Below are 228856 nucleotides of genomic sequence, written 5' to 3'. Positions count from 1 at the left end.
TCCAGCGCTCATAGATCGCGGCGCCAAGACGATCCAGGGCATCATGGTCCGTGAGGTCGACAGGAACAAGTGTTGCCTGGCCGCCTGCAGACTGGATTTCGTCATCGAGGTCCTCGAGACCACCAACGGTGCGGGCGATCGCAATCACATGCGCGCCGCGCGCTGCCAGTTGTTTGGCGAGTTGATATCCAATACCGCGCGACGCACCGGTCACCAGGGCGACCCGGCCTTCAAAATCCTGTGTCATGTTACTCGCTAATTCCTTAGCCGACTTCCACAAGACGCGGCGCACTGATGAAGTCCTGATCTTCGGACAAATCCGTCAGCGGCGTCGGGTAGTCGCCGGTAAAACAATGGTCTGTAAATTGCGGGTTTTCGTTGTCCCGGCCGTCATAACCTGCGGCCCGGTAAATTCCATCCACGGAGAGGAAGGCAAGGCTGTCAGCGCCGATGTAGTTGCACATCTCCTCAAGCCCGTATTTCGCTGCCAGCAGCTTCTCACGGACCGGCGTGTCGATGCCGTAGTAATCCGAATGCTTGATCGGCGGGCTGGCGAGACGGAAATGTACTTCCTTGGCACCGGCATCCCGGATCATCTGAACGATCTTCACTGACGTGGTGCCGCGCACCAGGCTGTCGTCAACAAGCACGACGCGCTTGCCTTCGATCTGTGAGCGGTTGGCGGAGTGCTTCATCTTCACGCCAAGCGCACGGATCTGCTGGGTCGGTTCAATGAAGGTCCGACCCACATAGTGGTTGCGGATGATCCCGAGTTCAAACGGTACGCCGCTTTCCTGGCTGTAGCCAATTGCGGCTGGAACACCACTGTCCGGCACCGGTACGATGACATCAGCGTCCACGTGGGATTCACGCGCGAGTTCCCGGCCCATGTCCCGGCGCACATCATAGACGCTGCGGCCACCAACGATAGAGTCTGGACGCGAGAAGTAGACGTACTCGAAGATGTCCGGTCGCGCAGGGCGCTTGCCAAATGGGAAGAAGGACTGGATGCCGGTGGATGTGCAGACGATGACTTCGCCGTTTTCCACGTCCCGGATGAATTTCGCACCGATGATGTCGAGCGCGCAGGTTTCAGACGCGAGGATTGGAGCACCATTCAGGTCGCCCAGAACCAGCGGACGGATGCCAAGCGGATCCCGCGCGCCAATGAGCTTCTTCGACGTCAGCGCAACAAGGGCATAAGCCCCTTCCATCTGGGTGATCGCTTCAACAAACCGATCGACGATTTTCTGTTCGCGGGACCGGGCGACCAACTGTAGGACAACCTCTGAGTCCGACGTGGACTGGCAGATCGCGCCGTCGCGGATCAGTTGTTGGCGCAAGGTCAGCGCATTTGTGAAATTGCCGTTGTGGCAGATTGCGATGCCGCCGCCTTCCAGCTCGGCAAACAGCGGCTGCACGTTGCGCAGGATGGTTTCGCCAGTCGTAGAGTAGCGCACATGGCCGATAGCGGCACGGCCTGTGAGGCGGCCGATCGTCTCTGCGTCGGAGAAGTGGTCCCCGACAAGACCCAAATGGCGTTCCGCCCGGAACTGCTCATTGTCGAAGGTCACGATACCGGCCGCTTCCTGGCCGCGATGCTGCAGGGCATGCAGGCCGAGCGCGGTCAGCGCACTGGCATCTTCATGGCCCAGAATGCCGAACACACCGCACTCTTCGCGCAATGTGTCGTCATTGATGTCGAACGGCTCATGGAAATCGGTTCCGCCAGTCATGGCGACCACTCCTTACATTCTGGCCGGTCTGCTGGCCGGTCCGGATATTGTGTCGTTTGTCTAAACGGGCGCCGGTTTTCGGCGTCAGTTGCTGTCCGTGGTCAGCTGTTCCAGGCCCTGACGCTCAGAGTCGCTGTAAGTGGGCTCTTCGGCAGGCGCGCTAGAGCGTTGTCCGCCTGTTAGCTCATTTTCCCGGATCTTGTCCAGAATCGCTTTTTCCGGATCTTCTGGCAAGACCGCGACCAATCGTTCGCCCACCGACAATAGGATCGGTAGCGACTTAGCGTTTTGCACCCAGCGCGGCTGTTGTTCCGGCTGGACGAACCAGTTGAAGAACATCATTGCGACAACGACCAGCAAAAGGCCGCGGACGGCGCCGAAAACAAAGCCGAGCGTGCGATCAAGCGCACCGATGCGGCTGTCCAGAATGAAATCGGAAATCCGCATGGTGATGTAGCTGACAACGATCAGCGTCACCAGGAAGACGGCAGCCGCGGAAACACCCATCGCGACCAGATCTTGCGAGATGTACTGCTGGGTGTATGGCATGACGCGCTCATAGAGCATGAACGCGGCAACGGCCGCAGCGACCCAGGAAACGATCGACAGGACTTCGCGGACAAACCCGCGGATCATCGCCAGAACCGCCGAGATGAGCATGATGACCAGAAGCAGTCCGTCCAGCAGCGTAATCGGCATGTTTCCGATAAGTCCTCTGTCTGGCGCCGAAGCGCGAAAATTACACTCTCTAGCGGATCTGATGATGCGTCAGGTTGCCCCTTGTGCACCAGTCTCCGCTGTCAGTTTAGCGATGAAGTCCCCAAGTTCCGGCAATCCCGTTGCCTTGAAGGGAGACGCGGCGCCGTCCTTGAGGTTACCCTCTGGACAATAAGCCTGATCAAAGCCAAGTTTTTCGGCCTCTTTCAGTCTTGATTGAGCTTGCGCCACGGGCCGGATGGCCCCCGACAAACTGACCTCGCCGAAATAGACGCAATTGGCCGGAAGGGCAAGCCCGCTGAGCGAAGAGACAAGGGCTGCAGCAACGGCAAGATCGGCACCGGGCTCGTTGATTTTAAGCCCGCCGGCGACATTCAGATAGACATCATGCTGCGAAAACCGGACGCCGCAGCGCGCCTCTAGAACCGCAAGGATCATGGACAGGCGCGCGGTGTCCCAGCCGATCACAGCGCGCCGGGGCGTTCCAAGGGAGGATTGTGCCACCAGGGCCTGGATTTCGATGAGGAGCGGCCGCGAGCCCTCAAGGCCTGCAAAGACCGCTGCGCCGGGCGCCGTGGTATTGCGGTCTCCCAGGAACAGCGCTGACGGGTTGGGCACTTCTTGAAGACCCTTGCCGGTCATTTCAAAAACACCGATCTCGTCGGTTGCACCAAACCGGTTTTTGACCGAGCGCAGGATCCGGTATTGATGGGCACCATCGCCCTCAAAATAGAGAACCGCGTCCACCATGTGCTCGACGACACGGGGACCGGCGATCTGGCCATCCTTGGTGACGTGGCCGACGAGCACCAAAGTGGTGCCATTCTTCTTGGCATAGCGGACCATGGCCTGAGCAGACGCCCGCACCTGCGTAACTGTGCCAGGCGGCGAGTCCGCCTGATCTGTCCAAAGCGTCTGAACGGAATCCAGGATCAACATCGCTGGGGCCGTGTCGGCCTCTAGGGTCGCCAGGATGTCTTCAACGCTTGTCTCCGCCGCCAGGGCGACTGGCGCTTCCGCCAGTCCCAGGCGCTCGGCGCGCAACCGCACTTGGCCAATCGCTTCCTCACCGGAGATATAGACGGTCTTGTGCCCGAGGCTTGCAAGCTGGGCTGCCGCCTGGATCAGAAGCGTAGACTTTCCGATCCCGGGATCGCCTCCGACCAGCAGTGCGGACCCGCGGACAAAGCCGCCGCCGGTGACCCGGTCGAGCTCGGCAACCTTGGTCTGAATGCGCGGCGCTTCCTTGGTGTCCCCGGTCAGGCCGACAAGTGGGACAACACGACCCTTGGACTTCGAGGCCCGGCTCGGACCGCCGCCAATGCCGCCACCCGTCTGCTCTTCGACAATGGTGTTCCATTCACCGCAGGATTCGCAGCGGCCGACCCATTTCGCGGTGACCGCGCCGCAGGATTGGCAAACGAAAGATGTGGACCGGCGGGCCATCCAATAAAACTCCAATCAACCCAACGAGCCGTAGATGCGTTCAAAACGCCGTCCGAGGCTTGTCAGATATTCGTAGTCGATGGTCTCCGCATAGGCCGCCATGTCAGCCGCCGCAACATTTGGCCCAAGCATTTCCACAAGCCCGCCGCGCTGAACAAGGTGTTCTGGAATGTCGGTGACGTCGAGCGTGATCATGTCCATGGAGATCCGTCCAAGAATTGGGGCCTTGTGGCCGCCAATCATTCCAAAACCACCAGGACGGTCATCTGAAGAGCTGGCACGCCGCAACAGCCCGTCCGCGTAACCGGCCGCGACGACCGCGTTGCGCAACGGCCGTTTCGCAGTTTGGGTTGCGCCATAGCCGATCGCATCGCCTTTCGGAACGTTTCGCACAATCATGATACGGGCCTCCACTTTGGCGACCGGCTGCACCGGGTTGTCGCCGTGGTCGAAGGCCCGTCCGCCATAGAGAGAAATGCCGGGACGGACCAGATCGAAGTGATACTCCGGTCCCATCAGGACGCCAGCGGAATTGGCAAGGGACCGTGGAACACCCTTGAACGGCGAGGTGAGCGCGATGAACCGGTCAAGCTGTTCCTTGTTCATCGGATGGTCCGGATCCGAGCCGCAAGCCAGATGCGACATGAGGAGGCTTGGTTTAAAGGGGCCCATAAGTTCTGGATCGGCGAGCGCTGTTCCAAATTCGTCGCCAGACAAGCCAAGCCGATGAATTCCGGTGTCGACATGGACCGCTGCTGGAAAACTCTTGCCAGCAGTCCTGCACAGTGCGGCCCACTCTTTCAATTCGTCCAGGGACCCGAGGACCGGCCGAACATCGTGTTGAAGAAGCAGATCAGCCGTGTCCGGAAACAAGCCGTCGAGCGCATAGATGGTGGCACTTGGAAGTGTCTGGCGCAGCGCAATGGCTTCTGTTGGAACCGCCACAAAGAACGTCCGACAGCCTTCCTCAAAGAGCCGTTTTGCCGTTTCCGCTTGCCCCGTTCCGTATGCATTTGCCTTGATTGTCGCCGCGCACTCGCTGCCCGGCGCTAATCTGGATCTCAGAAGAGACCAGTTCGCGGCAATCGCGTTCAGGTCAACGGTCAGACGGCCGCCATAAAGGGCGGAGGAGTAGGCATTCATGGGCGTTTCGGACACGAGGCTGACAGGTCTCCGGACAGAATCGGATTTCGCAGTGCATCAACCCGCCGACATTAGAAGGTTCGCCGCTGCCTGCAAAGCGTTTGGTTTGGGCAGAGTGTGCCCGTCCGATAGCCAAAACGGTCAAGCCGGCCTTGCTTGGTCAAGGATCCAACCCGGCCTGGAAGTGCAATCCTACTCGTAGCGCTCGGGCAGGTGGTCGTTCTCAGCCAAGTCGGAGAAGCGGGTGTACTGACCTTCGAAGTGAAGGTTCGCGGTTCCGGTTGGTCCGTGACGTTGCTTGGCGACAATGACTTCCGCCTTGCCCTTCAGCCGCTCCATATTGTCCCGCCAGATCTCATATTCTGGCGAGCCTTCATCCGGTTCCGTTTTGGACAGGTAATATTCCTCACGGAACACGAACATGATCACGTCAGCGTCCTGCTCGATGGACCCGGATTCACGCAAGTCGGACATCATTGGACGCTTGTCATCGCGCGATTCCACCTGACGCGACAGCTGGGAAAGCGCGATGATCGGTACATTGAGCTCCTTTGCGAGCGCTTTCAGCCCGGTCGTGATCTCCGTGATTTCCTGAACGCGGTTGCCTTGGTTCTTGGCCGAGCCGGAAAGGAGCTGGATATAGTCAACGATGAGCAGATCAAGACCGCGCTGACGCTTCAAGCGGCGGGCCTTAGCCACCAGCGAGGCAATGGAAATACCACCGGTCTGATCGACATGAAGCGGAACGGACTGCATGGTTTGCGCGCAAGCGGCCAGCTTTTCAAACTCAGCCTCTGAAATGTCGCCGCGGCGGATTTTCGAAGACGAGATCTCAGCCTGTTCAGAGATAATACGTGTTGCGAGCTGTTCGGCCGACATTTCGAGCGAGAAGAAACCAACCACGCCGCCGTTGACGGTCTTGATGGTTCCGTCCTGCTGTTCTTCGGCCTGATAGCTTTGCGCGATGTTGTAGGCAATGTTGGTCGCAAGCGAGGTTTTGCCCATTGCGGGACGCCCGGCGAGAACGATCAAGTCGGAATGCTGCAAACCGCCCATCAGCCTGTCGAGTTCGCGCAAGCCGGTGGAAATCCCGGACAGGGCCCCTTCACGATTGTAGGCCGCGTGGGCCATTTCGATGGTTTCGGTCAGCGCATCGCCAAAGGAGACAAACCCGCCTTCGCTGCGCCCCGTTTCGGCCAGTTCGAACAAGCGCCGCTCGGCATCGTCAATCTGTTGCTCCGGCGGGACATCGATCGGCGCGTCAAAGGCGATATTGACCATGTCTTCGCCGATCCGGATGAGGTTCCGGCGGATGGCGAGATCATAGATGGTGCGCCCGTAGTCTTCCGCGTTGATGATGGACGCGGCATCGCCGGCAAGACGCAGCAGAAATTGGGTCGCAGACAGGTCAGCGATCTTTGCATCGGCCGGATAAAACGTCTTCAGGGTGATCGGGGAGGCGGTCTTGCCCGCGCGGATCAGGTGGCCGATTTTTTCATAGACATCCTGATGTGGCGGCACGAAGAAGTGGTGCGGCTCCAGAAAGTCGGACACGCGGTAGAACGTCTCGTTGTTGACGAGGATCGCGCCAAGAAGCTGCCGCTCGGCTTCCGCGTTATGCGGTGCCAGACGCTGGACGTCTTCCTCTGTCTCGACCTTCTGCAAAGTACCCTTCATGCCTGCCCCCGATGACCGTGTTGTCATCGGAAATAGCCTCAGACCGGTATGGGCTCAAGCTGCAAAAAAGCTTGACGCAGATTCCCACCGGCGTCCACAGATCAACGGGGAAAGGTTGAAAACATACTTGACTCAAACAGCCTTTGAGGACTCAGGAGTTGACTGTTAGTCGTTGATATTCAATATGTTTTCAATTGGTTAATGATTAGTTAATGGAAAATCCAGCACTTTCAATACGTTGGCTGGATATGTGAAGCCGGCACGCGAGGCGGCTTTCAAAAAAGCAAGCTGGCAAAAGAAAACGGCGCCCGAATGAGCGCCGTTTCCGAGAAGTTCTTCAAAGGCTGGAGCGAAGCAATCAAGCTTCTTCTTCAGCAACTGCTTCTTCAGTTGCGTCAGCTTCTTCGCCTTCGCCCTCTTCTTCGTCTTCTTCAAATTCGAAGACGTCCTGTTCCGGAGCTGTCAGATCTTCACCAGCTGCCTGACGAGCAGCTTCGTCTTCAGAACGCGCAACATTGACGGAAATGCCAACTTCGACTTCCGGGTGCAGCTGAACGAGAACAGAGTGCAGGCCGATGGTTTTGATCGGGCTGCGAAGTTCGACCTGGCCACGGGTGACCGAGAAGCCTGCAGTCGTCAGACCTTCAGCAATGTCACGTGTGGATACTGAACCATAAAGCTGACCGGTTTCGCCAGCGGAGCGGATCATGACGAGTGCTTCGCCGTCCATTTTGCCGGCAACCGCTTCAGCTTCGGACTTGCGCTCAAGGTTCCGGGCTTCCAGCTGGGCGCGCTCGTTTTCGAAACGCTCCAGGTTGGCCTTGTTGGCACGCAGAGCCTTGCCTTGCGGCAGAAGGAAGTTGCGTGCGTAGCCGTCGCGCACCTTAACGGTGTCGCCCATCTGGCCGAGCTTGGCGATACGCTCAAGAAGGATAACTTGCATGGATTTTCTCCTACTGTCCCGTCATCGTCTTTCATGTGTGATGACGGTTAGAGACCGTTTGCCCGCGGTCCCAATTCGGGTTCTGCCGGGCGGACCCGGCAGAAGGCATCTCCTGACGTTGAGGAGGTGCTTAGCTGATAACGAACGGCAGCAGGCCGAGCAGGCGGGCGCGCTTGATCGCACGGGCCAGTTCACGCTGCTTCTTCGCGGAGACCGCGGTGATGCGGCTTGGAACGATCTTGCCGCGCTCGGAAATGTAGCGCTGCAGCAGACGGATGTCCTTGTAGTCGATCTTCGGCGCGTTGGCACCGGAGAACGGGCAGGTCTTCCGGCGGCGGAAGAACGGACGGCGGCTTGGGGTCTGTGAAATGTCTACCATAATCTCTTACTCCCCTTCGGCCCGGCGCGGAGCGCGGTCGCCACCACGATCGCCACCACGGCCACCGCGATCACCACCACGGTCGCCAAAACGGCCGCCACGGCCGCCGCGATCGTCGCGGTCACGCTTCTGCATCATTGCAGACGGCTCTTCGTCCAGCTCGTCGACCTTGAAGGTCATGAAGCGCAGAACGTCTTCGCTGAGGCCCATCTGACGCTCCATCTCGGCAACCGCTGCATGCGGTGCTGTGATGTTCATCAGGGTGTAGTGTGCCTTGCGGTTTTTCTTGATGCGGTATGCGATAGTGCGCAGACCCCAGTTTTCCACCTTGCCGACAGTGCCACCAGCGCCTTCGATGAGGCCTTTGTACTGTTCGACGAGGGCTTCGACCTGTTGGGCCGAAACGTCCTGGCGGGCCAGGAACACGTGCTCGTAATGAGGCATGGAAACTTGCCTTTCCTTCGGTTGACAACTCAGGTTTGGCGCAAAGCCTCCTCGTAAGCCCGGAAAGGCTACGAGAAATCTTACGGGAGTGGGAACACGGGAAGTCGGATATTCTTCACGATATCCTGGCAAACGCCCTTCCGTTCAGCCCCCGGCCAAACCCGGATGAAGCGCGGTGTATACTCCGATTTGGGAGAAATGCAAGGGGAAGGGTGGGGAATTCCGCCGCTTCCTACCCATGCGTGTTCAAAATCCAAGTCGTGTATGCCCGGCCCCTCCGCCTCCACCAACCTCTGCTGACAACTTGACCTCCTGCCCAACCTCAATCTGTCCCGGCTTCAAAACCGAAGCATAAAGGCCGAAGTTGATGTCGAAACCTTTAGAAATCGCTTTCAGGATCAGCGGTTCTGAAGACAGCCCGTCCTGTTTGGTGGTGACCATCACACAGCGTTCGGTCGGGTGGGTGATCTTGAGCCGGACGTCGCCGATGGTGAGGACGCGCCCCAGCAAATCCTCGGCGCACATATGGTCTGGCGTGTTCAGCAAAAGATTTGCGCGGAACCGGCGCGGGTCGAAATCCAGATGCGGAGACCGCGCCTGCAGGGCCTTCAGCTCAGAGGACAGGATAATATGGACGGCGCCGTCGTCGAAATGCGCCGCGTCTTGGTCTTCAACGAGTGTCACCGGCTGTCCGAGAAAGTCCGAGAGGCGGTGTGGCAAATCCCTGGAGCTGATCGGTTCCAAGGGTTCTCCAGGCAGGGCTATGTGAACTTCATTGTTCTGTGTTGTGGCGCGCAAAAGCAGCAGGTTGTCGATGCGTTGGAAGTGGCTGGTGGATTTGCCGCTGCCGAGTTTGCCCTTCGTATCCGTCAGAGCATAAACCCGGTCGCCGATAAGACCGCGATTTTCGACAAGAGCCTCAGTCAACGGCTCGCCCAAAAGGGATTTGACGGGATAACGCCAGATCGACTGAATGTTCATGTCGGCCGCCGCCGCGTGCGCTTTTGTCTTTCAGAAACGTCCAATCCGGTCAAAACTTCCCTTATCGCTCTTGACACTTTACCCCCGTCCGTTTCATAGCCTGCCGCCAAGGCACGTGGGCTCTTTCTATAAATGCCCGCTCAAAAACGCTCTTCCTTGTAGCAACAGCTCGCGGCAAAAACAAAAAACACCGCTGGCTGAGGCCAATTCGGAGACTTATCCAGATGACCACCGCATTCACATTCCCGGGCCAGGGCAGCCAGGCTGTTGGCATGGGCAAGCTTCTCGCCGACACGTTTTCAGAAGCCAAGGCTGTCTTCGACGAGGTGGACAATGCGTTGGACCAAAAACTTTCCGACATCATGTGGAACGGTCCGGAAAGCGATCTGACGCTGACCGCCAACGCTCAGCCGGCTCTGATGGCTGTCAGTCTCGCCACCATGCGGGTGCTGGAAGCCAAAGGCTTGGATTTGAAAGCGTCCGTTTCTTTCGTCGCGGGTCATTCACTGGGTGAATACTCCGCTCTTGCGGCAGCTGGCAGCCTGGATGTGGCAACAGCTGCGAAACTCCTGCGCGTACGCGGCAACGCCATGCAAAATGCAGTTCCGGTCGGGCAGGGCGCGATGGCAGCGCTTCTGGGTCTGGATTTCGAGGCTGCTGCCGAAGTTGCCAAGGATGCAGCGCAGGGTGAAGTTTGTCAGGCTGCCAACGACAATGCGCCCGGCCAGGTGGTTGTGTCCGGTCATGTGGCCGCCGTTGAGCGCGCCGTTGAGATCGCCAAGGCACGCGGCGCGCGCCGAGCTGTGCTTCTGCCGGTAAGTGCACCGTTCCATTGTTCGCTGATGGGCCCGGCTGCAGAGGCCATGGCCGAAGCGCTGAACAACGCCGATATCAAGGCGCCAGTCGTGCCGCTCGTTGCCAATGTTTTCGCCAAACCGATTACCGATCCGGACGAAATCCGCGACCGTTTGGTCGAGCAGGTGACTGGCACCGTACGCTGGCGGGAAAGCATTTCCTGGCTGGCAGGCGAGGGCGTCGATACCTTTGTTGAGGTCGGTACCGGAAAGGTCCTGACCGGCATGGTCAAGCGGATCGCCAAAGAAGCCAGCGGCATGGCCGTCAATTCGCCGGACGACATTGACGCGGTCATCGAAAAGCTGTCCAGCTAAGATCCATAAAACAAAATTTAAGAACCCGGCCCGGCCAGGGCCTGTGCCACACGGCGCGAAACGCAAGGAAGGACGTTATATGTTCAGCTTGGAAGGCAAGAATGCGCTGATCACCGGTGCGACAGGTGGGATCGGGGAATCGATTGCCCGTGCGCTTCATGCACAAGGAGCAACCGTCTCCCTGTCCGGAACCCGCGCCGAAAAGCTGGAAGCTTTGGCGGCCGATCTCGGTGAGCGTGCCTTCGTGACGCCGGCAAATCTGTCGGACCGGGAAGCCGTCATTGGTTTGCTGCCGGCGGCTGAAGAAAAGATGGGCTCGGTGGACATCCTGGTAAACAATGCCGGGATCACCCGCGACAACATCTTCATGCGCATGAAAGACGAAGAGTGGGACCAGGTGCTGGAAGTCAACCTGACGTCCGGCTTCCTTCTGTGCCGCGCCGCGATCAAGGGCATGATGAAGCGTCGTACTGGCCGGATCATCGGCATCACGTCTGTTGTTGGCGTGACCGGAAATCCGGGCCAGGTCAACTACGCAGCGGCCAAATCCGGCATGATCGGAATGTACAAGTCTTTGGCGCGTGAAGTGGCTAGCCGCAACATCACCGTCAACTGTATTGCACCGGGTTTCATTGAAACAGCGATGACCGATGCGCTGAATGAAAAGCAGAAAGATTCGATTTTGACCAGCGTGCCGGCAGGCCGTTTGGGCACAGCTTCCGAGATTGCATCGGCCGCAACCTATCTTGCCAGCGACGAGGCCGCGTATGTCACAGGGCAAACGCTGCACGTCAATGGCGGTATGGCAATGATTTAAAAGGATGATTTGCCGAGCAGGCAAAAATAATCCTGGCCGCAAAGAAGCGGCTCTGACCGGCTGGTAATGGTCAACAAAGTGTGTTACCTACCCGCCGATTGTTACAAATTGCACATCTTGGCCCGGTCTCAGGCCGGGGTGTGCAAAGACACACTTGAGTTCAGTGAGTTCGGTCCGCCGCGTTTCTAGTCAACCGGTCCGGCGCCGTGCCGCGAGTGATGAACAGACGAAAACCAAGGAAGTAAAAGATGAGCGATATCGCGGATCGAGTTAAGAAAATCGTTGTCGAGCACCTCGGCGTAGACGCAGAGAAGGTTGTTGAAGGCGCAAGCTTCATCGACGATCTGGGCGCAGACAGCCTCGACACCGTTGAGCTGGTCATGGCTTTTGAAGAAGAATTCGGCGTTGAAATCCCGGACACTGCAGCTGAAACCATCCTGACCGTTGGCGACGCTGTGAAATTCCTGGAAGCCAACAAGTAAGGGGTTTCCCCTTAGCTTGAACCTTATTTGAAGATCGGGCCGGCGGGGTAATGTATCCCGCCAGGCCCTTCTAACGTAAGTGCGGGTGTATGAGGCGAGTAGTCGTAACAGGGTTGGGCATGGTAACGCCGCTGGGCGGCACGGCCGATGTCACTTGGAAGAATATCCTGGCAGGAAAAAGCGGGGCCAATCAGGTCACGAACTTCAAAGTGGACGATCTGGCTTGTCAGATTGCTTGCCAAATCCCGCGCGATCCGGCTGTAGAAGGTGCGTTTAATCCGGACGACTGGATGGACGTGAAGGAACAGCGCAAGGTCGATGACTTCATCGTCTACGCGATGGCAGCTGCCGATCAGGCGATTGCCGATTCCGGTTTCAAAGCCGAAACTTACGAGCAACAGGTCCGCTCCGGTGTTTTGATCGGGTCCGGTATCGGCGGCTTGCAGGGCATCGAAAAGGGCGCCCACATGCTTGTCGAGAAGGGGCCGCGCAGGATCAGCCCGTTCTTTATTCCGGGCCGCCTGATCAACCTAGCCGGTGGATACGTGTCCATTCGCCATGGGCTCAAAGGCCCGAACCATGCTGTTGTTACAGCCTGCTCTACCGGCGCGCATGCAATCGGCGATGCGTCGCGTCTCATCGCATTTGGTGATGCCGACGTTATGGTCGCTGGCGGCACGGAATCTCCGGTCGGACGTTTGGCGCTGGCTGGCTTTGCCGCTTGCCGTGCACTTTCCACCGGGTTCAACGATGCACCTGAAAAAGGGTCCCGGCCCTATGACAAGGACCGCGACGGGTTCGTCATGGGCGAAGGCGCTGGCATCGTTATCCTGGAAGAATACGAGCATGCGGTGAAACGCGGTGCGAAAATTTACGCCGAAGTCATCGGCTACGGCATGTCCGGTGATGCCTATCACATCACGGCGCCATCCGAAGATGGCGATGGCGCCTACCGCTGCATGGAAGCCGCGCTTAATCGCGCAGGCATCACGGCAGCCGATGTGGATTACGTAAACGCGCACGGCACTTCCACGCCGCTTGGGGACGAGATCGAACTGGGGGCTGTAACCCGCCTTGCCGGTGAACACGCGTCCAACCTGACGATGTCCTCCACCAAGTCTTCCATCGGTCACCTGTTGGGGGCTGCTGGTGCGGTTGAGGCGATTTTCTCAGTCTTGGCAATTCGCGACGGAATGGCTCCGCCGACGATCAACCTTGACAATCCATCGGTTGAAACCGAAATCGACCTTGTGGCGCACAAAGCGAAACAAATGAACATTGATGTTGCCTTGTCGAACTCTTTCGGCTTCGGTGGAACCAATGCGTCGCTTGTTTTCCGTAAAGTTGCCGCATAACGCATTCACAGTTCATCGGGCCGGTCGCCGATTCGTTCGTTCGGCCCGTTTGTTTTACACGTGACTGCAGTTTGACAGGCCCGTGAGATCTTGTCAGGAGGTGCGATAGGCCATGGGCATTAAGCCGAAAAGTCCGCGCGAAGCATTGCAACCCGAGCCAGCACCTGCGCCTCCGCAACGCTCCCGTCATGTGCGCAATCCAATCGTTATCCTGATCAATATGGTCATTTCTCTGGCGGTCTTCGGGCTGGCAGCTGTTGGCGGCGCGCTTTATTTCGGTAAACAGAAGTTTGAACAAGCAGGTCCGCTTGCCCAAGAGACAACAATTATCATACCATCAGGCTCGAGCCTGACCGGGATCACTAGCCGTCTTGCTGCGAAAGGTGTCATTGACGACACCATGCTTGACGAATGGGTCTTTCAGGCGGGCACAAGGTTCTACAAAAGTGCCGGTAAGCTTAAGGCCGGTGAATACGCATTCGCGCCTGGCGTCTCCATGAAAGACGTCATGACGGATCTGGTCGAAGGCAAAGCCGTGACGCACTCTGTCACGATCCCGGAAGGCTGGACCACCGCTCAAATCATCGAGCGGGTTCGCGAACATCCGATTCTCGTTGGAGAGATCACGGACGTGCCTGCCGAAGGCGCACTTTTGCCTGAAACATATACCTTTGCGCGGGGAGCAACCCGACAGTCAGTTCTGAACCAGATGCAGGCAGCACAGGACAAACTCCTGGCAGAAATCTGGGAGCGACGAGTAGAAGATTTGCCGGTGGATACACCGGAAGAACTGGTGATCCTGGCGTCCATCGTTGAAAAGGAAACTGCGCTCGCCGACGAGCGGCCGCGGGTCGCCGGGGTCTTTGTCAATCGCTTGAACCAAAACATGCGCCTGCAGTCGGATCCGACGATATTGTATGGCCTTTATGGCGGGGAAGCGTGGCTCAAGGACCGGTCTGCGATCAAGCAGTCAGAAATCGACGCTGAAAACAATTACAACACGTACCAGATTGACGGCTTGCCGCCGGGGCCAATCGGAAATCCGGGCCGGGCGGCCATGGAAGCCGTTGCCAATCCGTCCCGGACGAAGGACTTGTTCTTTGTCGCTGACGGGACGGGCGGCCACATTTTTGCAGAAACATATGATCAGCATCGCGCCAACGTCCGCAAATGGCGGGAGATTGAGCGGCAACGGCGTCAGACGGAACAAAACTGACCGCACATTGAAGCATTTGGGGCACCGCAAATTCAGCGGTCAAAACCGCTAGAGATCCGGAGGGGCATATGGCACTTGCCAGCATGACAGGGTTCGCGCGCGCGCCCGGCGAATCCGGGGTTGTCCGTTGGACCTGGGAACTGAGGTCCGTAAACGGAAAATCGCTCGATTTGCGCATCCGTATCCCGACAGGTTTGGAAGCCCTGGAGCCGAAAATCCGGGAGCGTTGCAGCAAGGTTCTGCGCCGCGGAAACATCTCAATTGGCCTGTCGATGCAGCGGGATCAGGCGGAAAATCAGCTTCAGGTGAACGAAGCCGCTCTGGAAGCCGTCTTGTCCGCGATCAAGTTGCTTGAAACCAGAATCCCAAATGTGGCTCCTCCCAGCCTGGACGGCATCTTGGCGCAAAAGGGTGTGTTTGAGCTCAAGGAGCAGGAAGACGATGAGGCCGCACAGCAGGCCTTGCACAGCGAGTTGTTGACGTCACTCGATGCGGCACTGATTGATCTTGTCGACATGCGCCATTCTGAGGGAGCGGCGATCGGCAAGGTTGTTCATCAGCAGATCGATACGATTGCGAGTCTGACACAGGCTGCAGAGGACCTGCCGGCACGCCAGCCGGAGGCGATTAAGGCTCGGCTGAAAAAAATGGTCGAGGAGCTCCTTGATGCATCGGAGACAAAGCTCGATCCGCAGCGCTTGCATCAAGAAGCGGTTTTCCTGGCGACGAAAGCCGATATTCGGGAAGAGCTCGACCGCCTGCATGCCCACGTGAACGCGGTGAGGGAGCTGCTCGACACCGGCGGCGCTATTGGCCGCCGTCTTGATTTTCTTGCACAAGAATTTAACCGGGAAGCCAATACACTCTGTTCAAAGTCCAATGATGTGGACCTTACGGCAATCGGGCTGGACTTGAAGGCCGTCATAGATCAAATGCGCGAGCAGATACAAAACCTGGAGTGAAACGGTCATGACGGACACGGCAGTTGGAACGCGTGTGAGTGCGGATGAAGCCGAGCAGCAGCGCCGCGGGCTGATGCTTGTATTGTCCTCGCCCTCTGGCGCCGGGAAGTCGACCATTGCCCGGCTGTTACTGGAAAAGGAAAACAATCTCGAACTTTCCATTTCTGTGACGACCCGGCCACGTAGGTCGAGCGAAGTGGACGGGGTGCATTACCACTTCCTCGATCCAAACCGTTTCGAACAAATGCGGGCCCATGACGAGTTGCTGGAATGGGCGGAAGTCCACGGCAATTATTATGCGACGCCGCGCGGGCCCGTTGAAAACGCCATTGAAAACGGCCGGGACATTCTGTTCGATATCGATATCCAGGGCACGTTTCAGCTTTATGAAAAGATGCGTGACGACGTCGTCTCGATCTTCATTCTGCCGCCCTCCATCGCCGAAATGAAATCCCGTCTCTATCGCCGCGCGGAAGACGCTGATGATGTCATTGCCAAGCGCATGAAAACCGCCGTTGGCGAAATGCGGCATTGGTCGAAGTACGACTATGTCGTCGTGAACGATGATCTGGAGCGGGCCTACGAAAATGTCCGGGCCATCTTGAAAGCAGAACGCCTCAAGCAGGCACGGTCGCCAAAAATCGGTTCCTTGATTCAAGGCATGGTTGACGACCTTGAAGTCGAATTGGACTCCAAAGGCTAACCCGACCGTAGTTCCAGCGCGCTCAGAAGCGCAAGGTACCTTAGAGTACGCCTGCCGCATGAAACGTATTCGCCAGTTTGACAAAACCGGCAATGTCAATTTCTTCGGCGCGGGCAGTTGGTTTAATCCCAGCTTCTTCAATCAAACGTTCTGCATCCGGGGACAGAGACTTCAGACTGGCGCGCAACATCTTGCGGCGTTGCCCAAATGCAGCCGCGGTCAATTTCTCCAGGCTGGAAAGATCGCAGGGCAGGGGCGCCGGATTGGGGGTGAGATGCACGACTGCCGATGTGACCTTCGGCGGCGGGGTAAACGCTTTCGGGCTGATGTCGAACAGGATCCCGCCCTTGCACCGCCAACCGGCGAGAACACCTAACCGGCCATAGGCTTTGGAGCCAGGCGCTGCGGCGATACGTTCCCCGACCTCCTTTTGAAACATCAAGGTGAGCGATGACCAGAATGGCGGCCATTCCGCAGTGGTGATCCAGTTGATCAGCAGCTGTGTACCGACATTATAGGGTAGGTTGGCCGCGATCCGCACCTTGTCTCCACCGGTTACAGCAACCGGATCAATCTCAAGAGCATCGCCTTCGATGACTTCAAGGCGTCCCGGATAATGATCCGCGATCTCGGCCAACGCTGGCAGGCAACGGCTGTCTTTTTCAATGGCAACAACTCTTTTGGCGCCCGCTGCCAGCAGCGCCCGGGTCAAACCGCCAGGTCCGGGACCGATTTCCAGAACAGTGCAGTCCTCCAAACTCCCGGCTGATCGCGCGATCCGTGACGTCAGATTGAGATCCAGAAGAAAGTTCTGGCCAAGTGACTTCTTTGCATTCAGCCCATGGGCTGCAATGACATCGCGAAGCGGCGGAAGATCGTCGATTTGGGCCATACCGCGATTGGTGTCCTAGAGCGTTTCAGGATGGGCCAGCGCATGCGCCATTCGGATGGCTGCACAAAAGCTCTCGATCCGCGCCATCCCGGTGCCGGCCAGCGGATAGGCCGTGCCATGGTCGGGAGACGTACGGATGAAAGGAAGGCCCAAAGTGACATTGACACTGTCATCGAAGCCGATGGTTTTGGCAGGAACGAGAACCTGGTCGTGATACATGCCAAGTGCACAGTCATATTTCCGGCGGGCTTCCGGGTGAAACATCGTGTCTGCCGGGTGCGGGCCTGAGGCTGCAATTCCCATTGCCTTCAGTCGTTCAACAGCAGGTGTGATGATTTCCTGATCTTCCGTGCCCAAGGCACCATTTTCGCCCGCATGCGGATTGAGGCCGCACAAAGCGAGGCGCGGGTTCTTGAAGCCGAACCGGCTCGTCATATCGTTTGAAACGATTTCTGCTGTCTCGACGATTAAGTCTTTTGTCAAACGCTGAGGGACAGCTGAAAGGGGAATGTGAATGGTGGTTGGCACAACCATCAGATCCGGCCCTGCAATCATCATAACGGGTTTGGACGGCTGGCCGGGCCAAAACTCTTCGGCCAATGCACCCAAAAACTCAGTATGGCCGGGATGTTTGAAACCTGCCTTATAAAGCGCAGCCTTATTGATCGGATTGGTAACGACACCAATCGCAACACCGTCAAAAACGTCTTGCACACACGCTTCAATCGAGTTGATGACGGAAGCGGCAGCCGCCGGATCCTCTTCGCCTGGCATATCGGTTAGGTTGGGTCCCGTTTGTACCACGGGCAGGGCATGAGAAAAACGATCCGAAGCCTGGTCTGGTGAACAGCTCTCGAAGTGAACCGGAAGTTCGAGTTTTTCCGCCCGCTGACTTAAGAGTTCGACGTCGCCACGTATGTAGAAGGCAGGAAGCCCAAGCTTTTTCCGATTGAACCAGGCCTGCAATGTTAAGTCCGGACCAATCCCAGCCGGTTCGCCGAGTGTAACGGCGGCGGGTTTTCCGAAGCTTCGCATCTTGGAGCGCGGCATGTTGATCAACGATAAATGATCGTTGAGCGGCGCTTGGCATCCATCAGCAATCGACGGGCCTGGCTTTCGCCTTCCTTGGCCCGCAATTCGTTTTCCAGCTTGGTGCGCATCGCAATGTCGGACTGGATCTCGCGTTTCCCGCAAATGGCGATCATTTCAAAGCCGACTGGGGTCGGGTTTGGGTTGGTCAGCTTGCCGGGCCCCAGCTTTTTCACCTGATCAATGATGTTCGGCGGAATTTCGGTTTCAAGCCGCCTTCCGATAGGCTGGACAACAACTTCCTTGTATTGGCCAAGGATGGAGCCCATGTCCTCGCAGCTGGAGACAGCTTTGCGGATCTGAGCAATTTCCCGGCGGCGCCGGGATTTAAAACCGTTGGAGGAGTTTTTCGGGACGACAACAATAACCCGCTGGAGATCGTACTCGACCGATGTGGCGCGTTCTTCCTCATCGGTTTTTTGAAGTGCTGCAATGATGTCTGATTCATCGACGTCGACACCGCCGCTAAAGCGGGCGCGGACGAGCTTGCCCCAGATGAGTTGCGCTCGCAGGCGTTTTTTCAGGGTCTCGGCTCGAACTCCACCCTGTCCGAGCGCCTGTGTCAGTCTGGCAGGGGTAAGTTTCACGTTCCGGGCAATGTTTGCATAGGCGTTGTCGACTTCACTGTCGCTGACGCTCATGCCCATGCGGGTCGCCTCACCGACCTTGACTTGGTCGTCGATCAGTTCCTGCACGGCCTCACGCCGGGCAACAGAGGCACTTTTGCGCTGAGTCAGCGTAATGAGCCGGGCGCGTTGAGTAATGTCATAGTCGGTTATCGGCACATCGTTGACGATCACCTTGATTGCCGCATTGGCAGACGGTGCGATGGGCGCTGCCAAGAGTAGAGCCACGAGTGCGGACAAGATGACGAAGCGATTGCGCATGGAACTTCCGTGAGTTTTGGCCATGTTTGACGACACTGGATAACAAAGTGCACGTCAAATTTAAAGAGAAACCCGATGCTCCTCACCATCTGCCATATTTGGGGCATTCTGGTGGCGTGCCATCCAAATGACGGCCATTGTGCCACTGAAATCACTAGTTATTGATGGCGTTGCTCTGAAATTGAGTATTACCAAGTGTCCGCAAGCCGACCCGGAAGAACAGGATTTTGTTGGTCGTATCTCCATCGTTTCGGCTGCGGTCTTCCGAATAGGACAACGAAAGCGAGAAGCCCTCATCGTCATAGCCGACGCCAATTCCGTCTTGAACGATGTTGCTGTTTTGCAGATCGTAGCGCATGGAGCCGAACACACGCCAATTCTCCTGCAGCCGCAGGCTGGCTGAGCCGAGCAACTCTTCGCGCGTGTCATCAATGCCGACATTCGGTTGGGCATCAAGGAACGCGTAGGCGATGGATGAGACCACCGGTCCGTAAATGGCGCTGGCTTGCGCCTGTAGGCGGTTTATTGAGAAATCGTCTTTGTCAAAACGTGCCTGTGTACCGAGCTTTACGCCATATTTGGTGTCAAGATAGAGGCTGCCGACATAGTCGGACAGATCGGACTCAAGTCCGGAATCTTGTGTCGCGCCAAGAATATCCGGGACCTTGTAGGAGTTCTCGCCGGCAAGATGATAGGATCGGCCGAAAAGGCCGGTTAGATAATGGCCGCTGTTCAGTTGAAGCTTGTAGTTCAAGCCCACATTGAGGCGGGTGCCGCCTTCAGCGCGATCGAAACCGGAAAACTTGTCCGTGTCAAACAAGGTGGTCGTGTCGAAGACGATGCTCTGTGCGTCTTCGTTGGGCAGTTCGCCAATGCGCTGCTCGTTCGGCCGGGCAATTATCTGGGCCATGGGCTCGAAGATCTGATTGCCGCCGTTGAAGCTTGCAATGATTGGATAGCTGTACTCAAGACCGATTGCCGGCATGGCCCGGCCTACAAAACTCTCGCCTGCAAGCGCGGTGACATCCGCGTCTGGCGAGGCCAGGAAAAACAGATCGCCCTTCATGTAGGCGAACGGGGTAAATGTCTGCCCCAGCGGATCGACGAAGGTCCGGCGCCACGTGCCATCGACCGAAAGGCGCGAGAACGTCCCGTCCACACCGCGGAAGCGGGCAGAGGTGCCGCCATCAATGGAGAATGCATCAGTCTCTTCGCGCGTCAACGATGTGAAGTTCGCAGCGAGCGAAAGCTCACCATCCAGCACAGGGTCAGCAAAAACAAAATCGTAGTCGACGACAGGCAGCACCAGGGGCTGTTTGCTTTGCAAGTTGCTGCCAACCGGTGAGAAACCATCCGCATTGAAGTTGCTGGACGTATAATCAGCCTGGGCAATCTGAAAGGCATAAGTGTTGAAGCTCAGCCCATTGCGCTCGTTCAAGCCCTCAAAATATATCCGGGACCGTTCATTTCCGCCCCAGGTGGTGAAGGAGTAGTCTTCAAAAAAGGCCCGGTCGCTTTTATAGGTAACATCCCAGCCAAGATTCCACGCGCCTGTGACGTTAAATGTCCCGGTTGTTCTCACAGCGCCGCGCATGTCGCTATCGGCGCGTTGCGTGTTGAACTGATCCGGATCGAGCTGATAGATGCCGCCCGCTGACAGGGTTATCTCGCCTTTTTGAAACTTCTGGCGGAAGTCGAGGTCAACAAATAGGCCCTGTTTTGTCAGGGGTGTGAACGTCGTCGTCAAATCCCGGTGCGGGCTCAAGGCCCAATAATAAGGGATGTTCGCTCCAAAACCGAGCTTGTCCGCAATCACCCAGTTGGGGATCAGGAAACCAGAGTGCCGTTTAACGGTCGGATCCGGCATGGACAGAAAAGGCGCATACAGGATCGGCTGTCCGAAAAATTCGAGCGAGGCATGCTCGTATCGGATGACCTTCTCTTGCTTGTCATGAATAATGGTCTTGGAGCGGATTCGCCAGAGCGGCGTCTTGCCCGCTGGCCGCGAGGGATTCGTATAGACCGTATAGACGCCATTTTCGACGATCGTCACATTCCCGTCTTTGCGGGTGGCTTGCTCCGCTATAAGCCGTGTCCGGTTCGGCATGTCGATTTGCAGCGAGCGGGCAAAGGCTTGCGCAAAGTCTTCAGACATCTGCAATTCTTCGGTCCGAAGAATGTTGCCTTCCGTGTCGAGAAAAATCACGTTGCCAATGGCGGTTAGCTGCTGAGTGCCCCGATTGAAAACAATCCGGGCTGCCTGAAGCGTATTGCCGTCATAATAGACCTGCACATCGCCACCGGCAGTAATAATGTCGCGGTCAAAATCGTATGTGACGTCATTGGCTTCTAGAAGCAGTTCCGCATCGGCTGCTGCATCTTGATTGGTGAAGAAATCGACGTCCTGAGCAGATACACTTAAGGGAGCTGTCAGAAGTCCAGCTGACACGGCAAGGGCGCTGAAGGCTGCCAACAGGCATCCGCGTCCGGCCCAAGTCTCTGTGTTCAGAAAAAACGGAAACGTCATGCGCCTTACCCGTCTTCCTGATGCAAGAGAATTGTCAAACCCATAAGTACCCCAAATATTCCTGGCGCCCACGCAGCAACCAACGGAGGTACGATTCCCGCTCCTCCGAAGTCCTTGGCCAGTTCCGTAAGAACGTAAAGCACGAACCCGGACAGGATTCCACCCAGAATCATCCGTCCCAATCCACCAAATCGCGAAACTTTAAGGGAAACCGCCGCTGCAATCAGGATCATGGCGATCAACAACAACGGCCGCGCGAGCAGCGATTGATATTGTAGATTGTAACGATAGGCTGGCAAACCCGCGTTTCTCGCCAGTTCGATAAACCGGGGCAGGTTCCAAAATGAAATCGATTCGGGCGACCCGATGCTCTCTCGAACCTCTGTCGCTGTCAGGAACGTGCTGATTTGATAGACGCTGTAAGACTGTGGATCGTTTTCGGTGGTGTAGACGATGGCATTGTCGAGATACCACGTCTCGTTTCCAAGCCGCGCCTGTTCTGCTTCGATCCGCTCACGGAATGTGCCGTCTTCATCGAAGGTGAAGACCGTCACCCTCAAAAGACGTGTCCCGTTGTCCAGAAGTTGAGAAGCGCGCAATACGGACTCTCCATCAAGGCCGTCCTGACGGACCCACACCTCTCCGGAACTCTGCAACAAGAAGGTCTGATCGGCCCCGAACAATCCGGCAGCAGCTTCCTCCGATTTTTGCTGAAGGTAGACCGCAGCGGGGTTGTAGACCGTGATTGAAAAGACCCCGAGGAAAAGGCCGACTAAAACGGCTGGCGTTGAAAACTGCCAAACCGAAATGCCGGCAGCCCGTGTCACAACCAGTTCCAAGGCGCGGCTGAGTGTGACGAAGGCTGCGATTGCACCAAACAGAACCGTAAATGGGATGACCTGCTCCAGAAGGAGAGGGACCCGCAGGAGCGATATGTAGGCGACCCGCATCACGGTGAAGCCCTCTCTGTCACTGCCGCGCCGGACAAGTTCCAGCACATCGAACAGGAAGAGCAGCACCGCAGCGAACAGGAAAAGGCCAAGGATCGCTTTGATAAAGCGGCCGGAGAAATAGACAGAAAGGGTCCGTCCGAGGATCATGAAACGCTCCCGGCACGGTTCTTGATCAATTTTGCGGTGATTGCTTCAACCCAGTCTCCGATCATGAGTTGGAACCGTTGGAGGGCTTGAGACTGTTTGCCCTGGTGCCCGCGGAGGATCGAAACAAGGGCGATGCCGCCGCCCAAAACGGGAACCACATACCGCATCGCATAAAGCACAGTGGTATCATTGGAGATTGCCGTAATGCCAAAGCCGGTAGTGCGCAAAAGAACGCAGCAAGTGATCGCGCCCACAATCGCCATACCGCGCCCCTGCCGGGTCGTCCGTGCAACGCCAAGGAATGCAAAAACTATCAGAGCGAAGGACAGACAATAAAGCGGCAAACTGAACCGCTCATGAATTTCTGCCCGAAGCCTCTCTGGGTGTGTAACCGCGAAGTAGTCATTTCCGGGCGGGCCGAGGAGGTTTGCAGTGCTCCTTTCGCTCGGCTTGAAGACCGGTTCACTTGCTTCCGGAATCAAGTTGGATAAATCGAAGGCATAGGACTGAAATCGGACGATCGACATATCGCCGACTTGTTTCGGCCGCCGCTGGATCGTGCCGTTCTGCATGACCAGCAATGTCCGGCCGGCTGCCTCGATGATATTTCCGGTATCAGCCTGATAGGTAAAGGCTGTGTCTGGGTCCCGCGTGTCATGCATCAAAAGACCATCGAGCGTGCCTTTGCCAGACCGGTTTCGGATATGGAACGTCAGGCCTTCTTCCACGTTGATGAAGCGGCCCGGCTTTACGATGTTGGCAACGAGGTCTGCGCGCACACGCGTGATTTCCGTTCGAAGCTGGGCAAGTCCCGCGGGCGCGACATAAAGTGAGAAAGCCGAGACCAGCAGCATGATGATTGTGGCAAACACAAGCACGGGCTTGAGCACCAGAAATCTGGATCCACCACTTGCATCAATCACGATGAGTTCGCTGTCACCAGAAAGCGAGTTCAGCACCAGGATGAGTGCGATCATGAGGGCAAAGGGCGCGACCGTAACCACCAGAAACGGCAGCGCCAGCATGGTGATGCCAATAAACTGGACGATTGTCTGTCCTTTGGAGGTCACGAGGTCCAGCTGCCGGAGCGCCTGCGTTGCCCAAACGACCCCCGTCATGGCGGCGAGCGTGAGCGTGAACGCATAGGCGGTGCGCCGAATGATATAGCGTTCCAGCGTGTTCATGGCAGTTGCCGGATACTCCGTACAAATCTCATAAAATTTGACTTTATGTTCAATAACACGGGATGTGGTGAATGGCCCATGAAAGAAGATGGTTAATATACATTAATTTGCAACTGATCTTGCCGAAAACGCTTTAAAACGCCATCATTTAGCAATCCAGGGATATCTCCCGGCAAGGACACAACGCAGTCCTGTTTTACATCCTGATGACTTTGACCGACCTGCAAGGACAAATGATGACCAAGCTGAACAAAATCTCCTTTTCGAAAATCGACGCTCCGTCAAAGGGGATTGTGGTTGCGTTGGCAGGCGAGGCATTGGCAACTGGCGCTGCCACCTCAGGACTCGTTGGTGATTTGACGGGTGGCCTGGCGAATGTCGCGGAGATCGGAGGGTTCTCCGGAAAGAAAAAGACCAGCCTCGACCTTGTCGCACCCGGTGGTCTTTCTCTCGATCGGCTGATTGTCTTTGGAACCGGTGCGATGGACGGGCTCATCCGCGATGACTGGCGCGCGTTCGGCGGTGCAGTGTTTGCCGCCCTTAAGTCTTCCAAGGCAGAGACGGCGACAGTCGTTCTTGAAGCCCCGGAAGGCGAGGAGCTGGATGCGGAGCTTGCAGCTGAATTTGCAATGGGTGCTAAACTGCGCGCTTACGAATTCGACAAGTACAAGTCCAAAAAGGATGACGACAAGGCCAAGAAAACGCTCAAATTGACCCTTCAAGTTGCAGATCCCAAAGCCGCGCGAAAAGCCTGGACAACGGCGGAAGGCATTGCCGATGGGGTGATCCTGGCACGTGATCTGGTCAACGAGCCGGCAAACGTTCTCGGGCCAGTCGAATTCGCCGCCAAGGCCTCGGAATTGGAAGCGCTTGGTGTTGAGGTCGAAATCCTCGGCGAAAAGGAGATGAAGAAGCTCAAGATGGCAGCGCTCTTAGGGGTTGCTCAAGGCTCGGTCCGTCCGCCGCGCCTTGCCATCATGCGGTGGAACGGCGGCAAAAAGGGCGCAGCGCCCGTCGCCTTGGTGGGCAAGGGCGTGGTTTTCGATACCGGCGGGATCTCCATCAAACCTGCTGGCGGTATGGAAGACATGAAGGGCGACATGGGTGGGGCGGCGGCTGTCACTGGTGCCATGCATGCAATTGCAGCCCGCAAGGCCAAGGCAAATGTGGTGGGTGTCATCGGTCTTGTCGAAAACATGCCGGACGGCAACGCACAACGGCCCGGCGACATCGTGACTGCGATGTCCGGAACGACCATCGAAATCCTGAATACGGACGCCGAGGGGCGCCTCGTTCTGGCCGATGCCATGTGGTACACGCAGGAAAAATACAAGCCGGCAATCATGATCGACCTTGCAACACTGACCGGTGCGGTGCTGGTTGCACTCGGTAATTTGAATGCGGGTCTATTCTCAAACAATGATGAGCTGGCCGACAAGCTGTTGGATGCGGCCAAGGCCAGCGGAGAGCCGCTGTGGCGCCTACCGTTGTCGAAGGATTATGACAAGCTCATCGACACGCCGAATGCCGATGTGAAGAACACCGGAGGCCGGTGGGCCGGATCCATCACCGCCGCGCAGTTCCTGCAGCGCTTTTCCAACGATGTGCCATGGGCGCATCTGGACATTGCCGGCACAGCATTTGGAGCGCCAAAGGACGACACGTGCCAGAGCTGGGCGTCCGGCTACGGCGTGCGCCTGCTCAACCAGCTGGTGGCCGACCACTACGAGAGCTGATTGAAAAGAGCTGAAAACAAAGAAAAACCCGCCGAATTGGCGGGTTTTTCATGGACTGAGAAGTCCGGAAAATCAGCAGGTCTTATAGGCCTGACATGCGGTCGCAGGTTCGACCAGGAAACCCATGCCGACAGTGGCTCCAGCTACACAGGCCACCAATCCGCAAAACACAACTACTCGTGCAAGCATACACAATCCCCATCTCGGCCGGGTCGGGAAACCGTACCCCAGCCATAACGCCAGATCTTGAAAGATCGTCCCCGGCGGTAAGCCTAACGAACGGTTATTTTCGGAAGGTTAATGCAACGACTCGGCTAAGGTGTCCACGGTCGGATTCGTGTGGATGCAATTTGCCGTCCCTCCTGTGGCCGAGCTGCATCACTTATGACCGCCAGCGCATGATAGTGCTGTGCATGGTGACTGATTGTGGGTCTTCAAAAAGGTGTTGTTGAAACCTTATGAGCGTTGAAGTTGTCTTTTATCATCTCTTGCACAAGCCGGTGGAGTTGGCCCTGCCGGAGCTTCTTCAAAAGTGTCTGGACCGCGACTGGAAAGTGGTCGTGCAAACCGGATCCCAGGAGCTTTGCAATGCGCTCGATGCACATTTGTGGACATATCAGGACGACAGCTTCCTGCCGCACGGGACCAAGGCCGATGGTTATGCAGAACATCAGCCGATCTACCTGACCTGCGAGCAGGACAATCCGAACGAGGCGGATGTGCGGTTTCTCGTGGACCGGGCCGCACCACCGGCGCTCGATGCTTACAAACGCGCAATCTACATGTTTGACGGCAATGATCAGGGGGCGGTCGAAGAGGCGCGGATGCGCTGGAAGGAAGCAAAATCTTCCGGTTTCCAGATCGCTTATTGGCAGCAAACGGAAGCAGGTGGCTGGGAGCGCAAGGCATGAGCGACAAGACGGTTCACTCCGACAGTGCATTTATGGCGCGCCGGGATGCGGCGCGGGACCGGATTGACGAACTGACCGGCGCCAAGGGCGGCGCTGCCGATGACCGGTTGGCCTGGTTCCATACGGTTTACCGCGAAGCTGGCGGCGATCCGGCCGCTGTTCCCTGGGCGGATTTGGCACCAAAGCAGGCGATCGTCGAATGGCTTGCGGATAATCCAGGGAATGGCAAACGCGCCATAGATATCGGCTGCGGCCTTGGCGACAATGCGGAGGCGCTTGCAGCGGCAGGCTACAAAACGGAAGCGTTCGATCTGTCAAAAGACGCTATTTTGTGGGCGCAAAAGCGGTTTCCGGACAGTTCTGTTTCCTACCGCGCCGCAGACCTCTTTCAGTTGCCGGACGAGTGGCACGGCGCGTTTGATCTGGTTCAGGAGTGCTACACCATTCAGGCGCTTGATGGCGATTTGCGCACCAAGGCGATTGAGGTCATGGCCGGTCTGGTGGCCCCTGGGGGACGACTGCTTCTGATCAACCGTAGCCAGGATGAAGACGGAGAGGCTCAGGGGCCGCCATGGCCGATGAAGCCATCCGAATGGCGGCGTTTTGAAACCTTAGGTCTGAAAATGGTCCGGGAAGAGTTTTATGAAATTGAACGTCCGGGCCGGATCATTCCGCATGTCCGGGCAGTGTTCGAACGAAAAATCTAGGCCGTGTGGACGAATTGGAGACGTATTTCGTGAGACAAGTGCCAAGATATGGCGGCGACGGTCCAGCAGAGCGTAACGATATACGGTCAAGGGATCGGCGGTGCCAGATCGCTGGCACTTGCCTCACCCTTTGGGCCGTGTTTGCATTGCTCAATTCCAGCGCAAATCCGTCTTGATGATGCGCAAGCATCACCTTCACCGGATTTCCTTGATCTTGAACGATGCAAATCCCGGCGAAATGCATCTCCAATTCGTCAACACGGCCTAGGGAGGCGGTATGCCGAAAAACTTGAAAATCTCATCTGCCGAGCTTGTCACCCAGGCGCGGGCGCAAATCGAGGAAATCGATGCGAAGGAAGCCATTGCGCTTGTTGAGGACCCACGCGTGCAATTCGTCGATCTCCGGGACATCCGTGAGCGCAAGCACTCCGGCTATATCCCGGGCAGCTTTCACTGTCCGCGCGGCATGACCGAATTCTGGGTCGATCCGGAAAGTCCCTATTTCAAGGAGATTTTCGGTGAGGACAAGAAGTTCGTCTTCCACTGCGCCGCCGGCTGGCGCTCGGCGCTGACAGTTGCGACCCTGAAATCCATGGGGTTTGAGGCCGCTCACATTACCGATGGCTTTGCCGACTGGGTCAAACAGGGCGGTCCGGTCGAAAAGGACGATTGAGCTAAAGCGAACTTGCCGTCTTCGATTCCAGCATCGTGCTTTTGCAGCGTTTGATTAGGCACAGTGCGGTAACACAGGACACCGGTCATCCCCGATTCATTCGGGGATCCAATCCACTGCTCCGCGCATTCCGATTTGTTGTTCGGATAAAGAATTGCCACTCAGTTTGTACGCGTTCCCGCGGACACGGGTGCCAATGGATCCCCGCACAAGGCGGGGATGACCGCAGAGAACAGGGGAAGGCTCTTTCAAAAGCCTTTGCCCGTCAGGCGGCGATTTTAGTCAGCAGTTCCGGCACCTTGCCGATATGGTCGATCTGGTAAAAACGCTCGGAGGCCTCCGGAACATCGGCTTCTTCGAGCGCCCGCGTCTGGCCGAAAGGCACATGCGTTCCAAAAGAGCCCGCGGCGAGCGCCGGCAGCACATCAGACTTCAGCGAGTTGCCAATCATCATGGCCTCTTGCGCCCCCGTGCCGTGGCGCTGGAACAGCGTCTCGTAAGTCTCCGGTGTCTTTTCGGAAACGATCTCCAGAGCGTCAAAATAGCGGTCGAGCCCCGACCCGGTGGCCTTACGCTCCTGATCGAACAAATCGCCCTTGGTGATCATGATCAACCTGTAGCGGCCTTTGACTGCCTTCAGCGTTTCCAGCACGTAGGGCAGGGGCGTTGCCGGTTCGCTCAAGATCTCCCGTCCGGCGTCCAGGACCTGCGCCACCACACTGGCCGGCACCCTGCGGTCGGTGACCTCTATCGCGGTCTCGATCATTGACAGGGTAAAGCTCTTGATGCCGTAGCCATAGTGCAGGATGTTGCGCTTTTCCGCCGCCAGCAGCCGGTCCTTCAGGCCTTGCGGATCGGTGTAATCAGCCAGCAACTCGGCAAACCGGTCTTCCGTCAGCCGGAAGAGATGCTCGTTGTGCCAAAGCGTGTCATCGGCATCAAACCCCAGCGTGGTGATTTTTTCGCGCACTGTTGTCTCGCCTCATCCCAAGGCCGCTTGGCAGCGGCCGATCCCATTGCGCGAGAACCATAAGGCAGCGCGGTCAAAATCACGTGTGCCGGATGAGGAGGATTTGAGGCTTTGCGGCAAGGTTTTGTTAAGGATGAGGCCTAAGTACGAGAGGCCAAGGCCTCTCAACACACCCACCGTCATCCCCGGACCCCGATCCGGGGTGACGAAGGGCGGGAGTCGCCTATTTCTGTCTGATCAGTCGTTCCAGCAGGGCGCAGGCGTCTCCTTCACATCCGTCGGGCGTGAAGTTCAGAACAACTCGATTGGTGATTTCGTCGGTAAAGGCGCGGGAAAATTCACGCCAATAAGTCAGCAACACTTGTTTGTCCGCTTTTGCAGAGATGTTCCAACCGCCAAAATCGGCCGCCAGAACGCATTCCGAATGTCCCGGCTGACAGAAGATTTCCAACAATTGGCCTGTGTCCATCCGGCCGAAGTAGAGGTCACTTTTGGACGAGCATGGCTGCTGATCAACCTTCGCACGTCTTTGAAGGCGATTATCAAGGGTTTCGTATCCACAAAGACGGCCGGTAACTTCGTAACTCCGTTTCAGCCAATCTGGATAAAAAGTTGAGAGGACCATAATCCTGACCGGACTTGGTTGGTCCGCGATATGAAACTCTGTCCAGTATTGCAGTCGAGATGCTTCCAAATCTTCGTTTTTGCCGGAAATAATCAGCCGCAGCAGTGTTGTTTCATCGGCATCTGGAAGCTGGCAGTTCAGGTCTTTTTTGGCTTTCGGCTGGATTGCAGCCATGTCTGCGCGCAGAACGAGGACCGCATTGGCCTGCATCTCTTCGACATAGTCACCGGTACAAAAATAGAACGGCTTGTCGTCTGCGCGCGCGGCGGAGATGGAAATCAGAGCCGCTGCGGCCAGCGAAAAAAATGAAAGCATATAACACGCACGAAGCACGGCGTCTCCTAAATCCAAGAAATCTCGATGATCATACAACGTCTCATTTCGCCAAGGCCCTTCCATGGCTCGACCATGGGATTCTTGCCGTTTGGTGTCCACTCGAAAAGTCGTGCGGAATGGCAAACGCCACGGCATGGATGCCCGGATCAAGTCCGGGCACGACGAGGAATGCGGTACCGGAACATCATTCACCGCTCGAACGAAAGCAGCGGAGAACTCACCCCGCGTCTTCAAACTCCGCTGACAGTTCCAGCCAGTCTTCTTCCGTTTTGACCAGCTTCTTTTCGCAAAAGGCGCGTTCCTTGGCGAATTTGGCGGCGCGCTCGGGATCTGTCTGGAAGAATTCCGGATCGGCAAGCATGTCGTCGATCTTGGCGATCTTTTCTTGCAGGCGCGCCATTTCTTTTTCCGCAGCATCGATCTTTTGTTTCAGCGGTTTCAACTGGCTGCGTTTTTGGGCAGATTCCCGGCGTTTTTCCTGGGCGCTGGCCGCGTCGGCCTCGGCCGCCGCAGCTTTGTCGCGGGCTTTTTGTGCCGCTTCAGGGCCTTGCAGGATCAGACGTTTGTAATCCTCCATGTCGCCGTCATAGGGCTCGACCTTGCCGCCCGCCACCAACCACAACCGATCGGCGCACGCTTCGACCAGATGCCGGTCGTGGCTGATGAGAACGACCGCGCCCTGATACTCGTTCAAGGCCATGACCAGCGCTTCGCGGCTGTCGATGTCGAGGTGGTTGGTCGGCTCATCGAGAATGAGGAGATGCGGGCCGTCGAAGGTTGCAAGTCCAAGCAACAGCCGGGCCTTTTCACCCCCTGAAAGGTCCTTTGCCGGTGTTTCCTGGCGGTCGGTCGGCAGACCAAAGCGGGCAACGCGGGCGCGGACCTTGGCTTCCGGGGCGTCCGGCATCAGGGCGCGCACATGAGCGACCGCGCTTTCTTCCGGGCGCAGTTCATCGAGCTGATGCTGGGCGAAAAAGGCAATCTTCAGCTTGGTTGCCTTGGTGATTTCCCCGTCCATGGCGCCGAGCCGGTTGGAAATCAGCTTGGCAAAGGTCGACTTGCCGTTGCCGTTGGCACCAAGCAGAGCGATCCGGTCGTCGGTGTCGATGTTCAGTGTCAGGCGGGACAGGATCTTGGTGTCGCCATACCCGGTTGAGACACCTTCCAGCTTGATGATCGGCGGGGCGAGACGGCCATCGGGATCGGGGAAATGGATCGGCTTGGAGCTTTCTTCCGTCAGCGCCGCTATCGGCTCCATCCTTTCCAGCATTTTCAGCCGGGCCTGTGCCTGGCGGGCTTTGGAGGCCTTGTAGCGGAAGCGGTCAACAAACGCCTGCATGTGCTTGCGCTGGGCGTCCTGTTTCTCCTTGGCTTTTTCTTGAAGGATCATCGCTTCACGCCGCTGCCGGTCAAAGCTGTCATAGCCGCCGGAGTAATAGGTCATCTTGCCCCGGTCGAGATGCACGATGCTGTCCACGGCCTTGTTCAGAAGATCCCGGTCGTGGGAGATCAGCAGCACCTGGTGCGGATAGCGCGCGACATAGTTTTCCAGCCAAAGCGTTCCCTCCAGATCCAGATAGTTGGTCGGCTCGTCAAGCAGCAACAGATCCGGCTCGGAGAACAGAACCGCAGCGAGCGCCACCCGCATGCGCCAGCCGCCGGAAAAGGCCGAGCAGGGCCGTTGCTGGGCGGCGGCGTCAAAGCCGAGACCGGACAAAATGGCTCCCGCCCGCGCTTCGGCCGTATGCGCACCAATGTCGGCAAGCCGGGTATGGATTTCTGCGATCCGGTCCGGATCGGTCTCAGTTTCTGCTTCGGCTAACAGTTTTGTCCGTTCCGTATCGGCGGCGAGCACCACTTCCATCAAGGTGTGTTCCGTGCCTGGCGCCTCCTGGGCCACCTGGCCGATGCGGGCGCGTTTCGGGATCTGGACAGAACCGGTTTCCGACGAAAGGTCTCCGGTGATGATCTTGAAAAGCGTCGATTTGCCAGCCCCGTTCCGGCCGACAAGGCCGGTCTTGGCCTTGGCGGGCAGGGTTACGCTGGCTTTGTCGATCAGGAGACGGTCTCCGATCCGGTAGGTAAGATCCGATATTTGCAACATGGGCCGGATCAATGGCCGAGCAGCGCAGCGGATGCAAGCGGAAAGCGGATGAGGCGGGTCTGCAGGCTGCAACCTGTGGCAAAGCTGCAAGAGCACACAATGGGCGAGGACGGATTACTTCCTAATTGTCGTACTTCAGATCGGTGAGATAGAGCTCGGCCAGCCCGCCCAAAAATTCGTGGCACAAGATCACTTCTCGTGTGCCTGGGTCCCAAAAGGCATTTTCGACCCCGCAGCTCGCCGCACGGAAGGTGACACGTTCCGGCAAATCATAAAATGTGTCGAGTTCATCGGCGACCTGTTCCAATATTTCCGCTTCCCGAAGGAACAAGGCCACGCTTTGCAGGCCCTTGGGGGCCGGTTCGTGCACAATTGTGATCCGGCCGGCCGGTGTATCGCCATCGCGGAGATAGGGATCGGTAACGGCCTCCCAGGACGCTGCCGTTTGCTCATAGTCGAAGGCGCAGGTCTCGATGCGCTCCTCCGGGAGATCAAGATCACGGGCAAGATCCAGGAATGCGTCTTCATCCGCGCCGACCATCAGGCACAAGATCCGGTAGCCGCGTTGTTCATCGAGATCATGTTCGCCGTAAAAGACAAGATCGTCGCTGCCGAGTGAGGCAACCAGGAACCAGCCGATCATCGCATTGATCAGCAGAAGATCCGTCTCGTCATCGTCAGCAGCCAGCATAGACAAGGTCGCGAGATTGTCGACGGCGTCTTCTTCCTGGCCAAGGACCGGGATGTTGAGTTCGGAAACCAGCATATGCCCGGCTTCGTGATAGGCCGCAAAGAGCGCATTGCCGCCGACAAACACCAAGAGGTCTTGCAGATCTTCTGAAGGCAGTTCTGCCAGCCGGGCGTCCTGGGTGGCGAAGCTGTTGGCGTGGACCCCAGTGGTTGGCGCGACAGCTACAATCCCGCTAATCAAAACCAATCCCACTGTTGCGCGGCGCGCCCAAAGCCAAGGACGAAAACGGGGCAGAAATTGGCGCATTCAGCGAACCTTGTTTTGGGCAGACACGATTGAGAATTCACCAGATTAGGCGGCAATCCAACTGATGGCCAGCGGGCAAAAGGTGCAGGCAAACGGTCATCGACATGAAAATGTCATGCCATGTCCCCCTTGCGGGCAGGGCAAGGCCCCGTTATTAAGGCCGCGAAATTTCAAAAAGATGCAGGATACGGCGGTGTTGCCGGTCCTTTCCTCAAAATCGAGAAAGACAAGACTATGGCGATTGAACGCACGTTTTCCATGATCAAGCCGGACGCAACCAAGCGCAACCTGACCGGTGCCATCATCAAGAAGTTCGAAGACGCAGGCCTGCGCGTTGTTGCCTCCAAGCGCGTTTGGATGTCCATCCGTGAAGCAGAAGCGTTTTACGCCGTGCACAAAGAGCGTCCGTTCTTCGGCGAACTGACTGAATTCATGTCTTCCGGCCCGACTGTTGTTCAGGTTCTGGAAGGTGAAAACGCCATCGCGAAGAACCGTGAAGTCATGGGCGCAACCAACCCGGCAGATGCTGACGAAGGCACCATCCGCAAGGAATTCGCTCTGTCCATCGGCGAAAACTCCGTTCACGGCTCCGATGCGCCGGAAACAGCAGCAGAAGAAATCGCTTTCTGGTTCTCCGGCACCGAGCTGGTCGGCTAATTTCTCTTTAGTCGATTGAATTTGAAAGGGCTGGCCGCGAATAGTGGCCGGCCCTTTTTGTGTTTGGAAAACCTCTTGCCACTCCCTCGCGCCGCCCCGGACGTGATCCGGGGCCAGACTTGAATGTTGGAGACAGGTCCCGGCGCACGGCCGGGACGGCGGAGGCGTGGGATGGCGTCAAAAGCGGCGTGTCCATTCTCTGAAGTCATCCCCGCCCCGCGAAGCGGAAATGTGCGGGGATCCAATTCCCTGTGCGATGTGCCTAAGGCACCGATTGGGTGAAGCCAAGCTGCAAAGGATGAGGTCCAACCCATAGGCTCTGGCAGCGAGTAGATCCCCGCACTGGGGCGGGGATGACGCTGTGCGAATGATCTGAGCTCATTGAGACATCCGAGGCGTGTTGCAGACGGCAGATGCCGGGAACATCCGGTGTTTTGACAATCCTATTGAGTAACCCTTAAAGGTTGTGCAGTAGGGTTTTTACATTGTTGTTGTTCAAAGGTGGCGTTGCGTGCGCGTGTTGTCCCGCAGTGTTTTTCTCACCCTCTTGGCTGGCCTGCTGGCCGCCTGCGTTCAAGACGACCCGCGCTATCCGGTCTATTACAGCTACCGTGTCGACGTGAAGGTCGATGGTGTGCCGGTCACCATCGAGCGGGTGATCAAGTGCACGGGCACGTTGGTGACTGGATCGACCGTGGCTCCAAGTGTCACGTCCGGCGGGACTTATACAAACCCGTCGCTGATGGGCGCCTATGTTGGGGGCACGCGGGAGGCCGTCTATACGCCGGTGGTGCATGCCTGCCGCTGGGCGTCCTCCACGGCGGAAGAGCGTGAAGAAGACGCGAAGAAACTGCGCCGGTCCCTCGATCGGCCATTCACCGATCAACACGACTCTCTGCCACCAGACTCCATCCTGCCCGTGCTCTGGATCAATGACGACCAAACGCTCGATCAGATGGAGTACTACGTCAGCAAGCGGACCTTGTCCGGTGTCGATAGTCACGTCGAATTCGTCAAAGCCTATCCGCCAGTCAAGGTGGACGTAAAAGCGTTTAGGGAGTCGGAGAAGCGCGCCGAAACCGAAAGCCCGGACCTGACCCCCTTCATCTTCCCAAGAGATCAAAACGCTGCCCAAAAACTCCAGCTATATAAGGACCGATTCGGCAACCCCAACCACGGTCATGAAGTTCACGCTGTTTGCTTTGCTGCATGGCGCATTGCGCGGGCGGAATGGTCGATGGTGGACGGATTGGAAGACTGGGTTGCCGATCTTCCGACGGATGGTCGCGCCTACACAAACTCCAGCGAATTGTCGCTTCGATTTTGGGAACTCATACCATTCAGGGGGGGGCTAGGACGCCGAGACTGGGCCCCGTCGGATATGTGCCTGAGCGGCAACGCGAACCAATCGGCGGGTATGCGGTTTATGACACGATACACCCGGTGATTTCAACAGATAAGGGACGTTATGTCGACCTTGATCGATCCGGTTCGTTTGGCTGCAACTACAGTGTCCTGTTTCCCGACCGCAAACAGATTGAACGTCAGATGTCGGTGGACCGTTCGAGCAGCCCATCCGCCTCTTATCCAATCCGGTTTGAACAGAACCGCCTCTTCGCGCAGTTCACCCCAACTTTGTCTCCGGTGTATGTGCGTGAACTCGATGAATTTATTGTTTTTATGAGTCTTTCGGTGGCGGGATCCATCGATGAGCCCGTTGTCAAAGGGTGGAAAGAATGACTGCCTGGCGGTTGGGCTAGCCATCGCCAGCTTACCCTCGTGCGGCCTTTCCCATTCGGCGCTCGCCCGCGGGTCACCCCTGGTGCAGCGAAACGGAAACCCGGGGCCGAGGAGTTGCCGATGCGTTTCCGGTCCCGGCGTAAGGCCGGGACGGCGAAGGCGTGAAAAGCGCCACCGTTACATTCCGTTACACTTCCATACCGGTTTAGGACAGCATCTGCTTGACGATGCAGTCATATTGAGCGTGTCTTGGGCTTTGGGTCTGTAGACATTTGGGTTTCGGTCTTGGCGCGTGTTGAATTCCGGCCCTCGAGTAGAAGGAAAGTCTGCGGTGGTGCCCGCACACCACAAGGACTTTTCGACGCCCGCGAGGCCGAAATTCACCGCGTCCGGAGCGGATTTGGCTCAAAGGGCTCATTTCGGCGTCGCAAAGGCTTGAAAGGGGTATCCTTCCCGCGCCTTTTCTTCTTGAACTGGCGCCCCTTGAGCCAAACCAAGGCCAAATCCCAAATGTCTACAGACCCCACGACACGGGAGACTTGGAAATGCGCACAACGGCATTTCTCGTGTGTGCACTGGCTGCCTCACCAGCCGCAGCGCACGACAGTTCGGCGCCTTTGACAGGTGAAGAAGCGCTGGAGCATCGACATCTGGGCGATGAACTTCTGGAGCTTCTGGTTCCTGGTGCCGAGGCCTCGGCGGATATCACCGTTGACGGCAACACACGGCGGATTCGCGCCAATGGCTATCCGATCAAAAAGCCAGGCACCTTTCCAAACCGGAACAATCCGCATTCGATTTCCAAAAAAAACTACAATCTCAAGGTTCCGCTTACTCCCCGCAAGACCGGCCGTGCGTCAAACGCCCAAGGGGCTGTGTTCGGCATTGCGATCAACGGCGTGGTTATGGATCCAGGTACGGCAGAATACTGGCAGAATGATCGCCGTTCGGGGTGGAATTATGAGGCACTGGGCGGGGCCTGCAAGCTGGGGCTCGATAAATACAATGCCCATGTGCAGCCGGATGGGACCTACCACTATCATGGCATTCCGACCGGCGTTCTGGCCTCTGAAGGCGGCAACTCCACTCCCGCGCTGATCGGCTGGGCAGCGGATGGCTTTCCGATCTATGGGCCCTATGGCTATTCAAACCCTGAGCAGACGTCGGCGGTGAAGAAGCTGAAAAGCAGTTACCGGATCAAGAGCGGAACCCGGTCGAGCGGGCCTGGCGGGCGATACAATGGCAAATTCACCCAGGACTGGGCCTATGTGGCAGGGGCGGGGGATCTGGACCAGTGCAACGGCCGGTTCGCCGTTACCCCGGAATATCCGAACGGTACCTATCACTACGTCCTGACAGACAGTTTTCCTTACATTCCGCGCTGTTGGATGGGATCTGCGGACAGCAGTTTCAAGCGCTTGAAACGCCGCGCGGATGGGGGAGTTGATGATGCCGAAAGCCAGTTTGCAGAGCTTGCAGCTGATCCCGAAAGCAATGTGCCGACAATCGATTTCACGGCAATGGCGGACAACAGCGGAGTGGCCCTGACGCTAATCCAGGCACAAGGCGGGCATCGGCCCCGGTTCCTTCAGGGCGGTCATCGCCCGCCACCTCCAGGGGCAGGGCCACGCCATGGTCAACGCGGACAAGGTGGCCGGGGCCCTTGCGGTGGCAGCTGAATAAGGAGACAAGGGTGCGTGGGCATGCGCACCTTTGTCATCTTTGGACAGTGTGCTCTGCCCACGGATTGAGTCTGGGGGCTATTATGAAATCAATTTTTTTGCCGGCACTCTTTGCGGGCGTGTTGGGCGCAACGCATGTTCAGGCGGCTGATGAGGCCGGGGCCAGTTTTCTGGAACGATGGGATGTAAACAACGACGGCGCTGTCTCCCTCGAAGAAGCCGAAAAGCGCAGGCAAGCTCTGTTTGCAAAGCTTGACACCAACAAGGATGGCTTTCTGGATAGCGACGAGTTTACAGTCAACGCGAAAACCGGGGCAGGTTCCGGGTCCGAAGATACGTCCATGTTGATGGGGCTCGACCTGAACGATGTGGACGGCGACGGCAAAGTGTCAGCCGGTGAATTCATGTCGAATTCGGGCACCTGGGTCGACCTGATGGACGAAAACAAGGATGGTGTGGTCAGTGCCGAGGAATTTCAGACCAAATGGCACGATCGTGATGCGCGTATCAAATTGCGCTAACCCATCCGGGACTGTTCTCTCGCAAATGTCACCCGAACAAAGCTGTGCTTGACGGTTGTGCGCGCGAAAAGGGATAAGGATCGCTCGTGTTCAAAGACCGGAATGATCCATGACGCAGCAGCCGCCAAAATCTGCCTTTTCCGCCTGTCCACATGATTGCCCCTCCACCTGCGCGCTGGATGTTCATTTCTATCCCAATGGCGATGTGAAGCGGCTGAATGGCGCCAAGGACAATGCCTATACCGCAGGTGTTATCTGCGCAAAGGTCGCCCGTTACGCCGAGCGGCTGTATCACCCCGAGCGCTTGCTGAAGCCCTTGCGGCGGGTCGGCAAGAAAGGGGAAGGGCGGTTTGAGGAAATCTCTTGGGACACCGCACTCGACCTGATTGCCCAAAAGTTCCTGGAAGCAGAAGCCGAATTCGGCGCCGAGAGCGTTTGGCCGTATCACTATGCCGGGACCATGGGGCTCGTGCAGCGCGACAGCATTCACCGCCTGCGCCATGCCAAGGGCTACTCCCGCCAGTTCGACAGCTTCTGCACCAACATGGCTTGGACCGGATATGTCGCAGGCACCGGCAAACTTGCCGGGCCTGACCCGCGCGAAATGGCCGTCTCAGACCAAATCGTGATCTGGGGTACCAATGCGGTTGCAACGCAGGTCAACGTCATGACCCACGCGATTGCGGCTCGAAAGGCGCGCGGGGCCAAGATCATTGTCATCGACGTCTACAAGACCGAGACCATGAAACAGGCGGATGTTGGACTGATCTTGAAACCGGGGACCGATGCCGCACTTGCCTGTGCGATCATGCATGTGCTCTTCCGGGATGGTTTTGCCGATTGGGATTATCTGAGCAAATACACGGACTTCCCGAAGGAACTGGAATCACATCTTCAAACGCGGACACCAGAGTGGGCAGCCGCGATCACCGGTCTTGAGGTGGCTCAAATCGAAGAGATTGCCCGGATGATCGGTGAGGTCAAGAAGACATTCTTCCGTCTCGGCTACGGGTTCACCCGCGCACGCAACGGCGCGGTGGCCATGCATGCGGCCGCCTCCATCGCAGCGGTCACCGGCGCCTGGCAAGTTGAGGGCGGCGGTGCCTTTCACAACAACGGGGCGATCTACCAACTGAACAAGGAGATGATCGAGGCGAACAGCCTGATCAATCTATCTGTCCGGACGCTGGATCAAAGCCTCATTGGGCGTATTCTGACCAGTGATCAGGACGCGTTGTTGGGCGGGCCTCCGGTCAAGGCCATGCTGATCCAGAACACCAACCCGATGTCGGTCGCCCCGGAACAAGAGCTTGTGCGCAAGGGGTTCGAGCGTGAGGATCTCTTCACCGTCGTCCACGAGCAGTTTATGACGGAAACCGCCGAAATGGCGGATATCGTCCTGCCGGCAACGCAATTCCTCGAGCACGACGATATCTATAAAGGCGGCGGCCATCAGTATCTTCTGCTTGGTCCAAAGGTGGTCGAGCCACCTGAAGGGCCGAAGGAAAACCTGTTTGTTTTGAACGAGATCGCAGCACGCGTTGATTCAAAACCTCATGAAGGATTTGAGAAGAGCGCGCGCGACCATATCGCCTGGATGCTGGAAAACTCAGGCTATGGCACATTGCAGGATTTGGAAGCAAACAAGTGGATCGATCTGCAGCCCGATTTTGCCGAGGCGCATTACCTGAACGGCTTTGGTCACTCGGACCAGAAATTTCATTTTAAACCGAACTGGGGCCGCTCTGCTGCCCCCAATAAGCCAGCTGGCGATCCCTTCGGTCCGTGGCAGCAGATGCCCGAATTTCCGGATCAGTGGGATGCAATTGAAGCCGCAAACGAACAATGCCCGCTGCGGCTGGTGACAGCGCCGGCGCGCTCGTTCCTGAATTCCAGCTTCAACGAGACCGACGGCTCGCGCAAAAAGGAAGGCCGACCGGAAGTCTGGCTCAGGCCGGAGGATGCCGAGAAATACGGGATTGGTGACGGTGCCAAAGTGAAGATGGGCAATGCGCGCGGCGCAGTCACGCTGCACGCGCGGTATGTCGAAGCGGTTGCGCCAGGCACGGTGATTTCGGAAGGCATTTGGCCGAACGAGGCTTTTGAAGATGGCCGCGGCATCAACACGCTTACCGGTGCCGACCCGGTCGCCCCTTATGGCGGCGCAGCCTATCACGACACAGCCGTGTGGGTGCGGGCGGTCTAGGGAAAATCTCCAAAGGCTTTCGTCAAACAATCAGTGTTACGGCGGCCCACCTCGATCACCTGATAACACCTTTTTTGAGGTCAATGGAGACTGGATGGGTTTCTGCGCGCACATGTGGGCCGATGGGCGGGTCGTTGAACTTCAAAAGTGATCAGGGATGACCTTGATTTTCAAACTGTTAGAGTTTTTGTCTAGAAAGGCCCAGGGGGCGCGGCTCACCGATTTCATACTGAACGTTTTTTATCTGATTGGAGTGGCACTATATGAAACCAAGCCAACTGATTTGCAGGGCATTTTTACTGCTTTTTATTGCACTGCCTTCAATTCCGGCCAGGGCATCATCGTCTGATGTCGCGGGGCAGACAGTTCCATGGTGGTCAAGCCCCGGTGAGACGGACACCACGGCGTTTTCTGCACTCGTGCTCCTGTTTCTCTTGTTGTTTGCTGTCTTCCATATGTACGCGCGGTTCGATCGGTTCGCGGAGAAGCACAATGAAGGAACACCCCTTCAGACCACAATTCCGACCCTCTTGATGATTGCGTTTGCGTACGAGATTTTCCCGCCTTTGAGCCATTTCAGTATTCTCCTGCCGCTTTCCTTGATTGCGACGGCTCTCGCACGGGATCTGATGCTCTGGTTTGAGCCGATGAAAGAACACACGCTGAAGGGGGAGCTTGAGGGAATCATGCTCGAAGAGCTGCAGCATGAGCATCTTGGTGAGCACGACCGGGATGGAAAACGGGTCCGAACCGCACCCAAACAAGCCTCCGGCCAAACGGTGACAGGAGAGTCTGATAATCTAGAACTTGAACGGCCAGATACGCCGCCCCCATCACCAGTAAAACCTTCTGACACATCCAAAGGAGGAACTGGCAATGATTGAGTTGACCGTTACCTCAATCCCGTTCGTCCTGCGGATCCTTTATTTGCGCTGGCGCGGCATTCCGATCACACTCTACAATGTTCACATTGCGCTCTTTGCCTGGTTGGCATTGGCGTTCGCAGTGTTCTTCACCGTCTTTTATTATTATCCAAAGTCCTACACGGGGTTTGTACCGTTCCGAACAGTACCCGTTGTCAGCGAGAATGGCGGTACCGTGACCAAGATTTCCGTCGACAACGGAACCAGGGTGGAGCCGGGACAGGTTCTCTTTACCGTGAGCGACGAAACGGAACAGGCTGCGGTTCGGACTGCCGAACTGAAGCTTGCTGAAATTGACAAGGCTTTTGCTCTTGCGCAAGCGCAGGTTCGGTCCGCGCAGGCCTCTCTGGATCGGGAAGAGGCGGTGTTGCAGCAGGCCATCGAGGTCTTTGAAGATCAGGAGGAGCTGAGGGTCCGCCAGTCTGCTGCTTATACGGCGACCCGTTATGAAGCGGCCGTTGCCGACAGGGATGCGGCTCAGGCCAAGGTCTCCCAGGCTCAGGCGATGCTTGATGAGGCAAACCTTCAGCTTGAAGAGGTTGTCCCAGCTCAGCGGGCCAGTGCCGAGGCGGCGTTAAAGCAGGCGCAAGTGGAACTCGAGAAAACCGTTGTCCGCTCTCAGGTGGACGGAATGATCGATCAATTGACCCTGCATGTGGGAGCCCGCGCGTCACAGATCGCGACCAACCCGGCCATGATCATCATACCGGACCGGGATCCGGAACACCCAAGGCGTGTCCTTGCCGGCTTCTCTCAGGTGGCTCGATCGGTCCTTTATGTTGGCATGCCTGCAGAGGTTGCATGTGACACAAACTTCAATGTTGCAATGGTCGATTCCGTTCTTCCTGCGCGAATTGCTGGGATCCAGCCGGAGATCGCGGCGGGTCAGATAACAGCAACCGGCCGTTTGCTGGAACCTTCCCAGTTTTCGGTCCGAGGCGAAGTCACGGTGCTCCTTGAGATGGTTCACCCGGAACACGAGCAGCTTCTGGTCAACGGCAGTGGATGTATTGTGCAGACCTATGATCGCAATTTTGGTCATGGCCTGGCCGGCCATGTGTTGAGCGGGCTCGGGATCATCAAGGCTTGGGGGCTGCGGATTAAAGTTTGGATTGCTTTGGTCACCGGTGTCGGACTGGCCGGTGGTGGGCATTAGGGTCCACAAAGTCTGAAATCCCGTCCGGCCCCCTCCCTCGGGATTGAGGGGTGGGGCGGGGCCGGATGGGCGGTTCAGCCGGTTCGATGCCAGTGAGTAGGTATCGAGGCGGCATTCCCGATCGTGTTGAAATCGTAGGAGACGCGGTTACACCGCGCTGCATGACCGTCTTTGGAATCGCTGTGCCATGCGGGCTCGTAGGGTCTTTTTAGCCCGTCGCGTTGCTCGCCGAGTTGGCGTCCGGTTCGGCGTCATCGGCCGTTACCAGGCGTCCTTCCTGGGCCTTGTAGAAATACTGACTTGCTATCAGCCAGCCCTTGAGCGGTCTCAGCATGGGAATGCAGGTCAAGAGGATCAGCGGAAGGGTCGTAACGAGGTGGACCCAGTAAGGCGCGGTAAACGCGATTTCCAGCCAGATGCCGAAGGCCACTGCGGGGACGCAGCCAAAGCAAATGACGAAAAAGGCAGGGCCGTCGGCCGGGTCGGCAAAGCTGTAGTCCAGACCGCACACCTTGCAGCCCTTGGCCATGGTGAGGAAGCCATCAAAAATCTTGCCTTCACCGCACCGGGGGCAGCGGCCACGGACGCCGGTTTGAAGCGGAGGCAGCTTGGGCCATTGATGCTGTGTGCTCATGTTTGAAGCCTTTCCGGCCGGGGCTTTACCGGACCGCTATATGCAGTCAATTTAAAAATTGACGTCATTTTGTCTGCAGTCAATATCGCAAAGTTGAAATCATTTCGCAAGCAGCGTTGGTGCGGCATTTTGGTTCCGCTGTGAACAGTGCCGGTCAGAAATAGGCGGACGCCTGTTCCGGGGAGCTGTCCAGAAGGCTGGCGATCGTCTCCAGTGCCGTGTTCAAAGTGGTGCGCTGGATCGGACCACCCAGACACAGGCGTACGGCCTCCGGCGACGACCCGGTAACTGTGAAAGCATCACTTTCCGTCACGCCGATCTCAAGGCTGCGCAGCTGGCTTGCAAAGCTAGAACGGGTCCAGCCGTTTTTGAGCGTGAGCCAGATATGAAAGCCGTTCGGGTCGGCGCTATGCGGTAGGGCCTGAAAATGGTGCGCGGCAAGTTTTTGCCGCTCCGCGCTTTCGCTTGCGACAGCCGCGCAGATTTCGGCCGCTGTTCCGTCGATGATCCAGCGCGTCGCAAGTGCAACGGTGAGCGGGGTGGGCATCACCTGGCCGGTGCGCAGTGCGCGGGAGACTTGCCAGCCGGCTTTTTTGACCGGTGCTTGTACGTAGGCAAGGCGCAGTCCCGCGCCGAGTGTCTTCGACAAGGAGCCGATGTACCATGTGTTTTGGGGGCTGAGTGCCGCCAGCGGCGATGGCGCAGAAGGGAGCAGGGGGCTGTACGGATCATCTTCCAGGATCGGCACACCATACAGGGCCGCGATATTGGCGATAGCACGGCGTCGTTCCTCCGGTATCGTGTACGTGGTCGGGTTTTGGATTGTTGGATTGAGGTAAAGCGCTTTCAGATCACCTGTTTTGCAAGCCTTTTCAAACGCATCCGGCAGGATTCCATCGTTGTCCATGTCCAGCCCGGTCAGTCTTAGGCCCATTTGAGCGGCGAGGGACCGGACGCCCGGATAGGTGATACTCTCGCACGCGATATGATCGCTTGGGCTGGTCAGTATCGTGAGGATAGCGGCCAGTGCTGCCTGGGCACCCGGAGCGATCAGAAGGCGATCCGGATCTGGCGATACACCTGCCTGGTGCAGCCAGAGGCTGGCCGCCTTCACGTCTTGCTCTGAGCTCTCAACCGTCTGATAGCGCATCAGGGCTGGAAGATCGGCAGAGAGAGCGGCCAGGCTCTCCTGCATCTTTGCCTGAAGGCCGGCGGCACCCGGCTCAGGCGGTAGGTTCATGGAAAAATCGGGAGGTGCCAAGCGCGTTGGATTTTGCGGCAGCATGCCGATCGGGAGCGTGTTCGTGCCACCTGAGACAAATGTGCCGCTGCCGACGAGCGAGGAGATCACGCCTCTGCGGCGCGCTTCATTATAACCTCGAGCAACCGTGGTGAAGTCGAGCCCGAGCTGAACGGCCAGCCGCCGCTGTGCAGGCAGCCGGTCTCCGGTTTTCAAGACACCCGATGCAATGTCCTCCTCGATGCTGTCGGCAAGCGCAAGATAGCGGGGCGCTGCGCTGTGGCTGAGGTCAGGGCACCAGTCGGTCATTGTCGATCACTTTCCAAATTGACTGTATATTGACTGTATAGCGCAGGCAATCAATTTTGTCATCCCGCGGCAGTTCAGTGAAACGGGGAGAAATGTTTTTCGAACGCGGTGCGTCTTTCGGCATCTTGTCGGGGCTCTATACTGCAGGGCCAGATTGATAACGCCGGGAGAACACGTTTTGGGTTTCAAATCGACTGCCACTGCCATCCTGGCGCTCGGCGCATTTTCAACGGCACATGCAGCCGGGCCGGACGGGCCGCCAATCGGTGCAGCGATCAAGGATGTTCCACTGTTTGATGCGCATGTCCATTACAAGGAACCGGCATGGCAAAGGTTCCCGGTCGAAACCATCATCGAACTGATGGACGAAAACGGGGTCGCCATGGCTTTGGTGTCGTCCACGCCGGATGAAGGCACGATCATGCTCTGGGAATATGCCCCCAATCGCATCGTCCCCGAGCTTCGGCCCTATCACGGCGCTGCCGGGTCTTCCAATTGGACCAAGACGGAGGGGATGGACGCCTACCTGGAGGCGCGTCTTGAGACTTATCCGCACGAGGGCATAGGTGAATTTCACATCCACCGTCTAGACACATCTGATGAGCCGCTCTTCCGCAAGATCATCAAGATGGCGAAGGACCGGGACATCTACTTGCACGTTCACTCCGGCGCGGAACCGATCCGCTGGCTCTATGGGCTGGACCCGGATGTGAAGATCATCTGGGCGCATGCCGGCCTTTCCGCGCCGGCGGCAGAGGTCTACGCGCTGATGGAGGAATTTCCGGATCTTCTCGCCGACACCTCTTTAAGGGAATGGGAAATTGCCGGACCGGGCGACAAACTCAGCCCTGAATGGGTGGAGATCATTCTCGATTTCCAGGATCGTTTGATGATCGGTAGTGACACCTGGGTGAACAGCCAGTGGGAGAACTATTCGGCGATCATGGACATGAACCGCCTGTGGCTCTCCCAGTTCCCGCGCGAGATCGCCGAAAAACTCGCCTACAAGAACGCCGAACGGGTCTTTGGACGCGAGATTTCCATGGAGCAAATCGGAGTGCGGTGAGGGGTTAAGGCCAGATCAGTGGTGCAGCGGTGTCCTCGGTATCGCCGGTGGCGACTTTGGTGCCGCCCTTGATCTTGGCTTTTCCGGACGCCACCAGCTGCAGGGCTTTGGGGTAGATCTTGTGTTCCACGTCCAAAACACGGGCCGCGAGGCTGTCGGGCGTGTCCTGATCGAGAACCGGAACGGCGCCTTGTGTGATGATCGGTCCGTCGTCCATTTCGGCGGAAACAAAATGGACCGTCGCGCCGTGCAGTTTGACGCCTTCTTCAAGCGCCCGTTCGTGGGTGGCAAGGCCCTTGAAAGACGGCAGCAAGGCCGGGTGAATGTTGATCATCCGGCCCGCCCAAGCGTTGACAAGGTACGGCGATAGGATCCGCATGAAGCCGGCAAGGGCGACGAGATCGATCCTGGCTGCTTTGAGGACCTCATCGACAGCGTGCTCAAAGGCTTGCCTGTCGCCGCCGAATTCCGTGTGGTCGACAACCGCTGTTTTAATCCCGAACTCCTCAGCCCGCTCAAGGCCTTTGGCGTCTGGTCGGTTGGAAATGACCAGCGAAATCTCTGCCGGAAAAGCCGGATCCATGGCCGCGGAAATCAAGGCGCCCATGTTTGAGCCGCGGCCGGATATCAAAATGGCGGTCTTTTTGCGGCTCATGATGGCAGGCCCCCGGTTTCGGATTATGGCTTTCGGATCAGTGTTGGCGGGTTAAAGCTTGAGTGCGCCGTCAAACAGGACGGGGCTGCTGCCAGCTGTTTCAATCCGGCCGATTTCGACAACGGTTTCACCGGCTCTTTCCAGCGCAGCAGAGACCGCTGCGGCTTCATCGCCTGCGACCACAACAACCATGCCGATGCCGCAGTTGAAGGTGCGCAGCATTTCAGCTTCCGCAACACCGCCTTTTTCGGCAAGCCAGGAGAAAACCGGCGGCACGGAGATCCTGGAAAGATCGATGCGCGCAGAAGATCCTTTTGGCAGGACGCGCGGCAGGTTCTCCGGCAGTCCCCCGCCGGTGATGTGCGCGAGCGCCTTGATGCCGCTGGTTTCTTTCAGGGCCGCAAGCAGCGGCTTGACGTAGATTTTGGTCGGAACCATCAACGCCTCGCCAAGGGTCTGGCCTTCTGCGAACGGCGCCGATGCAGACCACTCTAGCCCGGAAAGCTCGACGATCTTGCGCACCATCGAATAACCGTTGGAATGAACCCCGGAGGATGTGAGACCAAGCAGCACATCGCCGTCAGCCACATCCTTGCGCGGCAGGATTTCGCCGCGCTCCACAGCGCCGACGGAAAAACCTGCAAGGTCATAGTCGCCTGCGGCATACATGCCCGGCATTTCAGCCGTTTCACCGCCAATCAGGGCAGCACCCGCCATCCTGCAGCCATCGGCAATACCGGCGACCACATCGGTGGCCGTGTCGACATCCAGCGCGCCGGTTGCAAAATAGTCGAGGAAAAACAGAGGCTCAGCGCCCTGAACGATCAGATCATTGACGCACATGGCAACCAGATCGATCCCGACGGTGCGGTGCTGGCCCGTTTCAATCGCGATCTTCAGCTTGGTGCCAACGCCGTCATTGGCGGCCACCAGAACCGGATCGGCAAACCCGGCGCCCTTAAGATCGAAGAGACCGCCAAAACCGCCAATATCACTGTCTGCACCAGGGCGGGAAGTTGCCTTGACCAGCGGCTTGATCCGATCGACCAGAGCATTGCCAGCGTCGATGTCGACCCCGGCATCGGCATAGGTCAAACCGTTGGAACCGGAAGAAGACGATTGGCTCATGAGGCGCTCCAAAGCTGGCTGCGGTTGGCTTTGCCTGCTGCGCTTACAGCCTGGGGCTTCAGAAAACAAGAGCCGGGCGGGTGAAGTCACCGGCAAATGGCGGGCTCTTGACCTCTCTACCCCTGGCATCCTAACTGCACACAACGAGAGAGTGCCGGGCACAGGATTGCTTACCGTGCAATCGGCGGGCCGTATTCGGAACAAGGAAACCGACACATGACATTGCGCCGTCAGATCCAGTTCTGGCTGATTTCCCTGTTCGCTTTCTGCGCGTTTCTCTATGTGTTTTCAGGCGTCTTGCTGCCGTTTGTGGCTGGCGCTGCCGTTGCTTACCTGCTCGATCCGGTGTGCGACCGGCTGGAAAAGCTCGGCATGGGGCGTCTTTGGGCGACATTTACGATTCTGCTGGCGTTCGTCTTCCTGCTCATTCTGTTTTTTATCTTGCTGCTGCCGGTCCTCGGAAACCAGCTGGCATCGTTTCTTGAGCGCTTTCCGGAGCTGGTGCGCCAGCTTCAGGGGCTGGTGAACGAGCAAATGGGTCAGCGTCTTGCCGAAGCTGCCGGGATCAATCTTGCAGATCTTCAAGCAAGCATGGCCGAAATGGTGGGGCAGGGCGCGGCATTTGTCGGCAAACTGGCGCAGTCTGTCTGGAGCGGCGGGCAAGCGCTTCTTTCGATCTTGTCTCTGTTCGTTATCACGCCCGTCGTAGCGTTCTACCTGCTGCTCGACTGGGATCATATGATCGCAAAGATCGACGGCTGGCTGCCGCGCGATCATCTTGAGGAAATCCGCGGTCTTGCCCGCGAGATGGATGGCGCTGTTGCCGGTTTTGTTCGCGGGCAATTGTCTGTCTGTCTTTTGCTTGGCGCGTTTTATGCCATCGCGCTCGCCGTTGCCGGGCTGAATTTTGGTCTTTTGATCGGAATGGGCGCAGGCCTCGTCAGCTTTATCCCGTTTGTCGGTGCGGGACTCGGGTTCATTGTCTCCATGGGGGTCGGGGTCGTGCAATTCTGGCCGGAATGGCCGATGATCCTTGTTATCGGTGCAATTTTTGCCGTCGGTCAGTTTCTTGAAGGAAATATCCTCCAGCCGAAACTGGTTGGAAACAGCACAGGCCTTCATCCAGTGACGCTCATGTTCGCGCTGTTTGCCTTTGGATATCTCTTTGGATTCGTGGGGATGTTGATTGCAGTTCCGGCAGCGGCCATGATTGGCGTGCTTGCACGTTTTGCGCTGAAGCAGTACCTAGCGAGCCCGGTTTACACCGGGAGCCGCCGATTGAGTAAAATCGGGCCTGAGGACACCGCCTCCCAAGAGGGAGCAAACGAGTAGACGAGTAAAGATGGCGGAAACACCGCGCCAATTGCCCCTGGATTTGCCGCATGATGCTGCCCTTGGCCGTGAAGACTACCTTGTGGGCAAATCCAACCAGGCCGCGTTTGAGCTCCTGGAGCGCTGGCCGGATTGGCCGTCGCCGGTCATCATCCTCGCAGGTCCTGTCGGTTCGGGGAAAACGCACCTGGTCGAGGCCTTCCGTGATGAGACCGGTGCGGAAGTGATTCAGGCCCGGGATTTGACCGAGGCTGGCGTCTCCGCGCTTGTTTCAGCACCCGCCTGCGTCGTTGAAGATGCGCATCGCGGCGTCAACAACACAGCCCTGTTTCATTTGCTGAACGCGGCGCGTCAGGCGGGCAAGACGGTTTTGATCACCAGCCGCACATGGCCGGCGTCCTGGAAGATATCCTTGCCGGATCTGTTGTCACGGTTGCGCGCGGCAACACCGGTCGAAGTGCTTGAGCCGGATGACGATCTGCTGCGACGGGTTCTGGTCAAGCTCTTTGCAGACCGGCAGATCGCCGTTGATATCGGTGTTGTGGATTATCTGGTCGTGCGCATGGAACGGTCGCTGGAGGTTGCTTTGAGGGCCGTGGATGCCATCGACCGGGAAGCACTTGCCGGCCGGGTGAAGATCACCAAGCCGCTCGCGGGCCGCGTTCTTGAAACTGTCACAGGCTCCGATTAAAGGCCACTCGGCCTAGGCCATTGAGCTTTCAGATGTTATGACCAGAAGCGAGCCGGCAACCTGCTGAGTTGAGTTAATGCTTCGGACCGGAGGAACCCTTATGACCGAGACTGTTGACGCACCTGACACTGTTTCCTCAGTGCAAAAGGTGCCCAACCACCCGGACATCAAGGCGGCGCGGGATACGGCTGAGCATCTACCGACATCGACAGCCCGGTTCATGAACCGGGAGCTCTCCTGGCTGCAGTTCAATCTCAGGGTTTTGGAAGAAGCCATGAACCGCAACCATCCGCTTCTGGAGCGGGTCCGGTTCCTTTCGATTTCTGCCAACAATCTGGATGAGTTTTTCATGGTGCGGGTCGCGGGTCTGCGTGGCCAGCAACGCGCGGAAGTCACCAACCTCTCTGACGACGGGCTGACGCCGACGGAACAGCTGGAGAAGATCGGCGAGGCGGTTCATCAGTTGCAGGCGACCCAGCAGCAGATCTGGGGCGAATTACGCGGTGAGATTGCCGAAAAGGGCATTGAGATCCTGCACGGCGACCTCTTGGATGCCGAGGAAAAAGATTGGCTGGAAGACCATTTCCTGTCCTACATCTTCCCGGTTTTGACGCCGCTTGCGATTGATCCAGCCCACCCGTTCCCGTTCATTCCGAACCTCGGGTTTTCAATCGTTTTTGAACTCGCACCGGCAATCGGTGGTCAGAGCATGATTGCCCTGCTGCGTATTCCAAGTCAGGTCGCGCGCTTTGTGCAGTTGCCCAAAACCTGTGACGGGGCCGAGCGGTTCATTGCGATCGAGAAGGTCGTTTCGCTGTTCATCGACCGTTTGTTCCCGGGTTACGAAATCCGCGGCAAAGGCGCCTTCCGGGTCATCCGCGACAGTGATCTGGAAATCGAGGAAGAAGCGGAAGATCTGGTGCGCTTGTTTGAAAGCGCCCTGAAACGCCGTCGGCGCGGATCAGTGATCCGTCTGGAAATTCAGGAAACAACGCCGCCCGCCTTACTGGAATTTGTGGCAGATGCCCTGGATGTTGACGGGGAAGAGATCTTCCTCGCCAAAGGGCTGTTGGCGCTGAACAACTTGTCCCAGATCGTGGATTTGGAGCGGCCGGATCTGAAGTTTGAGCCCTACACGGCCCGTTTTCCGGAACGCATCCGGGAGCACGGCGGTGATTGCCTCGCAGCAATTCATCAGAAGGACATCATTGTCCATCATCCGTATGAGTCGTTTGACGTCGTCGTCCAGTATTTGCGCCAGGCCGCCAGAGATCCGGATGTGGTGGCGATCAAGCAGACGCTCTACCGGACATCCAACAATTCGCCGATCGTCAAGGCGCTGGCGGAGGCGGCCGAAGCCGGAAAGTCGGTCACCGCTCTGGTCGAGCTGAAGGCCCGGTTCGATGAAGAGGCCAACATCAAGTGGGCACGCGATCTGGAACGTGCCGGTGTTCAGGTTGTCTTTGGCTTTATTGAGTTGAAGACCCATTCGAAGCTCTCCATGGTGATCCGGCGGGAGCACGGGCAGCTGAAGACGTACTGCCACATCGGGACCGGCAACTATCATCCGATCACGGCTCGGATATACGAGGATCTTTCTTTCTTTACCGATGATCCGGGCGTTGCCGAGGATGCCGCGCGGGTCTTCAACTACATCACCGGTTATGCAGAGCCGGCAGAGCTCAATCACCTGGCTGTTTCGCCGGTCAATCTGCGCAGCCGCATGATCGAGTTGACCGAAGCGGAAATCGAACATGCCCGTGCGGGCCGTCCGGCACAGATCTGGATGAAGATGAATAGCTTGGTCGATCCGGAAATCATCGACACGCTCTACAAGGCGAGCCAGGCGGGTGTTCAGGTCGATCTCGTCATCCGTGGTATTTGCTGCCTCCGGCCGGGGATTGCCGGGTTGTCCGACAACATACGGGTGAAATCCATCGTTGGCCGCTTCTTGGAGCACTCAAGGATCTTCTGTTTCGGCAACGGTCATGGCCTGCCGTCCCCTGAAGCGCATGTCTATATCGGCTCCGCCGACCTCATGCCGCGCAACATCGACCGCCGTGTGGAAGTGTTGGTGCCGCTCACGACACCGACAGTGCATGAGCAGGTTCTTGATCAGATCATGGTGGCCAATTTGAAGGACAATCAGCAAAGCTGGCGGATCCTTTCAAACGGCAGTCACGAGCGTATTGAACCCGGCGCCACTGACGAGCCGTTCAATGCCCATCGCTATTTCATGACGAACCCGTCTTTGTCCGGCCGCGGCAAATCCTTGAAAAGCGACCGCCCGAAGCCTTTCGTTAAGCGAAAAAAGAGAAGATGAACTGGCCGTTTAGCTGAGCGATCAGATGCGCGGCGGAAACTGTAATTCTGGAATTGACCCTGTGATCCGATGACGTTAAGTGCTGGCACATTCAAGATCGGTGGTCAGGAAACCTGCCCGCCGACAGGCCGCAAGGGCAAGGATTGACCTTTGATGTCTTCCCAACATCATCCGGCGCGTGGCCGGCTCAACGGCACCGGCCCTATCGCAGTGGTCGACATCGGATCCAACTCTGTTCGTCTGGTGATCTATGAGCGCAAGGCGCGTACGCCGACGATGCTTTTCAATGAAAAGATGCTGGCAGGTCTTGGGCGCGGCGTTGCGGCGACCGGGCAGCTGGCGGACGGATCTGTAAAGGCCGCACTTGGCGAGTTGGTGCGCTTTCGCGCCTTAATCCAGCATACTGGCTGTCAGGACATCTATATTGTTGCGACGGCTGCAACGCGCGATGCAGAGAACGGGCCGGATTTCGTCCGCGAGGTCGAGGCGATCCTCGGTGCACCTGTGCGGATATTGGACGGCAACGAAGAGGCCTATTTTTCGGCCCTTGGCGTTACTGCAGGGTTCTGGCAGCCGCGCGGACTTGTCGGCGATATGGGCGGGGGCAGTCTGGAGCTCGTCGAAGTCGATGACAAAGGACCGGGCCTTGGCATGACATTCCCTCTCGGTGGTCTGCGCCTTGCGGAAATGGCCGAGGGCAGCATCGAAAAGGCTTCCGAGATTGCAGAGGAAACACTGAAGGACTTCCATTGGCCGGATTTGCCGCCGGGAGAGCGGACGTTCTATGCAGTCGGTGGAACGTGGCGGTCGCTGGGCCGTCTTCATCTGATGCAGAAAAACTATCCGCTGCACGTGATGCACAACTATCAAATCAACGCCGATGAGGCGATTGAGTTCTGTCGAAAGATTGCGGTTCCGGATCTGGAAGGCGTGGAACTTGCCGAGGTTGTTTCCAAGCAACGCCGTCCGCTCGTTCCGATCGGGGCCGTTGTTCTGGAGCGTGTGCTCACCGCCATGAAGGCGGAGCGGCTTGTGTTTTCGGCAACCGGTGTTCGCGAAGGACTTCTTCATTCCAAACTGTCACCGGAAATGCAGGCGCAGGATCCGGTGATTGAGGCAGCGCGCGAGCTTTGTGTGTTGCGGGCGCGATCACCACAATTCGCCGAGGAATTGATTGCCTGGTCCGACGCCTTGTTCCAAATGCTTTCGATCGAAGAGACCGCCAACGAAACCCGGCTGCGGCATGCGGCCTGTCTCCTATCTGATATTGGTTGGCGGGCGCATCCGGATTATCGCGGGGAGCAGAGCCTCAACATCATTTCCAACGCATCGTTCGTAGGTCTTGATCACGCAAGCCGGGCCTATTTGTCTGCCGCCGTCTTCTACCGTCATGAGGGGCTCAGGGAAGGCGCACTTTCGACCGTTATCCGGGAGCTGTTCACCGACCGGCTTCGTATCCGCGCCAAGGTTCTGGGCGCGACGTTGCGTGTTGCCTCGCTCTTGAGTGCCTCCATGGGCGGCATGCTGCCGAAAGTCGGCATCAGCAAGGAAGGCGAGGAGCTTGTGCTAGATCTTGGCACAGAGCTGGCTGATCTCGATGGAGAACGCCTGCGCAAGCGTGTCGGTCAGCTGTCCAAGGTCATTGATGCACCGGTGAGTGTGCGCCTCAGCGCATAGTTGTTCACTTAGGCTTTCGATTGGTCTCCGGGTCTAAAGGTAAAAAAGGTGCCTGAAACGGCACCTCCTTGTCAGATCTCTATTTTGAGTTTGTAATCACTCTGCTGCTTGTGTGGCTTGCTGAGGTGTTTGCTCCAGAACAGTGATCTGCCGGTTCTGGAACGCCAAGGCCACTTCGCCGCGCTTGAGCTTGAGCGCGGTTTCTCCGAACAGCTCCCGCCGCCAGCCTTTCATCGCCGCGACATCCGCGTTGTCATCAGCCGCGATCTTCTCCAGATCGTCGACCGTGGCAATGACCTTGGCTGCAACGCCATGGGCTTCGCTGACGAGCTTCAAAAGAACCTTCAGCAGATCGACCGCCGCGGCAGATCCATCAGGAGCTTGCCGGCCTTTCGGCAATTTCGGGAGCTCGGATTTCGGGATCTCCAGTGCCCGGCGGACCGCTTTCAGGATTTCGTCTGCGTTGCGGGATCGCTCAAAGCCACGCGGGATTGTCCGTAAGCGGCCAAGCGCTTCCGCCGTCACCGGCTGTTGTGCGGCCAGTTCATAGATGGCGTCGTCCTTGATCACGCGGCTGCGGGGGACATCCCGGTTTTGGGCCTCGGTTTCGCGCCATGCGGCGACTTCCATCATCACCGCGAGCTCAACCGGCTTGCGCACGCGGAGTTTCAAGCGCTTCCAGGCTTGGTCTGGATCCGTGCGGTAGGTCGCAACCGACGTCAGGACTGTCATTTCGTCCTGGACCCAATGGGTCCGGTTCTGTTCGGCTAGATTTGCTTTCAGGAACTGATAGGCATCCCGCAGATGGGTGACGTCGGCGAGGGCGTAATCCAGTTGCTTGGCGGTCAGCGGCCGGCGGGCCCAATCGGTAAACCGGGACGACTTGTCGATCCGTGCACCCGTGACCTTGTAGACAAGTTGGTCGTAGGAGATTGAGTCCCCAAATCCACAGACCATGGCCGCAACTTGCGTGTCGAACAGAGGGGCGGGGATCAGGCCGCCCAAATGATAGATGATTTCGATATCCTGCCGGGCAGCGTGAAACACCTTTGTCACACTGTCGTCGCGCATCAGGTCGAAAAAGGGATCTAGATCAAGGCCTTCAGCCAGAGCGTCAACGATAAAGGCCATGTCGGTTCCGGCCATCTGGATAACGCAGAGCTTCGGCCAAAATGTCGTTTCGCGGAGAAATTCCGTGTCGACGGTGACATAGTCGTTGGTGGCAAGACGCTGACAGGCAGCGGCGAGGTCTTCAGTTTTTGTAATCACTTCCATGGTGATCGAAAGCTATACCCGAGTTCTGCCTGCTTGTCGCCACGAAATGGTGCCGATTGGCGATGTAGATCTTGAAAAGGCGCAATATGTGCGCCTAGTGTGGGCGCAAGTAGATAAGACGTTTGAATGGGGAGCGGGAATGCGCAAGATCTTGGTGGTCAATTCCAAAGGCGGATGCGGCAAGACAACAATCGCGACCAATCTGGCGGTCGCCTTGGCGGCGCGCGGTGAGGATGTGGCGTTGGCCGATGCAGACCGGCAAAAGTCGAGCCTTTCCTGGGTCAAGCGCCGGCCGAGCAAGTTTGCCGCAATCGACGGGCTGAATTGGACCAAGGAAAGCAGCATCGGTGAAAAGACCAAGGGGCTGGACGCGATCGTCATTGACGGCCCGGGTGGTCTGCGCTCCGAACTCGCAAAGACATTGATCGCCGAAGCTTCCGACATTCTGGTTCCCGTTCTGGCCTCCGCGTTTGACTGGAATGCGACCTTGAAATTTCTCGACGGTATTTCGGAAATCAAACGCGTGCGGAAGGGCAAAGCGGATATTCACGTGGTGGCCAACCGGATCAATCGCAGATCTGCCCAAGTGGCTGAACTGGAACAGACTTTGGCCCAGAAAGGATATCCGGTTCTCTGCCGCATTTCCGACCGGGTTGCCTATGCAAAGCATGCGGCAGCCGGGACCGGGGTTTTTGATTTTTTGGATGCGCAGTCCCACGAGGTTCGTGGCCAATGGCATCCCTTGTTGCAGGCAGTCGATACCTGAGGGCAGACAGAAGAACTACGCAAACGATAGCCGATGAACGCAGCTTAACTCATCGGTCCGGCCAATTCGGATGGAGGCCGTCGATAACGAAATCATGCCCGTGCCGGGTGCCATGGGCATTGACCAGATGCGGGTGATCGTGCGGCAGGTCCGGGTGATCGTGGATGAGGTATCTCGGATCGTCTTTCGGCCAGAGCCAGGATGCTGCAAGGGCAGCGGGTGCTGCAACCAGCGCAAGGACGGTCAAGGTTTGCGGTATGGAGGCGGTACTGCCGAGCCAACCCGCCAGCGGATAGGTGATCAGCCAGCCCGCATGGGACAGCGCGAATTGTGCGGCGAAGACAAGCGGCCGGTCTTCAGCGTGCGCGGAATTTCGCAACAGGCGGCCAGAAGGGACCAGCACGGCCGACATGCTGGCACCCATGACCGCCCAGGAGAAAAGCAGCGCGGGCCAGATCGCCTGTTCAGGCAGGTTTGAATAAAGCGCTGCAAATACAAGAAGCAGTATTGGCAGCATCGCGCCACCAGAGAGCATCACGGACCGCTCCGGAAACCGTTTCAAGAGCTTGGGGACTAGAAATGCGGCAGCCATGGAACCGCTGCCATAGGCCGCCATGGAAAGAGCGAGATCGGTATCACTGAGGCCGAGTTCGGATTTGACTAGAACAACGCCGTTGACAACCACCATGGCGCCGGAGGCCGCGACCGTGAGATTGAGCGCCATCAGCGCGCGCAGGCGCGGGGTCTTGAGATAGATTTCCACCCCATTTTTGATCCGTTCTAACGGGGAAACGCTTTGTACCGCCTTCATTGCTGGCAGCACGGTGCTGAACACAAGAGCAGCCGATACCAAAAAGCCTGCAGAGGTCCAGGTGAAGAGCCAATGAAAACCGATCGCACTGACGAGAAGCGCGGCGGCCATCGGGCTTAGAAGGTTTTCAAGATCATAGGCGAGGCGGGAGAGTGACAGGGCGTTTGTGTAGTCGTCTTCGTCGGTCAGGATGTCTGGAATGGTCGCCTGAAACGTCGGTGTGAAGGCGGCGGATGCTGACTGGAGAAGGGCGATCAAAACATAGATCTGCCAGACCGCGTCAACAAAAGGCAGGGCCAGAGCGACCGATGCTCTGACCAGATCCAGAAAGATCAGAAATCCGCGCCTTGGAAACCGGGCTGCAAATCCGGCAGCCACCGGGCTCAAGGTCACATAGACGATCATCTTAATGGCGAGTGCAGTGCCGAGCACAATGCCAGCATCCGCGCCCGCAAGGTCGTAGGCAAGCAGAGCCAGCGCGACGGTCATGAGGCCGGTGCCGAACAAGGCAACCACCTGAGCAAAGAACAGGTGCCGGTAAGTTCGGTTTGAAAGAACGGAAAACAATTGCGGAAGCTCCGGGGCCAAAATCTAGACCCGTTCTAGCAACCGCGTTTCATCTGAAAAAGAGGGGCAGCATTCTGCAGAGCTGCTTTTCCGCGCTGCCAAGGGATACGCGCGCTAATTCAGCATCGTCGTGTGTAGAAAGAAAAAGGGCGGTCACATGGACCGCCCATTGATGCTGTCTTCTCATGCGTCAGCCTGCGTTTTCGACGATGATCGCAATGCCCTGGCCGCCGCCGATACACATGGTGGCAGCACCGAGAGAGCCGCCGGTCCGCTTCAGCTCGTAAATGAGCTTTGTCATGATGATTGCACCCGTTGCTCCAATTGGATGGCCGAGTGCAATTGCGCCGCCATTCGGGTTGACCTTTTCGCCCGGCAATCCGAGCAGATCGTTGACAGCGCAGGCCTGTGCGGCGAAAGCCTCGTTGGATTCCACCACATCCAGATCGGCCGCTGTGATGCCAGCGCGTTTCATCGCGATCTGCATGGCCGGAACCGGGCCAATGCCCATGACGGCCGGATCGACACCTGCAACACCATAAGCGCGGATTTTCACCAGTGGTGTGGCACCCAGTTCAGCGGCTTTTTCAGATGTCATGAGGGTAATCGCGGCTGCCCCGTCATTGAGCCCGGAGGCATTGCCGGCGGTCACCAGGCCGTCCTTTTTGAAGACCGGGCGCAGCTTGGCGATGTCTTCGATCTTGGCATCGTGGCGGACATGTTCGTCCGTATCAAAAACGGTCTCCTTGCCGCGGCGGCCAACAGTCAGCGGGATGACCTGATCTTTGAAGTGACCATTCCTGATCGCTTCGCTGGCACGCCGGTGGCTTTCCAGCGCGAACGCGTCCTGACGCTCGCGGGAAATGTTATTCTGCTCTGCAACGTTTTCTGCCGTAACGCCCATATGTCCAATGCCGAACGGATCGTGCAGAGCACCGGTCATCATGTCATGCGCTGTCGTGTCGCCCATCTTCTGGCCCCAGCGGGCCGCAGGCATCAGATATCCGGATCGGCTCATGCTTTCCGCACCGCCCGCGAGAGTGACATCGCCGTCGCCCATGGAGATGGCCTGGACCGAAGAGACAATTGCCTGAAGACCGGACCCGCATAGACGGTTCATGGTGAGCGCGGGCGCATGGTCCGGCACACCCGCCTGACGGGAGGCCACACGCGAGATGTACATATCCCGCGGCTCTGTGTGAATCACATTGCCGAAGAAGGCCTGCTCGACCTGGTCGGCCTGAATGCCGGCGCGCTCAATTGCAGCCGTTGCAGCCGCCGTGCCGAGGTCAATCGGTGCCATGTCTTTCAGGGACCCGCCGAAGCTGCCGACAGCTGTCCGGGCAGCGCTGGTGATGACAATGTCTTTCATTTGAGTATCTCCAAATCTGACGTTGTATCTTTATTGGCAGCCAACTCTTGCTACCGCAAGCGTCAACGTCATCGGGTACGCCTTTCAGGGTAAGCTGGAGCGTCATTTACGCTCTCCGGTTGGGTCTTGCCTTGCGCGTTCTTGTCTGGGTGAGGATGGTGGGGTGATTGAAGATCAGGAGAATCGAACATGCTGAGCGGTGTTTGCATCGGGACAAACGACATGGCGAAAGCAGCCGGGTTTTATGACGCGGTGTTTGCAACGATCGGAATTACGCCCGCATTTAAAGGAGAACATGAAAGAGGCTATGCGGAAGCAGACGGGCGGGTGACCGTGTTCATCGTAACGCCTTACAACAACAAGCCCGCGACGTTTGGAAACGGCACCCAGTTCATCTTTCATGCTGCTGACAGAGACGGAGTGCACGCGTTTCATTCCGCGGCACTTAACAACGGTGGGACGGATGAAGGGGCGCCCGGCCCACGTGATTATCATCCGGACTATTATGGCGCTTATGTCCGGGATCCGGACGGCAACAAGCTCCACATCTCAATCAGCCTGACCGACATCTAGGCAGTCGTAGTCCCAGGATGCCGTGATGGATCAGCCTCTTGGCAAGGGTGGTTTGCGCGGTGGCACGATTTCGACGGTAGATCCGCTTGCCGGTGGTGTAACGATGAGCTCAACCGCTTGCACGGGTTTTGCGCTGGGCACAGGAACAAACTCAGGCTGGGGCACGAACCATGTCTGGAAGCTGTGGGTCGGGGCGGATACTGGATCCTTGAGATAGCTCGGCGCCCCGACGAGGCCCATCGGATAGCGCCGGTTTTGTCCGGCCTCATAGGCAGCGGTTTCATTGCTGCAGAGCCGCATGCGCATGTCTTCCGGCTTTGTCTCCAATACGTTGGGCAACTCGACAAGGCTTGTGCCTTCGGCAGCGAGATTTCCCGCAAAGCCTTCATCGAACAGTTTGGCGGTCCGTTCTGCGCGCTCCCGCCCGGTTGTTGCGCCAAGAACAACGGCCAGCAGACGTTTGCCATCCCGTTCTGCGATCGCCACGATGTTGCGGCCTGCAGAACAGACAAAACCGGTCTTGAGCCCCAGCGTTCCGGGGTAGCGCGTGATCAGTTCGTTGTACGAGATCAGTTCCTTGTCATCGATGGTTACAGCGGCGGTTTGGAACATCTTATGGTATTGCGGATGTTCTTGGAAAAGGTGGCGGCCGAGAACCGCAAGATCGCGCGCGGATACGGTTTGTTTGCGATCAAAGAGGCCGTTCGGATTGGTGAAATGGGTTGCCGTCATCCCCAGTCGGACCGCTTCCGCGTTCATCAGGTCGACAAATGCAGCCTCGGTCCCTGCGACGGTTTCCGCGAGCGCGACGGCCACTTCATTTGCTGAACCTACCAATACCGCATAGAGCGCATCCTCCAGCGTCATTGCATTGCCGACCTTCAATCCGGCATATGCAGCGGACTGGTCCATTGCGTTATGGGATAAGATAACCGGCGTTGAGAGATCAACGTCCCCGCGCTCAAGGGCTTGGAATGCAACGAGCGCGGTCATCAGCTTCGCTGTCGATGCCGGATACCAGGGATCTCCAGCCGCTTCGGCATGCAAGACAACGCCAGTGTCGAGATCCACGACAAGGGACGGCGTTGTGAGTGTCTGATGTTCCTGCGCAACACCTGCACCGATGCCGCCAATTGGTCCTGACAGGAGGCCAACTAAGAGGGTCGTGATGGCGGCAAAGCGAAGCATTGAGGGCCTTCTCATCATTGCATATCGCGGTTCTGGTAACCGTTGTAATGGGTATTGTGCGCGCAATCGTCCGTTACAAAAACAATACGACCTGTTTAAGTCGTTTAAAGGTGTTCGCTAAAATTTGCCTCACCCCAATCGTCTGGGAAAACGAGATCTTTCAAACCGGAATAATCCGGATTGGTCGCAAGTTTTGTCTGAACTCAAAAAGATACTGGGTTGCGACCGGAAGATGTCGATCAGAAGCCAAATAGCATTGTGACTGTAGCCGTTGTCTCTCAGCGATTTTCTCCCCGGGAAGGCTAGGGTTACAGAAGTCGGTAATTGGCAGGACTGGGCCAGGGTTGGAATACTTCGACGTGTCCGGTGAACCTCATTTGCCACGACACTACCTCGGGGGCCGAGTTTCCAGTCGAAGAGAACCAGCAGACTGGGGATGCTTGTAAGACTGCGCAATCCGTTTGATCTTGGGCAAACATGCTGGACCGGCGGGAGAACAAGGTCTGTTCGAAGCAAGAAGATGAGCCTTTGCGGTTGACCACTGCTGTATATCCACACCGCAGAGTCATTTGACGTGATTGTGCTTGGAACAACTTGAGCGGATAGAATATCTAATTGATTTAAAGAGTTAGCCCTTCACAGCAAGCCGCGGTCAGCGGCGGTTATCCCATAATGTGAGAAGATGGCTAGATTTATGGGTGACCTGACGCCCGGAATGCAATAGGAGGCTTCCGCAACGGGAGGTCAGAAATAGCTCTGCAGATACTGCAGGCCACTGGGTAGAGAGCGCTAATGCATTCGCTATACGGAAATTCCAAGCGTCTAATTGCTATTGTCTTTTTGGCGATGGGCTTGAATCTGGCGGCCCCTGTGGCGGCAGCTTATGCCGAAACGGATCTTCATTTGATCTACCTGCCGCACCGGCTGACGGAAACCAGCAACAAGCAGTATGACCGCCTGTTGGACGAGATTTTCGCCGGGACCGAACTAAATGTTGCCCGTGAAGCGTCCCCTATGAAACGCGCATTGACACTGTTCTTGTCCGACCGTGACAGCTGCCTCTTTCCGATCAGCGTCAAGGCACTTCACGCAGTCGCCGAGCCGGATGCAATTGTGTCTTCAGAACTGATCGACATTGTTTCCCTGCGGCTTTACACGCCGACCGGAGATACGGAGAAAGCCTTCACATCTGTCGATGACTTTGACCCAAGACGGGTCGGCTACATCGCGGGGTCCGGCACTGTGCAAGGTCTTGGCCCCAAGCATAAACTCTTCGTTCCCATTCCGTCTGAAGAACAGCTTATCCGGATGCTGGAACTCGGACGTCTTGATGCGTTCCTGGGTCATCACCCGGACACAGCCTTGGCTTTGGAAGACCTGAACAGGCCCGGTCTTCTTCGCGTCAGTCCCATCACTGTGAGCAATGTCCGTTTTCCAATTTCCTTCGTGTGTCACGACACGCCGGATGGGAGACATTTTATCGACGAGGTCAACGGACGGATCCGGCAGTTGCACCAAGACGGTGACATTCGCCGGGTGCTAGGGCCGCACGCCAATCTCCCGACTGATGCTGAAGATGCCATTGGCGCCCAAGTCTCTCAATGAGGAAGACGTTTTAACGGTCCGATGTGACGGAGAACGGTCATCAGGGGGTGTTTGATGAGGGTTAGGCTTGATCCCAGTGCATTGCAAAGACAGAATACATCATGACCTGCAAGAAACTTAGACTTGGCCATGTCGGATTTTTGTTCCTTGCGTCGGTTATTCTGTCGCCGGCCTCTGCAGGCGCGCAACAGCCAGATACCGTTAAGCTCTATCTGAACTATCTTCCGCACAGGCTGACCGAAACCAGCGGCAAGCAATATGACCTTTTGCTGGACGTGGCGCTGTCTGGCCAACTTGCACAGGTGCCGAGGGGAGCTGCCCCGCTCAACCGTGCAAGGGCTCTGTTCCTCGGTGATACCGGCAGTTGTCTCTTTCCGACGAACATCATGGGGCTTGATGCCGGTGATCAAACGGCAACTTTGATCGCCTCTCAGCCTGTCGATATTGTGTCGCTCCGTGTCTACACCACGACCAACGGGGCATCTTTCACATCTCTATCTGATTTCGACCCGTATCGGGTGGGTTACATCGAAGGGTCTGGCAGCATTCACGGCCTTGCAGACGCGGAAAAGTTCTATCCGATCCCGTCGGAAGAGCAGCTTATTGAAATGCTCAGCCTCGGGCGCCTGGATGCATTCCTGGGGCACCATCCGGATACGGCACTCGCTTTAGAGGAATTGGGCAAGCCGGATGCCCTGCGTGTCAGTCCGATCACGCTCCACAACATTCGCCTGCCCATATCTTTTGTCTGCCACGACAATGAGCCGGGGCGGGCGTTTGTCGCTGCCATCAACTCCAGGATCATTGACCTTCAAAAGAGGGGCCAAATCCGTAGCATCCTCGGGCCTCACGCTGAGCTGGCGGCGGAGGCGGTGGACCATGAGGAGAAACCGGAAGACATGATCCGGTAGATCGGTTGGGGTTCCATCGGGTTTTCCAGCTCTTCGTTTTGATGATTGCTTGCCGTTCCCTTGACATTCCGCGCTGGGCATGGCTTGTGCAGCGCGCACGGCCTGCGTTCTGCGGGCCGTAATGGTTTTCTGTGTCTCGACATTGCGACTGGCTGTTTGAGGCGCTCTGCACATCTGAACAAGAATTGAGGAACGAGAATGCATCCCTACCGTAGCCATACTTGCGGTGATCTGCGTCTGTCCGACGAAGGCCAGACCATCCGTCTTTCCGGCTGGGTCCACCGGGTCCGAGATCATGGCGGGGTGCTGTTTATCGATCTGCGCGATCACTACGGCATGACACAATGCGTGGTCGATCCTGATTCTGCGGCCTTCGGTTTGGCTGAAACCGTGCGCTCCGAATGGTGTATCCGCATAGACGCGACCGTGAAGAAACGGACCGAAGAGACCATCAATCCTGACCTTCCAACCGGCGATATCGAAGTCTTTATCCGGGACATGGAAGTTCTGGGCTCCGCCAAGGAATTGCCGCTGCCGGTCTTCGGCGAGCAGGAGTATCCGGAAGAGGTGCGCCTGAAATACCGTTTCCTGGATTTGCGCCGCGAGAAGCTGCACAACAACATGATCCTGCGCTCCAATGTCGTGCGCGATATCCGCGACCGCATGTGGGCGATTGGCTTTAACGAGTTCCAGACACCGATCATCACGGCGTCTTCTCCGGAAGGCGCGCGCGACTTCCTGGTGCCGTCCCGTCTGCATCCGGGCAAGTTCTACGCGCTGCCGCAGGCACCGCAGCAGTTCAAGCAGCTGCTTATGGTCTCCGGGTTCGACAAGTACTTCCAGATCGCGCCGTGTTTCCGCGATGAAGATCCGCGCGCCGACCGCTCGCCGACCGACTTCTACCAGCTGGACATGGAAATGTCCTTCGTGACCCAGCAGGAAGTTTTCGACACGATCGAGCCGGTGATTGCAGGCGTCTTCGAGAAGTTCGGCAATAACCGTCCGGTGAACCGCGACTGGCCGCAGATCTCCTACAAGGATAGTGCACTGTGGTACGGCACCGACAAGCCGGACCTGCGCAACCCGATCAAGATGCAGATCGTGTCCGAGCATTTCGCCGGATCCGGCTTTGCGATCTTTGCAAACCTTCTGGAACAGCCGGGCACGGAAATCCGCGCCATTCCGGCCCCAAAAGGTGGTAGCCGCAAGTTCTGCGACCGCATGAACAAGTTCGCGCAAGGCGAAGGCCTGCCGGGCATGGGTTACATCTTCTGGCGCAAGGCGGAAGACGGGTCCATGGAAGCGGCCGGTCCGCTCGCCAAGAACATTGGTCCGGAGCGCACCGAAGCGATCCGCCAGCAGCTCGGTCTTGAGGTCGGCGATGCGGCCTTCTTCCTCGGTGGCAAGCCGAAGCAGTTCCAGGCCGTTGCCGCAAAAGCCCGTGTCACCATCGGTGAAGAGCTCGGCCACACCGACAAGGACCGGTTCGAATTTGCCTGGATCGTCGACTTCCCGATCTACGAGAAGGACGAGGAAACCGGCGAGATCGATTTTGAACACAACCCGTTCTCCATGCCGCAGGGTGGGATGGAAGCGCTGGAAGGTGATCCGCTCGAGGTCCTCGGTTACCAGTACGATTTGTCCTGTAACGGTCACGAGCTGGTGTCCGGTGCGATCCGGAACCACAAGCCGGAAATCATGTACAAGGCTTTCGAGATCGCCGGATATCCGAATGAGGAAGTCAACAAGCGTTTCGGCGGCATGGTCAACGCGTTCCAGTACGGAGCACCTCCGCACGGTGGCTGCGCAGCCGGTATCGACCGGATCGTGATGCTGCTGGCGGATGAAGCGAACATCCGTGAAGTCATGTTGTTCCCGATGAACCAGAAAGCTGAAGACCTGATGATGGGCGCGCCAAACCAGCCGGATACCGCCCAGCTGCGCGAACTGCATCTGCGGCTTAACCTCCCGGAAGAGTGATCTTTCCGGGAAAGGGTGCAAAAGCCTGATAGAAGGCCCCAGTTCACTTCAGCACAAAGGCCGGCTCTGCTGGCCTTTGTCGTATCAGACGGTTAGAAAGCTCCGGTCGGTGAATTGCCGCTGATCGACTCGCAACAACGCAGTTCGCGAAATGGCTGTGTCGTCCATCGCTGCATGAAATCACAGATTTCAATGCAACAGGCGATGCTTCTGGTTTTAAGAATGCCGCGAAACGCGATAGATAGTGCGGGCAGGGTGGCGCAGGGAAGGACACTGGGTCCGGTTGCGCCGAAGAAAGGCATGAGTGGGTGCTCAATTTTCGGAAAGTGAACGCTGAGACGGATCCGAATGAAACCATTCCCTTGATCCGGCGTCTCTTCGGGGAAAACCTGAGGACCTATCTGCCTCAGTACGCGCTCGCATTCGTGTTCATGGGGTTTGTGGCGGCGACCACAGCGGCCAGTGCCTGGATCATGCGCGACGTGGTCAACGAGGTGTTCGTCAACCGCGACCAGCAGATGGTTTATGTCATTGCCGGCGTGGTGATGCTGATATTCGCGGTCAAGGGCGTTTCTACCTATGGCCAGCTGGTGGTGCTTGCTCGGGTCGGCAACGCGATTATTGCCAGCCTTCAGAAGCGCCTGTTTGACCATATTTTGCAGCTCGACCAGGCTTATTACGACCGTAAATCGCTCGCCGAGATCAATGTGATCGTCACACAAGGGGTGAACTCCGCCCGCATGACGATGGACATGGTGGTCGTCTCGCTCGGCCGTGATCTCCTGACCTTGATCGGTCTTGTCATCGTGATGGTCGTTCAGAACCCGCTGCTGAGTTTCTTTGCCTTCGTCATCATGCCGCCGGCGGTCATTGGCGTTGCGATACTGATCCGGCGGGTCAAGAAACATATGAACCGCCAGGTGGTTTCAACCGCCAAGATTACGGCAGCCCTGCAAGAAACCGTACTTGGCGTGCGTGTGGTCAAGGCCTTCGGAATGGAAGACGCCATGCGGGACCGTATGGGCGACTCGGTAGAAGACGTTCAAAGACAGGCCAACAAAATCGCAACCTTGAGCGCCCGGACATCGCCGATGATGGACACGCTCGGCGGGTTCGCCATTGCGATGGTCATCTTCTACGGCGGGTATTCCGTAGTGGAGCTGGGTCAGGACCCGGGCGCTTTGTTCTCCTTCATCACGGCGCTTTTGCTCGCTTACGATCCGGCACGCCGCCTGGCGCGGCTCAATGTCAATCTTGGCCGTGAAATGGTCGGCCTGCGCTTGATGTACGAGTTGATCGATGAGAAAGCCGATCTCAAGGACCGCGACGGAGCCAAATCCCTTGCTGTTTCAAGCGGTGAAATTGTGTTCGACGATGTCCGGTTTTCCTATGGCGAGGGAGCGGCACTCAGCGGTGCGTCTTTCGAGGCCGAACCGGGGAAAATGACCGCGTTGGTCGGTGCCTCGGGTGCCGGCAAGTCGACCGTGTTCTCGCTGATCGAGCGGTTCTATGATCCCCAATCCGGCGAAATCCGGATTGACGGTCAGCCAGTGACAGAGGTTCAGGTCGCGACCTTGCGCCGGTCCATCGCCTACGTCGGGCAGGAGGCTTATCTCTTCAACATGAGCCTTCGCGACAACATCGGCGTTGGTGTGCCTGGTGCAACCGAAGCGGACATCATCGAGGCGGCGAAAGCAGCGAATGCGCATGAGTTCATCACCGCTCTTCCGGACGGATACAACACCAGTGCCGGGGAGGGCGGCAACAATCTCTCCGGTGGTCAGCGCCAACGGATCGCCATTGCCCGTGCGATGCTCCGGGACGCACCGATCCTATTGCTGGACGAGGCAACATCGGCATTGGATGCAGAATCTGAAGCCAAGATCCAGTCCGCGCTGGAAACCTTGATGACCGGCCGGACGACACTCGTTATTGCACACCGGCTTTCAACCGTGCGTCATGCCCATCAGATCCACGTTATGGATAAGGGCAGGATTGTTGAAAGCGGAACGCACGACAAGCTCTACGATCACGACGGCATTTACCGGCGGCTCTGTGATCTGCAGTTTCAGGACAAGACGGAAGCCGCGGAATAACGCTGCCTTATAGCAAGTCGCGTTTAGACGGATTCAGGTTTCGCTGCCTCTCGGTAGCGCCTCGAACGCGAAACCTGAAACGTCCTGAACTCAAACACGCGACACGCTCTAAACCATTGCAAAAGGCCCATGACGCCTGTTGTTACGGGCCTTTTTCATTTCTAGTCACTGGTGGTCCGTTAGTTGCCGAGATATTTCGCAAAGATCGCGTCGATCGTACCGTCAGCCTTCAGCTCTCTGACGGCAGCGTCATATTTTGCAGGCAGGCCCTCAATTCCCGGATACTTAGACGCTTTTGTAAAAACATTGTAATACGCTTTAGATTTCAGTGGCTTGGGAAGATACGCAATCTTGTCGAGGTTCCCCTCTTTGTTCTGTTCGTAGAGGGTGCTGATGGTGTTCATTGGAACAGCGTCAAATCTTTTCGCCAGAAGTTTGCCGATCTGAAGCTCGCTCCTTGGTGACTCCTCGAAGCTCAAGCCCGATGCAAGAAATTCAGGTGTATAGGAGATGTCCTTTGTGATCCCGATTTTGAGGTCTTTAAGATCATCAAAGCTCTCGTAAACGATCTTGTCCTGATCCTCTGACCGGATGAAGAAATTCCAGCCGATGTCGACATAGGATTCTTCCGGATAGGTGAGGTACTCCTGGCGCTTGGCATTCTTTGAAAACACAAGCAGCATGTCCGCACGACCGTTTCGTGCATCCTCCTGGATTCTGGCGTCGGACCGGATGAACTCCACTTTGTAAGAGATGCCGAGCTTGTCGAATACAGCGTCTATAACCTCAATATCGATGCCTTGTGGCTGGCCGCTTTCTTCAAACTTGAACGGCGCCTCCGGTTTTGCCAGAACGACCAAGTCAGCAGCGCTCGCAGGTTTTTGTATGAGTACTAACATTGGTATTAGTAACGCTGTAAGTATAGATAATGTAGTTAATCTAGTTTTTGTTGAGGTGAGTTCTGTCATTTTGATATCCAATCCTGAGTAAAATTCAGTGGAGTTGGTATGGAAAGCAATAAGTGTTTTATTTTCGTCAAGTAAATTGGTTAGTTTTTTATTGCGGAAATGCGCGATGTGAAGATCTGACTATGCTATCTGCGTTCCAGTGTTTAGTGTTTTTGACAATCATGGATTTTCAAATCTGGTAGGTCGTTTTGCCTTAAGAAGCAGCATGGGACACGCAATAAAACAGCTGATAAAAACTAAAGCAGATAAAAGTCTGCCAAGCAGATGATTATTCCAAATCGGTAATTGGTAAAAATTCTGCCGAGTTCATTTGCGCGAATTCTTAAATATTTGCAATCTTTGCGTTCGCAAAAGGGGCGCATTCGACTCAGATGTTCGCTTATTGATCAGCGAGTGGTCTTGGTCTCATCGAACATCTTGACCGATATTGCAAAGGACTTTTCAAATGTCAGCACATCCCTTCATTTCGACCATTGCGGCCGCCGCAATGTCAGTGTTTGCCTTTTCTGGTGCCGCTTCGGCGATGTCCGAGCCAACCTTTGAGGAAGCCTTCGCGGCCGCCGAAAAGGTGTCCTACAGAGCTCAGGTTGTCACGACCAACCCGGCCCGCAACGAGATCATCGTCAAGGCGAAGGACCGCAATGAATTCGCAGTGCCGGTTCAGGCCGGATTTGACATCGCATCGGTGCGGGAAAACCAATTCCTGAACGTGACGTATCTTGCCGGTGTCGTAATCGACATCGAGAAAAGCAAAAACACCAAGCCTGAGATCGATGCTTCAAAGACCGTCGTTCTTGCCGATGAGGACCGCTTGCCCGCGGGCCTGACAGCCCGTCAGATGACCGTCACGGTCAAGATCCTCACCGCGGACACGGAAACCGGAAAGGTCCGTTTCACCGGCCCGGATGGTGAGGAACGCACCTACACAGTTCAAAACCCGGAAATCTTGAGTGATCTTAAGATCAAGAGTGGTGAGCTGTTTGATGTCACCTTCTTCGACGCCATCGGCTTCGAAATCACCAATACCTGATCAAGCCTGATGAAAACAGAAAACGCGGCGGTGTGTTCCGCCGCGTTTTCTGTTTTCGGAGTATGGATTACTGATTGGCCGTGATGGACACGCCCAACAACTGCGGAACCATTTGCGGGGCCATCATCGCCGCACCCATGATCTGGGCAAACGGGACCGGGTTTTCCGGAGACGCGGTGATTTCCAGGGACCCCGGGTTCGTCAGGTATTGTGTCACAGCTTCGGCAACCTGGCCTTCGAGGTCCTTGTTTTGAAGCATGCCCAGCATCAGCGGCAAGCTGCCGGTCAGGCCAGCGACATACTGCTGGGTATCGACACCGGCCTTTTGAGCTTCCTGATCCAGCACTCGGCCGGTGAGGGAAGCATCATCCAAACGGATGCGGACATTGGACACGGAGATGTTCTGAAGAAGGGCCATGGACTCTTCCGGATTGTCGGAAGCTTTGTTCAGCTCATCCACAACTTCCCGGGTTACTCCTCCGAGTGAGAGCGACAGGGTCAGCGCGGCAGCGTCCTGACCATCGATCTTCAGGTCCGGGATATTGATCGTAGCCGCATCCGGATCCCACTTGCCGGAGCCGGAAATGTTCATGTTGAGGGTTTCGTAGCCAAGGTCCTGCAGGGATTTGGCTTCTTCGGCCTGGATCTCTTTCACATCCACGACGATGTTTGAGATTGCGAAACTGCCGCTTGTTGGCTGATCGCCGTCCATTTCATCGATGGACGAGGTGATTGTGTCGATTGTGGCGATCTTGCCATCTTCGTCATTGATCTGGATGGTCGAAGCTTCGAAGGTCTTGTAGCTCGGATCAACGGTCGGGGCGCCGTTTTGAACTTCTTCAGCCGCTGGCAAGACAAGATCCGTTGCGGTCATGTTCGCCATGGTGAGGCCGCCATCGTCGGCCGCAAGTTCTAGGTCTTGAAGCTGAAGGCCGCTCAGTTTCAAACGGCCATTGTCCAGAACAGAACCGCCGGAAAGGGTCGTGGTGCCGATGGTGACAGTGCCGTCGTCATCTTCGCTTTTGAGAACGAGATCGGCGATGGTGACGTCACCGCCCGTTTCGTTGACGCTGCCATAGCTTTCCACGTCGCCGCTGTCGGCATCCAGGAGTTTCAAGAACGCGTCGGCAACTGGTACGCCGCTCGGGTCGAATGCGAGGGCCGGTGCAGCCTGAGCCAAAAACAGACCAACTGCGGTCGAAAGGCCGAGGCCGATCCGGGACTTCTTGGAAATCATGATGTGTACTCCAAACGTGAAGTGTCAGGGCTGACGCGAGCCTGCGTCATAGCTTAATACCAACGGCGACAGATAGGGACCCATTTATTGCAGCTGGTGCGAATTGAAAAAGAGACCGGTTTCTTGACCTGCCTCGAAGGTTTTGTCACCCGATTGGTGCAGCGACAATGTGACGGCGATCACGCTCTTGGCGGATTTCCGCACTTGTGCCGGCAAATGTGCGCCGAAAGGTTGTGGAAAATGAAAACAGCGGTAGGCGCAGCCTCAGCATATGCAGTCGCAGTTTGGGTTCATCATAAGCTGCCAAATAGCCAGCTGGCTTAGTGGAATCGTCCTGTCAGAGTTAAGAAATGCTTCTGCATTCAGGGCTTGTTTACCCATTTCGCGGCATGGTTTGCGGGAGATGGTACTCAACGGGCTTGCGCATTGTCATTTCGTTATTTCGGTTTTGCTAAGACGGTTCTGATCGCACTGGTGCTTGCGACAACACCGCTGTTTGCAATCAATATTATCCTCAATCAATACGCCGAGAGCCGCGCCGTCACCGAGATGGAAGCGATGGGACAAGTGTCTATCAGCCGTGCGGAAGAGGTCATCACGAGTACGGTTTCTTTCCTGCAAAGACTGGACCGCGACGATGTTGAAACATGTGATGCCGCGGACCGGATCATTTACGAGCAGCAGATCATCGACCATGGCATGATTGATGCCATTGGTCTGGTGGACGCTTCTGGGCAGCGCATGTGCATTATCCCCGACCGGGAACTGTCCGCCGAAGTGGTTTTGCCACCGTTGCGTCCGGATGGGCCGCTTGTGGGCATTGGCATGCTGGAGCGCAGTTACCTCGGTGCCAGAGCGGCTGTGGTCAGCTGGGATCTGAAAAACGAGACACGGTTGTTTGCAGAAATCACCCCGGCGGTGATCGCAATGGATCCGGGACCGGAATATCTGCGTTCCTACAGGCGCACGGAATTACGCCTTGGCGACAATCTGCTCTGGTATCAGGTCGGCGGTTACAATTCGGAAGGCAATGATCCGAGCGAAATGTTGTCGGTCGAAGTGGCCTCCGAGCTTTATCCATTGATTGCCATCGTCAACGCACCCGCCTCTGCGGCCCTGCAGGCCGTTCAGCAGTTGAAGGTCATTGCAGCTGCCGCCTGCGCAGCGATTGCGTTGCTCTTTGTTGCAATCGGCATTTGGTATTCATGGCGCCCCGAGAGCGAAGCCAACGACGAGTTCGTTGCAGCGATCCGCAACGGCGAGTTCATTCCGTATTATCAGCCGGTCATGGATATCGAAACAAAGCGCGTTCGCGGCTGCGAGGTTCTCATGCGCTGGCGCCGCCCGAACGGAGTGATTGTCTCTCCGGGCCAATTCATGGCGTATGCGGAAGCAAATGGTCATATCTTTGACATGACACGCCACATGATGCGGGTGGCCAGTGAAGAAGTTGGCGCACTTTATGGTGAGTTTCCGGATTTCAAGCTGTCGATCAACCTCTTTGCCGGGCATTTTCTTGACCGAGAGATCGTGTCCGACATCAAAAACACCTTCGAGAATTCCGAGATCTCCTACCAGCAAATCGTTGTGGAGGTCACCGAACGCTATCCGCTTGAGGATATGGAGCTGGCGCGCAAAATCATGGCCGAATTGCAGGCCCTCGGCGTTCGCATCGCGCTTGATGACGTGGGCACTGGCCATGGCGGTATGGCCTATCTGCAGAAGCTGGGCGTGGATATCATCAAGATCGACAAGATGTTCATCGACAGCATCAGTTCCGACGACAACTCCACGACCATTGTGGATTCTATGGTCGAGCTTGCGGACAATCTCGGGATGGGCATCATTGCCGAGGGCGTTGAAGAAGAAGAGCAGATCGATCGTTTGATGGAACTCGGCGTAACAGCGGCGCAAGGGTATTATTTCGCCGCTCCCATGCCCGCAAAAGAGTTCATCGATTACGCCGAGCGCATTGAAGACGAAGCCCGGGAACGCGCACGCATTGCCGCGGAAGCCGCCGCTGCAGAACAGGCGGCCGCAGAAGCCTCCATGGAAGACGAAGCAGCCTGATCCGGAGTCTGGGCTAGTCGCAACTTCTTTCGGGCTTTTATCGAAGCCGTACCGTCCAATCAGACCCATCCCTGTCCATCTAACTGTTTTCCATTCTTCGATGTTTTGCGTCTCGTGCGTTGGTTTTCGGCGATCTCCTCATTAAGTGGTCCCGAAAAATATCGGCTGGCGAGAGCATTGACCTCCTTGTCTATACCGGCTGGACGGTTTATATGGCTTGAAACTGTACTGACCAGACGGTTCAGAATCGAAGATGTCGAAGACCACCAAAAACACCAAATGCCAGATCTTGACCGCAGCGCTTGAGGTCGTCCGCCGCGCAGGCACGCCAGCGTTGACGCTTGATGCTGTCGCAGAAGAAGCGGGGCTCTCCAAGGGCGGACTGCTTTACAACTTCCCCAGCAAGGATGCGCTCATTCGGGGTATGGTGGAGTTTCTGGCCGGGAAATTTGAAGCCGAAATTGCCTCCGCGCGTGAAAATGCGACCGATGCAGCTTCTCCGACGTTGGCCGCCATGGTGGATGTCACAGAAGGCTGGTTAAGTGAGCAGCGCGATGTTGCGCGGGCGATTTTGCCGGCGACCGCCGACAAACCGGACCTTCGACAGCCATTTATCGACGTCAAGCTCCGGTTGCGGGCCGCGATACTGGAAGAAACCTCGCAACTTGGAGCAGCGTGGGTCATTTGGACCAGCCTCGAAGGATTGCATTTTTCCGAAGCGCACTGCGTTTCGACACTGACGGACGACGACCGGGCAGCAGTTTTCGAAGAACTGCGTGGCCGGCTCAAGGACCTCAACCAATAGGACGGAACTCTATGTTGGCATTGTTGAAGACGCCGGCCGCAAGGGTGGCAGCGATCGTTTTGTCGGCGGGTTTATTGGCCGCATGCCAGGACGATGCAATAGATCCGATCGCCGAGGCGGAGGCAAAACTTCACGCCGCCCCAAGGCCGGCCAAGATCTTTACCGTTTCCGATCAGCTCGGTCTTTTGGAGCGTCGGTTTGCCGGTCGGGTGGCTGCGGTGCAAACCGTCGATCTTTCCTTCCAGGTTGCCGGCCGGATCGTTGAGTTGCCAGTTCTGGAAAGTCAGCAGGTGAAGAAAGGCGATCTGATCGCACGGCTCGATACCGCCGACTATGATCGCGCACTGCGCGAGGCGACAATCAACGTTGAACAAGCCAAACGCGAGTTGGATCGTCTGGCAACCCTGCGCGACCGGAATGTGATTGCGGTCTCCGCCTTCGACGCACAGCAGGACAAGCATGACCTGGCCGTTGAAGCGCTGAAAGAAGCCAAGCTGGATCTTCAGTACTCCGAGCTTCGAGCGCCGTTTGACGGCATCGTTTCCCTGCGCCTCATCGACAACTTCACCACGGTCAGCGTTGGGACACCTGTGGTGCGGATGCACGATGTATCGGAAATCCAGGTCGATATCAATGTGGCCGAGGCCCTCTTCGGGCGGGTGAGGGACACGGAAGTCGTCTCGATCGAAGCCAAGTTTCCAGCCTACGGCGACAAGTATTTCCCATTGATCTATCGCGAGCACTCTTCCCAGGTTGACGACGTCACCCAGACTTACCGGGTCACGCTTGCAATGCCTCGTAAGGGAGCAGACCAGCTGTACCCGGGAATGACTGCGTCGGTCCGGGTCAAGTTTCTTCCAGAAGGGTTGTCCCTTGGGGAGATGTTCCTCATTCCGACCGGATCGATCGCGGTTGACGGCGATGGTCAGTCATATGTCTGGATCTATGATGATGGAAGCGATGCCGTCTCCAAACGCAAGGTCGAAGTCGGCACTGTTATGGGCGACTATATCCCGGTGAGTTCGGGCCTTGGGGCTGGTGAAGACATTATTGCTGCCGGAGCCGCATTCCTGAGTGATGGCCAGGTCGTGCGACCGCTGCGCTGATCTGACAGATAATACCGAACAAGGATCTGATCCCTTGGATATTGCACGTTATTCGATCCAGAAACCGGTCAACACCTGGATGATCGTCATCCTGTCTTTGCTCGGCGGTTTGTGGGCACTCAGCACCGTTGGCCGCCTCGAAGATCCGGCTTTCACCATCAAGGAAGCGCAGGTTATCACCAGCTACCCGGGTGCAACAGCTGCGGAAGTGGAGAACGAGGTCACCGAGATCCTCGAGACGGCGATCCAGCAACTGCCGCAGCTGAAGGAAATCACATCTGTTTCCGAACCGGGCCTGTCGCGTATTCGTGTCGAAATCAAAGACACCTATGACGGCACCGAATTGCCGCAGGTGTGGGACGAGCTTCGCCGAAAAGTCGGTGATGAACAGCGCGCTCTGCCCGCCGGCGCAGGAACACCGTTGGTCTATGACGATTTCGGCGATGTGTTCGGTCTTTTCTATGCCTTCACTGCAGATGGGTATACCAACCGCGATATCCGCACGACGGTTAAGCGGATCCGGCGGGAGTTGCTCACGGTTCCGGGCGTTGGCAAGGTCGATGTCTCCGGCGAGCCGGAGGATGTCATTTACCTGAATGTCGACCACGACAAGATGGTCGGCCTTGGTATTTCCATGACCGATATCACCAGCGTGCTCGATGCGGAAAACCGGATCCAGACCAACGGTTCGGGTATTTCAGGAGACAAGCGCATCCGGTTGATGACGGCGTCCGCCTTTGACGACTTTACGGGCATTCAGGATCTGGTGATCGGCCGGCCGGGCACCACGGCGATGATCCGCCTGTCGGACATTGCGACGCTGGAGCTTGGTGAACCCGAAAGGCCCTCCCGGCTGATCAGGCACAACGGACAAGAAGCGGTCACCATAGGTGTCTCGCAAATCGACGGTACGAACATCGTTGAGGTTGGTGGACGTGTTATAGAAAAACTCGCGGAGGTCGAAGCTCAACTGCCGGTGGGGATGCAGATTCACCCGATCTATGAGCAGAACATTGTTGTCGATGAATCTGTGAACGGCTTCATCATCAACCTCGCGGCCTCGGTGGTCATTGTGATCACGGTCCTGGCGCTGTTCATGGGTTGGCGCGCGGCCCTCGTGGTTGGAACCGTGCTCTTGCTCACGGTGATGGCAACGGTTCTGTTCATGCGGCTGTTTGCCATCGAGATGGAGCGGATTTCGCTTGGCGCTCTGATCATCGCGATGGGCATGCTGGTGGACAACGCCATCGTTGTCGCAGAAGGCATGATGATCAACATGCAACGCGGCATGCGGGCCATTGACGCCGCCAGCAAGGTTGTCAAACAAACCATGTGGCCACTGCTCGGTGCGACCGTGATTGGCATCATGGCGTTCTCGGGCATCGGTCTGTCCCCAGATGCAACGGGTGAGTTCCTGTTCTCGCTCTTTGCTGTTATCGGGATATCGCTGCTGCTTTCCTGGATATTTGCGATCACAGTGACGCCTTTGTTCGGAAAATACTTTTTCCGAACAGCTGAAGGCGTTGGCGATGATCATGATCCCTACAGGGGTATCCTTTATACGATCTACCGGAAGTTCCTGATTGGAACGCTGCATGCCCGTCTGCTGACAATCGCGGTGCTGATTGGTGTGACAGTTGCTTGTGTGATGGCTTTCGGCAACGTGAAACAGGCGTTCTTTCCGGATAGCAACACGCCGCTTTTTTATGTCCATTACTGGAAACCTCAAGGCACCGACATCCGGTCGACCGAGGCAGATCTGAAGGACATGGAGGCCGTTGTCCTTGCAGATGAACGGGTCAAAACGGTCACCAGTTTTGCCGGCGGCGGGGCTACCCGTTTCATGCTTACCTACGCACCGGAAGATGCCAATCCGGCCTACGGTCACATGATCATCCGGACCCACAGCCGAGATGACATTGATGCTTTGGCGTTGGATCTGCGGGAACAATTCGGTGAACGGTTCCCGTCAGCCCAGATCATCACAAAACGCCTGGTCTTTGGGCCTGGCGGTGGAGCGAAGATCGAGGCACGGTTCTCCGGACCGGATGAGGACATCCTGAAGCGTCTCGGCGAGGAAGCCCGGGCCGTCTTCCAGCTGCCGGACAATCGCCTGGCTGACGTTAATACCGATTGGCGCCAGCGCGAACTGGTGGTCCGGCCGATCTTTGACGAAGACCGCGCCCGCATCTCCGGCATTACACGCGAAGAACTGTCACTCGCTTTGCAGTTTGCCACTGAGGGTGTTCAGGTGGGAGCGTACCGCGACATTGACGAGAGCATTCCTATCGTCGCGCGAAAGGCCGGAACCGACGGAATTTCTGTGAACGAAAGCGTGTCGGACTCCGTTGTCTGGAGCACAAGTCAGCGCCGTTACGTGCCAGTTGACCAGGTCGTGCAAGAGTTCGTCATGGAGCCGCAGGACACGTTGATCCAGCGCCGCGACCGTGTGCGGACCATCACAGTGGCTGCGGAAACCACGGGCGGCGAAACGGCAGCTGCAGCGCTTGCGCGTGTCCGGCCTCAGATTGAAGCCATTGCACTGCCGCAAGGCTACGCGCTGGAGTGGGGCGGCGAATACGAGAGCACCAACGATGCGCAAGCTTCTCTCGGTGCGCAGCTTCCACTCGGTTTCCTGGTCATGCTGATCATCTCGATCCTGCTGTTTGGCTCGATCCGGCAACCGCTGATCATCTGGTTGATGGTGCCAATGTCGATCAATGGGGTCGCGATTGCCCTTCTTGCGACAGACACGGCGTTTGGGTTCATGTCGCTCCTCGGCTTCTTGTCGCTCTCAGGCATGCTGATCAAGAATGCGATCGTTCTGCTCGAAGAAATCGATCTGATGATCCGGGAGGGCAAAGAAAAGTACCAAGCCATCGTTGAGGCGAGTGTATCGCGTATGCGGCCCGTGATGCTGGCGGCGATCACAACCATCCTTGGCATGGCACCGTTGTTGTCGGATGCTTTCTTCCGCGGCATGGCGGTCACCATCATGGGCGGTCTGGCCTTCGCAACAATCCTGACATTGATTGCAGCGCCGGTCCTCTATGCGCTGTTCTTCCGTGTCCGGCCAACGAAAACAATGAATATACCGACCCCCAAAGAAGAAAACGTCCCAACCGCTGCGGCACCCGTGCCGGGTGAATAAAAAACGCCGCCTGCCGGGCGGCGGCAGGCGGCGTGACCAGAGCTGATCGCGCTCCGGCGGGCAACATCCCGGCCCTGGGGAGGGAGAGGGCCAAGATGCGCCGGGGTCTAGCTTAGATGGGCCAGTTCGCCGCGCAGGCGGGTCTTGCACTCCTTCACGTTGCCGAGCACGCGGGTGCAGACTTCCTGTTTGTTTTCTTTCTCAACCAGGAAAGACTCCATGCGCGCTTCAAGATCCCGCAGGCGGGCGCGGCGGGCGCGGTGGGAGTTTGAACCGGACGGCAAAGCGCCAATACCGTAGTAAGGCCAGAAAAGGGTCATATCGGGGGCTCCTCTGTTTCGGCGGGTCAGTTGGCGGATCAGGCGGTTTGGGCCGGATTGAGCTTGCGCTCGACGCGCTGAATTTCGTCACGCAAACGCAGCTTGAATTTCTTGAGAGATCGGATGTGTTCAACGTCTGGGTAAGGGTGCAGTTCTTCCCGCTGGATCAAGTTGTCCAGAGTGCCGTGCTGGCTGCGAAGTGATTTCAGACGTGCGTACATCTCCTAGGCTCCTCTCAATTTTAAAACATCGTTGCACTTCCGATATGGGGAGTGGATTGAAATAGCGGAAATACATTGTTTCGATAAAATCGATAGAATATATCTATGGAAGAAGCTAAGAGGAAAAGCGGCCATGGGGTATCGACCTTCGGCGCGGCAACTGGAGTATTTTATTGCTCTGGCGGAGGAAGGGCATTTCGGCAAAGCCGCCAAGAAGTGCCATGTATCCCAGCCGACATTATCCAATCAGTTCAAGCTGTTGGAAGACAGTGTTCATACAACACTTGTGGAGCGCGGGACGACCGGCGTCCGCTTGACCGCAGCGGGAGAACGGCTGTTGCCGCTGGCGCGCCATGCGTTGGAAGTGTTGGACGATTTTGTGACGGCAGCTGAAGCCGGGCGCGAAAATCTCGGCGGCTTGATCCGGTTGGGGGTGCCGTCCACATTCGGGCCATATTTCATGCCGTATCTCCTGCCGATTCTGAAGTCGAAATACCCGGAACTTGAGCTTTACATCCGGGAAGACCGGCCGATGGTTTTGGAGCAGCAAATCCTTGATGGCACTCTTGATTGCATCATATCCCCAGACTTGGCGGGTTCAGAACGGCTTCAGGTTTTGAAACTGTGCCTGGAAGACTTGTCGCTTGCCGTGCCGCGGTTCCATCCGCTCTCAGGCCTTGATGTCATACCGGTTGAACTGCTTAAGGGCGAAAGGCTTCTCACGCTGAGCCAAGGGTTTCGGCTTCACGACGATGTTCAGTCCCTGGCGCGGGCGAGCGGCGCTGATTTCCGTCAGGACTATGAAGGGACGAGCCTTGATGCCCTGCGCCAAATGGTGTCGATCGGTATGGGTCTGTGTCTGTTTCCTGCGGCCTATATTGCGTCCGAGTTCGGAAAAGAACCGGATATCGTCTTGAAACAGGTCGCGGAAATGAAAACTAGACGGACGATTTGCATAGCCTGGCGGCGCGACAGTGCCCGGCACAATCATTTTCAAACACTTTATGATCTTTCTCTCGAAGCTGTTGAGAACATGAATGTTCCCGGAGTGGAACCAACTTCGGGATGAATGCTGCTACACTGTCCGGTGCCGTTGCCCAAACGGGTGCTTCTTGCCAGCTTTCAAAAACGTGTTGGAGCAAGCCATGCCAAAGATATCTGAAGCAAGCGACTACCAAACCGTCATAACAACCTTTGAGATGACACCGGGAACGTGCCTGGATCTTTTGGAGGAGCTGAAAGACGCGTATCGCGAATTCATTCAGCACCAGCCCGGATTTATCGGTGCCGGTCTGCACGTCAACGATGCGCAGACGCGGATCGCCAATTACTCCCAGTGGCGGCGGCGGGAAGATTTCCTGGCCATGTTGCGGTCCGATGAGATGCGCGAACGCAACCGCCGGATCCATGCCCTGTGCAAGAGCTTCGAGCCGGTGATGTATGATGTGGCGGAGAGTTTCGCCTGACACACATGCTGCTGGGGGCTAAAGAGCAAACCGCCGTGACTTTGATAACAACTGGTCCGGACAGTTCCAGTGTCGCGACAAGATCCGACAGGCCTTCAGGATTGCATCCTCTGGTGGTTTTGCCGTAAGGTCATGCACTATGAAGATGTTTTTCTTTCAGCTGTTCATTTTTCTATTTGCGGCTACCGCTGTTGCGGATGAAAAGCCCACAAAGATACGACTTACCAATGGCGAATGGGCTCCTTATCAGTCCAAAGACCTGCCGGGATACGGTGTTTCGTCTCAACTCGTGACGAAGGCGTTCGAAGCGGTCGGCATAGAAGTCGAGTATGGTTTCTTTCCCTGGAATAGGGCGATGCTGCTCGTGGAGCAGGGCGCTTGGGACGGAACCTTCATGTGGGTGCTGACGCCGGAGCGGGAGCGCCTCTATCTTGCGAGTGACCCGCTGTTTGTCTTGCGGGAAGTGATCTTCTACTCCAAGGACAATCCTGTTGAAGCCAAGGAATTGGAGGACTTGAACGGTAAGGTCATGGGGGCGCTGGATTCCAGCGCGTTTGGCCAACAGTTCGCTCCCTTGATCGATGATGGATCGATCATCGTCGCGAGAGTTCCGAACAATCAGCAGCTGTTTCAGATGCTCGCCATGGGGCGGGTCGATTTTGTACCTGAACTTGAAACCAGCGGGTACGAGGCTGCCCTGGAGCATCTGACGGAAGACCAGCAAAAACAGATCAGTCACTTGGAGAGGCTGACCTACCCATGGTCCTACCACTTGTTGATTTCGCGGCAAACGGAGCATGGCCCGTATTTCGTAGATGCCTTCAACCGCGGTATGGAGATCATCCGAGCCAACGGCGAATTTGACCGCATTATTGGCCCGTACATCCGACCCCGATCGCTGAATTAAATAAGACTTCAGTCGTCGGTGCAGATTACAGCAAAAAAACAACGGCCCCTGCATCACCGCGCAAGGGCCGCTTTTCTTATTCGGTTCAGTTGGCGCGTTTGCTTACTGATATTTCGCCAGGATCTTGGCTTGGGTGCCGTCATCGATCATTGACTTAAGCGCGTCCTGCATTTTTTTCACATTGTCGGCATTCGTGCCCGGATTACACGCCATAGACAGGACGGTTTCGGACAAGACAACCGCTTCTTCAACCGCGACGCCGTCTTTCTTCAGGCTGTTGAAGAATGCTTCTGATACGGCGACCATGTCGATCCGACCCGCTGCCAGCTTTTTGAGGGTCGTTTCCATGTTTTTGGCGGCGTCGATTTTCGGAAAGCCTTTGTCCTTCAAAAGACCCTCTGTGTAATCCTGGGACTGTGTACCAACCGTGTAAGCCATTGCTTCGTCGATTGTTGTGGCGTTGACATCAGATCCGGCTTTCTTGATTAGCAGCGTCCGGTCAACATTCAGCGGCTCGACCCAAACGAACAACGGATCACGCGCCTCTGTGTGCGACGCTGTAAATACGCAGTAGTCCGCTTCTTTTTCAGCCAAGCCGATAGCGCGGGACCATTGCGCCATTTCGACCTCATAGGTCAGCCCTGCGCGGTTCATGATTTCAAAAACCTGTTCTGCACCAAAGCCGACGATTTTGTCGCCTTCCATATAGTTGAACGGTTTGTATTCCTCGGTGGTGAGGTTGATGTCTGCTGCGTGAGCAGGGGTGAGCACCGCAGCAGCGGCAAGGGCGATGAGGCCAGCAGCAAATTTCATGTCGGTTCCTTTCTGGAGCGATAGGACTGCTTATCGTTGTTTTACAGCCGTCATTAGAAAGGGGAGGAACTTACTCTTGGTTATGAGTGCGGTGATTTTTGAGCGAAAGTAATAATAAGGTTATCAAAGTATGTGAGAGAAGCTGTTCTATCAAAAATATCCATGTAAAATATTTCAGTTAGCTGCAAATCAGAGTGCGAAGTTTATAGTTTTTCGGTTTATAGTTGTTGTCCTTGAATTGGAGGCGGCAAGTATAGTTGGTCACCGGATGAGTTTACCGACTGCGTAAACCGCTCAGTGTTGAGCAGAACTGGTTCCAGTCCAGCTTCAAAATTAACGAAGCTGCCGATGAGGGTCAGGTCCCACAGAATGTTTGGTAAGGTCCAAAATCCTGTGGTGCTGGCTTTGCGTAAGCCTCCAATCCTTCACGTTCCTTATAAGGATCTTTCAAGACATCCAGCAGGTCTTCAACCAGACCATAATCTCCGGTCTCTGCGGCGGCTAATCCCTCTTCGACCTTGTGATTGCGTGGAATGTAGACCGGGTTCACACGGTTCATCTCGCGGCTGATTTCTTCTGCTGGACACCCTTCTGCGGAGCGCCGTGGCTCCCAGCGATTTACCCAGGCAGATATATCGGCCTTGTCTTCGAAGAGATCAAAAAGGGGAGCGGTGTTTCCGGATACAGCATCGGACAGACGCCGGAAAACCAGAGTGTAGTCAGCTTTGGATGCCTCCATTGCGCTGAGAAGGTCCTCAAACAGAGTGACGTCATCATCTTGCAGATCAGTCAGGCCAAGCTTTTTGGACATGCCGTTGAGCCATGCGGTTCGATAGAGATCCGGAAATTTGTTCAGTTCCTGAGTTGCAAGCTCCACGGCCCTGTCGAGGTCAGCTGGATCGAACAAGGGGAGCAGGGCTTCTGCCAAGCGTGCCAGGTTCCACTGCATGATGGTGGGCTGACGACCGAAGGCATAACGCCCACCGTGGTCAATCGAGCTGAAAACAGCGGCCGGATCATAACCGTCCAAAAACGCGCAGGGACCATAGTCGATCGTTTCACCTGAGATCGTGGTGTTGTCTGTGTTCATCACACCATGGACAAAGCCGATCAGCATCCATTCGGAAACCAGCCGGGCCTGGCGGTCCACAACGCGGGCGAGGAACTGGAGATATCGATCGTCCGCGTCTGGGAGGTCCGGGTCATGCCGCGCGATGGCGTAGTCCGCCAGTTGCCGTACCTTGTCTGTATCGCTTCGGGCCGCAAAGAATTGGAAGGTGCCGACCCGCAAATGGCTCGACGCCACGCGGGTGAGCACAGCGCCGGGTTTCAGGCCTTCCCGCTGGATCAATTCACCTGTTGTCACGGCCGCAAGCGCACGTGTTGTTGGCACGCCAAGCGCGTGCATCGCTTCGCCGAGGAGGTATTCCCTCAGGACCGGACCAATCACTGCTTTGCCGTCGCCACCGCGGGAGAACGGTGTCCGGCCCGAGCCCTTGAGTTGGATGTCGCGGCGATGGCCCGCCTGATCTATGACTTCGCCGATCAAGAGCGCCCGGCCATCGCCGAGTTGAGGCGAAAACCCGCCAAACTGATGGCCGGCATAGACCTGGGCGAGGGGAGAAGCCCCTTCAGGACTTGCCGAGCCAGCAAAGACAGCCGGCATTTCGGGAGCAGCAAGCGCCGCGCTATCAAGACCGAGTTCACCGGCGAGCGAGGAGTTTAAAAGGACCAGCTTCGGGTCCGGCACGGCCGCGCCCTGCCACTCGACGTAGAACCCGGGAAGCTCGCGGGCGTACGTATTGTCGAACTGAAAGGCGGGGGGCTGCGTGGTCATTGAGGTGAAATCCGGTCGGTGAATGTCTACCGTCGCTATATAGTTGCCACATCGTTTGCTTTCGACCCCTCAGCAATGTTTGGCGCGGTTCAGTTTTCTGGATCAGATTCGGTGGCTGGTCCGCCAAGTCTTGCGGACAGGGTTGTTTTATCGCCAAAAGCGAACCTATCGGTGAAGAAACAGCAAATTGAAAACCATTTACTGAGCAAAAAGACGCATAAGTTGCCATCTGCGTTGACCCGGGACGTTCAGTCTGTCACGACGCACGTAAGGGAATACTCCCGAAAAGAAAAAACGGGATATCCCAGTGCAGCCGAGCCAGATTCAGGACCTTGTCAATCACTGCGAGCAGTATCGCGCGCCAAACAACGCAACAGCGCTTTTTCAGGTGTTCACGACGGTGCCGTTGTTCATCGCCCTGGTTGCGGCCATGTATGCCGCGGTGGACATCAGCTATTGGATCACACTGGCCCTATCTGTGCCGACCGCCGGTTTGATTGTCCGGTTGTTCATCATTCAGCATGACTGTGGACACGGCTCTTTTTTCTCATCCAAGACCGCCAACGATACGACCGGCCGGTTGATGAGCATCCTGACCCTGACACCCTATGCCTATTGGCAACGGGCCCATGCTCTTCACCACGCAACGTCGTCCAATCTCGACCGGCGGGGCTTCGGCGATATTGATACGCTGACGGTTGAGGAGTTCCGGTCTCTGCCACTTCACAAACGCGTCTGGTACCGGATTTATAGAAATCCGTTTTTCATGACGTTCGTCGGCGGTGTTCTTCACTTCTTGATCATCCAGCGGCTGCCGTTCACCGTTCAGCGCCCGTCCTGGAAGATGACGGCCAGCGTGCTCTTGTTGGATCTTGCCATTGTTGCCGTCTACGGCACACTCGCGTTCTTGATGGGATGGATGCATTTCGCACTCGTGTTTGCACCGATCGTGGTGCTGTCAGCGGCTGCCGGGGTCTGGCTTTTTTATATCCAGCACCAGTTCGAAGAGACGCATTGGTCGCGTGACGGCGAATGGGACCGGAAAACGGCCGCAATCCTTGGCTCGTCCTACTATGAATTGCCCGCAGTCCTGAATTGGTTCACCGGGAACATCGGCCTGCATCACATCCACCACCTGTGCAGTCACATTCCGAATTATCGTTTGCAGGAGTGTATGGCTGCGAAGCCGGAGCTGGCCTCCATCAACAAGCTGACCATTTGGGAAAGCCTGAAGAGCGCGCATTTGGCGCTTTGGGATGAAGATACCAAACGGCTGGTGCCGTTCTCGGCGGCTTGAACTCTGCCCAGCAGTACCTTGGTGCAAATGCGCCGTTGAGCGCCGGCTGGAATGAAGAAATCCGGACGTGCAGCCAGTAGTCGGTGTATGACATGCGGGAGTATATGTGAAGGAAATCTCCCGTGACTGACACTTTCTGCCGCTTGTCTCAAGAAGCCGCCACCCCGGGAACCGATGCTCCTACACCAGCCTGGTTGTACGCGATGGCTCGTCCAGACTCTTCAGAAGAGGCTAGAAGCGGAAAGCAGTACCCGCTGTTGAGCCGTTTGTGACCGTGTCGTAGGAAAATGCTTCTGTACAGGACTTTCCGTTGTTGTAGTCTACGCCAGTGGCCTTTTGATTTTCCGATACCGGCGTAACTGCGCTGATCATCAAATGTACACACAACCTTGATTCGCCAAAAGGTAGTATAATTAAGAAAATGCAATTGGATTCGACATTGCGTTAGGTAAATTATATTATGCGGTGCAGTCATAAGAGAGATTCAAATCTCCGCGCTGTATCAAGTCTTCAGTAAAGAGGGGGGGAACATGGCGCGTTCTTTCAAGAATTACGAGTTCACGAACGACAGTGGAAAAAAGGCGAATGATCTGCATATCATCTGGGGGATAACCTCAGTTGAAGTTATTGGTGTTGACGGCGTCAAGCCAGATGATCCGAAGGCGGACTACTCCCTCAGTGAAACTGGTGGAAAGTCAGATATCAGCGAACATGAGGTGGAGAAAAACGGGACCGTCAAGGTACGCATAAAAACACCCCACCTCGTTCCGCCGAAACGTGTCAAATATCAATGGACACTAGACGGAAAAGCTATCAGCAAACTTAAGACGATTGCGTTCGAGGAACTCGATGATGGAGATACTCCGGAAGAAGTTGCCGTACGCCGTTTCGAAGAACGAATGGATTTCTTGTCCGATAGGCTTGAGATGCTGATCGAGATGAACCGGTTCAGATAATCTGTTTATTCAAGGCTGGTGATCTTCGGCTTTCTTTTGAGATTTAAACTGCCGAGCTATCGCGGTGTCGCATCCTTGACGATGCGAAATCCGATGTGGTTAGTGCCAAGGCTGCGTTCTGCATTCTGGCGGGCGGCGGGTCGGTATCTCAGGCAATAGGACGGAGCGCAGAGCCAGGATCCGCCTTTGACGACGTTCATTGCGCCGACGCTTGGATGAGAGAAACTGGCTGCCAGGATCTCTGGTGGCCCGTCCGGATCGGTTGCGGCAATTTCCGGGTGTCCAGGCACCCACCAGTCGGAGACATGCTCCCAAACGTTTCCGGCCATGTCGTAAAGGCCGTAGGCATTTGGCAGAAAGGAGCCGACGGGAGCTGTTCCGTGATGGCCGTCTTCCTTGGTGTCGACACTTGGAAAGAGGCCTTGCCATGTGTTGGCCTTCCAGCCTTGCCCCGGATCATAGCCGTCGCCCCAGGTGTATTCCGCGCCCTCGATGCCGCCCCGAGCTGCAAATTCCCATTCCGCCTCCGTCGGCAATCGGCCGCCGGCCCACTTGGCATAGGCGCGGGCGTCTTCCGGTGAGATCTGAACCACCGGGTGGTCGTCCATATTCTCAATTGAGCTGTCGGGGCCTTCCGGGTGTTGCCAGTCTGCGCCCGGGACATAGCGCCACCAAACGCGGAAGTCTGTCAGGTCCACCTTGCCGGGCGGCTGGGCGAAAACCATCGATCCAGCGCGCAGCAGATCTTTTGGAAGGCTCGGGTTTTCTGCGGGGTCCAAGTCCCGCTCGGCGGTGGTGACATAGCCGGTCGCCGTGACAAAGGCTCGGAACTCGGCATTGGTGACTTCGGTTTTCTTGATTTGAAAGGGGCTGACCGTAACTTGCCGCTCAATTGCCTCCTCACGGTAATGCTCGTTGGAGCCCATCGTGAACGTCCCGCCGTCCAGCAGAATGAAATCACCGTTCGCTCTAGAGGCGGAGTTGGTTGCCAAAACAAGAACAGACAGTCCCAGAAACGCTGAAACGAGCAATTTGGAAGCGCTGTCTTTTTTCGGTTGTCCAGCTCCCATGGAAACGCTGTCCGACGTTCCACATCCATGTTCTTGGCCGATAATCGATTGCCGTATGCAGGTCTTGAGGTCTTGGATGCGTTGAGGTGATGCTGTCATCGAGCGGTCCGCGCTTGAACTAAAAACTTACCGAGAGTGGACGACCTCATCCAAGATCTTGCCACGAGCGCCGCTGGGAGCCTTGATCCTCAAGTAGGCGGCAACCGTCGGCGCGAGGTCGACTGTTTCAACCCGCGCCGGGATGCGGCTTGCTTTCATCCCCGGCCGGGAAAAGATGATCGGGACATGCGTATCATAGGTCCAGGGGGATCCATGGTGCGAGGCAACGTGAAGCCCGTCAAAATCACCCACAAACCAGTGCGGTTCAAATACGACGTAAACGTCGCCGGACCGTGAGGCATGAAAATTCGCCAGCACTGCATCGCTGACACTCGTCTTGGCAATCGCGGCACTTGCGAGATCCGCGCTGGATATCGCGTAAGCAATGGCCGGCATCTTTTGCAGTTCACTGGCGAGAGCTCTGGCAACGTCCGCTTTTTCTAGTCCTTTGTCCGAAATCAGCTTTTCGTTGAGATAGACGTAAGGCTGGGAGAAAGAAGAAATGAGCTCCTGAGCAACCCCAAACTCAGCAATGAGAGCTTTCGCGGCAGGTTCCTTGTCTATGTCATCGAAAGTGAAATAGCCGGCCGGAATACCGAGATACTCCAGGTAACCTGGGACCTCCGCGCCGCCGTGGTCTGCGGACAGAACGACCAATGTGTGTTCCAAACCGATCTTTTGATCCACATGGTCCAACAGCTGGCCAATGGTTTTATCAAGACGGCGCAGATTGTCCTCGGCTTCCAAGCTGGATGGGCCGAAAATGTGGCCAACATAATCAGTCGATGAAAAGCTGATTGAGAGATAATCGGTCACATCATCTGAACCGATAGCCTCCTTATCGATCAGTGTTTCTGCAAACGATGCCGTCAACTCATCGCCTGCCGGGCTGAGCGTCAAAAACGTCGTGTAGTACTTACTGTCCCAAGCTCCGAATGGATGCGGAAATGTGCGGCCAAATCCCGGGAAATCGGTTTCCCATTCCGCATCATCGAAGGCAGCAAACCGATAGGTTTCTTCAGGGTCAGTCAGCTCCCAATCTGTATAGGCGTAGGCCAGAACATGCCCGGCGTCGTTCCAGGCATTGACCCAGTCTGGATAGGAATCCATGTAGTAGCTCGACGTGACAAACCGGCCGTCGCTTTTTGAGAACCAGTAGGCCGTTCCGGCGTGGCCGGCCATAGAGATGGCACCGCGATCCTTGACGGACACCCCGAATATCTTCGAAACGCCAGCATTTGCGATCGCGATTTCATCAGACAGGGTCGATGACAAGATCGACGCAGGGGAGCGTCCGTCAGATGTCGCGGCCCGTTGTGTCGGATCGATCTCGGTAGACTGATCGACACCGGACTTCGCCAGCAGCGGATAATCAGGATCCTGAACGTTGTAAAACGGCTTCCCGGTCGCCCGGTCGAACCAGAGGTTGGCAACCATTCCGTGAACGGCGGGATCGGTGCCTGTTGCCAGTGTGGTGTGGCCGACAATTGTCTCTGTGTTGGCGTGCCTGTGATGGGCGTTGGTATAGTAGATGCCGTTTTGAAGAAGGCGTTTGAACCCAGTGTCGCCAAAGTGCGCAATGTTCCGGTCGATCAGGTCACCACGCAGCTGATCAACGGTAATCTGCAAGACGAGCTTTGGATGGTCCTGGGCTTCGGCTTGAGCCGATGTGGCAGCAGTTACCGCCAAGATCCCAACAGCCAACCAAAGCATTTGCATGATCAAAGCGCGGACCGGATTTTCTTGAAGGCTTTAGACAGTTCATCTCCGAGCAAGGAGGTGGCTTCGCTGATGTTCTGCGCGGATTCGCCGAGTTTTGCCTCAGCTTCGAAACTGTCCCACTTCTTTTCCAGCTCGTCCCATTCCTCCTGCAGCTCCTTGCTGCCCAAATGGATTTTCAGTTTCACCTCGTCGCGGGTTTGCTTGAGTTCATCCACGATGTCTTTGATATCTGGCATTTCTTGGCTCCGGAGACCGAGAATGGGGCATCATATGACGCCCCATTTTGTCTATCTAGTTGTTATTGAGCGCCACTTGGCGTCGAGAGTTTATCCATGACCTGATCCAGCGAGAAGCTGGCCGCTTTCTGGCGTGGCGGGAATTCCTGGAAAGTGGCCAGGAAATTCGCAACGTACTGCTGTGCAGGTACAAGCAGATACACCCGGTCGATCAACCAGTCGTAGTACGTGTTTGACGTTCTGTAAGACCGCTCATACGGGTCGCGGCGCAGGTTGAAGATCAGCGGGACACGCAACGGGGTGAACGGCTCGATCCAGGCCCGCAGCGTCGTGTAGGCCTTTTGCTCCATGAAGATCATCTTCCAGTCGGCATACCGCAGAGCGGTCAGGTCCCCATCGTCGGAGAAATAGAAGATCTCTTGACGCGGTCCCTTGGCTTCTTCGCCAAGCAGGTGAGGGAGGAAGTTGTAACCGTCCAGATGGACCTTGTACTCGCGACCGATCGCTTGCACACCGCCATCCTTGAGTTGTTCCTTGATGTCGGGAACACCGGCTGCGGCCAGATAAGTCGGCAACCAGTCCATGTGGTGCATGATCTCGTTGGACACGGAACCCGCTTCGATCTTGCCCGGCCAGCGGACCATGGACGGAACACGCCAACCGCCTTCCCAGTTGGTGTTCTTTTCGCCGAAGAACGGCGTCGCTGCGGCATCCGGCCAGGTGTTGTAATGCGGGCCGTTGTCGGTGGAATAGTGAACGATGGTGTTGTCGGCGATGCCAAGTTCATCGATCAGGTCCAGAAGCTGGCCGACATGCATGTCATGCTCGATCATGCCAGCGGTGTATTCATCGACGGTCCGGCCGGCAATGTCGCTCGCCTGATCCATCATTTCCGGCTTCACATGGGTGCGGAAGTGCATCCGTGTGCCGTTCCACCAGACATAAAACGGCTGACCTTGCTCATGCGCCCGCTTGATGAAGTCCACAGCTGCGGCAAGAGTTTCCTCATCCACCGTTTCCATACGCTTCTTGGTAAGTGGGCCGGTGTCTTCGATTGTCCCGTCTGCCGATGACTTGATGACACCGCGGGGACCGAAAGTTTCCCGGAAGGTGCGCCCGTCCGGCATGATGACATCGCCCGGATAATCGGCGTTTTCAGGCTCTTCTTCAGCGTTCAGGTGATAAAGGTTGCCGAAGAACTCATCGAAGCCGTGATTGGTTGGCAGATGTTCGTCCTTGTCACCCAGGTGGTTTTTGCCAAACTGTCCGGTCACGTAGCCTTCGGCCTTCAAAAGACCAGCGATGGTCGGATCTTCTTCCTGCATGCCGAGATCCGCGCCGGGCAGGCCGACCTTTGACAGACCGGTGCGGAACACGCTTTGACCCATGATGTAGGACGAGCGGCCGGCCGTGCACGATTGCTCGCCGTAATAGTCGGTGAATATCATGCCTTCATTGGCGACGCGGTCGATATTCGGGGTGCGGTAGCCCATCAAGCCCATTGTGTAGGCAGAGATGTTGGACTGACCCACATCATCGCCCCAAATGACGAGGATGTTGGGTTTGGTTTCCTGAGCCGATATCGGGGCAATCCCTGCCACGGCTAGTGAGGCGATTGAAAGTGCAATCACTTTTAATCGTCTGGAGACAAATGAATAACGCATGAAGCCTCGCAATCTGTGAGGTGATGGGTACGTGCGGTTGTATCGCGGAAGAAATTTTCAGCGTACTTGATCAGTCTATGCGCAATATCTGTTCACGGGAAAGTTAAAAATAACGCTGCGTTATTTGTTTTGGCTTTGCGCAGGTTTTGGTTGCGCATCATCTGAAGGGGCGACGGCAGCGTTGAAAAATCGCATGTGACCGGCTGCCGCATGGCGTGTCGCCGCACTTCGCCGGTTTCACATTGAGTAAGTGAAATCCCTCATCCATATGTCGGCTTAGCAATCAACCACAACCAGGCCTTTGGGCCGGGAAAGAGCCATGGAAGAACTTCTTCTCAGCCGAATTCAGTTCGCGGCCAACATTTCGTTCCACATCCTGTTCCCAACGATCACCATCGCGCTGGGGTGGGTGCTGCTGTTCTTCAAACTGAGGTTCAATGCGACGGGCGATGACCGCTGGATGGCGGCGTACATGTTCTGGGTAAAGATCTTCGCCTTGTCCTTTGGCCTCGGCGTCGTAAGCGGCATTACGATGAGCTTCCAGTTTGGCACCAATTGGCCGGGCTTTATGGAAACAGTCGGCAACGTCGCTGGTCCGCTGCTCGCATACGAAGTGCTGACAGCCTTCTTCCTTGAGGCGGCCTTCCTCGGGATCATGCTGTTCGGGGCGTCGCGTGTTCCGAACTGGCTGCACACGCTTGCGACCTTTCTAGTCGCGTTCGGAACCACAGTCAGCGCGTTCTGGATCCTTGTCTTGAATTCCTGGATGCACACACCGGCCGGTTTCGAACTGCGCGACGGGATTGTTCATGCCACTGACTGGTGGGCCATCATCTTCAACCCGTCCATGCCCTACCGTTTGGTGCATATGCTCCTCGCCAGCGGCTTGACCGTTGCCTTCCTCATTCTTGGCATCTCGGCCTTCCGCCGTCTGATCGGCGATCAGTCCAAAGGCGTTCGCGTCACCTTCAAAACTGGCGCGTGGATGGCAGCCATTCTCATTCCGGTGCAGATCTATGCGGGTGACCTGCACGGCCTCAACACCTTGGAGCACCAGCCGCAAAAGGTTGCCGCCATGGAAGGCAACTGGGAAACCTCGTCCCATGTGCCGCTGTTGCTCTTCGCCTTGCCGGATGAGGAGAAGCGACAGAACAACTTCGAGATCGGTATTCCGGGCGGCGCGTCGCTCATCCTGAAACACGATCCGGCCGGTGTGGTCCCGGGCCTGAACGATTTTTATGCCGAAGATGGAACCGCGCTTCATCCGCCGGTCGCGCCGGTCTTCTGGTCCTTCCGCGTGATGGTCGGGACAGGCGTGCTGATGCTCGTCATCAGCTGGGCGACTGTCATCATGATGCGCCGGAATCGCGGTGTGGACGGCTTGAACCCTTGGCTGCTGCGCGGCCTTGTTGGCATGACCTTCTCCGGTTGGCTGGCGACACTTGCCGGCTGGTACACTACGGAAATCGGCCGTCAGCCTTGGCTGGTTCAAGGTGTTCTGACTACCGAAGCCGCTGTTGCTGATGTCCCGGCGCCCATGGTTGCCACAACGCTTGCCGCTTACTTGATCGTCTATGCGGTTCTGCTAGTGGCCTATATCACGGTCATCTTCCGGCTCGCCCGCAAGGCGAGCAATCCCGAAGATACAAGGCCGCATTCCGGTGCTGCCCAAGTGGCCCTGGTCCCGGCGGAGTAAGACAACATGACCTTCTTTGGTGATCCGACCGTCTGGCTTCCGCTGGCTTTCGCCGCTCTCATGGGCGTCTCGATCCTCGTCTACGTTGTGCTCGACGGATTTGACCTTGGGGTGGGCATCCTTCTGCCCCTTGGGGACGAGGAAGAAAAAGACCGCATGATCGCGGCGATCGGCCCCTTTTGGGATGCCAACGAGACATGGCTGGTGCTCGCGGTGGGGCTGTTGCTCGTGGCCTTTCCCGTGGCGCATGGGGTCATCCTGACCGCGCTTTATCTCCCGGTTGCTGTCATGCTGATCGGGCTCATTCTGCGCGGCGTTGCATTCGAATTCCGGGCAAAGACCACCGGCAAACAGAAGCATCGCTGGAATCAGGCGTTCTTTTTTGGCTCTGTATCAGCCTCGCTCGCACAGGGGTATATGCTCGGCCTCTACATCATGGGCCTGGAACACACACCTGCCACAGTTGCCTTTGGTGTTCTGACCGCGCTCTGTCTGACGGCTGGCTACGGCTTTATCGGTGCGACCTGGCTGATCATCAAATCCGAAGGCACCTTGCAGATGAAGGCGATCCGTTGGGCCCGGACGCGGCTTTGGGGTGTTGTCTTGGGTTTCGGTGCGATCTCGCTGGCAAGCCCGTTGGTCAGCGACCGGATCTTCGAAAAATGGTTTTCCTTTCCCTCGATGATCCTGCTGGCGCCCCTGCCATTGATGTCGGCTCTTTTGGTCTTCATCCTGTACACAGCGCTGCAGCACCTGCCGGCCAAAGACGACAAGTGGGCGTGGGTGCCGTTCACGGCAACGGCCAGCCTGTTCCTTCTGGCATTCGCAGGATTGGCTTATTCCTTCTACCCCTACGTGGTACCGGAGCAGCTCACCCTTTATGAAAGCGCAAGTGCGCCGGAAAGCCTGTTTATCATCCTGCTTGGGGCCTTGTTCGTCCTGCCGGTGATCATCGGCTACACAATCCTCGCCTACACCGTCTTCCGCGGCAAGGCGACCGAGTTGCGCTACGACTAGACCTTGGTTAGAGGGGGACTAAGCCGGTGCTGCCTTCTCTCCCTCCACCGAGTTCTCGGAACCGGTTGTTTCAAGCGCATGGATGGCAAGGCTTTGCCCGGCCTCCTGCATGGTCAGATATGTTTGGTCTGCCCCGGCTTCGGTGATTTGAGCCACGTGATCGGCATGCAGGGCATGGCTGACGATCGTGCCGGAAAAGCCACTGGCTCGTAACATCCGTGCTGCGATCAGTTTGGCCTCAAGATCATCCATTGCCAGAACCGCTGCGGTGATTTTGCTGAGGTCGACGCTATTCCAGAAATTGCTGTCTTCTGCGTCCGCAAAGATGACATTGCGCCCAGCTTCCGCATGGCCCTGGACCTTATAGATGTCTGCATCCAAACCAATGGGGCGATGCTCTTTTTCAATCAGAGCATTGTAGGCGGCGGTCCCGGTGCGCCCCATCCCGAATACCAGGATATCCGCGTCTCCAAGGTCTTTGGGTTGTTCGTCCGGGTGACGCGTCGACAGTTCAAACCGTTGCAATTGAGGTTCGAACCGTTCGAAAATCTGGTGCGCAAAGCGATTAAGGGGCGCGGCTATCAGGAAAGACACCGACACGGCAATCGCAAGTGGGACGAGATAGTCCTGAGCGGCCGGGATCCCGGCCGCGACGATCAAACCGAATTCACTATAAGCAGTCAGCGACAAGGCCGTGACGAAGGAGGTTCTTGCCCGGAGTTTGAAAGCGATCAGGACGGCAAAAAACAGGATGCCTTTCAAGGGCAACAGTGCTGCCAGAACCAACGCAAAGACGATCGCATTCCAGTCCGGGAGCCCGGACATTCCGATCGATAGGAAGAAGCCAATCAGAAACACTTCCTTGAGCGCCCAAAGTGAGCTGGACAATTCACCTGCCCGAGGGTGACCGGAGAGCAGAAGCCCCATAACGAGCGCACCGATTTCGCCTTTCAATCCGATGATCTCGAAACCGACACCACCTATCACAAGGCTGAGCATCATACCCGTCAACAACAAGACTTCGTCGTGCCCTGCTAGATCCAGCAACTTGAACAGGACCGGCCTCAGCAGAGGCGTCGCGAAAATCAATAGAGCCCAGGGACCTGGCAGCTTGCCTGCAAAGATTGCCAAAACCACCAGCGCGATAATGTCCTGCACGATCAGGATGCCGATGGCGGTCCGCCCATGAAATGTGCCGAGCTCGCGTTTGGCCTCAAGGATCTTTGCCGAGAGCACGGTGGAGGAAAAGGCGAGGGCGATGCCAACAAGCAGCGCACCCATCCATTCGGATGTGAAGAGCAGCCAGATGATCGGTGTGAACACGCCAATGGACACGATAAAATGGATCAGCGCGCCGCCAACCACTTGCGGTTCGGCTATCTGCCTGAGTTTCAGCTTCAAACCGATGGTGAACAGCAGCATCAAAACGCCGAGTTCGGCGACGTAATCAAGAATTGGACCCGTTTCGCCCGGCATTCCAAAGCGCGGTCCGATCAGGTTGATGAAAAAGCCTGCAGCCAGGAAGCCAACAAGCGGCGGGAGGCCTACCTGCCGGACAGCAAGCCCGAACACGAACGCTGTTCCGATCGCAAAGACTTCAAAGTGCATGCCGGTCTCACCTGTTGGTTCGTGCCCTAACGGTAATCATCAATTCTTGGGCGATTCCCTGCGTACATCAATCGTCTTGGGTCGATTCAATCACTCGGTCCGGGGGCGCGACTTCGAACCGATAACTTGGTCTTTTAAATAGAAAGACATCAGGCCCCTGGATTTGCCTTCAGTGACGAGAAGGCAAAGGGTACAAAGACGCGTCACACCGTGAGGGATAACAAACCCATCAGTTCACTTTGCGTGTGGGTGTCTCACCTTTGGCCTGTTCTTGAAGCCCAAGAACCTCTTCGAGTGCTGTCTGAAATTGGTCAACAACGCCATCGGCCGTCTTCAGATTGAAGGCGAAGTTCAGACTTACAGTATCTGCCAGAAACACCGGTTCGAACTCGGCGGGATCTATTCCTGCCTTGGCCGCGAGCCTTGCAAAGTTTTTCCACTGGATCGGGATGAAGTCGATCCGGTCGGCGGCCAGCATTTTGACATTAAAAATGCCTTGGCTGTTGAACGTCGTATTTTCTTCCGGAATACCGTGCCGCTTTGCAAAAACCGCACTGGCCCCATCAATTACGACGCCGACCTTGTATTGATGGAGGTCTTCTGACTTTTCGATTTCGAAGTTCCGCTCCTTTTTGCCGATGAAATAGGAGTCGAACTTGAGGATCGGGCCTGCCCATTTGAAAAGGCGTTCCCGTTCGGGCGTGCGGCCCGTGGAGAACAGAACCGTATTTGCATCAACCTGAGCTTGGTGAAAAGCTCGTGCCCAGGGAAGGAATACAATGTCCTCTCGAGTTTGGGTCGACCCGACTTTTTGAAGGATCTTGTCCAAGAGATCGGCTGTTTGACCTTTGACCACGCCATCTTCGACATAGTGGTAGGGCTTCCAGTCTTCGGAAAGAAGCTTGAGCTCTGGAAATGTGGTCTCGGCTTGAACAGGTTCCCCAAAGGGCGCTGCCGCGGTGAGAAGCAAACCGACGGCAACAACCGCTCGCCATCGACGGGACAAGTCCCTCGCAATCCGCTTCACTGCTTTTGGATCTGACATCTACTGCTTTATCCAACCATGCTATGGAAGCATTATCCGGTAACACCTGTAGAAGTTAAAAGTCTGAGATTTAAAAAGTAAATAATATCGGAGTCACAAAGTCGTTTAATTTGAAGAAATCATCGGGGGAGATATTTGAAAAGCTGCGTGCATTTTAAAAATACATTACTCTGGGTGTTAAAAGCATCAATTTTAGGCAAAGTGATTTGCTAAAATCGCAAGCAAATGATGGCAGGTTTCGTCCGGGAAACTTCACGGGTCTGTCACTTCCAAGACTTCCCCAGTGTCCAGGCGTTTGACGAAATCAACCCGGTCTCCATTCCAGTGATAGCTGAAGTGCGAGGATTGGACAGGGATCGAAACCACGTCCGGCCAGAACGCCCCCAAACATTCACCGCCTGCACAACGGACGCTGTCCCAGACAAGGCCATCGCTGCCTGAGGCTCGGATTTCGGCGCCGGCCTTCTGGGAGAGATCATAATCGGACGCATGAAGGACACCCGGTACATCATTGACGTCTGTCAGGTCGGCGTCGACAGACCCGACCAAAAGCCGGAATTGGGACGTCCATCCGGCGTCCTCGCGTGTTGAGGCCATGAACCTTGCATGGTGATAAATTGTCTCTGCGAGAGCCACGTTCTCTGAATTGCCCGCGTAGTAGATCCCGTAGCTGCCATCGGAAAACCGACCTGGCCTCAGCGGAGAGCAATGGACAAACGGTGCCATGACATAGCTGGCGCCGGGACCGGAAACGCGTCGATGAACCGGGACTTTGCCAAGGTCGCCGATTTCGCCGCGCACGCGCGGGTTGGTTTTTGCCTCGACCGAAGCCAGAGCTTCCCAATCCTTTGGGTCGGCGATGTCTTCAAACAAATCAATGGGAGGGTAGAGGGAGCGGATAATGCGAAAGGTCCGCGCCCACGTTACGCGCCGGGTGTGCGGCATGGCCTACCAAACCCCGCGCTCGGCGTTCAGCCAGCGGCGCAGGCTTTCAAGGTCGGACATTTCACCGCGCAGCATGACATCAAGGGCAGATTTGCCCTCAAAAGCGTCATTTTCCTTCTTCACCCAGGCGTATCCACGCTTTGGCTCGTTGAAGAGGTGGCGGATGCCTTTGTGTATGCCCATCAGGTGCGCCATGCGCATTTTGCGGTCCCGGTCCACGCGGCCGATGTCACCGCGCTTCCACCGGTCCCATGTGCTTTGTGACATGTCGCCCAGCAGCGTGCGGGATTGCGCATCGCTCAGGCCCCAGGCCTTGAAGAGGTTGACAGTCGCGCGCGCCAAAGCGCCGGCTTCATCGTCCGTGATGACCGGGTTCTGTGCGTGGGCTGGCGTCGATGTTATCGGTTGCAAGCTCAACTCAAACTCCATCATTTGACGGTATTTTATATTATATATGTCAAATGACAACCGGTCGGCTGTTTTTCAAGGGGATCGGTGAGATCTCAGTGCTCATTTCTCATGTGCGAACACTTGAGCCGTCAATGCAGGGCTCAGCTTTGAAGGTTCATTGCAAGGCCAATAGTAGGCGTGCTTTTCAATCCCCGCCGGTCACTGAAACCGACATCGCTAAATCGGTCAGCAGGTCGGCGGTCTCGTCCATATCAAGTGGCAAAGCGCGGGCTGTGATTGAATAGCCCTCAAAGTAGGGGATGAGCAGGGTCGTCAAACGGTCTGCAGAAGCAGCGTCTGTTTTGCCCTCAAACGCAAAGTCCACAACTACCTTGGAAAAGCGTCGATAGTATTCCATCAGGCACTCATCAATGAGGCCGCTCCTGCTGGAGATCGCCCATATTTCCCGAAAAGCCCGGCACATGTCGCTGATCTCCAGGCCATGGACCAAGACGGCCCGCACCAGAAATCGAATCCGGTCCCGGGTCGTTGAGGCGTTGCTCTCGTGCGCGAGTTTCTTCAGGTTCTCGGTGCACTCTTCGAAGTAGCCCGCAACCATGGCAATCAGCACATCATCCCGTGTCTTGAAATAGTATTGCACATTGCTGAGCCGCATCTCTGCGCGCTCCGCGAGCTTGCGCATCGTTAGGCCAGCGTCGCCCGTTTCGATCAAGAGTTCCAGTGCAGCATCGAGGATTAGTCTTTCCTTTGGAGAGAGAACTCGGCGCTTAACCTGCTGTTCCACTTTACTTATTCCTTTTTGGCTAATGGCTGTGACCCAAGGGCCTACCTTGTTTTTGAGTATAGAGACTTGACGAAATTGGTCAAACGACCTAATTTTTGGTCATATGACCTAAATCTTGAAGGTGCCCTTATGATCAAAGCACTCCGTACCCCTGATACCCGGTTTGACAGTCTTTCCGACTATCCATTTCAACCCAATTATGTCGACGACCTGAAGGGATATGAGGGCCTTCGTGGTCATTACGCCGATGAAGGTGATCCGAACTCCGAGGAGGTCTTCCTGCTGCTTCATGGAGAGCCCAGCTGGAGCTATCTCTATCGCAAGATGATCCCGATTTTCGCCAATGCCGGTGCCCGGGTGATCGCACCCGACTGGTTGGGGTTTGGGAAATCCGACAAGCCTGTCGATGATGAGGTCTACACGTTTCATTTCCATCGAAACTACATGCTTTCCCTTATCAAACATTTGGATCTGAAGAACATCACACTGGTGGTTCAGGACTGGGGAGGCGTTCTCGGTTTGACGTTGCCCATGGAGATGAAGGACCGGTTCAAGCGGCTGCTGATCATGAATACCGGTCTCATGATGGGCCCGGTGAACAGCCCCGCCTTTGATGCCTGGAAAGCAGATATCGTTTCAGATCCTGACGTGCCGATCCCGTTCATCATGCAGAAGAACGAGCCGGTCATTTCTGACATCGAAGCTGCCGCCTATGAGGCGCCATACCCGGACCAAAGCTACAAGGCGGGAGTCCGCAGGTTTCCCCTTATGATTGCGACATCGATGGACGCTCCGGGCGTCGATGTGTCTCAAAGGGCCGCAAAGTTCTGGTCGACAGAATGGACCGGTGAAAGCTTCATGGCGATCGGAATGCGCGACAAGATGCTGGGGCCGGATGTCATGAATGTCATGCGCACGGTGATCAACGGCTGCCCGGACCCTCTGGAAATCCCGGAAGGCGGACATTTTGTTCAAGAATCCGGCGGCGAACTGATCGCCCAAAAGGCCCTTGAACACTTCGGCCTGGCCCAGGTCTGAAACACCCGAAAACATCACACGGTTGTGCCCGAACACTAGGGCCAGCCGTCAACTCCTCACGCCCAGGACTGAACAATGGAACCTGAAATCCTCGTCATCGGTGCGACCGGTAAAACAGGCAAACGTGTCGCCCAACGGCTTGAGGCACGCGGCCTGGCCGTCCGGCATGGAACGCGCCGCAGCCCGATCCCCTTTGATTGGGAAAACCCGGAAACGTGGGCTGCATCGTTGAATGGCATAAAAACCGCTTATGTAGCCTATTCACCCGACCTTGCGGTCCCGTCCGCGCACGGAGTGATCGACGCTTTCGTAAAGGCGGCCGAAGCGGCAGGACTGCGCCGCATGGTCTTGTTGTCGGAACGCAACGAGGCGCGGGCGCAAGCCTGCGAACAGCTTCTCATGAGCTCGTCCTTGGAGTGGACAATCCTGCGGCCCAGCTGGTTCATGCAGAACTTTAGCGAAGGCGGGTTTCTGGACGACGTGCTGGCAGGAGAGGTCTCGGCCCCTGATTCCGGGGCAGGAGAGCCGTGGGTTGATTTGGAAGACGTTGCGGATGTTGCTGTCGCGGCCTTGCTGGACGACGGTCACACCGGTGAAGTCTATGAAATCACGGGGAGAGAGCTGCTCACCTGGGACCAGGCAGTTCGTCTTATCGCCAGCGTGACCGGACGGGACGTGGCGTATCGCACATCCACGCCGCAAGAGTTTGAAGGCACCTTGATTGCTGCCGGGTTTCCTGCCGAAGACGCCGCCTTTGTCGCCGGTCTTGTGGCTGAGATCCTTGACGGCAAGAATGCAAGCACCGCGGATGGTCTTCAGCGCGCCCTCGGCCGAAAGCCGAGAACGTTTGCGCAGTTTACTGAGGATGCCCACGCGGCGGGCTGCTGGAAGTAGCTGTCTTAAGTTCATCACCACCCAATGGAAACCGACCTACAGCGGTTGGCGGTGGGCCAGGGGTTGGGTTGGATGCAAACCTTTATTCCAGTGGAGGAAAAGAACGCATCACCATCCGAAACGGAGACTTTCCAACCCCACAAACATAACCCGCCCGATCGTCTCCGATGGGCGGGTTTTTTGTGCTGGGCGCCGGCTGCCGCGCTGAGACCGATGGTGTTAGCTTCAGCCGTCTTTGTTGGCTCAAATTGACAACATGGGTCCAACGCAATCGGGTGTTTGTTTCAGGTTATCGACAGCTCACGTTTGAATCGACTGTCGGGGAACACCAAACTCAAGACAACAAGTCACCCGTTCTCTGCCCCGGTCAAGATCGCCATCAGAGCGCTCGGGACGCAGGCATTGGTGTGACGGTCGGCCATCAATCCGGTGCGGACAATGAAATTGTCCTGCAACGACGCGGGCAGAGAAGCCAGCTCGTGCTGGGCAACCATGCCCCGGATCGCACCGGCATAGGACCGCTCTGCGATGCTGCCCGGTTCAATCCGGTTGCCCCGATCTGAGGACCTGTCAAAGATCGTTTTTCCCTCTTTGATTGTCTGCGCCACGCGAAGCGTTTCCAGACTTTCCGGGTCTATGGCCAAAGGGTCGCCAGACAGGATGGCAAAATCAGCAAGTTTGCCGGGTTCGATAGACCCCTTGTCGTCTTCCTCGAAATGTTGATAGGCGGCCCAGAGTGTCATTGATTTGAGAGCGGTGATCACGTCAACCCGTTGCGCTGGCCCGATGATGTCGCCGCTGCGCGAGCGCCGGGTGACAGTGGCATCCAGCACCCGCATGGAATCTGGAAATGCCACCGGCGCATCATGATGGCTGCCAAACATCATGCTCCGCTGAACCATCCATCCCGTTGGCGAGATGTTATCGGCACGTGCGGGGCCGACCGTGTGATCGCGGTGCCAGTCACCCCAGTAAAACGTATGCATCGGGAACAGGGACGGGAAGACATTCAGCAGCTTGTAGGCATCCACCTGGTCCTCACGAAGGAACTGGCCATGAATCAGAACAGGCCGTCTGTCCGCCGCACCATGTTTTTGCGTGGCCGCTGCAATGGCGGCAATCAGCCTGTCGGATGCGCCTTCGCCATTTGCATGGGACAGGAGTTGAATATCGTTTTCGAAGGCCCAATCGACGATGTCGATGACAGTTTCCATGGTTTCATAGGCAATCCCCATATAGCCCGGCGGATAGTCGCCAACCGGGTCGTAATAGGGACGGTCCCTGAGCGCCGTGAACCCCTGCGGCGATCCATCCAGCGTAAATTTGCCTCCGGCGATGCGGACCCGATTGGTGTAAGTGCGGGAATGGTTGGCTGAAACAAAGTCCCTATCCACCATGACATCCGGGTAGACTGCGACATCGATCTCAAGTTCCTTCAGATCCGCCAGCGTGTTGAGAGCATCGACTACAACGGGGACAGCGCGGCCTTCCTGAGCCGTCGTAAACCCATAGCTTGCCCAGAGCTTTGTACCAGCGCGGCCAAGTTCAAGGATCCCGTCATCGCCGAGCGCCGCGAACAGCTTGCCCAGTGAGCTGAAATGGATGTTGCCCTCCAGAACGCCATCAGGTTCATTCCCGGCCATCCGCCGGATGACGCCGCCTGGGACCTCTTCCGTCTCAGCGGTGATTCCGAGAACTTCGAGACCCTTGGTGTTGGTGACACCGATGTGGCCAGACTGGTGCACGATATAGACCGGATACTCCGTCGACACCTGATCAAGGTCCTCCCGGGTCGGGTGGCGTTGTTCTGCGAGTTGTCCGGGATCGTAGCCGAACCCGATGATCAGATTGACCGCTTCGACAGTCCGCCGGTTTTCATCCGTCCAGTCCTTGAGTTGATCAATCAGGTTCGCAATGTCCTGAACTGTCCCGTCAGGCGGTGCCAACAGGTTGGCCGACAGGGCCTGTATGCCGCCCATCACCACGTGTCCGTGCGAGTCGATGAAGCCGGGGACCATGGTCCGCCCGCCGAGATCAACGAGCTCGGTCCCGTCTCCGCTATGTGCCAGGACAGTGTCCCGCGATCCGACAGCCAGAATGCGCCCGTCCTTTACGGCAACAGCATCAACGGTCATTGCCGCATCATTCATCGTGTGAATGGGGCCGCCCATCCAGATGCGGTCTGCGATTTCCAGGGCAAATGACTGCGCGGCCACCCCGCAGGTCAGCACGCACACCGCGATAAGGCGCGTAATTGGCATTGGCTTCTAGTCCAATCGTTCCATGTCGTTCAGCTCGAAACTGCTATCGAGCAGGCTTGGCTCTGGACCGTAAAAGCGGGCCAGCAGAAAGTATCTGCGCTTCGGATCCGTCGGCAACCAGTTGTTTTCCTTGCCTTCCGGTGCGGTCGGGCCGAAATAGATATCAACCGATCCGTCTTCATTTTTAACCACCTCAGGCATTGTGGAGTCGATCGTGCTCGGACTGAGATCGCGAAGGTAGGATGCCGTGACAAGATCGTACGTCGTGATCGACCAAAAGTCGCGGACCGGGACGTTGGCAGGCATAGTCAGTTTGTAGCGCCGCCCCCCGTCAAGCCACTCCCCATCCGGCGTTTCTGCCAGATCGAGATAATAGGTCGCCGTTCCGTAGTTTTTCACACTGGTGATGATCGCGTAATAGAGCGCACCGCGGGCCACGTAGTCATAATACGAGGGATACTCATAGCTCCATTCGGTTTCGCGGGAACCGTTGGGGACAAGCGCAGACCAGCGTTTTCCCTCAAAGACAAAAGGGTTTAGAACGCGGTGATACTGGTCAATCATGTATTCCAATGCTTCGGGCCCGGCTGAGCGATAGATGGATTGCATCTTCGCATCAGGTTCAAAAGGCTCGTTGCGCTTTACGCCAATCCGAGCAAGTGCGCCCATCATGGCAAGATCGCGATCCAGGACGACCTCTTCATTGATCATCTCGTGGATGTGGCGGTAGATATCGCCGTCCATTCTGGGTGTCATTTCCAAGGGCACGCCGTATACATCCACATATTCAGTCGAGACGTCACCGCCAGCCTCGGACAGCGGGTAGACCTTGATCTTTTTGGTAAGTGCAGTTGCCTTGGCAAGGTTCTCCTCGGTCGCCCCGCCGGCGAGGATCGGACGCAGGACCGCAAAGCCAAATCGTGTCTCTTGTTCGTATACCAATGCATTTGGAAGCAGTGGACCATCATACCCCGGTGGCACCATCAGGTATTTCGCGCCCAAACCGCGATCCCGGCCCTTTGATCCAACATCATCGAGCGGCCGTTGCCAGGAATCCATGATTGTTCCAAATATCCCGACGCCATCCGCTGAAGCGGGCAATTCGAATACAATTGGTTCGTCTTCGACAGTCCAATAGGCATGTATATAGGGTGTTGTATTGTTTGGCGTAGCCGTTTGAAAACGCCAATCCTGAACTTTTGAGTTGTACCCCACGTCATTTGGACCAACGCCAGCATCGGCAAGCGCATCCCGGTAGAACTTGAAGTTCATAAGCGGCATCGCCCAAACAGCGGCATCTATCGCTCTAAAATAGGACAGCTGGTCCGCTGTACTCGCTTTTGTCAGTTCAAACTCGTCCGCTTGAACAGAGGTTGCCACCACTGCTGCAAGGGCCAATGTCTTGATGAGACTGAATGTCCTGATAGGGCGCATGGTAAGAAACCTTTTTCGGCATCGGGGCTTCCGTAACTCTATGCGCGAGATCTTAGACGACGGTCCTGTTCTTTCAAGCCAAGCGTCCGCCTCGGGCCTTGGGTGCTGAGCGGACACCATGTGGCGCGCAAAACAAAACCCGCCCGATCGTCTCCGATGGGCGGGTTTTTTAGTGCTGGGAGCCGCGCTGAGACCGGCGGTGGCCGGTCTGGGCGAACTCCCGGCTAAGGTCTTAGCTGCAGCCGGAGGTGGAGCCGCAGGTGTCGCATTTCAGGCAGGTGCCGTTGCGCACCATGGTGAAGTTGCCGCATTCCGCGCAGCTTTCGCCTTCATAACCTTTCATCCGGGCCTGGGCGATCTGCTGGGCCGCTGTCTTGACCTGCGGGGCAGGGGAGACTTCCACGGCAACCGCTGCTTCTGCGCCGCGGGCGAAGGCCGTTGCAACGGCAGATGTCTGTGCTGCTGGGGTGCCGGCGAGCTCTGCCGTGATCGCCTGCGTGACTTCACCTGCCGGCTCATCAGAAACCAGGCGGAACCGTTCGGTCTGACCGCGGACGAGGCCATGGGACACCATGCCGTTGTCCTTCTTGTCCTTCATGGTGCCAGCCGAAACCTTGTCACCGCTGAAGACTTCCGGCGGAACGTGGGCCAGTTCATGGCGGCCAAGATAAGACACGGCCAGCTCGCGGAAGATATAGTCCAGGATCGACGTTGCGTTTTTGATCGCATCGTTGCCCTGAACCATGCCTGCCGGCTCGAACTTGGTGAAGGTGAAGGCGTCCACATACTCTTCGAGCGGCACGCCGTACTGCAGGCCGAGCGAGACGGAGATGGCGAAGTTGTTGATGAACGCGCGAAGGGCCGAGCCTTCCTTGTTCATGTCGATGAAGATCTCACCGAGACGGCCATCTTCATATTCACCGGTCCGCAGGAACACGGTGTGTCCGCCGATCTTTGCCTTCTGGGTGTAGCCCTTGCGGCGGGTCGGCAGTTTTTCCTGTTCGCGGACAACACGTTCCACGATCCGCTCGACAATGCGTTCGGCGACAACTTCGGCCTTGGCGGCTGCCGGCAGAGCTGCGATTTCCTCCGCCGCATCCTCGGCTTCGTCGTCGTCGTCGCTGAGCAGCTGGGAATTGAGCGGCTGGCTGAGCTTGGAACCATCGCGGTACAGTGCGTTTGCTTTCAGCGCCAGCTTCCAGGAGAGCATGTACGCTTCCTTACAGTCCTCAACCGTCGCATCGTTCGGCATGTTGATCGTCTTGGAGATCGCGCCGGAGATGAACGGCTGGGCTGCAGCCATCATGCGGATGTGGCTCTCAACGCTCAAGAAACGCTTGCCGATGCGCCCACACGGGTTGGCGCAGTCGAACACCGGGTAGTGTTCTTCCTTCAGGAACGGTGCGCCTTCCAGGGTCATTGCACCGCATACATGGGTGTTGGCGGCTTCGATGTCGGCCTTGGAGAAGCCAAGGAACGACAGAAGTTCGAACTCCGGATCTTCCAGCTGCTCGTCGGTCACGCCGAGTGCCTTCATCTGATCATCGCCAAGCGTCCAGCGGTTGAAGACGAACTTGATGTCGAAAGCGGACTTCATGCCGTCTTTCAGCTTGCCAAGGCTTTCATCGGTAAAGCCCTTGGTCTTCAGCGCGGCCGGGTTGATGCCCGGTGCCTGGTCGATAGAGCCATGGCCGACAGCGTAAGCTTCAATCTCGCCGATTTCGCTTTCCGAGTAGCCGAGCTTGCGCAGGGCTTCTGGAACCGCACGGTTGATGATCTTGAAGTAGCCGCCACCCGCGAGTTTCTTGAACTTCACCAGAGCAAAGTCCGGCTCAATACCCGTCGTGTCACAGTCCATGACCAGACCGATGGTGCCGGTCGGGGCGATCACGGTGGACTGGGCGTTGCGGAAGCCGTTCTTCTCGCCAAGCTCCAGAGCACGGTCCCAGGCTTTCTTGGCGCGGTCGATCAGGATCGGTTCCGGGCAAGACGCATGGTCGAGCGGCACTGGATTGGTGTTCAGACCCTCATAACCGCTAGCTTCGCCATGGGCGGCAAGGCGGTGGTTGCGAATGACGCGCAGCATGTGCTTGGCGTTTTTCTTGTAGCCCGGGAAAGAGCCGAGCTCTCCAGCCATTTCGGCAGAGGTTGCGTAGGACACACCGGTCATGACCGCGGTGAGGGCACCACAAATGGCGCGGCCTTCGTCGGAGTCGTATGGAATGCCGGAGGTCATCAGAAGGCCGCCGATGTTGGCATAGCCAAGACCCAGGGTGCGGAACTTGTAGGACAGCTCGGCAATTTCCTTGGACGGGAACTGCGCCATCAGGACCGAGATTTCAAGAACAATGGTCCACAGACGGACGCCATGCTCGTAGTTGTCGATCGCAAACGAACCGTCTTCATTGCGGAACTGCATCAAGTTCAAGGACGCCAGGTTACAGGCCGTGTCATCCAGGAACATATACTCCGAGCAAGGGTTCGACGCGCGGATTTCGCCATCGGCAAGGCAGGTGTGCCAGTCGTTGATGGTGGTGTGGTACTGAAGGCCCGGATCAGCAGACGCCCAGGCTGCGTACCCGATCTGCTCCCAAAGCTCCTTCGCCTTGACCGTTTTCAGGACGGTGTCGGTCTTGCGCGCGGTCAAGTCCCACTCTTTGTCTTCAACAACAGCGTTCAGGAAGCCGTCCGTGACGCGGACGGAGTTGTTGGAGTTCTGGCCAGCAACGGTCAGGTACGCTTCGGAATCCCAGTCCGTGTTGTAGGTCGGGAATTCGATCTTGGTGAAGCCCTGCTTGGCGAACTGGATGACGCGCTGGATATAGTTCTCCGGCACCATCATCTTCTTGGCCGCACGGATTTCGCGCTTCAGAGCCGGGTTTTTCGCCGGATCAAAGCAATCACCGTTGTCCGCTTCGCAGTTGACGCAGGCGCGCATGATGGCGGTCAGGTGCTTCTGGCAGATCTTGGAGCCGGTCACGAGGGCCGCAACCTTCTGCTCTTCCTTGACCTTCCAGTTGATGTACTCCTCAATGTCCGGATGGTCTGCGTCGACCACGACCATCTTCGCCGCGCGGCGGGTGGTGCCGCCGGATTTGATGGCGCCCGCGGCCCGGTCACCGATCTTCAAGAAGCTCATCAGACCGGACGACTTGCCGCCGCCGGAAAGTTTTTCACCCTCAGCACGAACGTGAGAGAAGTTGGAGCCGGTGCCGGAGCCGTACTTGAAGAGGCGCGCTTCACGTACCCACAGGTCCATGATGCCGCCGTCATTGACGAGGTCATCGCCAACGGACTGGATAAAGCACGCATGCGGCTGCGGGTGCTCGTAAGCGGTTTTGGATTTGGTCAGCTTGCCGGTCTGGAAATCGACATAATAGTGGCCCTGGCTCGGGCCGTCGATGCCATACGCCCAGTGAAGACCGGTGTTGAACCATTGCGGGGAGTTCGGAGCAACTTTTTGAGTCGCGAGCATGTAGCGCAACTCGTCAAAGAAGGCCTGTGCATCGGCTTCGGTGTCGAAGTAGCCACCTTTCCAGCCCCAGTAGGTCCAGGTGCCGGCCAGCCGGTCAAAAACCTGACGGCCATCCATTTCAGAGCCGTAGCGCTCGTCTTCGGGGAGTTTCGCGAGAGCTTTCTCGTCTGCTTCCTGCCGCCACAGCCAGGAAGGAACCGTGTTCTCTTCCACCGGCTTCAGCTTTGCCGGAACGCCTGCCTTGCGGAAGTATTTTTGAGCGAGGATGTCAGATGCGACCTGAGAGAATTGTGCCGGGACCTGAATGTCCTTCAGCTGAAAAACAATCGATCCATCCGGGTTCCGGATTTCACTGGTTGCTGTCCGGAAGTCTATGCTGGCGTAAGGCGATTGGCCTTCCTCGGTGTAGCGCCGCTCGATCCGCATTTTCTCAAGTCCCCTTTAAAATCCCCGACGGTTCGCCCCGAACCGATTGATCATTTCCACATGCGCCCGGCGTGGTGTCGTAACTGGCCTCTGCCGCCGGGTCTTGAGTCTGTATGTCACAGACTGGATGTCTGTATCTAGCGTCTCTTCGTTAATGATCCACTACATATAGTATTCATCAACAGGTTTGTCACGACATGTAGCCAGAAGCAGGACGCACGAAACTGCGCTCAGGATCGAGCTTTCGAATCCTGTACGGGTACGCTTAAGACTGGTGTTTCTGGATGACCGGAGCGCCTGGGAGAGCCTCCGATTACGCACATCGCAATGATTAGGAAACTAAAGTAAATGAATCCTTAAGGTCAACCCGCTGACGACAACAGGTAGTGCTCATGTTGTGGGCAAGCGCAAAATCTTGTGTGTCTATGTGGATAGCGGGGACCTTGACACTCCGGCACTCCGGTGGCCCCGGGAAACTGCCGAAACAGGCAAAAGAGCCGTGATTATGTGCCGGGCAAAGTCTGTGGATGAAGATAGCTCAAATTTTATGAAACTTTTAAGAAAATGGCATCAGTGCACTTCAACGCGGTTTAAGCCCGGTCTGGTTTAGTGATCCTGCACAAGGGATCGAGGACCGCCTTTATGAAACATCATGCTGCCTTTGGCTTGGCGATGGATGACATTGACGTTGTTGTTGTTGAAGACAGCAAACCGATGCAAACCATCCTGCGCTCGACCCTTTTGAGCTTCAAGGTTGCGCGGGTGCGTACATTTGATTCGGTCGATGATGCTCTGGAAGCAAGCCTTGCCGAACCCCCCAATCTGATCATCACAGATTGGCGCATGGCACCGACCACCGGTTATCAGCTGTTGCGGCTGATCCGTCACAAGCACATGGAACCGCTGTGCTTTGTTCCGATTCTCTTTATCACCGCGCACGGCACACGGCCGCTCGTTGATAAGGCGTTGAGGGCCGGGGCGCATCATGTGCTGGTGAAACCATTGTCGCCCTCGACGCTTCACAAGCGAATCGAATGGGTGCTCCACGATGACCGGCCAATGGTTTTAGAGAACTCCGGTTTCTACAACATCTATGGCATCCAGAAGCTGATGGATCAGCAGGCGGAAAAGATGAAGTCACTGGCTGCGGCCAGGGTCAATCACAGAACGGCTGTCCAGAAACGCGCCGAGGTTGATGACGTCGTCCAGGAAGCCTTCGACAAGAAGAAGCAGCAGCCCGAGGAACCAAAAATCATTGGACGCGGGTTTGCGCAGCGCGCAAAGAAACAGTCCGCCGCTTCGCGTCATATCAGGAACGGAAGATCGGCCTGATATCACTGCTGTGCCGCAGGCCGTCAGGTCCTCAAAGGCATAAACCGTGATTGGCAAGCTAACCGTTTTGCGCCTAAGTACCCGATCTGCCGAAATTCCGGGGCTTGCGGCAATGCAGCACTGGACACCAGCGGCACTTGACGCCATAGTCCGGCAAAATTCCGAAGGCGTTTATAAGCCTTTGTTGATGCGACTTAAGATCAAGGGACCTTTCAAGGGCCATGAAAAAACTTCTGCTTGAAATCTTCACCTGGTGGAATGGCCATACAATGGGTACGCGGTTCTTCACATGGCGTAAGGGCGAGTTCGTCGGCGAAGACGAGTTCGGCAACAAGTACTACAAGGAACGCGACGGCAAGAAGCGCTGGGTTATCTATAATGGCCTCGCGGAAGCTTCCAGCATTCCTCCAGGCTGGCATGGCTGGATGCATCACCGCGTCGACACGGCGCCGGTCGATGAAAACTACCACGCGAAGAGCTGGCAAAAGCCGCACGAGGCCAATCATACCGGAACACCGGAAGCCTATCGCCCTCACGGCTCGATCCTGACGCCGGAAAAACGCCCCGAAGTTACCGGCGATTATCAGGCGTGGACGCCGGGCCAGTAAGCCAGGTACCTATTTGTTTTTTAAGGGCTCGCTGACGCGGGCCCTTTTTCGTTTGGCCGTTTGGGAGCGTGCCGCCATTCGGTTGAAGCCGGTTGGTGTGGACCCGGATTGACGAACTGGCTCACAAATCGCCGTGTCAAGCGTCTTTCGGACATCTCTTCTGATTTCGAGGGCAATCCGCATGATCATCAACTACACCCGTTTGACAGATCCGCAAGCAAACCAGCAGGTCGAACAGGTCAATCCGGACTTTGTCGGCATACGAGAAAAACTACAGGCAGGTCTTCAGGACACGGCGGCGTTGTCGGACAACCAAGCCCATGCCCAAAACCTGACAGCACTGCGCGGCCGGCCTTGCCCACGGACAATGGTGGCCCCCGAACTGGCGGCACAGCTGCAGACAATCAGTTTCGGTTTCAAGAAAAACAAGGACCCGGCGGACGTCTATCCCCTTCGGGCGATGGAGGCGACCGGGGCGCAGAACAGCAAGTTCCTGATTGGTCTGGAAACGGAGAGTGGAGACGTCGTACTCGGCGCGCCCGCTCTCAACCTCTTGGAGTTTCTAGAGATCACGGAACTGCGGACCTATTATTGCACAACACGGAAATCGGAAGGCAAGACCCAGGACCGTTATGGGACCCGGCTCGTCGCGTTTTTGGTCATCGGCCGGGACCAGCAAAATGAAGCCAAGTACGTTTATCTCGCGGCGGCATCCGGCACTTTTTCATCAACGGCCCTCGCGGTTCCCGCGGTTGGGCAAGATCCAACGCAAATGATTACCGCCGTTGAGAGGGCTGTCTCAACGTTCAACGCCCCCAGAAAAAACGACTACTATATGTACTGGTCGATCAACGATACCGGTTTGCAATTGTCGGCAGCGAACGGCAAAGGCAATCACGTCATCAATATCCGGTATTCCAGTTTTGTTGGCAAAACCCGGAGTTACCTGGACAACTTCAGCCTGATTTCTGTGGTCGATATCAAGAACATGATTTCCGGAATGTTCGAAAATCTGGAAGGCCTCGGTTTTCAAATTCCGTTCAAGAAAAACCCGTCCGGCCTGCCAATGACCTGTACCTTCGGTCATGGAGAATCCCGGAAAAACGGCACCATCGATATTTTTCAGAAAACCAAGTCCAAGCAATACAGCATCCCGCAGGTGGGAATTGGAGACTTGTTCACGATCGGCTCGCCGTTTTCCTACACCAAGCAAACAATGGAGAGCCACCAGACTGAATTGGCCGTAACGAGCGAACAGACCGATAGTGTGCAGCTGACCGTTCCGGCGGAGTGTTATGTGGCAAACAGTTTTCCGGCGACACCACTGGTCGATGCTGTGACGATTGTTCAGTTCTCTTACTTTACCGGAGAATACGGCATGCAACTGACCTCCACGAAAACAAACAACGACAATGTCAGCACTCTCAAAGTCCTGCGAAAAAGCGGCTACATCGAAGTCGAGCTGGTTGCCAATCCGGGAAACCCTGTGATCACTGTAGCTGGCCTGGGGAACAGGGGAAACAACGATGTCTACCCCGGTGGTGCGGATCTGGGGCAGTTTCAGGACGTGCAGTTGCCTTTCAGGGTCGCAAAACGGGACGGTGATTTGTTTGTCTTGAGGCAGGTCGCAGGTGGCAGCAGTTGCTCATACAAATTTTCCTATAGTGAGGAAAATGAGCAGCTCACGTCCAATCAGGAAGCGGCAAACGAGATGAACTGCACATGTGTTTATGTCAGCGGTAACGGCTTCGCGACCGGATCCAACTACACCATCAGCATTCCCATCAGCACGCCGGCTTTTCTGTCCAGCATGGATGGCGCGCAGGCAGAAATAAACAAGGCGCTCACTGAAACGATTATCGGATTTGTCTAGGCCGTGTGGACGGATTGGAGACGTATTTCGTGAGGCAAGTGCCAAGATATGGCGGGAACGGTCCCGCAGAGCGTATTGATATACGTTCAAGGGATCGGCGGCGCCAGATCGCCGGCACTTGCCTTACCCTTTGGGCCGCGTTTGCATCGGTCAATTCCAGCGCAAATCCGTCTCGATGATGCACAAGCATCACCTTCACCGGATTTCCTTGAACTTGAACGATGCAAATCCCGGCGAAATGCATCTCTAATTCGTCCACACGGCCTAGAAGGACGCGTCTGTTTGGCCGTCCAGGATGCTGAGGACGTCAGCACCGGTTGCTTTTGTGGAGAGCGTGTAGAAGTCGGTTTCCTGTTGCAAGGCCGAGCTCAACAGGACGTTGTACTCGTCCTTCGGGACCTCGGCCGTGCCGAACTTGGCAAGGTGGCCGGTGACGAATTGTGTGTCCAGCAGGGTGTATCCCCCCATCTTGAGTCGGGCGACCAAGTTTATCAGGCAAACCTTTGATGCATCCGTTTTGAAGGAGAACATGCTTTCTCCGAAAAAAGCACCGTTGAGGCTCACACCGTAAAGCCCGCCCACAAGATCCCCGTCCTGCCAGGCCTCGACTGTGTGGCAATGGCCCATCTCGAACAGCTCGCCGTAGAGCCGCCGAATCTCCCGGTTGATCCAGGTCTTTTGCCGGCCTGGCATGGGCGCGGAACAGCCGTCAATGACGCCCTGAAAATCAGTACTGATGCGGATTTCAAAGAGGTCGTTGCGGATTGTGCGTTTTAGCCGGCGCGGAACATGGACAGACTCGAGCGGCAGGATGCCGCGCTGTTCCGGCTCCAGCCAGAACAGACCCGGATCATCGGCGGATTCGGCCATCGGAAAAAGCCCGCAAGCATAAGCCTTCAGCAGCACTTGGGGCGTGATCTCGAAGATGACGTCGTTCTGGTATCCTGCCATGGATCCTCTTAGATCGATTTACGGGCGGTAGCCATCAAACTCAGCGCCATAATAGCTTTCGAAGATAGCGCAACTTTGTCCAGAACAACTCTCTCCGAAATTTCTGAAAAGAAAAACAACCTTGTTCGGGTCTTCAACCGGCAATTCTGATTTCGGCACACACCATGCCTGCATTTGTCTATTCCCGCTCGGACCCACGCGTCACACTCTCCTGTCTCGGCCGTCCAATGAGGGGAACCCAGGGTGACACCGCCCGCAAAGGAGAAAGGGTGGCCCGATGCGCGTGGCTTTCAAATCGACCGATCAGCAGTTTCAAACCGTAAGCGCTCTTTTGAAGAACAATCTCACGGTGCGGCTGCAAAATGCCGGCGATGTTGGCAATCCGGAGCCTTACAACTTGTTAAGCAGCCCTCGGTGCGGCGAACTTCTCGCGCTGGATTCCTATCCTCAGAGTTTCACCTTGCTCGGATTTGCATTCAAGAATTCGGAAGATCCTGCCGGACAGTATCCTTTGCGCCGACTTCAGGCCTGCACACAAAGCAACGCCTGCATTTCCGCCGGGTGTGATCTCAATGCAGGTGATGTCGGTCAGCAGGCAACGGTCGACCTGACAACCATGTCTCAAATCGCCAAGATCACCACTTATTTTTGTCAGACCGCCAGCCGGGATTCCAAGGAAGTCACGCGGTATGGAAAACGTCTCCTGGCATTTGTGATTTCCTATCAACCAAGCCTACCGGGCAGCGACCCCAAAGATTTGCTTGTTGCCGCACCGGCCGGTCTTTTCAACACGGCGCTGAAGAACGTCACGCCACAATTGCCGCTCCTGGAAAGCATCAAAACGGAAGTGGATCGGTACAATCGGCGGAGTGGCAATGAGTATCAGATCTTTTCTCAGGTCAACGATGCCGGACTGAAATTGGTGGTGGAGGCTGGCGGCGAAACCATACGGCGAACGGTGGTCAATCTGGCCTACAGTCAGTTCACCGGGAAAAGCCGAACCTACATCAACAATGTCTCCATCATCTCGGCAATCCCGAAAACCGCCGAGGTCGCCAGCCTTTTTCAGGATCTGAAGGAGATTCGGTTTGATATTCCGTTTGTGCAAAATCCGCTCACCTTCAACACCACCTTGAGCCTTGAACGGTCAACATCGGAGACGGCGGGCAGTGTGACGATCTATCAGAATTCGTCCATGCACAGCTTCAAGATCCCGTCTTTCAAGGTTGCCGGTGTTGTCGATATTGGCGGCATGTATGCCTACAGCACCTCAACAACAAAAACGGATCAGAAGCAGGCCAGTACAACAGACGGGTTTAAAAACACGCTGAGCCTGGAGGTTCCCGCCAATGCCTTTGTGGTCCGGGGGTTTCCTCAAAATCAGAACTATGATGTGACTACAGTTATCGGCTTGATTTATGAAGACAATGGTCAGCCGAAATTTGAGATCTCGGTACCAAGCGGGACACCGTGCCTGAACGCCACCAATTCAAAAGAACTGGCGCAGGTAATCCTCGGATTTATCTGACCTGTTCCCTCGTCCAGCCCTAAAGAAAAAGGGGCGTTGCCGCCCCTTGTGACTTTACTTCTTGTTGGCCAGGTACTGCTCCAGCCAGTGAATGTCATACTGGCCGTTTGCGATATCCTGGTTTTCAACCAGGTTTCGGAACAGCGGGATGGTGGACTTGATCTCATCCACGACGAATTCATCCAGGCACCGGCGCAGGCGCATCATGCATTCCACACGGTTACGGCCATGCACGATCAGCTTGCCGATCAGGCTGTCATAATAGGGCGGGATCTTGTACCCCTGATAAACACCTGAATCGACACGCACACCCAAACCGCCCGGTGGGTGGTAGTAGGTGATCGTGCCCGGAGACGGCGCGAAAGTTTGCGGATCTTCCGCATTGATCCGGCACTCGATTGCATGACCGTCGAACGTGATGTCGTCCTGGGTCATGTCCAGCGAGCCGCCCGCGGCAATCCGGATCTGTTCGTTCACCAGATCGATGCCGGTGATCATCTCGGTCACCGGGTGTTCCACCTGAAGACGGGTGTTCATTTCGATGAAGTAGAACTCGCCGTTTTCATACAGGAACTCGACCGTGCCGACACCGCGGTACTTCAGCTTGCGCATCGCATTGGCAACAATCTCACCAATTTCCGCGCGCTGTTCAGGATTGAGCGACGGGGACGGGGCTTCTTCCAAAACCTTCTGGTGGCGGCGCTGCAGCGAGCAGTCGCGCTCACCCAGATGAACCGCATTGCCCTGTCCATCACCCAAGACCTGGATTTCGATATGCCGCGGCTTGCCGAGGTACTTTTCCATGTAAAGGGCGTCGTCGCCGAAGGCAGCCTTTGCCTCTGAGCGGGCCGTTGACAGAGCGGTATCGAGTTCGGCTTCGGTCTGCGCAACCTTCATGCCGCGTCCGCCGCCACCGGCTGCGGCTTTCACGAGAACCGGGTAGCCGATTTCCCGGGCGATCGCATGCGCATCGTCTTGCGGCGTGACTGCGCCATCTGATCCGGGAACCACTGGAATACCGAGATCCTTGGCCGTTTGCTTGGCCTGGATCTTGTCGCCCATGATCTTGATATGATCAGAGGTCGGGCCAATGAAGACAATGTTGTGCGCTTCCAGGATTTCAGCGAACCGGGCGTTTTCGGACAGGAAGCCGTAACCCGGGTGAACTGCGTCCGCGCCTGTGATTTCACAAGCGGCCAAAAGCTGCGGGATGTTGAGATAACTGTCCCGCGCAGCTGGTGGTCCAATGCATACGCTTTCATCCGCGAGACGGACATGCATGGCATCGGCATCTGCCGTGGAGTGGACCGCGACTGTGGAAATGCCGAGCTCTTTACAAGCGCGCAGGATGCGCAGGGCAATTTCACCGCGGTTAGCAATGAGAATTTTGGAGAACATGGCCGGACCGGCTCCTTATTCGACGATAATGAGCGGTTCGCCGAATTCCACCGGCTGGGCGTCTTCCACAAGGATCTGCTTGACGGTGCCCGCCTTGGTGGACGGAATGTGGTTCATGGTTTTCATGGCTTCGATGATCAGGATCGTCTGACCTTCGGCCACCTTGTCGCCGACCTGAACAAACGGGGCAGCCCCCGGTTCGGCTGCCAGGTAGGCCGTACCGACCATAGGGGACGCCACGGAGCCTTGTGCCGGTGCTGCGTCAGCCGGAGCGGCCGCAGGAGCTGCGGCGGCGGCCGGTGCCGCAGCCGGGGCAGGGGCAGCAGGCGGTGCAACGCTGACCGGTGCGCTGATGGACATCTGGCGCGCGACGCGGATCCGCGTGTCGCCTTTTTCCAGTTCGATTTCGGACAGGTTGGTTTCATCAAGCAGCACCGCAAGATCACGGATCAGTGCCGTATCGAAACTCTTGTTATCTTTGTTCATGTCTTCTGGCTCTCGTACTCGGGCCGCAACTAGCGCAAAGCTGACGGAAATTTCCCGGCGGAACCGGTCAATAAAGTTATTGCCATGCCGGTCTGGGTTTAGACCGGCCCGGCTGACTATTACCTGATCAACAACACGCTCTTTGCTCCGCCGGATTGTATAGCGGATCTAGATACTTTGTCTGATTTCCTTACGAAACCGACACAGCTCCTTATAGGCATTCAAATGAGGCAGGAAAACCCCTGAAAACGGATCTCATATAAAGAAATCCGCTTTCGGAAGCCGTTCATTAACAGGTTGTTTCGCTGCAATTCTTCAGGTCAGAAAGCTTTGAGTTCAGCTGATCGTAGCCGACGGCTCCCATCACCACCTCGTCCCCAATGACATAAGACGGTGTTCCGGTCAGACCAAGACGGTTGGCCAGGGAATAAACCTCTTCGATTGTCTGGCCAGCCTCGTCGGTTGCCATCGCCGCTTGGAGGTCTTCCGTTGATATCCCGGCGCTGGTTGCAGCTTCCATCGCACTGGCAAGGTTGGCCTGACCGCGGCGGGTCATCAACGCTTCGTGGAAGGCGTGATACTTCTCCGGGGCAACGGAGTTTACGGCGACCGCAACCTGTGCAGCCTCAACGGAGGGCTGGCCGAGCACCGGGAACTCTTTCAGAACCACTCGCAGATCAGGATTCTCATCCATCAAGCGGACCATGTCGCCATAGGCGCGTTTGCAGTAGCCGCAGTTGTAATCAAAAAATTCGACCAAAGTGACTGAGCCCTGCGGGTTCCCGAGCACGACCTGGCGGGTCGAGTTATATAGAATATCCGCACTGCTGGTGAGCACTTCACGGCGCGCAGCTTCCTCAGCTTCCTGTTCCCGGCGTTCCAGCTCTGTCAGAGCCTCGGTGATGATTTCCGGGTTTTTCAGAATGTACTCGCGCACGATCTTTTCAATTTCGCCCCGATCAATGTCTTGCGCGATCACAGGCGTGCTGAAGACCGAGACGGTCAATCCGAGTGCAGCTGCAAATCGGGCCATCGGCAAACGCAGCAAATTTGAGAGAGGGGTCATGTCATGCTCCTGAGGCAGATGGCAAAAGCGCATCAGCCGTGAGGTCAAAATAATCAGCGCCGTTGTCCTGGCACGCTGGGTGGTTTGTAGGCGACAATATCATCTGCTTGCAGCCATGCAGCTGACCCGCGGTTCAAACTTTTTTGAGCGCGGGCGGCGTATCGTTTGGCAGCCTCGAATTCGCCTCGCACCATCAGGCCCTTGGCTGTCGCAAGATCGGCTTCCGCCCGTTCCCCTTGGCGCCCGTGCGCGATCGCAAGCTGTGCGTAGGCGGTGCCTGAGTTGGAATCGCGCTGAATCGCGCGCTTCAACACGCTTTCCGCTTCAGCAAGATTGGCCGGATTGTTTGATGCAACCAGGGCATAGCCAAGCCAGACCATGAATTGCGGCTCGTTTGGCCGAATCGACAGCGCTCTGCGGAAAGGGGCGATCGCGCTTTTCGGATCACCGCCTTCAAGGAGGGCTTGGCCCTTCAGCTCATGAAAATAGGGATTTGTCGGATGTTGCCGGATCAGCTTGTCGATCTCGCCCACAGCGCCCTTGCCACGGCTCTGCATGGCTGCAATGGCCCGTGCATACTGCGCTGGCAGGCTTTTGTCCTTGCGCGGATAGGTGCGCAAGGTCGCTGACGGATGGCTGGTGAAGGCAAACAGTTTTGCCTTAGCCATATCGTGCCGATGTTGCAGGACGTAATCCTCAGGCTTGTCAAAGTGTTTTGACTCCTGAGCTTCCCGCAAAAGCCCATTGTAGCGGTCCTGGGCCATCGGGTGGCTGATTGCATAAGGGTCTGCAAACTGTTTTGAGAACATTTGCTGCTCAGCCATGCGCTGGAAGTTGCGCAACAGACCGCGGGCGCTTTGACCGGTCTGATCCAGATAGCGCAGTGCCGCGCGGTCGGCTGCTGCTTCTTCACTACGCCGGTAGGCAAGGAATGAGCGTTGGCCAAGAGATCCGGCGCCGACAATGGCCGCCGCACCGCCGCTTGTGGCCGAACCGGAGCCGCTGGCAGCACCAGCTGCTGCAGCGCCAGCCCCCAAGATCATGGCGATAACCGACATGATCTGGGCATTTGAAGCCGCGGCCCGCATGCGAACGAGGTGGCGGCCTGCAATGTGGCCGGTTTCATGCGCCAGAACGCCAATGACTTCGCCAGGTGTTTCGGATTCCAGGATCACGCCGATGTTGATGAACATCCGGCGGGAATCAGGAACGAAGGCGTTGAATGTCTTGTCATTGACGAGAATGATCGTGGGTTCGGAACTGCCGATACCGGCCACGCGGAAGATCGGTTTCGCATAATCGCGCAAGAGACCTTCCACTTCCGCATCGCGAACCAGCGGCAGTTTTCTTTGTGCGTGGGCAGGAGAAAGCAACACGGGCAAGACCAAAGCGGCAGCGCAGGTCAAGGTCACCGCTTTTCGCGCGGTTGCAGCAGGCGTTTTGATCAGGCAAGCGAGACCGCGAACAGGTGCGGCAAGGACTTCTGTGAGGCCTTTTGGGTGAACGGATGACAAGGGCATTCCAGAGCGTTGAAACATGTTTGTGGCGAAGGTATGGGCCGGAACCCCTGGGGTCAAGAAATGCCGGATGCGATAGAGAAAAATTCAGCGTCAATTGTTTCTGCGGCGGGCTGGCTTTGTCAGGGACTTGCGCAAAGGTTCATCCGCGTTTAGGGGCAGGGGTTAATTGCCCCGGAAGGCGCTTGCAGTTCAAAAGGATCAGACATGGCATCGGACCGTTTTCAGCCGTCAAAACGCAGTGATGTTGCACCGTTCATCGCCATGGATGTGTTGTCGGAAGCGGCCAGTCTGGAAGCCGCTGGACGGTCCATCATCCATATGGAGGTGGGGCAGCCATCTGCTCCGGCACCTAAAACGGCGTTGGCGGCGGCGGATGCAGCACTGAAACACGGCAAGCTGGGATACACGGAAGCTCTCGGGATCAAGCCGTTGCGGGAGGCTTTGTCCTCTCATTACCGGAAGGCGTATGGGGTGGATGTGCCGTTGGGCAGGATCATGGCAACGACCGGATCCTCCGCCGGGTTCAATCTTGCCTTCCTGGCAGCGTTTGATCCCGGCGACCGCATCGTCCTGACTGCTCCGGGGTATCCGGCCTATCGAAATATCATCAAAGCCTTGGGCCTAATACCGGTCGAAGTCGAAGTGGGAGCGGAGACCCGTTGGAGCCTGACGCCAGACCATTTGGATGATGCGCAAAAGGACGGTCCGGTGCGGGGTGTTCTTGTTGCAAGTCCGGCAAATCCGACCGGCACCATGATGACCGCCGATGCCTTGTCCGATCTGATCACCTATTGTGATCAAGCCGGGATCTGGTTCATCTCCGACGAGATCTATCATGGTCTGGATTACGCCGGGGAGCAGAAAACAGCTCTCGAAACATCGCATAACGCCATTATCATCAACAGCTTCTCGAAATATTATTGTATGACCGGCTGGCGGATTGGCTGGATGGTGCTGCCCGAACAACTTGTCAGGCCAACTGAACGCATTGCGCAGAGCCTTTACATTTCACCACCGGAGCTGTCTCAAATCGCAGCCGCGTCGGCGCTGGATGCTGTTCAGGAACTAGAGGCTGTCAAAGCTGGCTATGCGGCAAACCGGGAATTGCTGGTGAAGGGACTGCCGGAAATCGGTTTCGACAAATTGCTGCCGGTGGACGGCGCATTTTACATCTACGCGGACATCAGCCGGTTCAGCAATGACAGCCTCGATTTTGCAAAACGGATGCTTCATGAGGCCGGGGTCGCAGCAACACCGGGTGTTGATTTTGATCCGGTCCATGGCAAGGAGTTCATGCGTTTCTCCTTCGCCGGCGCTCATGACGACATGAAAACCGCTTTGCAGCGTTTGAAGGACTGGATCTGATAAGCGCCAGCGAAGCCCGGTTTTCAAACAAAAAAGGCGGCCACGACGGCCGCCTTTGATTTTTTGGCGTGATGCTGAGCGATCTTTAGAAGAACGATCGTCCGCGTTGCCACCAACCGCCGCGTTTCGGCTTGTCGGCTTTTTCTTCGCCAGATGTTTCACTCGTCACAACGGGTTCGGCTGGAGCAGAAGGCTTAACCGGATCTTCCGGCTCATCTGCAACCGCTTCAGCTTCGACCGGCTGCTCGGAGACTGGAGTATCGATGACGATGTCTTCCGCTTTATCCGCTTGAGCGACCGGTTCCTCTGTGCTTTCCGCAGTTTCAGTTTCCGCTGCCTGTGAAGTTTCTACAGCTTCAGACGGCTCCGATGCGCTTGTATCGACGCCATTAACCGGCTGCTCCGGGGTGCCGGCGTCGGTAGCCGCGACAGTCTCCGGTCCCGGTGCATCGGATGCAGCAGTTGCTTCAGTCGGTTGAGCGTCCGAATTGTCGTCAGAAACCGGCGTATCAGACGAGTCGCCGTCAGAGCCGTTGGCATCATCCGCCCGGTTTTCCATCTCGTCGTCACGGCGACCACGGCGACCACCCCGGCGGCCCCGGCGCCGTTTGCGGCGTGGCTCATCGTCGTTGTCGTCGTCCGAGCCGCGCGCTTCGGCCTGTTCACCATCAGCGTTTTCGCTGTCGGCATTTGCCTCTGAGGTCTCGTCGCTTTGAGCGTCGGAACCACCCCGGCGGCGCTTGCGGCGACGACGACGGCGGCGGTCGCCATTGTCATCGTCCTGTTGAGCTTGTTCTTCAACAACCGGCTGCTCGGTATCTTCGTCGATAATATCGATCATGTCCGGCTGGACAGTCGCTGTCGGCATAGGCTGACGATCGCGATCAATCAGGGTGCCGCGTTCCAGAACATACAGCTGTCCGTTGACCATGTGGTCTGCCTGGACCTCGATCCCGACCAGGAACCGCACCTCAAGATCGAACAGGTTCGAGCGCTTCTGATTGAGGATATAAAGAGCGACTTCTGCCGACGTCCGGATGATCAGATCGTGCGTTGCGCCCTTCAGAAGGTTGTCTTCGATGGACCGCAGTACGTGGAGTGCCACAGATTCCACCGACCGGATCATACCGGTGCCCTGACAGTGCGGACATGGAGTTGTGGAGCTCTCCAGAACACCGGTGCGCAGCCGCTGGCGCGACATTTCCAGAAGACCGAAATGGGAAATCCGTCCGACCTGGATTCGCGCGCGGTCGTTTTTCAAGCAGTCCTTCAGTTTCCGCTCAACCGCCCGATTGTTTTTCGACTCCTCCATATCGATGAAGTCGATGACAACAAGTCCGGCAAGGTCGCGCAGGCGCAACTGCCGGGTCACTTCCTCGGCGGCTTCCAGGTTGGTCTGAAGGGCTGTGTCCTCAATGTTGTGTTCGCGGGTCGATTTGCCCGAGTTCACGTCAATCGAGACCAGCGCTTCGGTCTGGTTGATTACAATGTAGCCGCCGGACTTCAGGGTCACCTGCGGCGAGAACATGGCATCAAGTTGCGGTTCGACCCCATAGCGGATGAACAGCGGGGAGGGGTCCCGATACGGCTGGACGTTCTTGGCATGGCTCGGCATGAGCATGCGCATGAAGTCCTTTGCTTCCCGGTAGCCTTCGTCACCCGCGACCAGAACTTCGTCGATGTCTTTGTTGTAAAGGTCCCTGATCGATCGTTTGATCAGGCTGCCTTCCTCATAAACGAGGCTCGGCGCGCTCGATTTTAAGGTCAGCTCACGCACGTTCTCCCAAAGGCGCATGAGATATTCGAAGTCGCGCTTGATCTCTGCCTTGGTGCGGCTTGCACCTGCAGTGCGCAGGATAACGCCCATGCCTTCCGGCACATCCAGCTCGGTCGCGATTTTCTTGAGCCGCTTACGATCGGTGGGCTGTGTGATCTTGCGGGAGATACCACCACCGCGGGCCGTGTTCGGCATCAAAACAGAATACCGGCCAGCCAAAGATAAATAGGTGGTCAGAGCCGCGCCCTTGTTGCCGCGCTCTTCTTTTACGACTTGCACCAGGATGATCTGGCGGCGCTTGATGACTTCCTGGATCTTGTACTGCTTGCGCATCGGAGCGCGGCGCTCCGGTACTTCTTCCATGGCGTCTTCCGCGCCAACAGATTCGACTTCATCGTCGCCGTTGTCACCTGCATCGTCGCTTGATGCAGCTTCAACGTCAGACTTGCGGCGCCGGCGGCGGCGGGCACGAGCCGGTTTGGCCTCGTCTTCGGTTTCGTCAGACGCGGTCTCAGTCTCAGTCTCAGCGGAGACTGCTTCATCGGCGTCCTCAGTGGTTTCATCGCTATCTGAAGGGGACGCCGCCTCGTCTTCGGAGCTGCTGTCGGCAGCCGCGGCTTCCGGCGTCTCTGCGCTCTCGTCCGCTGTCGCCTCGGCATCAGACCCGTCGTCTTCCGGGTTCTCTACCTTTTCACTTGCGACAGTATCGGCATCCGACTCGTTGCGGGCCGCCCGTGACCGGCGCCGGCGTTTCGGCTTTTCTTCCTGTTCGGTTTCGTCAGGTTGGCGCTCGGCGGCTTCGGCTGCAAGCAAGGCCTCCCGATCGGCAACCGGGATTTGGTAATAGTCCGGGTGAATTTCGCTGAATGCCAGAAAACCGTGCCGGTTTCCGCCATATTCTACAAAAGCTGCCTGAAGGGAGGGTTCGACCCGAGTGACCTTCGCCAGATAAATGTTACCACGCAGCTGCTTGCGATTCGCTGCTTCAAAATCGAATTCTTCAACCCGATTGCCGCGGACGACGACGACCCGGGTCTCTTCCGGGTGGCCCGCGTCGATCAGCATCTTGTTTGCCATTATTGAATTTCTCCACGGCGGCGCTCATGTGCGCGCATCTGAAGCGCGCATCGCCCGAAAGGAGGATGGCCGCCGTACTTGTTTTGCTGTTGTGAGCAAGGGCGTTTGCGCCCGGCGCGTTTGGCTGATCAAAACAAGCGGCCGCACCTACGGCGGGGGCTTGTTCGATGTTGATCAGCATTTGCATCACGCGGGTCCTTTGGGGCAACGCAAGCCCTTGAGTTAAGTCTATCAATCTGTGTTCCGGCTCAGCTGGCCACGTGGCCATGGATCTGGTCCCGGTCGGGTCAGGCTGGTCTGGTTATCCCCTTCGACCCCGAAAGACTGCACGTTCAAACGTTTGCAGCGCCAAGGGGCGATGGATCGTCAGCAACCGCCGATATGCTGTCCGTTTGAGGTTTCGGATCGCCCGTGATACGGCAGAACGGCCTCTGTTCTATCGTTTTATGGGCCCGTAAACCGATGGCATTGTGGATATGTCCATCCTTTTGCCACATCGGACAGTATCGGTTTCAAACCTGAATCCGTAAGGTACTTTTACGATCCGAGAACAAGGTTTGCAAGCAAACTGAACAGCCTAAGGCATTTTCCCTATCGAATAGGGGGCGAATGGCATAAAACCTCATAGGTTCAAGGCGATCTGATTTGATGAGAATGGCTGATAACAGAAAATTGCTCCAGACACCGGCGTCATCCGGTTTGGCCGGTACGCTGACGATTGCTCCGGCGATAAATTGGGTTGCTGCTCTGCTGATCATGTCCTTTGCGCTCATGATGTCAGCGCATGGATCGCACGCACTGGCATCTGAAAAGCCGGTTATCTCAGCGGCTCGCGTGGCCGGGGATGAAGACCGGACACGAATCGTTTTTGAACTCAACACGCAGGTCACCCCTGTGATTTCCGCACTTGGAACGCCCTACCGGCTCATTCTGGATCTGCCGGAAGTGACCTTTGCGTTTGATAAGAGAGCGCAAAATGCGGAGCAGGGGCTCGTTCGTGACTGGCGGTTTGGCCTATTCGCCGTCGGAAAGTCCCGCGTGGTTGTGGACTTGGCTGCACCGGTCCGGGTGGACAAGACACTGTTTTTGCCCTCGATCGACGATCAGCCCTCACGCCTGGTGATCGATCTTGTCCGTGCCAGCGATGAAGAATTTGCGGAGTTTGTCTCTGAAACCCGGTCAAAGCGCACAGCCAGCCGGGAGGCCGCTGCACCTAAAACCGATCTCCTGACTGCGCAACGCGCGAACAGCAAACCAGTGATCGTGTTGGATCCGGGGCATGGCGGCATTGACTACGGAGCGATTGGTGTCGGCGGAACTTTGGAAAAGGCGATCGTTCTGGAGTTTTCCAAATTGCTTCGGGACAAGCTTTCAGAAGGCGGTCTCTATCAGATCCATCTGACCCGGGATGATGACACATTCATCCCGCTGGGAGAGCGTGTCCAGATCGGCCATGATTTGGCGGCTGATCTCTTTATTTCGATCCATGCTGATTCGGTGGTGCGCGGTAAAAAACTTGCGCGCGGAGCGACTGTTTACACCCTGTCAGACCGGGCATCGGATGACCTTGCCGAGGAGTTGGCCGCCAGCGAAAACATGTCGGATATTATCGCGGGCGTTGAACTCGAAGAAGAGCCGACTGAAGTGACTGACATTCTGCTTGATTTGGCCCGCCGCGAGACCCGGTCGTTTTCCGTCTATTTTGCCAAGACCCTGATTGGCGAATTGCAGAGCGCGGTTCGATTGATCCGAAACCCGCACAGATCAGCCGGTTTCCGGGTATTGAAAGCGCATGATGTGCCCTCGGTTTTGGTCGAGCTCGGCTATCTGTCGAACGCGCATGATGAGAAACTCTTGATATCTGAAGAGTGGCGGGAGCGGATGGCGGACGCCATGACAGAGGCCATCCACAGTTTCTTCAGGCCCCGCTTGGCCGGACGGGACGGGGCGGTATCACAATAATCGGTGCAACCGGCGAAAAAACATTCGGAAACCTTTAGCTGGTATTTGCCTCAGCATCGCCATAAATGTGCACGACTTAGGCAAACACTGCTATTGTCGCAATCGGTACGGATATGTGCCTGCCCTTAAAAGCGTGGTAAGAGACGTTAGGGCATGCTGGACGGGGAAAGACGAGCCCGCATATGAAATTCTTGGTGAAGTTCTTTGGGTATCTATTTGGGATCGGCGCGGCCTTTGCCTTGCTGATGGCCGCTGGGGTGTGGATGTATCTGCAACACCTCAACGATGGTTTGCCGGACTATAGTGCTCTGAAGAACTATGAGCCGCCGGTCATGACCCGTGTTCATGCCGCAGACGGCAGCCTCATGGCGGAGTATGCGACCCAGCGCCGAATGTTTCTGCCGATCCAGGCGATGCCAGACCGATTGAAGCAGGCCTTCATCTCTGCCGAGGATAAGAACTTTTATACCCATCTGGGTGTTGACCCGGAGGGCATTGCGCGTGCGGCTGTGCGCTTCATCCAGAATTACGGATCAGGACGGCGTCCGGAAGGCGCCTCGACGATCACGCAGCAGGTCGCAAAGAACTTCCTTCTGACCAACGAGTTGCGCGTTGAACGGAAAATCAAGGAAGCCATCCTCGCGCTGCGCATTGAGCAGGCCTACACGAAGGACGAGATCCTCGAGCTTTATCTCAACGAGATTTACTTCGGGTTTGGCGCATATGGCGTTGCCGCGGCCTCGCTCATCTACTTCGACAAGTCCGTTCATGAGCTGGCTTTGGAAGAGGCGGCCTATCTGGCAGCGCTTCCAAAAGGACCAAGCAACTATCACCCGTACCGGAAAACCGACGCTGCTGTTGCACGCCGCAACTATGTGATTGACCGCATGGTTGAAGACGGTCATGTGAGCTTTGAGGACGGCGAAGAAGCCAAGGCAAAGCCGATCACCGTGAAGCTCCGCGGTCACGGCTCCAAGCTGTTCGCTGCAGAATACTTCACCGAAGAAGTCCGCCGTGAAGTGGCTGATATCTTCGGCACCAAGCGGCTTTATGAAGGCGGCCTTTCCGTTCGCTCGACGCTCGACCCGGAAATGCAACAGATCGCACGCAAGACCTTGATGGACGGTCTGATCAAGTTCGATCACCAGCGCGGCAGCTGGAACGGTCCGATTGACCGCATCTCCACAGGCACCGATTGGGGCGTGGAACTGGCCAAAATCGAGGCGTTGAGCGATCTGCCGGAATGGTCATTGGCTGTTGTTCTGGAAAGCGGGAGTAATGAGGCACAGGTCGGTATTCAACCCAAGCGGCTTCAAAGCGGGCAGCTCGAAGAAGACCGCAAGGCGGGTCCGCTGTTTCTGGAAACCATGAAATGGGCACGGGTCAGCGGCCGGGCGCCGTCCACTGTCTCTGACGTGCTGGCTCCGGGTGATGTTGTCTATGTCCAGGAGAGCGCGGTTGCGCCGGGCACCTACGAACTTCGCCAGATCCCGAAAGTGTCCGGTGCCCTCGTTGCCATGGACCCGTATACCGGTCGTGTTCTGGCTCTTGTCGGCGGCTTCAGCTTTGCTCAGAGCGAATTCAATCGGGCAACACAGGCCTGGCGCCAACCGGGTTCCTCCTTCAAGCCGTTCTTGTATGCCGCCGCCCTCGACAACGGGTACACACCATCTTCTGTTGTGATGGATGCGCCGCTTGAGATTTCACAAGGTCCGGGTCTTGGCACCTGGCGGCCGCAAAACTACGGCGGCAAGTTCTACGGTCCATCAACCTTGCGCACCGGGATTGAACGGTCCAGGAACGTGATGACCGTGCGCCTTGCGCAGGACATGGGCATGCCGCTGGTGGCCGAATACGCCAAGCGGTTCGGCATCTACGATAACATGCTGCCGGTTCTGTCCATGTCGCTCGGTGCCGGGGAAACCACGGTCCTTCGGATGACAGCGGCTTACGCAACCATTGCCAATGGCGGGCGGAAACTGCGTCCAACCCTGATCGACCGGATCCAGGACCGCTACGGCCGCACAATCTACAAGCACGACAGCCGGATTTGTGACGGCTGTACCCAAAATGCGTGGGATGGTCAGAGTGAACCGACTTTGATCGACAATCGTGAGCAAGTGCTCGACCCGATGACCGCTTATCAGATCACCTCCATGATGGAAGGTGTGGTCCAGCGCGGAACCGCGACATCCGTTCGTGCCGTCAATCGTCCTGTTGCCGGCAAGACCGGCACAACGAATGACGAAAAGGATGCTTGGTTCGTTGGCTATACCCCGGATCTCGCAGTGGGTGTTTTCGTCGGTTTCGATAATCCCAAGCCGATGGGCCGCGGCGCGACCGGTGGACAGGTGGCTGCTCCGATCTTTACCGAATTCGTCAAGCAGGCTCTCGCCGAAAAGCCGCCGGTGGAGTTCCGTGTCCCGCGCGGTCTGCAGCTGATCCCGATCAACAAGAACACCGGATTGCGAACAGCAGGCGGAACGCCGGGCGCGATCCTGGAAGCTTTCAAACCGGGCATGGCCCCGCCTGACAGTTATTCCGTTATCGGGTTCCAGGATACCATGGGTGTTCCAACCTATGTGTCGCCTGAAGCCGGCCAGGCTGTTCTGCAAGGCACCGGCGGACTCTACTGACGATTGCCACAAACGCCGTTCGTGATGGTTTACAGGAAAGTTGCGGAAAGCTAATCTCCCGCTCCAAATTCAGCCCGGATCCTGAATCAAGGCTCCGGGCTTTTCACCAATTAAGAGAGGTATCCGATGCGCGCCGAGATGGAAGCCATCGTTGATGAAATCAAGCAGGCCATAAGCCTGCTGAGGAGGCATCTTTGACTGGGATCAAGCCCTGGTAAGACTGGAGGAGCTGAATGCTCTTTCTGAAGATCCCGAACTCTGGAATGACCCGGCCAAAGCCCAAAAACTGATGCGCGAGCGTCAGCAGCTTGATGACGGCATCAACGGCGTGAAGGGGCTGGAACAGGATTTGGCGGACAACATCGAGCTGATCGAGCTCGGTGAAATGGAAGACGACAAGTCGGTTGTCGAGGACGCCGAAGAAGCACTGCGCGGGCTGAAGGACAAGGTCAATCAGCTTCAGTTGAATTCGCTTCTGTCCGGTGAGGCCGACGGCAACGACACCTACCTGGAAATCAACTCCGGGGCAGGGGGCACGGAGAGCCAGGACTGGGCCTCCATGCTGCTGCGCATGTACCGCCGTTGGGCGGAAAAGCGTGGCTACAAGGTTGAGCTTCTGGAATACCATGACGGTGAAGAGGCCGGTATCAAATCGGCAACGCTGCTCATCAAGGGCGAGAATGCCTATGGCTGGCTGAAAACAGAGTCCGGTGTCCACCGCCTGGTTCGGATTTCACCATATGACAGCAATGCCCGCCGCCACACCAGCTTCTCTAGCGCCTGGGTTTATCCGGTGATCGATGATAGCATCGAGATCGATGTGAACGAGAGCGATTGCCGGATCGATACCTACCGCGCGTCCGGCGCTGGCGGCCAGCACGTCAACACGACCGATTCTGCTGTGCGCATCACGCACCAGCCGACCGGTATTGTGGTGCAGTGTCAGTCCGAGCGCTCCCAGCACAAGAACCGGGCGACTGCCTGGGGCATGCTGAAGGCGCGTTTGTACGAAGCTGAGTTGAAGAAGCGCGAAGAAGCGGCAAATGCGGAAGCTGCGTCCAAGACCGACATCGGCTGGGGCCACCAGATCCGTTCCTACGTTCTGCAGCCCTATCAGCTGGTCAAGGATCTGCGGACCGGTGTGCAAAGTACTTCGCCCGACGATGTGCTGGACGGTGACCTGGATTCCTTCATGGAAGCAGCGCTAGCCCAGCGGGTCTTCGGCGGCGACGAAGTCGTTGTTGAGGATATTGAATAAGCTGATCTCTCTTGGAGACCAGATTGAAAGCGGCGCTTCGGTGCCGCTTTTTTGTTACAGCGACAGTTTCGCCAGTCTCTCGCCAGCGCGCAGGAAGGTTGCCGGATTGGTCGGCCGGTCGTTCTGGCGTACCTCATAATGAAGGTGTGGCCCGGTTGAACGCCCCGTTGAGCCGATGTTGCCGATCACATCTCCGGCGACCACATGATTGCCGTCAGACGTCCGGATCTTGCTCAGATGAGCGTAGCGCGTGACTAAACCGTTCGCGTGGCGGATTTCAACCATTTTGCCGTAACCGCCTTTCCAGCCAGCGAAGATGACAGTGCCAGGCGCTGCAGAATAAACGCGCGCGCCATAGGGGGCTTTGAAATCAAGACCGGAATGCATTGCGAGCCGGTTCAAAAAAGGATCCATGCGCGGTCCGTATCCGCTGGAAAGCGTGCCGGTGCGGACCGGGCGTTTGAGGGGCAGACGGAGTGCTGCAAACTTTACCCGCTTCAGAGTATCGAGCGCGGTATTTGCCCGGTGCAGCCGATCGGCAAAACTCGTCTGGCTAAGCGGCTCAAATGGCCCACCAAGACTGGAGGACCTACGAACAGCCTTGTTGAGGTTGGGGACGAGTGGTTTGGTAATGCCGAGAATGTCTTCGATCCGGCTTTCTGTCGCAACAGTGATAGCGTCGACGGCAGCGGTGCTTTCCGTGCCCATCTCCGAAATGTCGGCTTTCAGGGCGTCTAGGGCTGCGCGTTTTTCAGTCTTTTTTTTTAAGGGTTCGTCGGTAGGTGCCTCAGTGCCCTGAAGAACGGACAGCGGATCAAAGGGCTTGCGCGAGGCATCCCTGAGGCCCAGCGCCTTGACCGGTTCGGAGATAACTTCGTTTTCGCCGCCCATGGCCGTGCGATCGCCTTTGGGGGCGGCTGCAATCCGGCCTTCATCTATCGCTGGCTTTTGGGCCGGAACCGGCTTGCCGGTGTTGAGGTAGATCCCGACGCTCTCAGCGCGCGCCATCAGGTCGGCGACAATCGTGTGGCGTTGATTGAGGTCTTGCTGCCGGCGCAGCACATCCATGACCTGGATTTCGACGCTTTCCCGGTCGACCAATTGCCGGCTGTTCAGCCGCTCAATCTCGGCGCGGAGGCGGGCAATGCGATCCTGGTACTGGAGTGCAACCTCGGTGCGCTCGGCATTGACTTCCGCCACCATGCCAGATCGCATGACCTGATAGCTGATGGCACCGGTTACGATTAGCGTCGCCGCGATGCAGGTCAACGCGCCGGCAATCAGATGAACCGGGCGGAGGATATAGGTGGTCGTTCTCAAATCGCCCTTCAGAGACTCCCGGTGCGGTGCCTCTGTGTGGGGCACTTGATAGGTCCGCGTCATTTCTGGGCGCTTTTGGGTCATCACTCGATCACTGCTGCATTCTGCATTTCACTTGTGATGATTAGAATTCCTTAAGGTTAACAATTCGTCTTCAAATGCGGGTTTTCAGCCGGTTAACCTGGCAAGAGGCTTGTAAAAACCGGGGGTTAAGCCCGCCTCGGATCGCGCGCGGTCGTTGAAGGGCGGTTTCAAAGCGCCACGGAAATGCTTGCGCACATAGCTGTGAAACGCTGGTTCTGGGCGAATCCCCTGCCGGTCACACAAGAATCGGAACCACTTGGCGCCGAACGCGACGTGGTTCTTTTCGTCGCGGTAAATCACATCCAGGCATTTGGCTGTGTCTTCATCGCCCAAGCTCCGGGCCTTCTCAATCATTGGCGGCGTGATATCGAGCCCGCGGGCCTCCAGGACGAGTGGGATGATGGCAAGCCGCGCCGCGAGATCGTGACCGGTGTCCTGGGCTGCCTGCCAAAGACCATCGTGGGCGGGCATGTCTCCGTAGGATGCGCCCAGTTGGCCGAGGCGGTCCTGCAACATAGAAAAGTGTTTCGCTTCCTCCAACCCCACCCGGACCCAGTCGTCATAATATGAACGTGGCAGCCGCACATGCGCGAACCGGCCGATCAGATCCCAGGTCAGGTCAACCGCATTGAGTTCTATGTGGGCGAGAGAGTGGATCAGGGCCAGCCGGCCTGCGGTTCCCGACAGCTTGCGTTTCGGCATGTCGCGCGGGGCAAGCAGTTCCGGCTTGTTTGGCCGTCCGGGACGGTCCGGCATATGGCCGTCTTTTGACGGTGAGCCGAGAGCCAGGTCGCGTTTGAACCAGGCCTTGGAAACAGCATAGGCGAGCCGGACCTTTTCGGCTGTATCGGCTGCTTCAACAATGGCGCGGGCGCCGGCAACAAGGTTCACCGGCACTGGCTGAGTCTGTGTGTTTGTCATCTGAGCGTCTGACTTGGTTATCAGCGCACCGGGGGATGCAAGTCTAGAGGGCCTTTAAAGCCTCAAGAACGACTTCAGCATGTCCGGGCACTTTCACTTTCCGCCAGATCTGAGCGATTTTTCCGTCTGCGTCCACCAGAAATGTGGCTCTTTCAACGCCCATGTACTTTTTGCCGTACATGGCCTTCTCGACCCACACGCCATAAGCCTCGGCAGTCGCGTTGTCGGTGTCGGCGCCGAGACGCACCGCAAGATTGTGTTTGGCAATGAAATTGTCGTGTTTGCGGGCACTGTCCGGTGAAATCCCGACGATTGTTGCGCCCAGTTCCTTGAAGGCGTCGATGTTGTCGGTAAAGGCAATCGCTTCTTTGGTGCAGCCCGGTGTGTTGTCCTTCGGGTAGAAGTAAACCACGACCGGTTTGCCCTTGAGGTCGCTCAAGGTGATACGGCTGTCGCCGTCTGCCTCAAGGTCAAAATCAGGTGCAGCATCGCCTATGGCCAGATCGCTCATGTCGCCATCCTTCTGTCAAGTTTTGTGCGTTAATGCCGAATTCGGCAGCTGGGTGGGAAGCGGCTATCGCTTTTGGTGCTTGTTTCACATTATCATATGCATTGATACGACTCGTTCAATGCAACGGATGTGCGGGCTTCTTGGAATAGTACGCAGTTGAAGAGATATCCCGCGGGTTGCCCGAGGGACAACGGACGGAATGTAATTGTCGCAACCGGACGGAATGAAAGACGAACTGCCCAAACCGGCCCCATGGAAACGCCGCAGACTTCTGCGTTTGGCCAGTGGTCTGGTCTTTGTCGGCCTTATCGTGTACGTGGGCGCAATCTTTGCCTCAGGTCCGGTCACAGTTCCTTTGCTTGGAAACCTTCTGGCATCGCAGGGAACGCGCGGCCCCGTCACCCTTTCGGTTGAAAGCGCCAGTGTAGACTTTACAGCCGATGACGGGATCCGGATCGTCATTGAGGATGTGCGTGTTGATATCAGCGGCGGCGCACCGGTCACACTAATGCTTCCACGGCTCGAAGCGCCGTTGACGCGATCCGCCTTGTGGTCGGGGGACATCCGGTTTGCATCACTTCATTTGGATGCACCGAAGATCACGATCGTCATGAAGGGCGGACCGGCTGTGGTTCCCGAGATCAGCCAGTTGTCGGAAGCCGTCAATCGCATCGGCAATGTGATCGATGATCAGTTTGTCCGCCGGGGTCTCACGTCCGTCACGGTCTCCGACGGGGCTTTTGACATAACGGGACCGGCGCCGCGATCCTTCACGAACATCAATGCGGATGTGTTCCGGTCTCCTGACGGCGAAATCTCTGCCAGCGCCCGCGTTGGCGGACGGGTTACCTCTTGGCGATTGGATTTCCTCAGAGCGCCGTCCAAGACCGGTCCTGGCACTCGCATGGCGGCCGTCGTCAACGGGATTACACTTGCCGAACTTCTGGGGCCCGATGCGGCAACAGCCTATGGCAAGGGCTTGAGGCTGCCGGCGTCGGCGAAACTCGACAGCGTACTGGATGAAAATGGAGAACTGATCTCTGCGAACGCCGTTGCGAGGGTCCAAAACGGCTGGTTCCAGATGGGCCGGACGCTGGTGGCTTTCGATGATGTCGCGTTGTCGGCAGTTTACCGCGGGCCAGACAAGCCGATTGATATCCAGACGTCCCATTTTATCCGGGGCAATACGCGGATCTTCTTTTCTGGACAGATTGATCAACCTACCAGCGATGCACCGGTCTGGGACTTCCTCCTGGAAACCGAGCACCCTCAGGTCGGGCCGTTGGATGTGCGTGAGCCGCCGCAAATGCTGGATGGTGCCACGGTTCAGGGCAGGTTCAATTTGGCTGAGAAGCAAATTGATATCAGCCGCTTCTCGGTGCGCTCGGGCAAGGCAAGCGCAACGGGTGTTGTGAACATCCAAATCGGTTCGGACGGGCCGTACTTGGCGATTGCCGTTGATGGCGAACAGATCCCGATCTCCCTTGCGAAAAAGGTTTGGCCGATCACATTGGTGCCGCCAGCACGCAAATGGATCATCAAACGGATCAAGGCCGGTCTGATCGAAACCGTGTCCTTCACAGCCGCCATACGTCCACCTGCGTTCAATCACCTCGACCCGGACGCAGGCTGGTCTGGCGACGATATGGCAATGACCATGAGCTTCGTTGATGGTGCCGTCGCACCCGTTGGAGATGTGGCCGTGGTGGATGGCCTCTCCGGAACCATGACCATTGAAAATGAAGTCCTGACCGTCAAGGCCAGTGGCGGCACGGCCGATCTGCCCGGGGAAGATGATGTCGCCGTTCCTGAGACGGTTTTTGAGATCCACAACCTGCCTTTGCGCGTCGGAAAGATCGCGAAGGTGGAGACGCGCCTGGAAGGCGGGAATGCGGAAATCGGCGCGTTGTTGAATGCCAAGCCGTTCGAGGTTCTTGACCGTGCAAACCTGAAAACCGGTGGCGTGACCGGCAGCGGCGTCGTTGACATCACGGCGAGTTTCCCGATGGAACGCGTGATCGACATGGACGATGTCACCTGGAAAGCGGTTGGCCGATCGGAAGACTTCTCTGACGAGAACCCGATCATGGGCCACCAGATCCAAAATGCTGATCTGTCGATCGAGGCAGATCGCAGCCAAATCGTGATCTCCGGCAACGGTGAGTTTGACGGTCTGAACGCGGATATCAACCTGGTGGTCCCGCTATCTGGAGCGGGCGACCCACGGCGTCAGGATGTCGTGGCGTCCGTAACGGCAGATCAGTTGAAGGCCCGTGGAATTGATCTGACAGCTTTCCTGGACGGCCCGATGACGGTCAGCGCGGGCAAGGCCGAGGGCGGTCAGAACATCAGCATCGACCTTCAAGAGACGGAAGTCCGGCTTCAGGCGCTTGGTTGGCGAAAGGCAAAGGGCGTACCCGCGTCCGCCTCCTTCAAGCTAATCGAAACCGACGACAAAAAAGTCGTCCAGGACTTCGAGTTGGTTTCGGAAGGCGCGGATATCTTTGGTCAAATCCACCTGTCGGCGACTGGCGAGCTTACTGAAGCATCCTTTCCGCGGTTCCAGCTGCGGCCGGGCGATGATGCCCAGATCGACATCACCCGGGCGGACAGCGGCCGGTATGACATTATTTTTTCCGGCAAGAATTTCGATGGCCGTGGCTTGATCCAGAGCCTTAGAAGTCCGGGAGGGAGCCAAGGTGCCGGCGATTTCGCCGACGGGGCCCGAATTGCCGTTGATATTGACCGGATGACCGGGTTCAACAAACGCTGGATGGGGAACGTCAGGGGCCGGGTGGACACCGGAGCCCGCGGCTTGATGGCCGCCGACATCAGCGGGCTCGTTGGTGGCAGCTCAGACTTCCGTTTTACGTTGACGAGCAATGGCGGTGCGCAGCAGGCAGACGGGCGCTTTGACGACACGGGCGCCATGCTGGCGTTTTTGGATCTTTACAAACGCATGCGCGGCGGGCGGGGAACCTTGAGTGTTGCCATGGCCGACGCCGACAGTTGGGTGGGTGATTTCAAGGTGCGTTCGCTGGTCATTACGGAAGATCCGGCCATTCAGCGCATCAGCACGACCAACTTGAACACGCGCGATGAGGCAAGCCGCGTGATCGTGCGCCAGCCCCAGGTCAACACTGCGGAAGGAGCGCGCGGCACCGCTTCATTTGAAACGCTCGACATCAATTTCACCCGGGAAGGGGACCAGATGACGATCAGCCGCGGCGCGTTGCAGGGCAACGCGCTTGGCGGCACGGTGGCCGGCACGGTGGATCTCAAACAGCAAACGCTCAATCTCACCGGAACATTCGTGCCGATCTACGCGCTCAACAATTTCTTTTCCAAGATCCCGCTCTTGGGGTTTGCGCTTGGCGGAAGTACGGGGGAAGGGTTGATTGGCGTGACCTACCGCTTATCCGGGTCCTTGTCCGACCCGGTTCTGTCGGTCAACCCGATTTCAGCGATCGCCCCCGGCATCTTCCGCCGGATGTTTGAGTTCCAGCCGGAATAGCAACCTGACAACAAAAAAAGCCGGGCAGGGAGCGCCCGGCTTTTCATGTCGGTAAGTTGACCGATCAGACTGGCTTCAGGAGAACGTGTTTCTTCTTGCCGAGGGACAGCTTGATGATGCCGTCTTCGGTCACATCCGCCAGTGTGAGCTGACGGTTGGCATCCTGCTCGCCCTTGTCGTTGATCTTGACGGCGCCACCCTTGATGTTGCGGCGGACATCGCCGTTGGATGCGCACAACCCGGCGGTAACAAAGGCGTTCAAAACACCCAGCCCGGCCTCAAGATCGGCACTTGCCACTTCGACAGTCGGTAATCCTTCCGCGGACTGACCTTCCTCAAAAGCCTTCCGAGCGGTCTCCGCAGCCGCTTCTGCCTTATCCCGCCCGTGGATCATCGCGGTTGCTTCGGTGGCCAGCACCTTCTTGGCCTCGTTGATGCCAGCCCCATCGAGCGCTGCCAAACGGCTGATCTCGTCAAGCGGCAGGATTGTGAAGAGCTTCAAGAATTTCTCGACATCCGCATCTTCGGTATTGCGCCAGTACTGCCAGTAGTCATAGGCCGACAGCTGTTCCTCGTTGAGCCAGACCGCGCCGGCCGCCGTCTTGCCCATCTTGGCACCGGAAGAGGTCGTCAGAAGCGGGGCGGTGAGTGCAAAGGCTTCCTTGGATTCTTTCCGGCGGATGAGATCCACACCGGATAGGATGTTGGACCACTGGTCAGATCCGCCCATTTGCAGGCGGCAGCCGGTCTGCTGGTAGATCTCCAGGAAGTCATACCCCTGAAGGAGCATATAGTTGAATTCCAGGAAGGACAGGTGCTGCTCCCGCTCCAGGCGCAGCTTGACGGAATCACGCTGGATCATCTGGTTGACCGAGAAATGCCGGCCGATGTCGCGCAGAAACTCCATGTAGTTGAGTTTGAGCAGCCAGTCGGCGTTGTCCATCATGACGGCATCCGTCGGACCATCGCCGAAGGTAAGGAGCTTTTCAAAGACCTTCCGGATGCCGGCCTTGTTCTCTTCGATGGTTTCATCGGACAGAACCTTGCGGCTTTCATCCTTGCCGGTCGGATCGCCGACCCGTGTTGTCCCGGAGCCCATGAGCGCGATCGGCCGGTGGCCGGTCTGCTGGAACCAGTAGAGCATCATGATGGTGACCAGCGACCCGGCATGCAGGCTCGGCGCCGTGCAGTCGAAGCCGATATAGGCCGTGACTGTTTCCTTGGCGCAGAGCTCGTCAAGGCCTTGAGGGTCCGAGATCTGGTGGACGAATCCGCGCTCGGAAAGAACCTTCAAAAACTCTGACTTGAATTCGCTCATGTGTCTGCCCGTTAGATGCAACTGTCGTGTGGCCATTCGCCTGTTGGGCATGGCTCTATACCGGCAAAGCAGTGATGTAAATTGCACAGGGTCTAAAAGTTCGGTCTTCAAAGGTTTGGCGAGCTGCGTTTCTTGCGCAGTTTCCATGACGAAGGATCGCAGATCGGGTCATGGAGACGGCGCGGTGCGCAATCCTGCGCAAAAAACATCAAGCGTGACCCCAATCACAGCTGGAAGGGCGGTCTCATCCTAGTGTGTGGGTGTTGGCGCTTAGGAGCGCATGTTCATCCTGAGGAGGAGTTGAAATGTTTAGGAAATTCGCAATCGCAGCAGTTGCAACTGCTGCCCTCGCCACGGCCGCAGTCTCATTTTCGCCGACGGAAGCCCAAGCCGGAAACCGGGCGGGCGCTGTTGCCGCCGGCGCCATCATAGGGCTTGCTGCCGGCGCCATTATCGCCAGTCAGGTACAGCCCCGATATGTCGCGCCCGTCCGCTGCCACAACCAGGCTGTCCGCCGGTGGAGCCCTTATGAACACCGCTATGTTGTCGTTGGGTATCGCCGGGTCTGTTACTGATCAAGCAGATACTAGAACTTAAAACGAAGGCCTCCAATCGGGGGCCTTTCGTTTTTTGGATAAGCTTTTGTTTCCAAACACTACTCCCTAGGCCGTGTGGACGAATTGGAGATGCATTTCGCCGGGATTTGCATCGTTCAAGATCAAGGAAATCCGGTGAAGGTGATGCTTGTGCATCATCAAGACGGATTTGCGCTGGAATTGAGCACTGCAAACACGGCCCAAAGGGTGAGCCAAGTGCCGGCGATCTGGTACCGCCGGTCCTTTGACCGTATATCGATATGCTCTACAGGACTGTCGCCGCCATATCTTGGCACTTGTCTCACGAAATCCGTCTCCAATTCGTCCACACGGCCTAGTGCGCAGGTCTTGAGCGCGGCAGATTTCATCAGAATGACACCAATCCTTCACTCGCGCAGTCGGCGCTTTTGTTACGACCCTCCCAGTCAAGGAGGCGTCGATGTCTGCGATTACGGTAAAACGATTGTCCAAAACGTTCCGGGGTGGCATCCGCGCCTTGGATGGCGTCGATCTGACGGTCGCCGATGGTGAGTTCGTTGCGCTGATCGGCGCGTCCGGCTCGGGAAAATCCACCTTGATCCGCCATATTTCCGGTCTGGTGGCTGGAGACAAGAAGAGTGGCTGTTGTCAGATCTCGATCAATGGGCACCCAGTTCAAGACAGCGGCGCCATCTCGAAAAACATCTCGGCGACGCGAACCGGTATCGGTGTCGTGTTTCAGCAGTTCAATCTGGTGCCGCGACTGAGTGTCTTGACCAATGTCCTTGCAGGACTGCTTGGAAAAGTGCCGGTTTGGCGCGGCCTCTTTGGTTTTTTCTCATCAGAAGAAAAGCAGCTAGCAATGCGCGCCCTGCAGCGCGTCGGCATCGAGACAAAGGCGCGCCAGCGGGCGTCAACACTGTCGGGGGGGCAACAGCAGCGCGCGGCCATTGCCCGGACGATTGTTCAGGGGGCTAAAATCATCCTGGCCGACGAGCCGATTGCGTCCTTGGACCCGGCTTCGGCAAAGCGGGTCATGGGGATCCTGTCCAGGATCAACGAGGAAGACGGTACGACCGTGGTCGTTTCCCTGCACCAGGTCGAATATGCCCGCAGGTACTGCAAGCGGACGATTGCCATGCGGGCCGGACAGATCGTTTACGACGGTCCGAGCCATGCACTGACGACCCAGTTTTTGCGCGAAATCTACGGTGAGGCCAGCGAAGAACTTGTGCTGCCGGATGCCGAAGACTTTGGGACCGCGCCAATCCCGGCGACGGCCTGAATCTCTCCAGGGGAGACATCGTGATGAAATTGATTACTCGCATTGCTGCGACTGCAGCGATTATGGTTGGTTTGAGCGGCCCGGCGCTTGCCGAGCGTGAAAACCCGGAAGAACTCTACTTCGGCATTCTGTCCACTGAATCCAGCTCTGCGCAGCGTGAAAAGTGGGGCCCGTTCCTGGAAGCCATGGAAGCCTCTCTTGGCATGCCGGTAAAGCCGTTCTTTGCTGCTGACTATGCCGGTGTGATCGAAGGCATGCGCTTCGACAAGGTCGACGTTGTCTGGTACGGCAACAAGTCTGCAATGGTTGCCGTCGACCGCGCTGGAGCCGAGATTTTCGCTCAAACGACCGAAGCGACCGGGGACCGTGGTTACTGGTCGGTGATGGTGACCCACAAGGATTCCGGCCTAACTTATGAAGATGTGATGGCGTGCAACAAGGATCTGAATTTCGGCATCGGCGATCCAAATTCCACATCCGGTTTCCTTGTCCCTTCCACCTTCGTTTTCGCCAAGGAAGGTGTGAACCCGAAGGACTGTTTCAAGACCCTGCGCAACGCCAACCACGAGACCAACCTGATTTCGGTTGCAACCAAACAGGTTGATGCAGCTGTTGCGTCCTCCACCGGCATGTATTCCCGCCTGAAAAACGCCAAGCCGGAACTCTTTGCCGAACTGAAGGAAATTTGGCGCTCTCCGCTGATCGCGTCTGATCCGATGGCCTGGCGTCCGGAGCTCGATGAAAGCATCAAGTCGAAGATCATGTACTTCTTCATGACCTATGGCCGTCAGGGCACCGACGAGGAAGTGGCCAAGGCGCGTGAGAACCTAGCCATGATCGACATGGGACCGTTCATTCCGTCCTCCAACGCCCAGCTGTGGCCGTTCTACGAAATGGATCAGATCCGTCAGCGCATGTCCATCGAGGGTGACGACACCTATTCCGACGACGAGCGGACTGCGAAAATCTTGGAAATCAACACCAAGATCGAAGAAATCCGCGCAGCAGCTGCTGCCCGCCCGCGCAAGTAATCAGCGCAACGCATCGGCATGAGGGGAGGCATCAGGGCATTCCCTCATGCTCTTGTTTGATCTCCGCACAGGACACTTTCCATGACCAGTAATGTAAACGTGCTCAACACGGGCGAGCCCGTTCTTGAAGTCCCGGGTCGAACCACTCAGGAGAAGGTCTTTGACGTTCTGATCTGGGGCGGTTTGATCGTCATGCTGGTCTGGAGTTTCCATCCGGCGGACATGCACCGCATGGGCCAGGTATTCACCGGCGGTGGCAACATGGCCATGCTGCTGGAAGACTTTCTCAAGCCGAACTTCCGGTATTGGCACAGCTATTTCGACTTGATGCTCGAAACCGTTCAAATGGCTGTCTGGGGATCCTTTCTGTCGGTGATCCTTGCGATCCCGTTCGGATTGCTGTCCTCGTCCAATATTGCGCCTTACTGGATCGTGTTCCCAGTGCGCAGACTCATGGATGCCTTCCGTGCGATCAATGAGCTGGTATTTGCCCTGATTTTTGTGGCGGCTGTTGGTCTTGGACCGCTGGCAGGTGTTTTGGCGCTGACGATCCACACGACGGGTACGCTCGCAAAACTCTTTTCAGAGGCCGTGGAAGCGATCGATCCGCGTCCGGTCGAGGGCATCAAGGCGACAGGCGCTCCGGCTATTCAAGAGATTGTCTACGGTGTCGTGCCGCAGGTTCTGCCGCTCTGGATTTCCTATTCTCTTTACCGATTTGAAGCCAACGTGCGCTCTGCGACCGTGCTGGGCATTGTCGGCGCGGGCGGTATTGGCATGTCGCTCTCAGAAGCCCTGCGCGGCTTTGACTACTCGGCTGGCGCTGCGATCCTATTGATCATCCTCGTAACGGTTTCCTTGCTTGATATCTTCGGGTCGCTGTTGCGCAAGGTCGTGATCGATGGCACCGACCACGGCCGGTTTGCTGCCTACTTCCTGTTCTTGACCCTTCTCGTGATTGGCCTGGAGACGTTGCTGGCGCGCTGATAAAGTGCTCCAAGCATAAGCCGTCGTTGCGAATCTGCCGGTCTGGTGCCACTTTCGTGGCCTCAAATGACAAATATCCGACCGGCGGGTTCCAACAGGCTTCTCCATGACACTCGAACATCTCCACATTCTGTGCGGCAAGATCGCATCTGGAAAGTCAACGCTTGCCGGTGAACTCTCCAGCCAACCGGCAACGGTTTTGATAAGCGAAGACATTTGGCTGGCCGAACTGTTCGGGCCTGAAATGTCGACAATCAAAGACTATGTGCGTGTCTCGGCAAGGTTGCGATCCGTCATGGAGCCCCATGTCATTGGGCTTCTGAAAACCGGCGTGTCCGTGGTTCTCGACTTTCCGGCCAATACGCCGGAGACGCGCGTCTGGATGCGGCGTGTGGCCGAAGGCAGCGGCTGCGATCATACGCTCCATTACCTCAATGTTTCCAACGAGATTTGCAGGGAACGGCTGCGGGCGCGCAATGCCAGCGGGGCCCATCCGTTTTCGGTAAGTGATGAGCAATTTGAAGCAGTTACCAGACACTTTGTCCCGCCAGCACCGGATGAAGGCTTTAACGTATTGGAACGTTAAGTTCATGGGACGGAATCAGGGGATTGGCCGCAAAGAATTTTGACCGGAAAATGGAGATCGCCCGTTATGAGTCCTGAAAACGTGTCACCAGCTCGTGCCCATGGATTGATCTGCGGGGCCATGTCGCCGGGGCCTTTGAACCGGATCACGGATGTGGCGGGTGTCACGGTCGGCCACAAGACCGTCATCGATGGGCCCCTTCGAACGGGGTTCACGGCCATTGTCCCGCATCCGGGCAATCCGTTTATGGAAAAGCTGGCAGCGTCCAGCGACGTCATCAACGGCTTCGGCAAAAGTGCAGGCCTGATCCAGGTGGAGGAACTCGGAAACCTGGAGACCCCGATCCTGCTCACCAACACCTTCGGCGTGGCAGAAGGCATTCACGCCTTGATCCGGCGGGAGCTGAAACAAAATCCTCAAATTGACCGCGCGAAGGGGACTGTCAATCCGGTCGTGATGGAATGCAATGACGGTTACTTAAGTGATATCAACGCGATTGCGCTGACCGAAGAGGACGCAAACGCCTCACTTTCGGCTGCGTCTACAGATTTCGAACAAGGCAGTGTCGGGGCAGGGACCGGTATCAGCTGTTTCGGGTTCAAGGGAGGGATTGGATCCGCATCCCGCCAATTTGAATTGGATGGCAAGACCTTCACACTGGGCGCATTGGTGCAGGCAAATTTCGGCCGGGCCGGAGACCTGGTTCTGCCGGATGGGCGCAGGCCATCGCCTAAAGGAATGGCAGCTCCGGAAGAGCGTGGATCTGTCATCATTGTGCTGGCAACTGATGTGCCTCTGGAAAGTCGGCAGCTGAAGCGAATTGCCCGCCGTGCAGGCGCCGGTCTTGCCCGGCTCGGCTCATTCTACGGCAACGGCAGTGGCGACATCGGTTTTGCGTTCTCAACGGCTCACAAGATACCGCACAATCCACAAGGCGATCTGACCGCCCGCGATTATATGCATGAGGGTAAGATCGATCTTCTGTTTCAGGCCGCCGCGGAAACCACCCAGGAGGCGGTGCTCAATGCAATGATCGCGTCTCCCGCCATGCATGGGAAAGGGACCAGCTTCCGGCCATCCTTGAAGGACTGGCTGGATCAAAACTGAGGCGTCAACGCTGCGCTGTAGTTATCCAATTCAAGCAAATCGTAAGACTTAGCTGGATAAATATCATCGGAAATAACAGGCTGCGGTAATGCTGATTATGAACGGTGGACGACGAACTGTGCGGGGTGCGATCGGCTTGCTTGGTGTTTTTTGTGCTCTTCTAACCGGAGGGGCGCAGGCCCAAGCGACCGAAATTCATCTTGTGACGGAAAACTATCCGCCCTTCAATTTCATGCAGGACGGAGAGATCGTGGGGCTTGGCGCGGATCAGGTGCGTGAAATCATGATCCGGGAGAAAATTGACTTCACCATGGAGATGCTCCCATGGTCCCGGGCCTTTTGGTTGGCTGAAAACAGAAAAAACCATTGTGTTTTCACCACTGCTTATACACCAGCCAGAGCTGCGAGCTTTGCCTGGATATCGCCGCTCGGCGGTGCTGAGCTGTTTCTGATCAAGAAGTCCGGATCGCAGATCCCGTCGAACCTTGCCGAGATTGTTGGAGACTTCTCTGTCGGCACGCAGAGAAGCGACTACGCTGAATATGTTTTGCAAAAGAATGGCTTTGGCAGCATCGACTATTTTGATGATGTTGAGACTGTGATCCGGCAACTTGTTCAAGAGCGGCTGCACCTTGCGGCAATCTCAAGCGTCACGTTTCATACGCTCGTGCAACAGGGTGTCGAAGTCGAGCTGGTTCATGGGTTCGGTGACATCATCGGAAATGCGCTGGCCTGCAATCCGGAGACCGATGAAGCATTGCTCAAGCGGATGCAAAACGGCCTGGACAGTATCATTCAAGATGGCTTTCAGGCCGCCATCTTAAAAAAATACACCGGAGCTGCTTCGATTAGCGCCCTTACGGACGAGAACTGACACACGGTCCGCGCAGTAAGCTTTCGAATTCGGCTCGATGTTGCATCTTTCGAGGCTTCAAAAGTTTCGAAAAAGAAAAACCCCGGTCGAGTGACCGGGGTTTTCCGTGTTTGACGCCGAATCTGTCTTAGACAGAGTAGTACAGGTCGAACTCGACCGGATGCGGGGTCATTTCGTAGCGCTCGACTTCTTCCATCTTCAGTTCGATGTAAGCGTCGATCTGGTCGTCGTCGAAGACGCCGCCGGCTTTAAGGAACTCGCGGTCTGCATCAACAGCTTCCAGTGCTTCACGAAGGGAACCGCAAACCGTCGGGATCTCGGCCAGTTCTTCAGCCGGCAGATCGTAGAGGTTTTTGTCCATCGCATCGCCCGGGTGCAGCTTGTTCTTGATGCCGTCAAGGCCGGCCATCAGCAGGGCAGAGAAGCAGAGGTACGGGTTTGCTGTCGGATCCGGGAAGCGGACCTCAACGCGTTTCGCCTTCGGCGAAGCGGTGAACGGAATACGGCAAGACGCAGAGCGGTTGCGCGAAGAGTAGGCAAGGAGAACCGGAGCCTCATAACCCGGGACCAGACGCTTGTAGGAGTTGGTCGACGGGTTGGTGAAAGCGTTCAGGGCTTTCGCGTGCTTCAGGATGCCGCCGATGAAATACAGGCAGGTCTCGGAAAGATCCGCGTACTGATTGCCAGCGAACGTCGGCTCACCGTTGTTCCAGATGGACAGGTGGCAGTGCATGCCGGTGCCGTTGTCGCCGAAGACCGGCTTCGGCATGAAGGTTGCGGACTTGCCATAAGCGTGGGCAACCTGGTGAACAACATACTTGTAGATCTGCATGTTGTCGGCACAGGAGGTGAGGTTGTCGAACTTCATGCCGAGTTCGTGCTGAGCAGCGGCCACTTCGTGGTGGTGCTTCTCGGTCGGAACGCCCATTTCGCCCATGACGGACAGCATTTCGGAGCGGATGTCCTGAGCGCTGTCGACCGGCGGAACCGGGAAGTAGCCGCCTTTGGTGCGGGGACGGTGACCGAGGTTGCCGGTCTCATACTCTGAACCCATGTTGGACGGCAGTTCGGAGCTGTCCAGGATAAAGCCGGTGTTGTACGGGTCAGCCTGGAAGCGCACGTCGTCGAACATGAAGAATTCAGCTTCCGGACCAACATAGATGGTGTCGCCGAAACCGCCGGACTTCACATAGGCTTCCGCCTTCTTTGCAGTCATGCGCGGGTCGCGGTTGTACGCTTCGCCGGTGATCGGGTCGATGATGTCGCAGAAGATCGCCATCGTGGACTGGGCAAAGAACGGATCGATGTGAGCCGATTCCGGATCCAGGATCAGCATCATGTCGGACTCGTTGATAGCCTTCCAGCCAGCAATTGAGGAGCCGTCAAAAGCAACGCCTTCGGCGAACATGTCTTCATCGACAAGTGCAACGTCCATGGTGACGTGCTGCATTTTACCGCGCGGGTCGGTAAAGCGCAGATCGACGAACTTGACGTCTTTTTCCTGAATTTCCTTAAGGATATCAGCGGCGGTGGTCATTATGTCCATCCCTTTGATTTTTCGTGTGAACGTTAGGGTTTTGTCCCGGTCCGGCAGAGGGTTTAAACGGTTTGTCTCAGCTCGGATAGTCCGGAATTGGGTGTGCGGCGAAATGCCGGAAAAGGTGAGGGGTCAGATGGCGTCGGTGCCGGACTCGCCGGTCCGGATGCGGACTGCCTCTTCGATGTTGGAAACAAAAATCTTGCCATCCCCGATACGGCCGGTCTGGGCCGCATTGCGGATGGCCTCGACGGCCTTTTCAACCATGTCGGATCCAAGCACGATCTCGACTTTGACCTTCGGCAGGAAGTCGACAACATATTCGGCACCACGGTACAGTTCGGTGTGACCTTTCTGACGGCCAAATCCCTTGGCTTCGGTCACGGTGATGCCCTGCAGGCCGACTTCTTGAAGAGCTTCTTTGACCTCATCGAGTTTGAAGGGTTTGATGATCGCTTCGATCTTTTTCATCACCGTATGTCTCTCTCCACATGTAATGGCAGGTTCTGCCCGTACGCTCTTCTTTAGAAGCCGGCCCAGACGAAAACGCACTGGTTTGGATCAGCTGAGAGCTGTTGCCACTGTAAAAGCACGAAGTGTGCCAATTGCTGTTATGATTGTCCGATTTCCCATCCCGGCAGGATTCCGCCGCTATTTTTGGCAAGTTATCGCGAAAGTCGTGGTGTCAGAGTGAGGTGGCTCGACAGGATTGCATAAAAAATAGACATTATGATTACAGAATGTGCAGTTGAGTGGATCCCGATGTCTGTTCTTGCCGGTGGCCGCCTCAATGCCGGGCCTCTCGCCGGTCTTGTTGCGGGGTGAATTGCCGTTAGAGATGCGTATGATAACGCCGAACAATCTCCATTTTGTTGGGCACACGAAGGACGGTCATGACGGCAGCACTACTCACACCCCAAGAAATGGGGCAGGCGGATCGCTTGACGATCGAGGGGGGCATTCCAGGATTGGATTTGATGGAGCGCGCTGGATCGGCTGTGGCAGATGCCGCTTCGAAGCATGCTCCTGCTGGTGGCCGAGTACATATTCTTTGCGGACCCGGCAACAATGGCGGTGACGGATTTGTTGCCGCAAGGATTCTGGCAGAAAAGGGCTACGATGTCCGGGTTGATCTTCTCAAATCCCCATCCGGCTTGAAGGGGGACGCTGCAGCAGCTTTTGAGGCAATGAACTTGCCCTTCGAGGTCCTTGCAAAAAATGATCAGCGTGTCGGGGATCCGGCAGACCGGTTCGCAGGGGCGGATGTCATTGTCGATGCGTTGTTCGGAGCGGGGTTGGATCGACCGCTTTCCGGTCCAGCCGCCGAACTGGTTGAAGCTGTAAATGGATCAAGCGCAGCAATCATAGCGGTGGACTTGCCATCCGGCATCAACGGTGCGACCGGAGAGATCAAGGGGAGTGCGATCAAGGCGCATGCGACCGTCACGTTCTTTCTGAAAAAGCCAGGGCATCTCCTTTTTCCCGGTCGCGGGCTATGCGGCACAGTCACGATCGCCCAGATCGGGATTGAAACTGGCGTGCTCGACACAATCGGGCCAGCGGCATTTGAAAATTCACCGGATCTCTGGCAGGCGAGCTGGCCGCGCCCGGCGGTGGATGGCCACAAGTATTCAAAAGGCCACGCGGTCGTTTTCAGCGGGCCGATGGCCAAAACAGGTGCAGCGCGGCTTGCAGCCATGGCTGCGCTTCGGACTGGGGCTGGGCTCGTCACTTTGGCATCGCCGCCGGACGCCATGATGGTCAACGCATCGCACTTAACGGCAGTCATGCTGAAAAAGGTCTCCGGTCCTGACGCGATCCCGGAGTTTCTGTCCGATCCGCGTCTGAATGCCGTTTTGATCGGACCGGGATACGGGATCGGAGAGGACACACAGGCAGCTGTCGAGGCCATTATCGCGACAGAGCGGTCCTTGGTGCTCGACGCCGATGCCTTGATCAGTTTCTCAAAAAAACCGCAGAAGCTGTTTGATTTGATCAAAGAAAACGCATCGTCAGCTATCCTGACACCGCATGACGGCGAGTTTCAGCGTCTTTTTCCGGATCTAACCGGCCTCTACAAACTTGCACGGGCGCGGGAGGCCGCACGCCGCTCCGGTGCAGTAGTCATATTAAAAGGCCCCGACACAGTCATTGCAGCACCGGACGGCCGGGCCGCGATCAACTGCAATGCGCCGCCGTTTCTGGCAACCGCCGGGTCCGGTGATGTGCTGGCAGGCATCGCGGCTGGCTTGCTGGCGCAAGGTGTTCCGGCATTTGAGGCTGCCTGCCAGGCGGTCTGGTTGCATGGAGAGGCTGGCCGGACCGTTGGCCCTGGCCTTATTGCTGAAGATTTGGCGGCGGCGTTGAGGGAGCCGCTCCGGCACTTGTGGACAAGTCTTGCGTGATAATTGGCAGACGCGCTATTTTTCCTTTGACGGAAAAAGGCGGGGTGGTATAGAGGCCCCGCTTCAAACGCAGAGCGTCCAAGCTCCTGCGATGCGGATGTGGTGAAATTGGCAGACACGCCAGATTTAGGTTCTGGTGCCGCAAGGCGTGGGGGTTCAAGTCCCTCCATCCGCACCAATGCTCAAACTACAAGTGATTGAGATCATAAAGAAATCGGGCTCGGACCTGTTTTTTTATTTGTGAAATCGCGGATTTTACCCCACAATTTACCCCAGTTTTTACCCCACATGCGTGTGAGAGGATAATGCGGTGGGTAACGACGACCGGTTTTTGAAGTGCCATCGGTCCGGCACATGGTATTACCGGCGGCAGGTACCGCTGGACGTAAAGGATCTGGTCGGCCGGTCATCCCTTGAAGTCTCTCTCAAAACCAAACTTCTGGTCGTTGCGCGGCTGCGCCGCGATGCCATGGAGGAAGCCGACACGCTGTTCTGGACCTCGCTGCTCGGCGGCGGCGCGGCGGCCGCCGACCCGGCAACGGCCCGGTACCGGGCCGCGCAGAAGCGGGCGCTTGCCCTCGGCTTTGTCTGGAAATCGTCCAGCGATCTGTTAAACCACGCTCCGCTCGACGATCTGATTGCCCGGCTTGATGTCCTGAAGGGCCGGTCGGACCTGGAGCGCAAGAGCGATGCGGAGGCGCTCCTTGGCACGGCGCCGCGGCCCGATGTGCCGGTCTCCAAGGTGCTGGAGATTTATTTGACCGAAATTGCCCCCGACGCCCTGAAAGGCAAAAGCCCGGCGCAGATCGCGGCCTATAAAAAGGTCAAGACCCGGGCGGTTGCCAATTTCATCAAGGTGGTGGGCGACAAGCCGGTCGACGCGGTCACCCGGGCCGATGCGCTGGCGTTTTTCGACTGGTGGCAGACGCGGGTCACAGGCGCAAACCTGGCCACGGGCGTAAAACTGGCCGCGGGCGCTGATGCTTCTACGGGCACTGGCGCTGGTGGTGGGCACAAACGCAAACGCGGCGCGCCGTCAAAGCCCCTGTCGGGCAATTCGGCCAACCGGGATGTCGGCAACATGCGGCGGCTGTTTCAGGCCTATTATCAAAGGATTGGCGAAGAGGGGCGGGACAACCCGTTCCGGAACCTGTCCTTCCGGGACCCCAAGGCCTTGAAACAGGACGTGCCGCCGTTCCCGGTCCACTGGATCCGCGACCGGTTGCTGGCCCCGGGCGCCTTTGACGGGCTCAACCGGGAGGCCGCGCTCTTGTTCCTGGCGCTGATTGAAACCGGATGCCGGCCGTCGGAGCTTTGCAACATCACCGCCGATCAGATCCACCTGGAGGGCGCCGTGCCGTTCATCGAAATCCGCTTCCGCGCGGACCGGGCGATCAAGACAGAATCCAGCGTGCGCCAGATCCCGCTTGTCGGCGTGTCGCTGGCAGCTTTCATGAAAGCTCCGGACGGGTTTCCGCGGTACCGCGACAAGGAAACGAATTTTTCCGCGATCGGCATGCGGCACTTGCGGCGCGCCGGTCTCCTGCCGTCGGAGCATCACCGGATCTATTCGCTGCGCCATGCCTTTGAAACCCGGATGAAGGAAGCCGGGCTCGATTATGAGCTGCGCTGCCTTCTAATGGGCCATGCGCTCAGCCGGCCGGACTATGGCGACGGTGGTTCGCTTTCATGGCGCCAATCGCAACTCAAGAAAATTGAGCTGCCCTTCCCAGAAGCGCTGATCGACGGCCTGACGTCCCGGCCGCAGCGCAGACCCAAACGAAAGGTGAGGTCATGAGCGCTTCCGCAAATGGACCCGGAACCGGCACTGGTTCCGGCACGGCGCTTCAGCTGTTTGCCGTTGAAGTGTTTAAACGGGATCCGGATGTGTGCGCGGCTGCGCTGCAGGCCGCCCGGGGCCTCCTGAAAGCCCAGAAACGGCCCTGGTTTGCACGCTCAAAGAGGCCGGAGCTGGAGGCGCTTGAGGCTGCCGAAGGGCTCGTCGGTCTCATGAAGCTGCTCGGGGAGACCGATCCTGAAAATCTGAAAAAGATCGACCGGGGGCTAGACTAACGTCGCCTGCCAAGTGCCTGAAGTCGGGGCTGTAATTGCGAAGCGTGAATTACGTCGAGTAACACGTATTGATTGAAATTATTGCAAGTAATAATTATACAATTTATGTGTAGGATTAATCTATATTGCGCAAAATACGTAGAGTTAACACGTTATTATGTATTTTTTTGAAAATGAATTACGTGTTTGAAGTTTACTTGAAGACAATTTTCCGGGGCAATCCATCATGCAAGACGCGGCACTTGATAAACGACTGTCTTTTCACAAGATCGATGAGGCGGCTCAGGCTTCCCTTCGTCAGAACTCCGAGCTGATCCTGTCAATTCTACCGTCTGCTCTTGACCGGTTCTATGAGCATGTTGCGCTCTTTGGGGAAACGGCGGCCTTCTTTCGCGGCCGTGCTCATATGATGCATGCAAAAGAGAAGCAGATCGGTCACTGGAAAATCATCACCTCCGGGCGGTTTGACGGGCAATATGAAGCGTCCGTTACCCGGATCGGGGAGATCCACAATCAATTGGGACTCGAACCCCGTTGGTATATCGGGGCCTACAATTTCCTTGTGTCCGAAATTGTTGCCGAGCTCTCCCGGAGACTTCCGACCGGGCCGTTTTCATCCGGCAAGCGCGATGACCTGCAGCAGCTGCAAAGTGCGATCATACGGGCGTCCATGTTGGACATGGACTACGCCATAGATGTGTATCTGAACGCCGGCCAACGTGAGCGCAAATCGACACTGGAGCGTCTGGCCGTTGAATTTGAAACAAATGTCGGTGATGTCATCAATCTTGTGACAAAGGCGTCTCACGAGATGTCTTCCGCTGCCCAGAAACTCAACCGGACCGCAGAAGATGCATCGCACCGGTCCTCCGCTGCAAGCGCGGTGTCGGAAGAAACAGCGGCAAATGTGCAAACTGTGGCAAGCGCAACGGAAGAGATGGCGGCGTCAGTCTCTGAAATCGCGCGCCAAGTGTCTGAAAGTGCAGCCGTGTCAGCAGAGGCTGTCCGGAATGCAAATGGAACAAATGAGAAAGTCAGCGCGTTGACGACGTCGGCTCAGGTTGTTGGGGACGTGGTTGGCCTCATCAGCGACATTGCCGAGAAAACTAACCTTCTCGCCCTTAATGCCACGATTGAGGCGGCGAGAGCCGGGGAGGCGGGAAAGGGGTTTGCGGTTGTGGCTTCGGAAGTCAAGCAACTCGCGGAACAGACAGCCAAGGCGACAACTGAAATATCCAGCCAAATCAACACGATACAAAGTGAAACGGACGCAGCAGCTACGGCGATCGATGCGATTTCGCATATGATTGCCGAGATGGATACAATCTCCACGACAATCGCAAGTGCCGTGGACCAGCAGGAAGCCGCTACCCAGGAAATAGCACGCAACGTTGATGAAGCTGCGAAAGGGACGATCGATCTCACGCGGAACATTGCCGGCGTCAGTGTTGCGGCGGAGGCAACAGGGGTCGAGTCTTCCAACATTCGTGCTTCGGCAGATAGCCTTGCAGCACAGGCAACCGAGTTGAAGGCAAATGTTGAGACTTTCCTGACATCTGTCCGGACGGCCTAGCGCTCCACGCGGTTCAGACATCAAACGCATATTCCATCACCCGCAGCCGACATGGGACGCCCGCCTCTGTCCTGCTGCGGTTTTGGTTCTTGAAACAGCCTGCGACCGATGTCGCCATGGTGTTTTCAGGCAGGCAGCAGATCACCTTCTGCATCCATAAGCCGGATCTGGCGGTGTGCGACTATTTGTTGATGTATGTTCAACAAAAAGGTGAGCAGCTTGAATTTGACGCCTTATGCGTGCTTTCGAGGCGTTGGTTGCTCAGTCTACATGTCCGAGACGAGCACTATGGATATGGATCCGGTCGGCAAACCGTGGTTGCGCCGCCGGTGAGAGTGAAACCCGATTTCTTTGGCGTTCCTATTGTTTGATAGTCATGTAAAAATAGCGTCATTGTTTAGATAATCAAATAAATATTTTTATAAAAGCTACTTTATATTGGTAGAAATCTATTATATAATGTGAAAAATATAAAATATATAAAACGTTTGTGTGATTAAATTCGAATTCAGGGTCTTTTTTTCTAAAATTGAAACAGTCTTTATTTATATTTTGCTGCTTTAAATTTGAAATAATATTTAGAATACAATTCAAGTGTGGTAGCCATTTTCTTAGATGTTTTCCGGCCTCTCGTCGGTTCCTGCCCGTCCACGCTCCATCGCGACAGATACAGATTTTGCTGATCTGGTTGGTGACACCGAGTTGGTGCGCCGATTGAACAGAAAAGCGCACAGGGAGTGGCCTTAGATAATTGACGTTCGCTCAATATAGCGATGTCAGTGCGCATGGTCACAGGATGGGTTGGACTACGCGGGCCTAACGAAGAGCACCGCATGGCACAATACGACCTAACCAAAATGCGGACATCCGTCGAGAACTGGGATCTGGATGTCCAGCCACTTGATTTGGTCGCCCGGAAGGAACTGGTTGCAGATTTTTCGCAGTTCAAGGTCGCAGAACTGCTGTGCGATCACGTCAGCTTTTTTGCAAATTTCAGCCACAAGGGCACCACACCCCGCGATCACTACACGTTTTCAATTCCAGCGCCAAATGCACCCGTTTTCTGGCATTCCGGCCACAGTGTGCGTTCAGGCCAGATCGTTGTCCAAACGCCAAACTGCGAAATCAACGTTATTACACCGGCGGGATTTGAGATCTTTCATGTATCTGTACCCGATCAAGAGTTGCACTGTTTGCTGAGGACCATGAATTTCGATCGCGCCAAGGTCCAGCGGTTGCCCCGAGTGTTCAATCTTCCTCAAGATCTTACAGTGCGGCTTTGGGATTCTGTTTCGAAACGGCCCTGTGCGTCGGAAGAAGGGCAAGGCCGATTTGCTACTGACCTTTGCCATCGAGTGGTCAAGGCTTGGGTTGCACAAGATGGACTAACGGACCGGCAGATCAGTCCGACAGCCGCAAAGCGGGCGCTGCAGAGATGCCTTGAGGCGGTGACACGGAACGATTACAGCCGTCTGACGGTTCATCATCTGTGCGATACCTTCCATATATCCAGGCGAGCACTGGAGATGGAATTCCGGAACAATTTCGGGGTTGGGCCGGCTGCGTTTCTCAAAGCGGTCAGGCTCACAGAAGCGCGCCGCAGATTGATGGCTGCAACGAACAAACGGGTTCAGGTTGGCGATATCATGCACGACTTGGGTTTTGCTCATGTCGGCCAATTTGCGGGCGCCTACCGCACCATGTTCGATGAGCTTCCATCTGAAACCCTGTTGCGGGGACGTGCGGACCGTTTGCCCAATTCAGTTACCTGACAGTCAGGTCGCCGCAGCGTTGGCGCTCTGCAAACATCCTGGACCTACAAAGGTCTGGGTTTGACGTCCGTGTAAAGACTGCACACGATCGATATGTCGACAAAGAAAACTTTCCGCAGACCCGACAGATTTTCGGCCAAACAAAGGTCATTTGCCCGCTCGTTTCGAAGGATATCTTCGAATTCCTGAAGCATGATGGCATAGGACGTGATGTAGTCCGAGAGGCTGATCCCGAGCTTTTGATGCACATTTATGATGCGAATAGCGTCATTGATGTAGGTCTCGTCAAAGCCGTGACTAAAGATGTTGTTCCAGTAATTTATCTGCTTTCCCACCAGGATCAGTTTGCTGTAATTCGGCAATTGCCCAGTCAGTTTTTTGACAAAGTCGTTTTCATAAAAGTCAGAAAGAGCGGTCTCGGAGTAGGGGTAGATGTAGCGCCAGGCTTTTCTGGCAAACAACATATCTTCAGCGCAGATCTCAAAAAGACCGATCTTTTGGGCGGCGATTGACGATTGAATGTGATGAAAGTCCATCCCTTTCCCCCATTGTTGAGCAACGCTCCTGCAAACCGTGCTGCCTTGCCGAAAGGGCAGGACCGCGAACTCCCAAAGACCAGAACTTATGCCCCTTTACCGTCACCCAAAGTCTTTGGGTGTCCCGTTTGTTGCGTCTCCTGTTCCGGACAGGTCTCCGCCGGCTGGCATAAATCATGTAAAGACTTGTCACCCAGCTCGCGAAAGAACGCGTCCAGCGACCTTGCCAGCGAGTCGCAAAACACCCTGCCGCCATACCGCGTGCAGGTGTTGCAGCTGTCGGTTGCGTAGCAGCCTATCGGCCTCAGTCTGGTCTCCAAGCTGATGATCAGGGGCGCGATCCTTATTTCCCTGGGATCTTTTTTTAGAAACACTCCCCCAGTCCTTCCCCGGACTGTGCCAATAATATTGCTCTGTTTAAGATATTTACAAATAATTGCGGCTTGACCAGTGCTAATGTCGCAGTTCTTTTTTAGTTCATCGACCGTCGTTGGGGTGCCATTGCATTCATAAATCTTAACCAAAAAGCATATTGTGTCATTTGTTAACTTCGTCAGACGCATTTATTCAGTATCGAAATCATCATCGGCTGTGCCGACGGACTGTCAAAAGGTGGTTTCAGAAATCTGGTTCGTTTGATTCTGAGAAAATCATAGGCAGATATTCGCATACGCATGATCTGCTTTGCGAATAGTTGCGAGTTTTTTTAAGTATGTTGGCGCCTGATCCTGATGGCAGCTCCAAGGGTCTCCTAAACACCAAGGATCGTGACGCGAACCAACAAATGGTCGACCTGCGCAAATCGATCCTGGCCCGCGCTCTCCCAACTCTCAATGCTTTTCCTGACGGGAGGTCTCAGACATGCAACGAGTGGCTGTTCCGCCGCGCAAGATGTTCTGCCAGACCGGTTCTTGTTGCCCCGGACAAGAGCAGAGCGCGCCACGGGGCGGCCTGGGACAGCACAATTGGTGTTCGGCGCTGCCATGCCGCCTCAGATTTCCCGGCCGAGCGGTTCAGCATCACCACCTTAGCGTTCTTCTTCAGAAGCATGCGCGCTGCTTGAAAGCCTGCGCCCGCGTTAGCTCCGGTGATGATGTAGGTCTTACCAGACTGGTCGCCGAGGCGCGCGGGCGTCCAGCCTTTAGGTCCGAATGTCGTATCTGCCATTTTCTGTCTCCTGCCAGCCCAAACCGGCGGATTGAGGGTTGTTTGCTTGACGGCATAGATAGATCCGGGCATGGCATTCAAACAGACGATATTCTCTCAATTACTTGCCCAATCGTCTCAATCCCATTGCAAATATGAAAGTCTTCTGCCAGCTAGAGTGCATGAGCAGAGAACAGATCAAAAACCTTATCGAGCGCCGTTTGCCTGAGGCAGGTCTCCTCGATACCGCGTTGAAAGGTGTTCAGCTTTTCCGGGTGACGGAGGCTGTGCCCTGCACACCTGCTGTCTATAAGCCAACGGTGGTGGCTATTCTCAGTGGCACCAAAAAAGCTGTTCTGGACGGTGAGTCCATGTTTATGGTAGCGACAAATACCTGCTGTGCCCCATGACTTTACCAGTGGAGGCGGGCACGCCAAAGGCGTCCGAAGAAGTTCCCTTGCTCGGTGTGTTGATTGCGCTGGAACCACGGATGATGCGGGAGCTCACCATGGAAATTGAGACCGCTGCCGATGGTAAGAAACACTTGCGAGATTGCGAGCCATCAGCCTTAGCGTTGGCCCCTTGGGATGTCGGTTTCACGCAGGCACTGCTGCGGCTTCTCGAATTGCTTGACAATCCGGTTGATCTGGAGGTTCTCGGACAGGGGCGAATGCGCGAATTATGTTACGCGGTACTCATGGGCGAGGCTGGGGCGGCCGCAAGAAGGGCCTTTGGCGTCGGCAACGAAATTGCAGGCACCATCGAATATCTCTCGAACCACCTGAACAAACAGGTCACCATCGACGACATGGCCGACCATGTCGGCATGAGCCGGGCGGTTTTCCATCGACGGTTCAAGGAAGCCACCACCATGTCCCCGATCCAGTTCGTGAAATTGATGTGGCTGAACAATGCCGCGATGAAAATCGCCGAGGGAAAGACCGTATCAGAGGCTGCGTGGGACGTAGGCTAACAAAGCACCTCACAATTCAGCCGTGAGTTTAAGCGGATGTACGGCCAGTCGCCCCGACAATGGGGCAACGCGGCGCAGTTGCCAGAACGACTGACCTAAAGTGGACCCGATAGCTTTATTCTTGTGATTTTCCGATTTGAGTGATGCAACAGTCATCGGGTGCGCAGTATCGAATGGCCGCTTCGTCCGCATGGCGGACCTTGCACCTGAGCGCAGCGAACGTCCGTTTTCCGCCCATAGCTGACCGGTACCCCTGAGCTGGATCCATCTAGCGTGAACCGCGACAACTGGCCCGCGCGTAAAGCGAAGTCCTCGAGAAACCGCGATGACGCTTTGGGGATGCCTCCTGGGGCGGCAGCTCGGCCGCGCTAAACCACGGAAGAAGGCAGAGGTGATGGTATCAGTTTACTGCTCGAAACGGACATCCCGTAAGGCGGTCACAGCTTCCTTTACCTAAACCGCTCCCGGCATTGCTGGCGTGTTCCGTCGATCCCGTTTGCGGCGCGCGACCGCATACCGTCCGCGTGGATGCGGTTCACTGTGCACGGTGTCGGTGAACCGTTCCCAGGGAAACTCAGAAGAAACACTCTCGGCCTGTTCGACGTAGGCCACCCGTTTTTGGTCTTCGGTGTATACCTGACGGGGGACAAGTTGAACCTGCGCAAGCGGAACGTTGAAGGGCAGTCGAATTTCGCGGTTTGTTTCCGTGATGCGGATATTCACGAAAATGGGACATGGTTTGAATTCGTCCGTTTCCACCATGCCTTCATAGACCTGGAATGGGCCGCGAGGCGTGTTCGCGGGTGCACGCACCAGAACACTCCACCCCGGCGCGGTTTCCACGAAATGGCCAGTGAAGATCTGGAGGGTACCCGGCAGCGGGACGGGCCTGAGGAATGCCGGGAAATGGCGCCTCAAATTATCCGGTGCAAGATTTTCCCATTCCTTCTTGAAACCGTCATTCAGATATTCGCTCTTCACGAGAACCCATTCGCCTTCGAGATAGGCATAAACAATGTCCTCGCTAACCGTCAGCGTGAGCGTTTTGGGCGGATAGACGTACCAACCGAAGGAAGAAGCGGTGCGCATGGCCTCACAATAGCGAAACGCATCCGTTGGCATGCTTCCATATGCGGACGGGTCGGCCGGTATGATGGCCGGAACACCATCGAACATCTTGTAGAACTTTATGAGGTGCTCGGACATTCGGATCTCGTTTTTGCAGGAGGTCCCTATAAGGGAGTGGCTGATCGAACGGGAGAGCTTTGAGAGACTTGCAAGCTGCCGTCACTTTGGCTGGATGCCCGGAACACCGAAACGACCGCAGCGCAGTTTGACTGCGCTGCATGGCCGTTCGGCTTTTGCAGGCTAGAAACAATCCCGCATGATCCTGCGCCCGGCCGGCGTTTGAACAACGCGCGGCATCAAGTTGTAAGACGCCCCAACGGCGGTCGGAGCAGCCTTGCGGACCGTGGGCAGTTTATCGATTTTCCGGTGTTCCGTTTTCATCTGTTTCTCCTTCTTGTTTTGGCTTGGTCGAAAGATTCCAACGCGGGCTGGTAAGGGTTTCAAAAGGGATCAAAGCGAGGGATGTTGGCTTTTCGACCCTCGGCGATCTCAAATGTATTTGCGAACCCGTCCGAAATGTCCCGCAAACTCTCGGTCATACTGGCCGTGGGCTGTCAGCAGTTCCAGCCTGTGGGGCAGGCCAATGCCTGTGATGTGCCAAGTACCCCAGACATCTCCAGAATTACTGCTGAAGCGACGATGGCGATTGCAATGACACCGTATGCGGATAGATGTGTTTTCAAATTATTCATTTAAAGTCCTCCCGGCTTCTAGTCACAGGTAACTGTATGTCCAGCTGTTGCTTGACCTTTATTTGGGAGGGAGAGTTTGATATTACAAATTAATGATATGTAATGGATCTCTCCCGATTTAATTGGGTGAACGTGTTCGCTTTACGCTATCGGGGCATCTTCCGACAAAAGACGTTCTACCCTTTGAGCATTGAGCAAGCAGCCTTTGCGGCAGACCGTATGAATAATGTCAGACGCGCGGACCGTCCGCTCCCGGCTCGAACGTGATTTGGTCGAAAACGGCCCGAAGCGGACATTGGAGCCGCTTGCAGCAAAGGACCGTTCCGAGCCCAAAGTCACAATTGCTGCCTTATGTCCGAACGACTGCTATTGCTTTTCGCAAGCCTTCTTGGTTCGATCAATCGACAAATTGATCAATCCGAACGGTTTCGCTTTTCCCGGAGGGGGAACGCATTATGACACGTACCGCCAAGAGCATATCTGAAGTTGTCACGAGCGGCTTGTGCATCGGCTGTGGGCTATGTGAAGCGATAACCGAGCGTCGGGTGCAGATGACAATGACGCCCTTGGGTGGGTTACGGCCTGACAGCGTTGATACGTTTACCAGTGAGGAAGAGGACCGGTTGCTGTCGTGTTGTCCAGGTGTTGTCGCACGTGCACGTCCGCAAACGGACGTGGCACAGGATATGATCTGGGGGCATCACTCGACAATGCGATATGCTTGGGCCGGAGCACCCGAAGTGCGCTTCAAATCCGCAACTGGCGGCGTCTTGTCTGCGCTTGGCATGCACCTGGTGGAAAGTGGCACGGTCGACTTTGTTCTGCATGTGGCTCCGGACCCGGATCATCCCATGCGCAGCACATGGGTCATGAGCGAAACCGCGCAGGATGTTCTTGACCATGCGGGTTCCAGATATGGACCCACGGCACCACTGGCCGGGTTCATGACAGCTCTGGAGCGTGGTCAACCATTTGCGATCATCGCCAAGCCTTGCGACGTAGGCGCGGTGCACGCGCTTTCCAGGGTCGATGGACGGGTGGATCAGCTCTGTGTCGCGCGGTTGGTCATGGTGTGTGGCGGGCAATCCCGCCTTGGAAAGTCTCGAAAGTTGTTGGACGAGTTTGGGCTCGAAGAAGACGAACTGTCCTTGTTTAGATATCGCGGACATGGCAACCCTGGCCTCACCACGGTTGAAACGAAGGATGGGCGCAAGTTCGAAAAAACCTACCAGGAGCTTTGGGAGGATGAAGGGTCCTGGGAGTTAGAGACGCGCTGCAAACTTTGCCCCGACGCTTTGGGCGAAGCTGCGGATATCGCGGCCGCGGATGTTTGGCCGGGTGGTGGCCCGATCGGTGAAGACGACGGGTTCAACGGGATTATCGTGCGCTCCCCGGCAGGCGAAGCGTTGATAGAGTCGGCCGAAAGTGCAGGAAATTTGATGTTTGGCGGCGCAATAACGCCACGCGAGTTTGACGATTTTCAGCCTCATCAGGTGCGTAAGAAGCACGCCGTTCACGCTCGGCTCACAGGTTTATCCCAAGCAGGCTTTCCCATGATCGACACGCAAGGACTGCGGTTGGAAGAGCTGGACGCCCATCTGCAAACTGAAGCGCGAACGACCCAGATTTCCGGGATAAAGGAGCGGATTGCGTCGGGCCGGATCGGTGAGCCGTTGCCGGAAAAAGACTAGGGCCGTCCTGACGCTCTGCGAAGCGGACCTTCGCGCAACCGCAGCAAAGTCTCACTTTGTCCGCAGAGCCCATATTTGGTGCCAATGCAAAGACAGCCCGCCCTCCGGCCATTTCGCCTGTTGTTCTTGCAGCTATTAACGACTCAAGGGCGCTCGTTTTAAGCCGCGTCCGCATTTCAAGCTTGGCCAAGGTGGTCACCCGTCTTCCAGAACCTCTTGCCTCCGCGCGCGGGCATTTTGCCTGGCTTCGATCGGAGCGAACCCGGTTTCTAAGGCCGATGAAAACCGGTGCGCTGGCGCGGCCTAGTCACAGCCGTTGTGGCGCCGCCACAAATCCCTGTTGTGTCCTTCCGGCACGCTTGTGCATGGATCATCAGCATATCCGCGCAAGATGTTGTACTGCTGAATTTGCGCGTCGCTGAGAAGCTCTGGTGTCGACAAGTGGCGCGACAGGTGGATGAACCGCAATTCGGTACGGGCTTTGCCAGCTTCGGCAAGCAGTGAGCGAAGCGTCTCTTCGGACAGGCCGGGCTGTGCGAAGGCGTTGCTGATCGCGGCCTCGGCCGCAATTAGGCGTTCACCGGCAGCAATGGCCGCGATCCGCATTGTCTTGTATGTTGCGGTGATCGTTCCGACCTGCTCAGCCGAGAGCTCAAGTTCTGTCTGCAGGTCAAGAAGATGCGCGGGACCGGGGTGACCATTCAGCTCAGCCGGCAAGGCGAGACCCCAGCCCCCGCCACGTTGCAACTCCGCGATATCCTGTTCCGACAGGCTCTTGATTTCCCGTGTTTCAAAGCCAGCATACGGTGCCGTGTTGCTTCCGTGACCGTGATCTTGTGAAAACGCTGCAATGGGCACGAGTGCAATCGCCAAAGCGAGTGATTTCGTCAAGTGCACAGACATTGTTCGATCCCTTCGCACGAATTCGTCGGGCGATCGGTAGCACCGACAGCCGTTCGCTCATATGATCGTGATCATGTCCAACGCCATATCAGACCTTTTTGCATCCGGCCGGGTTGTTTCGTTCCAGTCCAACCAGAGTGTATTTCAGATCGGAGACCGCGTGCAAAATATGTACTTCGTCACCGACGGAGGGGTTGACCTTGTCCGCTACTCCAAAAGGGGTGCCCCTTTGATCCTGGCGCGCGTCGGACAGGGCGGTGTGCTGGCCGAAGCTTCGGCATATTCGAGCCGATATCACTGCCACGCCGTGACCAGCGCGCCAACACAGCTCCGCTCGCTACCCGTTTCGGCGTTCCGGGACCGTCTACATGGCTCTCCGGACATGGCCCGTACATGGGCAGCCAGGTTGGCGCAGGAACTGCAGACCGCCCGGATGCAGTCCGAGATCAGGTCGCTCAAGACCGTGGCCGAACGCCTGGATGCATGGCTGGGAGAAAACAAGACCTTGCCGCCGAAAGGGCAGATGCAAAACCTTGCATATTTCCTTGGTGTTTCGCGAGAAGCGCTCTACCGCGAACTCGCGCGGCGGCGCGGGTAGGGCAAACGGGAAACCCGGCAGGTTGGTGTCGCCGGATGTCTGGACGGGGAGGGCGGTGACCTTCAGCGCTGACTTCAACCGTGGTGTGTCGATGGGGCGGGAGCAGTCCCAACTTGAGGGCTGTACCGGAGCCATTTAGACCGGCGTACTCGTAAAGCACGAGCTGCGGTCTTCGCGATCAGACCAAGACCCAAATCAACCGGTTTCTTGGAAGCAGTCTAGACAGTTAAAGTGGAATGCAGGTTTTGCCTTCAAGCGAATTGCATCCGCGATGACTATGGGCGAGCCTATATCCGTTCAACCCATCTTGAGCCCTTTGGGAGAATTGGCAAATGCGCCCAAAAGAAAGTCACCCCCTCTACGGAATTCGGTCATTCGCGGTCTGCGCAATTGCGCTGATGGTCTCTACCGGATTTGCCGCTGCTCAGGACGATCCTTATGCGACCCATCACGAACTTGGGCTCATGCAGGGGTTTCCGCCACCTGAAGACAAGCGGGTCAACCGGTCGAACGGTCTTCTCGGCGTGCCGTACAATCGCTGGTCCTACCAGAACATGCGAACGCTCTTCCCGACAGCAGGTATTCCGGCAGCTCTGTCCCCGCGACCCGTGGCAGTCGCCATCGACGGCGGGATCGAACGCCTGACTTACAAACGCGAAGACGGGTCGGACGTCGATTTCGACACCTACTTGAAAGAAACCTACACGGATGCCTTTGTTGTCGTTCACGGTGATAAGATCGTCTATGAGCGCTACCTCAACGGAATGAACCCGAACCAGCCGCATCAGATGATGTCGGTGACGAAATCCTTCGCCGGCATGTTCGGGCTGATAGCCGTGGCCAATGGGTATCTGAGCGAAGATGACCCGGTGACGAAATTTGTGCCGGAGCTGGAAGCCGCCGGGGCTTTCAGCGGAGCGACCTTCAGCCACGTCGAAGACATGACGGCGTCGCTCGATTTCTCCGAAGACTACGCAGATCCGAATTCGGGTATCACGCAATACTCAAAGGTGTTGGGCTTGCGGGAAGCGCCTCCGGAAGAGATCCCGGCCGACAGCATCTACGCCTACCTGGCAACGCTGCCCAAGGATGAAAGCCACGAGCACGGCGAGATCTTTCATTACCAGACGCCGAAAACCGATGTCGTGAACTGGGTGACGAACCGGGCAACCGGCCGCTCCTTCCAGGACGAGCTTGCTGATCTGTGGTCCAAGATCGGAGCAGACGGCGAGACCTACGTCCTTCTCGACAAGAACGGGACGCTGTTCGCCGGCGGCGGCCTCAATGCAACGCCGCGCAATCTGGCTCGCTTCGCGATGATGATGCTCAATGACGGCAAGGTCGACGCGGAACAGGTTGTCCCGAGCGAAGTTATTCAAAAGCTCTCGGACGGGGCCAATCGCGAGGCCTTCTCAAACGGTCCTGATGCCAAGGGTGTCATGGGCGGCGGTGACTGGAGTTATCGGGCCCAATGGTGGGTCCGCCACACACCGGGCAAGGAATCCTTCAACGCCATCGGTGTCAACGGCCAATGGATTTATATCGACATCGACCGGGATGTCGCGATCATCAAGCAGAGCTCGCAGCCAGAGTCGTCGACCAACTACTACGACGAATACAATATCAACGCCTTCGACGCGATCATCAGCTACCTGACGCAGTAGCCGGTTGTTCATCGACAAATGGCAGCGCACCAAGTGCGCGCTGCCACAAAACTGGCGGAAGTCTTGGCGGTCGGCTCTAACCTAGACCCGATCCTCCACCCATCCTTTGGCACTGCTGGCACTCGCGCGCGGGCGGCTGTGTTGGGATCAGGATGCGTGAGCTCGGGTTTTGAGGTGCAGGACAAAGGGCAGATCATCTTCGAGTTTTTGGACCAGGAGGGCCGCCACCTTCAGGGCGGACTTCAGCCGGGCGGTGTCGATGGGGGCGGAGCGTCGAATACTGCGGTCCAGTTTGCGGTGTGCCGACTAATGGTACAAGGGCCGTGTGCTCTGCCGTCATCAATTGGCACTTTCGGCCCCTAGCCGCCATAGACAGTGGTCTAGATCAACGTCCGCTTCGCGCCCTCAATTCGGTCGTTCGCCGCGATGGAGTCTCTGCCCGAAAGCTGGCATTCATTTGCGACGCAACAAATTTCTAGGAGGAGCGGGGAATGGGCATTTGTTGCGGTCAAAACGAGTTACGGGATTGCGGACGAACAGAACGTTGATTGGAAAAGGTTGAATGGCAGCAGATCGGCACCAACCGGCAAAGACTGCATTCTAAACAATCCGCAGAACGGTGCGTGCCGGGGATACATGGGGCGAGAGCAGGCTGTGTTTGGCCGCGAAACTAAGAGCTTGCCCTATGAAGGCCGCGACTGTGTGCCCCTCTGTCAAAGTCCAGTCATACACTAACAATAAAAACGGATCACTCAAGTGGGGCTGAACACGCCGAACCGAATACAGGATTCGTTGTGGCGAGCAAAATTTCATTAAAACGGAATAAGAAAGCCCGCCGGGTAATCGCAACCAAAGCGTTTAGGCGGCTCCAGCGCGACTCGCCCGAATACGGCTGAGCGATACTGGCGTGATCCCGAGATAGGCTGCAATCTCGATTTGCGTGAGGCGCTGTGCAAGGCCAGGCGAGTTGTTCAGGAATTTCTCATATCGTTCCACCGCGCTCAGGCAGAGAAAGTCGTACTCTCGTTCTTCATTCCTCAGCGCAAGCCGGCGAAACATCTGGTTCGAAAACCGGAGCATTTCGGGATCATTCTCCGTGAGCTCCCGAAACTTGAAACTCGGGAGAAATTCAACGGTGACCGGTGTTAGACAGACAGCCGAGAAGCGCGCTGGCTCGCCAGCCAGGGTGCACGTCATAGAGGCGAAAATCCCACCAGTATCAATAAAAGATTTTGTATAGGTTGCGCCGGCGCTGGTGAGATACACCAGCTTGATCAAGCCTTCGGTGATTTTGTAAATATTCTTATTGAACTCGGCCTGTCGGATTATGTAGTCGCCGGTCTGAAAACTTCTTGTTTCAATAGAGCTTTCAATTGAGCTTATGTCCACACCTGCAGAAGACAGAGTTTGCTGAAAGCTCATTCGTTCTTATCCTATGATAATTTGTTTGGCGCCTGACCGTGTTAGACCCGTTTTACTTAAGTAGGCGAAGTCAATTTTCCAACTGGCCGGATAGAATTCCGTATTTTGATACGGAGCACAAGTTCGTCTGCAGTTGCGCATGCTCGGCATATTTTCGGGCATTCGCGGTGATTGGGATTGAACGGGAAACCGCAGACTTCCCTGCCGTTTTTAATGGAGGTGGTAATCGATATGCAGCTCAGAGTGAACGGATCCCTGCGCGACGTTCCGGACAACTGGCAGGAGGAGACACTTCTTACAGTGTTACGGGAACACCTGGGTCTCGTCGGCACCAAGTTGGGATGCGGTGACGGTGGGTGCGGCGCTTGCACAGTCCACGTCGACGGGGGCGTTGTCCGAAGCTGCCAAATGAGAGCGTCAGATGCCGAAACCCTTGATATACTGACCATCGAAGGTCTGACCGGTGCCAGCGTCGATTTGCATCCGGTACAACAGGCATGGCTCGATGAGCGTGTCGCCCAGTGTGGTTACTGCCAAGCCGGGCAGATCATGCAGGCTGTGGCATTGCTGAAGGAAAATCCGGCGCCGGACGAACAGGCGATTGTCGATCACATGAACAGGAATCTGTGCCGTTGCGGTACGCAGTCCCGAGTTCAAAAGGCAATTCTACGTGCTGCCCGTGAACTGCGGGGGCAATCATGAAAGCCGTCAAAGCGAAACGCCGTTTCACACGCCGGAGCTTGCTGAAAGGGGCTGGGTTTGCGGCAGCAGGCCTGACAGTCACCTATTTGGTCGGTCGTCGGCTCGTTCCGATCCTGCCTTCACTCGCCACTCCAGACATCGACGGCGTTGCCTGGATATCAGTCGGTCGCGATGGTCAGATTTCGATGCTGAGTCCGGTCCATGAAATGGGGCAGGGATCTTCACTGGGGCTTGCCCAGATTGTGGCGGAAGAGCTCAATGTCAAAAGCTCAGACATAAAGGTAAGCTTTCCCTCCACACAGGATGTGCCCCATATGCGCTTTACAACAGGCAGTCAGGCGATCACCTTGCATGCGCGGCCCGTTGCAGAAGCGGCGGCGCGACTGCGTGAGGAACTCAGACGGAGAGCTGCAGCAATCGCCGGTGTAAAACCGACAGCACTTGCGGACGCCGACGGTGGGTTTTACGGGCCTAACAAGCGTTTCGTGTCCTATTCGAATGCGGTTGCCGGTAATGAGCTGACGCTTGCCTCAGATAATTTGCCTGAGGGCACCAGTTACACATTTGACGCAAAACGCGAAAAACGGCAGATCGGTCATGAAGCACTTCAAATTCAGGCCCGGGAAATCGTGACGGGTGCTCCTGCTTTTGCTGCCGACATTGTTCGACCGCATATGGCTTTCGGCAGAGTGTTTCAGGCACCCGCTCCAGATGCGAAGATCATAGACGTGTCCGACAGAGGTGCCGGGAAAGTGCCAGGAGTGATCAAGGTGGTCATCGACAAGCCACGGCGGCTCGTTGGTGTGATCGCTGAAACGCCTAGCGGACTTGAAGAGGCCCTGAAGCGCCTGGACGTAGTGTGGGACCGGCCGGACCGGTTTACGGCTGAGGAAGTCGCGGAACGGGTTGATGTCGACAGGGCGCTTGCGAACGGAAACCTTGAACATTCCATCGTGGACGAGGACGTTGATCTGTCGACTGACTGGACAGTTGACATGCGCTTTGACCAGCCAATCCTGCATCACGCAGCGCAAGAACCAAGAACGGCTGTAGCGGAATTCAGCCAACGTGACGGACAAGAGGTTGTCGACATCTGGACTGGCACCCAGGACATTTTCGTCAACCAGAAGAAGGCAGCAGCCGATCTTGGCTGGTCAACCGATCGAGTAACTGTTCATGCGATGCGTGTCGGTGGCGGATTTGGTGGGCGTGTCCTTTACGATGTTGTGCGCGAGGCAGTGCTTCTAGCACAAGAGGTCAAACGGCCGGTCAAGGTGACTTGGTCTCGGCGGGACGAGTTTCTCGCAGACCGGACACGTCCCCCTTCTACTCACCGCGTCCAAATCAGGGTGGACGCTCAGGGTCAGATTTCGGATTGGCGGCACGCGTGTGTCAGCGGCTATGTCTTGTTGACAGAGCTCATGGCCCCGCAGCCGCTTTTGTCCGGGATGCGCTTGGTGATGCATGACTTCGGGGCTGCACGCGAACTCAAGGCTCCCTATTCAGCTAAGGCTCGGCGGATCGAAATGAGCGATGTGGAACTCCCCTTTCATGTGGGCGAATGGCGTTCGCTTGGTGCTGCACCAAACAATTTTGCAATTGAAAGTGCGATGGACGAGCTTGCGCGGATTCTGAAGCGGGATCCGCTGGAGTTTCGCATGCAAAACCTGGGTAAGGGGAGGACAAAATTAAAAAACTGCCTGACCCGCCTCAAGGAGATCTGTGATGGGCACCCGAGGTCGTTGGAGAAAGGAAAAGGGCGGGGATATGCTTGCGGCATTTATCAGGAACATAGCTATGTGGCGGCAGCCTTTGATGTTGCAGTGGACCATGAACGAAGAAGCATTCGCGCGGAGCGCTGCACGTTCGTTATGGATGTTGGTCTTGCCATCAGTCCAGATCAGATCAAGGCGCAGATTGAGGGATGTGCAATGATGGCCATTGGTCAGCTTTTGATGGAGGAGGCGCCGATTTCAGATGGTGGTTTGTCAGCTCAAAGTTTTGATGACTACCCCACACCAACCATGATGAATGTTCCGCAATTTGAAATCGACATCGTGGAACAAGGCATGAGCCCGCCAGCGGGTGTTGGACAGGCCCCGATCATCGCCTTGGTACCGGCTCTTGCAAATGCCCTGCGGGACGCCACAGGGTTTCGAGCGCTGAAATTGCCGGTTAACTTCGACGACATTCCGCCTGTCTTGGACAGTTGACGCGGTACGCCGGCCCTCAATTGAAGGACAGGGTAGTGGACCTTGGAGCTGTCACCCAATTGAAGCTAGAGCCGGGCTGGACGCTCCGGTCAAAAGTCGCTCACATGATGTCCTGGCATGTTCTGATAACTTACCGGGCGCAGGAACCTGCGGATCGAGAGCGTCCCCACAGAGGTCGCCCCGAAATTGATCGACGCCGTGTATGGCCTGCCATGCACTAACAATCAAAACGGACCACTAAAGTGGGGCTGATCAACCATGTTGGCTTTACTCTCGAAGAGGAGGAAACTCTGGCTTCGCGCTTGATATTGGTCGGTCTGGGGAATTCCGCCGTTGCAGATAAGAGTGCTCCTAAAGTTCGCGCGCGATCTGTTGCCACAACGTTGGAATACATCGAACAGCATCCTGCAGATGCCGTAACTATCAGTGAAATCTGTGCCGCAACTGGTGTCTCTTGGAGAACACTTGACCGTGCATTTATGGAGCGTTTCGGCATTGGCCCTAAGACTTACCTGCAACGCACGCGGCTCTCCCGAGTACGCGAGCAGTTAGCAGCCAGTCAGAAGGGAGAACTGCGGGTTTCGGAAATTGCAAACAACTAGGGTTTTGGCATATGGGTCAGTTTGCTCACGACTATCGAACAGTCTACGGAGAGTTGCCTTCGGAGACACTGGACCGGAATTGGAATTGATGACCTTGCGCTTGAAGAGTCCGCTCCGCTAATTGCTTAGGCAGAAACCTGCCAAACCGCTTTCGGCCCGTCTCTGCCGCTAACTGCAACGAAACGTACGTCCGCTTCTGGGTCAGGACCTGCCGTTCGCATGTCTTTTGCCGAATGACAGTTCAGGGCTTATGAACTGAAAGCCCTGTCAAGCTTGGCATTGTTGGTCCATGGCTCTATGGCATAAGGTTCAAAAACCTCAGCAGCGCGGAAAGATCTGGTCCTGCCCCCCCCGCTGCCAGTTTCCCTTTTTGAATCAAACCTTAGCCGGGAGCCGTCATACAACCTCAAGCAATCGGATCACCACCTGGCGTGTTATATGGCCAGCCGACCAAATGCCATGCTCCCAGAATTGAGGTGGCGAAGGGATTTGACGACACAACGGAGAGAAAGCCTTATGTGCCTGGTCAAGACTGAAATCGATCACGACGGGACCACGCATAGCATTTGAAGTCGATCTGCCACCTATGAGAACGTACGGCGAAGGATGTTGCTGAAGTTGTCGACCAGGGTGACCGCGATCAGGATGACGATCAGAATCGCTCCGACTTGCGGGTAATCGAGTAGACGCAGCGAACCAACGAGTTCGGTGCCGATGCCGCCTGCGCCGACCATGCCCATTACGGTCGAGGCGCGGAAGTTATATTCCCAGCGGTACATGGTGACGTCGGCGAATTGCGGAAAGACTTGCGGCATGACCGCGTGGGTCACCACTTGCATCTTCGTGGCGCCCGTTGCTTCGGCAGCCTCAATGGGGGCCGGGTGGGCATGTTCGATAGCTTCGGCGAAAAATTTTCCCACCATTCCGACCGAATGAAGACCGAGCGCCAATACGCCCGGCAACATGCCAAACCCGACAGCAGCAACAAAGACAATGCCCAAAATAAGTTCGGGGATCGACCGCAGGGTGTTTAGAACAAGCCGCGCGACATGATAAACGGCCTTGTTCGGGGCCGTGTTTGCGGCGGCCAGAAAGCCGAGCGGTATTGACAAGGCCACTGCCAGCGCAGTTCCGGCAACCGACATGGCGACCGTATCGAGCAGAGGGCTGATCCAGGCCCTCCAGCGGGTAAAGTCCGGCGGCACCATCTCACCGAAGACAATGGAGATGGCCGGAATACCTTCCGCCATGCGGGCCGTGTTTAAAAGCTCGGTCATCCACATGCAGAAGAGAATAAAGATGATAGCCCCGGCAACCTGTGCAAGGCGTTTGATCCGACCACGCCGTTCCTGTTCCAGAATTGCGCTGATTTCATCGTCGCGGCGGTCGAAGGACGGGACGTCTGCCATTACCATCTCCAGGTGTTGCCCGGCGGCGCCAAGCCGCCAGGCAAGGTTCGATTGCTTATTGAACGTTTGCGCGGATGTCGCGGATAATGTCGTAGTCCTTGTCTGCAATTTCAGCGAAGCCATCGGATTTGAAAGGCTTTAGAACCGCATCACCTTCAGGCGTGCCCTTTTCAAGGCTATAGAAAGCCGTGCGTAGTTTGGCGCGCAGGTTTTCCTGAAGATCGGTCCGCATCACCCAGGGATATTGCGGGATGTCTGCGGAGTAGGTCAGCACATTGACTTTGTCCGCATCGATCTTGCCTTTTTCGATCAGGCTTTCAAAGATCGGACGGCTCAGGCCACCGACTTGAGCGTTGCCGCGCTGGACGTTGATAGCAACGGCATCATGGGCACCAAGGAAATTCTGCTTGTAGTCTTCGCCGTGCTTCAGGCCAGCAAGCTGCATGGTGTATTTCGGAGCGAAGTGGCTGGACGTGGACGCCTGGTCGCCAAAGGCAACCTCAATACCGGTGCCCTTGATTTCTTCAAGGGTCTCAAAGCCGCTTTCCGCATTTGCGATAATCACGGACTGGTAGGTCGTCGAGCCGCCTTTAACGCGCGCAGCGAAAGGTTCGATATCAAGGTCGCCGCCAGCCATTTTTTCCTTGGCGATTGTGTAAGACGCCGGGCCGAAATAGGCGATGTCGATACGGCCAAAACGCATGGCTTCGATCATCGAGGAATAGTCGGTGGTGACGATCAACTCGATGGATTTGCCGAGTTTGTCTTCCAGATAGCTTTTCAGACCCTGGTTGTCCTGAATGACGGTGGCGGCGTTTTCGTCCGGAAGCAATGCGACCTTCAACTTGTCTGGGTTGTGGTCGCCAGCCAAAGCTGCGTTGGCGCCGAAAACGAGGCCTGCGGCAGCTGCCATTGCCGATAGGAAAGTACGACGGATCATGTTCAGTCTCTCTCTGTTAGTCGCTTTGGTCTTGGGCCAACCGGCAGGTTTGCCCGAAGTCACGCGCCGTAGATTTTCTTGAGGACCGGTTCCGTCAGTTTTTCCGGCTTGTCATCAAAGACAACATGGCCGCCGGAAAGACCGATGATGCGGTCCGCGAATTCACGGGCATATTCGAGTTGGTGCAGACTGACGACGACAGGGATCCTGTCCTCTTTGCAGATCTGCTGGAGAAGAGAAAGCACCCGGCGGGACGAAGCCGGGTCGAGCGATGCTACCGGCTCGTCGGCCAAGATCATGCGTGGCTGTTGCGCAAGGGCTCTGGCAATGCCCACACGTTGCTGCTGGCCGCCTGACATGCTGTCGCAACGCACCAATGCCTTCTCGAACAAGGACACACGGTCAAGACATTCAAGGGCAATGCGCCGGTCGTCCGGCCCAAGCGGCAGAAGCGTGCGCCAAAAAGAATGTTTTCCAAGTCGGCCGGTCAATACGTTTTGAAGCGCGCTCTGACGGCCGATGAGCTGGTGCTGCTGAAACACCATGGCGGTTTCGCGGCGGTGTTCGCGAACAGCCCTGGAGTTGTCGAGCATTCCGCCAACGCGCACGGAAATTGTGCCTACGGTGGGCTTGACCAACAGGTTCATGGAACGCAGCAGAGATGATTTACCAGCACCTGAAGGCCCCAGAAGGACAGTGACGGCATCATCCTCAATCTTGAGCGAAAGAGGCGAGAGCGCAACGGTGCCGTTTGGGTAGGTCACACCGACATTGTCGAGGCTGATGATCGGGGTGCGGCAGTCATCAGAATTTAGATCTGTCACCTGCACGGCCGATGCGAGGTTTGCCTGGTGTTTCATGTGCCGCTCCTTGTTGGAAGGCACAAAAAGCATTTCAATATGTAATTCAAATGACAGTTGATTTGTATTTTACAATACAGTACAGGATGCACAACTCCAGTTCACAAAGTAGACGGTTTGAATGCCCCCTTCTAAAATCGTGGTCGCACAGCCGGTCGAAAACGATGTGATCAATGATCTGTCCGTTTTCGGGTCTGTATTCATGAATGACGGTCCGGCCCCGCTGACAATGGACGATCTGCGTCGTCACAGCTCTAATGCCGTGGCCTTGATGGCGTTCATGACAGAATGTGTTGATGAGGACTTCCTCAAGGCCTGCCCGGATTTGCAGATCGTGGCGGGGGCGCTGAAGGGGTTCGACAACATCGACGTGGATGCCTGTACCAGACGCAATATAGCGGTCACAATCGTTCCGGACCTCTTGACCGAACCCACCGCAGAACTTGCTATCGGCCTTATGATCGGTGTTTCCAGGCACATGATTTCAGCCGACCAGTATGTCAGGTCAGGTCAGTTTTCGGGCTGGCGGCCACGTTTTTATGGCGGCTCCATTCACGGTGCGACGGTCGGAATTGTTGGCGCCGGGCGGGTCGGCCAAGCGGTTCTAAAACTGCTGAGCGGATTTCGCTGTGAGCGGATCTATTTCGATCAAACGCCGCTGCCAGCGGACAAGGAACAGGCTCTTGGCGCTACCTATTCACCGCTCGATGAGCTGAAAGCCCGTTCCGATTTTGTTGTTCTTGCACTCCCCTTGACCGACGCGACCATGGGTCTTGTGGATGAAAGTTTTATCAGTGATATGAAACAGGGCAGTTACCTCATTAATCCGGCCAGAGGGTCGCTGGTGGTGGAAAGCGCCGTCGCAAAAGCTCTGGAAACCGGTCATATTGCCGGATTCGCAGCCGATGTTTTTGAGACGGAGGACTGGGCCCGGACCTGTCGGCCTGATGAGGTGCACCCAAGCCTGATGCACTCGGACCGCACAATGCTGACACCGCACATCGGATCTGCGGTCACTGATGTCCGCCGGGCCATTGTCCGCTCTGCAGCTGACAGCATCAAGTCCGTTCTCAAAGGGAATGTCCCGGCGACCGCAATCAACGCTCAAGACCTTAGCGTATAAGCAATCAAGGGGTAAGTACTTGGTAAATCTGACTTTTGTCAAAAGTTTCGTGACGGTTGCCGATACCGGCAGTTTTCAAGAGGCTGCCAAGCGTCTGAACCTTGCGCAACCGACCTTATCGCAGCACATCAGCAAGCTTGAAGAAAGCCTCGGTGTTCAGTTGATTGAGCGCCGCCGGAGTGGAAGCCAAGCGACGCCCAAAGGCAAGAGCGTTCTGGCGGTCGCAAAAACACTCCTGTGGAACGCGGACCATATGGCAAAAGTGGTTCAGCAGGATGTCGTGCGCATTGGCGCAAGCGCCAATATTGCGGACTATTATGTCGCGCCCCGTTTGTCTGAAGCCAAATTTGCCCATGAACGAAATCTACACTGGGAGATCGAGCAAGCAGACAACCCTGCGCTTGTTCAATGGCTCAAGGATGGATTGATCGATATTGCCATAACCGAATGGCAGCCGGATGAAGACGGCCTTCAATCGCGGTTCTGGCTTTCGGACGAGATGGTCATCATCCTGCCCGCAAACCACCCCTATGCCGCGCGGCGTGAACTGTCATTGACCGACCTGTCGGACATGTCAATGATCGGTGGCGGGCGCGGCACTGGCACCGGCTCTCTATTGCGTAACGTTCTTGGTCCGAAGGCGGACAGGCTCACCGCAAGTCTGTCCATGGGGTCTACACAAGCGGTCAAAAGCGCTGTTGCCTCCGGAATGGGCTACTCGATTGTTCTTCGCGAAAGCGTCGAAACGGATTTGAAGGCAGGTTCTCTGGCCGCACTAAAACTGAAGGGATATGACTTGCAGAAGTCGTTTTTCCTTTCGGTTTTAATGGAAAAAGCCAACGACCTGGCAATCCTGCGGTTTATGGGCCGATTTCTGCGACATGATCAGGCTAGGTGACCTTATCGACTGCAAATCCAGTTATTGCCGACCGATCCAGAAATCCTCCGCTTACAGAGTGTTTCGCGTCGGCATTTGATGGATTGGATCGTTCCTGACCCTTTTGGGCTCCGTCACTAGCTTTTCAGATTGCAGTCTCATTTGCGTCTGGGCCTAACAATGCCGCTCGGGACCAGACCACTGCGCTTCCAAAAAACCGGTCGCCATGTGTCCAGCCGACCGGGAGTGGACGTTCAATGTGCTTAAGGTCGGTATGGGTAGGGTCTGTCGCTGACATCTCGTGAACGGCAGCTTCCGCCCACACCTGACCTTGCTCGGCGATGCAGCGAAAGTCTGCTCCCCGCCCATTCTGGCCATTGCCCTGCCATGCATCAACCCGCCAAGCGGGTGCCGGTCCCGGTGATGCCCCGACGTGCGGCGATGGGTGTTGTGGGATCACAGGGTTCCTGACCGGTCTTTGCGGTTTGGGGTTTGAGACTTCTGTTGGGCGGCGTGATCGGTCTTTGTCTAATCTCTGGAAATGAATGGATCCCCGATCAGGTCGGGGATGACATCAGACGGGGTGGCCGCGGCTTTTCTTGCCTGAATGCGCGGTCGTGTGGTGCGAAAACGGGCCGTGATCTCTGCCGAACTGTCACCCGTCTTCCAATACCTTTTGCACCCGGGCGCGGGCGGCTTCTTTGGCTTCATGCTGTGCGAGCTCGGTTTCCAGGCGCATGAAAAACCGCAGGTAATCATCGTCGAGTTTCTGGACCAGGAGGGCCGTCAACTTCAGGGCGGACTTCAGCCGTGCGGTGTCGATGGGGGCGGAGCGTCGAATACTGCGGTCCAGTTTGCGGTGTGCCGACTAATGGTACAAGGGCCGTGTGCTCTGCCGTCATCAATTGGCACTTTCGGCCCAAAGCGGACATTGGAGGAAGATATCCCGCATTGCGGTGATCTCACGACAACGGCATTCGCCATTGTATTTTTCGGGTTAGAAGAATTGACGCTCACTGGCAGTTCCGGAGGCTGCCGCTGCAAGTCATGCGTCCCCCACGAACCGCGCATTCATATCTTTGGATGGTATCCACGTTTCGGATTTCCAGGTCACTGAGCACCAAGCCACCAGCCTGCTTTACATACCAACCATCTGGCGAACTGTCGTTTTTTGCCCAGCGATCAAAATGACTTTGCAGACAGACGGAAGTCTGCTTGACGAACGGCCTTCCCTTTCGCGCATAAATCTCGTTGCGCGCAACATATAATTCCCAGCTGGTGAGTGCCTTCAGGTGTTGCTCATCCACCGCGCGAAGACTGCTGAAGGGCAGCACGAAACCGTCTTCCGACAGGCGCAGTTGGTCTTCCGGGATCGTCTCAAGATAGGCCCCTGTTCCGAGTGAACTGAAAGACAAGCCACCGGTTACAGCAACAATCAAAAGCAGCGCGACCACGGCGCCGGCGCCCATCCAACTCGGGACCGGAAGTCGTTTCACGAGATTTTGAAGATCGACAGCCCGGGAAGGCTTTTTGGAAGTAGGGCTCCCGGTTCCGATGAGCGCTTCGATTTCCCGCCGTTTTTCGATCGACGGATTAAGAGCATTCAGCACCAGCTGAAACCTTGGATCCTGTTTGGACCTGGGCGCACTTTTTCCGTTGCGCCAGTTGCTGATGGTCCGCCTTTGAATGGTAACCTCAAGTTCTTTTGCTTCTTTGAGCCGCATGGCCTTGCGCGCAAGCTGCTCATCTGAGGCAATTCCGGCATCGCGTATCAATCCGCTCATACATGTTCCGAAGGCGGCGTGGCCTGTCTTGTCTTTGCCGGATAATGGGTTTTTCATAAGCGGGAAAACTGTGCGTTACACATCAAGCAAGAATTGGAAATTTCCGGAAATTATCGTTCGTTTCCAAAAATCTTCAAGCAAACTCTTTCCAATTATCGATCGTTATTGTTCTATCAGGGTCTCGAAGCCAAACCGCATACTGAAGATATCAATGTTTTATAGCCCGTCTTTTCAAAAGTACATTTTGGACAAAGTATGATCACAACTTCTCAACAGCGTGCGTGCCTATTGTCGGCAACCGTTTTTCATTCCTCAGTATTGGCGGTGGATCAAAAAAAACGAGATTGGAGACGGGTATTTCTTCGCTCGACCATTCTCCAACTCAATTTCATTTGTTTCGGAGTCGACCAGTGAGTCTTTCGCCCCCCCTGAAAAGATTGCTTCTTGCAACCCTGTGTTCTTTCGGTCTTTCAGCGCTCCCTGGGCCGCTGAATGCACAAGAATTGGCAAGTGACCCGGAAAAACGAACTGTCATGATGGTTCTGGATGGGTCCAATTCCATGTGGGGACAGATTGACGGCGAGGCGAAAATATCGATCGCCAAAACCACGATGACGGACTTGATCCGGGATTGGGATTTCTCAACGCCCATGGGTTTGATGATGTATGGGCATCGCCGCAAGGATGATTGCAACGACATTGAGATCATCTCGACACCAGGTTTTGGAGACCGTCAGACTTTCATCCAGAAAGTGCAAAGTGTCAGCCCTCGCGGAAAAACGCCAATTGCGGCTTCCCTTGGTTTGGCGGCCGTTTCGACGGGTGCGTTTACGGGCAAAAAAGTCGACATCGTACTCGTGTCGGATGGATTGGAAACTTGCCAAAGAAACCCTTGTCAGGAAGTCCAGGTCATCAAACAACTCAATGTGAACTTTAGGGCTCACGTGATCGGATTTGATGTGAACGATGTGGAATTCGAGCAGTTGCAATGCATTGCGACGTCCACAGGCGGCCAGTTCTTCCGAGCCAATAATGCCCAAGAGTTGAAGGAAGCGATCACGAATACGGTCGCCGTCGTCACTGACGATGGCGCGGGCAATACCAGTGCGGGCCAGGGCAATGACAGTTCGCCCGTTCCAACACAAGAGGACCCCTCAACGCTGCTCTATGGAAAACTGTGCGAGACCTGCGACAGACTAAAGCCCCTGGACGTGAACTGGAATGTACTCAAAGACGGCATTCAGCATCACGCGGGCCTCGGCGTCATCTATCCTGAGGACACACACCAATTTGCTTCCGGCTCATACGACGTCACCGCGCGCTTGTTCAATTCCACGGCCGTAGCAAAGGGTAAAATTGAAATTGGTGAAGACGGTCAGCAGATCGGCGCGCTCAACCTGAACGCAGGCAGCATCACAACATTTGCTCTTGTTAGCGAGGACGACAAACAAGTCGCAGAAACAGCTCTCTACAAGTTTTACCCGGTGGTGAACGGCGAAGTCGGCAGTGAAATTGCCTCAGCTTTCAACAACCAGGGCGCACCGGCCGAAACATGGCTCAATGCAGGCAGATACAAGGTCACGGTTAGCGTAGGGGGCAATGTCACGGATTCGACCGAAATCGAGCTGGCCGCTGGCGAACAGGTCGAACATACCTTCGACCTGCGCAGCGGGACTGTCGCACCGAAGGTCTTTCTCAATGCGGGTGCAAAGCAGGAGGTAAATTTCGGTTTTCTGACGCTGTTCCCGGAAGGCTCTGGAAACAAGGTTCTCATCGGAAACTACGGGAACGAAAAAACTGTAAAGCCCGGCAGGTATGATCTTGAGGTTGTGATGGGCAGCACTTTGGGGCGCGTTGAAAAACGGTTTCCAATCGAAGTCAAGCCTGGGGATCAGGTGACGGGTCCGTTCGTAATGGATGCTGTTTTGTTCACCTACAACGTCACGAGACAAGATGGCGGAGCTGTCAAAGGGGTAACCTTGTTGTCAGAACGCGAAGACAAATCAGGATTTGTTAAAACAGGTTTTGCCTGGGGAAATCCGAAGGGAACCGGAATTGCCAAACCCGGCCGGCATAAATTGCAAATCGGCAATGACGCCCCCCTGGAAGTTTTTGAACTGATCCTTGGCGAAAAGCCGAACATCACTATTGAAGTCCAATGATTGGGTGCGTTGATGAGACCTTTATTCAGTAGAACACTGCTGTCTGGCGTCCTGGTCTTCGCAAGCACAGGATCTTTGGCTACCGAATTGAAGGTTCCAATCATGGAGCGCGCTTCCGGTGGTCTGGATACGTGCGCTTTGGGTGAAGTTACCAATTTGAAAACAGGAGGCGACGGCTTCCTCGCCGTTCGTTCAGGTCCGGGCACAGACTATGAGAAAATCGACGAGATCTTTAACGGCGACCGTGTCTGGATGTTTGAACAGAAGGGCCACTGGATCGGCGTCGCCTATGGCTCCGACGCCATCACTTGCAGTCCGGTTTCGATAGATCGCCCCCTCGACAAGCCGGGCAAGAAAGGATGGGTTCATGAGAACTGGATCAAGATTATCGCTGGCTAGTCTGCTACTTGCGCCAGTAATGCTCATGGGGACGCCAGCGCTGCTCCTTGCCCATGACTATACGCTTCAATGGAGCGACGGCACCTTGATTGAAAACAATGCTGAATACGCAGAGTTCCAGGCCCCCTATGTCAAGATCAATGGCGTGGAACTCAGCCGGTTCGCCCACATGACGCGGGTTGAAGAACTTCGCAAACTCAAGGTTCCCGGCATCGAGGGCTCGGAAGACGTTCATGTCTTTCAGGTTTGGCAGGGCGGTGCCAGTCAGGGACTTCAGCTCATGGCGGTCACACTGTCCGATGTTGGCGTGGATGTCATTGGTCCTCTGGAACCTGACTTCGAAACGATAGAGATTGTTGACCATAACGGTGATCAAGGCCCGTTGTTCCGGCTCTACAGTGCAGATACCAATTCCGTCGCAATTTACGAATATTTCGACGGCCAGATGCTTCGACAAAAGTGAGGGTGAAAAGACAATGACGTTTTTCAAATCCCTGGTTTCCATTGGCATGGGCTTTTCAATGATGTTCGGCCCGGCACTTGACGCACGTGCGCAGTATGAAGTGGAGCCATCTTACGCGGCAGGAGAACTGTCCTGGAGCATCAAAAGATTTGAAAAACGTCTTGCCGACGCAAAAACAGAAGTGCGCGACCATAGCTGGTGGGACTATTTGACCGACACTGACATGACACTGATGCACTTTCTGGATAGCCGGCACACCATCTTCGAGAGATTGAACAAGCGGTTGTCTCGCTATGTCGGCTGGAAGCTCTATTATGAATACAGCGCCTTGGACACAATGGACAAGGAACTGATTGCTGCTGCAAATGCGTGCGATCATCCCCTTTTTGATCGCGTCTGGCAAAGACGCGGGCGCAAGGCACTCACACTAAAAGATCAGATCGAGCGCTCGGAGAAAGAGCTCCTTGCTTTCTACGACCAGATGGCAAAAGACTGGAGAGAGCGAATGCAAAGCACATCCGGTCAACTGAAAACAGCCTTGGGAATTGGCCCGGCTGCCGCTCCCGATGTCAGCCTCGACGACTATTTTATGCTCGAGGAAGAAGACCGTATCAAAATTGAGTTCTTGAAGGCCCGGTCAGAGTTCTTCAATTACTATCAAAGCGATATGCGACACTTGTTCAACAAGATTGACAAGGATCGCGATGCCCTGAAAAAATTCTTCGCTGAAGCTCGAGAAGTGCTTGCAACGTACGGTGTGTCACAGATCACTTTCAGTGCTGCATGCGAGACCAGCGGTGATTACTGTCCGATCGATTACTATCAAAAAGGTCGTGAGCTGGCTCGCCGGCTTTACGATGACGATTCTGCCAGCAGGGCATTCGAGTTTGAAGCCAACAGGTTCGGCCGGATACCAAACGAGGAGATTTTGAAGGGGCTCAGTTCACTTGAAACGCCCATGTCAGGCAGAGAAGGCACTTCAGGGTCAGACATTGCCGACCGAATGGCAAAACTACCGGTTGGACTGCAAAAAAACATTCTCAGGCTTTTGCGGGAGCTGGCCAGACAGGAATACAAGTACGGTACCCCTGGACATCCGAAGAAAATTGATCGTGTGACATGGAGCACCGATACAATGCTGAAACGGTTCCCTGAGGGTTCCATGCTGCATGAAAGCATAAAACGCCTTTCTGGTATTCATGGCTGGGAGGAAACCTATAAAGAACTCTATTACCGCGTACGAAGATCGATGCACAAAAGGGTGCAATCAAGGATAAAAGAAAATCCGAATATCCTGAAATTCCTAGATGAAAAGAACCCGCAAAACCGCCACCCGCTCTATGAATCTTTTCGACGGGAGGCGTGGTTGGCCGAAGAGTTTGAAAACCTGAACCGATACCTTGAAGCCAACAGTGCGGACGATCGCAAAAAGGCTGCGGCAGCGCGCAGCCAGGAGGTCAAAGACCTTTTGGATGAAGCGCCGGGTGGAGCGATTGAGAGAGGCGATGTCGGCATGAATGAGCCGAAAGACTGGCAAGGAGTGCGGCAGTTGGAAGCCGCTTTTGATGCCGAAACGCCGCAGGAGCAGGAAAAACTGCTGGACGCCTGGGAGGCGGACATTCGCAAACGGGTCTACGAAGAAGCCTTTGAAATGACGGATGAGAACATTGACGCCCTGCTTTCTGAAACGGATGACAAAAATGAAGGCTTGCCTTTGCCCGCACGCAAACAGTCAAGCAGCGGTTTCAAACCTCAAGAATTCAAAAGCCTGATTGAAGAGACAGGCAAAGACCCTGAACAATTGTTCGCGGCATTGGAAAACGATCTCACACAGGCAACCGAACTTGCCGACGCCGCACTGAACGGTATGAGCAGCGTCCTTGATGCCCGGCTTGAAGATCTTGAGTTGGTTCAGCCGATCGAGCAACCGTTCGACGCTGGCGGTGGCAAATGCAAAGTCGGCGACGAAGTGGCAATATATCCTCCCACGGCTGAGTTTTTTCAGTCATTTCAAAGTTCTTGCTCTGGCATTTACATCTACGAGAGTCAGGATCCTGATGCACTCAAACGGCAGGGGCTTGATCAAAACTTTGAGTTTTTTGACGTCAGTACTGGCGAATATGTTGACCTATCCACCAACGAAAACATCTCGATCCACATGTGTGCCAACGGTTTCGCAGGTGATCTTGTGCGGGACGAGAATGACCGCGTTATCGCATTTAACTACTTCGCCACGATCGGCGGCGCAATGGGCAGCTTACTCCCCGGCAAGAAGCGAGACGCAGCAACAACCTCAGAAGGCGATCTCATTGAGACAGAGACCGACCTCGGGCAACAATTGCGTGACATAACCAACTTCGGACTGAGTTTTGATGGTGGTGGTCAAAATATTGGCAATGGCGGCTTACCCGCTGCTCCGACAATCGATGACGGTCCTACATTTGAACCACCGATGTTGAATGACTTTCAGCCAGATCAATCCATCGGTATCGGAGGCGGCAACACCTTCGGTGGTGGAAGTCAGCGTATTGGAGGAAACTAAGGTTTCGGCTTTGGGTCGACAGTTGACCATTCTGCGATGACCAATCGCGGCCGCTTTCGGGTGAGCTTCGGCAATGCAGTGTTGCTCTTTCAAAGCATAGTGTAACAAACGAGCGAAAAGCGCCTTTGTGACGATGCCGGAAGTCCTGTAGGGGAGTTTAATGCGTTCGATGGGGGAAGCTCCGCAAAAGCTGCTCCCATAAGAACAGGTGAGCCCGGAAACCGTGCCTTTGTCGACCAGTCGCAATTCGTGCCAGATTTGAGCAGGTCACTGCGTCCGACCAACACGTCATCGGCAAAGGCGGGAGCGGCAATAGTTGCGGTGGCGGTGGCCAGTACTGTATCGGACGGTGAAACGCCCGTTGCCCGCTGTTTTTGTTATGCGTCATGCAAGTCAGAGTGCTGGAATTGCCTGATTGAGTGCGGTGCGCAGCAATGTCAGATTGCTTCGATCAACCACACATTGAAAATGCGGGACCAGAAATGAAGCGAACGACCGCGTCCAATCCGCTCGATAGAACTTTTTTGCACCTGCAACGAACGTCCGCTTCCCGCCCATTCTGGCCATTGCCCTGCCACGCATCAACGCCCTAAGCAGGGGCGTTCTTGAGCCGCGTCCGCGCTTCTGGCCTAGCCGATCCTCACCCGTCTTCCAGTACCTTTTGCCCCCTTGCTGCCGGTTTACCTGATCTCCAGCTGCGCGCTCGGTTTTCAAGGTGCAGGACGAAAGGCAGGTCATCGGCGCCGAATATCCGGAGGGGCGGAGCCTTTCTTGCAGCTCTGGAAATGAATGGATCCCCGATCAAGTCGGGGATGACATCAGTGGGGGAGGCCGGGGCTTGGCTTTCCAACTTCGACGGGAGGGGACGTGTGCTACGGTCTGAGGCGGGTGCCGGTCCCGGTGATGCCCCGACGTGCGGCGATGGGTGTTGTGGGATCACAGGGTTCCTGACCGGTCTTTGCGGTTTGGGGTTTGATACTTCTGTTGGGCGGCGTGATCGGTCTTTGTCTAAGCTCTGGAAATGAATGGATCCCCGATCACGTCGGGGATGACATCAGACGGGGTGGCCGCGGCTTTTCTTGCCTGAATGCGCGGTCGTGTGGTGCGAAAACGGGCCGTGATCTCTGCCGAACTGTCACCCGTCTTCCAATACCTTTTTTACCCGTGCGCGGGCGGCTTCCTTGGCTTCATGCTGTGCGAGCTCGGTTTCCAGGCGCATGAAAAACGGCAGGTAATCATCGCCGAGTTTCTGAACCAAGAGGGCCGCCACCTTCAGGGCGGACTTCAGCCGTGCGGTGTCGATGGGGGCGGAGCGTCGAATACTGCGGTCCAGTTTGCGGTGTGCCGACTAATGGTACAAGGGCCGTGTGCTCTGCCGTCATCAATTGGCACTTTCGGCCCAAAGCGGACATTGGTGCCGAATGCAACAAAGGTAGGTTCCGAGCCCGATGCAGACGTTGGCGAGCAGGTCAGCTACGGTCGCGTTCGTGTCTACCGCCACCGTCATGGTCTCGGCATGATCGTGACCTCTTCGATGGAAGATGCGAACGCGAAGGCGACAATCATGCGCCAACTATCCCCAGCGTATTAGCCCAATGATCGCCGACGAGGCGTAGAACCCTTGCAACACGAGGAAGGTCCAGCGCCGGTCGACAACCGCCCACGCCGCGAACAGGCTCGATGAGATCAGCAGCAACGTGAACCCGAGCGCCTCATTGCCGGTGTTTGACGCGATCAGCAGGGCGTAGGCCATGGCGGTGATCGAGCCGGCGACTTCGCACGCCTTGGTCAGCCGCCGGTTATGCGCCGTCGCCGGCATTGTCGTATCGGGCATGGCTCACACCCTCCGCTTGAGGAAATCGATTAACAGCGCGGAGACCGTTTCGGGCTGGTCTTCCATCGCGAAATGCCCGCAGCGCTCCAGCACGTGCAGTTCCGAGCCGGGGATGGCTGCATGGAGCTTGTGTGCCCAATCGACAACCTGCCAGGCGTCATCCGCGCCCCAGATCAGTTGCACCGGTTTCTCGCCAAGCTCGGCATAGCGATCCGCTATCTCCATGGTGTGCTTCGGGTCGTAATGCCGGACCTGATGCTGAAACAGGCTGCCCTGCCCAACGGGGCCGGAGATGAAATCGAGGTAGGCGCCAAGCGCGGATTCGGCCAGCCGGTCCTTATCTTCGACGGTCGAGAACAACCAGTCGCGGAAATGCGCACGGTGCCGGTCGTTCGGCGCCTTGATCAGTGCCTCCAACCCCGCCTGCATCTGTTCATGCGTGCGCCGCGAGGGCCAGCTGTCGAAGCTGACGACGTCGATCATGGTCAGCGAACGCAGCCGTTCCGGCGAGAAGACGCCAAGGCGCTGCGCAACCCCGCCGCCGATATCGTGGGCGATGATGTGGGCTCTCTCCAGCCGCCAATGCGCCATCAGCCCTTCAAGTACGGGAACTTGTCCCGTCACCGAGGTATCGACCTCGGGGTCCAATGGACGCTCGGACAGCCCATAGCCGAGCAGGTCGTAGACGTGGACCTTGAAACCGGCGTCCACCAGCGGCGGCATGACGTTTCGCCAGATAAGGGACGAGGACGGCGTGCCGTGGATCAGAACGACCGGCGCTCCTTCCCCGTGAACCCCATGGGCGATGCGGTTGTTTCCGATCAGCGTGTGATCGGTGACGATTTGCTGCATGACGATCTCCTGTCCCCTGTTCGGGAGCGTTCTCCGCGATTATCATCCATGAAGCAAATGAATGATTCTCATTGAATCATCGAGAATTGTCATGTATGCCTGTGGCCATGCAGAAGATGGATATCGATGCGCTACAGGCGCTCTGTGCGATAGAGGATACCGGCGGCGTGACCCGCGCGGCGGAGCGCCTCGCGCTGTCGCAATCGGCGGTGTCGCACAAGATCAAGCGTCTCGAAGACCGGCTCGGGCGCACGCTGCTGGCGCGCCGGTCGGGCGGGCCGGTCTTCACCGAGGATGGTCTTAAGCTGCTCGGCTATGCGCGGCGCATTCTTGCGCTGCATGACGAGGCGGTGCTGAGCCTCGCAAGCAGACCACTGAAAGGCGCCCTGCGGCTCGGCATGACCGAGGACACCACGACCAGCGATCTGTCCCGCATTCTTGGGCGCTTTGCGCGGCTGCATCCGGAGGTCACCGTCCGCACCCATGTCGCCCAGAGCCTTACGCTGGAGGCGGAGCTGGAGCGGGGCGACGTCGACCTGGCCACTCTCCAGGTCTTCAACCATCGGGTGCGGGACACCGACCTGATCCTGGCCGAGGACAGCCTGCACTGGGTCAAATCCCCCGACCTGACCCTTGATGCGGCGCGCCCGATCCCGTTTCTCGCCTATGATGAGGCCTGTTTCTACCGACAATGGGCGATGGAGCCGGCGCGCTCCTTCAAGGGCGATCTCGCGACGGTTTTGACATGCGCCAGCTCGGCGGGGATCGTCTCCGGCGTGCGCGCGGGGCTGGGCGTAGCGCTTCTGAACGGGCGCTTCATCTCGCCGGAGATGGAGGTGGTCGACACGCATTTCGGCGCCCCACCGCCCAGCATCAGTTATATTGTCCGCATTGGTTCGAAATCACGATCAGAGGCGGCACGGGCGCTGGCGGAGGCGGTGGTTGCGCAAAGCGAGGCGCATCGCAGCCTCCGCGCCGCATAGCCGCCATAGGCGGATTCGCCCCGTTCGGCCAGTCAGAGGCGATGAAAAGTGCCACGGCATCATTGCTCCCGAGCGTGACCGCCCGCGTTGCAATATTCGATGACCGTTTTGTCCGCAGTCCGGACTTCTGTGCAGAGCGCAGCGAACGTCTGCTCCCCGCCCATTCCGCCTGTTGCTCTTGCATAGCTCAACGTCTCAAGGTGGCTTCGTCTTCCAGCATTTTTTTGCACCCGCAGGCAGGCGTTTTCATTGGGTTCAAGCTGCGCGGGCTCGGTTTTGAAGGCGCAGGATAAATGGCAAACTGGCGTCGCCGGATGTCTGGACGGGTGGCCTTTATCGCAGCTCTGGAAACGCATGGATCCCCGATCAAGTCGGGGATGACATCAGAGGGGTGCCGGGGCTTTTCTTGCCAATTGCGCGGGCGTGTGTCTTGAAAACGGGCCGTGACCATGGGCCGTGCTCTTTGCCGACCCTCACCCGTCTTCCAGCACCTTTTGCACCCGCGCGCGGGCGGCTTCCTTGGCTTCATGCTGCGCGAGTTCGGTTTCCAGCCGCATGAAAAACGGCAGGTAATCATCGCCGAGTTTCTGAACCAGGAGGGCCGCCACCTTCAGGGCGGACTTCAGCCGGGCGGTGTCGATGGGCCGGCCGGACGCTGCTGATGCCGCCGTCGATGGCGCCGCTGATGGCAATGCTGATGCTTTAGTCCGGGGCGTGCCCATGGCGGGGTCCGTTCTCGGCAAGGAGGCGGCTGGTTTCCAGGATCAGGGTAATGAGCCCGTGTCTGGCGAGCAGCGCTGCGGCGCGCTCGCGGGCCTCCCGGTACTGGTCGAGCCAAAGATCGGGATCGGTGTGCGGGATGGAGACAGAGGCGAGATAGGCCTCCAGCCAGTAGCGCACTGCCGTCTTTGATTGCGTGGTGCCGGTTGCGCGCAACAGCGCGTGCGCGTTCAAGGCCTCGGCGATCAGCCGGGCGGCGCGGTCCGGGTCCTCCAGGCCTTCGTTCACCGCACACATCAGATAGGACGGCACGCGAATCCGCGCCTTGTAGCCCTGAACCCGGCTGGCGGTCTTGAACACCAATGGCCCTTCCGCCCGGTAGGGGCTGGCCACCGACCGGTCGCAGGTGACGGGACGCGAGCCTCTCGGGAGCGATGCTTTGGGGAGCGGTCCTTTTGGGCGTGATCCGGGTTTCATCACGTCTCTCCTGTTTGGATGAGCACGTTAAGGTTGCAAAAACAGGTATAAAATCATACTAAAAGGTTAAATTAGTCAATAGGGGTGATTGAGATGGCCGGGGAATTCGGAGGGTGTGGCGACGGTTTTTACCGACATAAATGTCTTCAAGATATTGAATTGTTGTGCTTTCTCTGATCCGTCCCGTTTCTTTTCGGGGGGGCGCCGTGCCGGTTTCGTTGAGAGTGGGGCGCTACACTCAAAAGATGTGCTTGAGAGTGGTGGTGCCAAAAGGGTGTGAACCGGGGATCTGAGAGAATGGAACTTGCGAGGGTGGGATTTGGGAGATCGGGATGAGGGGGAGTGGGGACAATGGGGCAAGAGCTTGCGGGGCGGGTCGGCCGGGATGTCAAAGCCCGGCTTTGGGCGCTGATAGATCAACTGGACGAGGCGGAAGCGGCCGCGTTTCTTGCCGAGCTTCAGGGGCAGCTTCAGGTGGACCTGCAGGCAGAGCTGCCGGCGGATCCCGATCAGTTCGGCCCGAAAAATCCGGGTTTGGGGGCACCGGACTTGGGGGTAACAGACTTGGGAGCGCCGGATGTGGGGGGATCGGGCCCGCATCTGGCGGACGCGGGCCGGCTCAGGCCCGCCGGGACAAAAGACGGTTGAGCGCGTCCCTGGCTTCGTCCTCGCTCATCGCCTCCACCAGGGCATGGAGCTGCTTGCGGTTTTCAGACCAGGGGTTCTGGCTGTCGAGCACCGCCGTGTTGGAAATCTCCAGCGCGGCACAAATCCGCTCCAGGCTTTCCCAGCGCATGGTGCGGGTGTCGCCGCGCAGGAACTTGTTCAGCGTGTTGACGCTCAAGTTGGCGTCCTGGCAGATCCGGCTCGGGTTCGTGCCCTGCCAGGCGATGACCGCCCTCAGGTTGCGCCGGCGCCGGTCCCAGATGTCGTCCGATGTGTGGCTGCGCATGGTGTCCGTCCTGTCGTTCGCGTCCCGATCTTCACCTTTTTCGGTGAACTTGTGAATAACGGGAAAAAGCATTTCCATAGAAACTGAGTATGAATTTAACCTTAAAAGGTGATTTTCTACCATTTAAGGCCCCGGGAGTGGATCATGGACCTGCCAGAGCCTCGTGATTTTCGCCAATGGATCAAACGGGTGCTCAGCGTGCTCGACCTCACCGGATACCGCTGGTCGCGGGAGGCCGGGGTGCCGCCGAATCTCGTCTCCAAGTTGTTGAGCGGCGAGCAGACGGACCTGAGACTATCGGCAGCCTGCGCCCTGGTGCGCATTGCGCAAAAGACCGCCCGGGACCAGGGCATTGCCCTGCCGCCGCTGGAGCGGCACCGGTTGCCATCTGATCTTGGAAGGTGGTCCCGGCCATGAGCCACAAGGCGACCAATTGGGCGATCCTGCAGCGCGGCTTGAAACCGGCCGCCAAGATCGTTCTTTGGCACCTGTGCGACCGGCACAATCCGGACCACGGCTGTTTTCCCAAACAGGAAACCCTGGCGCGGGACTGCGAAATGAGCCGCTCCACCTTGAACCTGCATCTTAAAGACCTGGAACGGCGCGGCCTGATCCGGCGGGAACAGCGGCGCAACCCAAAGACCTTTCAGCAGGAGGCAACCCGCTACAAGCTGGGCTTTGAAGCCGATTTTGTTGCCCTTGCGGCCGAGCGCCCTTGTCCGGATTCCGGACAGGGGACCAAGACCGATCCCGTGTCCGGATCTGCGTGCAGTCCGCGTCCGGATTTGGGCCGGTCCCGTGTCCGGGTTCCGGACACAAACCCTGTAAAGGAACCGGTAAAGAACCCTCTTTCGGGTCGCGTGCGCGTGGAAGAGGCCAGGAACACGGACAAGGGCGTGGATCGAGGCGCGGATGAGGGCGCGAATGCTGAGCCAGGAACGCCCCAAGCCCGGTCTCTTGAAGAAGCTTCCGACGCTGGCCCCGATGGGGGTCCAGACACAGCTGACGATCCGAAGCAGATCGAACGGCAGTTCTGGAAGCTGGTGCGGGACTGGCCGGGGCTGGACGGCATGCCCAAACAGCGGGCCTTGCGCGCCTTTCAGGCCTTGAGCGCTGCGGACCGGGCGGCAGCGCTTGCCCGCCGGGACGCCTGGTTCGCTTTGCTGCGCGCCACCGGCCGCTCGTTCACGCCCGCGCCGTCGACCTATTGCACCGAACGGCTCTGGCAGGATGTGCCGGATCCGGACACAGGATCGGCAAGCAGTGGATCCGGGGGTGCCGCGACCGGTCCCGTAAAATGTTCTTTGGCTGGGGCCCGGGCGGCGCCCTTCGGCAAGGCCTGGAGCGCGGTGCGCTTTGCCGACCTGATGCGCCCGCCCTATGGCCGGTTTCCCAAACCCTCCGCCTACTTGCAAGGGGTGCTGTCGGCCGGCGATGAGATGGCTGCGCGCGAACGGCTGCGCCGCAGGGCCGTTTATGGCTGGCCGAAGGTGAGCGCGCTGCAGGCCCGGGCCCTGCGCCAGCGCAAGGGCTGCGCCGCGGACCCGGCCCTTGCCCCGCTGGAGGGGCTGTTCGGCGCGGTGCGGGTCGGGTCGGAGCTTTGGGCGGCGTGGCAGGCGCTGCACGCGGCCCGCGGCTGGCCGTGGTTCGGCGCGGACCGGGACCTGCCGGACTGGATCTATCTGCCGGAGCCGCCGGAGGGCTTTGACCGGTATCCGGATCTCAGCGCCGCAGTGGCGGCGGCGCTCGCCCGGTTTGAGGCGCAGCATCAGGCTCTCGATCGGGCCCAGGACCAGGGCGTGGGCGAGGGACAGGACCGGGGGCTCAACGGGCCCCAGGACAACGGGATCGAGGACACCGGGATCAAGGGGGAGGCGGCGGAATGAGCATCCCGCGGATCAAGCAGCCGCAGATCGTGCACAATCTGGAGCTCCTGAGCCGGCTGCTCTTGCGCGCTAAGGCCGAGTGGGTGGTTATCCACACCAATCCGAAATGCGAGACCCGGGCGCGGGACGGGCTCTTGGGCGCGGGGCTTCTGGCCTTCCTGCCGATGGAGCAGATCGAGCGCCGGCACGGGCGCGGGCGCAAGGTCAAACCCGCGCAGACCTACACCGTGATCCGGCCGATGTTCCCGCGCTATCTCTTTGCCGGGATGGATGTCAAAAAGGGCCAGAGCGTTGATCAGATCCGCGCCTGTGACGGGGTGAAAGGTGTTCTTTCCTTTGACAAAACCGGGGCGGTGGCCCGGGTGGCGGTTGGGGATCTCATCAAGATCCTGGAGCTGTCGCACGGCACCTTTGAGGGCCGGCCGGTGGCGGACGGGCAGATGGCCGATGTGGCGCGCCTGAAAGAGGGCGCGGTGGTGAAACTGGTGAAAGGGTCCTGGTGCGGGCAGGACCTCACCGTGACCGGCTATGACGCGGCGAAGGAGCGCGTGACCGGCGAGCTGACGGGCTCTGCCATGCGCCTGGCCGTGACCGCGCCCCTTGACGCGGTGATACAGCCTGAGGTAGCAAAACGGACACGCTGAACGCGCTGGAACCCTCGGGCCCGGGTGAGACTGTTCACCAAAAAAAGACGGAGCGACCGGGGCAGTGCATGGCCAACCTGAGACGCAGGATCTGCGGAGTTGGCGCGGCGGTGGTCTATGGGATTTTTCTAAAAAACGCGGGATGGGACGGAGCTCTGGCGGGGGCTGCGGAGCGTCGGTGGCGGATGGTCGTTGGCGGAGGATCGGTGGAAGCGGGCCAGGCTGTGTGCGCGGTTCCAAGATCTCGGCGGTGTGCGGCACTGCGGAGCGGCATGTAGGGGAGACGAGCCGTGGCGCTGAAGATGATCCGGAAAACCACGCGAACCCTTGCGCCCCGGATCAGGCCGCCGGTGAAGCTCACCGATCCGTTCTACCAGTCAGCGGACTGGCGCGCCTTGGCCGCCGACATCAAGCGCCAGCGCCGTTACCGCTGTGAGGCCTGCGGCAATGATTTCTCCAGGCGGGCCGACAAGCTGATCGCCGATCACATCGTGGAACGGAGCGCGGGCGGGGCGGAGTTTGATCCGCTCAACATCCAGTGCCTGTGCATCGCCTGCCACAACCGCAAGACCGCGAAGGCCCGAAAGGCCCGAGAGGCCCGCACGGCTGGCGGTTAGCTCCTTGCGCGCAGCCGAGCCAACAGCGGTGCAGCTCTCGCACAGGCGGCGGATGCAGCGGTCAGGCGCGGGCCGGACTTATCGTTTGGGGGCAGGCCAAATTCATCGGTAAAGGGGGGGCAAAAACTCTGACACCACTCCCCACCCGGACCGGTGGGGGAACTCATGGGGGGATTTTTTTTTGGGGCGTTTGATTTTGACCTGCTTGGTGATCCGATCCCGGAGGGGTTTGGCAAGCGCGGGCGGCCGCCGCACCTGCCGACGGAAGAAAAGCGCAAACTTGTCATACAGTTATGCGCATTCCAATGGCCGGTCGACAAGATCGCGGCCGCGCTCGGCATCACCGCGCCGACCTTGCGCAAGAATTATTTTCGGGAGCTGAAGGCCAAGGCGGAAGCCCGGTGCCGGGTCGAGGCCAAACTCCTGAGCGCGCTGATGGGCGAGGTGGAGAAGGGCAACGTGTCGGCGATCGACAAGTACATGAAACGGCTGGAACGCCATGACCGTCTGATCGCGGCCGAGGCGATTGCCAACCGGGGGCAGGCGGCCGGCGTTTTGGCCGCCGGCGCCCAAAGTGTCGGCGCGGCCGGTGGAAAGCTTGGCAAGAAGGAAGCCGCGCGCCGGGCAGCCGGCGACTACACCGGCATCTTCGCGCCGCCCGACGGACCGGTTCTCCAGTGACGCCGACCTGGTCGACCGCCTGTCCGGACTGGGAACAGCGGATTGTTGCAGGCCGGTCGCTGATCCCGTTCGCGCCGCTTTTCCCGGAAGAAGCGGAAGCGGCGCTGAAGGTGTTCAAGTCCCTGCGCGTGGTGGACCTGCCCAACCAGCCGACCTTCGGGGCCTGTTCGGACCAATGGGTGTTCGATTTCGTCGGAGCGATCTTCGGCGCCTATGATGCCCGAAATGCCCGCCGTCTGATTTCGGAGTTTCTCCTGCTGATCGCAAAGAAGAACAGCAAGTCCACCATTGCCGCCGGCATCATGATCACCGCGCTGATCCGCAACTGGCGGCACACCAACGAATTGACGTTGCTGGCACCGACCATGGAGGTGGCCAACAACAGCTACATTCCCGCCTCGGCCATGGTGAAGGCAGATCCCGAACTGCAAATGGTGCTCAAGACCAGCGATCACCAGCGCACGATCAAGCACCTGACAACGGATGCGGAGTTGAAGGTGGTGGCGGCCGACAGCGACACATCTGCGGGCAAGAAGTCCGGTTTCATTCTGGTGGACGAGCTCTGGCTGTTTGGCAAGAAGCCGAGATCCAGTGCCATGCTGCAAGAGGCTACGGGCGGATTGATTGCCCGGCCGGAAGGTTTCGTGATTTACCTGACGACACATTCCGACGAGCCGTCCGCCGGCGTCTGGAAAAGCAAGCTGGACTATTTCCGAGATGTCCGGGACGGCAAGATCACGGACACCGAAAAGCTGGGCGTTCTCTACGAGTTTCCCGAGCCCATGATCGAGGGGGAAGCGTATCTCGATCCGGATAATTTCTACATTACCAATCCGAATATCGGCCGGTCTGTGCGCCGCGGCTGGCTGGAAACCAAGTTGAAGGAGGCCGTCTCGGGCGGCGGGGACGACGACAAGCAGACCTTCCTTGCCAAGCATCTGAACGTGCCGATCGGAACCCGGTTGCGCCGGGACCGCTGGGCGGGAGCTGATGCCTGGGACAGCGCTGCCGATCCGGAAATTGCCAGCCTTGAGGACCTTCTTGACCGGGCCGAAGTGGTGACGGCGGGGATCGATGGCGGCGGCCTGGATGATTTTCTGGGTCTCGCCCTGATTGGCCGGGAGCGCGGCGCGCAGCGCTGGATGCTCTGGACGATGGCGTGTTGTCACGAAAAGGCGCTGGACCGCCGGAAGGATATCAAAACCATGGTCCATGGCTTTGCACAGTCCGGCGAGGTTCTGATTTGCCGGTCCGGGGAAGAGGACATCGTTGCGGTGGCGGACATCATCGAGCAGGTCTGGAGCCGGGGTCTGTTTCCTGAAAAAAATGCCGTCGGCCTCGATCCGGTCGGAGTGGCCGCCATCATGGACGAACTGATGGCCCGGGAGCTGCCCGAAGACATGCTGGTTGGCGTTCCCCAGGGCTACAAGCTTTCCGGTGTGACAAAGGGCATGGCGCGCAAGGTGGATGACGGGTCTCTGGTGCACGGCGGCAGCGGCCTGATGTCCTGGTGCATCGGGAACGCCAAAACAGAAAAACGCGGCAACGCCGACTACGTTACCAAACAGGCGTCCGGCTCCATGAAAATCGATCCGTTGATTGCCGCCTTCAATGCCTTCGACCTGATGAGCCGTCATCCGGATCCCGCCGGCGGACCGTCCGTCTATGAAGATCGCGGGATTCTGTTTCTCTGATGGCCTCTCTCTTCCGGTTCTTGAGTCGAACGTCCGCACCGGCGCGGACCGAGCCGCCCGCCTTGAATGTCGATGCAAGGCCCGGAACGCCGCTTCAAGCCATGGCCGGTGATGGTGCCGTCTTCTACGACTTTGAGGATCCACGGTTTCTCGACTTTGTGCGTGGGGGCGGCGGGGCCCTGACCGAAGCCGGCGTGACGATCACACCCGAAAAGGCCCTGAAAAACACGACGGTGTTTCGATGCGTGTCCCTCATCAGTTTTGCAATCGGCATGTTGCCCCTGCATCTGCGCAACAAGGCAACCAAAGCAAAGGCCGAGGATCACTCCGCTTTCCGGGTCCTGCATCGAAAGCCGAACGCCTGGCAAACGGCCTTTGAATTCCGGAGCCTCATGCAGCAAAGGGCCCTGATCCACGGAAATGCCTATGCCCGAATCCTGCGCCGGGGACACAGGGTCTTGCAGCTTGTTCCGTTTGATCCGGCAAGGACCAAGGTGGAACAGATGCCGGACTGGTCTCTGCGCTACCGGTACCAGCGGCCCGAAGGCGGTGAAACCGTTCTCCCGGCCAAGGATGTGTTTCACCTCCGGTTCGGACTGTCCGAAAACGGAATTGAGGGCATTTCCCTGGTCGCCAAAGCGGCTGAAGCCATTGGTCTTGCCATCCAGACGGAGACTGCCGCAGCGCGCCTGTTCCGAAACGGCGTCATTGCCGGTGGTATCCTGTCCATGAAAAAGCGTTTGTCTCCGGAAGCGTATGACCGTTTGAAGGCGAGTCTCGAAGACCGGCGGGGGGCGGGCAACGCCCATCGGGACATGATCTTGGAAGAGGACATGGACTACAAGGACGGCGCCCAGTCCGGCCGGGACAACCAGCATCTGGAAACGCGCAAGCATCAGATTGAGGATGTTGCCCGGCCGTTCGGCGTGCCGCGGCCGCTCCTGGCAGTTGACGACACCTCCTGGGGATCCGGGGTGGATGTGCTCGGACAAATGTTTGTCCGATACGGCTTGAACCCCTGGTTTACCGCCTGGGAACAGGCCATTGAGCGGGACATTCTGACCGATGCCGAGACCGAGACCATCGAGGCGAAGTTCAATGCCGGCGGGCTTTTGCGCGGATCCATGACGGACCAGGCCGAGTTTTTTGCCAAGGCGCTTGGGTCCGGTGGCCATCAGCCCTGGATGACACCAGAGGAAATCCGGGCGTTGAGCGATCTAACACCGGGCGCCGATCTGCCCATGGCGCCCGGAAAACAGAGGGAAGCAGACCATGAGCCTTCTTGAGTTGCCGGACGTCAGGGCGTTTCAGCGCCCGGACTGGATGGCATTTGAAGCACCGGCACAGAGCCTGGATCACTATGATGCAGCCGTCTCTGCCACCGAGACAGATGATGACACGGTTATCACGATCTATGGCCAGATCGGTTTGGACCCCCTGTCATCGGCCGACAATTCGGAACGCAGGATTTCCCGGGCGCTCCGGGCGATCGGACAGCGGGATGTCACGGTCAACATCAACTCACCCGGCGGTAATTTCTTCTCCGGCCTTGCGGTCTACAACCTGCTTCGTATGCACCGGGCGAAGGTGACCGTGAACGTGATCGGGCAAGCGAGCTCGGCGGCGTCGGTGGTTGCCATGGCCGGCGATGAGATCCTGATGGCGGATGGTGCGACGCTCATGGTGCACAATGCATCCGGTGTCACGATCGGCAACAAATTCGACACGCAGGACGCAACCGACATCTTGACGGATATCGACGCGGTGATGGCCGAGATCTATGCGGCGCGCTCTGGCGTGGATCCCAGCACCGTGTCTGGGTGGATGGATCGCGGGCGCGGCGCCGGAACCTGTTTCTGCGTCAAGCGGGCCCTGGAGGCCGGACTTGCGTCCGGCAAACTGGACCAGCGGCTTGTCACAGCCGATGCGGACGCGCCAAAGCCCGCGCCACCGGCCCGGGTTCTGGAAGCCGCCCTGATTGCCCAATGCAACATGTCGCCGAAGGACGCCAAAGCCTTCGTATCCCAATTCAAGGCCGAGACGCGGGATGCTCCGGCCGCTGTCACGCGCGATGCTGACACTGTGCGCGAAGCGCTGACCGCCCTTCGCAAAACGCTCACGTCCTAACAAGGATCATACCGATGAAACAATTGATGCCAGCGCGGGTATCCGCGCGGGGGCTCTGGTCCGTGCGCGCCGACGCAAGCGGCGACATTGCCCTGTTGATCACTGCATTGAATAAGGATTTCAGTGCTTTCAAGGAAACACTTGAAGCAAAGGAACAGGAAACCGCAAGACGGTTTGAAGATGTGGTCACGACAGACAAACTTGAGCGGATCAACGCCAGCGTCGGGGAGTTGCAGGCGGCGGTCGACATGGTCAATGCTCAAATGGCAGCGCTGGAGATGGGCGGCCTTGGCGGCAGCGCCGGGCCCGTCGATGCGGACTACACCAAAGCCTTTCAGGCCCATTTCCGGCGCGGCGATGTCGAGGCCTCGCTGAACAAGGGCACCGATTCCGAAGGCGGATATCTTGCGCCGGTTGAATGGGACCGGACAATTACCGGCAAGCTGATCGAGGTCTCGCCGATGCGGCAGGTGGCCAGCCTGCAACAGATTTCGGGGACCACATACCGAAAGGTTTTCAACCTGCGGGGAACCGCTTCCGGCTGGGTCGGTGAAACGGCCGCAAGGCCCGAGACGGACACGGCAAGCATTGCCGAGATGCCAATTGCAACGGGTGAAATTTACGCAAAACCGGCCGCAACCCAACAATTGCTCGATGATGCGGAAATCGACGCCGAAACCTGGCTTGCCGGGGAAGTGGAAACGGAATTTGCCTTTCAGGAAAGCAATGCCTTCATTGCCGGCGACGGTGCCAACAAACCCCATGGGTTCCTTACCTTTGCCGACGGGGCGGCCAACGCAAACCGGAATCCCCTCGGGCCGATCGAAGCCGTGCCGGCGGCAGCCTCTGCAGATGTGACATCCGATGAATTGCTTGATGTCATTTACGCGCTGCCGTCGGTTTATACCCAAAATGCCCGCTGGGTGATGAACCGCACAAGTCTTGGCACCATCCGGAATCTGAAAGACGGGCAAGGCAACTATTTGTGGCAACCGAGTGCCCAGGCCGGGCAACCCGCAACCTTGCACGGGTACCCGGTCAGTGAAATGGCAGGAATGCCCGACATGGCTGCAAATGCCCTGTCGATCGCGTTTGGAGATTTCCGCAGAGGGTATCTCATCGTCGATCGGGTCGGCATCCGTGTCTTGCGAGACCCCTATACCAACAAGCCTTACGTCCTGTTTTACACGACCAAACGGGTTGGCGGCAGCGTGATTGATCCGCAAGCGCTGAAGGTCATCAAACACGCGTGACAGAGGGGCCGCACAGCGGGCGACCCAGCATAACAAGACGCCGGGTGGCGGTCATGCCACCCGCAAGAGCTCCCCATTCGTTTGAACCCCAAGAGGGAAGACCACCATGGCAAACACCAAGCAAGCTGCCACCTCCGATGAGGAGACCAGCACACCACCCGAACCGGCCCGCCCGAAACAACCGATTCGAACCCCGAGATACACGCGGGACCAGATCCTTGCCCGGGGGCTCGATCCGTCCGTGTTCGGGCTCAAGGCGGATTAAACCGTCGTGTTGCGTCCGAAGCGCATCCTTGCACCGACGGAAACGCCGGTGACCGTTGAGGATGCGAAATGCCATCTCAGGGTTTCGTCTTCTGAAGACGATGCCCTGATCGCCGGTTTGATCGACACCGCCGTCGACAGTTTCGACGGCCGGGCCGGCATCCTCGGCCGGTGTCTGGTGTGGCAGACCTGGAAAGCCTGGTTCCACGGGTTTCCTTGTGGCCGATCTGTCCGCTTGCCATTTCCGGATGTCGATGCGGCGTCCGTTGTCGTTCGGTATCTCGACACAACTGCCTCCGAACAGACCTTTCCGGCCACCGGCTTCAACGTCTTTGAAGACACCGGCGGCGCCTATCTCCTCCGGCATCCGGAGGGCTTGTGGCCCGCGACGTGCGACCGGCCGGATGCCGTCTCCGTTGAATTCCGGGCCGGGTTCGGATCTGCTGCGGAGGTGCCTGGAGCTCTCAAGTCCGCCATCTTGTTGCTGGTCGGGCACCTTTACGAAAACCGGGAAGCCGTGACCCAAGGTGCCCGAGCCGGAGAAATGCCGCTCGGTGCGATGCATCTGGCCGGGCCCTACCGGGTCAGAAAACTGTGATCCCGGCAATCGGAAAACTTGACCGCCGCGTGACGATCCAGCGTGCGTCCTGGCAGCAGAATGAATTTGGCGAGGATATTGCGTCGTGGTCGGAGGTGATCACGCTCTGGGCAATGCGCGCCGATGTCCGCGACGGGGAACGATTGGCCGCCGGTGAAGTCGGGTCCCGATTGCAGGCCCGGTTCACGGTCCGGGCGTTCAGCACGACGAGGACCCTTACTCCGGCAGACCGGCTTCGACACGAGGGCGCCGTCTGGGACATCCTCGGCGTCAAGGAAACTGCCGGCGGACGGAACCGGTTTATCGAAATCACAGCAGTTCGGGATGCGGATGCATGAGCGTGACCTACAAGATAGCCGGGCTTCGTGCGGTTGAGAGATCTCTGAAGGCTCTCAACAGCCATGTCACGGCCCGGAGCGTCGCACGGCGGGTTCTGAAGAGGGCGGCTGCACCCGTTGCCGAGAAGGCCGCCCTTCTGGCGCCGGATGATCCCGCCACAAAGGGCAATGACCTGAAAGCGTCGATCGGTGTGTCCACAAGACTGACAAAACGCCAGCGGCGGGCAGTAAGAAAAACTGGAAAGAACGCCGTTGAAGTCTATGCAGGAACCAGCGACCCGGCCGGCGTGCAGCAGGAATTCGGGAACGTCAACCACGGCGCACAACCCTTTCTGCGGCCGGCCTGGCTGGCGACCAAGACGCACGCGCTGGCCGTGGTGACGCGGGACCTGGCGAACGAGGTGACGAAAACTGCGCGGCGGGTGGCCGCCCGGTCAGCGAAGCGGCGGTGACATGGAGGAGGGGTTGCTGGACCTTTTGCGTGGAACTGCCGCACTGACCCCGCTGACGGGACCGCGCATTTATTGGGGACGGCGTCCGCAGGGCCGGGATATCCTTCCGGCGATTGTCCTGACCCGCCTCGGGGGACGGCGCGACAGCAACCTTGGCGGCCCGTCCGGTCTGGTGGACAGTCTGGTTCAAGCAGACATCTATGCCACGCGCTACCGCGAAGCCAAACGGGCGGCGAGGGCCGTCCGGGACGCCGTGAACGGGTATTCCGGTGACCGGTCGGGGACATTTTTCCAGCTGATTGCCATCGCAAACGAGCGGGACAGCTCCGAAACCGCCGCAGCCGGAGAGCCGGTCTTCCGCATTTCGATCGATCTGACAGTTTGGCACGATGAATAGGAGGCGCAGCCATGTCGGCGCAGGCACGCATTGGACACGGGACCAGTTTTCAAAGATCAGGGGACGGAACCGCCGGAGGCGTTTTCGCAAGCCTTGCCGGTGTGTTGGCGATCAGCGGTCCGGGACTTTCCCGCGATGCGGTGGATGTTACCGACATGGCTTCCTCGGGAGGGTGGCGGGAGTTTGCCGGTGGGCTGAAAGATCCTGGCGAGGTCAGTCTTGATCTGGAGTTCGATCCGGATGGCCCGGATGTGACCAGTCTTCTTGCGGACATCCACGAGGACACGCCCGGTTACTACAAGATCGTTTTTCCAGACGCGACCGAGTGGGGCTTCCCGGCGTTTGTGACCGGGTATGAGCCAACGGCGCCGCTCGACGACAAGATGACCGCCTCGGTCACCTTCAAACTGTCCGGCCAGCCGGCCTTCATCGCTTGAATTGGGAGACCGTCATGGCAAACCGGCAAAAGGGTGAGACGGGTTTTGACGCCCTCGGGCAGACATGGACGCTGCGCTACGGGACCAACGCGCTGTGCGAGATCGAGGATCTGTTCGGCCGCAGTGCACTGGATGTTGCGCGGGACTTTGAGGATGAAGCCACGGTCCGGATCCGGAGTATTCGTGATTTCTTTCTCTGCGGATTGAAAGACCATCACCCGGACGTTGATGCGGCCAAAGCCGGGGAGATCATCGACGCACTTGGGCTGGACCGGGTTGGCCCCAAAATCGGCGAGGCGCTGGCGCTTGCCTTTCCATCCCCGGAAGACACCCATGCGCCGGGAAAGCCTCAGGATCCGGCGATGACCAGCGAGACTGGGGCCCGCTGGACTGGGACCGGCTGCAACGCCGGTTCTTTGCCGCAGGCGGGGATCCGGAGCAGTTCTGGCGGATGACCTTGAGGCAGCTGGATCTTTTCCTGAAGGCGGCGATGGACCGTCACCTTCTGGACCTCGATCTTGCCTATTACACGGCCTACCACGCCGGGCTGTTCAGTCAGCCGTTCAAGGGCGGCAAGTTTCCGAATTATCAGACCCACCGGCCCAACAAAGGGTGCAACCGTTCCGCATCAAAACAGCGCCAAAGCTGGCAGCATCAAAAGCAAATGGCCCTGGTCATGAATGCCGCTTTTGGCGGGTGCCGTGAAGAGAAACGCAGGGGGTGAGGGCGCCTCGATTATCCGAACGGTCCGTTTGCTGTTGGTCCGTTTCGCATGATGACCGTCTGTTGAGCGATGCGTGACAAATACGACAGGTGTCAGATACAGACCTTCTTTACGCTTCTGCTTTAGATCTTTGGAAATGGTTGTGTAAATCCGGCTTTCTGACGCAGCGGGATCGAAAGTACTTAGTCGCGATGTCTTTCAATTCGAACACGCTCATTAACAGGTATCGATTGCGCCCGAGCTATTTCATTGCCGGGATTGCGGTCGCGGTTACACTTGCAACAGCCGTTTTTGCCGAATTGCAGAACCGTGCCGTTCATCGGGAAGCCATGCGTGCAGCGGCCGGCGAGCAGCTGGGTCAGGTCCGGGCGCAGCTTGAGGGAAACATCAACAGCAACCTGCAGCTCGTCCGGGGGCTGGTGGCCGTCATTGCCAATCAGCCAGACATCGATCAGGAGCAATTCAGCCAGATTGCCAGCCAATTGATTGGGGACCATTCGCAACTGCGTAACATTGCAGCTGCCCCCGACCTCGTCATCAGCCTGATGTATCCGCTGGCAGGGAACGAGAAGGCAATCGGACTGGACTACAGAAAGAATGAGCAGCAGCGGACCGCAGCTTTGCAAGCCGTTGAAGCTAAGCGGTTGGTTCTCGCAGGTCCTGTCAATCTATTGCAAGGGGGCCGAGGCTTTATCGGCAGGTTCCCGGTCCACACGAGCGAACCGGACGGGTCCAAAAAACTGTGGGGTCTGGTCTCCGCTGTCGTGGACGAGACCCGTCTTTATGCCGACAGCGGTTTGCTTGATCCGGACCTGCCACTTGATATTGCGATTGCCGGAAAGGATGCGGATCTGAATGATTCAGATGCATTTTTCGGCGGTTCCGGCGTGTTTTCAAGCGATCCCGTGATCACGACGATTTCCCTGCCATCGGGCGGCTGGACTATCGCAGCCGTTCCACGCGGCGGTTGGGATTTGACCCCCGGCAATGCCTGGCTGGTTCGCGGTGTTGTTCTCTTTGGCGGATTGTTGCTCGTCGTACCGATCCTGGGTGCGGGTCAACTCTATGACGAACGCCAACGCTATCACCGCGAAGCGAAATTGCAGCAGGAAGAGACCGAACGTCTCTCGCAGCGCCTGAGACTTGCGCTTGATACATCGAAGATCGGCATTTGGGAGTACCATCTCGAAACCGGGGTTCTTACCTGGGACAGGAGGATGAAGGAACTCTATGATGTTCCGGAAAACACCGACCCCAGCGGCTACAACATCTGGAGCGATCGGCTTCATCCCGAGGACCGGGAACGTGCCGAAGCGGAGTACTGGAGCGCCATCCACTCCAATGGGGTCTACCATTCCGAATTCCGCGTGATGCTGCAGGATGGCAGCCTTCGCTGGATCCGGGCGATCGGGGCGGTTCACCAAAACAAGCAGGGCCAGCGGTACATCGTTGGTGTCAATTGGGACGTTTCAAAAGACGTCGCCTTGAAAAAACATCTGCTTGAGGCGAACAAAAGTGCCGAACTCCGGAACGAAGAGCTGGAAGCTGCACGCGCGCAGATGGAACATAATGCGCTCCATGACAGCCTGACAGGATTGCCGAACCGGCGATTTCTGGATCAGCGCCTCATGGACGCAGATCCCACAAGCGGTCCAACGGCGTTGCTGCACATCGATCTGGATCGTTTCAAACACATCAATGATACATTGGGACATGCGGCCGGCGATGCGATGCTTGTCCACACGGCTTCAATCCTGAAAAGCACGGCACAAGACGGTGATTTCGTGGCGCGGATTGGTGGCGATGAATTTGTTTTTGCCGTGACACGGGCAACGGACGAGATGGAATTGTCGATGATCGCCGACCAGATCATCACGCGGCTCAGTGAACCCGTTCCCTATGAAAACCACCTTTGCCGTTTCGGAGGGAGCGTCGGTATTGCGATGCTGGATGAAGACAGCGCGAGCGATCGCAGGAACCTTCTCATCGATGCCGACATCGCGCTTTACCGCGCAAAAAGCAACGGCCGGTCCCGGTATGAATTCTTTTCCGGCTCGCTGAAGGCAGAAATCGTTCGCACGAAACGGGTTGCGGACGACATTCTAACTGGACTGGAACAGAACGCGTTTGTGCCGTTTTTTCAACCGCAGTTTGATGCCGCAACGCTCAAGGTCGTTGGTGTCGAGGCGCTCGCACGCTGGAGGCATCCCAAGGACGGCTTGCTCGCGCCGGACAGGTTCATGAAAACGGCCGATGATCTGAACGTCGTGCCCTTGATCGACCGAACCATTCTGGAACAAACGCTTTGGTCTTCCTTGACCTGGAAACTGGCCGGTCTTGATATCCCAAAGGTGTCCGTGAATGTGTCAGCCGGGCGTCTGGCTGACCCCGATCTGTTTGAAAGTCTGAAGGGGTTGTCCTTTACGCCCGGCACGTTGTCCTTTGAGCTGTTGGAATCGATCTTTCTTGATGAAGAAGATCCGATGATCACATCCAACTTGAAGCGCCTTCAACAGATGGGAATTGATATCGAGATTGATGACTTTGGCACCGGATATGCCTCGATCGTCAGTCTGCTTCATCTCCGGCCGGCCCGACTGAAGATCGACCGGCAGTTCATACACCCGTTGCTCGGGTCAAATGAACAGCAAAGGTTGGTCGCGTCCATCATCGATATCGGGAAATCCTTCGATATCGAAGTTGTTGCCGAGGGCGTTGAAACAATGGACCATGCGCGCGTCCTTCGAGACCTGGGATGCGATATCCTACAGGGCTATGCGCTTGGGCGACCGATGCCGTCGGATGAGCTCATCGCCTATGTAAAGGCAGAAAGCTGGAAAACCGCTGCCTAGCGCGCAGCCAACCAACTTGCGCGCCGGTGTGCGCACTCATTCAAAAAGAAAAGCCGCCCGAGACGGCGGCTGAGGTCAGCAGAGAGGACGGTCTTGGGAGGACATCAACCGGCCTTGCTGTAGCGTTATTCAACAACGGGCCAGGCGAGCTGTCCGTGACATAAATCAAAAATCTGACGCTGCGTTAGTTTTTTGCCGCCGAGAATTTGCAAATTCAGCGGCAATCCGGGCTTTTGGGATCCTCTCATCGTCCCGCCGATCTTCCAGTTTCTCCTTCTCCTTATGCAGGAATTCCTCATGACCCAGGCAGTTGTCGGCGCGCTGCGCGTGACGCTCGGCATGGATTCCGCAGCCTTTTCCAAAGGTCTGCGCAGTGCAGAGTCGCGGTTGTCCCGGTTCGGCAAGATAGCGTCCAAGGGATTGTTGGCGGTCGGGGCTGCGGCGACAACGGCGGCAGCGGGGCTCGCTGTGTCCGTGCGCGGGACGCTCACGGCGGCCGATGCCATGGCCAAGGCATCGCGGAAAATCGGGGTCCCGGTCGCCGAGTTGTCACGGCTGAAACATGCCGCGGATCTTTCCGGTGTCTCCTTTGACGGGCTTCAAACCGCCTTGCGCCGGCTCTCGGTGAGCATGGAAGATGCAAGGGCCGGGACAGGGGAGGCGCATGCGGCCTTTGGCCGGCTTGGTGTGAGCGTCACCCGGGCTGACGGGACGCTGAAGTCCTCCAGCCAGGTCCTGCGGGAGCTCGCCGCCGCCTTTGCCGGTCTGCCGGACGGTGCGGAAAAAACCGCGCTTGCGATGGATCTCATGGGGCGGTCCGGCACGGACATGATCCCCCTGCTCAACGGGGGCACAGCCGCGCTGGACACCATGATGGCCGAAGCGGATGGGTTCGGGCTTGTTTTTACGGAAGACATGACGGCCCATGCGGAAGCCTTCAACGACAACATGACCCGGCTCGGGGCGATCTTCAGCGTGCTGGGCCGCCAGCTTGCGGCAGATCTTGCTCCGCATCTCGAAAGGTTTTCCGACTGGCTTGTGACACATGCGCCGCGCATTGCCGAAATATCCTCGGCGATGATTTCATTCGGCGCTGCGGTTGTTCGCGAGATCTCTTCCATCGTGACGGCGGTGGCAGATGCTTGGGGCGCATTCGAGACCTTGTGGGACGGTTTGGTCGACTGGGGCGGGCGCGTCAAAACAGCGGTCCGCGAGACGGCCGACACCATTTTGACTGCCTTCTCCGAGCTGCCGGCCAAGATGATGGATCTTGGCCGGCAAATCATGCTCGGGCTGGTGGACGGGATCCTGTCTGAAGTGACCCACCTCAAGGACCAGATCCTGGAGGTCGGTGCCAATATCAGCGCCTGGTTCCGCGACACGCTGGACATCCGGTCGCCATCCAAGGTGATGATGACAATCGGCGAAGAGGTCATGCGCGGACTGACGCGCGGCCTTGCAGGACTGCAGGACAGCGTCGTGGGGCTTGCCGGGTCGATCTCAAACAGCGTGGCGGGTGCCTTTACCGGTATTGTGACCGGAGCCCGGTCGGTCGAGGAGGCCCTGAAATCGGTTCTGGAGCAGGTGTCGAATGCGGCCCTGACGCGTGCCGTGAACGGGTTTGTGTCCTCTGCCTTTGCAGTGTTCGGGGGCGGGATCGCAAAACCGATGTTTGGCGGCTTCTTTGCCGATGGCGGAACGCTCGGAGCAGGCCAGTGGGGCATTGCAGGAGAAAACGGACCGGAGATCATCCACGGCCCGGCACACATCACGCCCCTGGAGGCCGGACTTCGAGCACGGCCAGAGGCAGACGACGCGGTGCCGGTCGTCATTCATATGACGGTCCAGACCCCAGATGCTGACAGCTTCCGGCGCTCGGAAGGCCAGATTGGAGGCGTTATCCTCGACACGGTCGCGCGCGGCCGGCGGGGACGGTGAACGTTCGGATTTGAACCGGTCACGCTGGATCGCGGATCGGCCCGCAGCTCGCGCTGCGCTTCTCCGGGATGACGGAAAGAGATCAGAAACATGCCAAATGAGTTTCATGATGTCCGGTTTCCGGAAAGTATTTCGCTTGGGAGCCGGGGCGGACCGGAACGCAAAACGGTTGTGGTGGCCCTGGCATCCGGCAAGGAACAGCGAAACCAGCAATGGCAGGCGTCGCGGCGCCGGTATGATGCCGGGTATGGCATCAAGCAGGTCGATGACCTGAACGCGGTCATTGCGTTTTTTGAAGAACGGCGGGGGCGGCTCAGCGCCTTCCGCTGGAAGGATTGGGCCGATTACAAGTCCTGCGATCCATCTGAAACCGTGACGGCCACGGACCAGCAACTGGGCATCGGGGACGGTGTGCAGACGGACTATCAGCTGATGAAGACCTATGGCGCGGGCTTCAACCCTTACGTCCGGACCATCACCAAGCCGGTGCCAGGATCCGTGCGGGTTGCCTTGAATGGCGCCCTTCAGGGGGGCGGGCACAGTGTAAACCCGATCACCGGGCGGGTCAGTTTTTCGGTTGCGCCCGGCGTCGGCGTGGTGGTCACGGCCGGGTTTGAATTTGATCTCCCGGCGCGGTTCGACACGGACTATCTGGATGTTCAATTGAACAATCACCGGCTTGGATCCATCCCGGCCATACCGATCGTTGAGGTGTTGTCATGAGACAGTTTGGAGCCGGGTTTTCGGCACATATTGCCGGGGCCGTGACAACGCTGTGCTGGTGCTGGAAGGTGACCCGCAATGACGGGGTGGTTCTTGGATTTACTGACCATGACCGTGCCCTGATGTTCAATGGCGTTACGTTTGAAGCCTTTTCGGGCTTTTCGGCCACCGAAATTGAAAGCAGCCTTGGGCTGTCGGTGGACAATCTGGACGTGGAAGGGGCCTTGTCCTCGTCCGCGATTACGGAAAATGACATTGCCGGCGGGCTCTATGATGACGCGGACATCGTGCTTTACCGCGTGAACTGGCGAGATCTTTCCCAAGCCGAGGTCATCAAGCGGGGCCATATCGGGGAAGTGACCCGCGGAGACATCGCGTTTCAGGCAGAATTCCGGGGACTGGCGCACAAGCTGAACCAGACTGTCGGGCGCACCTATCAATACGGCTGTGATGCCGCGCTGGGTGATAGCCGCTGCGGGGTTGATCTGGAAAGCGCGGCTTACAAGGCGAGCGGCATGGTGGCCCTGGTCAATGACCGGGTGTTTCTGGTGAGTGGCCTGGATAGCTTTGCAGACGATCACTTTTCACGCGGGACCCTCACCTGGGGCAGTGGTGCGAATGCCGGGCAGACCGTCAAGGTAAAGCTGCACCGGGTGAATGATGGCATGATTGAGCTCACCGTCTGGCAACGTCCAGTCAACGCCATTCAGCCGGGGGATGGGTTCACGGTGCGGGCTGGCTGTCCGCATACGTTTTCCGCCTGCCAGTCCAAGTTTTCGAACGGTGTGAACTTCCGGGGCTTTCCGCATATGCCCGGCAATGATTTTGTCCTTGGCTATGCGGTGACAGGGGAAACGGACAATGACGGATCCGCAATTGTCGGTTAGGGGGCTGCCGTTCCTAAAATCGTTCCACCCAGGGCCGGAGCTCAAGTTCGCTCGACCAAGTGGAGCGGTCCTGGTTGATCAGGTTGATGTAATTGTCGGCAATGGCATCCGGGTCCAGCATGGAATCCGGCCGGTCTGCCGGTTCCGTGCGTCCGGGATTGCGAATGCCGCCATCAATGTTGATCCAGGCGACATGGATCCCTTGCGGGTGCAGTTCGCGGGACATGGATTGGGCAAGGCCGCGCTGCGCAAACTTGCCCATGGCGAAAGGCGCGGATTGCGGAAAACCTTTCACCCCGGCAGAGGCGCCGGTGAAGAGGATCGTGCCCTTCGTGCCGTTTTCCGGCTCCTGGCCGAGCATCACCTTTGCGGCCGCCTGACCCATCAAGAAGGCACCATAGGCGGTCACATTAATGGCATTTTGAACCGCTGCCCGGTCCAGCTCGATCAACGGGCCACGCTGGCGCGCGGACGGGTTGTAGACCGCCACCCTTAAAGGACCGTCCAGTTCGGTAAACACGGCATCAATGGCGGCCGGGTCGGACCCGTCGCAGGCAAAGGTCTGCGCGCCGGTTTCCTCTGCCAGGTCCCGGATCTTGTCCGTGGTGCGGGCGGCAAGGGCCAGCCGGTAGCCGGATTGATGAAGCTTGCGGGCAAGGGAAGCGGAAACGCCGGTGCCGGCGCCAATGATCAAGGCGAGAGGGGCAGTCATGTCCGGAAACTCCTTCAGCTAAGTCCTGACCTTTTTAGGTGGGCGCACGACGCGGTGAGGACAAGATGGAACCGCCCTTCAAGCGGCTTTGTCCGCAGAGGTTTGGATGACAAGGATGGACGGAGAGATGGATCATAATCTCCATGTGGTCGATCTGGCGCGCAGCTGGATCGGCACACCGTACCACCATCAGGCCAGTCTGAAAGGCATTGGATGCGATTGCCTGGGATTGGTGCGCGGTGTCTGGCGGGAGCTTTACGGCCAAGAGCCGGAAACGCCGCCGGCCTATTTCCCGGACTGGGGGCAGGTGTCAGAGGACGAAACCTTGCTGGCGGCTGCCAAGCGGCATTTTGCGCCGGTTTCGATCGATGCACTGGAGCCGGGCCACGTGGTTATCTTCCGCATGCGGCCGAAAGCCATCGCCAAACACTGCGGCATTGTCTCGGACGAGGGACGCATGATCCATGCCCTCGAAGGCACGGGGGTGTGTGAGGTTTCTAATAAACATTGGCTCAGGAAAATAGCAGGTAGCTTCGAGTACAACACATCTTGTTTTGGCAATTATCTCATAAATAAATAAAATCAAGAGTATATATTGTCATAGCATTCACTCTCGTTATAGTTTATTATCCAAATGGCTTTATCTTCTGATTGAGTTTGGAGGCGTTTATGATTGCCTACGTTTTGGAATTAGTTAAGGAGCACCAGGAATGGTTGTTCGGAAGTAGTAGTGTAGCTCTATTAATAGTAGCCTTATTTTCAAATGGAAAGAAGTCTGAAAAAAAAGAAAAAAATACAAATCTTAGCTTATTAGAACTACTTAAAGCGCGAACTGGTTCACGAAATTTCGTTATCCTCGGCGCTTCATTGTTTATGATGCTTCTCGCTTTTGGAGGGGCTAAAAACTCGGGCAATGTAATAAATAGTGGCGATGGAAGCCAAAATATAAATGCCGTAAACTCTGATGTGGTAGTTAAGAGGTGACGCTTTTATGAGTAAGTTAAAGATTTTTGTTTCAACTATTTTATCATTTTTTTTAGTTTCTGTGTTTTTTTCAGGCTCTGGTTTTGCGCAGAACTCAAAGTATTACTTGGATAGTCAGGCTTACTATGCACGAAATGTGATTAATTCTGGTGATAATACAATAAACGCAATAGCGAGTGGGAAGTCGGAAATACTGATAGTTATTGCTGAAGATGGTGGTGAGGAGAGATATACAACAAATCAATACCTAAATTATATCAAGAATAACCGTGCTGATATTCTCAGCAACGTTGATGACGAATATTCGGAGTTGGGGCGACGCGTTCGAGATACAATCGCAGTAGCTGAATACTTGTTTGAAGATAACCAGTATTCAGCTTCAGCGGCAATGTATGAGCGAGCCGTCCGCCTAATAAGCTCAAACACAGGCGCAGTTAGGAAGTTAGAAGGACTAGCCACAGCAAGTTTTTACGGCTCAGCGCGTCATGTGGAGGGGATAAAGTTTATTTGTAGGCGTTACCAAGGAAGGCCATTGTGGGATTTTCGATTTCGACACGCAATTCATGCCCATTTAAGAAGTTTGGCAGAGAACCTCGGTTACGAATATGCTGAAGATGTTATCTGGAAGCTAAGAAAGAATCCGCAGTGCCAGCGCGATGATATTTCGCCCGTATGGATACCAATTCCTCTGTCAGATATGAGATGGTTAGAAAAAGGTGTTCCTCCAAACCAAGTACGGTATGGGTTTTCCAAAAAAATTGATCGTGAATATTCAAGTAAATATATAAAAAATGGCCTCCCTTTTTCAGATTACTTACTTTTCGTTGGAGGTAAGTATAGAGAGATAATTGATAAATATGAAAATTCCTATATATTTGACTTGGCATTACTTGGGAGTGGCGATACTTCTTCTTATGATGTTGCTGTCCGTCATCTGAATATTTACTTGGAACGTTATCAGCGAAACAGACTGTCTGCAATATATCAGTTGATGCAACTGTTTGATCAGATGAATGATAAAGAAGCTAAGGATGAATTAATTACCAAGTATTCAAAAATATTGTTTAATAAAAATCTTGAACGAAAAATGTATTTTCAGATTAATTCGACTACCAGAGTTTGGTTGCCTGCCGGGAAAATAGAAAATATTAGTCTTGATGCAATTCGATTGATGAAGGAGTTTTATACTGATTGCCCCAATTTTAGGGGCCTCCTTGGTGACGGTAAGTACAAAGAACTATCTAGTGTGGTCAATTACTATCAAGAAAAACTTTCGAATCTACAAGATGTTTCGTTTGAGTTTCAGGGTTATTTTGATTTTGATGATGGTGAGTCTGGTGAAGGTTCGTTCGATTACAAAAATCGATGTGTTGTGGAATTCAACTTTGAAAACTTATTATATCTGCAAGAATATTTAGGTATGATTTTGAATTCACTAAATACCACCCAACCAGAATCCGCTTATAAAATTGGGCACCTGTTTAAAATGTGCGGTGACCTACGATCAATTTGGGCGCCGAGAATGCAGGAGACAAAAAAACAGTATGGTGCTGAATGTTTAGAATTAGAAAACAACTTCGGCGTCTTTGGAGACTTTCATACTGTAGGCTCGCGGTTACTTAAGCACGCCTACGATGTTGCTCCTTTTGAATATCACCACAGTCTCTATTTGGCTGCATTATCAGCGAAGAATAATCATGATTATGATACCATGTTACAGTACCTTGAGATCTACATTGACTATCATCCGAACGAAAAATACGCTGATGATGCTTTGACTGATATTGGGCATTATTATTTGGCTGTCAGAGGTGAATATAGAAAAGCAGATAATTTCTTTTTGGAAGTGGTAGACAACTACTCGAATAGTAATTCCTACGACAATGCGTTAAACTGGCTGGTTTCATCAAAACGAGCTCAGGGAAAATATGTTGATACTATTGAATACTCAACAAAATTATTGGCTAGTATAGCATCAGAACGCTTGTTTAAGAAAATATCTGGTCGACACGCTGAATTGAGAAGCGAGTCTTATTACGGTTCCAAGCAGGAGAGCTTGGTTTTTGGTTACAATTTGGGTGATGGTGCCTACTTTGCTTTTGGCAAAAGCATTGTTGTTAGAAATGTATTGGACGGGATTGAAGAAATTGAAGTTGGCGATGAAGTAAAGTCGGTGGATGGTGTTGACGTGGACGTATTAAGCTTACTATTTAGCCTTGTTAATGACGCAAAGAAGCAAGGCAAAGATACAATTTCTTTCAAGATTTATAGGCCGAGTACTTTTGAATACAAAGAGGTTTTAGTTGACTTGGCTCTATTATGATGCCTGTTATTTCTTAAAAAATTTTATTTGCATAGATATTATTTGTAATTTTTTGCTTTATGTAAATCGAGATCGGATTGAAAAATCATGGCAACACTTCTTTTGGGTGCGGCCGCGTCGGCGCTTGTCGGGGCGACCGGCGCGACGGGTCTTGTCGCAAGCGCCATCACAACGGCTGCCACCATCGGCGGATCCTTGCTGGACAGCTACTTGTTCAGCGGCGGCGGATCCTCTCAAACGCAAGAAGGCGCGCGGCTGGACAGCCTGCAGGTCTTATCAAGCACGGAAGGGGCGGCAATCCCGATCGTCGCCGGATTTGCGCGTGTCTCGGGGCAGGTGATCTGGGCCACCAACCTGGAAGAGGAAATCCAGACGTCCACGCAGCGCACCGGCGGCAAGGGCGGGGGCGGCGGCTCCAAGGTCACCACAACCACATACGCTTATTATGGCAACTTCGCCGTGGGTCTGTGCGAAGGTCCGATTGCTGCGGTCCTGCGCGTTTGGGCGGACGGCAACGAACTGGACCTGACCCAGATCACGCACCGGATTTACACCGGGTCTGAAGACCAGTTGCCGGACAGCCTGATTGAAGCCAAACAGTGCGCTGGCAACGCACCAGCGTATCGCGGCCTTGCCTATGTGGTCTTTGACCGCTTGCCGCTGGAAAAATTCGGCAACCGGATCCCGCAGCTGACCTTTGAAGTGATGCGCAGTGTCGGCCGTGAGGAAGAGCTGTTGACCGGGATGTGCATCATTCCGGGGTCAACGGAATTCGGCTATGAACCGCAGCGGGTCGCGGACTACATCAATGCAACGGACAAGGTGGACAACAACCGCCACACCAAGACCCACACCAGCGACTGGCTGCACTCCGTGGACCTTTTGAAAGCCGTTTGCCCGAATGTCGATACCATCGCGCTTGTCGTCGCCTGGTTTGGCACGGACCTGCGCTGTGACCAGTGTCTGGTGGAACCGCGCATTGAAGCGGTCAAGCAAACAGATCCGATCGAATGGCAAGTGGCGGGGTTGAACCGCGAGACGGCTACGGTTGTTTCCTATATCGACGGAAAACCGGCTTACGGCGGATCCCCGAATGATGCCAGCGTGATTGCCGCGATTAAGGATTTGAAGGCGCGTGGCTTCAAGGTGTTGCTCTATCCCTTCATCATGATGGATATCGAAAACGACAATGGCTTTCCGGATCCCTACGGCCGGCCGCAGCAGCCGCCGTATCCCTGGCGCGGCAGGATCACCTGCCATCCGGCGCCGGGGCAGCCCGGCACTCCAGACAAGACGGCGGCTGCGGTAACGCAAGCCGCCGTTTTTATTGGAACCGCGCAACCCGGCCACTTTGGCGGAAGTGGTTCCGAGGTCACCTATTCCGGGCCGGATGAATGGTCTTACCGGCGGTTTATCCTGCACCTTGCCAAGCTGGCCCAAATGGCGGGCGGCGTGGACGCCTATTGTGTCGGCACGGAAATGCCGGGCATGACGTTTGTCCGCGGGGCTGGCAACAGTTTCCCGTTCGTGTCCGCCCTGGTGGCCTTGCTGTCGGATGTCCGGTCAATGCTCGGGGCATCAAACAAGCTGGGGTATGCGGCGGACTGGTCCGAATACCATTCCTACCGGCCGGACGACGGCAGCGGGGACGTGTTCTTTCATCTGGATCCGGTCTGGTCGTCTTCAGAGTGTGATTTCATCGGGATCGACAATTACATGCCGCTGAGCGATTGGCGGGATGGCTTTGGACATGCGGACCACATGGCCGGGCATTCATCGATCTATGATGTCGCGTACCTCAAAGCGAACATCGAGGGCGGGGAATATTACGACTGGTTTTATGCCAGTGCTGAAGACCGGGACAGCCAGACGCGCACACCGATCGAGGACATGGCGCATGGGGACCATTGGGTGTTCCGCCAGAAGGATGTCCGGAACTGGTGGCAGAACCCACACCAGAACCGGCCGGGCGGGGTGCGTGACACAGGCGTGACAGGCTGGGTGCCGCAATCAAAGCCGGTCTGGTTCACCGAAATGGGCTGTCCGGGGATCGACAAGGGACCTAACCAGCCGAACGTCTTTTATGATCCGAAATCCTCGGAATCGTTCGTGCCGTATTATTCATCCGGCGCGCGCGATGACTTTGTTCAGCGCCGCTACCTGCGCGCCATGCTGGAGTATTGGGCGGATCCCGCGAACAACCCGGTGTCGTCCGTTTTCGGCGGTCCGATGCTGGAGCCCGGCCGGCTCTATGGCTGGGCATGGGATGTCCGGCCGTTTCCGAGTTTTCCGATTGCCGCCGATGTCTGGGCTGATCATGCCAACTTCTACACCGGCCATTGGCTGTCCCGGCGTATGGGCGGGGCGCCGGCGGACGGCATTGCCAAACTCATGATGGAGCGGAGCGGGCTTGTTGAGGGTGCGGACTTTAATACGGACGGCATGATTGGCACGGCGGACGGCTACATCATCGACAACGTGACGTCCGCCCGGTCCGTGATCGAAAGCCTCGGGGCCGCCATGGCCTTTGATCCGGTGGAAAGCGGCGGGCGCATCGAAGGGCGATCGCGGCGCCACCTCAAGCCGGTGGCCACTCTGGATCCGGCGGACATGCTGGACAGGGGCAAAAACCAAGCGCCGGTCACCATTCGCCGGGCGCAGGAAACGGACTTGCCGCGCGCGGTTCGGGTGACCGCTTATGACGCGGCACGGGATTTCCAGACCGTGACCGGGGAAGCCCTTCTGGAAATGGTCGTCAGTGACCGGGTGGTGGTGACCGATACCCCCATGGTGGCTGACTTTCCGCGCATGGTGGCGCTGGCCGAATTCCTGCTGCAGGAAGCCTGGGCCAGCCGGGAAGGCTATCAGTTTGGCACTTCAGAGGCAGACCTTGCGCTGGAGCCGGGCGATCTGGTGTCGTTTGACTTTGGCGGCCGGTCGCATCTGGTGCGACTGACAAAGGCCGTCGACGGTCTGGGGCGCAAGATTGAGGGCAAGAGCTATGACGGGCCGGTTTATGAACCGGCGCGCAATTCGATCATCGAGCTTGGCCGGATTGGCGGCGGTGGCGGGAATGGCAGCGGTGGATCCGGCGGTGGCGGCGGAACAGGCGGGGGTGGCGGTGGCCGGCCGGATGTGACGGCGGACGTGACGCCGGTCTTTATCGATGGGCCTTTGCTGCGGGATCAGGACAGTGCGCATCAGGGATATCTGACCGGAACACGAAAACCGTTTGCGTCCGGTTTGGTGTTTTTGTCCAGTCCAACCACAAGCGGATATGTGGTCCGCGCCAGCCTGGCGGTCCCTGGCCGCATCGGGCATTTGACGGCCGATCTTGATCCGGGGCCGCTCTACCGCTGGGATTGCAGGACCACGCTGGAAGTGGAGCTGTACGACGGCCAGCTGCAGGGTCTTGACGATCTTCAGGTGTTCGCCGGCGGCAACGCTGTCCTTGTCGAGGCGCCGAACGGGGACTGGGAACTGGTGCAGTTCGCAAATGCGGAGCTGACCGGCGCGCGGACCTACCGTTTGACCCGGCTGCTACGCGGTCAAAAGGGTACGGAAACCGCCATGGGCGCGCTGAAGGGTGCGCGCGTGGTGTTTCTGGATGGCGGGTTGGAACAGACCGGTCTTGATCGCGCACAGATCGGCTTGCCGTTGAACTGGCAAGCCGGACCGGCAAGCGGAGCGGTTGGAGATCCGGACTTTTTCGGAAAAACCGTCACCTTCACCGGGCGCGGGGAACAGCCGCTGTCGCCGGTTCATCTAAAGCCAAGTGACGCGGGGGGTGGTGATGTCGCCTTGTCCTGGATCCGCCGAACCCGGATTGGCGGGGACGGATGGGAACAGGCGGATGTGCCACTTGGCGAAGACGCCGAGATGTATGAAATCGAAATCTGGAAGGCCGGAAGCTTGAAGCGAACGCTTCAGGCGGCCAGCCAGTCTGTCACCTATACGGCCGCCCAACAGGCGGCCGATTTTGGATCGAGTGGGCAACCGTTTGAATTCCGGGTGTTCCAGATGTCCGCAACCTATGGCCGGGGCGCGGCCGCAGAGGGAAGCTATCAGCCATGAGCACACCGAACCTGAACCTGCCCGAAATTGTCGCCAGTCAAAGCCAGAAGCACATCACGCACAATGAGGCCTTGGGCATCCTTGACGCAGTGGTCAACCTGTCCGTCCTCTCGCAATCGGTCACCAGCGATCCGGCAAGTCCCGCAGACGGCGCCCGGTATCTGGTCCCGTCCGGAGCAGCCGGCGCCTTTGCCGGTCATGACGGCAAGATTGGGTCTTACCGGGGTGGCGTCTGGACGTTTTACGATGCAGCGGCCGGGTGGCGGGCTTTTGTGGCAGATGAGGGTGGCTTCGCAGTCCATGACGGCACCAATTGGAGCGGGCCGGACCCGTCCCTGATTTCCGTCACCCCAAACGGCGCGGAAAGCCGGATTGTCACGGTAGAAGAGGAAATTTTTCTCTCAGGGGCCAGTGTTCAAAGCACACTTACGATACCGGACCGGGCCGTGGTTTTTGGCGTCTCGACCCTGACGACAGAAGACGTGACCGGTGTCTGGCAATATCACTGCGGCATTTCCGGGCAACCTGAGAAATTCGGCGGGTATCTCGGGATCGCGGCCGGATCCAACAACGCCGGGGTGATCGGGCCTGAAGCCTTTTATGCCGATACGCCGGTGGTGATCACGGCGCATGGCGACACGGAAGTTTTTGCGGGCGGCAAGGTCCGGATAGCGCTTCACTACTTCTTGCCGGTGGTGCCGCAAAGCTGATGCCTATGCCGCACGCTTAATACCCATGCGCTGTCCAAATTACGTTAATGCCGTGTACCTTTGTATCGCAATAAGTGACAATTCTGGCGTGGAAACCGTTTTCGGTGATTTCGTATGGGTAAGCATGTATGCGAAGGGCGCCCACCACTGCTAGGGAAGTTATCCCAAGAACGACACTGGGTGCCGATTTGAAAGGTTCTTCAAACTTAACAAACCGGCTCCGAATTCCACGGTGGGCCTTATCGCCAGGAATGCAGCCAGTGCTAGAAGTACTATCAGTAGGATCCAAAAATTTTCCCAGCTCATATTCAGTGGGTCGGATTTCTCCTGTTTCAACGCGAAGTAGTTTTTTTTGAAGATCATTGATCTTGGCTATCAGGCATAAATCATTCTCGTGGGCGGTCTTAACGCCTTCAACTTCATCTAGAGTACAGTCGTGCTGCAGCGTGTTTCCTTTTGCCGGCGAGTTATTAACGGCTGCAAAACAAATTATCACTCCGAGGAAAAGTACAATATATCGCATCCCACACCTCCAAATAATTTCCAGCAACCCAACCAAGAGAGCCGACAACCACTACGCCAACCGCTGTTTGAAGCGCATGTTCAGATAGTTTTTTTATGAGTGGTTTTTTTTCGTTACTCATATTTTCCCAAATTTACTGCGCAGTGACGATCTTGGATTTTCGGAAATAACTACACAATCGAAATCCCGATAAGTTTGCTTTCGAAGTTTTGCAGGTAGTCCCAAGGGTGTAGTTATTGTTTTCGCAACAATTAGTAAGTCTGCCGGCGTTTTCGTCAAGTATCAATCAATAGCAAAGCACCTCAACCCAGCCGCGCAAGCGGCTTTTTTTGTGCCTGAAGGAAAGGGGGCAGATCATGCAGATGAGTGACAGAGGACTGGCGTTCCTGGCCGGTCATGAGGGGTATGTGAGCCGGGCCTACATCGACCCGGCCGGCGTGGTGACGATCGGGTATGGGTTCACCATGCGCGGCCGGGTTTTTGCCGCCTGGTGGCGGACCCGCCACGGCCGCAAGCTGAGGCTAGGGGACACGATCAATCGGCGGGACGCGGACCACATCCTATCGCGGATGCTGACGCAAGAATATGAAATCCCGGTGGAACGGACGTTTGCATCCCTGCCGCAACACCAGTTCGATGCCTGCGTGTCGGTCGTCTACAATCTGGGTGCCCGGGCGCTGAGATGGAAATGGGCCAAGGCCTTGAAGCGGGGCGATGTCAAAGAGGCTGCAAGACTGTTGCGGCGGACGGGAACAACCGCCGGCGGGCATCGTTTGAACGGATTGGTGCGCCGGCGGAAGGAAGAGGCCGCGCTGCTGGAACATGGGATCTACACCGGCGTTCTGGAAGGCCGTCCGCGTCTGGCCCGGCCGGTGCCGCCCCCCAAACCAGATCCCGTTGTCCGGGAGGCGCAGGAAGCGCTGACCCGCTTTGGATTTGATCCGGGCGTGATTGACGGCTGGATGGGGCAGCGCACAAAGGCGGCTGTGCTGGCCTATCAGCGCCAGCATCCGGACCTTGTGAATGACGGGATCATCGGTCCGGCCACCCTGGCGCAGCTCAGAAAGGATGCGCTTGTGGTCAAGGACAGCCAGGTCGGCGGTGCGCTGGTCACGGCTGTGACCGGTGGAGGTCTGTTCGGTGTGCCGTGGATCTGGATCCTGGGCGTCGCTTTCGGGCTCGGGCTGATCTGTCTTTTGTATCTTGTCTGGCGCTATGGCGATGTTCTGACCCGGCGTCTTCAGGGAAACGCAGCAAAAAGGGAAGCTGCGCCATGATTGCCGTGTTCAGATTTTTCGCACTCACCAAAACCGGCCGCCTGTGTGCGGCCGTTTTGGTTGGTGCTGTGTTCATTGCGTCCGTTTATGCGCTTGGGGGAAACCACGCGCGGTTAAAGGATAGGGCCAAGGATCTGGAATCGGCCCTGGAACTCGAACAGGGAAGGGCGCGCGACGATGCCTATTTGCAGAACCTGGAAGACGATCACTTGTGTCTTGAGTATTTCCGCCGGTCTCACCGGGTGCGGGACCCTGCAGAATGCCGGGCCCTGCGCGGGGTTCACAGCGAATAGTTTGAGCCCGGCCGGGTTTGCAGCGCTGGTGAAGATCGATCGCGGCGGGGCGGAACGCGTCGCCGGCAATGACCGCAACGGTAAACGGCGGGGGTGCTGGTGATGGAAGGTCCCATAACGTGGGAACAGTTGCTGGGGCTGGCCTTCATCGGTGGGGCGCTTGGCGGGGCGTGGTGGTTCCTGTTTGCCGCGATCCTCGGCGTCCGGCGGGACCTGAATGAATTCCGCCTGAAGGTGGCAGAAGAATACGCCAGCCGGGAACACTTGCGGGAAGTTGAATTGCGGCTGGTGGATGCGATCAACAAACTGTCCGACAAGTTTGAAGCCCTGCCATCAAAAATTGCCGCAGCAATGCATATCCAGCAAGACTAACAAAGCGCGCCTTGGGAAGCCGGGGTGCGCTTTTTTTGTTTGGTTACAAGTCGATCTGAACACCTGTGTGCTTTTCAAGCTTGGTTCTGATCAGCCCTTTCGCGACTGCTACGATGATGTCAAATGTAAAACCGCCAGCTTTTTCAGCACCAACCTTTGTTTGCGCCCATATCTCGCTGTCTCGGACGCTATCGAGGAAGTCGTGACCGGCCCATGTTATTTCGTCTACTATCCATCCGCCACCACCAGTTCTTGTGAATTCTGCCAGTCCGCGGTTTTGAATTAGTTTTAGATGGTGCTCGAGTTTATCGGCTTCCTCCCTACTCATACCTAATTCTTCAACCATTAGTATCCTACTGGTATCGTCTGACCTTACTTCAAATACTTTCTTGCCGGTTTCAATTTCCAGCATAATGTCCCGAACCATATCCATATCACGCTGCATTAGATGCTCCATTGTACACTCAATGCGAGAAGTGTATTAATTGTGCGCGCTAATTACGAGTTTAAATGTATGATACATACAATGATGAGCGGCTTTTTTTTGACCGGTTTTGTACTTGGTTTAAATATTATTTTTGTGCCAAGAATTATCTGATCTTTATAATTCAAAATATCAAGCTGCCGGGTTTTGTTGCACACTAGAAAATTAGGAGCGGATGTTATGTCCTGACGCGTCCTGCTGTCGTTTGTTGTTGGCCTAGAGACAGCTATTTTCGCTTATGAGTTTTACGTTTTCCCACAATACAGGACCTGCAAAGAAGTCTTTTGCGAACGAGATAACAGTGTGACAACGGCATAGATCTATTGCGATACACGGTCGATTTTTTTTAATTAGGGAGCTAGACAGTGTCACTATTTTTTAAACTTCAAGAAGAAGACCGTATCGAAGAAATGAACCGAGCGAATGCCAACTATATGATTATTGGCGGAGCCGCTATGCAATTTTACGGTTCACAAAGAAAGCGCAAAGATCTGGATATTTTAATTCAGCAAACACCTGAAAACATCCAAAAGCTAATCGATGCGGGCGGCTTCGGTTTTCAAACTGGAAGGACAGTGGACGAATGGTTGCAGCCAAATGCCCATATAGCAGAGGAGGGAATTGATATTATTGCTTCTTGGGCAGGAGTAGATACTACCCGCTTTTTTTCCGACGTGGTCATCACAAAAATTGAAGACATACAGGTACATTTACCTTCGATGCAGAATCTTATCGAAATGAAATCATTAGTATGTACCGAAAAGGATGTCGAGGATCTCAAGTTTCTTATGTCGATTTCATAAGAGTGGTTTTTCAAATTGCCCCGTGCGCCTGCGGATAAACTGGCCGCGCTTCAAAGCCATGATGACCGCAGCATTCACAATAGATATTGCGATACCTCTTGCCCAAATCCGGCACCGGATCTGAATCCCTGAAATCAAATCTGGCCAGCTCGACCACTTCCGAGGCGCTGCAATAGGGCATGTTCAAACAGCACAGCAGCAACCTGTGGCCACCGCGCTTCAGATCGCCAATGGTGACCGGCTCTAACTTTGGGACCGTGTTGTCGTTCATCCAAAAGGAACAGCTAACGGACGAACCGCATAGGCTGTAGGCCAAAATATCCATTTTCAACTGGAGAGTTCATTTTAGCCCATGTCTGCTATCAGGAAAAATGAATGAAAATGATGGCCCTAAAAGAGAAATATTGGTTCTCAAACCGAGGGTTTTGGAAGATTTGTGTATGTCTAAAAAAGTAGCCGGCTGTATTCTTTTATTACCCGTTGTTCTGATCATGATTTTATCAGTTGGTGAAATGGCGTTTACGAAAACCACCTTTCGCGCAACTGTAATTGACATAGATAAAAGTAGACGCTGGTGCGCTGTCAAAAGACTCGGCAAGGCAGAACGCTTGTTTGCAGGCAGAACTCGAAAGCAGTGTTATCTAATAATTACCGACAATGGAATATATGCGTTACCCGACGATGCAGACTTCTCAAGTTGGTCCAGTGAGTCCTCGAAAGATTTAGAACGAAAACTCGTGCCAGGGTGTTTGTATGAAATATCTGCAGGCGGATGGTTCGGTGATATCCCAAACAAAAACCGGGTGCCTGTGGTGCATCGGATAATTGATGCCAAACTTTCAGCACAGCGGAAAAAGAATGAATGCCCGCTTGTTTCTGACTGATGCCTGATCGCAAACCGTTACCGGTTCAAATTTCGGGGCCGTGTTGTCGTTCATCCAAAAAGAGCACCGAGGGCACGTCGCCAAATCGGCTTTTTGAGGGTTTTGACGCGTGCGGTCAATTCACCTGTCCGGCCTTCGAACGCAAGATCAATTGGCGTCTTGCCGCCGCTGGCAGGCAAGCGGCGTGTCATCCACTCTATGCGGTGTTGGGCGGTGTAATGATCTGGAAGCGTGTCTTCGAGCGCGCGCAAGTCCTTCACCGCTTCTAAGTCTTCCAATCGTTGCATTGCCTTTTCTCCCTTGCCGTCCCGTTAGAAAAAAACGCCAGTTTTTCGACCACCTTCTTCTTGTGTTCTGGGGTCGGGCCGGTGCCATGTACGCACCGGTCATGAGATGTCCACCTTCCAGACCTCACTGCAGCTTTGGCTTTGGTACAATCAACGATGTGCCCTGAACCTCGGCAAGCTCCAGAAATTCATATCCGAGCCTCAGATCGGCGTTCGGGCGTTTGGCCTTTTCCGCGTCCAGCGCGTCGTAGGCAGCGGCAATGGCCGGGTCGAGGCAGTCCGGCGCCAATTCATGAACCGCCCGGGCAAAGGCCAGAAGCGCGTCCCCCAAACCCCGCGTTTCATCGTCACTCTCTTTGATTCTGGACATGCCGGAGCCTCTTTTCCCGGGGTGCAACAGGCGCCCAGCTTAACCGGAAGATGTGCCGCCTTTGAAGGGGCAATCGGCAGTAAAGGGTCAGAGCAAGGGCCTGTCCTGAATGCGATGTGAGCTTTTCCGGATCGGTGCTTGACGGTTTTCGTGACTTGAGAACATAAGAAGAACATGAGCTCGGATTGGACAACGGAAGAAGAGCTGGCCCGGTTGATCCGGGCCCGGGCCGCGCGCGGCCGAATGGTCACCTTGCGGCCGGAGACGGCCGAAAAAATTGCCCGGCGGCTGCTCACCCCCTCCGGCGTGGACCGGCATCTGGCCGGGCTCGGCTTTCGCCTGGAAGTCTGGAGCCCGGACGGGCGCGGATTCCTGGAGCTGCTTGCCGCCACCCAGAGCTATCAGCTGATCAAGCTGGTCTTTGATGCGGCTTTAAAAACCCGTCCGGGCGGGCGGCTTGTGGTGCGCCAGGGCATCCGGGTGGTGCTTGATTCCGGGCCGCCGGATCCGGGCGGGGCCGGCAATGTCGTGCGTTTGCCAACGGCGGGAACCGGCCGGGCGCGGTGAAGCAAAATGGCTGTCCGTCATGATTGTTGCTGCGGCCCGGAACCCGGAACCATTGGGGCAGATGCATCGCCGCCTCATCGGCGGGTCCGGCCGCCGTCCTGAAAACCTTCTTTCAGGATCTCCACGTAAACCTTTTGCGTGTTTCCCATCAAGGCCGCCGCGGCCCGCAATTTGCCGGCCGTCCGCCGCTGGCCCATGGACTCGGCCAGGATGGCTAGGCGCAAGGCCTCGGCCGCGTATTCCTTCAATTCGGCATGCGCCTGATAGGCACATTCGGCCAGCTCAAGGCGTCGTTTCAGGTCAGGTACACTCCGTCTCATATCCTGTGTCCTCTCTCATGAGGTATTACCAATAGTAAAACAGAGACCTATTCCGCCATCGCAAGTAAAACGAGGTGAAAAATCGCTTCTTAATAAAATCTTAAGGGCGCAAGGCCGCTATTCCATTTGGTTTTACCCTCCCGGTTTCTTTCCGAAGACTACGTTACGGAAATTTTTCCTAGCGGAAAGCTGAAAAAGTGTCTTAAGATAAAATACAACCAAAAATTGTTTTGAGATTGTGCAAACGATTGCACCGGGGAGGCCGGCATGTTGGCAGACAGGGCATTGATGGAAGCGTTTTTGGGATTTGCAGAACCCTTGCGGCCGGCGGCGACGCTTCACCGGACGTGTGTTGCTGCAGCGCGCGCCCGGGTCGCGGGATTGTCTCCCAGTCCGTCGGAGCATAGCCTTGCAGAGGTGCTCCGACTGCTCGAGAGCCTGGAAGCAGACGGTCAAACCGGGGCTTTCACACGCATGGACCTGCAGCGCGCGGACGAAGCGGGATCAGGACCGGACGGGGACGCCGGTCCTGCGTCCGCGGGGCGGGCCGGTCTGAGCGTGCGCGGGGACATGGAAACCCGGCTGGACCATCTGGAAGATCAGGGGCTTCTGGAGACCGTGCTGAACCTGGTGGTGCCGGCAGCGGACGCGACGATCTTTTCCATGGCTCTTGTTGCGGAATTCGGCACGCTGGATGCGGTTTTATGTGCCAGCGATGCCAGGATCATGATGATTTCCGGCGCCGATCACCGGCTCACGGATCTCCTGGCGCTTCTGCGTGCCATGCGCACACGCTCCTTTCTGGAACAGGCGCGGGCCGCACGGCCGATCCGCAGCGCCGAACAGGTGTTCGACTATGCGATCGCAGCCATGGCGCACCTGCGCCGAAGCGAGATCCGGGTGTTGTTCCTGAACAAGCACCGGGAGCTGATCGGGGTCGAGGTGCACCAGCGGGGCGACATGGATCATGTGGCCTTCTACCCCCGGGAGGTGATTGCGCGGTGCCTGGACCTTGGGGCCCGGTATTTCATCGTGCTGCAAAACCACCTGGACGGGGAAACCGAACCGGAGATGGGAGACTTGAACCGGATCTGTCTGCTGGAAGCCGCGGCGTCTGGCCTCGGGATCGACCTCATCGATTATGTTCTGGTGACCCCTTACCTGTGTGTCAGCCTGCGGGAGCAGGGGCTGATCGGTGCGGACAAGCCGAGGTTCCTCTGGTTCAAGGACGGCCGGGGATCGACCGACTGGCCCGATACTTGGCCCGAGACCTGGCGCGAAATCTGGTCGGAGCTCAATGCAAACCGGGAGCCGGACCTGTGAGCCCGCGGCACGCCTCAAACATGGCGGCCTGCAAGGAGGGGTCGAAATGACGGATCCGGAGATGAAGAGGGCGCGCACTCCGGGCGGCCCCTTGGTGCTGCCGGGTGTCTTGCACATCAGCGCGGTGCCGGTGCCGCAAACCCGGCCGGTGCGGCCGAGGGATTTTCAAGCGTTCGCCAAGCCATATGTGCGAAAGCGGGGCCGTCCACAGTCTTACCCAAAACCTAACTGGTCTCCGGGTTTTGCCGAGGACACCGATCCGGCACCGCAACCGCCCTTGTTGAACCGCGCCAGGTTGCGTGCGCACGAGGCGGACATCCTGGCGGGTCTGGCGCCCCACTTCCGCCCCTACTATTACCTGCGCTTTCACCATCACCGCACCTATCGCGAGATCGCCGACCATTTGAAGATCTCAGAACCGCTCGCGCGCAAGCGGGTTTCTCAGGTCCGGCAGTTCCTGAAGGAAGTGTTGGGGGAGCGGTGGTGAGCCGGGCTAGTAGCAATTGTCTGAGGGGTATAAGTAAAAAAATAAACTGTGGGTTGATAATTATTGTTATAAATACCAAGGACACATGTGTTAGCAAACACCTGATGATATCCATGTTGAAAAATGAGGTGCCGGACAGATGTTGAACGGCAAAGCTACGCAAAAGAATGGGAAAAAACCGTGGACCGATCACCTTCTGGGCAAATCGGGGATTGGTCTCGTCCTTTTTATTGCCGTGGCCCTGGCCAACACCAATGCAAGGGCAGACCAGACGCCCCTGGTTTGCGATTCCTTCAAGGATACCAGCCAGTTTGTAACGGCGCGGATCAACAATTTGGATATTGCTGGCGCTGAGCTGCAGTTTCCCGAAGACTATCTATTTTCTCGCCCGTTTAAGAGTGGTGAGGACCGCGACGGTTTGTTGTTGCGCGCCGATGCGAAAGACTTCTCGTCGTATCCTGAAGCAAAACAACTTTTGCCCAACGGGGGCAGCAAACTTAACGCTGGCATCCGCGACTATGTGCAGATCCTGATATCCGCATACTTGCCCATGCCGATCATTTTTAAGGCAGCTTTAACCAACAAATACAAGGCGTTTGCCCAAGTTGACCCCGGGTCAATGCGGGTGAATTACAAAACCGTTCAAAATGGCTTGCGGACACCTGCAGGATATTCGGCGGATGGGTTCTTAAAAGACGACATATTCTTTCAAGAGGACTCGTCCGGAGTTACAGACGTTATTGTCTGCTCCAGCGCCAGCCGCTTGCCGAACCCGGGATGCCGGCACACGTTCGAAGCCGGTGCCTATGACGTCAGGATCACCTATGGGCGGGCCGAGCTGCCCCGCTGGCGGGCGCTGCGCGACGGTACGGCAAAATTGCTGCAGTGCTTTACCACCAAAGATCCAAAACAACTCCCGTAATCTATCATAATGGAGTGCTGTTGTGCCAAAACCGTTGGGTGCAGAAGAGTTATCGATTCTTTCCGAACACGTCGAAGCCGGAGACCGGATTGCGTATTATGGCAAGCTTGAAGAGTGGGGGTACCGGTATGGCGCGCTCGCTGGCAGCGTCGTGGCAAATGACAGCCTCGCTGGCGCCACCGCAAACATCTATTTCGTTCAAGAATATTTGCAGGATACCGGCTCGGCTTTTGGCTTTGAAAACCTTGCCAATGTCAGCCTGGAATTGATGCGCCGGGATTTTGTTGCGCGTCAAACATCCGAAGCCGTTGCAAATGGCGGCGATCTAAGTGTCGACGCAATACGTGATTATCACTCAGCCGTCTTTGCGGACTTTGGCGCACAAGCTGACAGTTGGACGCCTTATGTCGCCCTACAGCAGTTGCAAACCTTGGAAGAGCGGCAGGCGCTTTGGGACGGGATGCTCGATGCCGGCACCGCAGCTGCCAGTTTCTTTTCCTATCTTGATATCATCACAACTGCCGGGATCGGCAATCCGGGATACATTTTTGATGTTTCGGCAGCTGGTGCCTTAGCTGGGACAGCGACGAGTACGGATTATGGACCCTATACCGTCGCAATCGGCAATGGCGGGTCCGCCGTTGGCGGCAACGCGGACGGCAATGGCAGCATCACCGGAACCTCTGGCAACGACGTTTTAATGGGGTTTGACGGGGACGACGTGCTGACCGGAAACGCTGGTGAAGACCGGTTTTACGGTGGCAATGGATACGACACCTACATCGTGTCCATCGCCCACAATACAAGCAGCCAGTCAACGTCGGTCTTTTATGATGCACCTGATGGGCTGAAGGGAAATTATGTATTCAATCCGCTGGTCGCCGACAGTGTGGACTTTGTCATGGATCTGGACGGCCTCGGGTTTGTGGAGATCAAATTCGAAGGCGGTGACGGCTGGCTGAATGGACAGTCCGAATACATGTCCCTTGGCGAAGCGCGGCTGGTCAAATCAACCTATTCGCCAGTGCAGGGCACCGCGGTCTATGAAGCCTATCGCGGCGATTCCTTTTTGGGACAGGGTGTTTTCGTCGAGAGGGATTTCATCTTTTACGAATCCGAGAACTACGGAGCGCTGTTTGGCCTCCTGGACTACCAGAGTGGTGACAGTGGCTTCTATCTATATGAAAAGGCCCACAATGGCACCAATGCAAATGATGTTTCCATCGGGACGAACGACAGCGATTACTTTTCCGCTTCCGCCGGTTTTGATGTTCTGATCGGCGGGGCGGGATCGGACACTTATGGAGAATTTGGCAAGAACTGGGAAACAACCGACATTGACGTCGTTGAGGATATCGGTGCAGCAACAGATGTGGATCGGCTCGAAGCCTATGACTACGGCGTCAATGATGTTTCGATGGGGCGCGGTGGTACATCAGGATTCGAATCTGCAAGCAACGGTTACTCGGCAGGAACCAACGACCTGGTGATGCGTTTTACCTCTTCCTATGAGGAGAACGGTTCTGTTGTGACGGATGCCGAGAGTTCGGTGATCATCAAAAACTATTTTCTAGGGACCAGCACAGCGATTGAAACCATTGCCCTTGGCGGCGGTACCTCTTTCGCCTACCCCTCGGTTTCTGCCAGCTTTGTTTATGATCCGACCCAGGGAGCAGACACACTGACGCTGGACGACGAAAAGAACATCATCGACGGCCAGGGCGGAAATGACACGATCGAGGGTCTTGGCGGCGACGATATTCTTTTGGGTGGCGCGGGCGCCGACACGCTCCGTGGAGGTGCCGGCAATGACACGCTCGCGGGTGGTCTGGACGGTGACACGCTGGAGGGCGGTGAGGGCGCAGACACCCTAAACGGCAGTTTTGGCGATGACACCCTGTCCGGTGGAGTTGGCGGTGACTGGCTTTTTGGCAATGAAGGGACAGATAGCCTGGAGGGCGGTGATGGGGCCGATGTGCTGTCCGGCGGCGATGGTAACGATACGCTAAACGGTGGATCTGGGTCTGACACCTACAGCTATTGGGTCCATGACGGCAACGATATGATTCGCGAGACCGGCCTGCAGACAGATCAGGACACTGTGGTCCTAAACGGACTGGGAGCCGAAGACATTGCGCTGGAGCGCAACGGTCCAGAGTTTGCCGATCTTGTCATCAGATTCCTGAGTACCAATGAAACCATTTTGGTTGAGGGCCACTTTCTTGCCAGCCAAAATGGCAGTGCAGACACGTCCATTGAACTAATTTCGATCAGCGGAACCAGGGGCGATGGCTATACGGACGCTGCCGAATGGGACAAAGCGGAAATCGAAAACCGGGCTGTTGAGACGCCTCCAGACAATAGGGCACCTGAGGTGGCCAACCCGATCGCATCGCAAACGAGCCCAGAAGATTCGCCGTGGAGCTTTACCGTTCCTGCAAACACCTTTTCTGATGCGGACGGTGATGCGCTAACTTTCTCAACCTCTCAAGCCGATGGTTCAGCCTTACCGACGTGGCTCACTTTTGATACAGCAAGCCAAACTTTCTCCGGCACACCGCCGCAGGATTTCAACGGCACACTCTCGTTGAAAGTGACAGCCTCCGATGGACAGGCGTCTGTCGACAACACCTTCAATCTGGTGATTGATCCAGTGAATGATGCCCCGGTCATTGCTTTGCCCATTGCGGATCAGACAGGAACGGCGGGAACAGCATGGAGCTTTGCCGTACCGGCAGACACCTTTGCCGACGTGGACGGCGATCAAATCACCCTAAACGCCACCTTGTCTGACGGTTCGGTGTTGCCGGCCTGGGTCTTGTTTGAAGCTGCAAGCCGGACGTTTTCAGGAACACCTCCTGCGGCGCTTGCGACACCGCTTTCCATCAAGGTGATTGCCTCTGACGGGTCCCTGTCGGTTGAAGAGGTGTTCAACTTGGCCGTTGAAGCGGGTACGCCCGTCGGTCAAACGCTCACCGGGACCAGTGGCGCGGATGTCATAAACGGTGGTGCTGGTGACGATGTCATTTCGGGTCTTGCCGGGAACGACACGCTCAATGGCGGCGCCGGGGCCGACGAAATTTACGGTGGTGACGGCGATGATGCCATTTATGTCGATGCGGCTGACACCATCTTTACCGGCGATGGTGGGGTCGACACTCTTCACTATCTTGGAACCGATGACCGGCAATACGCATTGGCCCAGGGTGGGTTCGAACATGCTGTGATGGGCTCCGGCAACAACACGGTGTGGGGAACAGAAAATGTCAATCATTTGGATGGCGGTGCCGGCGGCGACGTGATCCATGGTTATGGAGGCAATGATATCCTGACGGGTGGTGCCGGAGCCGATTCCCTTATGGGGGGCGAGGGTGACGACACTATTTATGCAGATGCGGCTGACAGCTGGTTTTCCGGTGACGCAGGCACTGACACGTTGATCTACACCGGCACCAACAACTTCGAATATGCACTGGCACAGGGCAGTTTTGAAAAGATTTATGCCGGTGCAGGCGACAACAAGATCTGGGGCTCGAACAACGCCGAGGAGATCTATACCGAAGCCGGCAACGATTTTGTTCAAGGCGGTGGTGGCAACGATGTTCTGGATGGGGGGGACGGCAGCGACTCTCTGCAAGGACAAGGCGGAGATGATGTAATCTATGCCGATGCGGAGGACAGCTGGTTCTCCGGGGACGCCGGGATCGACACACTGGTTTACACAGGCAACGATGATCGTCAGATCTCTTTGGGCCAGGGCGGCTTTGAGCACGCCCGAATGGGCAGCGGCAACAACACAGCCTGGGGCACGGGAGATGCCAACATTCTTGAGGGAGAGGCGGGCAATGACGTCCTGTTTGGCTACGGCGGCACTGACCGTCTCACTGGCGGAACCGGCAATGACTACCTGGTCGGTGGAACTGAGAGCGATACCTTCGTCTTTTTTGCTGGCAACACCGGTCACGATATCATTGCAGACTTTACCGCAGGCGCAGCGTCTGAAGATGTGGTTCAGTTTGAAAGCAGCGTTTTTGCATCATTCAGCTCGGTTCTGGCAGCCTCCACAGATGACGGGACAAGCACGACAATCACGATTGACCATGAGACGACGATCGTCATTCAGAACATCACAGTCGCGGGGTTGCATCAGGACGATTTCCAGTTCGCCTGATATTGAACAAATGCTCCAATGCGGACAACGGTCAGCCGGCAGGAGAGCTTTCCTGCCGGTGTCTTTGGTCAAGGTGTCCGGCAAGTCGGGGTGGCGCGCATCCTGAGAGCCGTTTTCGAAGTCTCCTTTGGCGGCTATCGGGAGCGTGGACACACTGTCCCGCACTTCTTGGGATCGGTGACTTGAGCGCCTCAACAAAAAAGACCGGATGTTCTTTTGAGAGACACCCGGGTTCAAAAGTCGTTCGATGTAAGGATCGGGGCTGAGCCTATATAGCCCAAATTCCTAATTGAAGAAGACCGCGGCTGCCGCTCATCTCACAAGTCTATCTGCGCCGAAGGCGTTGGTTGGGGGACACGCCTAAAAACCCGATACACTTGCATTGCGAGCGGCAGCCTTGGTCCGCCTTGCCAAATCAGACATAGATCGCAGACTGGCCGGATCAATTGGCCACTTTTGTCGCAGTCTCCTTGCACCGAGGAAGCTTCGATTTCCTGCGTCCCAGGTGCTGACTGCGAAGCGTGAGACCGTGATCGGACGCGATCGATCACGGAAAGCCGGTGGGGAGTGGTGTGGGCCGTCCAGGGCCTGCGCCAGAGTTTGGGATCGTATGGCTCTTCAACATGGCTCCAAAGGCGAGCATCGTGCAGGTCAAAAACACAACGTCCCGCTGATGGTTTCAAACGTGCTGCAGCTGGAAATATAGTTTAGGGAGCGATCCTGCAGGATCTCGATCACATGCCGGCTGCCGTCGGAACAGGCTGCCGCAACAATGCCGGCGCCGCTGGTCGACTTTCCGAGCACCTTCACACTGGTGACAGAGGGGCAGGCGTGTCCTTCGGACGTGATCACGGCCTGGAAGAGCACCTCCACTGGCTGGGCTAGGCTCGGAAGCGATAGAAGCAAAAGGATTGCAGCCGAGAAACTAAGTGCGCGCATTTCGAGCCTCTTGAGTGCCGGAGGGAAGGAAAACAGCAATAAAAGTGTATTATTCAAAAAATACAATTAAAAAGAGCATTTCCACCTCTCAGGCTTGAGGAAGGTTTACCCCAATTTTTACCCCAACTCTTACCCCGAATTGAATCGCTCAGTTTTATATAAAGCATTGATATATATTATTAAAAAATTTTTCAATAGGCGCTCCATCCGCACCAATACTTAAACAGCAAGCAATTGAGTTCATTATGATACCGGCCTCTGGCCGGCTGTTTATTTGTGAAATCGCGGATTTTACCCCGCAATTTGCCCCAGTTTTACCCCTGATGCGTGTGAGGCGAATACGTGTGGTAGCAACGACCTGTTCATAAAACGCCTCCAAGTGGTGTAACCGGTTGTTGCCAGGTCTCAAGATGGCTGCAGTTATTTGGTCCAGGAGGATCTACCATCCTGTTAATTGCCTATTAGTGCCGAGTTTGACCGTTTGGTATGGCTCCTGTTTGCTTGAACACGTCTAGCTTGTCAGCATCCTCGGCCGATGAAAGCCCGCAATAGTCTGTGATGGCCTCTAGGACTTCTGCGGAGACGGCTCGCAGCTCTTCCATGATTTCCTGGCCGGCGGTTGATTGTGCTGCTAGCCGCGGCCGGGCCGATCGCGAGCGAAAGTCAATCACTTCAAGGGTTCCACGGGTCTCGCGCGCGTTGGAGTAGGCCGCATCAAAATCGTAGAAATATGTCGCTGGGTCTGCAGATCGTTGCGGGACCACTCTCAAATGGCCGAACAGCTGACCGGAGCTGAGTGTCTCGGCGATGTCCCTCGCGCTCGAGAACTCATACCGGAACCGCAAGGGAAGAGCTGTCGAGAGCAGGGCGTTTTCAACATCTGCCTTTAAAAGCCGTTCACAGTCTTCTGGAGATAGTCCCAGATGGTGGAGGGTGACGGATGCCGCCATTTCGGCATCATCAATGAGCGCGCGATGGTCCTTGTCTGAAGCCGGTTCGATCCTGTGCCCCAATCTCGGTACAAAAGCGACCTTTAACGCGTCGAGATTCGGATCGATGACATAAGTGCCGCCGGCAAAATTTTGGTCAACATGGATCTCGCCAGTCCCGCCAAAGACTTTGAGTGCTTCTGCCGCGGCCTCAACATTCAGACACCGGCAGATGACGCCACGCGACGGCTCAAAGGCGATAAACGGACCGCGGTCGAAAAGGCTCAACATTTGTGTCTGGCTCCTTTCGAGGGGGGGGCGACGAAGCGTAGGCGGCTCGCTGGTTTCGGGCTTAGATAATCTGCTTGTATTTATCTTGTCGAGTACCGCATCTGTGTGCAGGTGAACCCGACCTGGCACAGAGGATTATCTTTGGTCGGAGCAACAACGGGTGTCAGGGAAACCGCTCTGTCGGCGCAGTAATTGACGCCGGCTTTGACCTGGGTCCAGCTGTTCGGCCCAGTGGCAAAATTCACGGTGCCTTGTTTCTGCACCAGGGCTTTTGCTTGGCTGCAGGTCATCGACCGGACATCAGGCCGTTGTGTTTGCGCGTCGGCACGCGGGCCTTCCAAGATGATAAAACCCGCCGCGATAAACCCCAAGGTGATGATCCACGGTCCTGTCTTCAAGATTTGTACCCTTTTCGTTTGACTCGGTGCTCTTTTGGTTCTGGCGCAGGTCTCACATATTCCCGACATTGCCGGAACGTTTCCAACCACGAGTGTAGCTAGGGCGCTCCGTTTAAAGGATCCAGCCACCTGCCATATCCCGTCGTGACTGCCGGATACGTTAGCCTGACGTGGTTCTGCTGGTATCGAAGAAAAACAACATTCAATGACCAGCCTGAGACGTTGTTGTGGCGCTTGATGGGGGTGTGCAACGAACACCTGTCATCAGATGGGCCGTGCCATGTACCCGCGCGCCGACACAGTTCCCGATATCGAATAGGAGCTCCCATCCCGCTTCTCGTCAGCGGGACCGCCGTTTGCAAATCTGTAGGTCTTCCTCGATGTGTCTGCGGTAATGGTTGCTCCGACCTCCAGGTTGGTATGATGGTCGCCAAGGTCTTGTCCCATCAACCCGTGCTGGTATTGATCGGCAAGCGTTTCGGGCAGGTCAACCAGCCAGAAATTTGTATCCGATTGGAACGACAGCAGGATTGTGTAAGGATCAATCCCGTGTTCCTTGATCATGACTTCAAGCAAAATGGTGGGGTCGGCAGTTGAAAGACCCAAGGCCGCGCGGACGCGGTCTGGGGCAATTGTATATCTGTAGGCTGGCGGAGCGCGCCGTGGCAGACGGAAAAACAGCGGTGGTTTTTCAAGCAAGCTTGGACACAATGCGCCAACCCTTTCAACGAAGAGTTGACCAATACCGAATTCATCGCCGTGAAAGGCCATCATTTGCTCGGCGGTTTTGTAGGCAACGTGTTCGTGCCCAGCGAAACCGGCAGACGTTTCATCCCCGATCCAAACGTCGTTCTGGTAATCGACATCCAGAAGCGCAAACACGCATCCCGTAATCCCGATGCTGAAATTCCAGGCATGCTCGATGTACCGGCCAGCATCACCGGGGTCAGACACCAATATCTTCAGACCGATGACACCAAATGGAGCCTGGCGCGAGATCATTTTCTCAACCGCGCCATCCTTGATTTCAAGGGATGTAGACGTGTCTCGAAGGTCGATCAGATGGGACTGGAACTCCGCTGCAATTGCATCAATCAGGCGTTCAACACGGCCCTTGCTTGGTGACACATCACTCTCCGGTCTTTGGTCCAACCCGTATTATGTTTTCACAATATAGGGCATTCGATACCTGCCAGTAACTCCTGGCACGAAAGAAAAGGGGTGGTGGAACAGCCGTTTCTCTGAAGACAGCGCCCACTTGAATCGATTTGTCTTTGTTCTCCAGCTTTCCAGTTCTGCAATTTCAGGCGCGCGCATAACGCTGGAAAAGACCCTGGCAGAGCCGGACGAGTTTGAAATGTACATCAATTCTATCGGTCCTCCTCAAACGCAGAGAAGCTTTGTTAACACAAGTCAAGGCACACTCAGGCTGCTTAAGACTGGGGCCGCTTGACCGGCGCAAACTGGTCCGCCTTTGGCAGATCGCACAGCCAAGGTGCCGGTCTGACAAGGAGAAACCCAGCGGAAGACAATCAGGAAACGCCGACGTGACATGGACATGTGAGCAGGTTCTTCAGGATATGAAACACCAGGGGCTGGAGTGCGACCCCAAGGTTTTCCATGTCCTGTTTATCGGTTTGACCGAGCCGGAGTCTGATATCGCCCGTGAGCTGCGCCGCCTGCAGGCCGCAGGAGCGCCCCTGACGGCGCGTGCTGTGGCCTTTCTCTACGATACGTACATTCAGTGCAGCACGAATGCAGACCGCCACAGGACCGTAGTGCAAAGCTCGCAAGCCCGCACACAGGCCATCACAACTTCGGCCAGAACGTCCAATGATCTGATCACTCACTTGGTGACTTGCGCAAAAGCGCAGCCGGGGGAGAATTCCCTTCGGCAAACCACTCTAAAACTGAGTTCCGATCTCGAACAGCATCTCGACAATATCATCACGCAGGCAGAAGCGCTGGATGCCGAATTGCGCGCGTACCAGGCTGAGCTGTTCACTGATGCGCTCACCGGTGTGCCCAATCGAAGGTTCCTGGAAACAGAACTGCCAGCGCGTTTGAATTCAACGGACTTGTCCCTTCACATTGCCCTCATTGATATTGACCATTTTAAGAAAATCAACGACGAGCACGGTCATATTCTCGGCGATCACACAATTCGCGTTGTGGCCAGCCTGATACAAACCCATTTGCGTCCGCAGGACGTCCTTTGCCGATACGGCGGCGAGGAATTCTGTGTTTTGTTTTACAACACCGAACCGGCTGAGTGCCTCTCGCTTCTGGAAAACATCCGGTCGGATATTGCCCGGCGGACCATTTATCACAACCGGACCGGAAAATCCTTTGGTCCGGTCACCATTTCCGCCGGCCTTGCGCGAAGCCTGCCGGGCGACGATCTTGAAACCGCGCTTCATCGGGCCGATGCCCAGATGTATGCCGCCAAGTCAACCGGCCGCAACCGCGTCAGCGCTTGACCGGGCCGCTTACAGCCCGCCAGTTTCTGCAAGCTGCGAGTGCATCTCCCGGGTCCAGTCAATGAGATCAGAAATCTTGCTTACGTTCATGACTTTTCCTCCCTTGGACGTTTTGCAGAGTATCTATCAAACACCCTGAGCCACTCATGGGCTGGTCTAAAATGGTCGACTTAGCCCAGCTTTAGATTTGGGCGGGGCTCCAGCCTTATTGCGATGGCGCCTTCCGCGCGGCCTGGCTTTCCCTGTACCAGACATAAAGGCCTGCTAAGACAATCACCAGGGCGCCCGCATAGGTGAATGCGTCCGGGAACTCTCCAAAAACGATCATGCCCCAAAAGATTGCAAAGAGAAGCCCGAAATAGGTGAAGGGCGCGATTGCACTGGCTTCGGCCACCATCAATGCACGGATCAAGCAGAAATGGCCAAGCGCACCGACACTGCCAACGATTACCATCAAGACGAT

The 228856-nt window shown here is 56.6% G+C and carries 209 protein-coding genes, 1 tRNA gene and 1 pseudogene (2 of these 211 only partly in view); 122 read left to right on the top strand and 89 right to left on the bottom strand.

Going from position 1 to position 228856, the window contains the following annotated elements:
• From ACQY4Z_RS02300 to ACQY4Z_RS02250, 11 genes are all read right to left on the bottom strand, one after another.
• Positions 1 to 247 carry the start of an SDR family NAD(P)-dependent oxidoreductase gene (locus tag ACQY4Z_RS02300; protein WP_428526310.1) on the bottom strand. The gene continues 482 nt to the left of window position 1, outside the view, so the window shows 247 of its 729 coding nt (coding positions 1-247); it begins with the start codon at positions 245 to 247; its stop codon lies off the left edge, out of view.
• A 16-nt stretch (positions 248 to 263) separates the two neighbouring features.
• Positions 264 to 1736, bottom strand: coding sequence for an amidophosphoribosyltransferase (gene purF / locus ACQY4Z_RS02295; RefSeq protein ID WP_306146879.1), 1473 nt, complete (start codon positions 1734 to 1736; stop codon positions 264 to 266).
• A gap of 84 nt (positions 1737 to 1820) precedes the next feature.
• A complete protein-coding gene (locus tag ACQY4Z_RS02290) occupies positions 1821 to 2435 on the bottom strand; it encodes a CvpA family protein (RefSeq protein WP_133950356.1) in 615 nt (204 codons plus the stop codon).
• A 69-nt stretch (positions 2436 to 2504) separates the two neighbouring features.
• Positions 2505 to 3899, bottom strand: coding sequence for a DNA repair protein RadA (gene radA, locus ACQY4Z_RS02285; RefSeq protein ID WP_209173612.1), 1395 nt, complete (start codon positions 3897 to 3899; stop codon positions 2505 to 2507).
• Between the two features lie 15 nt (positions 3900 to 3914).
• Positions 3915 to 5057, bottom strand: a complete 1143-nt coding sequence (gene alr, locus ACQY4Z_RS02280) for an alanine racemase (protein WP_428526307.1) — start codon at positions 5055 to 5057, stop codon at positions 3915 to 3917.
• Between the two features lie 177 nt (positions 5058 to 5234).
• Positions 5235 to 6719: a replicative DNA helicase gene (locus ACQY4Z_RS02275; RefSeq protein ID WP_428526305.1), complete on the bottom strand. Its 1485-nt coding sequence runs from the start codon at positions 6717 to 6719 to the stop codon at positions 5235 to 5237.
• Between the two features lie 198 nt (positions 6720 to 6917).
• Positions 6918 to 7097 (bottom strand): hypothetical protein, encoded by a 180-nt coding sequence (locus ACQY4Z_RS02270; RefSeq protein WP_428526303.1) that lies wholly within the window; start codon positions 7095 to 7097, stop codon positions 6918 to 6920.
• Complete coding sequence (rplI, locus tag ACQY4Z_RS02265; RefSeq protein ID WP_428526301.1) at positions 7078 to 7662, bottom strand: 50S ribosomal protein L9; 585 nt, start codon at positions 7660 to 7662, stop codon at positions 7078 to 7080. The genes ACQY4Z_RS02270 and rplI overlap by 20 nt, the downstream gene beginning before the upstream one ends.
• A gap of 130 nt (positions 7663 to 7792) precedes the next feature.
• Positions 7793 to 8041 (bottom strand): 30S ribosomal protein S18, encoded by a 249-nt coding sequence (gene rpsR / locus ACQY4Z_RS02260; RefSeq protein ID WP_133950346.1) that lies wholly within the window; start codon positions 8039 to 8041, stop codon positions 7793 to 7795.
• Between the two features lie 6 nt (positions 8042 to 8047).
• Entirely contained in the window at positions 8048 to 8485 is a 438-nt protein-coding gene (gene rpsF / locus ACQY4Z_RS02255) for a 30S ribosomal protein S6 (RefSeq protein WP_422024247.1), read from the bottom strand.
• Positions 8486 to 8731: 246 nt separating this feature from the next.
• A complete protein-coding gene (locus ACQY4Z_RS02250; protein ID WP_428526298.1) occupies positions 8732 to 9466 on the bottom strand; it encodes an MOSC domain-containing protein in 735 nt (244 codons plus the stop codon).
• Positions 9467 to 9690: 224 nt separating this feature from the next.
• On the opposite strand from ACQY4Z_RS02250, the gene fabD reads away from it, so the two are divergent.
• From fabD to gmk, 7 genes are all read left to right on the top strand, one after another.
• Positions 9691 to 10635 carry an ACP S-malonyltransferase gene (gene fabD / locus ACQY4Z_RS02245; protein ID WP_428526296.1) on the top strand — a complete coding sequence of 315 codons (945 nt, stop codon included), beginning with the start codon at positions 9691 to 9693 and terminating at the stop codon, positions 10633 to 10635.
• Between the two features lie 79 nt (positions 10636 to 10714).
• Positions 10715 to 11452 carry a 3-oxoacyl-[acyl-carrier-protein] reductase gene (gene fabG, locus ACQY4Z_RS02240; protein WP_428526294.1) on the top strand — a complete coding sequence of 246 codons (738 nt, stop codon included), beginning with the start codon at positions 10715 to 10717 and terminating at the stop codon, positions 11450 to 11452.
• Positions 11453 to 11700: 248 nt separating this feature from the next.
• The gene (locus ACQY4Z_RS02235; protein ID WP_008194310.1) at positions 11701 to 11934 is read left to right on the top strand and encodes an acyl carrier protein; all 234 of its coding nucleotides are present in this window, start codon (positions 11701 to 11703) and stop codon (positions 11932 to 11934) included.
• Positions 11935 to 12023: 89 nt separating this feature from the next.
• Positions 12024 to 13289 (top strand): beta-ketoacyl-ACP synthase II, encoded by a 1266-nt coding sequence (gene fabF / locus ACQY4Z_RS02230; protein ID WP_133950336.1) that lies wholly within the window; start codon positions 12024 to 12026, stop codon positions 13287 to 13289.
• Between the two features lie 112 nt (positions 13290 to 13401).
• The gene (gene mltG, locus ACQY4Z_RS02225; protein ID WP_428526291.1) at positions 13402 to 14505 is read left to right on the top strand and encodes an endolytic transglycosylase MltG; all 1104 of its coding nucleotides are present in this window, start codon (positions 13402 to 13404) and stop codon (positions 14503 to 14505) included.
• Between the two features lie 68 nt (positions 14506 to 14573).
• Positions 14574 to 15467 carry a YicC/YloC family endoribonuclease gene (locus ACQY4Z_RS02220; RefSeq protein ID WP_428526289.1) on the top strand — a complete coding sequence of 298 codons (894 nt, stop codon included), beginning with the start codon at positions 14574 to 14576 and terminating at the stop codon, positions 15465 to 15467.
• Between the two features lie 7 nt (positions 15468 to 15474).
• The gene (gene gmk, locus ACQY4Z_RS02215; RefSeq protein WP_133950330.1) at positions 15475 to 16170 is read left to right on the top strand and encodes a guanylate kinase; all 696 of its coding nucleotides are present in this window, start codon (positions 15475 to 15477) and stop codon (positions 16168 to 16170) included.
• A 40-nt stretch (positions 16171 to 16210) separates the two neighbouring features.
• On the opposite strand, the gene rsmA is transcribed toward gmk, so the two are convergent.
• The 6 genes from rsmA to lptF all read right to left on the bottom strand — a co-directional run bounded on the left by rsmA (position 16211) and on the right by lptF (position 23849).
• Entirely contained in the window at positions 16211 to 17062 is an 852-nt protein-coding gene (gene rsmA, locus ACQY4Z_RS02210) for a 16S rRNA (adenine(1518)-N(6)/adenine(1519)-N(6))-dimethyltransferase RsmA (protein ID WP_428526287.1), read from the bottom strand.
• Between the two features lie 15 nt (positions 17063 to 17077).
• Positions 17078 to 18112 (bottom strand): 4-hydroxythreonine-4-phosphate dehydrogenase PdxA, encoded by a 1035-nt coding sequence (gene pdxA / locus ACQY4Z_RS02205; RefSeq protein ID WP_428526285.1) that lies wholly within the window; start codon positions 18110 to 18112, stop codon positions 17078 to 17080.
• Positions 18113 to 18117: 5 nt separating this feature from the next.
• On the bottom strand, positions 18118 to 19038 hold the full coding sequence (locus tag ACQY4Z_RS02200) for a SurA N-terminal domain-containing protein (RefSeq protein WP_428526283.1): 921 nt from the start codon (positions 19036 to 19038) through the stop codon (positions 18118 to 18120).
• 154 nt (positions 19039 to 19192) lie between these two features.
• Positions 19193 to 21565: an LPS-assembly protein LptD gene (locus ACQY4Z_RS02195; protein WP_428526281.1), complete on the bottom strand. Its 2373-nt coding sequence runs from the start codon at positions 21563 to 21565 to the stop codon at positions 19193 to 19195.
• Between the two features lie 5 nt (positions 21566 to 21570).
• Positions 21571 to 22665, bottom strand: coding sequence for an LPS export ABC transporter permease LptG (lptG, locus tag ACQY4Z_RS02190; protein WP_133950320.1), 1095 nt, complete (start codon positions 22663 to 22665; stop codon positions 21571 to 21573).
• Positions 22662 to 23849 carry an LPS export ABC transporter permease LptF gene (gene lptF, locus ACQY4Z_RS02185; protein WP_428526278.1) on the bottom strand — a complete coding sequence of 396 codons (1188 nt, stop codon included), beginning with the start codon at positions 23847 to 23849 and terminating at the stop codon, positions 22662 to 22664. The genes lptG and lptF overlap by 4 nt, the downstream gene beginning before the upstream one ends.
• 236 nt (positions 23850 to 24085) lie before the next feature.
• On the opposite strand from lptF, the gene ACQY4Z_RS02180 reads away from it, so the two are divergent.
• The 4 genes from ACQY4Z_RS02180 (at position 24086) to ACQY4Z_RS02165 (ending at position 27876) form a co-directional block, all read left to right on the top strand.
• Positions 24086 to 25585: a leucyl aminopeptidase gene (locus ACQY4Z_RS02180; protein WP_428529689.1), complete on the top strand. Its 1500-nt coding sequence runs from the start codon at positions 24086 to 24088 to the stop codon at positions 25583 to 25585.
• A gap of 458 nt (positions 25586 to 26043) precedes the next feature.
• Positions 26044 to 26496 (top strand): DNA polymerase III subunit chi, encoded by a 453-nt coding sequence (locus ACQY4Z_RS02175; protein WP_428526276.1) that lies wholly within the window; start codon positions 26044 to 26046, stop codon positions 26494 to 26496.
• The gene (locus tag ACQY4Z_RS02170) at positions 26493 to 27203 is read left to right on the top strand and encodes a class I SAM-dependent methyltransferase (RefSeq protein ID WP_428526274.1); all 711 of its coding nucleotides are present in this window, start codon (positions 26493 to 26495) and stop codon (positions 27201 to 27203) included. The genes ACQY4Z_RS02175 and ACQY4Z_RS02170 overlap by 4 nt, the downstream gene beginning before the upstream one ends.
• Positions 27204 to 27480: 277 nt before the next feature.
• Positions 27481 to 27876, top strand: a complete 396-nt coding sequence (locus ACQY4Z_RS02165; RefSeq protein ID WP_428526272.1) for a rhodanese-like domain-containing protein — start codon at positions 27481 to 27483, stop codon at positions 27874 to 27876.
• A gap of 265 nt (positions 27877 to 28141) precedes the next feature.
• On the opposite strand, the gene ACQY4Z_RS02160 is transcribed toward ACQY4Z_RS02165, so the two are convergent.
• The 4 genes from ACQY4Z_RS02160 to ACQY4Z_RS02145 form a co-directional block, all read right to left on the bottom strand.
• Positions 28142 to 28846, bottom strand: coding sequence for an HAD family hydrolase (locus ACQY4Z_RS02160; protein WP_428526270.1), 705 nt, complete (start codon positions 28844 to 28846; stop codon positions 28142 to 28144).
• A 223-nt stretch (positions 28847 to 29069) separates the two neighbouring features.
• Entirely contained in the window at positions 29070 to 29942 is an 873-nt protein-coding gene (locus ACQY4Z_RS02155; protein WP_428526268.1) for a hypothetical protein, read from the bottom strand.
• 82 nt (positions 29943 to 30024) lie between these two features.
• Positions 30025 to 31911 carry an ABC-F family ATP-binding cassette domain-containing protein gene (locus tag ACQY4Z_RS02150; RefSeq protein WP_428526266.1) on the bottom strand — a complete coding sequence of 629 codons (1887 nt, stop codon included), beginning with the start codon at positions 31909 to 31911 and terminating at the stop codon, positions 30025 to 30027.
• 121 nt (positions 31912 to 32032) lie between these two features.
• Positions 32033 to 32842 carry a DUF4344 domain-containing metallopeptidase gene (locus ACQY4Z_RS02145; RefSeq protein ID WP_428526264.1) on the bottom strand — a complete coding sequence of 270 codons (810 nt, stop codon included), beginning with the start codon at positions 32840 to 32842 and terminating at the stop codon, positions 32033 to 32035.
• Positions 32843 to 33142: 300 nt separating this feature from the next.
• Between ACQY4Z_RS02145 and ndk the strand changes: the two genes are divergently transcribed.
• The 8 genes from ndk (at position 33143) to ACQY4Z_RS02105 (ending at position 41793) form a co-directional block, all read left to right on the top strand.
• Complete coding sequence (ndk, locus tag ACQY4Z_RS02140) at positions 33143 to 33565, top strand: nucleoside-diphosphate kinase (RefSeq protein WP_133950293.1); 423 nt, start codon at positions 33143 to 33145, stop codon at positions 33563 to 33565.
• Positions 33566 to 34076: 511 nt separating this feature from the next.
• Positions 34077 to 35012, top strand: a complete 936-nt coding sequence (locus tag ACQY4Z_RS02135) for a hypothetical protein (protein WP_428526262.1) — start codon at positions 34077 to 34079, stop codon at positions 35010 to 35012.
• On the top strand, positions 35009 to 35305 hold the full coding sequence (locus ACQY4Z_RS02130; protein WP_428526260.1) for a hypothetical protein: 297 nt from the start codon (positions 35009 to 35011) through the stop codon (positions 35303 to 35305). Before ACQY4Z_RS02135 ends, ACQY4Z_RS02130 begins: the two co-directional genes overlap by 4 nt.
• A gap of 545 nt (positions 35306 to 35850) precedes the next feature.
• Positions 35851 to 36984: a YHYH protein gene (locus ACQY4Z_RS02125; RefSeq protein ID WP_428526258.1), complete on the top strand. Its 1134-nt coding sequence runs from the start codon at positions 35851 to 35853 to the stop codon at positions 36982 to 36984.
• An 86-nt stretch (positions 36985 to 37070) separates the two neighbouring features.
• The gene (locus ACQY4Z_RS02120) at positions 37071 to 37508 is read left to right on the top strand and encodes an EF-hand domain-containing protein (protein WP_428526256.1); all 438 of its coding nucleotides are present in this window, start codon (positions 37071 to 37073) and stop codon (positions 37506 to 37508) included.
• Between the two features lie 109 nt (positions 37509 to 37617).
• Positions 37618 to 39714 (top strand): molybdopterin-containing oxidoreductase family protein, encoded by a 2097-nt coding sequence (locus ACQY4Z_RS02115; protein ID WP_428526254.1) that lies wholly within the window; start codon positions 37618 to 37620, stop codon positions 39712 to 39714.
• A gap of 419 nt (positions 39715 to 40133) precedes the next feature.
• Positions 40134 to 40598 (top strand): hypothetical protein, encoded by a 465-nt coding sequence (locus ACQY4Z_RS02110; RefSeq protein ID WP_428526252.1) that lies wholly within the window; start codon positions 40134 to 40136, stop codon positions 40596 to 40598.
• A complete protein-coding gene (locus ACQY4Z_RS02105; RefSeq protein WP_428526250.1) occupies positions 40591 to 41793 on the top strand; it encodes an HlyD family secretion protein in 1203 nt (400 codons plus the stop codon). Before ACQY4Z_RS02110 ends, ACQY4Z_RS02105 begins: the two co-directional genes overlap by 8 nt.
• 208 nt (positions 41794 to 42001) lie before the next feature.
• Here ACQY4Z_RS02105 and ACQY4Z_RS02100 read toward each other — a convergent pair whose 3' ends face one another.
• Complete coding sequence (locus ACQY4Z_RS02100; RefSeq protein WP_428526248.1) at positions 42002 to 42427, bottom strand: DUF983 domain-containing protein; 426 nt, start codon at positions 42425 to 42427, stop codon at positions 42002 to 42004.
• 154 nt (positions 42428 to 42581) lie between these two features.
• On the bottom strand, positions 42582 to 43976 hold the full coding sequence (locus ACQY4Z_RS02095; RefSeq protein ID WP_428526246.1) for a PLP-dependent aminotransferase family protein: 1395 nt from the start codon (positions 43974 to 43976) through the stop codon (positions 42582 to 42584).
• 178 nt (positions 43977 to 44154) lie between these two features.
• Between ACQY4Z_RS02095 and ACQY4Z_RS02090 the strand changes: the two genes are divergently transcribed.
• Entirely contained in the window at positions 44155 to 45042 is an 888-nt protein-coding gene (locus tag ACQY4Z_RS02090; protein WP_428526244.1) for an amidohydrolase family protein, read from the top strand.
• Between the two features lie 4 nt (positions 45043 to 45046).
• Here ACQY4Z_RS02090 and purN read toward each other — a convergent pair whose 3' ends face one another.
• On the bottom strand, positions 45047 to 45697 hold the full coding sequence (purN, locus tag ACQY4Z_RS02085) for a phosphoribosylglycinamide formyltransferase (protein WP_428526242.1): 651 nt from the start codon (positions 45695 to 45697) through the stop codon (positions 45047 to 45049).
• A 51-nt stretch (positions 45698 to 45748) separates the two neighbouring features.
• Positions 45749 to 46825, bottom strand: coding sequence for a phosphoribosylformylglycinamidine cyclo-ligase (gene purM, locus ACQY4Z_RS02080; protein ID WP_428526240.1), 1077 nt, complete (start codon positions 46823 to 46825; stop codon positions 45749 to 45751).
• 216 nt (positions 46826 to 47041) lie between these two features.
• Here purM and ACQY4Z_RS02075 point away from each other — a divergent pair, with 216 nt between their 5' ends.
• From ACQY4Z_RS02075 to ACQY4Z_RS02060, 4 genes are all read left to right on the top strand, one after another.
• Entirely contained in the window at positions 47042 to 48157 is a 1116-nt protein-coding gene (locus tag ACQY4Z_RS02075; protein ID WP_306146919.1) for an AI-2E family transporter, read from the top strand.
• 10 nt (positions 48158 to 48167) lie between these two features.
• Complete coding sequence (locus ACQY4Z_RS02070; protein WP_428526238.1) at positions 48168 to 48848, top strand: hypothetical protein; 681 nt, start codon at positions 48168 to 48170, stop codon at positions 48846 to 48848.
• 100 nt (positions 48849 to 48948) lie between these two features.
• On the top strand, positions 48949 to 51171 hold the full coding sequence (locus ACQY4Z_RS02065) for an RNA degradosome polyphosphate kinase (RefSeq protein ID WP_428526236.1): 2223 nt from the start codon (positions 48949 to 48951) through the stop codon (positions 51169 to 51171).
• Between the two features lie 153 nt (positions 51172 to 51324).
• Complete coding sequence (locus tag ACQY4Z_RS02060; RefSeq protein ID WP_428526234.1) at positions 51325 to 52848, top strand: exopolyphosphatase; 1524 nt, start codon at positions 51325 to 51327, stop codon at positions 52846 to 52848.
• A 96-nt stretch (positions 52849 to 52944) separates the two neighbouring features.
• On the opposite strand, the gene rnd is transcribed toward ACQY4Z_RS02060, so the two are convergent.
• On the bottom strand, positions 52945 to 54123 hold the full coding sequence (rnd, locus tag ACQY4Z_RS02055) for a ribonuclease D (protein ID WP_133950257.1): 1179 nt from the start codon (positions 54121 to 54123) through the stop codon (positions 52945 to 52947).
• Between the two features lie 139 nt (positions 54124 to 54262).
• Between rnd and ACQY4Z_RS02050 the strand changes: the two genes are divergently transcribed.
• Positions 54263 to 54889 carry an AAA family ATPase gene (locus ACQY4Z_RS02050; protein WP_428526232.1) on the top strand — a complete coding sequence of 209 codons (627 nt, stop codon included), beginning with the start codon at positions 54263 to 54265 and terminating at the stop codon, positions 54887 to 54889.
• A 49-nt stretch (positions 54890 to 54938) separates the two neighbouring features.
• Here ACQY4Z_RS02050 and ACQY4Z_RS02045 read toward each other — a convergent pair whose 3' ends face one another.
• Positions 54939 to 56267 (bottom strand): MFS transporter, encoded by a 1329-nt coding sequence (locus tag ACQY4Z_RS02045; protein WP_428526230.1) that lies wholly within the window; start codon positions 56265 to 56267, stop codon positions 54939 to 54941.
• 190 nt (positions 56268 to 56457) lie between these two features.
• Positions 56458 to 57639: a beta-ketothiolase BktB gene (gene bktB / locus ACQY4Z_RS02040; RefSeq protein ID WP_428526228.1), complete on the bottom strand. Its 1182-nt coding sequence runs from the start codon at positions 57637 to 57639 to the stop codon at positions 56458 to 56460.
• A 189-nt stretch (positions 57640 to 57828) separates the two neighbouring features.
• On the opposite strand from bktB, the gene ACQY4Z_RS02035 reads away from it, so the two are divergent.
• Positions 57829 to 58212: a VOC family protein gene (locus ACQY4Z_RS02035; RefSeq protein ID WP_428526226.1), complete on the top strand. Its 384-nt coding sequence runs from the start codon at positions 57829 to 57831 to the stop codon at positions 58210 to 58212.
• Positions 58213 to 58242: 30 nt separating this feature from the next.
• Here the strand turns inward: ACQY4Z_RS02035 and ACQY4Z_RS02030 are convergent, their stop codons facing one another.
• Positions 58243 to 59400 (bottom strand): D-alanyl-D-alanine carboxypeptidase family protein, encoded by a 1158-nt coding sequence (locus ACQY4Z_RS02030; protein WP_428526224.1) that lies wholly within the window; start codon positions 59398 to 59400, stop codon positions 58243 to 58245.
• Positions 59401 to 60192: 792 nt separating this feature from the next.
• Here ACQY4Z_RS02030 and ACQY4Z_RS02025 point away from each other — a divergent pair.
• The 4 genes from ACQY4Z_RS02025 to ACQY4Z_RS02010 all read left to right on the top strand — a co-directional run bounded on the left by ACQY4Z_RS02025 (position 60193) and on the right by ACQY4Z_RS02010 (position 65992).
• Complete coding sequence (locus ACQY4Z_RS02025) at positions 60193 to 61005, top strand: hypothetical protein (RefSeq protein ID WP_428526222.1); 813 nt, start codon at positions 60193 to 60195, stop codon at positions 61003 to 61005.
• A gap of 101 nt (positions 61006 to 61106) precedes the next feature.
• The gene (locus ACQY4Z_RS02020; protein ID WP_428526220.1) at positions 61107 to 61916 is read left to right on the top strand and encodes a hypothetical protein; all 810 of its coding nucleotides are present in this window, start codon (positions 61107 to 61109) and stop codon (positions 61914 to 61916) included.
• Positions 61917 to 62114: 198 nt separating this feature from the next.
• A complete protein-coding gene (gene aspS, locus ACQY4Z_RS02015; protein ID WP_428526218.1) occupies positions 62115 to 63896 on the top strand; it encodes an aspartate--tRNA ligase in 1782 nt (593 codons plus the stop codon).
• Between the two features lie 326 nt (positions 63897 to 64222).
• Entirely contained in the window at positions 64223 to 65992 is a 1770-nt protein-coding gene (locus ACQY4Z_RS02010; RefSeq protein ID WP_428526216.1) for an ABC transporter ATP-binding protein, read from the top strand.
• A gap of 179 nt (positions 65993 to 66171) precedes the next feature.
• Here ACQY4Z_RS02010 and ACQY4Z_RS02005 read toward each other — a convergent pair whose 3' ends face one another.
• Positions 66172 to 66960, bottom strand: a complete 789-nt coding sequence (locus tag ACQY4Z_RS02005; protein WP_428526214.1) for a substrate-binding periplasmic protein — start codon at positions 66958 to 66960, stop codon at positions 66172 to 66174.
• 445 nt (positions 66961 to 67405) lie between these two features.
• Here ACQY4Z_RS02005 and ACQY4Z_RS02000 point away from each other — a divergent pair, with 445 nt between their 5' ends.
• On the top strand, positions 67406 to 67990 hold the full coding sequence (locus ACQY4Z_RS02000) for a hypothetical protein (protein WP_428526212.1): 585 nt from the start codon (positions 67406 to 67408) through the stop codon (positions 67988 to 67990).
• Positions 67991 to 68057: 67 nt separating this feature from the next.
• Here the strand turns inward: ACQY4Z_RS02000 and ACQY4Z_RS01995 are convergent, their stop codons facing one another.
• Positions 68058 to 69227: a hypothetical protein gene (locus ACQY4Z_RS01995; protein WP_428526210.1), complete on the bottom strand. Its 1170-nt coding sequence runs from the start codon at positions 69225 to 69227 to the stop codon at positions 68058 to 68060.
• A gap of 426 nt (positions 69228 to 69653) precedes the next feature.
• On the opposite strand from ACQY4Z_RS01995, the gene ACQY4Z_RS01990 reads away from it, so the two are divergent.
• The 4 genes from ACQY4Z_RS01990 (at position 69654) to ACQY4Z_RS01975 (ending at position 76359) form a co-directional block, all read left to right on the top strand.
• A complete protein-coding gene (locus ACQY4Z_RS01990; RefSeq protein WP_428526208.1) occupies positions 69654 to 71297 on the top strand; it encodes an EAL domain-containing protein in 1644 nt (547 codons plus the stop codon).
• A 253-nt stretch (positions 71298 to 71550) separates the two neighbouring features.
• Positions 71551 to 72102, top strand: coding sequence for a TetR/AcrR family transcriptional regulator (locus ACQY4Z_RS01985; protein ID WP_428526206.1), 552 nt, complete (start codon positions 71551 to 71553; stop codon positions 72100 to 72102).
• A gap of 11 nt (positions 72103 to 72113) precedes the next feature.
• The gene (locus tag ACQY4Z_RS01980) at positions 72114 to 73208 is read left to right on the top strand and encodes an efflux RND transporter periplasmic adaptor subunit (protein ID WP_306146937.1); all 1095 of its coding nucleotides are present in this window, start codon (positions 72114 to 72116) and stop codon (positions 73206 to 73208) included.
• Between the two features lie 34 nt (positions 73209 to 73242).
• Positions 73243 to 76359 carry an efflux RND transporter permease subunit gene (locus ACQY4Z_RS01975; RefSeq protein WP_428526204.1) on the top strand — a complete coding sequence of 1039 codons (3117 nt, stop codon included), beginning with the start codon at positions 73243 to 73245 and terminating at the stop codon, positions 76357 to 76359.
• Between the two features lie 107 nt (positions 76360 to 76466).
• Here ACQY4Z_RS01975 and ACQY4Z_RS01970 read toward each other — a convergent pair whose 3' ends face one another.
• Both ACQY4Z_RS01970 and ACQY4Z_RS01965 read right to left on the bottom strand, forming a co-directional pair.
• Complete coding sequence (locus ACQY4Z_RS01970; RefSeq protein WP_133950228.1) at positions 76467 to 76679, bottom strand: hypothetical protein; 213 nt, start codon at positions 76677 to 76679, stop codon at positions 76467 to 76469.
• A gap of 38 nt (positions 76680 to 76717) precedes the next feature.
• Positions 76718 to 76900 (bottom strand): YdcH family protein, encoded by a 183-nt coding sequence (locus tag ACQY4Z_RS01965; RefSeq protein WP_133950226.1) that lies wholly within the window; start codon positions 76898 to 76900, stop codon positions 76718 to 76720.
• A 133-nt stretch (positions 76901 to 77033) separates the two neighbouring features.
• On the opposite strand from ACQY4Z_RS01965, the gene ACQY4Z_RS01960 reads away from it, so the two are divergent.
• The 3 genes from ACQY4Z_RS01960 to ACQY4Z_RS01950 all read left to right on the top strand — a co-directional run bounded on the left by ACQY4Z_RS01960 (position 77034) and on the right by ACQY4Z_RS01950 (position 79273).
• Positions 77034 to 77969 carry a hydrogen peroxide-inducible genes activator gene (locus ACQY4Z_RS01960; protein ID WP_428526201.1) on the top strand — a complete coding sequence of 312 codons (936 nt, stop codon included), beginning with the start codon at positions 77034 to 77036 and terminating at the stop codon, positions 77967 to 77969.
• Positions 77970 to 78045: 76 nt separating this feature from the next.
• On the top strand, positions 78046 to 78366 hold the full coding sequence (locus tag ACQY4Z_RS01955) for an antibiotic biosynthesis monooxygenase family protein (RefSeq protein ID WP_040453314.1): 321 nt from the start codon (positions 78046 to 78048) through the stop codon (positions 78364 to 78366).
• A gap of 139 nt (positions 78367 to 78505) precedes the next feature.
• The gene (locus ACQY4Z_RS01950) at positions 78506 to 79273 is read left to right on the top strand and encodes a substrate-binding periplasmic protein (RefSeq protein ID WP_428526199.1); all 768 of its coding nucleotides are present in this window, start codon (positions 78506 to 78508) and stop codon (positions 79271 to 79273) included.
• Between the two features lie 102 nt (positions 79274 to 79375).
• Here the strand turns inward: ACQY4Z_RS01950 and ACQY4Z_RS01945 are convergent, their stop codons facing one another.
• Both ACQY4Z_RS01945 and ACQY4Z_RS01940 read right to left on the bottom strand, forming a co-directional pair.
• Positions 79376 to 80086, bottom strand: coding sequence for a substrate-binding periplasmic protein (locus ACQY4Z_RS01945; RefSeq protein WP_428526197.1), 711 nt, complete (start codon positions 80084 to 80086; stop codon positions 79376 to 79378).
• A gap of 355 nt (positions 80087 to 80441) precedes the next feature.
• Positions 80442 to 81923, bottom strand: coding sequence for a protein adenylyltransferase SelO (locus tag ACQY4Z_RS01940; RefSeq protein ID WP_428526195.1), 1482 nt, complete (start codon positions 81921 to 81923; stop codon positions 80442 to 80444).
• Positions 81924 to 82230: 307 nt separating this feature from the next.
• On the opposite strand from ACQY4Z_RS01940, the gene ACQY4Z_RS01935 reads away from it, so the two are divergent.
• Complete coding sequence (locus ACQY4Z_RS01935; protein WP_428526193.1) at positions 82231 to 83220, top strand: fatty acid desaturase; 990 nt, start codon at positions 82231 to 82233, stop codon at positions 83218 to 83220.
• Between the two features lie 530 nt (positions 83221 to 83750).
• Positions 83751 to 84176 carry a hypothetical protein gene (locus tag ACQY4Z_RS01930; protein WP_428526191.1) on the top strand — a complete coding sequence of 142 codons (426 nt, stop codon included), beginning with the start codon at positions 83751 to 83753 and terminating at the stop codon, positions 84174 to 84176.
• Between the two features lie 56 nt (positions 84177 to 84232).
• Here ACQY4Z_RS01930 and ACQY4Z_RS01925 read toward each other — a convergent pair whose 3' ends face one another.
• From ACQY4Z_RS01925 to ACQY4Z_RS01910, 4 genes are all read right to left on the bottom strand, one after another.
• Positions 84233 to 85345 carry a formylglycine-generating enzyme family protein gene (locus ACQY4Z_RS01925; protein WP_428526189.1) on the bottom strand — a complete coding sequence of 371 codons (1113 nt, stop codon included), beginning with the start codon at positions 85343 to 85345 and terminating at the stop codon, positions 84233 to 84235.
• A gap of 27 nt (positions 85346 to 85372) precedes the next feature.
• Positions 85373 to 87058: an alkaline phosphatase family protein gene (locus tag ACQY4Z_RS01920; protein ID WP_428526187.1), complete on the bottom strand. Its 1686-nt coding sequence runs from the start codon at positions 87056 to 87058 to the stop codon at positions 85373 to 85375.
• An 8-nt stretch (positions 87059 to 87066) separates the two neighbouring features.
• On the bottom strand, positions 87067 to 87303 hold the full coding sequence (locus ACQY4Z_RS01915; RefSeq protein WP_133950206.1) for a hypothetical protein: 237 nt from the start codon (positions 87301 to 87303) through the stop codon (positions 87067 to 87069).
• Between the two features lie 62 nt (positions 87304 to 87365).
• On the bottom strand, positions 87366 to 88967 hold the full coding sequence (locus ACQY4Z_RS01910) for an arylsulfatase (RefSeq protein ID WP_428526185.1): 1602 nt from the start codon (positions 88965 to 88967) through the stop codon (positions 87366 to 87368).
• A 319-nt stretch (positions 88968 to 89286) separates the two neighbouring features.
• Between ACQY4Z_RS01910 and ACQY4Z_RS01905 the strand changes: the two genes are divergently transcribed.
• Entirely contained in the window at positions 89287 to 90663 is a 1377-nt protein-coding gene (locus tag ACQY4Z_RS01905; RefSeq protein ID WP_428526183.1) for a cytochrome ubiquinol oxidase subunit I, read from the top strand.
• A gap of 6 nt (positions 90664 to 90669) precedes the next feature.
• A complete protein-coding gene (locus ACQY4Z_RS01900; RefSeq protein ID WP_428526181.1) occupies positions 90670 to 91680 on the top strand; it encodes a cytochrome d ubiquinol oxidase subunit II in 1011 nt (336 codons plus the stop codon).
• An 18-nt stretch (positions 91681 to 91698) separates the two neighbouring features.
• Here the strand turns inward: ACQY4Z_RS01900 and ACQY4Z_RS01895 are convergent, their stop codons facing one another.
• The 5 genes from ACQY4Z_RS01895 to ACQY4Z_RS01875 form a co-directional block, all read right to left on the bottom strand.
• A complete protein-coding gene (locus tag ACQY4Z_RS01895) occupies positions 91699 to 93288 on the bottom strand; it encodes a cation:proton antiporter (RefSeq protein WP_428526179.1) in 1590 nt (529 codons plus the stop codon).
• Between the two features lie 229 nt (positions 93289 to 93517).
• Entirely contained in the window at positions 93518 to 94333 is an 816-nt protein-coding gene (locus tag ACQY4Z_RS01890; protein ID WP_428526177.1) for a substrate-binding periplasmic protein, read from the bottom strand.
• A 252-nt stretch (positions 94334 to 94585) separates the two neighbouring features.
• On the bottom strand, positions 94586 to 95278 hold the full coding sequence (locus tag ACQY4Z_RS01885; protein ID WP_428526175.1) for an RES family NAD+ phosphorylase: 693 nt from the start codon (positions 95276 to 95278) through the stop codon (positions 94586 to 94588).
• 3 nt (positions 95279 to 95281) lie between these two features.
• Complete coding sequence (locus ACQY4Z_RS01880; RefSeq protein ID WP_166672743.1) at positions 95282 to 95695, bottom strand: antitoxin Xre-like helix-turn-helix domain-containing protein; 414 nt, start codon at positions 95693 to 95695, stop codon at positions 95282 to 95284.
• Positions 95696 to 95873: 178 nt separating this feature from the next.
• The gene (locus ACQY4Z_RS01875; RefSeq protein WP_428526173.1) at positions 95874 to 96473 is read right to left on the bottom strand and encodes a TetR/AcrR family transcriptional regulator; all 600 of its coding nucleotides are present in this window, start codon (positions 96471 to 96473) and stop codon (positions 95874 to 95876) included.
• A gap of 129 nt (positions 96474 to 96602) precedes the next feature.
• On the opposite strand from ACQY4Z_RS01875, the gene ACQY4Z_RS01870 reads away from it, so the two are divergent.
• Complete coding sequence (locus ACQY4Z_RS01870; RefSeq protein ID WP_428526171.1) at positions 96603 to 97511, top strand: haloalkane dehalogenase; 909 nt, start codon at positions 96603 to 96605, stop codon at positions 97509 to 97511.
• A 75-nt stretch (positions 97512 to 97586) separates the two neighbouring features.
• Entirely contained in the window at positions 97587 to 98405 is an 819-nt protein-coding gene (locus ACQY4Z_RS01865; protein ID WP_428526169.1) for an NAD(P)H-binding protein, read from the top strand.
• A 347-nt stretch (positions 98406 to 98752) separates the two neighbouring features.
• On the opposite strand, the gene ACQY4Z_RS01860 is transcribed toward ACQY4Z_RS01865, so the two are convergent.
• The 3 genes from ACQY4Z_RS01860 to ACQY4Z_RS01850 form a co-directional block, all read right to left on the bottom strand.
• The gene (locus ACQY4Z_RS01860) at positions 98753 to 100666 is read right to left on the bottom strand and encodes an amidohydrolase (RefSeq protein WP_428526167.1); all 1914 of its coding nucleotides are present in this window, start codon (positions 100664 to 100666) and stop codon (positions 98753 to 98755) included.
• Positions 100667 to 100672: 6 nt separating this feature from the next.
• Positions 100673 to 102100, bottom strand: coding sequence for a DUF1214 domain-containing protein (locus ACQY4Z_RS01855; protein ID WP_428526165.1), 1428 nt, complete (start codon positions 102098 to 102100; stop codon positions 100673 to 100675).
• A gap of 232 nt (positions 102101 to 102332) precedes the next feature.
• A complete protein-coding gene (locus ACQY4Z_RS01850) occupies positions 102333 to 106001 on the bottom strand; it encodes a vitamin B12-dependent ribonucleotide reductase (protein WP_428526163.1) in 3669 nt (1222 codons plus the stop codon).
• 642 nt (positions 106002 to 106643) lie between these two features.
• Here ACQY4Z_RS01850 and ACQY4Z_RS01845 point away from each other — a divergent pair.
• From ACQY4Z_RS01845 to ACQY4Z_RS01835, 3 genes are all read left to right on the top strand, one after another.
• The gene (locus tag ACQY4Z_RS01845; RefSeq protein WP_428526161.1) at positions 106644 to 107333 is read left to right on the top strand and encodes a response regulator; all 690 of its coding nucleotides are present in this window, start codon (positions 106644 to 106646) and stop codon (positions 107331 to 107333) included.
• A 221-nt stretch (positions 107334 to 107554) separates the two neighbouring features.
• Positions 107555 to 107941 carry an NADH:ubiquinone oxidoreductase subunit NDUFA12 gene (locus tag ACQY4Z_RS01840; protein ID WP_133950189.1) on the top strand — a complete coding sequence of 129 codons (387 nt, stop codon included), beginning with the start codon at positions 107555 to 107557 and terminating at the stop codon, positions 107939 to 107941.
• Between the two features lie 181 nt (positions 107942 to 108122).
• A complete protein-coding gene (locus tag ACQY4Z_RS01835) occupies positions 108123 to 109814 on the top strand; it encodes a hypothetical protein (protein ID WP_428526158.1) in 1692 nt (563 codons plus the stop codon).
• A gap of 264 nt (positions 109815 to 110078) precedes the next feature.
• On the opposite strand, the gene aat is transcribed toward ACQY4Z_RS01835, so the two are convergent.
• Positions 110079 to 110765, bottom strand: coding sequence for a leucyl/phenylalanyl-tRNA--protein transferase (aat, locus tag ACQY4Z_RS01830; RefSeq protein WP_428526156.1), 687 nt, complete (start codon positions 110763 to 110765; stop codon positions 110079 to 110081).
• Positions 110766 to 111042: 277 nt separating this feature from the next.
• Between aat and ACQY4Z_RS01825 the strand changes: the two genes are divergently transcribed.
• A complete protein-coding gene (locus ACQY4Z_RS01825) occupies positions 111043 to 112293 on the top strand; it encodes a hypothetical protein (RefSeq protein ID WP_428526154.1) in 1251 nt (416 codons plus the stop codon).
• 54 nt (positions 112294 to 112347) lie between these two features.
• Here the strand turns inward: ACQY4Z_RS01825 and accC are convergent, their stop codons facing one another.
• The 4 genes from accC to ACQY4Z_RS01805 all read right to left on the bottom strand — a co-directional run bounded on the left by accC (position 112348) and on the right by ACQY4Z_RS01805 (position 116763).
• A complete protein-coding gene (accC, locus tag ACQY4Z_RS01820; protein ID WP_209177678.1) occupies positions 112348 to 113691 on the bottom strand; it encodes an acetyl-CoA carboxylase biotin carboxylase subunit in 1344 nt (447 codons plus the stop codon).
• A 15-nt stretch (positions 113692 to 113706) separates the two neighbouring features.
• Entirely contained in the window at positions 113707 to 114177 is a 471-nt protein-coding gene (accB, locus tag ACQY4Z_RS01815) for an acetyl-CoA carboxylase biotin carboxyl carrier protein (RefSeq protein WP_428526152.1), read from the bottom strand.
• A gap of 289 nt (positions 114178 to 114466) precedes the next feature.
• A complete protein-coding gene (locus ACQY4Z_RS01810) occupies positions 114467 to 115243 on the bottom strand; it encodes a DsbA family protein (protein WP_428526150.1) in 777 nt (258 codons plus the stop codon).
• A 53-nt stretch (positions 115244 to 115296) separates the two neighbouring features.
• The gene (locus ACQY4Z_RS01805) at positions 115297 to 116763 is read right to left on the bottom strand and encodes a M48 family metalloprotease (RefSeq protein WP_428529686.1); all 1467 of its coding nucleotides are present in this window, start codon (positions 116761 to 116763) and stop codon (positions 115297 to 115299) included.
• A gap of 204 nt (positions 116764 to 116967) precedes the next feature.
• Between ACQY4Z_RS01805 and ACQY4Z_RS01800 the strand changes: the two genes are divergently transcribed.
• Positions 116968 to 118128, top strand: a complete 1161-nt coding sequence (locus ACQY4Z_RS01800; RefSeq protein ID WP_428526148.1) for a pyridoxal phosphate-dependent aminotransferase — start codon at positions 116968 to 116970, stop codon at positions 118126 to 118128.
• A gap of 85 nt (positions 118129 to 118213) precedes the next feature.
• Here ACQY4Z_RS01800 and ACQY4Z_RS01795 read toward each other — a convergent pair whose 3' ends face one another.
• The gene (locus ACQY4Z_RS01795; protein WP_428526146.1) at positions 118214 to 120982 is read right to left on the bottom strand and encodes an Rne/Rng family ribonuclease; all 2769 of its coding nucleotides are present in this window, start codon (positions 120980 to 120982) and stop codon (positions 118214 to 118216) included.
• Between the two features lie 654 nt (positions 120983 to 121636).
• On the opposite strand from ACQY4Z_RS01795, the gene ACQY4Z_RS01790 reads away from it, so the two are divergent.
• The 3 genes from ACQY4Z_RS01790 to prfB all read left to right on the top strand — a co-directional run bounded on the left by ACQY4Z_RS01790 (position 121637) and on the right by prfB (position 126838).
• A complete protein-coding gene (locus tag ACQY4Z_RS01790; RefSeq protein ID WP_428526144.1) occupies positions 121637 to 122944 on the top strand; it encodes an N-acetylmuramoyl-L-alanine amidase in 1308 nt (435 codons plus the stop codon).
• Positions 122945 to 123126: 182 nt separating this feature from the next.
• On the top strand, positions 123127 to 125580 hold the full coding sequence (locus ACQY4Z_RS01785; protein ID WP_428526142.1) for a penicillin-binding protein 1A: 2454 nt from the start codon (positions 123127 to 123129) through the stop codon (positions 125578 to 125580).
• Positions 125581 to 125706: 126 nt separating this feature from the next.
• Positions 125707 to 126838 (top strand): peptide chain release factor 2 gene (gene prfB / locus ACQY4Z_RS01780; RefSeq protein WP_133950167.1). Its coding sequence is split into 2 segments (ribosomal slippage): positions 125707 to 125775 and positions 125777 to 126838, totalling 1131 coding nucleotides; the frame shifts between segments, so codons are not numbered across the junction.
• 54 nt (positions 126839 to 126892) lie between these two features.
• On the opposite strand, the gene ACQY4Z_RS01775 is transcribed toward prfB, so the two are convergent.
• The 3 genes from ACQY4Z_RS01775 to bcp form a co-directional block, all read right to left on the bottom strand.
• Positions 126893 to 128242: a peptidoglycan DD-metalloendopeptidase family protein gene (locus ACQY4Z_RS01775; protein ID WP_428526140.1), complete on the bottom strand. Its 1350-nt coding sequence runs from the start codon at positions 128240 to 128242 to the stop codon at positions 126893 to 126895.
• An 84-nt stretch (positions 128243 to 128326) separates the two neighbouring features.
• A complete protein-coding gene (locus ACQY4Z_RS01770) occupies positions 128327 to 129163 on the bottom strand; it encodes a ferritin-like domain-containing protein (protein WP_428526138.1) in 837 nt (278 codons plus the stop codon).
• 43 nt (positions 129164 to 129206) lie between these two features.
• On the bottom strand, positions 129207 to 129674 hold the full coding sequence (bcp, locus tag ACQY4Z_RS01765; RefSeq protein WP_428526136.1) for a thioredoxin-dependent thiol peroxidase: 468 nt from the start codon (positions 129672 to 129674) through the stop codon (positions 129207 to 129209).
• Between the two features lie 223 nt (positions 129675 to 129897).
• Here bcp and ACQY4Z_RS01760 point away from each other — a divergent pair, with 223 nt between their 5' ends.
• Positions 129898 to 133188, top strand: coding sequence for an AsmA-like C-terminal domain-containing protein (locus ACQY4Z_RS01760; protein WP_428526134.1), 3291 nt, complete (start codon positions 129898 to 129900; stop codon positions 133186 to 133188).
• 64 nt (positions 133189 to 133252) lie between these two features.
• On the opposite strand, the gene tyrS is transcribed toward ACQY4Z_RS01760, so the two are convergent.
• On the bottom strand, positions 133253 to 134506 hold the full coding sequence (gene tyrS, locus ACQY4Z_RS01755; RefSeq protein WP_428526132.1) for a tyrosine--tRNA ligase: 1254 nt from the start codon (positions 134504 to 134506) through the stop codon (positions 133253 to 133255).
• A 305-nt stretch (positions 134507 to 134811) separates the two neighbouring features.
• Here tyrS and ACQY4Z_RS01750 point away from each other — a divergent pair, with 305 nt between their 5' ends.
• The gene (locus tag ACQY4Z_RS01750; RefSeq protein ID WP_428526130.1) at positions 134812 to 135081 is read left to right on the top strand and encodes a tyrosyl-tRNA synthetase; all 270 of its coding nucleotides are present in this window, start codon (positions 134812 to 134814) and stop codon (positions 135079 to 135081) included.
• Between the two features lie 179 nt (positions 135082 to 135260).
• Here ACQY4Z_RS01750 and ACQY4Z_RS01745 read toward each other — a convergent pair whose 3' ends face one another.
• Positions 135261 to 135407, bottom strand: coding sequence for a hypothetical protein (locus tag ACQY4Z_RS01745; RefSeq protein ID WP_428526128.1), 147 nt, complete (start codon positions 135405 to 135407; stop codon positions 135261 to 135263).
• A 134-nt stretch (positions 135408 to 135541) separates the two neighbouring features.
• Here ACQY4Z_RS01745 and phnC (ACQY4Z_RS01740) point away from each other — a divergent pair, with 134 nt between their 5' ends.
• The 6 genes from phnC (ACQY4Z_RS01740) to ACQY4Z_RS01715 all read left to right on the top strand — a co-directional run bounded on the left by phnC (ACQY4Z_RS01740) (position 135542) and on the right by ACQY4Z_RS01715 (position 140951).
• Complete coding sequence (gene phnC / locus ACQY4Z_RS01740; protein ID WP_428526126.1) at positions 135542 to 136366, top strand: phosphonate ABC transporter ATP-binding protein; 825 nt, start codon at positions 135542 to 135544, stop codon at positions 136364 to 136366.
• Between the two features lie 23 nt (positions 136367 to 136389).
• A complete protein-coding gene (phnD, locus tag ACQY4Z_RS01735; protein ID WP_428526124.1) occupies positions 136390 to 137397 on the top strand; it encodes a phosphonate ABC transporter substrate-binding protein in 1008 nt (335 codons plus the stop codon).
• Positions 137398 to 137478: 81 nt separating this feature from the next.
• Positions 137479 to 138384, top strand: coding sequence for a phosphonate ABC transporter, permease protein PhnE (gene phnE / locus ACQY4Z_RS01730; protein ID WP_209175964.1), 906 nt, complete (start codon positions 137479 to 137481; stop codon positions 138382 to 138384).
• Between the two features lie 106 nt (positions 138385 to 138490).
• On the top strand, positions 138491 to 138970 hold the full coding sequence (locus ACQY4Z_RS01725; RefSeq protein ID WP_428526122.1) for an AAA family ATPase: 480 nt from the start codon (positions 138491 to 138493) through the stop codon (positions 138968 to 138970).
• A 66-nt stretch (positions 138971 to 139036) separates the two neighbouring features.
• The gene (locus ACQY4Z_RS01720; protein ID WP_428526120.1) at positions 139037 to 140077 is read left to right on the top strand and encodes a P1 family peptidase; all 1041 of its coding nucleotides are present in this window, start codon (positions 139037 to 139039) and stop codon (positions 140075 to 140077) included.
• Between the two features lie 88 nt (positions 140078 to 140165).
• Positions 140166 to 140951 carry a substrate-binding periplasmic protein gene (locus ACQY4Z_RS01715; RefSeq protein ID WP_428526118.1) on the top strand — a complete coding sequence of 262 codons (786 nt, stop codon included), beginning with the start codon at positions 140166 to 140168 and terminating at the stop codon, positions 140949 to 140951.
• Positions 140952 to 141078: 127 nt separating this feature from the next.
• On the opposite strand, the gene glnA is transcribed toward ACQY4Z_RS01715, so the two are convergent.
• Together glnA and ACQY4Z_RS01705 are read right to left on the bottom strand one after the other, a co-directional pair.
• Complete coding sequence (gene glnA, locus ACQY4Z_RS01710) at positions 141079 to 142488, bottom strand: type I glutamate--ammonia ligase (RefSeq protein WP_428526116.1); 1410 nt, start codon at positions 142486 to 142488, stop codon at positions 141079 to 141081.
• A gap of 132 nt (positions 142489 to 142620) precedes the next feature.
• Complete coding sequence (locus ACQY4Z_RS01705; protein ID WP_428526114.1) at positions 142621 to 142959, bottom strand: P-II family nitrogen regulator; 339 nt, start codon at positions 142957 to 142959, stop codon at positions 142621 to 142623.
• A gap of 422 nt (positions 142960 to 143381) precedes the next feature.
• On the opposite strand from ACQY4Z_RS01705, the gene ACQY4Z_RS01700 reads away from it, so the two are divergent.
• The 7 genes from ACQY4Z_RS01700 to ACQY4Z_RS01670 all read left to right on the top strand — a co-directional run bounded on the left by ACQY4Z_RS01700 (position 143382) and on the right by ACQY4Z_RS01670 (position 150311).
• Complete coding sequence (locus ACQY4Z_RS01700; RefSeq protein ID WP_428526112.1) at positions 143382 to 144893, top strand: NAD(P)H-hydrate dehydratase; 1512 nt, start codon at positions 143382 to 143384, stop codon at positions 144891 to 144893.
• A 93-nt stretch (positions 144894 to 144986) separates the two neighbouring features.
• Positions 144987 to 145071 (top strand) — tRNA-Leu (locus ACQY4Z_RS01695).
• 132 nt (positions 145072 to 145203) lie between these two features.
• Positions 145204 to 146691 carry a DUF6538 domain-containing protein gene (locus tag ACQY4Z_RS01690; protein ID WP_428526110.1) on the top strand — a complete coding sequence of 496 codons (1488 nt, stop codon included), beginning with the start codon at positions 145204 to 145206 and terminating at the stop codon, positions 146689 to 146691.
• The gene (locus ACQY4Z_RS01685) at positions 146688 to 146966 is read left to right on the top strand and encodes a hypothetical protein (RefSeq protein WP_428526108.1); all 279 of its coding nucleotides are present in this window, start codon (positions 146688 to 146690) and stop codon (positions 146964 to 146966) included. Before ACQY4Z_RS01690 ends, ACQY4Z_RS01685 begins: the two co-directional genes overlap by 4 nt.
• A 226-nt stretch (positions 146967 to 147192) precedes the next feature.
• Positions 147193 to 148539 (top strand): protoglobin domain-containing protein, encoded by a 1347-nt coding sequence (locus tag ACQY4Z_RS01680; protein WP_428526106.1) that lies wholly within the window; start codon positions 147193 to 147195, stop codon positions 148537 to 148539.
• Between the two features lie 89 nt (positions 148540 to 148628).
• Entirely contained in the window at positions 148629 to 148910 is a 282-nt protein-coding gene (locus ACQY4Z_RS01675) for a hypothetical protein (RefSeq protein WP_420340684.1), read from the top strand.
• Between the two features lie 462 nt (positions 148911 to 149372).
• Positions 149373 to 150311 carry a helix-turn-helix domain-containing protein gene (locus tag ACQY4Z_RS01670; RefSeq protein WP_428526103.1) on the top strand — a complete coding sequence of 313 codons (939 nt, stop codon included), beginning with the start codon at positions 149373 to 149375 and terminating at the stop codon, positions 150309 to 150311.
• Between the two features lie 44 nt (positions 150312 to 150355).
• Here ACQY4Z_RS01670 and ACQY4Z_RS01665 read toward each other — a convergent pair whose 3' ends face one another.
• The 3 genes from ACQY4Z_RS01665 to ACQY4Z_RS01655 all read right to left on the bottom strand — a co-directional run bounded on the left by ACQY4Z_RS01665 (position 150356) and on the right by ACQY4Z_RS01655 (position 152014).
• The gene (locus ACQY4Z_RS01665) at positions 150356 to 150847 is read right to left on the bottom strand and encodes a protoglobin domain-containing protein (RefSeq protein ID WP_420340682.1); all 492 of its coding nucleotides are present in this window, start codon (positions 150845 to 150847) and stop codon (positions 150356 to 150358) included.
• An 86-nt stretch (positions 150848 to 150933) separates the two neighbouring features.
• Entirely contained in the window at positions 150934 to 151410 is a 477-nt protein-coding gene (locus ACQY4Z_RS01660) for an Rrf2 family transcriptional regulator (protein WP_428526101.1), read from the bottom strand.
• A 292-nt stretch (positions 151411 to 151702) separates the two neighbouring features.
• Entirely contained in the window at positions 151703 to 152014 is a 312-nt protein-coding gene (locus tag ACQY4Z_RS01655) for a hypothetical protein (RefSeq protein WP_428526099.1), read from the bottom strand.
• A 134-nt stretch (positions 152015 to 152148) separates the two neighbouring features.
• Between ACQY4Z_RS01655 and ACQY4Z_RS01650 the strand changes: the two are divergent.
• Positions 152149 to 152648: pseudogene (locus ACQY4Z_RS01650) on the top strand (AraC family transcriptional regulator); the annotation flags it as partial.
• Between the two features lie 15 nt (positions 152649 to 152663).
• Complete coding sequence (locus ACQY4Z_RS01645) at positions 152664 to 152966, top strand: AraC family transcriptional regulator (protein WP_428529684.1); 303 nt, start codon at positions 152664 to 152666, stop codon at positions 152964 to 152966.
• A gap of 453 nt (positions 152967 to 153419) precedes the next feature.
• Here the strand turns inward: ACQY4Z_RS01645 and ACQY4Z_RS01640 are convergent, their stop codons facing one another.
• Both ACQY4Z_RS01640 and ACQY4Z_RS01635 read right to left on the bottom strand, forming a co-directional pair.
• Positions 153420 to 154172, bottom strand: coding sequence for a DUF6065 family protein (locus tag ACQY4Z_RS01640; protein ID WP_428526097.1), 753 nt, complete (start codon positions 154170 to 154172; stop codon positions 153420 to 153422).
• Between the two features lie 162 nt (positions 154173 to 154334).
• The gene (locus ACQY4Z_RS01635) at positions 154335 to 154475 is read right to left on the bottom strand and encodes a hypothetical protein (RefSeq protein ID WP_155189197.1); all 141 of its coding nucleotides are present in this window, start codon (positions 154473 to 154475) and stop codon (positions 154335 to 154337) included.
• 766 nt (positions 154476 to 155241) lie between these two features.
• Here ACQY4Z_RS01635 and ACQY4Z_RS01630 point away from each other — a divergent pair.
• Positions 155242 to 156477, top strand: a complete 1236-nt coding sequence (locus ACQY4Z_RS01630; RefSeq protein WP_428526095.1) for a Coenzyme F420 hydrogenase/dehydrogenase, beta subunit C-terminal domain — start codon at positions 155242 to 155244, stop codon at positions 156475 to 156477.
• A gap of 303 nt (positions 156478 to 156780) precedes the next feature.
• Here the strand turns inward: ACQY4Z_RS01630 and ACQY4Z_RS01625 are convergent, their stop codons facing one another.
• The gene (locus ACQY4Z_RS01625) at positions 156781 to 157380 is read right to left on the bottom strand and encodes a hypothetical protein (protein ID WP_428526093.1); all 600 of its coding nucleotides are present in this window, start codon (positions 157378 to 157380) and stop codon (positions 156781 to 156783) included.
• Positions 157381 to 157453: 73 nt separating this feature from the next.
• Between ACQY4Z_RS01625 and ACQY4Z_RS01620 the strand changes: the two genes are divergently transcribed.
• Entirely contained in the window at positions 157454 to 157978 is a 525-nt protein-coding gene (locus tag ACQY4Z_RS01620; protein ID WP_428526091.1) for a Crp/Fnr family transcriptional regulator, read from the top strand.
• 332 nt (positions 157979 to 158310) lie between these two features.
• Positions 158311 to 159642 (top strand): serine hydrolase domain-containing protein, encoded by a 1332-nt coding sequence (locus ACQY4Z_RS01615; protein WP_428526089.1) that lies wholly within the window; start codon positions 158311 to 158313, stop codon positions 159640 to 159642.
• Positions 159643 to 160500: 858 nt separating this feature from the next.
• Here the strand turns inward: ACQY4Z_RS01615 and ACQY4Z_RS01610 are convergent.
• On the bottom strand, positions 160501 to 161064 hold the full coding sequence (locus tag ACQY4Z_RS01610) for a Crp/Fnr family transcriptional regulator (RefSeq protein ID WP_428526087.1): 564 nt from the start codon (positions 161062 to 161064) through the stop codon (positions 160501 to 160503).
• A gap of 231 nt (positions 161065 to 161295) precedes the next feature.
• On the opposite strand from ACQY4Z_RS01610, the gene ACQY4Z_RS01605 reads away from it, so the two are divergent.
• From ACQY4Z_RS01605 to ACQY4Z_RS01595, 3 genes are all read left to right on the top strand, one after another.
• A complete protein-coding gene (locus tag ACQY4Z_RS01605) occupies positions 161296 to 161766 on the top strand; it encodes a (2Fe-2S)-binding protein (protein ID WP_428526085.1) in 471 nt (156 codons plus the stop codon).
• Positions 161763 to 163979, top strand: a complete 2217-nt coding sequence (locus ACQY4Z_RS01600; RefSeq protein WP_428526083.1) for a molybdopterin cofactor-binding domain-containing protein — start codon at positions 161763 to 161765, stop codon at positions 163977 to 163979. The genes ACQY4Z_RS01605 and ACQY4Z_RS01600 overlap by 4 nt, the downstream gene beginning before the upstream one ends.
• A gap of 242 nt (positions 163980 to 164221) precedes the next feature.
• Entirely contained in the window at positions 164222 to 164581 is a 360-nt protein-coding gene (locus ACQY4Z_RS01595) for a helix-turn-helix domain-containing protein (protein WP_428526081.1), read from the top strand.
• Positions 164582 to 165165: 584 nt separating this feature from the next.
• Here the strand turns inward: ACQY4Z_RS01595 and phnE (ACQY4Z_RS01590) are convergent.
• The 3 genes from phnE (ACQY4Z_RS01590) to phnC (ACQY4Z_RS01580) are packed head-to-tail and all read right to left on the bottom strand — an operon-like array spanning position 165166 to position 167790.
• On the bottom strand, positions 165166 to 165990 hold the full coding sequence (gene phnE / locus ACQY4Z_RS01590) for a phosphonate ABC transporter, permease protein PhnE (RefSeq protein WP_428526079.1): 825 nt from the start codon (positions 165988 to 165990) through the stop codon (positions 165166 to 165168).
• Positions 165991 to 166045: 55 nt separating this feature from the next.
• Positions 166046 to 166930 (bottom strand): phosphate/phosphite/phosphonate ABC transporter substrate-binding protein, encoded by an 885-nt coding sequence (gene phnD, locus ACQY4Z_RS01585; protein ID WP_428526077.1) that lies wholly within the window; start codon positions 166928 to 166930, stop codon positions 166046 to 166048.
• Between the two features lie 59 nt (positions 166931 to 166989).
• Positions 166990 to 167790 carry a phosphonate ABC transporter ATP-binding protein gene (phnC, locus tag ACQY4Z_RS01580; RefSeq protein ID WP_428526075.1) on the bottom strand — a complete coding sequence of 267 codons (801 nt, stop codon included), beginning with the start codon at positions 167788 to 167790 and terminating at the stop codon, positions 166990 to 166992.
• Between the two features lie 121 nt (positions 167791 to 167911).
• On the opposite strand from phnC (ACQY4Z_RS01580), the gene ACQY4Z_RS01575 reads away from it, so the two are divergent.
• Entirely contained in the window at positions 167912 to 168913 is a 1002-nt protein-coding gene (locus ACQY4Z_RS01575) for an NAD(P)-dependent oxidoreductase (RefSeq protein ID WP_428526073.1), read from the top strand.
• A 19-nt stretch (positions 168914 to 168932) separates the two neighbouring features.
• Positions 168933 to 169811, top strand: coding sequence for a LysR family transcriptional regulator (locus tag ACQY4Z_RS01570; RefSeq protein WP_428526071.1), 879 nt, complete (start codon positions 168933 to 168935; stop codon positions 169809 to 169811).
• Between the two features lie 634 nt (positions 169812 to 170445).
• Here the strand turns inward: ACQY4Z_RS01570 and ACQY4Z_RS01565 are convergent.
• The gene (locus tag ACQY4Z_RS01565; RefSeq protein WP_428526069.1) at positions 170446 to 170580 is read right to left on the bottom strand and encodes a hypothetical protein; all 135 of its coding nucleotides are present in this window, start codon (positions 170578 to 170580) and stop codon (positions 170446 to 170448) included.
• Between the two features lie 223 nt (positions 170581 to 170803).
• Positions 170804 to 171574 carry a YARHG domain-containing protein gene (locus ACQY4Z_RS01560; RefSeq protein ID WP_428526067.1) on the bottom strand — a complete coding sequence of 257 codons (771 nt, stop codon included), beginning with the start codon at positions 171572 to 171574 and terminating at the stop codon, positions 170804 to 170806.
• 410 nt (positions 171575 to 171984) lie between these two features.
• Here ACQY4Z_RS01560 and ACQY4Z_RS01555 point away from each other — a divergent pair, with 410 nt between their 5' ends.
• From ACQY4Z_RS01555 to ACQY4Z_RS01540, 4 genes are all read left to right on the top strand, one after another.
• Complete coding sequence (locus ACQY4Z_RS01555; RefSeq protein WP_428526065.1) at positions 171985 to 173736, top strand: vWA domain-containing protein; 1752 nt, start codon at positions 171985 to 171987, stop codon at positions 173734 to 173736.
• A 102-nt stretch (positions 173737 to 173838) separates the two neighbouring features.
• Positions 173839 to 174135: an SH3 domain-containing protein gene (locus tag ACQY4Z_RS01550; protein WP_428526063.1), complete on the top strand. Its 297-nt coding sequence runs from the start codon at positions 173839 to 173841 to the stop codon at positions 174133 to 174135.
• Positions 174104 to 174598 carry a hypothetical protein gene (locus ACQY4Z_RS01545; protein ID WP_428526061.1) on the top strand — a complete coding sequence of 165 codons (495 nt, stop codon included), beginning with the start codon at positions 174104 to 174106 and terminating at the stop codon, positions 174596 to 174598. The genes ACQY4Z_RS01550 and ACQY4Z_RS01545 overlap by 32 nt, the downstream gene beginning before the upstream one ends.
• A 13-nt stretch (positions 174599 to 174611) precedes the next feature.
• Positions 174612 to 177140, top strand: a complete 2529-nt coding sequence (locus tag ACQY4Z_RS01540; protein ID WP_428526059.1) for a hypothetical protein — start codon at positions 174612 to 174614, stop codon at positions 177138 to 177140.
• A 1135-nt stretch (positions 177141 to 178275) separates the two neighbouring features.
• Here the strand turns inward: ACQY4Z_RS01540 and ACQY4Z_RS01535 are convergent.
• Complete coding sequence (locus tag ACQY4Z_RS01535; protein ID WP_428526057.1) at positions 178276 to 178398, bottom strand: hypothetical protein; 123 nt, start codon at positions 178396 to 178398, stop codon at positions 178276 to 178278.
• Positions 178399 to 178554: 156 nt separating this feature from the next.
• Between ACQY4Z_RS01535 and ACQY4Z_RS01530 the strand changes: the two genes are divergently transcribed.
• Complete coding sequence (locus tag ACQY4Z_RS01530; protein WP_428526055.1) at positions 178555 to 178731, top strand: hypothetical protein; 177 nt, start codon at positions 178555 to 178557, stop codon at positions 178729 to 178731.
• Here ACQY4Z_RS01530 and ACQY4Z_RS01525 read toward each other — a convergent pair.
• Both ACQY4Z_RS01525 and ACQY4Z_RS01520 read right to left on the bottom strand, forming a co-directional pair.
• Positions 178714 to 178974 (bottom strand): hypothetical protein, encoded by a 261-nt coding sequence (locus ACQY4Z_RS01525; RefSeq protein ID WP_428526053.1) that lies wholly within the window; start codon positions 178972 to 178974, stop codon positions 178714 to 178716. The two genes, ACQY4Z_RS01530 and ACQY4Z_RS01525, sit on opposite strands and share 18 nt — an antisense overlap.
• Before the next feature lie 3 nt (positions 178975 to 178977).
• On the bottom strand, positions 178978 to 179826 hold the full coding sequence (locus ACQY4Z_RS01520; RefSeq protein ID WP_428526051.1) for an alpha/beta fold hydrolase: 849 nt from the start codon (positions 179824 to 179826) through the stop codon (positions 178978 to 178980).
• 107 nt (positions 179827 to 179933) lie between these two features.
• Between ACQY4Z_RS01520 and ACQY4Z_RS01515 the strand changes: the two genes are divergently transcribed.
• Positions 179934 to 180809, top strand: coding sequence for a LysR family transcriptional regulator (locus ACQY4Z_RS01515; RefSeq protein WP_428526049.1), 876 nt, complete (start codon positions 179934 to 179936; stop codon positions 180807 to 180809).
• A gap of 473 nt (positions 180810 to 181282) precedes the next feature.
• Here ACQY4Z_RS01515 and ACQY4Z_RS01510 read toward each other — a convergent pair whose 3' ends face one another.
• Both ACQY4Z_RS01510 and ACQY4Z_RS01505 read right to left on the bottom strand, forming a co-directional pair.
• Positions 181283 to 181531, bottom strand: a complete 249-nt coding sequence (locus tag ACQY4Z_RS01510) for a hypothetical protein (protein WP_428526047.1) — start codon at positions 181529 to 181531, stop codon at positions 181283 to 181285.
• A complete protein-coding gene (locus ACQY4Z_RS01505) occupies positions 181512 to 181892 on the bottom strand; it encodes a hypothetical protein (protein ID WP_428526045.1) in 381 nt (126 codons plus the stop codon). The genes ACQY4Z_RS01510 and ACQY4Z_RS01505 overlap by 20 nt, the downstream gene beginning before the upstream one ends.
• Positions 181893 to 182357: 465 nt before the next feature.
• On the opposite strand from ACQY4Z_RS01505, the gene ACQY4Z_RS01500 reads away from it, so the two are divergent.
• A complete protein-coding gene (locus ACQY4Z_RS01500) occupies positions 182358 to 182654 on the top strand; it encodes a hypothetical protein (protein ID WP_428526043.1) in 297 nt (98 codons plus the stop codon).
• On the opposite strand, the gene ACQY4Z_RS01495 is transcribed toward ACQY4Z_RS01500, so the two are convergent.
• Positions 182626 to 182958 carry a helix-turn-helix domain-containing protein gene (locus tag ACQY4Z_RS01495; protein WP_167578943.1) on the bottom strand — a complete coding sequence of 111 codons (333 nt, stop codon included), beginning with the start codon at positions 182956 to 182958 and terminating at the stop codon, positions 182626 to 182628. The genes ACQY4Z_RS01500 and ACQY4Z_RS01495 overlap by 29 nt on opposite strands.
• 144 nt (positions 182959 to 183102) lie before the next feature.
• Between ACQY4Z_RS01495 and ACQY4Z_RS01490 the strand changes: the two genes are divergently transcribed.
• The 21 genes from ACQY4Z_RS01490 to ACQY4Z_RS01390 all read left to right on the top strand — a co-directional run bounded on the left by ACQY4Z_RS01490 (position 183103) and on the right by ACQY4Z_RS01390 (position 201470).
• Positions 183103 to 183375 carry a hypothetical protein gene (locus ACQY4Z_RS01490; RefSeq protein WP_428526041.1) on the top strand — a complete coding sequence of 91 codons (273 nt, stop codon included), beginning with the start codon at positions 183103 to 183105 and terminating at the stop codon, positions 183373 to 183375.
• Entirely contained in the window at positions 183372 to 184844 is a 1473-nt protein-coding gene (locus ACQY4Z_RS01485; protein ID WP_428526039.1) for a helix-turn-helix domain-containing protein, read from the top strand. The genes ACQY4Z_RS01490 and ACQY4Z_RS01485 overlap by 4 nt, the downstream gene beginning before the upstream one ends.
• A complete protein-coding gene (locus tag ACQY4Z_RS01480) occupies positions 184841 to 185488 on the top strand; it encodes a transcription termination/antitermination NusG family protein (RefSeq protein ID WP_428526037.1) in 648 nt (215 codons plus the stop codon). Before ACQY4Z_RS01485 ends, ACQY4Z_RS01480 begins: the two co-directional genes overlap by 4 nt.
• 290 nt (positions 185489 to 185778) lie before the next feature.
• Positions 185779 to 186105: an HNH endonuclease gene (locus ACQY4Z_RS01475; RefSeq protein WP_428526035.1), complete on the top strand. Its 327-nt coding sequence runs from the start codon at positions 185779 to 185781 to the stop codon at positions 186103 to 186105.
• A 165-nt stretch (positions 186106 to 186270) separates the two neighbouring features.
• Positions 186271 to 186786 carry a helix-turn-helix domain-containing protein gene (locus tag ACQY4Z_RS01470; protein WP_428526033.1) on the top strand — a complete coding sequence of 172 codons (516 nt, stop codon included), beginning with the start codon at positions 186271 to 186273 and terminating at the stop codon, positions 186784 to 186786.
• A complete protein-coding gene (locus ACQY4Z_RS01465; protein ID WP_428526031.1) occupies positions 186783 to 188480 on the top strand; it encodes a terminase large subunit in 1698 nt (565 codons plus the stop codon). Before ACQY4Z_RS01470 ends, ACQY4Z_RS01465 begins: the two co-directional genes overlap by 4 nt.
• Positions 188480 to 189766, top strand: a complete 1287-nt coding sequence (locus ACQY4Z_RS01460; RefSeq protein WP_428526029.1) for a phage portal protein — start codon at positions 188480 to 188482, stop codon at positions 189764 to 189766. The genes ACQY4Z_RS01465 and ACQY4Z_RS01460 overlap by 1 nt, the downstream gene beginning before the upstream one ends.
• Positions 189753 to 190607 carry a head maturation protease, ClpP-related gene (locus ACQY4Z_RS01455; protein ID WP_428526027.1) on the top strand — a complete coding sequence of 285 codons (855 nt, stop codon included), beginning with the start codon at positions 189753 to 189755 and terminating at the stop codon, positions 190605 to 190607. The genes ACQY4Z_RS01460 and ACQY4Z_RS01455 overlap by 14 nt, the downstream gene beginning before the upstream one ends.
• Before the next feature lie 14 nt (positions 190608 to 190621).
• On the top strand, positions 190622 to 191860 hold the full coding sequence (locus tag ACQY4Z_RS01450) for a phage major capsid protein (protein WP_428526025.1): 1239 nt from the start codon (positions 190622 to 190624) through the stop codon (positions 191858 to 191860).
• Positions 191861 to 191966: 106 nt separating this feature from the next.
• Positions 191967 to 192125, top strand: coding sequence for a hypothetical protein (locus ACQY4Z_RS01445; RefSeq protein ID WP_428526023.1), 159 nt, complete (start codon positions 191967 to 191969; stop codon positions 192123 to 192125).
• A gap of 6 nt (positions 192126 to 192131) precedes the next feature.
• Positions 192132 to 192722 carry a head-tail connector protein gene (locus ACQY4Z_RS01440; RefSeq protein WP_428526021.1) on the top strand — a complete coding sequence of 197 codons (591 nt, stop codon included), beginning with the start codon at positions 192132 to 192134 and terminating at the stop codon, positions 192720 to 192722.
• A 29-nt stretch (positions 192723 to 192751) separates the two neighbouring features.
• Positions 192752 to 193060 (top strand): head-tail adaptor protein, encoded by a 309-nt coding sequence (locus tag ACQY4Z_RS01435; RefSeq protein WP_428526019.1) that lies wholly within the window; start codon positions 192752 to 192754, stop codon positions 193058 to 193060.
• The gene (locus ACQY4Z_RS01430; RefSeq protein ID WP_428526017.1) at positions 193057 to 193512 is read left to right on the top strand and encodes an HK97 gp10 family phage protein; all 456 of its coding nucleotides are present in this window, start codon (positions 193057 to 193059) and stop codon (positions 193510 to 193512) included. The genes ACQY4Z_RS01435 and ACQY4Z_RS01430 overlap by 4 nt, the downstream gene beginning before the upstream one ends.
• Position 193513: 1 nt before the next feature.
• The gene (locus ACQY4Z_RS01425; protein WP_428526015.1) at positions 193514 to 193909 is read left to right on the top strand and encodes a DUF3168 domain-containing protein; all 396 of its coding nucleotides are present in this window, start codon (positions 193514 to 193516) and stop codon (positions 193907 to 193909) included.
• An 11-nt stretch (positions 193910 to 193920) separates the two neighbouring features.
• Positions 193921 to 194346 carry a phage tail tube protein gene (locus ACQY4Z_RS01420; protein ID WP_428526013.1) on the top strand — a complete coding sequence of 142 codons (426 nt, stop codon included), beginning with the start codon at positions 193921 to 193923 and terminating at the stop codon, positions 194344 to 194346.
• A 14-nt stretch (positions 194347 to 194360) separates the two neighbouring features.
• Positions 194361 to 194801: a hypothetical protein gene (locus ACQY4Z_RS01415; RefSeq protein ID WP_428526011.1), complete on the top strand. Its 441-nt coding sequence runs from the start codon at positions 194361 to 194363 to the stop codon at positions 194799 to 194801.
• Complete coding sequence (locus ACQY4Z_RS01410; RefSeq protein ID WP_428526009.1) at positions 194798 to 195070, top strand: hypothetical protein; 273 nt, start codon at positions 194798 to 194800, stop codon at positions 195068 to 195070. Before ACQY4Z_RS01415 ends, ACQY4Z_RS01410 begins: the two co-directional genes overlap by 4 nt.
• Before the next feature lie 191 nt (positions 195071 to 195261).
• A complete protein-coding gene (locus ACQY4Z_RS01405; RefSeq protein ID WP_428526007.1) occupies positions 195262 to 197922 on the top strand; it encodes a bifunctional diguanylate cyclase/phosphodiesterase in 2661 nt (886 codons plus the stop codon).
• 297 nt (positions 197923 to 198219) lie between these two features.
• Positions 198220 to 199860, top strand: coding sequence for a hypothetical protein (locus ACQY4Z_RS01400; protein WP_428526005.1), 1641 nt, complete (start codon positions 198220 to 198222; stop codon positions 199858 to 199860).
• A 90-nt stretch (positions 199861 to 199950) separates the two neighbouring features.
• Positions 199951 to 200583 (top strand): phage distal tail protein, Rcc01695 family, encoded by a 633-nt coding sequence (locus ACQY4Z_RS01395; protein ID WP_428526003.1) that lies wholly within the window; start codon positions 199951 to 199953, stop codon positions 200581 to 200583.
• Positions 200580 to 201470: a DUF2163 domain-containing protein gene (locus ACQY4Z_RS01390; RefSeq protein ID WP_428526001.1), complete on the top strand. Its 891-nt coding sequence runs from the start codon at positions 200580 to 200582 to the stop codon at positions 201468 to 201470. Before ACQY4Z_RS01395 ends, ACQY4Z_RS01390 begins: the two co-directional genes overlap by 4 nt.
• Positions 201471 to 201483: 13 nt before the next feature.
• Here the strand turns inward: ACQY4Z_RS01390 and ACQY4Z_RS01385 are convergent, their stop codons facing one another.
• Positions 201484 to 202182 (bottom strand): SDR family NAD(P)-dependent oxidoreductase, encoded by a 699-nt coding sequence (locus ACQY4Z_RS01385; RefSeq protein WP_428525999.1) that lies wholly within the window; start codon positions 202180 to 202182, stop codon positions 201484 to 201486.
• Between the two features lie 127 nt (positions 202183 to 202309).
• Between ACQY4Z_RS01385 and ACQY4Z_RS01380 the strand changes: the two genes are divergently transcribed.
• The 5 genes from ACQY4Z_RS01380 to ACQY4Z_RS01360 all read left to right on the top strand — a co-directional run bounded on the left by ACQY4Z_RS01380 (position 202310) and on the right by ACQY4Z_RS01360 (position 210273).
• On the top strand, positions 202310 to 202762 hold the full coding sequence (locus ACQY4Z_RS01380; RefSeq protein ID WP_428525997.1) for an NlpC/P60 family protein: 453 nt from the start codon (positions 202310 to 202312) through the stop codon (positions 202760 to 202762).
• Between the two features lie 89 nt (positions 202763 to 202851).
• Entirely contained in the window at positions 202852 to 203166 is a 315-nt protein-coding gene (locus ACQY4Z_RS01375) for a hypothetical protein (RefSeq protein ID WP_428525995.1), read from the top strand.
• A gap of 7 nt (positions 203167 to 203173) precedes the next feature.
• Entirely contained in the window at positions 203174 to 205489 is a 2316-nt protein-coding gene (locus tag ACQY4Z_RS01370) for a hypothetical protein (protein ID WP_428525993.1), read from the top strand.
• 87 nt (positions 205490 to 205576) lie between these two features.
• On the top strand, positions 205577 to 209563 hold the full coding sequence (locus tag ACQY4Z_RS01365; protein WP_428525991.1) for a baseplate multidomain protein megatron: 3987 nt from the start codon (positions 205577 to 205579) through the stop codon (positions 209561 to 209563).
• Positions 209560 to 210273, top strand: coding sequence for a DUF2793 domain-containing protein (locus tag ACQY4Z_RS01360; protein ID WP_428525989.1), 714 nt, complete (start codon positions 209560 to 209562; stop codon positions 210271 to 210273). The genes ACQY4Z_RS01365 and ACQY4Z_RS01360 overlap by 4 nt, the downstream gene beginning before the upstream one ends.
• Before the next feature lie 16 nt (positions 210274 to 210289).
• Here the strand turns inward: ACQY4Z_RS01360 and ACQY4Z_RS01355 are convergent, their stop codons facing one another.
• A complete protein-coding gene (locus ACQY4Z_RS01355) occupies positions 210290 to 210796 on the bottom strand; it encodes an H-type lectin domain-containing protein (RefSeq protein WP_428525987.1) in 507 nt (168 codons plus the stop codon).
• A 362-nt stretch (positions 210797 to 211158) separates the two neighbouring features.
• Between ACQY4Z_RS01355 and ACQY4Z_RS01350 the strand changes: the two genes are divergently transcribed.
• The 3 genes from ACQY4Z_RS01350 (at position 211159) to ACQY4Z_RS01340 (ending at position 212738) form a co-directional block, all read left to right on the top strand.
• Positions 211159 to 212073, top strand: coding sequence for a glycoside hydrolase family protein (locus ACQY4Z_RS01350; protein WP_428525985.1), 915 nt, complete (start codon positions 211159 to 211161; stop codon positions 212071 to 212073).
• Positions 212070 to 212366: a hypothetical protein gene (locus tag ACQY4Z_RS01345; protein WP_428525983.1), complete on the top strand. Its 297-nt coding sequence runs from the start codon at positions 212070 to 212072 to the stop codon at positions 212364 to 212366. The genes ACQY4Z_RS01350 and ACQY4Z_RS01345 overlap by 4 nt, the downstream gene beginning before the upstream one ends.
• A gap of 102 nt (positions 212367 to 212468) precedes the next feature.
• Positions 212469 to 212738, top strand: coding sequence for a hypothetical protein (locus ACQY4Z_RS01340; RefSeq protein WP_428525981.1), 270 nt, complete (start codon positions 212469 to 212471; stop codon positions 212736 to 212738).
• Positions 212739 to 212781: 43 nt separating this feature from the next.
• On the opposite strand, the gene ACQY4Z_RS01335 is transcribed toward ACQY4Z_RS01340, so the two are convergent.
• Positions 212782 to 213183 (bottom strand): DUF2513 domain-containing protein, encoded by a 402-nt coding sequence (locus ACQY4Z_RS01335; protein ID WP_428525980.1) that lies wholly within the window; start codon positions 213181 to 213183, stop codon positions 212782 to 212784.
• A gap of 404 nt (positions 213184 to 213587) precedes the next feature.
• Here ACQY4Z_RS01335 and ACQY4Z_RS01330 point away from each other — a divergent pair, with 404 nt between their 5' ends.
• Complete coding sequence (locus tag ACQY4Z_RS01330) at positions 213588 to 214025, top strand: hypothetical protein (RefSeq protein WP_428525979.1); 438 nt, start codon at positions 213588 to 213590, stop codon at positions 214023 to 214025.
• A gap of 10 nt (positions 214026 to 214035) precedes the next feature.
• Here ACQY4Z_RS01330 and ACQY4Z_RS01325 read toward each other — a convergent pair whose 3' ends face one another.
• The gene (locus ACQY4Z_RS01325; protein WP_428525977.1) at positions 214036 to 214356 is read right to left on the bottom strand and encodes a hypothetical protein; all 321 of its coding nucleotides are present in this window, start codon (positions 214354 to 214356) and stop codon (positions 214036 to 214038) included.
• A 40-nt stretch (positions 214357 to 214396) separates the two neighbouring features.
• Here ACQY4Z_RS01325 and ACQY4Z_RS01320 point away from each other — a divergent pair, with 40 nt between their 5' ends.
• Positions 214397 to 214909 carry a hypothetical protein gene (locus tag ACQY4Z_RS01320; protein ID WP_428525975.1) on the top strand — a complete coding sequence of 171 codons (513 nt, stop codon included), beginning with the start codon at positions 214397 to 214399 and terminating at the stop codon, positions 214907 to 214909.
• Between the two features lie 50 nt (positions 214910 to 214959).
• Here ACQY4Z_RS01320 and ACQY4Z_RS01315 read toward each other — a convergent pair whose 3' ends face one another.
• Positions 214960 to 215196, bottom strand: a complete 237-nt coding sequence (locus ACQY4Z_RS01315; RefSeq protein ID WP_428525973.1) for a hypothetical protein — start codon at positions 215194 to 215196, stop codon at positions 214960 to 214962.
• 124 nt (positions 215197 to 215320) lie between these two features.
• The gene (locus tag ACQY4Z_RS01310) at positions 215321 to 215566 is read right to left on the bottom strand and encodes a hypothetical protein (protein WP_428525971.1); all 246 of its coding nucleotides are present in this window, start codon (positions 215564 to 215566) and stop codon (positions 215321 to 215323) included.
• A 174-nt stretch (positions 215567 to 215740) separates the two neighbouring features.
• Here ACQY4Z_RS01310 and ACQY4Z_RS01305 point away from each other — a divergent pair, with 174 nt between their 5' ends.
• On the top strand, positions 215741 to 216133 hold the full coding sequence (locus ACQY4Z_RS01305; protein ID WP_428525969.1) for a hypothetical protein: 393 nt from the start codon (positions 215741 to 215743) through the stop codon (positions 216131 to 216133).
• A 74-nt stretch (positions 216134 to 216207) separates the two neighbouring features.
• On the opposite strand, the gene ACQY4Z_RS01300 is transcribed toward ACQY4Z_RS01305, so the two are convergent.
• On the bottom strand, positions 216208 to 216453 hold the full coding sequence (locus tag ACQY4Z_RS01300; protein ID WP_428525967.1) for a hypothetical protein: 246 nt from the start codon (positions 216451 to 216453) through the stop codon (positions 216208 to 216210).
• Between the two features lie 267 nt (positions 216454 to 216720).
• Between ACQY4Z_RS01300 and ACQY4Z_RS01295 the strand changes: the two genes are divergently transcribed.
• The 5 genes from ACQY4Z_RS01295 to ACQY4Z_RS01275 all read left to right on the top strand — a co-directional run bounded on the left by ACQY4Z_RS01295 (position 216721) and on the right by ACQY4Z_RS01275 (position 223542).
• Positions 216721 to 217776: a JAB domain-containing protein gene (locus ACQY4Z_RS01295; RefSeq protein ID WP_428525965.1), complete on the top strand. Its 1056-nt coding sequence runs from the start codon at positions 216721 to 216723 to the stop codon at positions 217774 to 217776.
• 46 nt (positions 217777 to 217822) lie between these two features.
• Positions 217823 to 218263 carry an RNA polymerase sigma factor gene (locus ACQY4Z_RS01290; RefSeq protein WP_428525963.1) on the top strand — a complete coding sequence of 147 codons (441 nt, stop codon included), beginning with the start codon at positions 217823 to 217825 and terminating at the stop codon, positions 218261 to 218263.
• 139 nt (positions 218264 to 218402) lie between these two features.
• Positions 218403 to 219185 (top strand): hypothetical protein, encoded by a 783-nt coding sequence (locus tag ACQY4Z_RS01285; protein ID WP_428525961.1) that lies wholly within the window; start codon positions 218403 to 218405, stop codon positions 219183 to 219185.
• 22 nt (positions 219186 to 219207) lie between these two features.
• The gene (locus ACQY4Z_RS01280) at positions 219208 to 223356 is read left to right on the top strand and encodes a putative Ig domain-containing protein (RefSeq protein WP_428525959.1); all 4149 of its coding nucleotides are present in this window, start codon (positions 219208 to 219210) and stop codon (positions 223354 to 223356) included.
• An 18-nt stretch (positions 223357 to 223374) separates the two neighbouring features.
• A complete protein-coding gene (locus ACQY4Z_RS01275; protein ID WP_428525957.1) occupies positions 223375 to 223542 on the top strand; it encodes a hypothetical protein in 168 nt (55 codons plus the stop codon).
• A 465-nt stretch (positions 223543 to 224007) separates the two neighbouring features.
• Here the strand turns inward: ACQY4Z_RS01275 and ACQY4Z_RS01270 are convergent, their stop codons facing one another.
• From ACQY4Z_RS01270 to ACQY4Z_RS01260, 3 genes are all read right to left on the bottom strand, one after another.
• Entirely contained in the window at positions 224008 to 224295 is a 288-nt protein-coding gene (locus ACQY4Z_RS01270; RefSeq protein WP_428525955.1) for a hypothetical protein, read from the bottom strand.
• Positions 224296 to 224756: 461 nt separating this feature from the next.
• The gene (locus tag ACQY4Z_RS01265; protein ID WP_428525953.1) at positions 224757 to 225515 is read right to left on the bottom strand and encodes a hypothetical protein; all 759 of its coding nucleotides are present in this window, start codon (positions 225513 to 225515) and stop codon (positions 224757 to 224759) included.
• 662 nt (positions 225516 to 226177) lie between these two features.
• On the bottom strand, positions 226178 to 227041 hold the full coding sequence (locus ACQY4Z_RS01260) for a hypothetical protein (protein ID WP_428525951.1): 864 nt from the start codon (positions 227039 to 227041) through the stop codon (positions 226178 to 226180).
• Between the two features lie 419 nt (positions 227042 to 227460).
• Here ACQY4Z_RS01260 and ACQY4Z_RS01255 point away from each other — a divergent pair, with 419 nt between their 5' ends.
• Positions 227461 to 228393 (top strand): GGDEF domain-containing protein, encoded by a 933-nt coding sequence (locus ACQY4Z_RS01255; protein WP_428525949.1) that lies wholly within the window; start codon positions 227461 to 227463, stop codon positions 228391 to 228393.
• Positions 228394 to 228598: 205 nt separating this feature from the next.
• Here the strand turns inward: ACQY4Z_RS01255 and ACQY4Z_RS01250 are convergent, their stop codons facing one another.
• Positions 228599 to 228856 carry the 3' portion of a DMT family transporter gene (locus ACQY4Z_RS01250; RefSeq protein ID WP_428525947.1) on the bottom strand. The gene runs 630 nt beyond the window's last position, so the window shows 258 of its 888 coding nt (coding positions 631-888); its start codon lies beyond the right edge, outside the window; its stop codon occupies positions 228599 to 228601.

It is taken from the genome of Roseibium sp., assembly GCF_965276855.1.
In the GTDB taxonomy this organism is placed as follows: Bacteria; Pseudomonadota; Alphaproteobacteria; order Rhizobiales; family Stappiaceae; genus Roseibium.
The sequence above is the reverse complement of the archived record's forward strand: the minus strand, read 5'-3'. Positions and strand labels throughout refer to the sequence as shown.

Excerpts from the sequence above, each read along its gene's own strand:
- purF (WP_306146879.1), bottom strand. The coding sequence starts at position 1,736 with ATGACTGGCGGAACCGATTTCCATGAGCCGTTCGACATCAATGACGAC.
- ACQY4Z_RS02290 (WP_133950356.1), bottom strand. The coding sequence starts at position 2,435 with ATGCCGATTACGCTGCTGGACGGACTGCTTCTGGTCATCATGCTCATC.
- radA (WP_209173612.1), bottom strand. The coding sequence starts at position 3,899 with ATGGCCCGCCGGTCCACATCTTTCGTTTGCCAATCCTGCGGCGCGGTC.
- ACQY4Z_RS02275 (WP_428526305.1), bottom strand. The coding sequence starts at position 6,719 with ATGAAGGGTACTTTGCAGAAGGTCGAGACAGAGGAAGACGTCCAGCGT.
- rplI (WP_428526301.1), bottom strand. The coding sequence starts at position 7,662 with ATGCAAGTTATCCTTCTTGAGCGTATCGCCAAGCTCGGCCAGATGGGC.
- rpsR (WP_133950346.1), bottom strand. The coding sequence starts at position 8,041 with ATGGTAGACATTTCACAGACCCCAAGCCGCCGTCCGTTCTTCCGCCGC.
- rpsF (WP_422024247.1), bottom strand. The coding sequence starts at position 8,485 with ATGCCTCATTACGAGCACGTGTTCCTGGCCCGCCAGGACGTTTCGGCC.
- ACQY4Z_RS02250 (WP_428526298.1), bottom strand. The coding sequence starts at position 9,466 with ATGAACATTCAGTCGATCTGGCGTTATCCCGTCAAATCCCTTTTGGGC.
- fabD (WP_428526296.1), top strand. The coding sequence starts at position 9,691 with ATGACCACCGCATTCACATTCCCGGGCCAGGGCAGCCAGGCTGTTGGC.
- fabG (WP_428526294.1), top strand. The coding sequence starts at position 10,715 with ATGTTCAGCTTGGAAGGCAAGAATGCGCTGATCACCGGTGCGACAGGT.
- ACQY4Z_RS02235 (WP_008194310.1), top strand. The coding sequence starts at position 11,701 with ATGAGCGATATCGCGGATCGAGTTAAGAAAATCGTTGTCGAGCACCTC.
- fabF (WP_133950336.1), top strand. The coding sequence starts at position 12,024 with ATGAGGCGAGTAGTCGTAACAGGGTTGGGCATGGTAACGCCGCTGGGC.
- mltG (WP_428526291.1), top strand. The coding sequence starts at position 13,402 with ATGGGCATTAAGCCGAAAAGTCCGCGCGAAGCATTGCAACCCGAGCCA.
- ACQY4Z_RS02220 (WP_428526289.1), top strand. The coding sequence starts at position 14,574 with ATGGCACTTGCCAGCATGACAGGGTTCGCGCGCGCGCCCGGCGAATCC.
- gmk (WP_133950330.1), top strand. The coding sequence starts at position 15,475 with ATGACGGACACGGCAGTTGGAACGCGTGTGAGTGCGGATGAAGCCGAG.
- rsmA (WP_428526287.1), bottom strand. The coding sequence starts at position 17,062 with ATGGCCCAAATCGACGATCTTCCGCCGCTTCGCGATGTCATTGCAGCC.
- pdxA (WP_428526285.1), bottom strand. The coding sequence starts at position 18,112 with ATGCCGCGCTCCAAGATGCGAAGCTTCGGAAAACCCGCCGCCGTTACA.
- ACQY4Z_RS02200 (WP_428526283.1), bottom strand. The coding sequence starts at position 19,038 with ATGCGCAATCGCTTCGTCATCTTGTCCGCACTCGTGGCTCTACTCTTG.
- ACQY4Z_RS02195 (WP_428526281.1), bottom strand. The coding sequence starts at position 21,565 with ATGACGTTTCCGTTTTTTCTGAACACAGAGACTTGGGCCGGACGCGGA.
- lptG (WP_133950320.1), bottom strand. The coding sequence starts at position 22,665 with ATGATCCTCGGACGGACCCTTTCTGTCTATTTCTCCGGCCGCTTTATC.
- lptF (WP_428526278.1), bottom strand. The coding sequence starts at position 23,849 with ATGAACACGCTGGAACGCTATATCATTCGGCGCACCGCCTATGCGTTC.
- ACQY4Z_RS02180 (WP_428529689.1), top strand. The coding sequence starts at position 24,086 with ATGACCAAGCTGAACAAAATCTCCTTTTCGAAAATCGACGCTCCGTCA.
- ACQY4Z_RS02175 (WP_428526276.1), top strand. The coding sequence starts at position 26,044 with ATGAGCGTTGAAGTTGTCTTTTATCATCTCTTGCACAAGCCGGTGGAG.
- ACQY4Z_RS02170 (WP_428526274.1), top strand. The coding sequence starts at position 26,493 with ATGAGCGACAAGACGGTTCACTCCGACAGTGCATTTATGGCGCGCCGG.
- ACQY4Z_RS02165 (WP_428526272.1), top strand. The coding sequence starts at position 27,481 with ATGCCGAAAAACTTGAAAATCTCATCTGCCGAGCTTGTCACCCAGGCG.
- ACQY4Z_RS02155 (WP_428526268.1), bottom strand. The coding sequence starts at position 29,942 with ATGCCGTGGCGTTTGCCATTCCGCACGACTTTTCGAGTGGACACCAAA.
- ACQY4Z_RS02150 (WP_428526266.1), bottom strand. The coding sequence starts at position 31,911 with ATGTTGCAAATATCGGATCTTACCTACCGGATCGGAGACCGTCTCCTG.
- ndk (WP_133950293.1), top strand. The coding sequence starts at position 33,143 with ATGGCGATTGAACGCACGTTTTCCATGATCAAGCCGGACGCAACCAAG.
- ACQY4Z_RS02125 (WP_428526258.1), top strand. The coding sequence starts at position 35,851 with ATGCGCACAACGGCATTTCTCGTGTGTGCACTGGCTGCCTCACCAGCC.
- ACQY4Z_RS02120 (WP_428526256.1), top strand. The coding sequence starts at position 37,071 with ATGAAATCAATTTTTTTGCCGGCACTCTTTGCGGGCGTGTTGGGCGCA.
- ACQY4Z_RS02115 (WP_428526254.1), top strand. The coding sequence starts at position 37,618 with ATGACGCAGCAGCCGCCAAAATCTGCCTTTTCCGCCTGTCCACATGAT.
- ACQY4Z_RS02105 (WP_428526250.1), top strand. The coding sequence starts at position 40,591 with ATGATTGAGTTGACCGTTACCTCAATCCCGTTCGTCCTGCGGATCCTT.
- ACQY4Z_RS02100 (WP_428526248.1), bottom strand. The coding sequence starts at position 42,427 with ATGAGCACACAGCATCAATGGCCCAAGCTGCCTCCGCTTCAAACCGGC.
- ACQY4Z_RS02095 (WP_428526246.1), bottom strand. The coding sequence starts at position 43,976 with ATGACCGACTGGTGCCCTGACCTCAGCCACAGCGCAGCGCCCCGCTAT.
- purN (WP_428526242.1), bottom strand. The coding sequence starts at position 45,697 with ATGAGCCGCAAAAAGACCGCCATTTTGATATCCGGCCGCGGCTCAAAC.
- purM (WP_428526240.1), bottom strand. The coding sequence starts at position 46,825 with ATGAGCCAATCGTCTTCTTCCGGTTCCAACGGTTTGACCTATGCCGAT.
- ACQY4Z_RS02075 (WP_306146919.1), top strand. The coding sequence starts at position 47,042 with ATGACATTGCGCCGTCAGATCCAGTTCTGGCTGATTTCCCTGTTCGCT.
- ACQY4Z_RS02070 (WP_428526238.1), top strand. The coding sequence starts at position 48,168 with ATGGCGGAAACACCGCGCCAATTGCCCCTGGATTTGCCGCATGATGCT.
- ACQY4Z_RS02065 (WP_428526236.1), top strand. The coding sequence starts at position 48,949 with ATGACCGAGACTGTTGACGCACCTGACACTGTTTCCTCAGTGCAAAAG.
- ACQY4Z_RS02060 (WP_428526234.1), top strand. The coding sequence starts at position 51,325 with ATGTCTTCCCAACATCATCCGGCGCGTGGCCGGCTCAACGGCACCGGC.
- rnd (WP_133950257.1), bottom strand. The coding sequence starts at position 54,123 with ATGGAAGTGATTACAAAAACTGAAGACCTCGCCGCTGCCTGTCAGCGT.
- ACQY4Z_RS02050 (WP_428526232.1), top strand. The coding sequence starts at position 54,263 with ATGCGCAAGATCTTGGTGGTCAATTCCAAAGGCGGATGCGGCAAGACA.
- bktB (WP_428526228.1), bottom strand. The coding sequence starts at position 57,639 with ATGAAAGACATTGTCATCACCAGCGCTGCCCGGACAGCTGTCGGCAGC.
- ACQY4Z_RS02035 (WP_428526226.1), top strand. The coding sequence starts at position 57,829 with ATGCTGAGCGGTGTTTGCATCGGGACAAACGACATGGCGAAAGCAGCC.
- ACQY4Z_RS02030 (WP_428526224.1), bottom strand. The coding sequence starts at position 59,400 with ATGCTTCGCTTTGCCGCCATCACGACCCTCTTAGTTGGCCTCCTGTCA.
- ACQY4Z_RS02025 (WP_428526222.1), top strand. The coding sequence starts at position 60,193 with ATGCATTCGCTATACGGAAATTCCAAGCGTCTAATTGCTATTGTCTTT.
- ACQY4Z_RS02020 (WP_428526220.1), top strand. The coding sequence starts at position 61,107 with ATGACCTGCAAGAAACTTAGACTTGGCCATGTCGGATTTTTGTTCCTT.
- aspS (WP_428526218.1), top strand. The coding sequence starts at position 62,115 with ATGCATCCCTACCGTAGCCATACTTGCGGTGATCTGCGTCTGTCCGAC.
- ACQY4Z_RS02005 (WP_428526214.1), bottom strand. The coding sequence starts at position 66,960 with ATGACAGAACTCACCTCAACAAAAACTAGATTAACTACATTATCTATA.
- ACQY4Z_RS02000 (WP_428526212.1), top strand. The coding sequence starts at position 67,406 with ATGTCAGCACATCCCTTCATTTCGACCATTGCGGCCGCCGCAATGTCA.
- ACQY4Z_RS01995 (WP_428526210.1), bottom strand. The coding sequence starts at position 69,227 with ATGATTTCCAAGAAGTCCCGGATCGGCCTCGGCCTTTCGACCGCAGTT.
- ACQY4Z_RS01985 (WP_428526206.1), top strand. The coding sequence starts at position 71,551 with ATGTCGAAGACCACCAAAAACACCAAATGCCAGATCTTGACCGCAGCG.
- ACQY4Z_RS01980 (WP_306146937.1), top strand. The coding sequence starts at position 72,114 with ATGTTGGCATTGTTGAAGACGCCGGCCGCAAGGGTGGCAGCGATCGTT.
- ACQY4Z_RS01970 (WP_133950228.1), bottom strand. The coding sequence starts at position 76,679 with ATGACCCTTTTCTGGCCTTACTACGGTATTGGCGCTTTGCCGTCCGGT.
- ACQY4Z_RS01965 (WP_133950226.1), bottom strand. The coding sequence starts at position 76,900 with ATGTACGCACGTCTGAAATCACTTCGCAGCCAGCACGGCACTCTGGAC.
- ACQY4Z_RS01960 (WP_428526201.1), top strand. The coding sequence starts at position 77,034 with ATGGGGTATCGACCTTCGGCGCGGCAACTGGAGTATTTTATTGCTCTG.
- ACQY4Z_RS01955 (WP_040453314.1), top strand. The coding sequence starts at position 78,046 with ATGCCAAAGATATCTGAAGCAAGCGACTACCAAACCGTCATAACAACC.
- ACQY4Z_RS01950 (WP_428526199.1), top strand. The coding sequence starts at position 78,506 with ATGAAGATGTTTTTCTTTCAGCTGTTCATTTTTCTATTTGCGGCTACC.
- ACQY4Z_RS01945 (WP_428526197.1), bottom strand. The coding sequence starts at position 80,086 with ATGAAATTTGCTGCTGGCCTCATCGCCCTTGCCGCTGCTGCGGTGCTC.
- ACQY4Z_RS01940 (WP_428526195.1), bottom strand. The coding sequence starts at position 81,923 with ATGACCACGCAGCCCCCCGCCTTTCAGTTCGACAATACGTACGCCCGC.
- ACQY4Z_RS01930 (WP_428526191.1), top strand. The coding sequence starts at position 83,751 with ATGGCGCGTTCTTTCAAGAATTACGAGTTCACGAACGACAGTGGAAAA.
- ACQY4Z_RS01925 (WP_428526189.1), bottom strand. The coding sequence starts at position 85,345 with ATGACAGCATCACCTCAACGCATCCAAGACCTCAAGACCTGCATACGG.
- ACQY4Z_RS01920 (WP_428526187.1), bottom strand. The coding sequence starts at position 87,058 with ATGCTTTGGTTGGCTGTTGGGATCTTGGCGGTAACTGCTGCCACATCG.
- ACQY4Z_RS01915 (WP_133950206.1), bottom strand. The coding sequence starts at position 87,303 with ATGCCAGATATCAAAGACATCGTGGATGAACTCAAGCAAACCCGCGAC.
- ACQY4Z_RS01910 (WP_428526185.1), bottom strand. The coding sequence starts at position 88,967 with ATGCGTTATTCATTTGTCTCCAGACGATTAAAAGTGATTGCACTTTCA.
- ACQY4Z_RS01905 (WP_428526183.1), top strand. The coding sequence starts at position 89,287 with ATGGAAGAACTTCTTCTCAGCCGAATTCAGTTCGCGGCCAACATTTCG.
- ACQY4Z_RS01900 (WP_428526181.1), top strand. The coding sequence starts at position 90,670 with ATGACCTTCTTTGGTGATCCGACCGTCTGGCTTCCGCTGGCTTTCGCC.
- ACQY4Z_RS01895 (WP_428526179.1), bottom strand. The coding sequence starts at position 93,288 with ATGCACTTTGAAGTCTTTGCGATCGGAACAGCGTTCGTGTTCGGGCTT.
- ACQY4Z_RS01890 (WP_428526177.1), bottom strand. The coding sequence starts at position 94,333 with ATGTCAGATCCAAAAGCAGTGAAGCGGATTGCGAGGGACTTGTCCCGT.
- ACQY4Z_RS01885 (WP_428526175.1), bottom strand. The coding sequence starts at position 95,278 with ATGCCGCACACCCGGCGCGTAACGTGGGCGCGGACCTTTCGCATTATC.
- ACQY4Z_RS01870 (WP_428526171.1), top strand. The coding sequence starts at position 96,603 with ATGATCAAAGCACTCCGTACCCCTGATACCCGGTTTGACAGTCTTTCC.
- ACQY4Z_RS01865 (WP_428526169.1), top strand. The coding sequence starts at position 97,587 with ATGGAACCTGAAATCCTCGTCATCGGTGCGACCGGTAAAACAGGCAAA.
- ACQY4Z_RS01860 (WP_428526167.1), bottom strand. The coding sequence starts at position 100,666 with ATGCCAATTACGCGCCTTATCGCGGTGTGCGTGCTGACCTGCGGGGTG.
- ACQY4Z_RS01855 (WP_428526165.1), bottom strand. The coding sequence starts at position 102,100 with ATGCGCCCTATCAGGACATTCAGTCTCATCAAGACATTGGCCCTTGCA.
- ACQY4Z_RS01850 (WP_428526163.1), bottom strand. The coding sequence starts at position 106,001 with ATGCGGATCGAGCGGCGCTACACCGAGGAAGGCCAATCGCCTTACGCC.
- ACQY4Z_RS01845 (WP_428526161.1), top strand. The coding sequence starts at position 106,644 with ATGAAACATCATGCTGCCTTTGGCTTGGCGATGGATGACATTGACGTT.
- ACQY4Z_RS01840 (WP_133950189.1), top strand. The coding sequence starts at position 107,555 with ATGAAAAAACTTCTGCTTGAAATCTTCACCTGGTGGAATGGCCATACA.
- ACQY4Z_RS01835 (WP_428526158.1), top strand. The coding sequence starts at position 108,123 with ATGATCATCAACTACACCCGTTTGACAGATCCGCAAGCAAACCAGCAG.
- aat (WP_428526156.1), bottom strand. The coding sequence starts at position 110,765 with ATGGCAGGATACCAGAACGACGTCATCTTCGAGATCACGCCCCAAGTG.
- ACQY4Z_RS01825 (WP_428526154.1), top strand. The coding sequence starts at position 111,043 with ATGCGCGTGGCTTTCAAATCGACCGATCAGCAGTTTCAAACCGTAAGC.
- accC (WP_209177678.1), bottom strand. The coding sequence starts at position 113,691 with ATGTTCTCCAAAATTCTCATTGCTAACCGCGGTGAAATTGCCCTGCGC.
- accB (WP_428526152.1), bottom strand. The coding sequence starts at position 114,177 with ATGAACAAAGATAACAAGAGTTTCGATACGGCACTGATCCGTGATCTT.
- ACQY4Z_RS01810 (WP_428526150.1), bottom strand. The coding sequence starts at position 115,243 with ATGACCCCTCTCTCAAATTTGCTGCGTTTGCCGATGGCCCGATTTGCA.
- ACQY4Z_RS01805 (WP_428529686.1), bottom strand. The coding sequence starts at position 116,763 with ATGCCCTTGTCATCCGTTCACCCAAAAGGCCTCACAGAAGTCCTTGCC.
- ACQY4Z_RS01800 (WP_428526148.1), top strand. The coding sequence starts at position 116,968 with ATGGCATCGGACCGTTTTCAGCCGTCAAAACGCAGTGATGTTGCACCG.
- ACQY4Z_RS01795 (WP_428526146.1), bottom strand. The coding sequence starts at position 120,982 with ATGGCAAACAAGATGCTGATCGACGCGGGCCACCCGGAAGAGACCCGG.
- ACQY4Z_RS01790 (WP_428526144.1), top strand. The coding sequence starts at position 121,637 with ATGGCTGATAACAGAAAATTGCTCCAGACACCGGCGTCATCCGGTTTG.
- ACQY4Z_RS01785 (WP_428526142.1), top strand. The coding sequence starts at position 123,127 with ATGAAATTCTTGGTGAAGTTCTTTGGGTATCTATTTGGGATCGGCGCG.
- ACQY4Z_RS01775 (WP_428526140.1), bottom strand. The coding sequence starts at position 128,242 with ATGACCCAAAAGCGCCCAGAAATGACGCGGACCTATCAAGTGCCCCAC.
- ACQY4Z_RS01770 (WP_428526138.1), bottom strand. The coding sequence starts at position 129,163 with ATGACAAACACACAGACTCAGCCAGTGCCGGTGAACCTTGTTGCCGGC.
- bcp (WP_428526136.1), bottom strand. The coding sequence starts at position 129,674 with ATGAGCGATCTGGCCATAGGCGATGCTGCACCTGATTTTGACCTTGAG.
- ACQY4Z_RS01760 (WP_428526134.1), top strand. The coding sequence starts at position 129,898 with ATGAAAGACGAACTGCCCAAACCGGCCCCATGGAAACGCCGCAGACTT.
- tyrS (WP_428526132.1), bottom strand. The coding sequence starts at position 134,506 with ATGAGCGAATTCAAGTCAGAGTTTTTGAAGGTTCTTTCCGAGCGCGGA.
- ACQY4Z_RS01750 (WP_428526130.1), top strand. The coding sequence starts at position 134,812 with ATGTTTAGGAAATTCGCAATCGCAGCAGTTGCAACTGCTGCCCTCGCC.
- phnC (WP_428526126.1), top strand. The coding sequence starts at position 135,542 with ATGTCTGCGATTACGGTAAAACGATTGTCCAAAACGTTCCGGGGTGGC.
- phnD (WP_428526124.1), top strand. The coding sequence starts at position 136,390 with ATGAAATTGATTACTCGCATTGCTGCGACTGCAGCGATTATGGTTGGT.
- phnE (WP_209175964.1), top strand. The coding sequence starts at position 137,479 with ATGACCAGTAATGTAAACGTGCTCAACACGGGCGAGCCCGTTCTTGAA.
- ACQY4Z_RS01725 (WP_428526122.1), top strand. The coding sequence starts at position 138,491 with ATGACACTCGAACATCTCCACATTCTGTGCGGCAAGATCGCATCTGGA.
- ACQY4Z_RS01720 (WP_428526120.1), top strand. The coding sequence starts at position 139,037 with ATGAGTCCTGAAAACGTGTCACCAGCTCGTGCCCATGGATTGATCTGC.
- ACQY4Z_RS01715 (WP_428526118.1), top strand. The coding sequence starts at position 140,166 with ATGCTGATTATGAACGGTGGACGACGAACTGTGCGGGGTGCGATCGGC.
- glnA (WP_428526116.1), bottom strand. The coding sequence starts at position 142,488 with ATGACCACCGCCGCTGATATCCTTAAGGAAATTCAGGAAAAAGACGTC.
- ACQY4Z_RS01705 (WP_428526114.1), bottom strand. The coding sequence starts at position 142,959 with ATGAAAAAGATCGAAGCGATCATCAAACCCTTCAAACTCGATGAGGTC.
- ACQY4Z_RS01700 (WP_428526112.1), top strand. The coding sequence starts at position 143,382 with ATGACGGCAGCACTACTCACACCCCAAGAAATGGGGCAGGCGGATCGC.
- ACQY4Z_RS01685 (WP_428526108.1), top strand. The coding sequence starts at position 146,688 with ATGAGCGCTTCCGCAAATGGACCCGGAACCGGCACTGGTTCCGGCACG.
- ACQY4Z_RS01680 (WP_428526106.1), top strand. The coding sequence starts at position 147,193 with ATGCAAGACGCGGCACTTGATAAACGACTGTCTTTTCACAAGATCGAT.
- ACQY4Z_RS01670 (WP_428526103.1), top strand. The coding sequence starts at position 149,373 with ATGGCACAATACGACCTAACCAAAATGCGGACATCCGTCGAGAACTGG.
- ACQY4Z_RS01665 (WP_420340682.1), bottom strand. The coding sequence starts at position 150,847 with ATGGACTTTCATCACATTCAATCGTCAATCGCCGCCCAAAAGATCGGT.
- ACQY4Z_RS01660 (WP_428526101.1), bottom strand. The coding sequence starts at position 151,410 with ATGCGTCTGACGAAGTTAACAAATGACACAATATGCTTTTTGGTTAAG.
- ACQY4Z_RS01655 (WP_428526099.1), bottom strand. The coding sequence starts at position 152,014 with ATGGCAGATACGACATTCGGACCTAAAGGCTGGACGCCCGCGCGCCTC.
- ACQY4Z_RS01645 (WP_428529684.1), top strand. The coding sequence starts at position 152,664 with ATGCGCGAATTATGTTACGCGGTACTCATGGGCGAGGCTGGGGCGGCC.
- ACQY4Z_RS01640 (WP_428526097.1), bottom strand. The coding sequence starts at position 154,172 with ATGTCCGAGCACCTCATAAAGTTCTACAAGATGTTCGATGGTGTTCCG.
- ACQY4Z_RS01635 (WP_155189197.1), bottom strand. The coding sequence starts at position 154,475 with ATGAAAACGGAACACCGGAAAATCGATAAACTGCCCACGGTCCGCAAG.
- ACQY4Z_RS01630 (WP_428526095.1), top strand. The coding sequence starts at position 155,242 with ATGACACGTACCGCCAAGAGCATATCTGAAGTTGTCACGAGCGGCTTG.
- ACQY4Z_RS01625 (WP_428526093.1), bottom strand. The coding sequence starts at position 157,380 with ATGTCTGTGCACTTGACGAAATCACTCGCTTTGGCGATTGCACTCGTG.
- ACQY4Z_RS01620 (WP_428526091.1), top strand. The coding sequence starts at position 157,454 with ATGTCCAACGCCATATCAGACCTTTTTGCATCCGGCCGGGTTGTTTCG.
- ACQY4Z_RS01615 (WP_428526089.1), top strand. The coding sequence starts at position 158,311 with ATGCGCCCAAAAGAAAGTCACCCCCTCTACGGAATTCGGTCATTCGCG.
- ACQY4Z_RS01610 (WP_428526087.1), bottom strand. The coding sequence starts at position 161,064 with ATGAGCTTTCAGCAAACTCTGTCTTCTGCAGGTGTGGACATAAGCTCA.
- ACQY4Z_RS01605 (WP_428526085.1), top strand. The coding sequence starts at position 161,296 with ATGCAGCTCAGAGTGAACGGATCCCTGCGCGACGTTCCGGACAACTGG.
- ACQY4Z_RS01600 (WP_428526083.1), top strand. The coding sequence starts at position 161,763 with ATGAAAGCCGTCAAAGCGAAACGCCGTTTCACACGCCGGAGCTTGCTG.
- phnE (WP_428526079.1), bottom strand. The coding sequence starts at position 165,990 with ATGGCAGACGTCCCGTCCTTCGACCGCCGCGACGATGAAATCAGCGCA.
- phnD (WP_428526077.1), bottom strand. The coding sequence starts at position 166,930 with ATGATCCGTCGTACTTTCCTATCGGCAATGGCAGCTGCCGCAGGCCTC.
- phnC (WP_428526075.1), bottom strand. The coding sequence starts at position 167,790 with ATGAAACACCAGGCAAACCTCGCATCGGCCGTGCAGGTGACAGATCTA.
- ACQY4Z_RS01575 (WP_428526073.1), top strand. The coding sequence starts at position 167,912 with ATGCCCCCTTCTAAAATCGTGGTCGCACAGCCGGTCGAAAACGATGTG.
- ACQY4Z_RS01560 (WP_428526067.1), bottom strand. The coding sequence starts at position 171,574 with ATGAGCGGATTGATACGCGATGCCGGAATTGCCTCAGATGAGCAGCTT.
- ACQY4Z_RS01550 (WP_428526063.1), top strand. The coding sequence starts at position 173,839 with ATGGAGCGCGCTTCCGGTGGTCTGGATACGTGCGCTTTGGGTGAAGTT.
- ACQY4Z_RS01545 (WP_428526061.1), top strand. The coding sequence starts at position 174,104 with ATGAGAACTGGATCAAGATTATCGCTGGCTAGTCTGCTACTTGCGCCA.
- ACQY4Z_RS01540 (WP_428526059.1), top strand. The coding sequence starts at position 174,612 with ATGACGTTTTTCAAATCCCTGGTTTCCATTGGCATGGGCTTTTCAATG.
- ACQY4Z_RS01525 (WP_428526053.1), bottom strand. The coding sequence starts at position 178,974 with ATGCCCGATACGACAATGCCGGCGACGGCGCATAACCGGCGGCTGACC.
- ACQY4Z_RS01520 (WP_428526051.1), bottom strand. The coding sequence starts at position 179,826 with ATGCAGCAAATCGTCACCGATCACACGCTGATCGGAAACAACCGCATC.
- ACQY4Z_RS01515 (WP_428526049.1), top strand. The coding sequence starts at position 179,934 with ATGCAGAAGATGGATATCGATGCGCTACAGGCGCTCTGTGCGATAGAG.
- ACQY4Z_RS01510 (WP_428526047.1), bottom strand. The coding sequence starts at position 181,531 with ATGGGCACGCCCCGGACTAAAGCATCAGCATTGCCATCAGCGGCGCCA.
- ACQY4Z_RS01500 (WP_428526043.1), top strand. The coding sequence starts at position 182,358 with ATGGGGCAAGAGCTTGCGGGGCGGGTCGGCCGGGATGTCAAAGCCCGG.
- ACQY4Z_RS01495 (WP_167578943.1), bottom strand. The coding sequence starts at position 182,958 with ATGCGCAGCCACACATCGGACGACATCTGGGACCGGCGCCGGCGCAAC.
- ACQY4Z_RS01490 (WP_428526041.1), top strand. The coding sequence starts at position 183,103 with ATGGACCTGCCAGAGCCTCGTGATTTTCGCCAATGGATCAAACGGGTG.
- ACQY4Z_RS01485 (WP_428526039.1), top strand. The coding sequence starts at position 183,372 with ATGAGCCACAAGGCGACCAATTGGGCGATCCTGCAGCGCGGCTTGAAA.
- ACQY4Z_RS01480 (WP_428526037.1), top strand. The coding sequence starts at position 184,841 with ATGAGCATCCCGCGGATCAAGCAGCCGCAGATCGTGCACAATCTGGAG.
- ACQY4Z_RS01470 (WP_428526033.1), top strand. The coding sequence starts at position 186,271 with ATGGGGGGATTTTTTTTTGGGGCGTTTGATTTTGACCTGCTTGGTGAT.
- ACQY4Z_RS01460 (WP_428526029.1), top strand. The coding sequence starts at position 188,480 with ATGGCCTCTCTCTTCCGGTTCTTGAGTCGAACGTCCGCACCGGCGCGG.
- ACQY4Z_RS01455 (WP_428526027.1), top strand. The coding sequence starts at position 189,753 with ATGAGCCTTCTTGAGTTGCCGGACGTCAGGGCGTTTCAGCGCCCGGAC.
- ACQY4Z_RS01450 (WP_428526025.1), top strand. The coding sequence starts at position 190,622 with ATGAAACAATTGATGCCAGCGCGGGTATCCGCGCGGGGGCTCTGGTCC.
- ACQY4Z_RS01445 (WP_428526023.1), top strand. The coding sequence starts at position 191,967 with ATGGCAAACACCAAGCAAGCTGCCACCTCCGATGAGGAGACCAGCACA.
- ACQY4Z_RS01430 (WP_428526017.1), top strand. The coding sequence starts at position 193,057 with ATGAGCGTGACCTACAAGATAGCCGGGCTTCGTGCGGTTGAGAGATCT.
- ACQY4Z_RS01425 (WP_428526015.1), top strand. The coding sequence starts at position 193,514 with ATGGAGGAGGGGTTGCTGGACCTTTTGCGTGGAACTGCCGCACTGACC.
- ACQY4Z_RS01420 (WP_428526013.1), top strand. The coding sequence starts at position 193,921 with ATGTCGGCGCAGGCACGCATTGGACACGGGACCAGTTTTCAAAGATCA.
- ACQY4Z_RS01415 (WP_428526011.1), top strand. The coding sequence starts at position 194,361 with ATGGCAAACCGGCAAAAGGGTGAGACGGGTTTTGACGCCCTCGGGCAG.
- ACQY4Z_RS01410 (WP_428526009.1), top strand. The coding sequence starts at position 194,798 with ATGACCTTGAGGCAGCTGGATCTTTTCCTGAAGGCGGCGATGGACCGT.
- ACQY4Z_RS01405 (WP_428526007.1), top strand. The coding sequence starts at position 195,262 with ATGTCTTTCAATTCGAACACGCTCATTAACAGGTATCGATTGCGCCCG.
- ACQY4Z_RS01400 (WP_428526005.1), top strand. The coding sequence starts at position 198,220 with ATGACCCAGGCAGTTGTCGGCGCGCTGCGCGTGACGCTCGGCATGGAT.
- ACQY4Z_RS01395 (WP_428526003.1), top strand. The coding sequence starts at position 199,951 with ATGCCAAATGAGTTTCATGATGTCCGGTTTCCGGAAAGTATTTCGCTT.
- ACQY4Z_RS01390 (WP_428526001.1), top strand. The coding sequence starts at position 200,580 with ATGAGACAGTTTGGAGCCGGGTTTTCGGCACATATTGCCGGGGCCGTG.
- ACQY4Z_RS01385 (WP_428525999.1), bottom strand. The coding sequence starts at position 202,182 with ATGACTGCCCCTCTCGCCTTGATCATTGGCGCCGGCACCGGCGTTTCC.
- ACQY4Z_RS01380 (WP_428525997.1), top strand. The coding sequence starts at position 202,310 with ATGGATCATAATCTCCATGTGGTCGATCTGGCGCGCAGCTGGATCGGC.
- ACQY4Z_RS01375 (WP_428525995.1), top strand. The coding sequence starts at position 202,852 with ATGATTGCCTACGTTTTGGAATTAGTTAAGGAGCACCAGGAATGGTTG.
- ACQY4Z_RS01370 (WP_428525993.1), top strand. The coding sequence starts at position 203,174 with ATGAGTAAGTTAAAGATTTTTGTTTCAACTATTTTATCATTTTTTTTA.
- ACQY4Z_RS01365 (WP_428525991.1), top strand. The coding sequence starts at position 205,577 with ATGGCAACACTTCTTTTGGGTGCGGCCGCGTCGGCGCTTGTCGGGGCG.
- ACQY4Z_RS01360 (WP_428525989.1), top strand. The coding sequence starts at position 209,560 with ATGAGCACACCGAACCTGAACCTGCCCGAAATTGTCGCCAGTCAAAGC.
- ACQY4Z_RS01355 (WP_428525987.1), bottom strand. The coding sequence starts at position 210,796 with ATGCGATATATTGTACTTTTCCTCGGAGTGATAATTTGTTTTGCAGCC.
- ACQY4Z_RS01350 (WP_428525985.1), top strand. The coding sequence starts at position 211,159 with ATGAGTGACAGAGGACTGGCGTTCCTGGCCGGTCATGAGGGGTATGTG.
- ACQY4Z_RS01345 (WP_428525983.1), top strand. The coding sequence starts at position 212,070 with ATGATTGCCGTGTTCAGATTTTTCGCACTCACCAAAACCGGCCGCCTG.
- ACQY4Z_RS01340 (WP_428525981.1), top strand. The coding sequence starts at position 212,469 with ATGGAAGGTCCCATAACGTGGGAACAGTTGCTGGGGCTGGCCTTCATC.
- ACQY4Z_RS01335 (WP_428525980.1), bottom strand. The coding sequence starts at position 213,183 with ATGCAGCGTGATATGGATATGGTTCGGGACATTATGCTGGAAATTGAA.
- ACQY4Z_RS01320 (WP_428525975.1), top strand. The coding sequence starts at position 214,397 with ATGAATGAAAATGATGGCCCTAAAAGAGAAATATTGGTTCTCAAACCG.
- ACQY4Z_RS01315 (WP_428525973.1), bottom strand. The coding sequence starts at position 215,196 with ATGCAACGATTGGAAGACTTAGAAGCGGTGAAGGACTTGCGCGCGCTC.
- ACQY4Z_RS01310 (WP_428525971.1), bottom strand. The coding sequence starts at position 215,566 with ATGTCCAGAATCAAAGAGAGTGACGATGAAACGCGGGGTTTGGGGGAC.
- ACQY4Z_RS01305 (WP_428525969.1), top strand. The coding sequence starts at position 215,741 with ATGAGCTCGGATTGGACAACGGAAGAAGAGCTGGCCCGGTTGATCCGG.
- ACQY4Z_RS01300 (WP_428525967.1), bottom strand. The coding sequence starts at position 216,453 with ATGAGACGGAGTGTACCTGACCTGAAACGACGCCTTGAGCTGGCCGAA.
- ACQY4Z_RS01295 (WP_428525965.1), top strand. The coding sequence starts at position 216,721 with ATGTTGGCAGACAGGGCATTGATGGAAGCGTTTTTGGGATTTGCAGAA.
- ACQY4Z_RS01290 (WP_428525963.1), top strand. The coding sequence starts at position 217,823 with ATGACGGATCCGGAGATGAAGAGGGCGCGCACTCCGGGCGGCCCCTTG.
- ACQY4Z_RS01285 (WP_428525961.1), top strand. The coding sequence starts at position 218,403 with ATGTTGAACGGCAAAGCTACGCAAAAGAATGGGAAAAAACCGTGGACC.
- ACQY4Z_RS01275 (WP_428525957.1), top strand. The coding sequence starts at position 223,375 with ATGCGGACAACGGTCAGCCGGCAGGAGAGCTTTCCTGCCGGTGTCTTT.
- ACQY4Z_RS01270 (WP_428525955.1), bottom strand. The coding sequence starts at position 224,295 with ATGCGCGCACTTAGTTTCTCGGCTGCAATCCTTTTGCTTCTATCGCTT.
- ACQY4Z_RS01265 (WP_428525953.1), bottom strand. The coding sequence starts at position 225,515 with ATGTTGAGCCTTTTCGACCGCGGTCCGTTTATCGCCTTTGAGCCGTCG.